General features: G+C 53.9%; 186 protein-coding genes (1 of these 186 cut by a window edge). 68 read left to right on the top strand and 118 right to left on the bottom strand.

Annotation, left to right across the window (positions count from 1 at the left end):
• The 3 genes from PHACT_RS03610 to PHACT_RS03620 all read right to left on the bottom strand — a co-directional run.
• A protein-coding gene (locus PHACT_RS03610) for a type I polyketide synthase (protein ID WP_169819380.1) crosses the window boundary here: on the bottom strand, positions 1 to 1,388 show its 5' end (the start). The gene continues 6,100 nt to the left of window position 1, outside the view; only the first 1,388 of its 7,488 coding nucleotides appear in the window; it begins with the start codon at positions 1,386 to 1,388; its stop codon lies off the left edge, out of view.
• 80 nt (positions 1,389 to 1,468) lie between these two features.
• Positions 1,469 to 2,407 (bottom strand): prohibitin family protein, encoded by a 939-nt coding sequence (locus PHACT_RS03615; RefSeq protein WP_070115958.1) that lies wholly within the window; start codon positions 2,405 to 2,407, stop codon positions 1,469 to 1,471.
• Positions 2,404 to 4,182 carry an ATP-binding cassette domain-containing protein gene (locus PHACT_RS03620; protein ID WP_070115959.1) on the bottom strand — a complete coding sequence of 593 codons (1,779 nt, stop codon included), beginning with the start codon at positions 4,180 to 4,182 and terminating at the stop codon, positions 2,404 to 2,406. Before PHACT_RS03620 ends, PHACT_RS03615 begins: the two co-directional genes overlap by 4 nt.
• Before the next feature lie 337 nt (positions 4,183 to 4,519).
• Between PHACT_RS03620 and PHACT_RS03625 the strand changes: the two genes are divergently transcribed.
• Positions 4,520 to 5,086 (top strand): 4'-phosphopantetheinyl transferase family protein, encoded by a 567-nt coding sequence (locus PHACT_RS03625; RefSeq protein WP_169819381.1) that lies wholly within the window; start codon positions 4,520 to 4,522, stop codon positions 5,084 to 5,086.
• 4 nt (positions 5,087 to 5,090) lie between these two features.
• Here the strand turns inward: PHACT_RS03625 and secF are convergent, their stop codons facing one another.
• The 5 genes from secF to PHACT_RS03650 form a co-directional block, all read right to left on the bottom strand.
• Positions 5,091 to 6,047: a protein translocase subunit SecF gene (gene secF, locus PHACT_RS03630; RefSeq protein WP_070115961.1), complete on the bottom strand. Its 957-nt coding sequence runs from the start codon at positions 6,045 to 6,047 to the stop codon at positions 5,091 to 5,093.
• A gap of 36 nt (positions 6,048 to 6,083) precedes the next feature.
• Entirely contained in the window at positions 6,084 to 7,943 is a 1,860-nt protein-coding gene (secD, locus tag PHACT_RS03635) for a protein translocase subunit SecD (protein WP_070115962.1), read from the bottom strand.
• A gap of 15 nt (positions 7,944 to 7,958) precedes the next feature.
• Positions 7,959 to 8,288 carry a preprotein translocase subunit YajC gene (gene yajC / locus PHACT_RS03640; protein ID WP_070115963.1) on the bottom strand — a complete coding sequence of 110 codons (330 nt, stop codon included), beginning with the start codon at positions 8,286 to 8,288 and terminating at the stop codon, positions 7,959 to 7,961.
• A gap of 100 nt (positions 8,289 to 8,388) precedes the next feature.
• Complete coding sequence (gene tgt, locus PHACT_RS03645; protein ID WP_070115964.1) at positions 8,389 to 9,507, bottom strand: tRNA guanosine(34) transglycosylase Tgt; 1,119 nt, start codon at positions 9,505 to 9,507, stop codon at positions 8,389 to 8,391.
• A gap of 413 nt (positions 9,508 to 9,920) precedes the next feature.
• Positions 9,921 to 11,519, bottom strand: coding sequence for a peptide chain release factor 3 (locus PHACT_RS03650; protein WP_070115965.1), 1,599 nt, complete (start codon positions 11,517 to 11,519; stop codon positions 9,921 to 9,923).
• 667 nt (positions 11,520 to 12,186) lie between these two features.
• Here PHACT_RS03650 and PHACT_RS03655 point away from each other — a divergent pair.
• Together PHACT_RS03655 and radC are read left to right on the top strand one after the other, a co-directional pair.
• Entirely contained in the window at positions 12,187 to 12,396 is a 210-nt protein-coding gene (locus PHACT_RS03655; RefSeq protein ID WP_070115966.1) for a hypothetical protein, read from the top strand.
• Positions 12,397 to 12,571: 175 nt separating this feature from the next.
• On the top strand, positions 12,572 to 13,066 hold the full coding sequence (gene radC / locus PHACT_RS03660) for a RadC family protein (protein ID WP_083264316.1): 495 nt from the start codon (positions 12,572 to 12,574) through the stop codon (positions 13,064 to 13,066).
• 555 nt (positions 13,067 to 13,621) lie between these two features.
• Here the strand turns inward: radC and PHACT_RS03670 are convergent.
• From PHACT_RS03670 to PHACT_RS03690, 5 genes are all read right to left on the bottom strand, one after another.
• The gene (locus tag PHACT_RS03670) at positions 13,622 to 15,025 is read right to left on the bottom strand and encodes a KAP family P-loop NTPase fold protein (RefSeq protein ID WP_070115968.1); all 1,404 of its coding nucleotides are present in this window, start codon (positions 15,023 to 15,025) and stop codon (positions 13,622 to 13,624) included.
• Positions 15,026 to 15,090: 65 nt separating this feature from the next.
• Positions 15,091 to 15,804 (bottom strand): M48 family metallopeptidase, encoded by a 714-nt coding sequence (locus PHACT_RS03675; protein ID WP_070115969.1) that lies wholly within the window; start codon positions 15,802 to 15,804, stop codon positions 15,091 to 15,093.
• On the bottom strand, positions 15,804 to 18,926 hold the full coding sequence (locus tag PHACT_RS03680) for a type I restriction endonuclease subunit R (RefSeq protein ID WP_070115970.1): 3,123 nt from the start codon (positions 18,924 to 18,926) through the stop codon (positions 15,804 to 15,806). Before PHACT_RS03680 ends, PHACT_RS03675 begins: the two co-directional genes overlap by 1 nt.
• 139 nt (positions 18,927 to 19,065) lie before the next feature.
• Positions 19,066 to 20,259, bottom strand: a complete 1,194-nt coding sequence (locus tag PHACT_RS15945) for a restriction endonuclease subunit S (protein WP_169819382.1) — start codon at positions 20,257 to 20,259, stop codon at positions 19,066 to 19,068.
• Between the two features lie 11 nt (positions 20,260 to 20,270).
• On the bottom strand, positions 20,271 to 22,703 hold the full coding sequence (locus PHACT_RS03690) for a type I restriction-modification system subunit M (RefSeq protein WP_070115971.1): 2,433 nt from the start codon (positions 22,701 to 22,703) through the stop codon (positions 20,271 to 20,273).
• Between the two features lie 633 nt (positions 22,704 to 23,336).
• Here PHACT_RS03690 and PHACT_RS03695 point away from each other — a divergent pair.
• Positions 23,337 to 23,828 (top strand): hypothetical protein, encoded by a 492-nt coding sequence (locus PHACT_RS03695; RefSeq protein ID WP_070115972.1) that lies wholly within the window; start codon positions 23,337 to 23,339, stop codon positions 23,826 to 23,828.
• A gap of 290 nt (positions 23,829 to 24,118) precedes the next feature.
• On the top strand, positions 24,119 to 24,322 hold the full coding sequence (locus tag PHACT_RS03700; protein ID WP_070118131.1) for a hypothetical protein: 204 nt from the start codon (positions 24,119 to 24,121) through the stop codon (positions 24,320 to 24,322).
• Here the strand turns inward: PHACT_RS03700 and PHACT_RS03705 are convergent.
• Complete coding sequence (locus PHACT_RS03705) at positions 24,310 to 25,524, bottom strand: tyrosine-type recombinase/integrase (RefSeq protein WP_070115973.1); 1,215 nt, start codon at positions 25,522 to 25,524, stop codon at positions 24,310 to 24,312. The genes PHACT_RS03700 and PHACT_RS03705 overlap by 13 nt on opposite strands.
• Positions 25,525 to 26,020: 496 nt before the next feature.
• On the opposite strand from PHACT_RS03705, the gene PHACT_RS03710 reads away from it, so the two are divergent.
• Positions 26,021 to 26,896 (top strand): carboxylate/amino acid/amine transporter, encoded by an 876-nt coding sequence (locus PHACT_RS03710; RefSeq protein WP_070115974.1) that lies wholly within the window; start codon positions 26,021 to 26,023, stop codon positions 26,894 to 26,896.
• On the opposite strand, the gene PHACT_RS03715 is transcribed toward PHACT_RS03710, so the two are convergent.
• The gene (locus PHACT_RS03715) at positions 26,874 to 27,752 is read right to left on the bottom strand and encodes a sulfurtransferase (protein WP_070115975.1); all 879 of its coding nucleotides are present in this window, start codon (positions 27,750 to 27,752) and stop codon (positions 26,874 to 26,876) included. The genes PHACT_RS03710 and PHACT_RS03715 overlap by 23 nt on opposite strands.
• An 81-nt stretch (positions 27,753 to 27,833) precedes the next feature.
• Between PHACT_RS03715 and PHACT_RS03720 the strand changes: the two genes are divergently transcribed.
• Positions 27,834 to 28,514, top strand: coding sequence for a phosphatase PAP2 family protein (locus tag PHACT_RS03720; RefSeq protein ID WP_139141430.1), 681 nt, complete (start codon positions 27,834 to 27,836; stop codon positions 28,512 to 28,514).
• A 60-nt stretch (positions 28,515 to 28,574) separates the two neighbouring features.
• Positions 28,575 to 29,399: a class I SAM-dependent methyltransferase gene (locus PHACT_RS03725; RefSeq protein WP_070115976.1), complete on the top strand. Its 825-nt coding sequence runs from the start codon at positions 28,575 to 28,577 to the stop codon at positions 29,397 to 29,399.
• Between the two features lie 362 nt (positions 29,400 to 29,761).
• Here the strand turns inward: PHACT_RS03725 and PHACT_RS03730 are convergent, their stop codons facing one another.
• The 5 genes from PHACT_RS03730 to PHACT_RS03750 all read right to left on the bottom strand — a co-directional run bounded on the left by PHACT_RS03730 (position 29,762) and on the right by PHACT_RS03750 (position 35,460).
• Entirely contained in the window at positions 29,762 to 30,700 is a 939-nt protein-coding gene (locus PHACT_RS03730; RefSeq protein WP_070115977.1) for an alpha/beta hydrolase, read from the bottom strand.
• Positions 30,700 to 31,686, bottom strand: coding sequence for a COX15/CtaA family protein (locus PHACT_RS03735; RefSeq protein ID WP_070115978.1), 987 nt, complete (start codon positions 31,684 to 31,686; stop codon positions 30,700 to 30,702). The genes PHACT_RS03730 and PHACT_RS03735 overlap by 1 nt, the downstream gene beginning before the upstream one ends.
• A 10-nt stretch (positions 31,687 to 31,696) precedes the next feature.
• Positions 31,697 to 32,803 carry a helix-turn-helix domain-containing protein gene (locus PHACT_RS03740; protein ID WP_070115979.1) on the bottom strand — a complete coding sequence of 369 codons (1,107 nt, stop codon included), beginning with the start codon at positions 32,801 to 32,803 and terminating at the stop codon, positions 31,697 to 31,699.
• Between the two features lie 180 nt (positions 32,804 to 32,983).
• On the bottom strand, positions 32,984 to 33,934 hold the full coding sequence (locus tag PHACT_RS03745) for a hypothetical protein (RefSeq protein WP_070115980.1): 951 nt from the start codon (positions 33,932 to 33,934) through the stop codon (positions 32,984 to 32,986).
• Positions 33,934 to 35,460 carry a c-type cytochrome gene (locus PHACT_RS03750; protein WP_070115981.1) on the bottom strand — a complete coding sequence of 509 codons (1,527 nt, stop codon included), beginning with the start codon at positions 35,458 to 35,460 and terminating at the stop codon, positions 33,934 to 33,936. Before PHACT_RS03750 ends, PHACT_RS03745 begins: the two co-directional genes overlap by 1 nt.
• Positions 35,461 to 35,740: 280 nt before the next feature.
• On the opposite strand from PHACT_RS03750, the gene PHACT_RS03755 reads away from it, so the two are divergent.
• Positions 35,741 to 36,265 (top strand): copper resistance CopC family protein, encoded by a 525-nt coding sequence (locus PHACT_RS03755; RefSeq protein WP_139141431.1) that lies wholly within the window; start codon positions 35,741 to 35,743, stop codon positions 36,263 to 36,265.
• 56 nt (positions 36,266 to 36,321) lie between these two features.
• On the opposite strand, the gene PHACT_RS03760 is transcribed toward PHACT_RS03755, so the two are convergent.
• From PHACT_RS03760 to PHACT_RS03785, 6 genes are all read right to left on the bottom strand, one after another.
• On the bottom strand, positions 36,322 to 37,314 hold the full coding sequence (locus tag PHACT_RS03760) for an ABC transporter ATP-binding protein (protein ID WP_070115983.1): 993 nt from the start codon (positions 37,312 to 37,314) through the stop codon (positions 36,322 to 36,324).
• Positions 37,307 to 38,344, bottom strand: coding sequence for an ABC transporter ATP-binding protein (locus PHACT_RS03765; protein WP_245730559.1), 1,038 nt, complete (start codon positions 38,342 to 38,344; stop codon positions 37,307 to 37,309). The genes PHACT_RS03760 and PHACT_RS03765 overlap by 8 nt, the downstream gene beginning before the upstream one ends.
• Entirely contained in the window at positions 38,341 to 39,234 is an 894-nt protein-coding gene (locus PHACT_RS03770) for an ABC transporter permease (protein ID WP_070115984.1), read from the bottom strand. The genes PHACT_RS03765 and PHACT_RS03770 overlap by 4 nt, the downstream gene beginning before the upstream one ends.
• Entirely contained in the window at positions 39,224 to 40,171 is a 948-nt protein-coding gene (locus PHACT_RS03775; protein WP_070115985.1) for an ABC transporter permease, read from the bottom strand. The genes PHACT_RS03770 and PHACT_RS03775 overlap by 11 nt, the downstream gene beginning before the upstream one ends.
• A gap of 3 nt (positions 40,172 to 40,174) precedes the next feature.
• Complete coding sequence (locus tag PHACT_RS03780; protein WP_139141432.1) at positions 40,175 to 41,866, bottom strand: ABC transporter substrate-binding protein; 1,692 nt, start codon at positions 41,864 to 41,866, stop codon at positions 40,175 to 40,177.
• Between the two features lie 99 nt (positions 41,867 to 41,965).
• Positions 41,966 to 42,601, bottom strand: coding sequence for a hypothetical protein (locus PHACT_RS03785; RefSeq protein ID WP_070115987.1), 636 nt, complete (start codon positions 42,599 to 42,601; stop codon positions 41,966 to 41,968).
• 584 nt (positions 42,602 to 43,185) lie between these two features.
• Between PHACT_RS03785 and PHACT_RS03790 the strand changes: the two genes are divergently transcribed.
• Positions 43,186 to 43,635 (top strand): hypothetical protein, encoded by a 450-nt coding sequence (locus PHACT_RS03790; RefSeq protein WP_070115988.1) that lies wholly within the window; start codon positions 43,186 to 43,188, stop codon positions 43,633 to 43,635.
• Positions 43,636 to 43,720: 85 nt separating this feature from the next.
• Here PHACT_RS03790 and PHACT_RS03795 read toward each other — a convergent pair whose 3' ends face one another.
• The 6 genes from PHACT_RS03795 to PHACT_RS03820 all read right to left on the bottom strand — a co-directional run bounded on the left by PHACT_RS03795 (position 43,721) and on the right by PHACT_RS03820 (position 48,146).
• Positions 43,721 to 44,047 carry a hypothetical protein gene (locus tag PHACT_RS03795; protein ID WP_070115989.1) on the bottom strand — a complete coding sequence of 109 codons (327 nt, stop codon included), beginning with the start codon at positions 44,045 to 44,047 and terminating at the stop codon, positions 43,721 to 43,723.
• Positions 44,040 to 44,633, bottom strand: coding sequence for a topoisomerase DNA-binding C4 zinc finger domain-containing protein (locus PHACT_RS03800; RefSeq protein ID WP_070115990.1), 594 nt, complete (start codon positions 44,631 to 44,633; stop codon positions 44,040 to 44,042). Before PHACT_RS03800 ends, PHACT_RS03795 begins: the two co-directional genes overlap by 8 nt.
• A 32-nt stretch (positions 44,634 to 44,665) precedes the next feature.
• The gene (gene hisC / locus PHACT_RS03805; RefSeq protein ID WP_070118134.1) at positions 44,666 to 45,796 is read right to left on the bottom strand and encodes a histidinol-phosphate transaminase; all 1,131 of its coding nucleotides are present in this window, start codon (positions 45,794 to 45,796) and stop codon (positions 44,666 to 44,668) included.
• Between the two features lie 37 nt (positions 45,797 to 45,833).
• Positions 45,834 to 46,649 (bottom strand): hypothetical protein, encoded by an 816-nt coding sequence (locus PHACT_RS03810; protein WP_070115991.1) that lies wholly within the window; start codon positions 46,647 to 46,649, stop codon positions 45,834 to 45,836.
• A gap of 62 nt (positions 46,650 to 46,711) precedes the next feature.
• Positions 46,712 to 47,191, bottom strand: coding sequence for a ribosomal protein S18-alanine N-acetyltransferase (rimI, locus tag PHACT_RS03815; protein WP_070115992.1), 480 nt, complete (start codon positions 47,189 to 47,191; stop codon positions 46,712 to 46,714).
• A gap of 28 nt (positions 47,192 to 47,219) precedes the next feature.
• A complete protein-coding gene (locus tag PHACT_RS03820) occupies positions 47,220 to 48,146 on the bottom strand; it encodes a hypothetical protein (RefSeq protein WP_070115993.1) in 927 nt (308 codons plus the stop codon).
• 163 nt (positions 48,147 to 48,309) lie between these two features.
• Here PHACT_RS03820 and PHACT_RS03825 point away from each other — a divergent pair, with 163 nt between their 5' ends.
• The 4 genes from PHACT_RS03825 to PHACT_RS03840 all read left to right on the top strand — a co-directional run bounded on the left by PHACT_RS03825 (position 48,310) and on the right by PHACT_RS03840 (position 52,702).
• Positions 48,310 to 49,293 (top strand): NADPH:quinone oxidoreductase family protein, encoded by a 984-nt coding sequence (locus tag PHACT_RS03825; protein ID WP_070115994.1) that lies wholly within the window; start codon positions 48,310 to 48,312, stop codon positions 49,291 to 49,293.
• Positions 49,294 to 49,536: 243 nt separating this feature from the next.
• Complete coding sequence (locus tag PHACT_RS03830; RefSeq protein ID WP_070118135.1) at positions 49,537 to 51,270, top strand: class I adenylate-forming enzyme family protein; 1,734 nt, start codon at positions 49,537 to 49,539, stop codon at positions 51,268 to 51,270.
• A gap of 313 nt (positions 51,271 to 51,583) precedes the next feature.
• Positions 51,584 to 51,859, top strand: coding sequence for a hypothetical protein (locus PHACT_RS03835; protein WP_070115995.1), 276 nt, complete (start codon positions 51,584 to 51,586; stop codon positions 51,857 to 51,859).
• Between the two features lie 72 nt (positions 51,860 to 51,931).
• Complete coding sequence (locus PHACT_RS03840) at positions 51,932 to 52,702, top strand: peptidase (RefSeq protein ID WP_070115996.1); 771 nt, start codon at positions 51,932 to 51,934, stop codon at positions 52,700 to 52,702.
• A gap of 230 nt (positions 52,703 to 52,932) precedes the next feature.
• Here PHACT_RS03840 and htpX read toward each other — a convergent pair whose 3' ends face one another.
• The 5 genes from htpX to acnA form a co-directional block, all read right to left on the bottom strand.
• Positions 52,933 to 53,814, bottom strand: a complete 882-nt coding sequence (gene htpX / locus PHACT_RS03845; RefSeq protein WP_070115997.1) for a protease HtpX — start codon at positions 53,812 to 53,814, stop codon at positions 52,933 to 52,935.
• 10 nt (positions 53,815 to 53,824) lie between these two features.
• The gene (locus PHACT_RS03850; RefSeq protein WP_070115998.1) at positions 53,825 to 55,162 is read right to left on the bottom strand and encodes a flavohemoglobin expression-modulating QEGLA motif protein; all 1,338 of its coding nucleotides are present in this window, start codon (positions 55,160 to 55,162) and stop codon (positions 53,825 to 53,827) included.
• Positions 55,159 to 56,556 carry an NAD-dependent succinate-semialdehyde dehydrogenase gene (locus PHACT_RS03855; protein WP_070115999.1) on the bottom strand — a complete coding sequence of 466 codons (1,398 nt, stop codon included), beginning with the start codon at positions 56,554 to 56,556 and terminating at the stop codon, positions 55,159 to 55,161. Before PHACT_RS03855 ends, PHACT_RS03850 begins: the two co-directional genes overlap by 4 nt.
• 66 nt (positions 56,557 to 56,622) lie before the next feature.
• Positions 56,623 to 58,005, bottom strand: coding sequence for a class II fumarate hydratase (gene fumC / locus PHACT_RS03860; protein ID WP_070116000.1), 1,383 nt, complete (start codon positions 58,003 to 58,005; stop codon positions 56,623 to 56,625).
• A 13-nt stretch (positions 58,006 to 58,018) separates the two neighbouring features.
• Positions 58,019 to 60,670 carry an aconitate hydratase AcnA gene (acnA, locus tag PHACT_RS03865; RefSeq protein WP_070116001.1) on the bottom strand — a complete coding sequence of 884 codons (2,652 nt, stop codon included), beginning with the start codon at positions 60,668 to 60,670 and terminating at the stop codon, positions 58,019 to 58,021.
• Positions 60,671 to 60,941: 271 nt separating this feature from the next.
• Between acnA and PHACT_RS03870 the strand changes: the two genes are divergently transcribed.
• On the top strand, positions 60,942 to 62,756 hold the full coding sequence (locus PHACT_RS03870) for an autotransporter assembly complex protein TamA (protein ID WP_169819383.1): 1,815 nt from the start codon (positions 60,942 to 60,944) through the stop codon (positions 62,754 to 62,756).
• On the top strand, positions 62,753 to 66,535 hold the full coding sequence (locus tag PHACT_RS03875; protein WP_070116002.1) for a translocation/assembly module TamB domain-containing protein: 3,783 nt from the start codon (positions 62,753 to 62,755) through the stop codon (positions 66,533 to 66,535). Before PHACT_RS03870 ends, PHACT_RS03875 begins: the two co-directional genes overlap by 4 nt.
• 12 nt (positions 66,536 to 66,547) lie before the next feature.
• Here PHACT_RS03875 and PHACT_RS03880 read toward each other — a convergent pair whose 3' ends face one another.
• Genes PHACT_RS03880 through PHACT_RS03890 form a run of 3 tightly spaced genes read right to left on the bottom strand, consistent with a single transcriptional unit; the run spans position 66,548 to position 73,438 of the window.
• Complete coding sequence (locus tag PHACT_RS03880; RefSeq protein WP_070116003.1) at positions 66,548 to 67,459, bottom strand: transglutaminase family protein; 912 nt, start codon at positions 67,457 to 67,459, stop codon at positions 66,548 to 66,550.
• Entirely contained in the window at positions 67,456 to 70,050 is a 2,595-nt protein-coding gene (locus PHACT_RS03885) for a circularly permuted type 2 ATP-grasp protein (RefSeq protein ID WP_070116004.1), read from the bottom strand. Before PHACT_RS03885 ends, PHACT_RS03880 begins: the two co-directional genes overlap by 4 nt.
• A gap of 55 nt (positions 70,051 to 70,105) precedes the next feature.
• Positions 70,106 to 73,438, bottom strand: coding sequence for a transglutaminase family protein (locus PHACT_RS03890; protein ID WP_070116005.1), 3,333 nt, complete (start codon positions 73,436 to 73,438; stop codon positions 70,106 to 70,108).
• A gap of 219 nt (positions 73,439 to 73,657) precedes the next feature.
• Between PHACT_RS03890 and PHACT_RS03895 the strand changes: the two genes are divergently transcribed.
• The 5 genes from PHACT_RS03895 to PHACT_RS03915 all read left to right on the top strand — a co-directional run bounded on the left by PHACT_RS03895 (position 73,658) and on the right by PHACT_RS03915 (position 80,272).
• Positions 73,658 to 75,112 carry a circularly permuted type 2 ATP-grasp protein gene (locus tag PHACT_RS03895; RefSeq protein ID WP_070116006.1) on the top strand — a complete coding sequence of 485 codons (1,455 nt, stop codon included), beginning with the start codon at positions 73,658 to 73,660 and terminating at the stop codon, positions 75,110 to 75,112.
• Between the two features lies 1 nt (position 75,113).
• Positions 75,114 to 76,076 carry an alpha-E domain-containing protein gene (locus tag PHACT_RS03900; RefSeq protein ID WP_070116007.1) on the top strand — a complete coding sequence of 321 codons (963 nt, stop codon included), beginning with the start codon at positions 75,114 to 75,116 and terminating at the stop codon, positions 76,074 to 76,076.
• A 3-nt stretch (positions 76,077 to 76,079) separates the two neighbouring features.
• Complete coding sequence (locus PHACT_RS03905) at positions 76,080 to 77,216, top strand: zinc-binding metallopeptidase family protein (RefSeq protein ID WP_070116008.1); 1,137 nt, start codon at positions 76,080 to 76,082, stop codon at positions 77,214 to 77,216.
• Between the two features lie 151 nt (positions 77,217 to 77,367).
• A complete protein-coding gene (locus tag PHACT_RS03910) occupies positions 77,368 to 78,474 on the top strand; it encodes a branched-chain amino acid ABC transporter substrate-binding protein (protein ID WP_169819384.1) in 1,107 nt (368 codons plus the stop codon).
• Entirely contained in the window at positions 78,458 to 80,272 is a 1,815-nt protein-coding gene (locus PHACT_RS03915; RefSeq protein ID WP_070116010.1) for a GGDEF domain-containing protein, read from the top strand. Before PHACT_RS03910 ends, PHACT_RS03915 begins: the two co-directional genes overlap by 17 nt.
• Before the next feature lie 64 nt (positions 80,273 to 80,336).
• On the opposite strand, the gene PHACT_RS03920 is transcribed toward PHACT_RS03915, so the two are convergent.
• The 3 genes from PHACT_RS03920 to PHACT_RS03930 are packed head-to-tail and all read right to left on the bottom strand — an operon-like array spanning position 80,337 to position 82,296.
• Complete coding sequence (locus PHACT_RS03920; protein ID WP_083264323.1) at positions 80,337 to 80,747, bottom strand: PH domain-containing protein; 411 nt, start codon at positions 80,745 to 80,747, stop codon at positions 80,337 to 80,339.
• A gap of 24 nt (positions 80,748 to 80,771) precedes the next feature.
• Positions 80,772 to 81,815, bottom strand: a complete 1,044-nt coding sequence (locus PHACT_RS03925; protein ID WP_070116012.1) for a PH domain-containing protein — start codon at positions 81,813 to 81,815, stop codon at positions 80,772 to 80,774.
• Positions 81,802 to 82,296, bottom strand: coding sequence for a PH domain-containing protein (locus tag PHACT_RS03930; RefSeq protein ID WP_070116013.1), 495 nt, complete (start codon positions 82,294 to 82,296; stop codon positions 81,802 to 81,804). The genes PHACT_RS03925 and PHACT_RS03930 overlap by 14 nt, the downstream gene beginning before the upstream one ends.
• Before the next feature lie 44 nt (positions 82,297 to 82,340).
• Between PHACT_RS03930 and PHACT_RS16590 the strand changes: the two genes are divergently transcribed.
• Positions 82,341 to 82,472, top strand: a complete 132-nt coding sequence (locus tag PHACT_RS16590) for a hypothetical protein (protein WP_281201711.1) — start codon at positions 82,341 to 82,343, stop codon at positions 82,470 to 82,472.
• Here the strand turns inward: PHACT_RS16590 and PHACT_RS03935 are convergent, their stop codons facing one another.
• Positions 82,473 to 83,192, bottom strand: coding sequence for a YiiX/YebB-like N1pC/P60 family cysteine hydrolase (locus PHACT_RS03935; protein ID WP_070116014.1), 720 nt, complete (start codon positions 83,190 to 83,192; stop codon positions 82,473 to 82,475). It lies immediately after the preceding gene.
• A gap of 42 nt (positions 83,193 to 83,234) precedes the next feature.
• Complete coding sequence (locus PHACT_RS03940; protein WP_070116015.1) at positions 83,235 to 86,390, bottom strand: ligand-binding sensor domain-containing diguanylate cyclase; 3,156 nt, start codon at positions 86,388 to 86,390, stop codon at positions 83,235 to 83,237.
• 60 nt (positions 86,391 to 86,450) lie between these two features.
• Here PHACT_RS03940 and PHACT_RS03945 point away from each other — a divergent pair, with 60 nt between their 5' ends.
• On the top strand, positions 86,451 to 86,639 hold the full coding sequence (locus PHACT_RS03945; RefSeq protein WP_070116016.1) for a CPXCG motif-containing cysteine-rich protein: 189 nt from the start codon (positions 86,451 to 86,453) through the stop codon (positions 86,637 to 86,639).
• A gap of 21 nt (positions 86,640 to 86,660) precedes the next feature.
• On the opposite strand, the gene PHACT_RS03950 is transcribed toward PHACT_RS03945, so the two are convergent.
• Entirely contained in the window at positions 86,661 to 88,388 is a 1,728-nt protein-coding gene (locus tag PHACT_RS03950) for an amidohydrolase (RefSeq protein WP_070116017.1), read from the bottom strand.
• A 208-nt stretch (positions 88,389 to 88,596) separates the two neighbouring features.
• Between PHACT_RS03950 and serB the strand changes: the two genes are divergently transcribed.
• Together serB and PHACT_RS03960 are read left to right on the top strand one after the other, a co-directional pair.
• Positions 88,597 to 89,808: a phosphoserine phosphatase SerB gene (gene serB / locus PHACT_RS03955; RefSeq protein WP_070116018.1), complete on the top strand. Its 1,212-nt coding sequence runs from the start codon at positions 88,597 to 88,599 to the stop codon at positions 89,806 to 89,808.
• Positions 89,809 to 89,923: 115 nt separating this feature from the next.
• Entirely contained in the window at positions 89,924 to 90,958 is a 1,035-nt protein-coding gene (locus tag PHACT_RS03960) for a hypothetical protein (protein ID WP_070116019.1), read from the top strand.
• A 58-nt stretch (positions 90,959 to 91,016) separates the two neighbouring features.
• On the opposite strand, the gene PHACT_RS03965 is transcribed toward PHACT_RS03960, so the two are convergent.
• Positions 91,017 to 93,230: a TonB-dependent receptor plug domain-containing protein gene (locus tag PHACT_RS03965; protein ID WP_070116020.1), complete on the bottom strand. Its 2,214-nt coding sequence runs from the start codon at positions 93,228 to 93,230 to the stop codon at positions 91,017 to 91,019.
• A 287-nt stretch (positions 93,231 to 93,517) separates the two neighbouring features.
• Between PHACT_RS03965 and PHACT_RS03970 the strand changes: the two genes are divergently transcribed.
• The 4 genes from PHACT_RS03970 to PHACT_RS03985 all read left to right on the top strand — a co-directional run bounded on the left by PHACT_RS03970 (position 93,518) and on the right by PHACT_RS03985 (position 100,441).
• Entirely contained in the window at positions 93,518 to 95,050 is a 1,533-nt protein-coding gene (locus tag PHACT_RS03970) for a glucan biosynthesis protein G (RefSeq protein WP_070116021.1), read from the top strand.
• A gap of 4 nt (positions 95,051 to 95,054) precedes the next feature.
• Complete coding sequence (gene mdoH, locus PHACT_RS03975; RefSeq protein ID WP_281201712.1) at positions 95,055 to 97,178, top strand: glucans biosynthesis glucosyltransferase MdoH; 2,124 nt, start codon at positions 95,055 to 95,057, stop codon at positions 97,176 to 97,178.
• A 37-nt stretch (positions 97,179 to 97,215) separates the two neighbouring features.
• Entirely contained in the window at positions 97,216 to 98,739 is a 1,524-nt protein-coding gene (locus tag PHACT_RS03980) for a glucan biosynthesis protein (RefSeq protein WP_083264326.1), read from the top strand.
• 229 nt (positions 98,740 to 98,968) lie between these two features.
• Positions 98,969 to 100,441, top strand: coding sequence for a sodium:solute symporter family protein (locus tag PHACT_RS03985; protein ID WP_083264327.1), 1,473 nt, complete (start codon positions 98,969 to 98,971; stop codon positions 100,439 to 100,441).
• Positions 100,442 to 100,486: 45 nt separating this feature from the next.
• Here the strand turns inward: PHACT_RS03985 and PHACT_RS03990 are convergent, their stop codons facing one another.
• Positions 100,487 to 102,049 carry a histidine kinase N-terminal 7TM domain-containing diguanylate cyclase gene (locus tag PHACT_RS03990; protein ID WP_070116024.1) on the bottom strand — a complete coding sequence of 521 codons (1,563 nt, stop codon included), beginning with the start codon at positions 102,047 to 102,049 and terminating at the stop codon, positions 100,487 to 100,489.
• A gap of 321 nt (positions 102,050 to 102,370) precedes the next feature.
• On the opposite strand from PHACT_RS03990, the gene PHACT_RS03995 reads away from it, so the two are divergent.
• Together PHACT_RS03995 and PHACT_RS04000 are read left to right on the top strand one after the other, a co-directional pair.
• Positions 102,371 to 102,625 carry a hypothetical protein gene (locus tag PHACT_RS03995; RefSeq protein ID WP_070116025.1) on the top strand — a complete coding sequence of 85 codons (255 nt, stop codon included), beginning with the start codon at positions 102,371 to 102,373 and terminating at the stop codon, positions 102,623 to 102,625.
• A complete protein-coding gene (locus PHACT_RS04000; RefSeq protein WP_245730563.1) occupies positions 102,622 to 103,560 on the top strand; it encodes a DUF1853 family protein in 939 nt (312 codons plus the stop codon). The genes PHACT_RS03995 and PHACT_RS04000 overlap by 4 nt, the downstream gene beginning before the upstream one ends.
• Positions 103,561 to 103,563: 3 nt before the next feature.
• Here the strand turns inward: PHACT_RS04000 and PHACT_RS04005 are convergent, their stop codons facing one another.
• Entirely contained in the window at positions 103,564 to 104,508 is a 945-nt protein-coding gene (locus PHACT_RS04005; protein WP_083264328.1) for a DUF5715 family protein, read from the bottom strand.
• A 332-nt stretch (positions 104,509 to 104,840) separates the two neighbouring features.
• On the opposite strand from PHACT_RS04005, the gene PHACT_RS04010 reads away from it, so the two are divergent.
• Complete coding sequence (locus PHACT_RS04010; RefSeq protein ID WP_070116027.1) at positions 104,841 to 105,194, top strand: DUF454 family protein; 354 nt, start codon at positions 104,841 to 104,843, stop codon at positions 105,192 to 105,194.
• A gap of 12 nt (positions 105,195 to 105,206) precedes the next feature.
• Here PHACT_RS04010 and PHACT_RS04015 read toward each other — a convergent pair whose 3' ends face one another.
• Positions 105,207 to 105,590 (bottom strand): hypothetical protein, encoded by a 384-nt coding sequence (locus PHACT_RS04015; protein WP_139141433.1) that lies wholly within the window; start codon positions 105,588 to 105,590, stop codon positions 105,207 to 105,209.
• A 7-nt stretch (positions 105,591 to 105,597) separates the two neighbouring features.
• Positions 105,598 to 106,737, bottom strand: coding sequence for an AI-2E family transporter (locus tag PHACT_RS04020; protein WP_245730572.1), 1,140 nt, complete (start codon positions 106,735 to 106,737; stop codon positions 105,598 to 105,600).
• 151 nt (positions 106,738 to 106,888) lie between these two features.
• Here PHACT_RS04020 and PHACT_RS16305 point away from each other — a divergent pair, with 151 nt between their 5' ends.
• A complete protein-coding gene (locus tag PHACT_RS16305) occupies positions 106,889 to 107,038 on the top strand; it encodes a hypothetical protein (protein ID WP_169819386.1) in 150 nt (49 codons plus the stop codon).
• A gap of 57 nt (positions 107,039 to 107,095) precedes the next feature.
• Here PHACT_RS16305 and PHACT_RS04030 read toward each other — a convergent pair whose 3' ends face one another.
• From PHACT_RS04030 to PHACT_RS04055, 6 genes are all read right to left on the bottom strand, one after another.
• On the bottom strand, positions 107,096 to 107,527 hold the full coding sequence (locus PHACT_RS04030) for a hypothetical protein (protein WP_070116030.1): 432 nt from the start codon (positions 107,525 to 107,527) through the stop codon (positions 107,096 to 107,098).
• A gap of 10 nt (positions 107,528 to 107,537) precedes the next feature.
• Positions 107,538 to 107,828 carry a hypothetical protein gene (locus PHACT_RS04035; RefSeq protein ID WP_070116031.1) on the bottom strand — a complete coding sequence of 97 codons (291 nt, stop codon included), beginning with the start codon at positions 107,826 to 107,828 and terminating at the stop codon, positions 107,538 to 107,540.
• Between the two features lie 137 nt (positions 107,829 to 107,965).
• Positions 107,966 to 108,601 (bottom strand): exopolysaccharide biosynthesis protein, encoded by a 636-nt coding sequence (locus tag PHACT_RS04040; RefSeq protein ID WP_083264330.1) that lies wholly within the window; start codon positions 108,599 to 108,601, stop codon positions 107,966 to 107,968.
• Between the two features lie 61 nt (positions 108,602 to 108,662).
• Positions 108,663 to 109,127, bottom strand: a complete 465-nt coding sequence (locus tag PHACT_RS04045) for a tetratricopeptide repeat protein (protein ID WP_070116032.1) — start codon at positions 109,125 to 109,127, stop codon at positions 108,663 to 108,665.
• The gene (mrcB, locus tag PHACT_RS04050; RefSeq protein WP_070116033.1) at positions 109,124 to 111,454 is read right to left on the bottom strand and encodes a penicillin-binding protein 1B; all 2,331 of its coding nucleotides are present in this window, start codon (positions 111,452 to 111,454) and stop codon (positions 109,124 to 109,126) included. The genes PHACT_RS04045 and mrcB overlap by 4 nt, the downstream gene beginning before the upstream one ends.
• 55 nt (positions 111,455 to 111,509) lie before the next feature.
• The gene (locus PHACT_RS04055) at positions 111,510 to 113,984 is read right to left on the bottom strand and encodes an ATP-binding protein (RefSeq protein ID WP_070116034.1); all 2,475 of its coding nucleotides are present in this window, start codon (positions 113,982 to 113,984) and stop codon (positions 111,510 to 111,512) included.
• A 127-nt stretch (positions 113,985 to 114,111) separates the two neighbouring features.
• Between PHACT_RS04055 and PHACT_RS04060 the strand changes: the two genes are divergently transcribed.
• The gene (locus PHACT_RS04060) at positions 114,112 to 114,357 is read left to right on the top strand and encodes a DUF3820 family protein (protein ID WP_317622242.1); all 246 of its coding nucleotides are present in this window, start codon (positions 114,112 to 114,114) and stop codon (positions 114,355 to 114,357) included.
• 71 nt (positions 114,358 to 114,428) lie between these two features.
• Here the strand turns inward: PHACT_RS04060 and PHACT_RS04065 are convergent, their stop codons facing one another.
• Entirely contained in the window at positions 114,429 to 116,630 is a 2,202-nt protein-coding gene (locus PHACT_RS04065; RefSeq protein ID WP_245730574.1) for a putative bifunctional diguanylate cyclase/phosphodiesterase, read from the bottom strand.
• Position 116,631: 1 nt separating this feature from the next.
• Positions 116,632 to 118,746: an HDOD domain-containing protein gene (locus PHACT_RS04070; RefSeq protein ID WP_070116035.1), complete on the bottom strand. Its 2,115-nt coding sequence runs from the start codon at positions 118,744 to 118,746 to the stop codon at positions 116,632 to 116,634.
• Positions 118,747 to 119,009: 263 nt separating this feature from the next.
• Between PHACT_RS04070 and PHACT_RS04075 the strand changes: the two genes are divergently transcribed.
• The 3 genes from PHACT_RS04075 to PHACT_RS04085 are packed head-to-tail and all read left to right on the top strand — an operon-like array spanning position 119,010 to position 121,362.
• A complete protein-coding gene (locus PHACT_RS04075) occupies positions 119,010 to 120,440 on the top strand; it encodes a MinD/ParA family protein (RefSeq protein ID WP_083264331.1) in 1,431 nt (476 codons plus the stop codon).
• Positions 120,437 to 120,697: a hypothetical protein gene (locus tag PHACT_RS04080; RefSeq protein ID WP_070116037.1), complete on the top strand. Its 261-nt coding sequence runs from the start codon at positions 120,437 to 120,439 to the stop codon at positions 120,695 to 120,697. Before PHACT_RS04075 ends, PHACT_RS04080 begins: the two co-directional genes overlap by 4 nt.
• Entirely contained in the window at positions 120,694 to 121,362 is a 669-nt protein-coding gene (locus PHACT_RS04085) for a GNAT family N-acetyltransferase (protein ID WP_070116038.1), read from the top strand. The genes PHACT_RS04080 and PHACT_RS04085 overlap by 4 nt, the downstream gene beginning before the upstream one ends.
• Here the strand turns inward: PHACT_RS04085 and PHACT_RS04090 are convergent.
• The 4 genes from PHACT_RS04090 to PHACT_RS04105 form a co-directional block, all read right to left on the bottom strand.
• A complete protein-coding gene (locus PHACT_RS04090) occupies positions 121,347 to 122,558 on the bottom strand; it encodes a GGDEF domain-containing protein (RefSeq protein ID WP_070116039.1) in 1,212 nt (403 codons plus the stop codon). The two genes, PHACT_RS04085 and PHACT_RS04090, sit on opposite strands and share 16 nt — an antisense overlap.
• 60 nt (positions 122,559 to 122,618) lie before the next feature.
• Entirely contained in the window at positions 122,619 to 123,575 is a 957-nt protein-coding gene (gene pip, locus PHACT_RS04095) for a prolyl aminopeptidase (RefSeq protein WP_070116040.1), read from the bottom strand.
• Between the two features lie 43 nt (positions 123,576 to 123,618).
• Entirely contained in the window at positions 123,619 to 125,175 is a 1,557-nt protein-coding gene (locus PHACT_RS04100) for an EAL domain-containing protein (protein WP_169819387.1), read from the bottom strand.
• A gap of 155 nt (positions 125,176 to 125,330) precedes the next feature.
• The gene (locus PHACT_RS04105) at positions 125,331 to 126,659 is read right to left on the bottom strand and encodes a BaiN/RdsA family NAD(P)/FAD-dependent oxidoreductase (protein ID WP_070116042.1); all 1,329 of its coding nucleotides are present in this window, start codon (positions 126,657 to 126,659) and stop codon (positions 125,331 to 125,333) included.
• 209 nt (positions 126,660 to 126,868) lie between these two features.
• Here PHACT_RS04105 and PHACT_RS04110 point away from each other — a divergent pair, with 209 nt between their 5' ends.
• Together PHACT_RS04110 and PHACT_RS04115 are read left to right on the top strand one after the other, a co-directional pair.
• Positions 126,869 to 127,369, top strand: coding sequence for a bactofilin family protein (locus PHACT_RS04110; RefSeq protein WP_070116043.1), 501 nt, complete (start codon positions 126,869 to 126,871; stop codon positions 127,367 to 127,369).
• A gap of 27 nt (positions 127,370 to 127,396) precedes the next feature.
• Positions 127,397 to 128,035 carry a hypothetical protein gene (locus PHACT_RS04115; RefSeq protein WP_139141434.1) on the top strand — a complete coding sequence of 213 codons (639 nt, stop codon included), beginning with the start codon at positions 127,397 to 127,399 and terminating at the stop codon, positions 128,033 to 128,035.
• Positions 128,036 to 128,155: 120 nt separating this feature from the next.
• Here PHACT_RS04115 and PHACT_RS04120 read toward each other — a convergent pair whose 3' ends face one another.
• Positions 128,156 to 129,883: an amidohydrolase gene (locus tag PHACT_RS04120; protein WP_070116045.1), complete on the bottom strand. Its 1,728-nt coding sequence runs from the start codon at positions 129,881 to 129,883 to the stop codon at positions 128,156 to 128,158.
• 133 nt (positions 129,884 to 130,016) lie between these two features.
• On the opposite strand from PHACT_RS04120, the gene PHACT_RS04125 reads away from it, so the two are divergent.
• Entirely contained in the window at positions 130,017 to 130,952 is a 936-nt protein-coding gene (locus PHACT_RS04125) for a fumarylacetoacetate hydrolase family protein (RefSeq protein ID WP_397389502.1), read from the top strand.
• On the top strand, positions 130,949 to 131,422 hold the full coding sequence (gene ybaK / locus PHACT_RS04130) for a Cys-tRNA(Pro) deacylase (RefSeq protein ID WP_070116046.1): 474 nt from the start codon (positions 130,949 to 130,951) through the stop codon (positions 131,420 to 131,422). Before PHACT_RS04125 ends, ybaK begins: the two co-directional genes overlap by 4 nt.
• 19 nt (positions 131,423 to 131,441) lie before the next feature.
• Here ybaK and PHACT_RS04135 read toward each other — a convergent pair whose 3' ends face one another.
• Positions 131,442 to 132,707, bottom strand: coding sequence for a serine hydrolase domain-containing protein (locus PHACT_RS04135; RefSeq protein ID WP_083264333.1), 1,266 nt, complete (start codon positions 132,705 to 132,707; stop codon positions 131,442 to 131,444).
• 613 nt (positions 132,708 to 133,320) lie between these two features.
• Between PHACT_RS04135 and PHACT_RS04140 the strand changes: the two genes are divergently transcribed.
• From PHACT_RS04140 to PHACT_RS04150, 3 genes are all read left to right on the top strand, one after another.
• Positions 133,321 to 136,362 (top strand): TonB-dependent receptor domain-containing protein, encoded by a 3,042-nt coding sequence (locus tag PHACT_RS04140; protein ID WP_245730576.1) that lies wholly within the window; start codon positions 133,321 to 133,323, stop codon positions 136,360 to 136,362.
• Positions 136,363 to 136,668: 306 nt separating this feature from the next.
• Positions 136,669 to 140,070 (top strand): hybrid sensor histidine kinase/response regulator, encoded by a 3,402-nt coding sequence (locus PHACT_RS04145; protein WP_070116049.1) that lies wholly within the window; start codon positions 136,669 to 136,671, stop codon positions 140,068 to 140,070.
• Between the two features lie 91 nt (positions 140,071 to 140,161).
• Complete coding sequence (locus PHACT_RS04150) at positions 140,162 to 141,106, top strand: response regulator transcription factor (RefSeq protein WP_070116050.1); 945 nt, start codon at positions 140,162 to 140,164, stop codon at positions 141,104 to 141,106.
• Between the two features lie 258 nt (positions 141,107 to 141,364).
• Here PHACT_RS04150 and ureG read toward each other — a convergent pair whose 3' ends face one another.
• The 22 genes from ureG to PHACT_RS04260 form a co-directional block, all read right to left on the bottom strand.
• Complete coding sequence (ureG, locus tag PHACT_RS04155) at positions 141,365 to 142,066, bottom strand: urease accessory protein UreG (protein WP_083264334.1); 702 nt, start codon at positions 142,064 to 142,066, stop codon at positions 141,365 to 141,367.
• A 91-nt stretch (positions 142,067 to 142,157) separates the two neighbouring features.
• Positions 142,158 to 142,826, bottom strand: coding sequence for an urease accessory protein UreF (locus PHACT_RS04160; protein ID WP_070116051.1), 669 nt, complete (start codon positions 142,824 to 142,826; stop codon positions 142,158 to 142,160).
• Positions 142,813 to 143,343, bottom strand: a complete 531-nt coding sequence (locus PHACT_RS04165; RefSeq protein WP_070116052.1) for an urease accessory protein UreE — start codon at positions 143,341 to 143,343, stop codon at positions 142,813 to 142,815. Before PHACT_RS04165 ends, PHACT_RS04160 begins: the two co-directional genes overlap by 14 nt.
• Before the next feature lie 22 nt (positions 143,344 to 143,365).
• Entirely contained in the window at positions 143,366 to 145,060 is a 1,695-nt protein-coding gene (gene ureC, locus PHACT_RS04170) for an urease subunit alpha (RefSeq protein ID WP_211284400.1), read from the bottom strand.
• 36 nt (positions 145,061 to 145,096) lie between these two features.
• Positions 145,097 to 145,405 carry an urease subunit beta gene (locus tag PHACT_RS04175; protein ID WP_070118144.1) on the bottom strand — a complete coding sequence of 103 codons (309 nt, stop codon included), beginning with the start codon at positions 145,403 to 145,405 and terminating at the stop codon, positions 145,097 to 145,099.
• 79 nt (positions 145,406 to 145,484) lie between these two features.
• Complete coding sequence (locus PHACT_RS04180) at positions 145,485 to 145,787, bottom strand: urease subunit gamma (RefSeq protein WP_070116054.1); 303 nt, start codon at positions 145,785 to 145,787, stop codon at positions 145,485 to 145,487.
• 81 nt (positions 145,788 to 145,868) lie between these two features.
• Complete coding sequence (locus PHACT_RS04185) at positions 145,869 to 146,765, bottom strand: urease accessory protein UreD (RefSeq protein ID WP_070116055.1); 897 nt, start codon at positions 146,763 to 146,765, stop codon at positions 145,869 to 145,871.
• A complete protein-coding gene (urtE, locus tag PHACT_RS04190; RefSeq protein WP_070116056.1) occupies positions 146,762 to 147,454 on the bottom strand; it encodes an urea ABC transporter ATP-binding subunit UrtE in 693 nt (230 codons plus the stop codon). Before urtE ends, PHACT_RS04185 begins: the two co-directional genes overlap by 4 nt.
• The gene (gene urtD / locus PHACT_RS04195) at positions 147,451 to 148,230 is read right to left on the bottom strand and encodes an urea ABC transporter ATP-binding protein UrtD (protein WP_070116057.1); all 780 of its coding nucleotides are present in this window, start codon (positions 148,228 to 148,230) and stop codon (positions 147,451 to 147,453) included. The genes urtE and urtD overlap by 4 nt, the downstream gene beginning before the upstream one ends.
• Positions 148,227 to 149,378, bottom strand: a complete 1,152-nt coding sequence (gene urtC, locus PHACT_RS04200) for an urea ABC transporter permease subunit UrtC (protein ID WP_070116058.1) — start codon at positions 149,376 to 149,378, stop codon at positions 148,227 to 148,229. Before urtC ends, urtD begins: the two co-directional genes overlap by 4 nt.
• Positions 149,375 to 151,018, bottom strand: a complete 1,644-nt coding sequence (gene urtB / locus PHACT_RS04205) for an urea ABC transporter permease subunit UrtB (protein WP_245730578.1) — start codon at positions 151,016 to 151,018, stop codon at positions 149,375 to 149,377. Before urtB ends, urtC begins: the two co-directional genes overlap by 4 nt.
• An 88-nt stretch (positions 151,019 to 151,106) precedes the next feature.
• Positions 151,107 to 152,393: an urea ABC transporter substrate-binding protein gene (gene urtA, locus PHACT_RS04210; RefSeq protein WP_070116060.1), complete on the bottom strand. Its 1,287-nt coding sequence runs from the start codon at positions 152,391 to 152,393 to the stop codon at positions 151,107 to 151,109.
• Positions 152,394 to 152,518: 125 nt separating this feature from the next.
• Complete coding sequence (locus tag PHACT_RS04215) at positions 152,519 to 153,556, bottom strand: HupE/UreJ family protein (RefSeq protein WP_139141435.1); 1,038 nt, start codon at positions 153,554 to 153,556, stop codon at positions 152,519 to 152,521.
• The gene (locus tag PHACT_RS04220; protein WP_070116062.1) at positions 153,549 to 154,394 is read right to left on the bottom strand and encodes a peptidyl-prolyl cis-trans isomerase; all 846 of its coding nucleotides are present in this window, start codon (positions 154,392 to 154,394) and stop codon (positions 153,549 to 153,551) included. Before PHACT_RS04220 ends, PHACT_RS04215 begins: the two co-directional genes overlap by 8 nt.
• A 69-nt stretch (positions 154,395 to 154,463) precedes the next feature.
• A complete protein-coding gene (locus PHACT_RS04225) occupies positions 154,464 to 155,822 on the bottom strand; it encodes an agmatinase family protein (RefSeq protein WP_211284379.1) in 1,359 nt (452 codons plus the stop codon).
• A gap of 44 nt (positions 155,823 to 155,866) precedes the next feature.
• The gene (locus tag PHACT_RS04230; protein ID WP_070116063.1) at positions 155,867 to 157,294 is read right to left on the bottom strand and encodes an agmatinase family protein; all 1,428 of its coding nucleotides are present in this window, start codon (positions 157,292 to 157,294) and stop codon (positions 155,867 to 155,869) included.
• Between the two features lie 35 nt (positions 157,295 to 157,329).
• Entirely contained in the window at positions 157,330 to 158,727 is a 1,398-nt protein-coding gene (locus PHACT_RS04235; RefSeq protein WP_070116064.1) for an agmatinase family protein, read from the bottom strand.
• On the bottom strand, positions 158,724 to 160,190 hold the full coding sequence (locus PHACT_RS04240) for an agmatinase family protein (protein WP_083264336.1): 1,467 nt from the start codon (positions 160,188 to 160,190) through the stop codon (positions 158,724 to 158,726). The genes PHACT_RS04235 and PHACT_RS04240 overlap by 4 nt, the downstream gene beginning before the upstream one ends.
• A 150-nt stretch (positions 160,191 to 160,340) precedes the next feature.
• Entirely contained in the window at positions 160,341 to 163,766 is a 3,426-nt protein-coding gene (locus tag PHACT_RS04245) for a TonB-dependent receptor domain-containing protein (RefSeq protein ID WP_070116065.1), read from the bottom strand.
• Between the two features lie 587 nt (positions 163,767 to 164,353).
• Entirely contained in the window at positions 164,354 to 164,998 is a 645-nt protein-coding gene (locus PHACT_RS04250) for a YceI family protein (RefSeq protein ID WP_083264337.1), read from the bottom strand.
• A gap of 26 nt (positions 164,999 to 165,024) precedes the next feature.
• A complete protein-coding gene (locus tag PHACT_RS04255) occupies positions 165,025 to 165,594 on the bottom strand; it encodes a YceI family protein (RefSeq protein ID WP_070116066.1) in 570 nt (189 codons plus the stop codon).
• Positions 165,595 to 165,633: 39 nt separating this feature from the next.
• Positions 165,634 to 167,559, bottom strand: a complete 1,926-nt coding sequence (locus PHACT_RS04260) for a PQQ-binding-like beta-propeller repeat protein (RefSeq protein WP_070116067.1) — start codon at positions 167,557 to 167,559, stop codon at positions 165,634 to 165,636.
• A 427-nt stretch (positions 167,560 to 167,986) separates the two neighbouring features.
• Here PHACT_RS04260 and PHACT_RS04265 point away from each other — a divergent pair, with 427 nt between their 5' ends.
• The 5 genes from PHACT_RS04265 to PHACT_RS04285 all read left to right on the top strand — a co-directional run bounded on the left by PHACT_RS04265 (position 167,987) and on the right by PHACT_RS04285 (position 177,347).
• Complete coding sequence (locus PHACT_RS04265) at positions 167,987 to 170,443, top strand: EAL domain-containing protein (protein WP_070116068.1); 2,457 nt, start codon at positions 167,987 to 167,989, stop codon at positions 170,441 to 170,443.
• Positions 170,444 to 170,538: 95 nt separating this feature from the next.
• A complete protein-coding gene (locus tag PHACT_RS16455) occupies positions 170,539 to 172,512 on the top strand; it encodes a PAS domain S-box protein (RefSeq protein WP_070116069.1) in 1,974 nt (657 codons plus the stop codon).
• Between the two features lie 41 nt (positions 172,513 to 172,553).
• On the top strand, positions 172,554 to 175,295 hold the full coding sequence (locus tag PHACT_RS04275; protein WP_169819388.1) for a response regulator: 2,742 nt from the start codon (positions 172,554 to 172,556) through the stop codon (positions 175,293 to 175,295).
• Positions 175,296 to 175,320: 25 nt separating this feature from the next.
• A complete protein-coding gene (locus PHACT_RS04280) occupies positions 175,321 to 175,713 on the top strand; it encodes a response regulator (protein WP_070116071.1) in 393 nt (130 codons plus the stop codon).
• Positions 175,710 to 177,347 carry a diguanylate cyclase gene (locus tag PHACT_RS04285; RefSeq protein WP_083264338.1) on the top strand — a complete coding sequence of 546 codons (1,638 nt, stop codon included), beginning with the start codon at positions 175,710 to 175,712 and terminating at the stop codon, positions 177,345 to 177,347. The genes PHACT_RS04280 and PHACT_RS04285 overlap by 4 nt, the downstream gene beginning before the upstream one ends.
• A 69-nt stretch (positions 177,348 to 177,416) precedes the next feature.
• On the opposite strand, the gene PHACT_RS04290 is transcribed toward PHACT_RS04285, so the two are convergent.
• Positions 177,417 to 178,652 (bottom strand): ADP-ribosylglycohydrolase family protein, encoded by a 1,236-nt coding sequence (locus PHACT_RS04290; RefSeq protein WP_070116073.1) that lies wholly within the window; start codon positions 178,650 to 178,652, stop codon positions 177,417 to 177,419.
• A gap of 195 nt (positions 178,653 to 178,847) precedes the next feature.
• Here PHACT_RS04290 and PHACT_RS04295 point away from each other — a divergent pair, with 195 nt between their 5' ends.
• The 6 genes from PHACT_RS04295 to PHACT_RS16310 all read left to right on the top strand — a co-directional run bounded on the left by PHACT_RS04295 (position 178,848) and on the right by PHACT_RS16310 (position 185,073).
• On the top strand, positions 178,848 to 180,203 hold the full coding sequence (locus tag PHACT_RS04295; protein ID WP_070116074.1) for an MBL fold metallo-hydrolase: 1,356 nt from the start codon (positions 178,848 to 178,850) through the stop codon (positions 180,201 to 180,203).
• Positions 180,204 to 180,254: 51 nt separating this feature from the next.
• Positions 180,255 to 181,172: a YihY/virulence factor BrkB family protein gene (locus PHACT_RS04300; protein ID WP_070116075.1), complete on the top strand. Its 918-nt coding sequence runs from the start codon at positions 180,255 to 180,257 to the stop codon at positions 181,170 to 181,172.
• 105 nt (positions 181,173 to 181,277) lie between these two features.
• A complete protein-coding gene (locus PHACT_RS04305) occupies positions 181,278 to 182,054 on the top strand; it encodes a M48 family metallopeptidase (protein ID WP_070116076.1) in 777 nt (258 codons plus the stop codon).
• Positions 182,055 to 182,319: 265 nt separating this feature from the next.
• The gene (locus PHACT_RS04310) at positions 182,320 to 183,324 is read left to right on the top strand and encodes an ABC transporter ATP-binding protein (RefSeq protein ID WP_083264339.1); all 1,005 of its coding nucleotides are present in this window, start codon (positions 182,320 to 182,322) and stop codon (positions 183,322 to 183,324) included.
• Positions 183,321 to 184,103, top strand: coding sequence for an ABC transporter permease (locus PHACT_RS04315; RefSeq protein WP_070116078.1), 783 nt, complete (start codon positions 183,321 to 183,323; stop codon positions 184,101 to 184,103). The genes PHACT_RS04310 and PHACT_RS04315 overlap by 4 nt, the downstream gene beginning before the upstream one ends.
• Before the next feature lie 325 nt (positions 184,104 to 184,428).
• The gene (locus tag PHACT_RS16310; RefSeq protein ID WP_281201739.1) at positions 184,429 to 185,073 is read left to right on the top strand and encodes a MutS-related protein; all 645 of its coding nucleotides are present in this window, start codon (positions 184,429 to 184,431) and stop codon (positions 185,071 to 185,073) included.
• 57 nt (positions 185,074 to 185,130) lie between these two features.
• Here the strand turns inward: PHACT_RS16310 and PHACT_RS04325 are convergent, their stop codons facing one another.
• Positions 185,131 to 185,571, bottom strand: coding sequence for a hypothetical protein (locus tag PHACT_RS04325; RefSeq protein WP_139141437.1), 441 nt, complete (start codon positions 185,569 to 185,571; stop codon positions 185,131 to 185,133).
• 232 nt (positions 185,572 to 185,803) lie between these two features.
• On the opposite strand from PHACT_RS04325, the gene PHACT_RS04330 reads away from it, so the two are divergent.
• Positions 185,804 to 186,451 (top strand): formylglycine-generating enzyme family protein, encoded by a 648-nt coding sequence (locus PHACT_RS04330; RefSeq protein WP_169819390.1) that lies wholly within the window; start codon positions 185,804 to 185,806, stop codon positions 186,449 to 186,451.
• Positions 186,452 to 187,098: 647 nt separating this feature from the next.
• Complete coding sequence (locus tag PHACT_RS04335) at positions 187,099 to 187,923, top strand: cation transporter (RefSeq protein ID WP_237133493.1); 825 nt, start codon at positions 187,099 to 187,101, stop codon at positions 187,921 to 187,923.
• 40 nt (positions 187,924 to 187,963) lie between these two features.
• Here PHACT_RS04335 and PHACT_RS04340 read toward each other — a convergent pair whose 3' ends face one another.
• A complete protein-coding gene (locus PHACT_RS04340; protein WP_070116082.1) occupies positions 187,964 to 189,925 on the bottom strand; it encodes a TonB-dependent receptor plug domain-containing protein in 1,962 nt (653 codons plus the stop codon).
• Between the two features lie 163 nt (positions 189,926 to 190,088).
• On the opposite strand from PHACT_RS04340, the gene PHACT_RS04345 reads away from it, so the two are divergent.
• The gene (locus tag PHACT_RS04345; protein WP_070116083.1) at positions 190,089 to 190,520 is read left to right on the top strand and encodes a Cd(II)/Pb(II)-responsive transcriptional regulator; all 432 of its coding nucleotides are present in this window, start codon (positions 190,089 to 190,091) and stop codon (positions 190,518 to 190,520) included.
• 47 nt (positions 190,521 to 190,567) lie between these two features.
• Here the strand turns inward: PHACT_RS04345 and PHACT_RS04350 are convergent, their stop codons facing one another.
• The 5 genes from PHACT_RS04350 to PHACT_RS16145 form a co-directional block, all read right to left on the bottom strand.
• The gene (locus PHACT_RS04350) at positions 190,568 to 191,476 is read right to left on the bottom strand and encodes a cation diffusion facilitator family transporter (protein ID WP_070116084.1); all 909 of its coding nucleotides are present in this window, start codon (positions 191,474 to 191,476) and stop codon (positions 190,568 to 190,570) included.
• A gap of 63 nt (positions 191,477 to 191,539) precedes the next feature.
• Positions 191,540 to 194,662: an efflux RND transporter permease subunit gene (locus PHACT_RS04355; protein WP_070116085.1), complete on the bottom strand. Its 3,123-nt coding sequence runs from the start codon at positions 194,660 to 194,662 to the stop codon at positions 191,540 to 191,542.
• Positions 194,663 to 194,676: 14 nt separating this feature from the next.
• Positions 194,677 to 195,612 (bottom strand): efflux RND transporter periplasmic adaptor subunit, encoded by a 936-nt coding sequence (locus PHACT_RS04360; RefSeq protein ID WP_169819391.1) that lies wholly within the window; start codon positions 195,610 to 195,612, stop codon positions 194,677 to 194,679.
• A 75-nt stretch (positions 195,613 to 195,687) separates the two neighbouring features.
• Entirely contained in the window at positions 195,688 to 196,983 is a 1,296-nt protein-coding gene (locus tag PHACT_RS04365; RefSeq protein WP_070116087.1) for a TolC family protein, read from the bottom strand.
• A 63-nt stretch (positions 196,984 to 197,046) separates the two neighbouring features.
• Positions 197,047 to 197,391 carry a hypothetical protein gene (locus PHACT_RS16145; RefSeq protein WP_139141438.1) on the bottom strand — a complete coding sequence of 115 codons (345 nt, stop codon included), beginning with the start codon at positions 197,389 to 197,391 and terminating at the stop codon, positions 197,047 to 197,049.
• Between the two features lie 274 nt (positions 197,392 to 197,665).
• On the opposite strand from PHACT_RS16145, the gene PHACT_RS04370 reads away from it, so the two are divergent.
• Entirely contained in the window at positions 197,666 to 198,091 is a 426-nt protein-coding gene (locus PHACT_RS04370) for a cation transporter (protein ID WP_317622243.1), read from the top strand.
• A 182-nt stretch (positions 198,092 to 198,273) separates the two neighbouring features.
• Here PHACT_RS04370 and PHACT_RS16735 read toward each other — a convergent pair whose 3' ends face one another.
• The 14 genes from PHACT_RS16735 to PHACT_RS04430 all read right to left on the bottom strand — a co-directional run bounded on the left by PHACT_RS16735 (position 198,274) and on the right by PHACT_RS04430 (position 211,192).
• Positions 198,274 to 198,384, bottom strand: a complete 111-nt coding sequence (locus tag PHACT_RS16735) for a ubiquinol-cytochrome c reductase iron-sulfur subunit N-terminal domain-containing protein (RefSeq protein WP_082866605.1) — start codon at positions 198,382 to 198,384, stop codon at positions 198,274 to 198,276.
• A 7-nt stretch (positions 198,385 to 198,391) separates the two neighbouring features.
• On the bottom strand, positions 198,392 to 200,752 hold the full coding sequence (locus PHACT_RS04375; protein ID WP_070116089.1) for a phosphoketolase family protein: 2,361 nt from the start codon (positions 200,750 to 200,752) through the stop codon (positions 198,392 to 198,394).
• A gap of 36 nt (positions 200,753 to 200,788) precedes the next feature.
• Complete coding sequence (locus PHACT_RS04380) at positions 200,789 to 201,931, bottom strand: acetate/propionate family kinase (protein WP_070116090.1); 1,143 nt, start codon at positions 201,929 to 201,931, stop codon at positions 200,789 to 200,791.
• A gap of 11 nt (positions 201,932 to 201,942) precedes the next feature.
• Positions 201,943 to 202,206 carry a DUF5676 family membrane protein gene (locus PHACT_RS04385; RefSeq protein WP_052041364.1) on the bottom strand — a complete coding sequence of 88 codons (264 nt, stop codon included), beginning with the start codon at positions 202,204 to 202,206 and terminating at the stop codon, positions 201,943 to 201,945.
• Between the two features lie 47 nt (positions 202,207 to 202,253).
• Positions 202,254 to 202,421: a hypothetical protein gene (locus PHACT_RS04390; RefSeq protein WP_293613820.1), complete on the bottom strand. Its 168-nt coding sequence runs from the start codon at positions 202,419 to 202,421 to the stop codon at positions 202,254 to 202,256.
• 22 nt (positions 202,422 to 202,443) lie between these two features.
• Positions 202,444 to 203,799 (bottom strand): MBL fold metallo-hydrolase, encoded by a 1,356-nt coding sequence (locus PHACT_RS04395; protein ID WP_070116091.1) that lies wholly within the window; start codon positions 203,797 to 203,799, stop codon positions 202,444 to 202,446.
• Positions 203,796 to 204,722 (bottom strand): ribose-phosphate diphosphokinase, encoded by a 927-nt coding sequence (locus tag PHACT_RS04400; protein ID WP_052041365.1) that lies wholly within the window; start codon positions 204,720 to 204,722, stop codon positions 203,796 to 203,798. Before PHACT_RS04400 ends, PHACT_RS04395 begins: the two co-directional genes overlap by 4 nt.
• Positions 204,719 to 206,227 (bottom strand): thymidine phosphorylase family protein, encoded by a 1,509-nt coding sequence (locus PHACT_RS04405; RefSeq protein ID WP_070116092.1) that lies wholly within the window; start codon positions 206,225 to 206,227, stop codon positions 204,719 to 204,721. The genes PHACT_RS04400 and PHACT_RS04405 overlap by 4 nt, the downstream gene beginning before the upstream one ends.
• Positions 206,227 to 206,595, bottom strand: coding sequence for a hypothetical protein (locus PHACT_RS04410; protein WP_070116093.1), 369 nt, complete (start codon positions 206,593 to 206,595; stop codon positions 206,227 to 206,229). Before PHACT_RS04410 ends, PHACT_RS04405 begins: the two co-directional genes overlap by 1 nt.
• A 144-nt stretch (positions 206,596 to 206,739) precedes the next feature.
• Positions 206,740 to 207,390, bottom strand: coding sequence for a methyltransferase family protein (locus PHACT_RS04415; RefSeq protein ID WP_070116094.1), 651 nt, complete (start codon positions 207,388 to 207,390; stop codon positions 206,740 to 206,742).
• A 25-nt stretch (positions 207,391 to 207,415) separates the two neighbouring features.
• Positions 207,416 to 207,709: a DUF2933 domain-containing protein gene (locus PHACT_RS04420; RefSeq protein ID WP_070116095.1), complete on the bottom strand. Its 294-nt coding sequence runs from the start codon at positions 207,707 to 207,709 to the stop codon at positions 207,416 to 207,418.
• A gap of 66 nt (positions 207,710 to 207,775) precedes the next feature.
• Positions 207,776 to 210,310 (bottom strand): heavy metal translocating P-type ATPase, encoded by a 2,535-nt coding sequence (locus PHACT_RS04425; protein ID WP_070116096.1) that lies wholly within the window; start codon positions 210,308 to 210,310, stop codon positions 207,776 to 207,778.
• A 140-nt stretch (positions 210,311 to 210,450) separates the two neighbouring features.
• Positions 210,451 to 210,768 (bottom strand): heavy-metal-associated domain-containing protein, encoded by a 318-nt coding sequence (locus tag PHACT_RS16740; RefSeq protein ID WP_083264341.1) that lies wholly within the window; start codon positions 210,766 to 210,768, stop codon positions 210,451 to 210,453.
• A gap of 19 nt (positions 210,769 to 210,787) precedes the next feature.
• The gene (locus PHACT_RS04430) at positions 210,788 to 211,192 is read right to left on the bottom strand and encodes a MerR family transcriptional regulator (protein ID WP_070118149.1); all 405 of its coding nucleotides are present in this window, start codon (positions 211,190 to 211,192) and stop codon (positions 210,788 to 210,790) included.
• A 1,216-nt stretch (positions 211,193 to 212,408) separates the two neighbouring features.
• Between PHACT_RS04430 and PHACT_RS04435 the strand changes: the two genes are divergently transcribed.
• The 5 genes from PHACT_RS04435 to PHACT_RS04460 all read left to right on the top strand — a co-directional run bounded on the left by PHACT_RS04435 (position 212,409) and on the right by PHACT_RS04460 (position 218,132).
• Positions 212,409 to 213,161: a MauE/DoxX family redox-associated membrane protein gene (locus PHACT_RS04435; RefSeq protein ID WP_070116097.1), complete on the top strand. Its 753-nt coding sequence runs from the start codon at positions 212,409 to 212,411 to the stop codon at positions 213,159 to 213,161.
• A gap of 787 nt (positions 213,162 to 213,948) precedes the next feature.
• On the top strand, positions 213,949 to 214,161 hold the full coding sequence (locus PHACT_RS04440) for a hypothetical protein (RefSeq protein ID WP_070116098.1): 213 nt from the start codon (positions 213,949 to 213,951) through the stop codon (positions 214,159 to 214,161).
• 110 nt (positions 214,162 to 214,271) lie between these two features.
• Positions 214,272 to 215,213: a DMT family transporter gene (locus tag PHACT_RS04445; RefSeq protein ID WP_068812481.1), complete on the top strand. Its 942-nt coding sequence runs from the start codon at positions 214,272 to 214,274 to the stop codon at positions 215,211 to 215,213.
• A gap of 87 nt (positions 215,214 to 215,300) precedes the next feature.
• Positions 215,301 to 215,582: a DUF5676 family membrane protein gene (locus tag PHACT_RS04450; RefSeq protein ID WP_068812467.1), complete on the top strand. Its 282-nt coding sequence runs from the start codon at positions 215,301 to 215,303 to the stop codon at positions 215,580 to 215,582.
• A 1,311-nt stretch (positions 215,583 to 216,893) separates the two neighbouring features.
• The gene (locus PHACT_RS04460) at positions 216,894 to 218,132 is read left to right on the top strand and encodes an ATP-grasp domain-containing protein (RefSeq protein WP_245730580.1); all 1,239 of its coding nucleotides are present in this window, start codon (positions 216,894 to 216,896) and stop codon (positions 218,130 to 218,132) included.
• A gap of 70 nt (positions 218,133 to 218,202) precedes the next feature.
• Here the strand turns inward: PHACT_RS04460 and PHACT_RS04465 are convergent, their stop codons facing one another.
• The 7 genes from PHACT_RS04465 to PHACT_RS04495 all read right to left on the bottom strand — a co-directional run bounded on the left by PHACT_RS04465 (position 218,203) and on the right by PHACT_RS04495 (position 224,556).
• Complete coding sequence (locus tag PHACT_RS04465) at positions 218,203 to 218,661, bottom strand: ATPase (protein WP_068812731.1); 459 nt, start codon at positions 218,659 to 218,661, stop codon at positions 218,203 to 218,205.
• A 75-nt stretch (positions 218,662 to 218,736) separates the two neighbouring features.
• Positions 218,737 to 218,964, bottom strand: a complete 228-nt coding sequence (locus PHACT_RS16460) for a hypothetical protein (protein WP_070118150.1) — start codon at positions 218,962 to 218,964, stop codon at positions 218,737 to 218,739.
• A 29-nt stretch (positions 218,965 to 218,993) separates the two neighbouring features.
• Positions 218,994 to 220,280, bottom strand: coding sequence for an APC family permease (locus PHACT_RS04475; protein ID WP_070118151.1), 1,287 nt, complete (start codon positions 220,278 to 220,280; stop codon positions 218,994 to 218,996).
• Positions 220,281 to 220,443: 163 nt separating this feature from the next.
• Complete coding sequence (locus PHACT_RS04480) at positions 220,444 to 221,298, bottom strand: copper resistance D family protein (protein ID WP_211284381.1); 855 nt, start codon at positions 221,296 to 221,298, stop codon at positions 220,444 to 220,446.
• A gap of 25 nt (positions 221,299 to 221,323) precedes the next feature.
• Complete coding sequence (locus PHACT_RS04485; protein ID WP_070116100.1) at positions 221,324 to 221,773, bottom strand: copper resistance CopC family protein; 450 nt, start codon at positions 221,771 to 221,773, stop codon at positions 221,324 to 221,326.
• 27 nt (positions 221,774 to 221,800) lie between these two features.
• Complete coding sequence (locus PHACT_RS04490) at positions 221,801 to 222,766, bottom strand: copper resistance protein B (RefSeq protein ID WP_139141543.1); 966 nt, start codon at positions 222,764 to 222,766, stop codon at positions 221,801 to 221,803.
• Positions 222,766 to 224,556 (bottom strand): copper resistance system multicopper oxidase, encoded by a 1,791-nt coding sequence (locus PHACT_RS04495; protein WP_070116101.1) that lies wholly within the window; start codon positions 224,554 to 224,556, stop codon positions 222,766 to 222,768. The genes PHACT_RS04490 and PHACT_RS04495 overlap by 1 nt, the downstream gene beginning before the upstream one ends.
• Before the next feature lie 199 nt (positions 224,557 to 224,755).
• Between PHACT_RS04495 and PHACT_RS04500 the strand changes: the two genes are divergently transcribed.
• From PHACT_RS04500 to PHACT_RS16465, 4 genes are all read left to right on the top strand, one after another.
• The gene (locus PHACT_RS04500; RefSeq protein ID WP_068812461.1) at positions 224,756 to 225,448 is read left to right on the top strand and encodes a heavy metal response regulator transcription factor; all 693 of its coding nucleotides are present in this window, start codon (positions 224,756 to 224,758) and stop codon (positions 225,446 to 225,448) included.
• The gene (locus tag PHACT_RS04505) at positions 225,435 to 226,838 is read left to right on the top strand and encodes a heavy metal sensor histidine kinase (RefSeq protein ID WP_083264342.1); all 1,404 of its coding nucleotides are present in this window, start codon (positions 225,435 to 225,437) and stop codon (positions 226,836 to 226,838) included. Before PHACT_RS04500 ends, PHACT_RS04505 begins: the two co-directional genes overlap by 14 nt.
• 178 nt (positions 226,839 to 227,016) lie before the next feature.
• The gene (locus tag PHACT_RS04510; protein ID WP_070116102.1) at positions 227,017 to 228,030 is read left to right on the top strand and encodes a sodium:calcium antiporter; all 1,014 of its coding nucleotides are present in this window, start codon (positions 227,017 to 227,019) and stop codon (positions 228,028 to 228,030) included.
• A gap of 966 nt (positions 228,031 to 228,996) precedes the next feature.
• Positions 228,997 to 229,116, top strand: coding sequence for a hypothetical protein (locus PHACT_RS16465; RefSeq protein ID WP_245730763.1), 120 nt, complete (start codon positions 228,997 to 228,999; stop codon positions 229,114 to 229,116).
• 133 nt (positions 229,117 to 229,249) lie between these two features.
• Here PHACT_RS16465 and PHACT_RS04515 read toward each other — a convergent pair whose 3' ends face one another.
• Both PHACT_RS04515 and PHACT_RS16655 read right to left on the bottom strand, forming a co-directional pair.
• Complete coding sequence (locus PHACT_RS04515) at positions 229,250 to 230,116, bottom strand: cytochrome P450 (RefSeq protein ID WP_317622244.1); 867 nt, start codon at positions 230,114 to 230,116, stop codon at positions 229,250 to 229,252.
• A 12-nt stretch (positions 230,117 to 230,128) separates the two neighbouring features.
• Positions 230,129 to 230,356 (bottom strand): hypothetical protein, encoded by a 228-nt coding sequence (locus PHACT_RS16655; protein ID WP_317622245.1) that lies wholly within the window; start codon positions 230,354 to 230,356, stop codon positions 230,129 to 230,131.
• Between the last annotated feature and the right edge of the window lie 330 nt (positions 230,357 to 230,686).

A 230,686-nucleotide genomic window follows, 5' to 3' on the forward strand; every position in this document is an offset into this window, starting at 1 on the left:
GCTTCTATTTCATGACAGTAGTGGTTATTGCCATTGATGATGACCATGTCTTTCTCACGGCCGGTAACAAACAGTTCGCCAGCCTTAATATAGGCGAGATCCCCGGTTACCAACCAGCCATCCACCAACATGATTGCATTCAACGCGTCCTCACCGTCATAGCCATTAAAGACTGAAGCACCTTTAAGTAACAGCTTGCCTTCAACGCCTTCGGCAACAACGGCACCGGATTCATCCACAATTTTCATGGCGGCCCCGGGAATCACCGGTCCAAGTGACACAAAAGAGTCAGTGTCGGCGGTTTCCTGTAACCGGAAGCCAGGTGACCAGGTGATGCCGGAACAGGTTTCAACCATACCGAAAGCTGGCCTGAGAGCATCTTCGGGCAACCCGAACTTCTGTAACAGGGTCAGAAAACGTCTCGCGGTGGCACTGACAACCGCCTCGCCAGCATTAACCATAAAGCGCATGCAGGATAAATCCCACTTCCGCTCACTGATCTGTTGTTGACGATCAAGTAGTAATGCAAATACAAAATTGGGTGCCCAGGTTATTGATGCCCGCTTCGCTTCAATCAGGTCCAGCCAGCGCGTCGGCTCTTTCAACACGTAGTCAATCGGCACGTGTACCTGCATTGCGCCCAGCGCCAATGGCATTACGCCAAGAAAAACCAGAGAACCCGCATGATCCAGAGACATCCAGTTGAGTGTGACATCATCTTTCGTAAAAGCATTCATCTGAATGGTGGCATCAGCCATCGCCAGCATGGCGGCATGGCTCTGCACAATACCCTTGGCTGCACCTGTGCTGCCCGAGGTGAGAAACATGGCAGCCGGATCCTCAGGCTGTGGGGTGTGAAATTCAGGCTCAGTGGTAGCGATGCGGCAATCCGCAAGATTGACGACACGAGTGGATCGAGAGTCAGTAAGGGTGCTGCCTGCAGTAGCAAGGAATGCGTTGATGGGTTCGTACAGCTCCGGCGATGCAAGTACACTGTCGCAACGAAAGCGGTCAATGGCTGAAAGCAGCCGGTCAGCCTGAGCATTGGGGCGGTTATAGAAGGGCGCGGCGTTTAACGCGACCGGAATCACACCGGCCAGAATACATCCCCAGAAGCTGACCAGAACATCCATGGCGTCGACAAGCTGCAGTACAAGCCTGTCACCTGGCCGCAATCCGGCACTTTGCAGTCCGGCGCAGATTCTTGCCGCCTGCACGTTGAGCTCGGCATAGGACTGCACCGTGGCGTTGCCACGCTTGTCGAGAGCGGTTATCCCTGCCTGTGTCGTCAAACGACGCGACAGCAACAACGCCACGAGCTGATTCTCCGGAACACTGAACCTGACTCGCTCACTTCCCTCTATTTCACTGGCATTTTTCTGTATCACGGACATCTACCAAGCGTTGAGTATTCGATTCATCCCGAGGGTCGAAGCATGTCAGTCAACTACATCATTTGACTTAACACTTATTCAACGACACTGTCGCTGATACTAGTTGCACCGGGCAACTGACGGCCCTCCTGTGTGTCCAGTATCAACGGCAAACCATTGGCACTGTTTCCTATCACCACAACTTTGCTGTTATTGGACTTGGCCAGTTCCAGTGTCGCCTCGATGCCACGCCACTGCAGATAACTATCTGTAATGGCGGGCGAAACCATTTCCTGGAAATTCCGGATTCCTTCGGCCTCAATGAGCTTGCGCTGGCTTTCAAGCCGTTCCCGTTCCACCCGAAACTCGTACTGAGCCACCATTTCTGATTCCGCCAGTTTTCCCTCAATCGCGGTTTTCAGACTTTCCGGCAGCCGAATGTTGGTCATCAAAGTATCCAGCAACGTAATAGTAACACCTGGCGCCACGGATGTCCTTGAACCAATATGATTAGGCAGGGAATCAGATGTGACTTCGTTGTACACGCGCTGCTGAACTTCGTTTCTGTCTACAGTGTATAGATCCTCTGCCAGGTGGTACGCGACTGTCTCCCTTAGCACCGAACCTATCTCGGGAATCAGCATACTTTGCAGATAATCCTTACCCACTGTCTGGTTCAGCAGAACCAGATTGCTTGGCATCACATTCCACCTGAAAGTCATATCCATTTCAAAATGCAAACCTTCCTGCGACACCACGTTATAGGTTTCAGTGTGCGTCATCAGGCGCAGGTCGTACAGATAGAAGCTGTCCCAGGGCCAGGTTGTTTTCACGCCCTCTTCGGCGACCAGATAGCTACGAAGGTGCTGAGAGCCCGGCCACTGGATTCTATGCCACACCACGGCGCCATGCCCGGGTGGAACAGTGTGTACTATCCGGTCCCAAAGTATGACCAGAAGAAACAGCGACACCAGTACGGTAAAAATGAAGCCAAACCGGAATCGTCTGAACAGTTGAGAAAAATAATTTTTCACTGGCTGGTATCTCCCTCGCCCTGAGTGCCGGAATGGAGCGTGATCCTTCCTTCTTCTACATAATAGTGATGATCTGCACAGTCGAAATAGCGGTCATCGTGTGTCACAACGACCAGGGTCTTCCCGGAGGCTCTGAATTCCGGCAACAAGGTCCGATAGAAAAATTTTCGGGTCTGCGGATCCTGGTCTGCCGCCCATTCATCGAGAATGAGCACCGGCCGATCCTCTGCCAGTGCCAACGCCAGCGCCAGACGCTTTTTCTGACCGGTCGAGAGGGCATGCGTATCGTATCCGGTGCTCAGGTCGGCTGGAAACTTGTCACGAACGCCCAGTCTGTTAAGCCATTCATCCAGTCTTGCCAGCCCATCCGCATCCAGCGCATAAGGTTTGGCGAACAGATGAAAATCGGCAAAAACACTCGAAAACAGGTCCCGGTAATTCTGCATCGGGAATCGGTTTACTGGCGTATCATCAATCCTGATATCACCTCGCTCTCGCGGGTAGAGCCCGACCAGCAGACGTAATATCGTGGTCTTGCCGGAACCGTTGCCGCCGGTAATAAAAGTAATCGAATTGCGTTTGATAGACAGATTCAGATCTTTAACACTGAAAGCTATCTCCGCATCCGCCGCCTGTGGCGAACGATGACTGTATCTGACCTGATCCAGTTCTATAACACCGAAGTCTTCCAGGCTGCTGGAATTTACCGTGTCATCTGCCTCTTCGTTTTTTGCCAGACAGACATCCACTTCATCTTCAAATCTCATGATCCCCAGAACTGAGAAGCGGGCAATATTGAATTGCTGAATACTGCCGATCACACCACCGATGGGGCCAATCAGGAACAAAACTGCCATGACTATTCTGGATACATCGTCTTTTTCGCCAGGATTGAGGATTGGCAGAACAAAAATAACTGCTCCAGCCATCAGATAGGAGGCGGTGGTCCCAGATGCCAGAACTTCGGCAAACAGCGCAGCGCTGGCTGAACGGTTTTGATAAAGATCGGAAGAGGCCTCTTTGGCGTCCTGGAGGAACTCATTTCGTTTGCTGGTATTGAGCCTGAGTTCCTTGGCACCTCTGATCCCGGCCTCCATTGACCGATCAAGGCTGGCATTGGAGATGGCCGACTGCTGCATGGTTTCACCCAGCCGGGCGGAAACCGAGAGGTAGCCCAGTACGGTCGCAATACCGACTATACCGGTGAGCAACGCCGCCAGTGGCGACAGGAAAGCCACGTACAGATACATGAAGATAAGCAGACTCAGGCACTCGACACCGGCGGTTATGGTAATAATCGCCTGCGACAGCGGTCCGTAATTCTTTATCAGACCATCCGTTATTGCTTCTTCGGAAAAATCTTCGATGTTTCTTAATGACAATTTTGTCACTTTAGCAACAATTCGTTGTCGCCACTGGTGCAAGGCAGCTTCGATAGCGCTGCTTGACTGAGCAATCAGAAAGCGCTGACAAAAACGGTAACATACCAGCATCACCAGAAACGCGATGGCGGCAAAAACGGAGTACTGGTTTTCACCGACCAGCTTGGATTCAGCATTGAGAAAATACACGACAGCGGTGCCGAAAGCCGCGCTGAGAACAGCAATACCAAGCAAGCCTTTAACAGAAGGACTGTCGAGACTGGCGAGGCTCAGCAAACCGGACTTGAATGGATTTTTGAATCGGGGTGGCGACAGTCGCGTTAGTGAGCGCAAAAGAGTGTCGCCGACTGACGAAGGACCATTCTGATCTGCCGGTTCTTGCTCCAGACTCATAGTTTCACTCGACGTGTTTTTTTGGAGTCATCACGGCAGGGGTTGCAGCGAAATAAACTCGTTTTTTTTCTGTAAGCGCGCCCAAGCATTCTACTGGCATGTTATTGTTCAAGGCAACCCATTCGACTGAAAACGTTTGCAATTATTCAACCTGCATCACCTTTACAATTAAATCTTCCGAGCGTTAAATAACCAAAATATGATAAGCCTGATTCCCTCCCCATTTTGCATCGAAAGCGACTGTCGCCTGGTAAGCTGCCACTTCGACAAACAACTCTTTCGGGCGGAAGCAGTCTCCGACTTAGGTCTTGTTTTGCCGGCATCCCTGCACAAGGCAGTGCAAAAACGCAAAGCTGAATTCATCGCGGGTCGTTACTGCGCCCGGGAAGCACTCATGCAACTTGGCAACAACCCTGCGAACACTGTCGGAATAGGTGCTAACCGCGAACCAACCTGGCCACAGGGACTGGTTGGCTCGATCACTCACACCCATGATTACGCAGCGGCAGTCGTTGCATATCATGATGCGGTTCGCGCCGTAGGAATAGATTCAGAGACTTGGATAGGAAGAGCCAGCGCAGCAAATGTCAGGCAGCAGGTTCTGACCAGTCACGAACGCAATGCGGGTTGCCAGCAGTCGTTCGAATCTTCGTCGCACTACCTGACACTGGTGTTTTCGGCCAAGGAAAGCCTGTTCAAATGTTTATTTCCGCTGGTGAACAGGTTTTTTGATTTTCACGCCGCGATTATCACACCAGACGTGCCGGGCTCGCACAAAAATGGTGCATTTGAATTTGAGCTGACTGAAGATCTGGGCGCAGGGTTTCACCGGGGTTATCGCGGGCGCGGCCGCTACACATTCAGCACAAGCTGCGTCCACACCGCGATAATACTGACGCGTTAGCGCCTCAGGGCATGGAATCCAGCTCTTCGCCCTCCTTCACGGGAACAGCGAGATCTTCTTTGGTAATGCCGAGGTAGATCAGGAAATTGCAACTGATATGCAGTGATGTATAGGTACCGACGGTAACACCCACGATCAGCGACACCGCAAACCCTCTGATTGCCTCGCCGCCCATGACCAGCATCGCGATCAACGCCATCAATGTCGTCAATGATGTGACAAAGGTTCGGGAAATAACCTGGTTCAGCGTTGTGTTCAGAATATGCTCTGAATCTGTGGAACGCATGATACGGAAATTTTCACGCGCGCGGTCAAATACCACGATAGTGTCATTAAGTGAGTAACCGATGACGGCCAGCAATGCCGCCAGCACCGTAAGATCAAAGGTCAGTCGGAACAGCGAAATCACACCCAGCACTACGATGACGTCATGCGCCAGCGCTGCCACCGATGCGATACCGAATTTGTACTGAAAACGCACAGCAACGTAGAGCATGACAATGCCCAGTGCTACCAATAGCGCCAGCCCGCCTCGCTCGGCCAGTTCAGCACCAATTTTGGGTCCGACAAACTCAGAACGCCGCATTTCGACCGGCGTGTCACTGCTCGATTGCAACAGGGCAAGAACTTCATCACCGAGCGAGGCGACTTCATTGTTCATGGCCTCGTCTTCGCCCTCTTCCACGGGCAGGCGCACCAGCACATCACGATCGGAACCAAAGGTAACTACCACGGCTTCTTCGTAGCCGGCATCAACCAGCTGTTGACGGATTGTTTCCGGATTAACCGATTGTGTGTAACCCACTTCAATCAGCGTACCACTGGTGAAATCCAGTCCGAACTCGAAGCGATTGATGGCCAGCGACAGGATCGCCACCACCAGCATTACCGCAGAAATGATTCCCGTGATGCGTCGCTTGCGCGCGCTCATGAAATCGATATCGCCTTTAATCAGTGCCATGCTAAGTCTGCCCTTGCAAATATTGTATCAGTGGCCTCAGGCGGCCTTGATGAATGGACCGATTGACAGCTTCTTGACTGCCCGTCCACCATAGATCGTATTGACAATAAACCGCGTAATCATGATGGCGGAGAACATCGACGTCATGATGCCCACCATCAGGGTGACGGCAAAACCCTTGACCGGCCCGGTGCCGACCGTGAACAGGACCATGGCCACCAGGAAAGTGGTCAGGTTGGCGTCCACAATAGTCGAAAAGGCGCGATCGAAACCCGACGAAATCGCGTTCTGCGGCGACAGGCCGGCGGTCATCTCTTCCCGTATTCGCGTAAATATCAGTACGTTAGCGTCTACTGCCATACCGATCGTCAATACAATGCCGAAAATACCCGGCAACGTCAGCGTGGCGCCGATGATCGACATGATTGCTACCAGCAACACAATATTCATCATCAGCGCCAGGTTGGCCGCCAGCCCGAATAAACGGTAGTAGTACAGCATGAAGGACATTACCAGCAGGTAACCCAGCAGAACGGCTCCGGCACCCTGTGCAATATTCTCTGCACCCAGGCTGGGCCCGACAGTCCGTTCTTCAATAAAGTACATGGGCGCCGCCAGCGCACCGGAACGAATCAGCAAGGACAGGTCATTGGCTTCCTGGCCACTGAGCCCGGTGATGACAAATTCACGGCCTAACGCAGCGCGAATAACGGCGTGACTGATCAGCCGGCGCTCCTCGTAGGTTTCCTGAACTTCGACGGTATTGCCGTCAGCGTCTTCTTCCAGCACGGTGCGTGTGCGGGTTTCAATCAGCAGAATATCCATCGGCCGACCAATGTTCTCGCGCGTGATGCGATTGAACTGCTGGCCACCCTGGGCATCCAGATTGATCACCACCTGGGGCTGACCATACTGGTCCAGCGCCGAGCGCACATTGCTGATGCGATCGCCCTGCAGGATCACATCATTATCAACACGGATCGACTGCCCCTGGTAATCATAGATCTCATAGCTGGTAGAGGACGCGCCCGCATTGGCTTCAAGATGAAACTGCAGCGTCGCGATACGCTGCAAAATGCGTTTTGCCTGCGCGGTATCCTGCACACCTGGCAGTTCCACCACGATGCGATTGGGGCCCTGTTGCTGCACAATCGGTTCGGAGACGCCAAGAGAGTCGACCCGATTCCGGATGGTGGTCTGGTTGGCACGAATGGTATCAACTTCCATCTGCTGGATGCTTTCCGGCAGCATGGTCAATTGCAGCAGGTATTCATCACCACTTTCACGTGATTGCACCAGCAAATCAGAGTAGCCATCGCGGATCAGGCTGCGCGCCTGACTGCGAGAATCTTCGTCAGTAAAGCGCAGCTCAAGCTCACTTTCCCCGACCAGTTCCAGTGAACGCGACCGGATCCGTTCCGAGCGCAATTCCTGCCGAATGGTACTGAGTATGTTTTCCATGCGCCGGCGCAGCGCAGTTTCCATATCCACTTCCATCAGAAAGTGAACCCCACCCTGCAGATCCAGACCCAGGTTCATCTTGGTTGCGCCCAGGCCCTGTAGCCACGGCGGTGTGGTTGCAGCCAGATTCAACGCGATGATGTATCCATCAGGCAGGGTTTCTTCGATGACGGTCTTGGCGCGTAACTGTTGTTCCAAGTCAGCAAACCGGATCAGGGCACCGATGTCAGTGACTTCTTCACCAAAATAGTCAACATCGGCGGCGCGCAGGGCATCCGTAGCCATGCCCAGATCCAACTCGGTAATGGCATTGTTTTCGTGGGAAATCTGAATAGCCGGGTCATCGGGGAACAGATTTGGCACAGCATACAGTGCTGCCAGTGCGATTACCGCCAGCACCAATATGTTTTTCCATAAGGGAAATTTGTTCAACATGTCGGGTAAAGCCTGTCAGATTGACTTGATGGTTCCTTTCGGAAGCGCGGCACCAATAGCAGACTTCTGCAGGTTGACCTCAACACCTTCCGAGACTTCGACAGTGACATAGTCATCTGACACTTTTGTGATACGACCCAGAATACCGCCGCTGGTCAGCACTTCATCACCTTTGCTCAGGCTGCCAACAAGTTCGCGATGCTCTTTTGCCCGTTTGGCCTGAGGACGCCAAAGGATCAGGTAAAACAGCAGGAACATGCCACCGATGAACAACAGGTTGAACATGGCGCCACCAGCGGGTGCTGCGGCGTCCTGGGCATGGGCGGAGCTGATCAGAAAATCCATAACAAAACTCTCTCAAACAATGAAGCCTGACGGGTGTTGCCCGCTGCGGCTGAAGGGTCAATAATTATTCTGGGTTTAAATGCGACGAAACGCTTGCCAATCAGGCGTCGGGCTGTGTCTCCAGCACGCGCTGATCGCGGTAAAACGCCTCCGTAAAGGCGGTAAATCTACCCTGTTCCAGAGCCTGACGCAAACCCTGCATCAGGTCCTGATAGTAGTGCAGATTATGAATCGTGTTCAATTGCGCGCCCAGCATCTCTTTGCATTTGTCCAGATGATGCAGGTAGGCGCGACTGAAGTGCTGACAAGTATAGCACGCGCAGGCCGGATCCAGCGGTCGGGTATCGGTTTTGAAGCGGGCATTGCGCAGTTTGAGCAGCCCCTGACTGGTAAACAGATAGCCGTTGCGGGCATTGCGAGTGGGCATCACGCAGTCAAACATATCGATGCCGCGGGCCACGGCGTCAACGATGTCGGTGGGCGTGCCGACGCCCATCAGATAACGCGGTTTGTGCGCGGGCATGCGGTGGCCAACGTAATCGAGCACGCTGATCATCTCTTCTTTGCTCTCGCCCACGGACAGACCGCCAATGGCGTAACCGGGAAAATCCAGCGCGACCAGGCCGTCGAGCGACTCCTGGCGCAGATTTGGGTACATGCCACCCTGAATAATGCCAAACAGGGCAGCGCGGTGATCACCGTGAGCTTCTTTGCAGCGCACGGCCCAGCGCAGGGACAGCTGCATGGAGTCGCGGGCTTCGGTCTCGGTGGCGGGATAGGGAGTGCATTCATCAAAGATCATGATGATGTCGGCGCCCAGGTCCTGCTGCACCTGAATGGCGGATTCGGGGCCGAGAAAGACTTTGGCGCCGTCGACAGGCGATCTGAAGTTGACGCCTTCTTCGCTGATCTTGCGCATGTCACCGAGACTGAACACCTGGAAGCCACCGGAGTCGGTCAGAATGGGTTTGTCCCAGCCCATGAAGTCGTGGAGATCGCCGTGTTGTCTGATAATGTCGGTGCCGGGGCGAAGCATCAGGTGGAAGGTGTTGCCCAGAATAATCTCGGCGCCGGTGCCTTTGATCTGTTCGGGGGTCAGGCCTTTGACGGTACCGTAGGTGCCCACGGGCATGAACGCGGGCGTCTGCACCTCTCCGCGGGGGAATGTCAGTGTGCCACGCCGGGCGGCGCCGTCTGTTGTCTTCAGTTCAAATTTCATGTGTTCTCTGCTTCGTTTTGGCTATCAATATTGAGTCAGTGATCTGTTTCCGAGCCGCGCGCTACTGATTGTCTGCTCGTGGAGACGCCCGTAAACCCATCCCTGGGGGGCTCGGCGACGACCGTCCAAGGGTCGTCGACGCTCCACAAGCAGACAATCAGCATCCCACGTCTCTACCTGAGGTGCTTTCCGTCAGGGCATGTTTGCATTGAGAGACGCGGGGTGTGGGAGGCGAATTTCGGAGCGTATGCGACCCTTGGACGGTCGCATCCGAGCCCCCCATGGATGGGTTCACGGGCGTCTCCGAAAAGCGCCTCCCACACCCCGTGGCTCGGGAACAAAGCTGCTTCCTGCACGTCTCCGCAAGCAGACAATCAGTAGCGCGCGGCTCGGAATGGAATGGCAATCTCCATTCACTCAGACTTCCGGTGTTCCCGTGTCGCGCGGAAGCGCACATCAGGCCAGCGCTCTTCCATCAGCGCCAGGTTCACGCGCGTTGGTGGCAAGTAGGTCAGGTGATCGCCCCCATCAACGGCCAGATTTTCGTAGGCCTTCTTCTTGAACTCCTCAAATTTCTTCGCATCATCACATTCCACCCAGCGCGCACTGTAGATGTTCACCGGTTCGTAAATGCAATCAACCTTGTACTCATCCTTCAGACGGTAGGCCACCACCTCAAACTGCAGCACACCCACCGCGCCCACAATCAGGTCATTATTGCGCTGCGGCATGAACACCTGCACCGAGCCCTCCTCCGACAGTTGCTTCAGGCCTTTCTGCAACTGCTTGGTTTTGAGCGGGTCTTTCAAGCGGATACGACGGAACAACTCCGGCGCAAAATGCGGGATGCCGGTAAACTGCAGGCTCTCACCCTCGGTAAAGGTATCGCCGATCTGGATGGTGCCATGGTTATGGAAACCAATGATGTCACCCGACACCGCATTTTCAGCCTGCTCCCGCTCGCCCGCCATGAAGGTGACCGCATCACTGATACGGACTTCCTTGCCCAGGCGGCAATGGTGCAGCTTCATGCCCTTGCTGTAGGCGCCCGAGCAGATGCGCAGAAAAGCAATACGGTCCCGGTGGTTCGGATCCATGTTGGCCTGTATCTTGAAAACAAAGGCAGAAAATGGCGCTTCCTTGGGCGTCACCGTGCGGCTTTCAGTCTCGCGCGCTCGCGGTTGCGGTGCCCATTTAACAAAGTCATTAAGCATCTCGCGCACACCAAAATTGCCCAGCGCTGTGCCAAAAAACACCGGTGTCATGCGGCCAGCCAGATACTCACCCAGATCAAATTCATTGCTGGCGCCCCGCACCAGTTCGATTTCGTCGGCAAAGTCATCGGCATAGGCGCCCAGCAGTGCTTTTGCCTCGGCACTGCGCAACCCCTGGATCTGCACGTCATCCGGAATACGCGTGCCCTGACCGTGGTGGTAAACATGAATGGTATCGGTGTACAGATTGTAGACACCCTTAAAACCTTTACCGTTGCCCAGCGGCCAGTTGATCGGCGCACAACGGATATTCAGGACCGTTTCGATCTCGTCCAGCACTTCAATGGGCTCACGGGTATCCCGGTCCAGTTTGTTCACAAACGTGAAGATCGGCGTATCGCGCAAACGACAGACTTCCATCAGCTTGATGGTGCGGTCCTCAACACCCTTGGCGCCATCTACCACCATCAACGCCGAGTCGACAGCGGTCAAAACCCGGTAAGTATCTTCCGAGAAATCCTCGTGACCGGGTGTATCCAGCAGATTGACGGTGGCGTCGTTGTACGGGAACTGCATCACCGAAGAGGTGACCGAGATGCCACGCTGCTGCTCCATCGCCATCCAGTCAGAGGTTGCGTGTTTTTCGTTGCGCTTGCCCTTTACCGAGCCTGCCGACTGAATCAGCTTGCCGAACAGCAGCAGCTTCTCCGTGATCGTGGTTTTACCAGCGTCCGGGTGCGAAATGATGGCAAAGCACCTTCTTGTGCTTGTTTTTAAAGCAATTTCTTGGGGTGTCATTAGCGGCTTCTTCGGATTATGTACACAACTATGTACACACTATGAAATGTGTCCCGGCTCTGGGCTGTGACTCAATAACGCAGTATACCAAATCTTAGCCAGCGGGCACCAACCGCAAATCTCCCACAACTCTACTACCTCCACCTTTATACCAAGGAGCCTTACCCATGCCCGACAAACCCAAAGTACTCATCCTCGGTCACGGCCGGCACGGTAAAGACACCGTGGCTGAGATCATTTGATTTGGGTCCCATGGGTCCCGCCAACGGAACAGCTCCCGATACCGATATACAACCATGTTAAACATAAAACCGATACACACCCGATACTCTGAGAACTGAGCAAAGACGAGATCCAGCTTCAGAGGCGGCTTGCCGAAATGGTTACTCACGATCAACCGATATACTAAGTCCGCTAAAAGCGCTGAAAATGGCGGTATACGACCGATATACTATCCAGACACAGGGATTCAACCGAAAGCTGCCAGAATATTTGGCCCCCAGGGGAAGTCAGTCGCATTTTTGAAAAATTTGCTCATCTGCCTACGGTGGCAATACTACATACCCCTGGATTCAGATAAAGAAGTACCCCCCCCCCCTCTTCTCCGCCTACGGCGTTACAACGATGGCAGCATAAACCGACTGCTGCACTACTCCGGAGACAGACCATGAACAACACAGCCTCAATTGGTACCGTATGGGATCGCCTCATGTCAGTGGCTGACAACTCCCTCAGCATGGCTGACAACCTGGCACAAGCTGGTGGCCACATCACCGCTGCTGCCCGCATCCACGCTCACAACGTCGAGGTCGGTGCCCAGATTAAGGTCAACATCCGAGCTCAAGAGCTGCGCCTTTCTCTCCCTCCAGTTGAATGATCAACACCACCATATCCTTCGGGATGTGGTGGTATTTTTTACACCCTACACACTTATTCGTTAGTCAGTTATCAAGATAGACCACCATCTGTTGCCGCCCCCCCCTGAGGACTAGAGCTTCGCTCTTACGATGAAGCCAGAAAGGCTTAATCACTTAATAACCTCAGGAGCCAACATGAGCAAGACCAACGATCTGTTCCCAATCACTATCAAATCCGAATACACGTTAACGGCGCATCAACATGCGGCAATCAGAGAAGCCGTTGGCATCCTGGAGACAAGCTTCAAGCGCAGCGAAGCCATGACTAACTCGGATCTGGTCAAACAGTTCTGCCAGCTGCAGATTGCCACCAAGATGGATGAACACTTCGGGTGCATGTTCCTAGATAATCAACATCGGCTGATCTCATACGAGACTATGTTCAACGGCACCATTGATGGCGCTGCAGTCTATCCCAGAGTCGTTGTACGACGCGCACTGGAGATCAACGCAGCGGCAGTCATCTTCACCCACAATCATCCTTCTGGCTTGCCTGAGCCTAGCCAGGCAGATATTGCTATCACCAAGCGCCTCAAGGACTCGCTGGCCCTGATTGATATCCGGGTGCTGGATCACATCATCGTCGGCTGCGAAGGCACCGTATCCATGTCAGAGCGCGGCATACTGTGAAGCAAATATAGAACCACTGGCTGAATAGTGGATAGAACCCATTTCAAATCCGAGAAGAACCAATGGTAAAACTACTACCAATGATCGACTTCCAAGTTTCAGTAGGACGATCCATGCATATGAGAATGGATATATCTCCCTTCTGCGAGAACCTCTATGAATGCTCGTGTGGGCAACAACACGTGCTCAAGTCATATAGCCGAATTCTGTATCAAGGATTTTACCGGATCGTTATCGAGTGTCCCGATGACCCAGCTTACCTAACGTGCGTCAAGATCAGGATGATTCTGATGGCCAAGTTTATTGGCTTAACCAGTATTAGCGGGACAAAAGTAAGTACGGATACTGACAAGTTTCTACTCGCAAACTTGATGAAAATATTACGGTAATCTAATTCACCCCCTACCAACTCTGACTATACTGCCATTCGCAGTGTAGCCAGAGTTGCTTTTTTCCTCGGCCCCGTACTTTAGATTGCAGAGCAGTCACTAGTGACACTGCGATACGTCATAGATCCAGTGGTACTAATTCGGGTTGAGGTCATCGGCTGTAGGGTCAGCTCTCCTCTTCACGCTGCGGAAAGCTGAACTGTGACGTCAACTCGACTCTCTTTAATATCTCATTCAATGGAACAATATGGCCATGCCCTCTATGTTGACGAATCACCTCAAACACGGTCTGCGCATATTCATGATTTTCCACGGACTCGTTATCATTTTCAATAATCTCCTTGTATTGAACGTCGTAGTCACGATCAAGCTCATCTCGAGATTTAGAGGCAATCAAGTATCCCTCTACTACGGCCATATAGAACTTAGCATCACGTTTTTTAGGAGCGATGCTGTGGATATAATCGATTGAATCCCCCAGTGTGTGGCCCTCCTTGACTAAGCCAGAGTATAAGACAGGATTTTTCTGCCGGAGTACTATCAAAAATACCACTAGTGACGAGAAAGTGAACTTATTAGCAGGTGTGGAGTGGAGCGCCAAACTGATTCGTGATAAATACTGCTCGATATCACGCAGAGTGAAACCATACTCACCGCATAGCCACAGAAACGTACCTTTGAAATGGTCCTTCTCATACTTAAAGAGGCTGTTTTTATTTTTTTGCTCAAAAAAGAAACCCAACCCTAAGGACGAAATCAGTTGCCCTATATATGTCTCCGGGCTCGGATTCGGGAGAGTGTACTCAAGATCGATGAATCTACGCAAATAGCCAGCAGCATCGATTTCACCATAGACCGCGCCAATCGAGTGGCATAGTTGCTCTTTATCCAGAGATAGGACAAAAACAATTCCTGGCTGGTCGAATAAATGCTTAATCCGTTCCAGTAACTCGATTGCGTATGTGGGTCTACAACGATCCAGCTCATCCACGAAAATAACCAGCGGGGTGTCTTTCGTTGCCACCTCAAGTGTGTCAGATAAGTGTTTTTTGAACTCATCGATGGCTGACTTCGTTGATTCGTACGCCTCCACAGCCTCAGATGCAGTGCCGCCCAATAGCCCCATGGCTTCTTCTCTGCCTATTTCGTTTCCATCAAGCACTCCAGCGGTAACCAGGCGAACAACTGTAGGCAAGCTGCGTCTCGCAATGACTCCGCCAATTTTTTTGCATCGCTCCCAAGCTTCATTGCGAACTCCAGACGCTGTTAAGTAGCTATCCAGACCAGTGTTCATTTCGCCCAGAAAAGCCACCAGCGGATCCTCAGAAAAATCGGTTGTCCAAGCATTAAAATTCAAAACGGGGAAACCTTCGAGCTCCAGGTACTTCGACCACATATCAACGAAAGTTGATTTACCAGACCCCCAGCGACCATTAACTGCAAGCACCATCGGCGTATTCATATTGCGAAGCAGTAACGTGAGATTCTCAATCTCCTGTCTCCGCTCAAGCAGGTCACCCTCAAAGGGGGATTCAGGGTTGACCTGAAACTTTCTCGCCTTTAACTCCATTTGGGACCTCGTCAATGCTTGTACCAATTTAGCCTATACCCAATCAGCAGACATACGGCAACATTCTACAGCCAAGCCTCAGCACCCAGCGGCAACTCATTCAACTCAGCCCTGGCCTCTCTCCACCCCGGACAATGCTGATTCAACAGTGCAACAAACCTTTCACTGTGTGTCGGCTCAATCAAATGAACCATTTCATGAACCAGCACATACTCCACCAGATCCTTCGGTTTTTTTACCAGCTCAGTGTTAAGCCTGATGTTCCTGGCTTGGGCAGTACAGCTACCCCACTTGGTTTTCATACGCTGCAGATAATAAGCGTTTACCTTTACATTCAGCTTGGCTTCCCACTTCTGGATCAGTGGTGGAATCAAGTCATGCAGCAGTTTTCTGTGCCAGGCATACATGATTTCGGCGCGTTTGATCGCTTCGGTTCCTGGGCGAACACTGAGGATTATTTTTTTTGGCTGCAGTAAAACACTGGGCTTGGCATCCTTGTGTTTAACCTCCAGCACATACCTGCGCCCCCAGACATAGTGACTTTCCCTGGAGATGAACTGCCGCGGTGTCTCACGAGCCTGGTCTTGCAGCTCTTGTCGGCGCTCACGTATCCAGCCCAGCTTTGATATCGCATAGGCACGGGCTACATCCAGCCGCGTATTTACTGGTGCTACCAAGGTGACATCGCCCTCAGGCGGGTGCACAGACAGGTGTACATTGCGCACCGCTTTACGGGTGATCCGGATAACGATGTCACCTAACGAAATTGTCTCAGTCACTAGTACCCTGCCTGATTCTTGATCAACTCAAATACTGCTTCAGTTGCCGCGCGATCACGGGCCAGAATTGGGAATAGCGCATTGAGCACTACTCGCTCACGGGCAGTATCCCCACGCCAGCCTGCCGGCGCTTGCTCGCGCATGGCTTGATCAATCTGCAGCGTGACATCCAACCGGCGCTGCTCTTCACTGACTTCACCAGGGGCGGTGTCGCGCAGCTCATAAGACGGACGTAGCGGCTGCAGTATGTCAGAGAGATTATTGTAGATGACCACTGCTTCTTTTTTACCTGCCAGTTCCGGTGGCGCGCCTTCTAAACCCAAGCCACTAGCCATCTGATGAACCAGTGACTCCACTCGCTCCAGGAACTCCTTGTATGAGACAGCTTCGGTGCGCCAATCCCTGATAATGTCATCCAGCAACAATGACAGCTGCTTATAGAATCGCGGATCATTGAGCTGATCACGGATGATGGTCTTGCGTACATTGTTGATGATGCCTTCAGCAACTGCCTTGTTGGACAGCTTGCCCTTATCATTCAGCTTTTGGGCTATTGCATTATGGACACCGGTTTCAACTATCAACTGGATCAGGGAGTAGTTGTCTACTGACCCAAGTTTGTTTGCTGGATCCGCCTGAATGTAGGTGTTGATCAGGTGGCGCATGTCGGCTTCGTACGGCTTGATGTCCAGCTCCTCACCTGAGTAGTGTTTAACAGCATTTCTAAGGTCACTGTAGAACGTAACGTCCTGGCTCAGTGCATCAATCGCACTGCTCGTATATCCTGCTTCCTGCAAATTTTGCTGTATGGCTGAATAAGCTCGAATAAAGGACGCTGTTGCCTTGTAGAACGATACTCGAAGCGCCTCAGTGTCATCCAAACCCCCGGCTGTCAGTCCATTCCCACAGAAGTAGTGCAGGTACTGTTCGATATCACGGGGATGCGGCACTGGTTCACATAGATAGCTGAGGGCTTCACGGGCTTCATCGAGTTTATGGCGACCTTCTTTAAGCCAGTCCTTCAATTCAACATTGTTCTCTGCGTTACTGCCACCCTCAAGGTCCAGTTCATCAGAGCTGTACACCGCAATAGCCTGTTGAACATCACCAAAGAGGTGCTTGAAGTCCACGATATGGCCGTACTCTTTGTCAGTGCCGTCCAGGCGGTTGGTTCGGCAAATGGCCTGAAACAGGTTGTGGTCCCTCAGCTCATTGTCCAGATAGATATAACTGCAGGACGGAGCATCGAATCCAGTGAGCAGTTTACTGACCACAATTAACAACTTCAGATTGGCGGGCTCTTCAATAAAGCGCCGCTTCATCTCATCTTCGTATTGTTTGACGCTCTTCCAGTCTCTAAGCACATGATCATTGTAGGTGTCATACTTGTAGCGCTCATCGCTGTCAGGTGACTCCCGTGATATGGCGTTATGATTGGGCTCGAATGAGGTAATGATGCCGCAATACCTGCCAAATGAGGTGTGCTGCAGTAGTCTGAAGTAGTGGCAGGCATCATAGATGGAGGCTGCCACCAGTATGGCCGTACCACGGTTACTGCTTAATCGCGGTTTCATGCTGAAGTCTTTGATGATGTCGGCAATGATGCGCTGTTTGCGCTCAGCTGAACTCATCAACTCTTCCAGCTTCGCCCAGCGCCTGCGCAGTACCGCCTTCTGGTAATTGTTCAGATTACGGGTCTTCTGCTCAAACCAGTCATCAATATCCTGCTGCGATGTCAGCCGCTGAGGAATATCCCTGGCCTCGTATTTCAAGTCCAGTACCACACCATCAGCCACAGCCTGCGGGAACTTGTAGGTATGGATGTAGGTGCCGAACACCTCACGGGTTGTCTGTTTATCTTTTCGCAGCAGTGGTGTACCGGTGAAACCAATAAAGATGGCATCAGAGAGCCAGCGCTTCATTTGGCGGTTCATATTGCCACCCTGGGTCCGGTGACATTCGTCCACGAACACATAGAAGCGACCTTTGATGGCCGGTGGTTCATCATCAAAGTCTGACGGGTCAAATTTATGGATCAGTGCACACAGCAGCCTTGGTATGGTATCGGTGAGCTTATCGACAAAGTCTGCCCGTGACGTTATGTGCGGCGAGGGCCCCTCATCAGGCACCACACCGGCATTACGCATAACCCCGACGATCTGCTTGTCCAACTCATCGCGATCAGTCACGATCATCACACGGGCTTGTGGGTCGCTTTCCAGCAGCCATTTAGCCAACAACACCATCAAGATGCTTTTGCCACTACCCTGCGTGTGCCAAATAACACCACCTTCACGCTCGGCAACCCGTTCCTGGGCGGCCTTGATCCCGACATACTGGTGCTGGCGGGGAACCTTCTTCTGGCCAGCATCAAAGATCACGAAGTTACGCATCAGATCGAGCAAGCGATCTTTACTGCACATCTGCGTCAACGGGCGATCCAATAGTGAACCAGACGTCAGCTCACCTGTATTGGCTTCATCTTTCCACTGTATATAGAATTGCTCAGGCGTCCCTGTCGTGCCGTAGCGCAGGCCCTGAGAGTCACTGCCGGCCAACAGCAGCTGGGATGTGCCGAAGAACGGCTGGTTAAACTCAGCTTCCTGATTGGTAATGAGCTGGCGCACTCCATCTGCCACTTCCACTGAGCTGCGTTTTAGCTCGATAACCACAACAGCCAAGCCGTTTATGTATAACACCAGGTCAGGACGGCGGTCATGCCCGCCTCTTAGGGTGACCTCTTCAGCCAGTGCAAAATCATTGGCTTCGATTTTATCCCAGTCGATTAGATGGACGGTCTCATGTGCCCGTCCTATAGCTACCTGCACCGGTACGCCGTAACGCATCAATTGATAGGTCCGCATATTCGCTTGATACAGGGTTATCCCGGTGACATCTGCCGCCTGCTCCAGCTTTTGCAGCGCAGCGGAGATATGCGCATCGGAATAACCCCTTTCGCGTAGATTTGAGCGCAACAAATCAGGCTCAATGGCTCGGTTGCCATCACGTTTACTCCACTCCCCCAAATAGCGGTATTGCAAACTGTCGGGGCGATCAGGATTAGTAAACAGGTCGACTACCCTCTTCTGGGTTTGCCGTTCCGGGCGTATAGCTGCGCTCATGGTCTATCCCTTTTTATTAGAGGTTTATCGTTCGCCGTCCATTGCTTGCTATGAATCTAATTCTCGTATGGAAGTGCTTATTGCCCGGATTATGCTCTTGTAACTATTATTCTGATCCAGATAAACATCGCCCTTTTGCTCATATCAGCCGAGTCCTTCCTGTGAGTAGCTCCTGCATCATTGCTTGTTTAAGATCGCGAGTTTTATGGCGACGATGCTCGAGGGCGGCGATTTCGGCATCCATGTCGGATAGGACGGTAGCGATGGCGGTTTGTTCTTCTTTGAATGGTGGCAGCTTAAGCTCAAATGATTGGAATGTTGGAAGTCGCAAGGAGTCGACAGTCGCCTTAACCGTATTTTGCATAGCCCACGCCCCAAAGTTCATTGCCATATACAGGTGTACGAACTTGGCTGATATGTTCGGACTAAACTGGGTAATCGCATAAACACGCTGATGCACATCAAATCGACCGTTAATGTAATGGAATATGTCCCCGATTCTCCCTTCTCCAGGCACAAGTATTGCCTCGCAATCGTGTGAATAGCTGTTTATTCGTTCGACAAAATCCGAGCGCACGAAAAATGGATAATCTCCATCCTGCACTTTGTCTTCGTTGTTACGACTACCAGTTTTGATATGAGCGATGTCAGCCAACCGCTTCAGCTCCCACTCTCCCTCAAACCCTGGCAAACGAGTCTGACCAGTGAGCAGTTGTTGCATGGCAGCCTGTTTGAGGTCACACTTCTTGGCGATCAGACTATCCAATTTTTCTAACAGAGCATCAACGTCTATCAGAGCGGCGCCGATGGCGTGTTGTTCAGGCTCCGGAGGAACTGCGCATGGCATTGAATTAAGGGAAGCCTTATTTAATTTATATCTCCCCGCGCCCTGACGCGAGAGGTAAGGTGATATGTCCCGGTTCCTAAAATAGAGGTAAAACCATCTTGCTGTCCCAATTTTGCCTTTTACTAGGTGAGCATGATTATTGACATTGAACTTACCCGTCACATATTGCGTTTGCGGTTTGTTTTCAAAATCAAGGAAATGGTCACCGTCCTCACCGATTAATGCGTATTCACCTTCAACTCGGTACTCACTTAAATAATCCTGTATTTTAGTCGGCCCGTAGTAAGGATATTCACCCAGCATACCTTTCCTTACTTTTGCACTGAGCGGAAGCCGCAGGTTATTGCATATATCGAAGGCGTCACCAATCAAAAACACATCCCAATCTGCCGGAATAACCCCCACCTCAGTCTGCTTGTACCCCAGAGGCTCTTCCGACTTCTTCACCCTCGTTCCATTCTCCGTCGACAGATTTTGCGTGCCCATTGCTTCGCTCCTCATGCAGAGCTTACTCCCATCTTTTTCAGGTGCTCATCCACCCGAGCAGACAGCTCGGAGACTTCATCCACTAGCTGCGGCAGCGGTGTGGCATAACGCTCAGCCAATTGCCGAATACGGCCAGTTAGAGTTTGTGAAACGCGATCCAGCTCACCCTGCACTGCAGTGGCAATGGCGGCAAGCCATTTGTCCTCTACCACCAGCGTTTTGATCTCCTCTACACTGAGCTTGGCGTATTGGTCATGAGCCAGTCGGTCAAGTTCAGCATCAGCTGTTTTGATCTGGCTTTTCAGATCGCTCTGCTGTTGATCCAGCTTGATCCACTGCTTAAGTATTTTGGCTTCATAAACGTAACCAGCATCGCCCTTTATCTCCTTCAGGCGCTTGTTGATTTCCCCCTTGTTAATCTTGTCTAGTTCTGCAAATGCACCCTCTTCACCACCGTGTTCTTCTTCCAGCTCGGTCTGTTGAGCTATGGCAGATTCAAGTTCGGCTTGCAGAGCATCCAGTTCGGCTTGTTGTTTTGCGAAGTAGCACGCGACAATATAGGGCTTTGGAATCAAATCGCAGTCCCAGCCTTTATCTTTCAGTCCACCCTTCTTACTACCTGCTTTAATTTCTTCCAGCACGCGCTGAGGTTTGGCTTCCCAGCCATCCGCGGCAATCAGGTAGGCATCGTCTTGCAGAACCTCAGCCCAGTAATCCATAAGATGCTGGTACATATCGTAGGCATCTAACAGTGGTGCGCTGCGGAACGCATCGAGCAGGTTTTCGCCGACCGCGGTGATCAGCTCCTTGGGCAAACCATCTATGTCAAAGGCCTTCAGGTACGGCACATTGGTAGCGCGCCATTTATCGAAGCTGCCTGTTACGGCTGCCTTGAACTTGGCAAATTCCGTATGACTCAGAATGGCCGATTTAACCTCGGCAATTGGCACGCGCAGCTGGCTATAACCCTCTCGACCGGCATCCACGAACAAGGCAGATCGCACGCCTGGCATGATCTGCCAGTATGCGCTCAGGGCGTTGAGATCGGGATCCGGAATACCCCCGCGCAAGTGACCATCGATGTCCTGGATGTCTTCTGGCTCAGCGCTGTCGATGTACCTAGGGAGGTTCAGGTTGTAATCGTTTTTCGTGTCAGCTATTTCGTCGATGGGCACCATGCGCGCATAGAGAGGTACCTCCTGTTGTTTTTTGAAGGTATCAACAATGCGGTGGATGTCCTGCTCACGCAGTCGGTTTTTGTTGCCATCCTTTATGAAACCCTTGGCTGCATCAATCATGTAAATGCCTTTACGGGCTTGAGCATTCTCTTTGTCTAAAACCAGAATACAGGCGGGGATACCAGTACCGTAAAACAGATTTGCTGGCAGGCCGATGATCCCTTTCAGAAAACCAGAACGAACAAGCTGCTTACGGATTACCCCTTCTGCATTACCACGGAACAGAACACCATGAGGAAGGATCACCGCTCCCTTGCCAGTGCTTTTGATGGACCGTAACACATGCAGAAGGTAAGCATAGTCACCTTGCTTATCTGGTGGGGCACCCCAGCTGAAACGTTGGTACTGATCAGTTGCGGGTGTAATGCCGGTACTCCATGCTTTATCGGAAAATGGTGGATTGGCCACGACATAATCGTAGGTACGCAGCTGCTCCCCATCTTTGAATTTCGGATTGGACAGCGTATCTCCCTGCTGAATATTTGCCGTTGGGAAGTTATGCAGGATCATGTTCATCCGCGCCAAACCAGCAGTGGTGACATCCTTCTCCTGGCCTTCCAGAGTGATATGCTTGCCTGCCTCGCCCGCAACCTTCAGAAGCAGTGAGCCAGAGCCACAAGTGGGGTCATACGCGGTTGTCGAGGCCACGGCTGCGTTCGAGGAGACACCAATGACCTGAGCCAGTACCCTGCTCACTTCCGAGGGTGTATAAAATTGCCCTTTGCTTTTGCCGCTCTCAGTCGCAAAGTGCCGCATCAGATATTCGTAGGCATCCCCTAGGATGTCGTCATGTTCAGCGCGGTTCTTGGCGAAGTCCAACTCCGGTTTTTGGAAGATGCTGATCAGATTGGTCAGCCGATCCACCATGGCTCTACCTTCACCCAATTTGTTTGGGTCATTGAAGTCCGGGAAATCACTGCGGGCCAGTCGCTGATTGGCTTCAATCAAGGGCTGGATAATTTGTGTATTGATCTTGTCGCCTATGTCAGACTTGCCTTTTAGCTGGATCATGTCCTTAAAGCCAGCACCCGGAGGGATCGCGACCGGTGGCGCAAAGTCATCTGAGTCAGAGTACTTGTCCGAGATGTACTTGATGAACAGCATGAACAGGACGTAGTCCTTGTACTGGCTTGCATCCATTCCGCCGCGTAGCGCATCACATGAAGCCCAGAGGGAGGAGTAAAGTTCCGATTTCTTGATGGCCATCGGGTTGTATTTGTCCTTATTGGTTTGGTTCAAGGCACTGATACTACCCTAATTCAGTATCAATCATGAAGGGTAAGCTCACACTGGGTTTCAGATGGACCTTGAGGCGTGGTCACCTCTCCAACGCAAATACCAAAAAGCGGAACTCGCTACCGAAGTACGCTGATCTCATGCAGCTTCCAGCCCACCCAGAACCCCCAATATTATTCCTGACATTCCCCCACCCTAAGCCATGGTAAGCACAAGGAGGGCGACCCGCGCAGCGGGAGAGCACGAACGAAGTGGTGTACATGGCTTAGGCTGGTATGGTTAATTTCCACTGGCTTCACCTGACAGCCTTCCGTGCTCACTGCGCTTTGCCTGCGGCACGCTTGTGGCACTCGTCTGTTGGCGGTGAAGCCTGGACTGAGGGTAGGTAGTAAGAATCACAGTGGGATACCAGATGGGGCCTCCGTCCCCTTTGTGAAAAATATCACCAGTTTACTTATAGATTTATATACGAGGGTATAGTTCATATAATTCATATAGATACGAACAATAAATGCAACTGAAATGTTGTCACTTTTTAATTTAAACAACTAATATGTTGTACTATAAAGTACACTCCTTAAAAGATTAAGGGCACTGAGAACCATGACGAAATCAAATGTACAACCCCCGCTCCACCCTCAGGGCAACGGGCCTATTACTCAATCCGCTGACCACACTGGCAAACAGATTCTAGTTCCGGCAAACAGCGACATTTACATCAAAGCCAGATATAAGGAGAACTTCGGGAGTTTCCAAGCCATCAGCCCATTACGCACATCTGAAACTAGCGGACCAGATATATTCGATCTTCTGGCTTCAGTTTCTCACTCATCATTCAAGGTATTCAACAAACTCAAGGCTAAGAGGAACGAGAAAAATTCTCTGTGCCACTACCGCACCGATAAACTTTCCAAATCAGAACGAGAGATGTTCAACCGTGGCGTCAGGCAGCTTGTGGGTAAAAATATTATTAAGCGTGTACCAGTAAGCAGCGAAGTCACAAATGTAAGAAAGAACACATACATGATTAATCCTGTGATCATCAAGTGTTGGGAATATGAGGAGGCCTGCAGCGTCTGGATGCAGCTGGACTAGGGCATTCTCAGGGCACCAGCCTTAATAAATATCTGTAGATCTACATTCCGAACACCACCTTTCCTCAGTGCGATAGATTGAACCAATAGTTATCTGATCCTTTCTATCATACCAGCGCAGTACCGCTGAGCACCCACCAGTTGCATGTACTGCGCCAGACATTGCCCATCATCGACACCAGGCAGATCCAGTTACTCACTGGCTTAGGCACCCGCCAGGCCCAGCATAACCTCAAAGCAGCCAAGTTCTTGCTGCCCTACCTGGATCGACACTTTGAGAGTAAAAACACCATGACTATCTCAGCCGGATATTGGGACACCAAATCCATCACCCAACGCTTCTGCATCTCAAGCCGTACCCTGTTCCGCTGGATGGAGCGGGAGAACAATCCATTCCCAGCACCGTGTATGCAAGCAGCCGGAAGTGCTAACCGGTGGCGCATCGAAGATGTACTGGCCTGGGAAGCCAGCGAGATGGACACTCAGGCAGCTTGACCCACAATCCCCGTCAACCGCTCCCACCACTTATCATACGCATCCCTTTGCTCACCCAAGTAATCATGCAAGTCATAGGTCTGCCACTCACCAGGCATCTTGTGACCCAGCATGGTTTCAGCAATATGCGGTGGAGCCAGTGTTGAGAAGTTTGTGCGGGCGGTACGCCTCAGATCGTGCATCGACCAGTGAGCCATCTCAACACCCTTGTGCCGGCGTAGCCACTGCATCAGGTTGTATGGCAACTGGAGGGGTACACCGCGGCTCATGGGCTCATCTGAGCCAGCATTATTGAACAGGTGAGCACCTTTGGCGCTGAGCGCGAAAGCCTCCTCCAGCAGCCCCTGGGCGCCTGGAAAGATTGGCCGCTTCAGTGCCTTACCCGTCTTGGTACCTATTTTATGGTTCTCAGGCGGGATCAGCCAAACCTGCGCATCGAAATCAAAGTGAGCTTTCTTAGCCAGTCGCATCTCCCCGCTACGGCAGCCGTAGACAAGGCACAGCTTCACGAACACCTTGTTCTTGGGACTCATACGGGATCTGTCTATGGCTTCCCACACCAGCGCGATATCGGCATCAGCCAGCGTGCGGGTGGATGTCCTCTTTTTAATGTTCAGATCCGTTGCGCCAACGATATTCGCCAGCGGATTATCGCTCACCAGCTCCCTGCGTATGGCCCATTTGTACATCTGCTTGGTGTTCACCAGAACCCGGGCAGCAATGGCCTCAGAGTGGTCCACAAGACCTTCCAGCAGATCAAGCCACTCATGGATCGTGATCTGGTGTGCAGGCAGCTTACCTAATCGCGGTAGCACATGTATCTGGAAGGTTCGCTGGATCAACTCCGGGGCTTTTTTTGTGACTACACAGTATCCCTTATACCAGCGCTCAAACAGATCCTCCAACGTCAGCGCCGAGACGATCTTCTGCTTCTCAACGGCCACCACCACCTTGGGATCATGCCCCTGCTCCAGCTTCGCCTTGAGCCGGGCATGCTCATCGCGGGCAGCCTTCAGCGACACATGGGGATAACTCCCCAGATCGAGCCTCTTGGCTTTACCGTCATACCGGTAGCGCATCTGATAGACGATCTTGCCCAGTGGGCTGACACGCACGCTCAATCCACCGCGGTCAGTCTTGACCTCAATCTGCTCACGAGCCTTGCCCGCATTGGCTTTAAGCCAGGTGTCTGTCAGGGCCATGGGCCACTCCTGTGTACATGCAATTTGATGTCATCGCCGCCAGCCCGAATTATGTACACCGTTGTGTACACAATAGGGGTGGCTCGAGGTGTCTTAGTATGTCGCAGGTTGCCCAGGGCAGGAAAGCAGAATCTCAGGAATTTCGTGGGTTCTAGCAGATTTTTGTCTGGGGCTGTCCGAGGTTGACTTTGAGGCAAACATCCGGGTGCGAGATGATGGCAAAGGTGCGACGCGTCGCAATTTCCTGCGCAAGTAGATTGGTAGACATTGAGTTAAAATCTTGTGGTTGCAGCCGTAATCGGCCGGCCGGAGGCCAAAACCGTTATTTTCGCCGATGTCTGCCCGACACACAATGACCAGGCTGACATTAGCGGCAAGATCACGACTGTGATACCCTTGCGCGCCTCAAATTGACGATCCGGGCACAACCATAGTTGAATGGGTGCTTCCGATGCGTTCATTCACTGCCTACACCTTTTATGCAAGGACCACGCTCATGGGTCTGTTAGTTATCGTCACTGTGCTGTGGGCGTTCTCATTCAGCCTGATCGGTGAATTTCTGTCAGGCAATGTCGACAGCGATTTTGCCGTACTCACCCGCGTGACACTGGCTGCCCTGATGTTCCTGCCATTTACACTCTGGCGTGGCATTCCGCGACCACTGATCATGGGTATCATGTTATGTGGTGCACTGCAGTTTGGCGTGACCTATGCGCTGATGTACCGGTCTTTCAGTATGCTGACCGTACCGGAAGTACTGTTGTTTACCATCTTCACACCCTTGTACGTGACCCTGATCGATGATGCCCTTAACCGCCGCTTCTCGCCGCGGGCGCTGATCGCGGCAGCCATAGCCACGCTGGGGGCTGCAGTTATTCGTTACGATGGTTTGAGCCAGGATTATCTGACCGGGTTTATTATCCTGCAGGTTGCCAATATCACGTTTGCCGCCGGCCAGGTGGGTTACAAACACCTGATGCAACGCTGGCCAGTTGAGATTCCACCGTGGCGGACTTTCGGTCACTTTTTTATTGGTGCGCTGGTGATCGCTCTACCCTCCTTCCTGATTTTTGGCAATACCCAGCTGCTGCCAGACAACGCTCTGCACTGGGGCATTCTGGCCTGGCTGGGTGTGGTTGCCTCGGGGGCAGGACTGTATTTATGGAACCGTGGCGCCTGCGACGTTGATGCCGGCACGCTGGCCGTGATGAACAATGCGTTGGTGCCGGCCGGACTGGTGGTCAACCTGGCCATCTGGGGTCATGATGAGCCGGTGCTGCCGTTGCTCATCGGCGGCAGCATTATCGCACTGTCATTGTGGGTTAATTCACGCTTCAAGCGGCGGCCGCTCAGCCGACCTCAGATCCAGTAGTGGCCACGGGCCGGGAAGGCTCCACAATCCACTCACTCCAGGATCCCGGGTATAGCCTGGGCATGGGCAGGCCAGCAATAACCGCAGCCAGAATATTGTGGCAGGCAGTGACGCCGGACCCGCAATAACATACCAGTGCCTGCCCTGCTTCGGGCTCAGGGAACCGCTCTCGCAATACCTGCGCCGGCAGCATCAGGCTGTCAGCGCCAAGATTGCCATTACACGGCACACACACCGCACCAGGAATATGCCCCGCCACCGGGTCTATTGGTTCCACTTCACCACGAAACCGTTCCGGCGCCCTGGCATCCAGTAGTTGAAATACAGGTGTATCCTGACCTGCCTCGATCTGTGCCAGTAACGCTTCTGCGTCAACCAGCAGTGAGTCATCCGGCCGCGCGCTGAAGTCGCCCGGCCAGGGCCGTACCGAACGCTCAGCCGTCATCGGCAGACCTGCCTCACGCCATGCTTTGAGACCGCCATCGATAACGCTGACGTTTGAATGCCCCAACCAGGTCAGCAACCACCACAACCGGGCGGAATAGAACCCCGGGCCATCATCATAAACAATGACCTGATCGGATTTGCGCAGTCCAATTTCACGCATTCGGGCTTCAAATACCGCCGCATCCGGCAATGGGTGACGGCCGGTGACACCCGGCACTATCGATGATGACAGATCTTTATCCAGATCCAGATAAACCGCACCGGGCAGGTGAGACTCGGCGTAGGCTTGCGCACCGTAAGCGGTATCTTCCAGCTTGAAACGAACATCGAGTACAAGCACATCATCATCAGATAATCGATTGGCGGCCTGGGTCACTGACATCAACGGAGAGGATTCGGGAGAAGTCATGGTTTTTTCCGGTTACTTTAACGGGATTTTGTGCCATGAACATTAGCAGCAGGCGAATGGCTGACGCAAGCATGGTCACGCTTGCAGCAGCCTGATCAGATTCCCACTGACATCAAACCAATGCAGCAAATGTCACACAATCGTCATATCAAGGACGCACCGCTGTCACAAAGCACTGCCACACTGGCGCCAATTCAGATATCGGAGACCCCGATCATGATTCAGCGCAGCATACTCGCCCTGCAATGGCTAGCCGACCTGGACGCCCGCCTGTTTCTCGGTCTGAACAGTCTACACCAGCGCATGCAACTGGAAACGCTGGTGCGCTTCATCTCCTTTACCGGCGACGGTTATCTTTACCTGCTGATGGGTCTGACCCTGCCAGCGCTTTTCCCTGAACAGGGCATGACCTTTCTGCTGGCCGGTCTGTTGGCGTTTGTCATCGAATTGCCCATATACTGGGTTCTCAAGCGCAGCTTCAAACGCCGTCGGCCATTTAATGTGGTGCAGGCGCTGGCACCGATACTGAAACCTTCCGACGAATTCAGTTTCCCCTCCGGCCACACCACTGCCGCATTCATGATTGCCGGCATCACCAGTGTCTGTTTCCCGGACATCAGCCTGCTGGCCTACAGCTGGGCAGCACTGATCGGACTGTCGCGCGTCATGCTGAAAGTACATTTCATCTCCGATGTACTCGCTGGCATGGTATTGGGATCTCTGGTCGCCTATTTGAGCCTGAGCGTGACCGCAGGCTATTAACACAACACTTTCTGGGTTAATCTTCTGGGCTACATCCAACCATGATCGGAGTCCAAAACAATGAAAACCCTGGTAAAAACATCCCTTCTGAGCCTGATGCTAGGCACTCTTGGCATTTGCAGCATCAGCAGCGCCGTAGCACAGGGCAATGCTGACTTGCGTGCCGCCATTGATGGCGAACATCGCTCCGATCTTAACCGGACCCGCGATGTCTATCGCAACCCATATGAAACCCTGACCTTTTTTGGTGTTGAAAGCGACGACGTCGTTATCGAAGCCTGGCCCGGCGGTGGCTGGTACACCGAGATTCTGGCAGCCTACCTGCAGGATGAAGGGACACTGATCGGCGCAACCTATGACCGCAGTCCCGAGCCACTGGCTGGCTGGATGAGCGGCAGCAACGCCATGTTCCAGCGACTGCTGGACAGCAATACGGAAGCTTACGGCGATGTTGTTGTTTCCGAGCAACTGACCCAGGCCCAGTCGCAAATCGCGGCACCGGGCAGTGTCGACGTAATCCTGGACTTCCGTAATGCCCATAACTGGATTGGCATGGGTGCAGACAATGTCATCATGGCCTGGCATGACGCACTCAAACCCGGCGGCACAGTGGGTATCGTGGATCATCGCTGGAACGCGGACGAAGCCGCCATTGCCGGCAACGGTTATATCCATGAACAACAGTTGATCGACCTGATGACCGGGCACGGTTTTACCTTCGCTGGCAGCTCGGAAATCAATGCCAACCCGAACGACCCGAAGACCCATGAAGGCGGTGTCTGGATGTTGCCACCCAACCTGCGGGGCCTGTCGGCCGAGCAGCGCCCGATGTACCAGGCCATCGGTGAAAGCGATCGCATGACCATGAAGTTCATCAAGAACTGATAAAAACCAAGTGATGTGCTTTAGGGCGCGGAAGAAATAACTGATCGCTCTTCCGCGCCCTTTTTGATTTGCTAGAGCAGAAATTTTGAAAAGGACGCTGGCCGCACTTGAGCAGCGTCCAGCTCATGCAAGTTTCCTCTTCCAGTGATTCCTATCCGACGTCGCAAAAACCTACAGAGCTGAAATCCTGCATGAGCCCTCAGGGGGTTGGGTGGCGGATTGAGCAGCGTATGCGACCCTTGGATGGTCGCATCCGAGCCCCCCATGGATGGGTTCACGGGCGTCTGCGAGAACCGCCACCCAACCCCCTGAGGGCGGTCTCTGAAAACCCCTCTCCGCCCGATCATCTATCCAGAAATGCTTCAGCTGTCACGCAAAAAATCCAGTATCTGCCCGCTAACTGACTGCCACGCATCTCCCCCCAATGAATGCGGCCCGATGATCAAGTGATTCAGCACGTCTGCGGCATCCTCACTCTTCTCAACTTCGATATATTGCCACTCACTCAACTGCCGCTCAGCGATAAAGTCACGGACTCCACCCGACGACACAAGTTCATCACGCGGATGCATGAATACCAGCGCCGGAATGTTCAACGCCTGCCGGTTCGCTGTCTGCTCGGCAAGTTCATTGAAGTTGTTTACACCTTCATACAACGCCAGATAAGCCGACACCGGCGCATAATCATTGGCCCGGTAAATCCGGGGCGCCACACTGGGCAGATAGATATCAGGAAAAATCTGTAACGGATATAACAGATAGGATGACCATTTCAGACTGATCGCCGGCGCCAACAGTACCAGACGCTCTACATCGACAACCTCTGCACGGTCCGTTTGCAGACTGTTCTGAACAAGATAGTCAGCGCTTAACAAACCACCCAGAGAAAACCCTACCACGTACAGAGGCCGCTGCAACGATTCTGCGCGTTGCGCTGCTGCCTGCACACCCTGGCTGATATCAGCCTGCCAGCCAGCAAACGTGGCATCCTGGAATTGTAATAAACGGGCATCGTCATTCAAGGCATTAGCGTGGCCGGTCAGGGAAACACTCAGCACATCCATACCGGCATCAAACAACAGCTTCTGCATATCCTGCATGGCGGCAGGATCCAGATTCAGCCCATGTACCAGTGCTACTATTGCGTCCGGGTCCGGGTGTTGCTGCCAGTCCAGGCCCAGGGCAGCATCGTCCAGTGCCTGGCGTTGCTGGTCAGACAGGTCATCGCGGGTGACGTCAGCCGGATACGAAGCACAGGCAGTGGTGACAAAAGCCAGTACCAGCGCTGCGGCTGCCCTCATCACACACCTCGCGCGTGACGGTAATCCATCCATAACAGGAACTGCAAACCAAAGATCAATGATGCGGCCAGCAGATGCGTCGGCTGTACAATTGCCGGCATGCCCAGATGTCCCAGCGTGGCACCGGAGATAATGGCCAGCACAATAACCGCCAGCACGCCCAGCGCCAGCCGGGTCAGACTGTGGTGCAGACCAAACGACCGATAGAATGTCCATACCAGCCAGGCATTGGCTAAAAGTACCACTGCCGAAAATGTGCGATGCACATAAAAAAACCAGGGCAGCGCCGACACCCAGGCCGAACGCTCTTCACCCTGCGTGTGGTTGAGGAAATCCACCATCTCACGTACCTGGGTGCCCATCGCCACCTGCAGCACTGTCAGCGCAATCACAACATAGAACCAGCGCTGGAAGTGGCGACTTATCGCCACTGCAGGCTGCGCCGCCAGCACACCTCTGCGTGCCCGCGCAAAGGCAAATAGCAGGATTGCCACAATGGCCAGTGCCATCAACATGTGCAGTGTGATCATACCCGGCTGCAGATTGGAGGCCACCACCCGAGACCCCAGCCAGCCCTGATAAATGACCATCAGCAACGCGGCCACCGAGGCGATGGTAATCCACCTGTCATGACTGCGAAGGGCCAGCGACTTCCACGCGGTAACCAGGATCAACAACCCAATGACAACGCCCGTCAGCCGGTTCAGATATTCTATCCACGTCTTCACCGGATTAAAGCGGGTTTCCGCGTATCCCCTGTCGGCATAGATTTCCTGATAATTGTCAGGCAATTGCGCTTCACTGACGGGCGGAATCCAGCTACCAAAACACGTGGGCCAGTCGGGACATCCCATACCGGCGCCCGATGCCCGCACGGTTGCACCGACCAGTATCAGAAAATACACGGCGCAGATGGTAATCAGCGCAATTCGGCGAAATGATCTTAGCTTAACGGTATCCTCAGTCGTGCGGGTATTATCAGTCATAATCTACCAGTCATAATCTATTTTCGTCGGAATGTGGAAAAACAGTTGCAGCGGAAGTGGGCTGGCCGGATGCACGCCAGGTGGAAGGCGTCACACCATGCGTGTCCTTGAAGGCCTTGTTGAACGACGACAACGAGGCATAACCCACATCCAGGGCAATGCTGGAGATCGGGATATGTTCTTCTGCCGGATCCAGCAAACGCCGTGCTGCCTCTTCTATACGATAGTGATTGAGAAACTGATTAAAATTGCGGTAATGCAATGACTGATTGATCAATCGCCGCAAACGATACTCCTGCACTGACACCTGTGCCGCCAGATCGCCAATCGTCAAACCGGACTCGGCATACAATCGCTCTTCTTGCATGGCTTTGAGAATCCGGTCAATCAGTACCTGATCCTGGCGCGATACGATATCGCCGCTATCGGGGGTCGGCGCTTTGGGTGCCGGAGCGTCCGCGGCGGTCTGAATCAGATGCGGAGCCTGATGCTGGAACCTGAACATGGCCAGATTGACTGACAGTATCAGCACAAACACTACCAGAAAATACAGGCTGTCGAGCTGCGGACTGCCGAGCCAGAAAAAACCAGTGCCGATGATCAGACCAACAATACTGCCCATGCCAATGGCAAAAGGCACGCGGACCTGACGCCGAGACTCGATCAGGTCACTGTCGCGCCCCCGACACGCCATGTACACCACATGACACGCCAAAAACAGCATGAACAGCTGCGGAATATAAAAATAAAACAGGAAAAATCCACTGTTACGCGGTACCGAGCCGTCATACATGAACAGCCCAATGACGCGGATTGCGATATAGGCACAAATAAGCGTCCACATGGCCGGATGAATCCGCCGGTGATCTTCAAACAGATATCGGGCAATAATCCACAGTACCGCGGGTGCCAGCGTTGCCATCATGGAGAACAGCATGCGCAACTCTGTCGGCATGGGTGCCATGGAGCGTGACAGGATGTAGGCAGCTATACAGGCACTGAACAGAACAATCAGGCGAGACAACAACTTACCGGGGAAATACACCAGATAAAGGCTGGCCAGAAACATCAGCTGTGAAATGGCCAGATAACTGCTCGCGGAATGGATCCATTGCATAGTAAGTGCATGCTCGTTTAGATATGAACACGATTGTTGTGTCGAAAAACGCCGCTGCCAGGCATCAGCAGGTCGATCGTCGGCGACGATTATAGCAGGCATAAAAAACCCCCGGACAACTTTCCTCAAGAAAAGCTGTTCGGGGGTTGATTATTACAGGGCGGAATCTGTGCCCGGCTCTCAGGGGTTAACGTTTACCGTGACATACTGGTCGTGATACAGACCACCATCATCAGCACGTCCCCACAGGATATACTGGCCCGGTTCCTCGAAGGTAACCGATACTTCGTAAACGCCATCCTCAGGGATGGGTGGCGGTGTCCAGTAAGCGCCCCATGGCGAATTGGCACTGGCGCGGGTATCTTCCCAGGGCTTGACCTGCTGGGGAGAGAATGTTGCCTTGCCTTCACCGCGGTACACGTTCCATGACATGAACAGACCATTGGTTTTGCCCACGGTGATACGTGAAGGTGCGTCCTTGAAGCGACGCATTTCCGAGCTTGCCGTACGGCTGGACAGCGGGTAACGGAAATTACCGACATTGCCCGGCGTCGGCAGACCATCGTCTTCCACACGTGCCTGCAACGTCAGTGGTTCACCAACACGCACATTACGAATGGTATCGCCCAGCACGGTTACCTGAGGCCGCGTGTTGGCGCGAGACTCGGGGGTACTGGTACCGGCACCCAGGGAGCCGGTTTCCGATGCAATCACAACACTGTCGACAACATAGTCTTTCGCCAATGTGGCGTACGCGGTGCGGGTTTCGCCGTTGGACGTTATGGTCCAGGCCAGTTCCTTGTCACCCCAGTCAGCCGGCACCTGCACCTTGAAAGTGAAGCGGTTACGGCGTGGCAAAAAGTGAGTCGGCTGACCACGGTCGGCCTCCCCTGGCGAGAAGAAATTGTTCTCGCCCACCGGGATGTCCAGTTCCTCTTCCCAGTTTTCGTTGTGATAACCGAAGAGGAAGCTGTAGGTGCCATCATCGTTCTGTTCCCAGCCTTCGTAGGCCACTTCGATGTGCTGCCCTTTGCGATAGGTCTGCGCCGACGCAGCCGCAGACCACAACATCGCCACGCTCAATACCGTTGCCAGAGCAACCGAGCAAGTTTTTCCAAAACGTACCAGCATTACTGTACCTCCGCCCGGCTAACCATGGCTGCCGGCATTTTTTCTTTCTCGTCATCTGTCACAGTGAGGTAGTTGATCATGGCCTCGGACATCTCTTCTTTATCTTCTTCAGTCAATTCGATCGGTGCCACCAGTGGCGCCAGGCATAACGGACAACCAATCACGTGGTCGTTAGGCCCCAGGTCGAGGTTCTTGCGCCGATTGGTCATTTCTTCCAGGAACTGATCTTCCGTCATCGCGACACGCATACCCAGATCGATGAACATGTTGGTCACCGAGCGGTTACCGGAACCCTGCCAGTTACGGGAATCAGGCACGTTCGAGTTGGTCTCGGTGTTATTCATGTAACCGGTAATGTGCAGCACAGTGCCTTCTGGCAGCAGTGGTGCCGAGTTCTCGTCGTAGGTATAACCACGTACCCAGTTATGGTCGTAACCGACACAAGACAGGGTTTCTACGGTGTAACCCCAGATCGCTTCCAGACACATGCGCTCACCGGGAGCGTGCAAATGCGGCTCGAATGTCACAATCTTGGTAGGCTGCTCCAGTACGGCATAGGCGTGCAGTTGCTGGTTGTCTTCGTTACCGGTGATGCTGATATCCACACCATTGCCCAGGCCAATGCTGACCGGACGGTACTTGGGCTCGTAACCCACGGGATGGAAGCGGAAACCGATTTCCAGGTGACCGGTGGTATCAACACCCGTGGCGTGCAGATGCACCGAGTTGGAGACCACGTGGGAGTTTGCGCGCAACAGGCGGCCGCCGTCCTGGTCAAAGATATCCGGGTTACGGGCAATTTCATGCACCGGCCATGGTACCTGGATGCCTTCTGCGGTGCCGTCGTCGTTGAACACCTGGGTGCTCCAGATCATGTGGTGAACAATGTTACGGCCACCCACGGTGCCGCCAGCGGCAACCATGTCCAGATCGTTGACTTCGCGAATTTCGACAGATTTTACATATCGATCTTCTTTAAGTCCGGTTGGGATGCTGGGAATATCGCCCCACCAGTCCGGCGCCTGACCTTCGACAGTGATATCCTGGGTGCGCACGATCAGATCTGGCGCGCCAGCCGACCAGCGTGTGGTGTCATCAAAATCCAGTGGTGCCGGCGCATCAGCCATATCGCCTTCAGGTACGCCATTACGCGCCCAGGTCGAAATCTTGGCCAGTTCCTCGTCGCTCAGTGAGGGGTCTTGCTTGTATTCCTGGATACCCACGTCTTTCTCTGCGTACCATGGCGGCATGGCGCCCGCACGGTCGCGCAGATGCGTGCGATATTCGATCAGGCCCGCGTAGGGCACAACATCATCATAGGAAACCAGAGACATCGGGGCCACGCCTTCAGGGCGGTGACAGCTCTGACAGCTACGTTGCAGAATAGGCGTGATGTCTTTGTGAAAGGTTACTTCTTCAGTCGCCGATTGAGCCGATACGCTTAATGGCAACACAAAACCAGCAGCGGCAACGAGCTTGATCGCCCAGCCCAGAGCAGGCGCACTTCGATGGGGGAGTTTCAGCATCCTCACAGGACACCTCCTATAAATTGTTGTTACTGTTTTAAGACTGTTAACGCATTGATTGGACCATGAAACGACAAGGGCCGTCTTGCTGATTAATGACAATCTCTGACGAATTTCTGAAATCGCGTGCATTTTGTACGGATTTCGTCAGGCCCGGGTGATGCTGTATGTTATAAAGTCGGAATTGCATCAGCGGGCGTATCAGACGTCTCAATCAACCCGTTCTAAAGCATTTATTGGTGCGATACGCACGTTGGAACCGTTTTCAGGACCTTTTGCAGTGATAAAAACCGACAACAGCTCAAAACCACAGAAAGCGCTGGCAACGGCACTGTTGCTGGGCATATTTTGCCTGCTCTGGGGCAACTCCGCGTTTGCCCAGCATTTCTCTCACACCTACCGTTATACCGGAGATGTCGAAATTGATCACATCCCTGATCATGATGATATTTTGCCTGGCGTGCCGGATAACCTGATTTTGCGCTTCAGCGCTGGGGTCACCCTGGTCAAACTGACCTTGAAGGATGCCGATGCCAAGGTAATCAATATAAACTTCAGGTATAACCCGGTCGCCAACCGGGTATTTATCTGGCCCCTGCCCGAGCTGCCTGAGTCCGACTACTATGTGGTGGATTGGGGCGTGATAGATCCCGAAAAAAAGCTTATGTCAGGCCAGTTCCTGTTCTCGGCCGGCCCCGAGGCGGTGTTACCCAGCAGTCTGGTGACAGAAGAGGATGAGGAACATATCATGGTGCCGGATTATCGCCTGATTGAGCCCGGGAGTTTTCTGGGCCCGGGTCAGTAAGGGGACATTGCCGTAGCGCGCAATTAAGTCATTGCAGAGGGGTCATTACAGAGGGGTCATCGCAGCGGGAAGTGGCAGGCAACGTAGTGATCATCGCCAACCGCCTGCATCAACGGAACTTCCTCAGCACAACGTGCCTGGGCATGCGGGCAGCGAGTGCGGAAACGACAACCCGATGGCGGATCTGTGGGTGCTGGCAGATCTCCCTGCAGCAACGGCGCATCATCTATCGAATTTTGCTCACGGGCCAACGGGTCCGCATCCGGAATGGAGGAGAGCAAAGCATGGGTATAGGGGTGGGCTGGATGCGAATAAATACTGTCGGTGTTGCCAATTTCACAGAGCTTGCCCAGGTACATCACCGCCACCCGATCGCTGATATTCTTGACCACTGCCAGGTTGTGCGCAACAAAAACCATGGTCAGGTGGTAGCGCGCTTTCATATCTTCCAGCAGGTTCAGAATCTGCGCCTGCACTGATACATCCAGCGCCGACACCGGTTCATCACAGATCAACACGTCCGGATCCAGCGCCAGTGAGCGTGCGATGCAGATACGTTGACACTGTCCGCCCGAGAACTGATGCGGACGCCGGTCACCGGCACTGTCGGCATCCAGTCCAACCGCATCCATAACCTCTGCGACTCGCTCAGCGGCATTATCCCGCCCCCAGATGGTGAGACCTTCGGCCACAATATCACGCACCCGGCGACGCGGGTTTAAGGACGAAATCGGGTCCTGAAAAATCATTTGCAGACCGGTCCGGGTCTGTCGCAGCGCTTCACCGTGCAGTTCCGTCAGATCCTGCTTACGAAAGAACACACCGCCTGAGGTCGGCGGCGGTAGCTGCATGATGGCCCGCCCGACCGTGGATTTACCACAACCTGATTCACCCACAAGACCCAGGGTTTCGCCTCGGGCAACATCAAAACTGACATCGGTGACCGCCTGAACCGTCTGTTTTCCGACGGTGAAGTTGACAGTCAACTGTTCTATTCGCAGAACAATATCGTCGCGCTCACACAAGTGGCAGGGTTTCCTGTCAGTCATTCCGGGCCTCCCCACCTTGTCTGCTTGATATCGGAAAGAAGCAGGCATGCTGGTGGTCTGCAGTACCTGCCACGGTGACCACGGGGGGTGTCTGCTCGCGGCACCGCGCCTGCGCGTACTGGCAACGTGGTGCAAAGGCACAGCCAGGCGCAGGGTCATGCAATTGCGGCGGCCGTCCGGGTATCGCCTGCAGCCGGGTATGGCTGGGATCGTTAATGCGCGGAATCGAATTGAGCAAAGCCTCGGTGTACGGATGCTGCATGGATGTGAATAGCGTCTTTGCCGGGGCATACTCGACGATTCTGCCTGCATACATCACGGCAATCTGATCAGCACGACTGGCGACTACGCCCAGGTCATGGGTAATCAGAATCATGGCCATGTCATGCGCCCGCTGCAACCTCGCCAGTAAATCCAGAATCTGTTTTTGCACCGTGACATCCAGTGCCGTTGTGGGCTCATCTGCAATCAACAACGCAGGACTGCAGGCCAGCGCGATGGCAATGACGACCCGTTGCCGCATACCGCCAGACAACTGGTGAGGATACTGGTCAATACGCCCGGCAGCATCGGGAATACCCACCGAGGCCAACAATTCGATAGCACGGCTGCGCGCCTGCGTACGATCCAGTTTCAGATGCAGCCGCAAGGGTTCCGTCAGTTGTACACTCAGACGCAGAACCGGGTTCAACGCCGTCATCGGGTCCTGAAAAACCATGGCCATGGCGGGACCACGCAGATGACGCAAGGCATTCTCCGGTAACTTAGCCAGATCCTGCGGCTCGCCATCCGTATTTCGAAGCAGAATGTTACCCGTGCTGCTGGCGATGGACCGCTTGCCTACCAGACCCATCAACGACCGCGCCATCACACTTTTTCCGGAGCCGGATTCACCCACAACGCCCAGCGTTTGTCCGTGCGACAGGGAGAAGCTCACGTCTTCCACCGCATGCACCAGACCATGACCACTGTTAAGACGCACGGTCAGGCCGTTGACTTGAAGCAGTGCCTGCTTGCTGGCATCAATCACAGATTGGACTCCCTGACGTCAAAGCGGCTGCGCAAGCGGTCACCAACATAATTCAGCGACAGCACGGTCAGAAACATGGTCACCGAAGGCACCAGCGCCACATGCACGGCAGTGGCCAGATGCCGTTTGCCTTCCGAAATCATGCCGCCCCAGGTCGGCTGTGGCGCCTCAACACTGAGACCAAGAAATGCCAGCGCACTTTCCACAATGATCACCAGCCCCATAGCAACAAGGCCGTAAGCGAGCACTGGCAGAATGACATTGGGCAACACTTCCCGCAGCAGAATGCGCAAGGTGCTGGCCCCCATGGCTCGCGCCGCCAATACGTACTCCCGCTGCACTACCGACAGGGTATTGGCTCGGGCAACCCGCGCGTAGGCGGGAATCCACAGGAAACCGATGGCAACAGAGATGGCGAACAGGCTTTGACCGATGAACGCCACCAGCGCCAGCAGCAGAACCAGCCATGGGAATGCCAGAATGACATCCAGTACCGCCATCAGGCCGCGTTCGAAGTGACCACGGAAATACCCGGCCAGAATACCCAGGGTTCCTCCTATAATCATGCCAATGGTCACAGCCGTCAGGGCAATAACCACAGAGACACGGGCGCCATGCACCAGGCGTGACAGCATGTCACGGCCCAGACCATCGGCACCAAGGATATTGGTGGTCAGGGGACCGTTAAGGCGGTTGGCAATCATCGGCTCAAGAGGATCAAGAACAGGAAGCCAGTCGGCAAACACGGCGCAGAACGCTATCAGAAGCAGCCAGCCGGCAGCGATCCAGAAACCGACGCCGAAACCACGGCCAAATACCTGCCGGGCCGCTGCAGAAAACCCTTGCGCACGACTGCGAAAGAAACTGATATCAGCCACCTTAGTCCGCATAACGCACCCTTGGGTCCAACAGTGAATAACACATGTCTACCAGAAAATTGACCAATACGTAGGCTGTGGCAATGAACAGTACGATGCCCTGTACCATCAGCAGGTCTCGCTGCAGTATCGATTGGTAGAGCAATCGCCCAACGCCGGGCAAAGCAAAAATTTCTTCCACTATAATGGCGCCACTGATGACACCACCCAGCTGCAGACCCACCACCGTCATCAGCGAAAACGATGAAGGCCGCAGGGCATGACGGATCATTATCAACCAGTTGGGCAAACCCTTGGCGCGCGCCAGGGTAATGTAGTCCTGCTGGAGGGTGTCAATCAGATCGGTTCGCAACAGCCGCATGTAAAGCGCCAGCTCAATCATCGCCAGTGACATGGCGGGCAGTATGGCACTGCGCAGGTTGGCTGTGGGTGACTCCGAGAACGCAACCCAGCCGGTGGCGGGAAACCAGCCCAGGCCCACGGCAAAAATCAGTATCAGGAAGATTGCCATCATGAATCCCGGCACGGACATCAGGGCAAATCCAATACCACTGATACCACGGTCCAGACGGCTACCGGCGAAGTAGGCAGATATCATGGCAAGTGGTATCGCCAGCAGCAACGCAATGACGATGGCCATCAAGCCAAGTTGAATGGTTACCGGCAGGCGGCTCAGAATGGCATCACTGACTGCCTGGCCGGTCATCGGCGAACGCCCGAGATCGCCACTGAGCGCACTGCCCAGCCAGTCGAAATAACGGATTATTAATGGGCGATCCAGACCCAGCTCCAGCCTGAGCTGCGCTATCGCCTCGGGCGACACCCCACCAGCGCCCAGTATCATCACAGCAGGGTCACCCGGCAGCAAAGACACCAGCATAAACGTAAAAAAAGACACGGCTAACAGCGTGCCTATCAGCCACGGAAGTTTTCTGGCCAACAGTTTCACGCTCTAGTCACCTGCCGCCTGCTCGGCTTGCTCTGCCTGCCAGGCCTCCTCATCCAGCATCCACACCTGCGCCCAGCTTACCTGGGCCACAGGCATGCCATCACCCGGCGTGCCATCCGGGAACGTCCAGCCTTTAATATTACGTACCCGAGGCTGCACAGCAACAGCGGCTGGTGTTGATCCGGTCCAGGTACTGGGTACCTGCTCAGTGAATAACATCATGATGTCTTCAACCGCCGCGTAGCGCTCGTCGAAGTCAGGCTCCAGACGCAATACTTCTATTTTTTCGTCGAGCAGCGGATGAGTGAAATTGGTATAGTTAAGCGGCTGAACGTCGGGCGGCCCGTAATCACTGGTCATGATCGTGTAAGGATCCTGTTCATTGCTGGAGCGCCAACAGGTGATCATATAATCGCCACTGATCGCGCTCTGTACCTGAGTCGCCTGTTCGATCTGACGCAACCTGACATTAACCCCCACCGCGGTCCAGAATGCCTGGTACATCTGTGCCAGATCAATCAGACTTTGTTCCGGCAGACACATCATCTCCACCGACACCGGATCGCCCGGAGCCAGGCCATCCGAACGTTGCGGGTCGTTCATGTAATCGTTAAGCAGCTCCAGCGCTTTCTGCGGATTGGAGTGCGGCCAGGCTTCAGCAACACGGGGTGAATACCACACATTGTTTTCGTTAAAATACTGCGTTTGCATCGGTGTGATGCCATGGCCACCCAGCACTTCAATCAGAGCCTCGGGATCCAGCGCCCAGGCCAGCGCCTGACGTACCCGGGCGTCATCCACCGGCGGCACTTCGGCGTTAAAAATGGCACTGCCACTGCTGTTACCGACCTGTTCATACAGATGAATACCAGACAGTCCGCGCAGTCGTGCCACGATATGCTGCCGCAGGGTCTGGATAACATCCATGTCCCCTGAAATCAGACTGGCCAGTCGGGCATCTTCGTCCGGCAGGGGCCGGAAGGTGATACCATCAAGATAGGGTAATCCATCCTGCCAGTAGTTGTCATTGCGCTGCAACTCCATGCGATCATCACGACGCCATTCGACCAGCTCAAACGGACCGGTACCCACCGGATACAAGCCTGCTTCGTCGCCCAGCCGTTCAACGGCCGCGGGAGACACTGGCCAGCCGACGGCACGGGTCAGCATATCGGGGAAAGGTACGATGGCCTGGCTCAGCTGGTACACAACCGTCAGGTCATCAATCACTTCAACACTTTCCACATCGCGTATAGAGCCATATGTCACGGAACCCGGACGTTTGTGCAGATTGTCAAAATTCCATTTGATCGCCTCGGCGTTCAACGGTGTCCCGTCATGAAATTGTACGCCCGGACGCAGACGAAGCGTCCAGGCATCAAACTCATCGTTCGGGGTGATGGATTCAGCAAGGTAAGGGCGAAAGCGGCCTTCATGGTCCAGTTTTACCAATGGGTCAAATAGCGCCATGGCAACGGTGAGTGCAGCAGGAGCAACGTGATTACCGCGACCGGGCAGCCAGTTATTGGTCTCTCCTTCCAGAGCAACACGCAGGTGACCGCCAGACACTGGTGCTCCCGGATCCGTCGGTGGCGTATTATCTCCGACAACTACCGCATTTTCACTGGGTGAGCAGGCAACCAGAATGATGGCAACGAAAGCCAGCATCCAGGCGGAATTAACGAGTTTTGGCACGTGGTTCCCGTCCTTTTGTTCAGTTTGCTATCCGAGCATCGCTGCAAACTTAACAGTAAAACGGTTTACCTGACAAGCGGGAAGAACGCGAGGCTGCACTCAGTGCAAAGTGGCTTGCGGTGGACGGACTAGGCCGCCGGCAAAATCGGGATGTAACAGATCAGTCTGCTTCACCATCAGCAGGTCATGGCGTACCAGCTTGTCGTATTCACCAACTGACACAACGTCAACTTCTTCCAGCAGGACACACACCACGTCTTCGCCATCCATATCGACAACGACACAGCGTTTAAAACCATCGACGGTATTAAGTGACGCAAAGCTGCCAATATCGCAGGCATGGGGGGGATAACGACCGACCGAATTATTAAGCATGCCGTAGGAGGAATAGGCAGTACCGAAACCGGCAGCCGCCACCACATGAATAATTTCGATGATTTCAGGGTCGGTCAGGTCGACACGGACCGATTCGGCGACAGGCGCTGTTTCTCCCTGTTGCTGACAGGTTACCAGTTTCAGAAACAGGCTCATGTCATCCTGATTCCACTCCAGCATTTCTTCCCGCTCCGAGCGGGTGCTGTCTGAAGAAAAACTGACCACGCTGGTTTCGATTGTCAGGTCGTTACGGTCGTCTTCGGACTCGAAAGGCACAACCATGGATACCATGCAGAAACCTTCACTTGATTCTGCACTGAGACGCCAGAGAAAAGGAATATTGCCGGAGAGTTCAACCATGATGCGTAAGACCCACGAAAAAGCTGGTATTGGTACGATAGCACTTGTGTCCGGATTGCACCAGTGGAAATCCGGTTGCTACTTTTACTGATAAAGCTAAACATGTGGGCATGTGGGTAACATTTCAAGGCCCGAATTGGGTCATTGGTTCTCACTTCAGCGCGCTGACCGCCCCTGCGATCGACCTCATGCAAAAAAATCCCTCCAGCGTGTTGACGAAGCATGCCAAGTGTGGTCATTCGCCACCCTGTATGTTGTCCACAGAATCTGTGGATAAGTCTGGTGATAACTTGCTATCAAGAGCTCAAAGTACTGGTAAAATGGTGGTTTGAGTTAACTTGGTTAAATTTTAACCAATTTTATTTTTCATATTAATCAATAGCTTATAAAATTTTTAGGCGCTAATTCTAAAATTAGCAAACTTTGACACAATTGATTGACAGTCTTGACACCGATGTGCATAAAACCTGTCCTTTCTCACAGGCGACTGCAATTGATGCTGTTTTCTCTATGTTTTTTCAGGGTTTTTTTTGCCTATAATAGAGATGCACATTTGACCCCTTTTAGAGGACTCTGGCATACCGATGAAAGCCGCACTGATCATCTTCGCAGTGATAACCTGTCTGGCCCTTGCCGGCCTGTTCATTCAGGACGCCAATGAACGAAATAGCGCTATCGAGCAAAGCAACAGACTGGTCATGACCGTGACATCCGAGATGCTGACAACCTGGGACCCTCAAACGGTCCGAGACCATGCCACCGACGACCTGCTTGCCGCTGAAAGCCCGGAAGCACTCCGACAGCGCTATACACCTATGAGTCGGCGACTCGGCGATCTGCAGGAAATATTCGACATCCAGTATGACGCCGACATTCCTTCATGGTGGCAAAGCGGTGATACCGCCACCGTGAGCTACCACATGCGGGCTCGCTTCGAAACCGAGATCGCGACGATTGCTGTCGAGCTGGTTCGCCAGCAAGGACAATGGCTGATCAAGGAATACCAGATTCAGCCACCAGCGATTGCATCATAGCGCCGCTGACAGCCCGAACATTAATATCGTCTCCGGTTATCCGTGGTCGTCTGTGCTTACCCGAAGTTATCCGAAAGAGTCACTTCTAACGTGACGAGTCTTCAGTTGCATCGTCACTGTCGCTTTCGCGGTCACCTGTAACTGCGTTTGTCGCCGCCGAATGCACGCCCTTGTTGCTACCGCGCAGAACCCGCCGCCACATCATTCCCAGCCCTTTAACCAGCAGGACCAGTAGTAGCGCCGTCAGCATCGCGGCAAGCAACACCAGCGCGCTGCCGACCAGAAACCACAATAATTCCGCCTGGGGAATGTTGTAGGACACCGCCAGCGCGTAAATGGAACCCAGCGCAATGATGACGCCACCGGCGACGGCTCGATTGCGACGGGAAATTCTGAATCGGGATTTACTCAAATTCGGGTCCTTTGGGTTTACCACCCATATCGGTAAAACTTGCCGTGCACAAAGGATACTGGCTACAACCCCAGAACACGCCGTTCTTGCCCCGCCGCTGCTTTAACAGATGGCCGCAGCGGGGACAGCGCCAGGCGTCTGCGGGCTTTCCGTTGTTATCAGGCAGGGTCACTTTACAGCCTTTATTGTACCCGGTGCAGTACCAATAATCTTCGCGTTCGGTGCGCGCCTGCGCCTCGTCGGCATCATTCTCTGCACCGGCTTTAGCCTGCACATGCACCAACGGTCGCGTACATACCGGACAACGGTAGCGCTGGTCTGGCGTTTCCGACGGATGCCCATCAAGGTCATACAGCTTTTTGTCGCAGACCGGGTACGTGGTGCAGCCCCAGAACGGGCCCATCTTGCCTTCAATACGACGCATGGGATTGCGACAACGAGGGCAATAAAATACACGCTGGGGCGCTGTAACACTGTCGGTAGCGCGCCTATTTACAACATCGTCAGAAGGTTTTTTGTCAGCTTTCGCCTGATCAGATTTATCCGGCTTATCCGGTTCAATTCCATCAAACAGATCTGCACACATGCGTTTCGCCTCAATGCCAGACCCAGCTTGGGTCAGGCTCCCTGAATTGCCTGCAGCGCCTGTTTCAGGCTTGCCTGCAGACTCTGCAATAGCTGCGTATTCTCCTGCCCGGTACCGACCGTGATCCTGAGCTTATCGCGCAGGCGCGGCTGATCAAAGTATCGCACCAGAATGCCATCCTGTTTTAGCCCCTGGTACAGTGTTCTGGCAAGTTTTTCTTGTGAATCCAGACCTGCCGCAGCCGCACTGTCAGGCACCGTCACCAGCAAAAAATTGCTTTCACTGGGAACGACGCTGAATCCCATCGCGGCAAGGGCGGCGCTGAGCCGGCTACGCTCGTCACGAACCTGCTGCCAGTTGACCGCCGCCTCATCGCGAGCGGCCAGCGCAGCCGTCGCCAGATGTTGCGACAGGGCATCGGTGTTGTAGCTGTCCCGGGTCTTATACAACATCGGCGCCAACAGGCTTGACGCACCGATGCCGTAGGCAAAGCGAAGCCCTGCCAGCGAATATCCTTTACTCATGGTACGTAACAACATGACATTATCGAATTCACGAATCAAAGGCACTGCGTCATAACCTTGGGACGGTTCAATAAAATCGACATAGGCTTCATCAATCACCAGCACACCATTGAACTCAGTCGCGATTTCGCGCAAGCGGGACACTGGCAACAATTGCCCGGTCGGCGCATGCGGGTTGACCACAAATGCCAGCCGGGCATCGACTGCATTCAACTGCGCAGCAAAATCCTGCGGCAGCGACCAGTCGTCGTTCAGACTGACACGGGCGACCTGGCAACCCTGTACCGCGGCAAGCACTGGATACAGTGAATAACTTGGCTCCGCCATGCCCAGCGTCTGGCCCGCATCCACGAACGTGGTAATCGCCAGGCGCAAAAGTTCATCGCCGCCATTGGTTGCCATGATGTTGTCGCGGGTCACACCATGGGCGGCCGCTGCAACATCTCTGAATCCATCGGCAAAAGGCTGAGGGTAGCGCCGCAATTCATCCACCCGTAACGACTGCAAGGCGTTCGCGACCGACGCCGTGGCCGGGTACGGGTTCTCATTGGTATTAAGCTTGATCACCTGCTTCTGAGCGGGTTGTTCGCCCCAAGTGTAGCCTGCCATATCACGGATATTCGGTCTTTCGTAGGTCATCGCAGGATCTGCCTGTTTTTGATTAAATTTGATGGTATCAGGGCACATAAGTGCGGGTGCGATTATTCCAGCCTGACCGCCACCGCTCCTCGCCACGCTCGGCGGGGGAATTGTCAATTCGGCGCGCCAGCACCTGCTGTGCTGCCGCCGCAAACTGTTCCAGCACGGAACCGTCATCCGGGGTGGCCAGCATTGTTTCCAATACCTGCAACAGCCCCCAGCCCTGCCCCCGATAACGTTCGCTGGTCGCAGTGCCTTCGCCCTTGAAATTAACATAGTCAATCAGCGCATACATGCCATGCGGCACATGGCTGTTCGCCACGCGGTAAAATTCTGTAGCAATGGCAGCTGGCTGGTCACTGGCGGCCGTCAGCGCAGGCAGACTATGCTCAAGCCTTCTCATGATAAAATCCGCCTGAATACCGCGGGTATCACTCAAAAACTGTCGCAGTGACTGCATCTGCTCGCTGTCGATCTCAGCCAGAAAGGTTTCACGATCCGGCCAGGGCGAGGCCCACCCAGGCAGACCAGCCAGCCATGGCGGTAAATCAACGCCACGCGCCACGTAGTATCCCAGTAACTCCGGAAAACTCTCCACGAAGCGTTCCCGCTGCCCTTCCCGATACCAGATAAAGTGCCCGATGCCCAGGGACGGAAAATCCTCCCCCACATTCCAGCTGGTCAGGCATGACAACTGGCGATTGCACTCATTCTGAAATATCCGGTCAGCAACCCAGTTGGCTTGCTCCGAATTCAGGGTTGGTAACCGATCATCGGCAAAAGCGCCTGCGGACAGCATCACTAACGACAGCCCCAGCCAACCGCAAACGGTCTTGCAAAAACGCCCCCGCATACTGCACTCCTTCGTCACTGAACCCGGGTATTTCGGGTATCTCGGTCGCCCGGACATACCGATCAGGTCAACGGGCAGGACAGTATCAGGGCGTCTTCCCGAAACGCGCTGCCTGCCTCACTGGGATAATAGTGTCTGCGCTCACCCACTTGCACAAATCCCATGGAATAGTACAGTGCCCGGGCAGCCTCATTGGAAGGACGTACCTCCAGAAAGCAGGTGTCGGCGCCCAGTTTGCCGGCTTCGGCCAACAGGTGCTTCAACATGCGACGCCCGTAGGCCTGGCGACGAAAACCGGGATGCACACACACGGTGAGTACGTGACTTTCCCCGACGGCAGCACTGAGCACGCCATGGGCAACAATCCGGTCGCGGGTCGCCAGTACCCAGCACTCGTATCCAGCCCGTAAACAATCCAGGAATATGCGCTTACTCCAGGGGTTCGGGTAGGAAATTTCCTCGTTGTGAACCACAAAGTCAAGATCACTGGGCCGCATTCGACGGCATATCACCTGACCTGGGTCGGTTATGGTCTGAAACATCGGATCTGCTAACATGTCCTGTAAAATATTACTCCTCACCCCGTTTGAGACGATCTCGCACCAACTGCATTGCCTGCCAAGCGGAACGTTTCAAGTCAGCGTTGGTTTGCATGGCGTGCAGAGAATGTGTCCGCAGCATGGCAAAGCCGAACTGAGGATGCACCAGCAAACTGCCAGCCTGCTCGTCTTCCCCGGCCCTGGTATCCCGGTACAGGAACGGGGGTGTTTCATCGGCCAGAATCAGCAGCATTGCCGAAGGTTGCTCACGCAGGCGCCTGGCAACAAAACCATCCACTGCCTGACGTGCCGCTCGCTGCCCGACTGGCAATCCCAGATCACCCGGAAATGGCCAATGGAATGTATGCTCTTGTGCCACCGCATCTTTCAGAGCCGGGTTCAACGCGACCAATATCCGTTGCAGCATCTGGCCAGTGTCAGTCGTCAGGCAATCTGCACCTGCCGGCAGCATCGCCAGCACAGACAGGCGTTTTCCCACATTAAACCAGCTGAAGGCAAAGTCCAGCGTCTGATCGTCTTCAACGGAGGGTGGTGCCGCGCCGTCTTGCCCAGTATGTGTCTGCGTATCGGCCTGCTTATGCACATCAACAGGCTGACGTTCTGGCGCCTTCGCAAGCTCCTGGCCCAGAACGGCCTTTAACGAGGCGGGGCCGTGTTCTACAGATGCTGGCTGGGTACTTTTGGGCTGGGCACTTTTTGGCTGTGCATTTTCTGGCAGAGATCTTTGCCGAGGATCGGGCACTGGCTGACCTGGCCCACGAGCGTGGTCATCGGACAGCACCTGCCTGGCAGCATCGCCAAACGTTGGCACCACCGGGGCTTGAGTCACAAGGGCAATCTCGTGCGAGGGGCCGGCACCAGGCAACTGGCCACGCGCGAACCAGCTTTGAACCCCCATTTCCCGCAACAATGTCTGTCTGTGATTCTCGGTCGCCATCAACGGCTCCACCTATTTCCTGCGAATTCATTTGTCTTACAAACACATTATAAAGCAGAGGGCACCCTATGCACCAAAGCTATCTGCCCCGTTACCACAAACAATTGTACGGCTGCGGCAAACATGTTTGAATCTATGGTTTTATGGACAAGGTAAATACGCTATGAAAGCTCTGCTGTGCAAATCCTATGGCCCGCCCGAAAACCTGTCTCTGGAAGAGGTCGCTGACCTGGAACCCCTACCAGGTGAAGTCATTGTTGATGTGTACGCCGCATCACTTAATTTCCCGGATACACTGCAAATCCAGGGTAAATACCAGTTTCAGCCGCCCATGCCATTCTCACCTGGCTCAGAGGTCGGCGGTATCATCTCTGCGGTGGGAAATGATGTGACGGGATTTGCGGTGGGTGACCGGGTGATGGCGACTCCGTCTATCGGCGGTATGGCAGAACAGGTAAAAGTGCAGCCTGCCGGATTGCGTAAAATCCCTGACAGCATGGATTTTAAAACCGCAGCAGGGTTCGCCATGGTATACACCACGTCTTACCACGCCTTGAAGCAGCGCGCCAATATCCAGCCCGGCGAAACCCTGCTGGTTCTGGGTGCCAGCGGTGGCGTGGGTATGGCCGCCGTTGAGTTGGGCAAGCTGATGGGCGCTCGCGTCATTGCAGCAGCCAGCAGCGATGAAAAACTGGCTTTCGTGAACCAGGCCGGCCCGGATGAACTGCTCAATTACAGTGACGGCGAGCTGAAAGAGAAAGTCAAAGCCCTGACTGACGGCAAAGGCGCTGATGTCATCTATGACCCGGTCGGCGGCGACCTGTTTGATCAGGCCACGCGCAGCATCAACTGGAATGGACGCTTGTTGGTGGTGGGCTTCACCAGCGGCCGCATACCGTCGTACCCGGCCAACCTGGCACTGCTGAAAGGCAGCTCGATGATGGGCGTCTTCCTGGGTCGCTTCCGCAAGGAAGAGCCGGAGGCCTATGAGCAGAACTTCCAGGAGCTGTTCGATATGTATACGGCGGGCAAGATCAAGCCCATTGTCACCAAATCTTTTGCCTTTGACGACTATGTGGCTGCCTTCAATGTGTTCCGCGATCGCAAGGTCATGGGCAAAGTCACCTTCGAAATCCGCACTGAGTAACAAGACGTGCAACATTTCTTTAGAAATGTACTCGAGATCGGAATCGGGCCGCCCACCACCCGGAGGGCGACCCGAGCAAAGTGAAAACCGCTTTTCCGGCCCCTCCGCAACCGAACGGTTGCACACCAAACCAGCAATGATGAGGCCTGCCGACCGATTGGCAGGACCGCCGCTCTTGATTCCCCTCCCCGCCTCCGTATAATGCTGCTCTTCCGTTTTCAGCATACCGGCGACAAAAACACTATGCTTACAGCAAAACAAATAGAACAGGATCTGGCAAAACTTAAAGAAATCGTCATCAAGATGCGCGATCCCGCCGGCCCGCTAGGCGTCAAAACCGTCACCATTGACGGCATAGAGCAGACCGTTTTTGCCAACATCCCGCAGAATCTCCGCGACATTTACCGCCTTGGCCTCAACGCTGCCGACAAAGACTTTCTGGTATACGAAAACGAACGTTATACCTTCGCCGAAACCCTGACCATCGCCGAAAACATCGCCCAGGCGCTGATCAGCCAATACAGTATTCAGAAAGGTGACCGTGTCGCCGTTTGCTCACGCAATTACCCCGAGTGGTGCATGGCGTTTATGGCCGTCACCATGATCGGTGGCATTGTGGTGCCCATGAACTCATGGTGGCAAAGCAGCGAGCTGGTTTATGGTCTGAAGGACAGTGGCGCCAAAGTGCTGTTTGCTGACCAGGAGCGCATCAACCAGCTGCAGTCCGGACCCGCCGACACCAATGTACAGATTATTGCCATCAAGCCCGACTCCGACACTACGGCGTACCCGGAGTTTTATGCGCTGGCAGAAAGCGCTGCTAAAGCGCCGAAGCAGGACCTGGATGCCATCACGCTGGCACCAGAAGACGAAGCGTCCATCATGTACACCTCCGGCTCCACCGGAACGCCTAAAGGTGTCCTGTCCACACATCGCAATGTCGTCAATGCTCTGTACAGCTGGATTTTTGGCAAAGAAGCGACAGAAGTCCTGCGGCCCGAACTGGTGGAAACAGACCCCGAGTTTGACCCAGGCATTCTGTCCAATGTGCCACTTTTCCACGTCACCGGCTGTCATGCACAGTTCCTGGTCAGCTTTGTCTACCTGCGCAAGTTTGTCATGATGTACAAATGGAATGCCGAAAAAGCATTGGAACTGATTGAATCAGAAAGGCTTTCAGTACTGCATGGGGTCCCCACCATGACCTGGGAAGTGATGCACTCGCCTTTGTTTGAGAGTACCGATCTGCGCAGCCTGCGTACCGTGCAGAGTGGCGGCGCATCACGACCGCCAGGTCACCTCAGCATGATGCAGAAAAAATTCGATGCAGTGGTTCAGCCCGGACTTGGCTACGGGCTGACCGAGACCAATGCCATTGGCGCCACCATCACCGGCGCCTTCTATCTGGCAAAACCGGAGAGTACCGGCCGCCCAACGCAACCGGTCACCCAGATCCGCATTGAAGATACTGACGGTAATGTTCTGCCCGACGGCGAAACCGGTGAAATCTGCATAAAAGGCGCTACCATTATGAAAGGGTACTGGCAGCGACCGGAAGAAACCGCTGAGGCCATCAAAGATGGCTGGTTCCACACCGGCGATATTGGTCTGCTGGATGAGCATGGGTTTCTGGTAATCAAGGACCGGGCCAAAGACATTGTCATTCGCGGTGGCGAAAATGTTGCCTGTGCCGAAGTGGAATATGCCCTGTCCGAGCACCCTGATGTATTCGAGGCAGCAGTGTATGGCCTGCCTGACGAACGCCTGGGTGAAATTGTTGGTGCAACTGTGATGATCAAACCCGGTGCGACTCTGAGCCAGGCCGACCTGCAGGAATTCCTGCGCGGGCACATTGCCCATTACAAGGTACCCAGCCACATATGGCTGGAAACAGAGCAGCTGGAGCGAATAGCATCCGGTAAGATCGCCAAGAAAATCCTCCGAGAACAGGCCATACAACGCCTGCACGGGGCCTGAGGCGTTAAACTCGCAACAGCCCCGCCCAACGCAGGCTCAGGCCATTCTGAACCTGCGTGTGACCCCCGCCACATTGCTTTAAAAAAACTTTTCAAAGCTATTGCATTCTCAGATTTTATAACCATAATCCGCAACGTGAAGGCCGGTCCGGCCAAATCGCTCCACAAGGGCAATTTGGCAGGCGTAAAACCTGCTTCATGCAATCTGTTATCGTGCCGATAACCTGATTGCTGGATGGTGATCGGCGCTGTAATCCAGCCCGGACACGTGCTCATAAAGATTCCGCAACCGGAGTTTACGAGAGAGGTTTCACATGAAAAGCCATTCGTGGGACGAATTAAACGACAGTGCAAAAGACTTTTTTGATTCCGGCGCATTCCTGCCGGACGCCGAGTTTGATGAAGAACCCCAGGACAAGCATGGCCAACGCCGACGCTTGACCGAACTGCGACGTCGAACCGAAGAGCGTCTGGACTGGAAGCGCATGTACGGTGATATGCAGTTTGATGAAATGGACGACCAAAATTTCTCAGGCGACAGTTTCAGCGACGAATACACTGACGATGCCGATGATCTGAATGACGATTAAAAGCTGATCGCAGTGATCGGAGGACGTCACCTGACGTCCTCCGATCACGACGCATAAACAATCTGGGAAAGTATGACTTATTGCGTAGCTATTGCGGTAGATGCAGGCCTGGTGTTCTGCTCTGATTCACGCACAAACGCCGGCATTGACCGGGTCAGTACGTACAGCAAAATGTTTCGTTTTGGTGTCGATGGCCAGCGGCAATTCGTGATTTTGTCTTCCGGCAACCTCGGCACCACGCAAGCCACAATCAGCCGTGTCAAGCGCGACATCAAAGAGCGCGCTATGCAGAGCCTGCTCACTGTGGAAAGCATCAGTGAAGCGGCTGACTATCTGGGCGGTATCAGCCGCACCGTACAGGAAAAACACGACGCCCATGGCACCGGCTTTGAGGCAAGTTTTGTCATTGGCGGTCAAATTGCCGGCAAAAAACACCGTATTATGATGGTTTATCCCGAAGGCAACCACATCACCAGCTCGCACGATACGCCCTATCTGCAGATCGGCGAGAGCAAATACGGCAAACCCATCCTCGATCGCATCCTCACCCGCGACCTGAACCTGGACACCTGCGCCCTGTGCGCCCTGGTTTCCATGGATTCAACCATGCGCAGTAATCTGAGCGTGGGCCCGCCCATCGAGATGCTGGTGTATCGCACCGATACCCTGACCCTGGATACACCGCTGCGTTTTGATGAGGACAGTGAGTTCCTGCGCGAAGTCAAACGCAGCTGGGATCAGCGTCTGAAAGACGCCTTCCGGCAGATGCCGCCGTTCGCCTGGGCGGCCGCCTGGGACAAGAATCCCGGCCGCGCTGTCAACTATAACGACGACCAGGATTAAATAGCCACACCCCCAGCCCGGATCGGACCCAGTGCACGAGACGTTAAACACTAGCCGGTCGGGGCTGGGTGGCAACTGAAGGGGCTTATGCGGCAGGGACGCCGCATAAGAGCCCCCATGGACGGGTTCACGGCGTCCCCTGAGGGTGCCACCCAGTCACGACAGGCACTCTCGAACGAGGACAGCAGTCACGACTCCCGTATCACCGGGCGATGCACATGCCGATCCGCTTAGCGTGCCTCTTTCAAGCGTGCGATGCGCTCGGTGAGTGGCGGATGTGTCATGAACAGCTTGGAGAACGTATCCCGCGCCTTGTTGTTGATACCGAACGCAACCAGCTCATCAGGCAGGTGATTCGGCTGTCCGGCTTTCAGACGCTCCAGCGCGGCAATCATGTTCTGCCGGCCCGCCAGTGCCGCACCGCCGGCATCAGCCCGGTATTCACGTTGACGGCTAAACCACATGACAATGGTTGACGCCAATATTCCCAGAACCAGTTGAGCAACGATTGACGTTATCCAGAACGCAGGCCCATGACCCTGCTCGGTTTTAAATACCACCCGGTCAACAACATGCCCAATCACCCGCGACAGGAAGATGACAAAGGTATTGACCACGCCCTGAATCAGCGCCAGCGTCACCATGTCACCGTTGGCAACATGACTGATCTCGTGCGCCAACACGGCCTCAGCCTCCTGTTTGGTCATCTTGGCCAGCAGGCCGGAACTGACCGCGACCATGGAGCTGTTTTTGCTGGCGCCGGTGGCGAATGCGTTCACATCCGGGGACGGGAAAATGGCGACTTCCGGCATGCCTATACCGGCTCGTTTGGCCTGATCCGCCACTGTGCTTAACAACCACTGCTCTGTGGCATTGCCAGGCTGGGTAATGACCTGGGCATTGGTAGAGCGCTTGGCAATCCATTTGGACATGGCCAGTGAGATAAAGGAACCGCCAAAACCGATCACCGCGGAAAATATAAGCAACGCATTCAGGTCCAGACCACTGCCGCTTTCGTCCAGAATACGCTCAACTCCCAATAAACGCAGAACCAGACTCAGCACCAATACGATGGCCAGGTTGGTCATCAAAAACAGCGCGATTCGCTTCATTTACAATTCCTCAGACTACTGCCGTATCAATTACTTTATCGTAAAGGGGGGCTACCTTTGGCATATCCTTAAACAGGGAGTGGAAGTGCTTTTGCACCCGCGCCATGTTTATCACGGAGATACCACTGGCAAACCCGAACCAAACATAAAGACCGTTCAAATCACGAAACATCGCAGGGATATAATGGGGCCCACTGATGGTTCCTTCAAGGTAATGCTGGTACAAGGTTGGAATATCGTCCAGTGTCACTTTGCCGACAAACAGCATGGGCAGGATCTCCGGCACACCTGACTGAATGGCGCTTCGGATAAAGTTTACATTTTCCACGAAACCACGCAGATAAGACAGATCTTTGGTAAATACCGAACCGCCACGCACAGTCCCCCCCCGGAATACCCGTTGGGTAATCTTGTATGCGTCTTTCGCGGCCATGCCACGCTCAGTAAAGAAGCGATAGACCTCAACAAAATCAGCGCCCTGCTCGGCCATGTCAACGGCCACGACGCGGTCGCTGACTTTCAGCGCCCGACGCGGGTAGGAACTGAATGTCAGTGTTTCCATCAACACTGCCAGCCCCTCCTGACATGCCGTCACTCGTGGCGACCCAACACTGAGCCAACTGGCCCAGGGCTGCTTGCGTCCGTTCAGCGTGGTGCCAACATGCACCCAGCCTTCATGTACTTCCAGAACCTGCAGATCGAACTCGGTGAACTCTGAATCCTGATTTATCTTGATGTAATCACCACCGGCAGCGGCGTCGGAAACAATACCGTCACTCAGAATAACCCGGATATCACCGGGCTGAAAATAATTACCCAGGCGCTGTTGCAGTATTTCCACCGCCGCCGGCGCTGAAATATGATTACTGTAAGGTCGGGATAAATGTTCAGCAGCGGGCAGGGAAAAAATTTCACAAAGCTTCTCACCCAACTGCCGCAATGACTTGCGGTCGCCACGCAGGTGATCCCGTGCCGAGCCATACAGAGCACGGCTGTGGCGACCAAAATCGACCGTGCCACGTGTCCGCAACAATTCGATAACCAACAGATACTGGTCGATGGTGTCCGTCAGGATACCACCCAGACCATCCTTGCGGCCCAGCGTGCGCTGCACCTCCCGACGCAACATCAAAAAACGGTCACGCAGCACCATCGGGTCAAAATCCAGCTTGATACGATGGTAGTATGCCTGATCCACGTCTGGCAATTTACTGCCATTGCTGGCAAGAAACTGTGCCTGCGCGGTCGCAGGCCACTTTATGGCATCCAGAATTCGTATGGGCCGCTGCAGTTCGATCAGTTGGTCAGAGAGGGTTTTGACGCGCTGCTGATAGTCAGCCAGGCTCACTCTGCGCTGCCCCCATCACGATTGACCACTATCGATTTAATATTGACGAATTCGTGGATACCAAAACGGCCTAGCTCACGGCCATAACCGGAATTTTTGACGCCACCGAAGGGCATGCGGGGGTCGGATTTTACAAAATCGTTGACGGCGCACGCGCCAGCCTGAAGTTGCTCGGTCGCTATCTTTTTAGCTCGCTCATGATCACGGGAGAACACCGCTGCCCCCAGGCCGAACACACTTTTATTGGCCAGGCTGACAGCCTCGTCGTCGCTGCGGGCGCGAATCAGCGCGGCAACCGGGCCAAATAATTCTTCGTCAAAGGCAGGCATGCCGGGACGCACCTCCCCCAACACGGTGGGCGAGTAAAACGTTTTATTCTGTTCTCCCCCACACATCAACACGGCACCCAGGCGCACGCTCTCAGACACCTGCGCGGCCAGATCTTTGCACAGATCTTCACGTGCCTGCGGTCCCACATCGGTGTCTTCAGCCAGGGGATCACCCATTTGTTTCTTTATCATGGCGGCTGTCATTTTCTCGGCAAATTCCCCATAACGCGCTGTGTGCACGATGAATCGTTTGGCGGCGATGCAGCTTTGACCGTTGTTCAACAGGCGGCTGGTGACACATTTTTCCACCGCCAGCTCTATATCGGCATCTTCCAGCACCACATAGGCATCACTACCGCCCAGTTCGAGCACGGTCTTCTTCAGGGCCTTGCCAGCCCCGGCAGCAATTTTTCGGCCTGCATCGGTACTGCCGGTAAACGTAACCGCCTTGACTACGGGATGCTCGATCAGCGCTGCAGCCTTGTCACTGGGCACCAGTAGGGTCCGCATCAGATTCTCAGGAAGTCCCGCGTCAATCAACAACTGTTCAATGGCAAGAGCACAGCCAGGCACATTGGACGCGTGTTTCAGCACCGCTGCGTTACCGGCCATCAGCGCCGGCGCCAGGAACCTGAACACCTGCCAGTAGGGAAAATTCCACGGCATGATAGCCAGCACCACTCCCAACGGCTGATACGACACAAAGCGCTGAAGATCATCATCGTTATCGTCATCCTCCGGCAGGTGTTCGTCAACCAGCATGGCCGGGCCCTGCTCTGCATAGTAGTCGCATGCCCATGCGCACTTCTCGACCTCGGCCTTTGCGCTGGCCAGGGTTTTACCCATTTCCTCAGTCGCCAGTGTGGCGAGCTGGGTTTGCTGTTTGCGTAATTGCGCCGCCAGGTCATTAAGCGCCTGCGACCGAGACTGAAGGCTGGTCTGTTGCCAGCTTTGCTGAGTGTCTTCAATACTTTCCAGCACCGAGTCCAGGTGGGTCATGTCGAATGTGTCGTAGGTCGACAGCGTCTTGCCTGTATACGGATTAATGCTACTGATTTTGCTCATGTTCACCTCGTGATCAAATTGCTGTCTACGATGCGTGTTGCTGGTTTCGATCCAGACATGTCAGGGTCACTCGTGTGGCGCCAGCATCTGCCGGGGATCAACCTGTTCATCAAATTCGTCTGCGCTCATCAGTGCCAGTTCGAGCACCGCTTCACGCAGGCTGAGTTGCTTGTCGTCGGCAAATTTTGCCGCCTTCGCCGCCTGCTCATACCCTATCGCCGGACTGAGTGCCGTCACCAGCATCAGTGAGCGCGACACGTTGGCCTGCAATTGCTCCCGGTTCGCTTCCAGTCCGCGCAGACAGTGCTCTTCAAAACTGGCCATGGCGTCGTTCAACAGACCAATCGACTCCAGCACTGTATGTATGATGACCGGTTTAAACACATTCAACTGAAAATGCCCCTGACTGCCTGCCACACCAACGGTGGTCTGATTACCCATGACGCGCACGCAGACCATGGTCAATGCTTCTGCCTGAGTCGGATTAACTTTGCCAGGCATGATCGAACTGCCCGGTTCATTGGCGGGAATCCGAAGCTCTGCCAGACCGCAACGGGGCCCGCTGTTCATCAGCCGAATATCATTGGCTATCTTGAACAGGGCGGACGCCAGGGTATTGAGCCGGCCATGCAGATCCACCAGCGCTTCATGGCCGGCCAGCGCCATGAATTTGTTGCCCGCCGGGGTGAAGGCCGTGCCGGTCAGGGCGCTTATCCGCTCCACCACGGTTCTAGACCAGTCCGGATGCGTATTCAGCCCGGTGCCGACCGCGCTGCCTCCCAGGGCCAGTTGCTGCACTGACGGCAACGCCGCCAACAACTGATCCCGGGAAAACACCAGTTGCGCACTGAAGGCGGAGAATTCCTGTCCCAGGGTTATGGGTGTCGCATCCATCATATGAGTACGACCACTCTTGAGTACATCTTCGAAGTCAGCAACCCTGGCGTCAATGCATTCAATCAAAGTGCCCAGCGTCTGCAGCAGGCCATGGACGGCCTGTGCCGTGACCACATGCATGGTGGTCGGAAATACGTCGTTGGACGACTGTGACATGTTGACATGATCGTTGGGGTGCAGAAGCTCGTAGCTACCGCGATCAAAGCCAGCCAGCTCATTACCGCGATTGGCAATCACTTCATTCAGATTCATGTTGGTTTGTGTGCCACTGCCGGTTTGCCATACCGACAGCGGAAACTGATCGTCATGGCGCCCCTGAAGGATTTCATCACACGCACTGGCAATCAGTTCCGCATGCCTGTCCGGCATTTTCCCCAACGCATGATTGGCCTGGGCAGCCGCTTTTTTTACCAGCGCAAACGCGTGAATGAATTCGATGGAAAAGCGGTCCCGCCCTATCCTGAAGTTGTGCAGGGAGCGCTGAGTCTGCGCGCCCCAAAGCACATCATCGGTCAGTTCCACCTGACCCAGGCTGTCGTGTTCGGTTCTCATATTACCCCCCGACTCAGGACATCAGTTTTTCGGCAACAAATGGCATGATGCCGCCACTGTTGTAGTAGTGCACCTCTTCAGCAGTATCAAGGCGGCACAGCAGATCGACACGTTGCTCCGACTTGTCCTTGCTCTTTACCACCATGGTCACTGTCATACCCGTGGATATTTTTTCCAGACCTTCAAGGTCAATGGTTTCGCTACCATCAATCCCCAGAGTTTTGCGGTTTACATTGTCGGGGAACTGCAATGGCAATACCCCCATGCCTGCCAGGTTGGAGCGGTGAATACGCTCAAAACTCTCCGCCACAACCGCGTGAACGCCGAGCAACCGGGTGCCTTTGGCGGCCCAGTCCCGGCTTGACCCGGTTCCGTATTCCTTACCGGCAAGGACAACCAGCGGCGTGTTGTGTTCCTGATACTTCATCGCCGCGTCATAAATGCTCATTTGTTCGCCTTCAGGCATCAGACAGGTGACCCCGCCTTCAACATCCTTGAGCATCTCATTGCGAATACGGACGTTGGCAAAGGTGCCACGCATCATGACTTCATGATTACCCCGGCGCGAACCGTAGGAGTTGAAGTCTTCCTTGTTAATGCCTTTATCCAACAGATATCTGCCGGCGGGTGTCTGGGTGCCGATGGCGCCGGCCGGTGAGATGTGATCGGTGGTTACCGAGTCGCCCAGCAGCGCCAGAATTCTGCATCCGGTAATGTCTCCGCCCTCGGGTAACAGGTCAGGGGAGAAAAATGGCGGATTCTGAATGTAGGTCGAATCATCATTCCACTGGTAGGTCGCCCCTTCTGCTGTCGGCATCGCATTCCAGTCCTCGTTGCCACTGAACACATCGGCATAGTCTTTGGCGAACATGTCGCGACTGACGGTGGCCACGGCTTTGGCAATGGACTGGGTATCAGGCCAGAGGTCACGCAGATAGATGTCTTTGCCATCCTTACTGGTGCCCAGAGGCTCGCTACTCAGGTCGATATCGGTGGTACCTGCCAACGCATAGGCGACCACCAGCGGTGGGGATGCCAGCCAGTTTGCACGCACGCGAGGATGGATGCGACCTTCAAAATTGCGATTGCCGGACAGCACTGACGACACCGTCAGCTTGCCTTTGTCGACAGCCTCCTCAATCGCCGGGGGTAGCGGTCCGGAATTGCCGATACAGGTGGTGCAACCATAACCGACCAGGTGAAAGCCCAGCTCATCCAGGGCATCCTGCAAACCGGCTTTCTCCAGATAGTGCGTGACCACCTTGGAACCGGGCGCCAGTGAGGTTTTCACCCATGGTTTCACTTTCAGACCCAATGCCAGCGCCTTTTCCGCCAGCAGACCGGCAGCCATCATCACAGCCGGGTTTGAGGTATTGGTGCAGGAGGTGATCGCGGCAATGACCACTGCGCCGTCACTCAGCGACCAGTCTTCGCCGCTCACAGGCGCCGACTTTTTATTGTCATCCGGGAATTGTGCACGTGTTGCTTCACCCAGCTTGGGCAGGGGTACTCGATCCTGAGGTCGATGCGGGCCCGCCAGACAGGGTTCCACGGTGCTCAGATCCAGTTTTACCTCGCTGCTGTAAACAGCTGTGGGTTTATTGCTACGCCACAGCCCCTGGGCTTTGCTGTATTGCTCGGTCAGGGCAATGGTTTCTTCGTCGCGACCGGTCAATTCCAGATAGCGCAGAGTTTCATCATCTACGGCAAAAAACGTTGCTGTAGCGCCATATTCTGGCGACATATTGGCGATTGTCGCTCTGTCGGCGAGCGTCAGGTCATCAAGCCCGGCTCCGTAGAATTCAACAAATTTGCCAACAACGCCATGTTTACGCAGCATTTCCGCCACTGTCAGCACCAGATCTGTCGCCGTGACACCTTCTTTGAGATGACCGTCCAGGCAGACGCCAACCACTTCGGGAATACGCATGGTCAATGGCTGGCCCAGCATGGCCGCCTCGGCCTCGATGCCGCCGACGCCCCAGCCCAGCACTGCCAGGCCGTTCACCATGGTGGTATGGCTATCGGTGCCTACCAGTGTATCCGGGTACGCCTGGCATTTGCCATTGCTCTCGTTTGACCAGACACATCGTGCCAGAAACTCCAGATTGACCTGATGGCAGATGCCCGTGCCCGGCGGCACAACACGAAAGTTATCAAAGGCTTTCTGCCCCCATCGCAGGAATTCATAGCGCTCGCGGTTTCGTTCCATCTCGATACGAACATTTTCTGCGTAGGCGCTGTCACTGGCGAATCTGTCCACCATCACGGAATGATCAATCACCAGATCGACCGGATTGACCGGATTCACCCGGTCGGGATCGCCGCCTTTCTTCGCCACAGCGTCGCGCATCGCAGCCAGGTCAACTACCGCAGGAACACCAGTAAAGTCCTGCATCAGCACTCGCGCTGGCATAAAGGCAATTTCGTGATCAGATGAACGGGTCTTGGGCCATGCCAACAGCGTTTTTATGTCATTTTCAGTGGCAAAGCCCTGATCGACATGGCGCAACAGGTTCTCCAGCAGTATCTTCAGCGTCACCGGCAACTGCTCAACACTGCCGTAGCCGGCTTCCGTTAGTGCCGGCAGGCTAAAGTACTCAAAAGACTTCTGACCTATCGAAAGGTTTCTGCGGGTATCAGCCATGGATTTGTCTTTGGTCATGCGACTTCCTCCTTAAGATCCGAAAGCGGTCCGCCATACGTATCACGCACAAGGGGATAGAAGGCAGTATACCCTACAGCTTAGAATCAGGCGAACTGGTGCCAACTGGTTTGTAGCGCCAAATCACGGTAAGCTGTTCAGTTCGGAACGGGCTCAATGTTAGTCTTTTTGGTCAGCGTAAACCTGCTGCCACGAGTACCAGAATACAGAGAAACCCCAGGATACACAGCCGCAGTGCTTCATATATAGCCACAGAGCTTCGAGAAAGGTTTTGAACAAAGCAGTAATCAATGTAGTCACCAGTCTTGCGCCCGGGGCCGCGACCATCGCTCTGCTCTGCATCGCCCTGTTTGCAGGCATCGCCCGTGCGCAGTCGGCAGCCCCCAATGTCGTGGTCAGCGGCGCCGATGAGACCCTCACCAACAATATTCGCGTTCATGTCGGCTCTCCCGAGGCACGCTGTGACAGCGGTCAACGCCGGCTCAACAGGCTGCTGCCAACCATACGCCGCGATGTAGAGCGGGCTGCGCAGGCGCTGGGGTATTACCGTGCCAGTCACGATATCAACATAACACCCGCCGCTGGTCCCGGCACCGGCGAAACCAATCCTGACCAATGCTGGACAGTCGTCATCAACGTCGAGCCCGGCGAGCCTGTGCGAATAGGCGATATCGATATCACCTTCAGTGATCAGCGATTTAATGACCTGTTCTCCGACGTTGTGGAGGAAGTGGGCATCCAAAGTGGTCAACGGCTTGTGCACAGCGACTACGAACAATTGAAATCGCGCCTGAGCGCCGAGGCCATCGACAATGGCTTCTTCTCGGCGCGCTTCACACGCGCGCAACTGGCGATTGATCTGCCGCGTAACCGGGCCGATATCGATCTGGCGTTTGATCCGGGTGAGCGTTTTCGTTTTGGCCGTATTCGCATCAGCCCACTGGACGGCCTGTCCAGCTCCTTCGTGTCTCGATTTCTGACCTTTGAAGAAGGCAGCAATTACTCCAGTGATGCTCTGATTGAGCTGCGCGATAACCTGAACGACAGTCAGTATTTTAGCGAAATTGCCGTCACCCCTCAGTTGTCACAGGCGGTAGACGACAGGGTACCGGTCACCATTGATCTGCAGACCCGTGCGCGACGCTCATATTCTGCAGGTGTTGGCGTAAGTACCGACATCGGTCCCCGTTTAAGGCTGGAATACGAAGACCGTTTTATTAACAGACGTGGTCATCGTCTCAATGCGGAACTAGGCATATCTACCCAGCAACAGGACCCCAGCATCAGTTATGTCATACCGCTGAAAGACCCGGTCAATGACAGCCTGCGCCTGTCCAGTGGCTTCCAGCGTCTGGAAACCGACACCTATATCACCAATACCTACCGGGCCGGCGTCACCTGGCGATCGGTGGTGTGGGACAACTGGGTACAGAATGTCTTTGTTAACTACCAGACTGAACGCTCAGAACTGACCGAGGTTGAGGCGAGTACCGGTGAAGACCGACAGCAGGTCAATTCCACCATCACCGGCATCAATTGGGCGCGGACCCGTGCCGACGATCCCATTTATCCGACACAGGGCTGGCGCCTTTTCGGCCAGATCAGCGGTGCTGAGGAAAACCTGCTGTCCGATATAACGTTTGCCCAGCTTTACGGCAGCGCCAAACTGATTCACAGCATCGGGCCCGGTCGTGTCCTGCTCCGTGGTGAGGCCGCCACAACCATTGCCGACGAGGTACTTGAGCTGCCGCTGTCTGTACGATTTTTTGCCGGCGGTGATAAAAGTGTTCGCGGCTATCAATTTGGCGAACTCGGTGCCACCAACAGTGACGGCGATGTCGTCGGCGGCAAACACCTGTTGGTCGGCAGCGTCGAATATGACATCCCTGTGGTCGCAGGCTGGCATGCGGCGGTATTTTACGACACAGGTAACTCATTTGCCGATTTCGATGATATGAAACTTAAAGACAGTGTGGGTGTTGGCGCACGCTGGCGATCGCCTATTGGTCCGATTCGTGTCGACGTCGCACGCAGCCTGGATGATGGTGGCTTTCGCCTGCACATCACCATGGGGCCGGATCTATGACAACCAGCCAGGACACATCGACGCACGAGCAATCGCCGCGACGCGCCCTGCGCTGGCTGCTAACCGGCCTGGCAGGCATTTCCCTGCTGGTGTTGATTACCCTTAGCGCGATCAGTGCAGCACTGGGCACACACAGCGGCAGCCAATGGCTGCTGGCACAGGCAACCGGCCTGGTGCCCGATTTTCGTTACGAAAACGCCGAAGGCACTTTCCTGCGCGGCATCGACCTGTATGGAGTCAGCTATCGCAGCGGCGACAACCTGGTACGTGTCGAGCAACTGCATAGCCGCTGGAACCCAATGACACTAATGGACGGTGAGTTCCATCTGCAATCGCTACGCATAGCTGGCGTTCAGGTGGACTGGCACAGTGATCCCGATGCGCCGGCAGGACCTCCCCTGGTTCTGGACGATGTGCTCGAACCGATACTGCCGCTGCCAATCTCAGTGCGCCTGTCCAATGCCCGCCTGGATGGCGCGACAATAAACTACGACGATTTCAGCTACACCATCAGCTCGCTGGGGTTAAATGTGTCGTTGCAGGGTCACACGCTAAATATTCAGCAACTGTCTCTGGATGCCGAGCCCGTTACCCTGACGGCGGAGCTTGAAGTAGAACTGCAATCACCTTATGCGCTGAACGGCACCGTCGACTGGCAGCTGGATAACAGCCTGCTGGAAGGCACCGCTGCGCCGAACGGGCATCTGTCAGTTGACGGTGATCTGGACCGGTTGCAGATTGAGCATGAACTGTCAGGACTGACCGATGCCGAATCCCGCGGTGAAGTCCAGCTTGGACTGGCCCGTCTGCTCAATGCCCGCAGTGATTCGCTCGACCTGCAAGTCGATCTGGAACACACACTGGGCACTCAGACGCTGCCCGGTCCGGGCATGGAAGCGTTTACAGTACAGGCGTTAACGCTGCGTACCCAGGGTACACCCGACGACCTGGGACTTTTTGCCGCAGCCCGTCTGGACATCGAACTGGCTGAGGACTTTGTTCTGGAGACAGACCTGAACCTGCGTGCAGCATTACGCGGCAGTCAGTTACAAATTGACGAACTGGCCATGCGCACTGCCAGCGGGCTGCTGGCATTGGTGGGCGATGTGAACTGGAGTGACGGTATCGCAGTCGATTTGAACTATGAATTGGACGAACCCGCGCCGGGCAACTATATTCCTGGATTACCAGAGAGCATGGTGATCCAGGACCTGAGGTCCAACGGCCAGGTCACATTCACGCAGGCGGCTGCCAGCGCCTCAGGCGAAGCCGGGCAAATGGCTCTGGCCTTCAATAGCGATGATCTGCGAGCCACGGTCAATGATTATCCACTGACTGGAAGCGCTGGCTTCGATTATGACGGCGCTAACTGGACGGTTGATTCGTTTGCCCTGCAAACCGGCGAAAATCAACTGACGCTGACCGCCTCGCTCAATGCCGACAACCAGATCAATGCTGACGCCACAATTGATGCCCCCACGCTGAGCGTTCTGTATCCGGACCTGGAGGGACGCCTTCGCGCAGATGCAATCGTTACCGGCACACTCAATGAGCCCGCGATTGATCTCGACCTGATTGCCAATAACATCGTATTTGGCGAATTCAGCATTCCAGAACTCAACATGACTGGCCAGAATCGCGGCGGCATGAATGAAATCGAACTGACCACCGGTAACATCCAGGTACCCGTGGGCGAAAACACGGAAACCATTAGCGACGTACTTCTGCGCCTGCGTGGCCAGCCCGACGCTCACAACCTTCTGCTCAGAATGAACAGCTCTCTGGTAAATCTGCGCCTCAATGCTGACGGCAGTCTTGCCAATGGGGGCTGGCAGGGCCGCCTGCTGAGCAGTGAAATAGATTCTGATTACGGCCTGTGGCAACAGACCCAGGCAGCCGAACTGGCGCTGGCCGCCGACCAGGTCACGCTCAATCCGTTGTGTTGGAGTATGGGCGATACCCGTGTCTGCATTGAGGCCGGGCTGAGCGAAGGCTCGCAACTTGATGCTCGCATCGATCTGCAGAACTACCCGCTGACGGCATTGAATCATGTGCAGTCGGAACAGAATATTGCCAACCTCACCGACTCAGACTTCCACGCCGACAACAACGCCACCGCCGACGTTCGGTTACCCTTTACGTTGCCGCCCGACATGGCACTTCAGGGCTACCTGTCACTGCAGGCAACCGCGGCCGGTGATATTTCGGACCTCAACGGTCTCGACATCAGCGTTCAGACTCTCAGCGAAAATGGCAATCTTTACCTGCAATCTGAACCGTCAGCCGATGACATCGTGGAAGGAGAATTGCCCGAACCCGCGATCACGCATTTTGTCTGGTCCAATATTTCTCTGGACGCTACCCAACAGGCCCGCGAATGGCAACTAAGCAGTCAGCTGCGTTTTGTACAGAATGACCCAGACAGCACCGCTGCGGCAATGCGTGGCTCGGCAGATGCCAATATCCGCATGACTGAAAGCCGCGGGCTAAACGGTAATGTTCGTCTCGACTTTGATGATCTGGGCTGGGTTGAAGCACTGGCGCCACAGCTGGCCAACGTGACCGGCACTCTGGAAGGGCGCCTCAATGTCGACGGCACGCTCGAACAACCCATTATTGGCAGTGACATCCTGTTGAGTGGTGCCGATTTCCAGTTGCCGGCACTGGGGCTGAACATGCAGTCCGTTGAAATTTCGCTGAGCAGCGACAATTCCGAAAGATTTGTACTCAACGGGTATGCCGAATCCGGTAGTGGCTCAATGGAATTCAACAGCGAAATCCTGCAACCGCTCAGTGAAGAACGCCGCATGACCCTGCAACTGGCGGGCAGCGATTTTGTTGTCGCCGATCTGCCTGAGCTTTCAGCAGCAATCAGTCCCGACCTGCGCGCGACGGCCAGCATGGAAGGCATTGACGTAAATGGTCGTTTGTTGATCCCCACCGTCGACGCCCGAATCACCACGCTTCCGGAAAGTGCTGTCGATGTTTCCAGTGACACCGTGATCGTAGCAACCGAAGAAGACAGTGACGTTCGCAACGCGGCGCAGGTCAATCGCGGCATACTTTCCGATATTCCGCTTTCAGGCAATATCCAGCTAATTCTGGGCGACTCGGTCAATATTTCAGGATTCGGCCTCAATGCCCGCCTCACCGGGCAGCTTGATATCGATCAACGCCCCAGCGCCACACCACTGACCTATGGTGAGCTGGAGGTAGCAGACGGCAGCTTCGAGATATACGGTCGTACGCTCAACATAGAGCGCGGTAAGCTGTTGTTCATGGGAAGCTATGACAACCCTGCCATTGACATCCGTGCCGTGCGAACCGTGGAGAACATGCGGGTGGGTGTACAAATGAACGGCACCATTCGCAATATCCGCAGCAGCCTGTTCTCAACACCAGCGCTGCCCGATGGCGATATTCTTGCCGTCATGATCACGGGCCGTCCGATCGCCGAAATCGGGTCTGAACAGGAAGGCAACGCGCTGGTGGGCGCAGTTACATCACTGGGTATCAATCAGGGTCAAGGCATCACCAATCAGATACAAAGCCAGCTTGGCCTGGATACGTTTGCCATTAATAGCCGAGGTGATGTTAACGACAGCAGCCTGATGCTGGGCAAGTATATTACGCCGCGGATTTTCATTCGCTATGCGGTCGGCCTGTTTGAAACCGAAAACAGTCTGGAGATCGACTACACTGTCAATGATCGGGTCAAGCTGCAGGCGACTTCCGGACAAAGCCAGAGCATAGACCTGACGTATACAGTGGAACAGTAATCGACGTTGGCGTTACAGTAGCGCGCGCTCAGCCGGCGCTTCTGCTAACGGAGTAACGTCAACCGCCACGGTGAGTTTATGCTCTCCCCCACCGCTCATGACGCCTTTTAACGGCGTCACATCAGAAAAGTCACGCCCCCAGCCGAGGACAATGTAGCGTTCGTCGGGCACACAGCCATTGGTGGGATCAACTTCCTGCCACCCCCAGCCGGGAATAAAAACCGCAACCCAGGCATGCGTGGCATCAGCACCCAGCAGTTTCTCCTGCCCGGGTGGTGGCGATGTTTCCATGTAACCGCTGACGTAACGTGCAGCCAGCCCCATGGAGCGCAGACAGCCTATCAGCAGGTGTGCAAAATCCTGACAGACACCTCGCCTGCTCTCCAGCACTTCGGACAGCGGCGTTGCCAGTGTTGTCGAATCTTCATCGTAACTGAATTCGTCAAAAATGCGCCGGTTCAGCTCAAGCAGGGCATCAAGCAACAATCTGCCGCGCGCAAAACTAGGTCTGGCATAGTCCAGCAACGCCGGTTGCTGCGAGACAAAAGGCGAGTCCAGACCATATAACCTGGCTGCAATACTGTCCCTGTTGCCATACCCTGGCGCACAGCTCATTTCTGCCGCTGCGTCTTCCCACGAGGTACCGGAGAAAATATCCTGGGCTGGCCTCGGCAGGGTTTCAACCTCGCTGGTAACGACAACCTCAAGGCTGTTGTGGACCACCTCAATAGCAAAATACGCTACCCGATTACCAAAAAAATCCTGACGTTCAGTCAATCCGACAGGATTCGGACTAATCGTCAGTTGTGTATTATTACAGGTCTGCCAGGGCAGTTGACGCGGCAGAATTCGCGCCTCATTGTGACTGAGAGTGGCCGGCCCACTGTACTCATAACGCGTCAGATGTCTTAACTTATATCTCATTTGTTGGTCAGCTCCATGGTGACCAGTTGCCGGGACGCTTCGACATGGCTGAAATGACTGTGTGAAACCGCATTGGATAATTCGGCCATAGGCTCAATCAACTCATCCAGCAGAGCCATCAGAATGTCACGCGCTTCGGCCGAATGCTCAATATCAGCAAGGCTGTCAATATCGACCAGATGCAGAGTACTGGTCGCCTGAATGATCAGCCGGTTCTCCAGATTTCGATAGGAACTGCTCTCCGCCATTGCCGGTAAACGTGCCACCTGCCGTCCCAGTCGCTTGAGCATATACCCGACAGAACGTGGATTGGTCTCATCAAACAGCAACAAGTCCAGAATGGCTGAGGGGTGCAATTGTGAACGATAACGCCGACGGTAGACGGTGAAGTTGTCGGTAGTCGCCAGAACCACTTCCCACAATGGGATACCCGGCTGATTGGCGGTCAATAAAGCCAGTTTCAGTAGTTGCAATGTGCCCAGCACGCGCTCGATAAAACGACCAATATCCAGAAAACGCCATCCATAGTGATGAGGCATGGTTTCGTTGCACAACCCGAAAAAGGCGGCCAAATCAACCACAACCGCTTCCAGCAGCCGCTGCCCCGTTACCACGCCCTTGGTGCGGGCGATGGCGTTGCAACGCTGGCGAATACTGCTGACTGAACGCCAGGCGTCGTCGCCCAGATGATCGCGCACCGCACGGCTATTGCGCACAAATTGACTGAATGCCATTGGTAATCCGTCGGGCGCCTGATCCGATAACAAAGTCAACAACCGGTCACGCGCCAGCAGGTACGCTGGTGAGAAACGTGGATGCTCCCCCATGGCGGCCAGCTCTTCCTCAAGCTCATCTTCGTCCGGCGCCACGCCCAGCGCTGTCAGCAGATCCGGCAGCAGCGTCACCACCGCTTCCTGGGGACTTTCCTGCAACAGACGACCAAGCGCCTCACGCAGCAGGCGCGCCCTGATGTCCATACGCTCACCATAGCGCCCCATCCAGAACAGGCTCTCGGCGACCCGACAGGGCAGATCCTTGCCATCCCGGGTGACCAGTATCGGTCCCTGCGCCTGCCGTAACATGCTGACATGTGGTTGCGGTGCCGACGCCAGTACCCAGATATCCTTGACCACGCGACTTTTCATCATCGCAGTACCGGGTTCACCGACCCAGGCCAGGCCACCGGGCATGATCCGGAAGGCATGCTCTCTGACCGGTTTATGGATGTCTTCAGCTTCGATAGAGGAGAAGAAACGTAGGGTTGCTGTCTGTCGCTCAACTGTCTTGCTGGACGGATCGAAGCCCGGCGTGACAGCGGCCTGCAGAGGTTTCTGAGCAGTGAAAAGATGCGGTCGCAATTGCAGGTCGGAACGCAACGCCGCCACAGACTCCAGCCCCATCTGGTCAACATGAAAAACCTTGCCCGGCCGTGTGATATCGCGCAGCACCCATTCATCCATCGCGGCACGAACCAGATCAAGCGAAGACTGGTCGCCGCACCATAGTGCCTCACGCCCACGCAGCATCAGCGATTCTCCCAGCAGCCGCTGACACAGCGCGGGCAGAAACGCCGCCAACGCCGGATGTTCCAGCACGCCCGCACCCAGAGCGTTTACAATATGTACTTGACCGCTGCGTGCAGCCTGCATCAAACCCGGTACACCCAGCAGTGAGTCGGGGCGCAGTTCCAGCGGGTCGCACCAGGGGTCATTGATCTGGCGCATGATCACATCCACCTGATGCAGACCACCCAGCGTACGCACCGCAACCTGGCCGTCTCGCACAACCAGATCATCGCCTTCGACCAGCGGAAAATTCATGTAGTTGGCGAGCCAGGCGTGCTCAAAATAACCCGGGCTGCCCGGTCCCGGCGTCCACAACACTATGTTGGGCTCCTGACGTTGCGTGCTGGCAAGACTGGCCAGGCAGCGGTGCTGCGCCTGCAGAAAACCCGCCAATCGCTTGATCGGTGCATCGCGATAGAGACCCGGCAATGCTCTTGCCAGGGTGATCCGGTTTTCCAGTGCATATCCGACTCCGGCCGGCGACTGGGTCCAGTCCGCCAATACCTGCCATTGCCCGTCATTGTCGCGAATGACATCAGTTCCATGAAAAATCAGCAGCGGTCGACCGACCTGTGACGGCGAATCGACAGCGGAAAACAGAAATCCGGGATGGGTGTAGACCAGTTCGGGGGGCAACAGACCTTCATTGATAACTTTGCGCTCGCCATAAAGATCATCAAGCAACATCGCCAATAACCGGCTGCGCTGACGCAGGCCACACTCCAGATAGGACCAGTCGTCGACACTGATAACATAGGGCAGGCAATCCAGGCGCCAGGAGCGCAGCTGGCCAGGATCATCCTCATACGGGTTGAAGGTGACACCGTTTTCATGCAACAGGCTTTGCGCTTCTTCGCTGCGGGCGCTCAGGGTATCCGGCCCCATAGCCGAAAATTCCGCCAGCAAGGCCTGCCAGTGAGCCCGCGGCTGCTGGTTCGGGCTCAGCAGTTCGTCCTGACCATCGTGGCCGGGATAATCATTGAGCAGATCGTTCAAGGCAGGATCGTTAATGCCCGAAGGCTGCATATCGTGTACCGCATTCTGGTTCAATTCTGGACTGGGCTAATTCTGGACAGGCGAATTATAAACCAGTCGCGGCGATGCCGGCACGTCTTAGATCCAGTGTATGCGGATAATCCTGCCCCGGTGCCTGCGCAATATGCTCTACCCTGCCCTGGCTATGGCCGTGCTCCCAGAATCTCGCCATACGGCGTGCCTCAGCCTCATTGGCATTAACGGGAAAGGTTTCATAATTGCGCCCGGCCGGATGCACAACATGGTATGTACATCCCCCCATTGAGCGTTGATGCCAGGTATCGATCAGATCGAAGGTCAGCGGCGCATGCACTTTAATGCGCGGATGCAGGGCCGACGGTGGCTGCCAGGCCCGATAACGCACGGCCGCGACGGCTTCGCCAGGCACACCCGTCGCCTGCAGCGGCACTCTGTAACCGTTGCAGGTCAGGACATGGCGTGATGGATTAAAGTCACTCAATTTGACTTCCAGACGCTCAACTGAAGAATCCACGTAACGCGCAGTGCCGCCACCACTGGCCTCTTCCCCAAGCACATGCCACGGCTCAATGGCCTGACGCAACCGGAGCTGCGCACCCTCATAGCGCACCTCACCGATCATCGGAAAGCGGAATTCCAGGAAGGCAGCAAACCAGGCCGGATCAAAATCGAAACCGTGCGCACGCAGGTCTGCCAGTACATCGGTCAGATCCTGCCAGATGAAATGCGGCATCATCCATTTGTCGTGCAGTGCGGTTCCCCAGCGTACCAATGGCTTGCGATAGGGTTCCTTGAAAAAACGTGCGACCAGAGCACGAATCAGCAGCTGTTGCATCAGGCTCATCTCGGGGTGCGGCGGCATTTCAAACCCGCGCAACTCAAGCAGACCCAGACGACCGGTGGCTGAATCTGGAGAATACATTTTGTCGACACAGAATTCGGCACGATGGGTATTGCCGGTAATATCGGTTAGCAGGTTTCGTACCAGCCGATCAACCAGCCAGGGTTCATTGACCTCCCCCTCTGGCATCTGCGACAGGGCGATTTCCAGTTCGTACAGGGCTTCATGACGTGCTTCATCGACACGCGGCGCCTGACTGGTGGGGCCGATAAACATACCCGAGAACAGATACGACAGGCTGGGATGATGCTGCCAGAAAGTCAGCATGCTGGCTAACAGGTCCGGGCGGCGCAGGAAGGGTGATTCCTCGGGCGTGCGGCCGCCAAGCGTGACATGGTTGCCACCGCCGGTGCCGGTGTGACGACCATCCAGCATGAACTTTTCAGTGCCCAGGCGAGTCAGCCGGGCCTCTTCGTAAAGTATGCGGGTATTACTGACCAGATCCGGCCACGTTCCAGCGGGCATGACGTTCACTTCGATGACGCCCGGGTCCGGCGTGATCATGAATTTATCGAGGCGTGGGTCAGAGGGCGGCGGGTATCCCTCGATACAGACCGGCATTCGCAAAGCAGCAGCGGTATGTTCCACCACCGCCAGCAAGCTCAGGTAATCCTCCAGCAACGGCAATGGCGGCAGGAATATAAACAATTTACCTTCCCGCGCCTCAATACACAGCGCAGTACCAATAACCCCTTCATCTGCGCTGTCGACCAGCTGTTCCTGCCAGTTCTGGCCAACACTGTGATGATGGTGCCCCGGCGTACCAGCTGCTTCTGTCGGCACATGATTATACATACGGGCCACTTCCCCGGCCTGGGCATGCAGATCCTCCAGGTCGGGCAACTCGGCAAACGGGGAACGAGGCTGAATCTCTTCGCGTTTCCTGATTGGCAACGACGACAGTGGCAGCCGCAGCCCCATTGGCGAATCACCCGGAATAAGGAACAGGTGGTCACGTTTGACGGGCCAGTGCCCGGTCATCCAACGCTCTTTTTCTCGCGTCAACGGCAGGGTCAGACCCACCGGTTTGTCCAGGCCTCGTTCCAGTACTCGCGACAGACGTGCGCGGTTAAGATCATTACTCAGGTCTTCGGCATGCAGATCCAGGTCGGCAGGTTGCTGTTGTTCCAGCCACAGGTAGTAATACGCATCTTCATAACAGGGGATCAGAAAACGACTGGGAACTTTGAGTGAGGTAACCAGGGCGTTGGCAAAGCCCCTGGCCTCTTTTTCACCATAACCATAGTCTTTATCGATGTCAGCCAGCCACTGATCATCGCGCCACATCGGTTTGCCATCACGGCGCCAGTAACAGGCGAGTGCCCAGCGTGGCAGTACCTCGCCCGGATACCACTTGCCCTGCTGGTACTGCAGCAACGAGTTTGGTGCGTAGTGTGGTCGCAGGCGTCGCATCAACTGCTCAGACAGCTTGCGCTTGGTTGGCCCCTGCGCCGCGATGGTCCATTCTGGTGCGTCCATATCATCGATTGACACAAAGGTGGGCTCACCGCCCATGGTCAGCCGCACGTCCAGCGCTTTCAGTTGTGCATCGACGTCCTGTCCCAGCGCATCAATGGCAGACCATTGTGCCTGCGTATAAGGCCTGGTGACACGCGGATCTTCATGCACTCGCGTCACACTCATCTCGAAATCAAACTCGACCTCGGTCGGCTCGGTGGCGCCGGTAATGGGCGCAGCACCGGCAGGGTCAGGTGTCGCCGCCAGCGGCAAATGCCCTTCGCCCGCGAACAGCCCCGACGTCGGGTCCAGGCCGATCCAGCCGGCCCCGGGGATGAACACTTCGCACCAGGCATGAAGATCGGTAAAGTCCCTGTCGGTGCCTGACGGGCCGTCCAACGCTTTAACATCGGCTGTCAGCTGCACCAGATAGCCCGACACAAAACGTGACGCCAGGCCCAGGCGACGCAGGATGTGAACCAATAGCCAGGTAGAGTCGCGGCATGACCCGCGCGCCAGCGCCAGTGTTTCCTGAGGTGACTGCACCCCCGGCTCCATACGAATCAGGTATTCGATGTCCTGCGCCAGGCGCTGGTTCAGGCCCACCAAGAATCCCGTTATATCGGTTTTCTCGCGTTTTACGCTGCTTAGCCACTTGTCCAGCAGTGGCCACTTCTGGCTGCTTTCAAGATAGGGTGCCAGTTCCTTTTGCAGCACTGGCGTATAGTTAAACGGGAAGTGCTCTGCATACTCTTCAACAAAGAAATCAAACGGGTTGACGACGGTCATGGGAGCGACCAGTTCAACCTCAATGTGCAGACTTGACAGTTTCTCCGGGAACACCAGGCGCGCTATATGGTTGCCAAACGGGTCCTGCTGCCAGTTGAGAAAGTACTCACCACCGGAGATCTTCAAACTGTAGGCATCTATCGGCGTGCGACAATGTGGCGCCGGTTTCAGGCGTATCTGGTGCGGCCCGACTTCAATGGGTCGGTCAAAGTCGTACCGGGTGGAATGTTTCAATGCTACACGGATGGTCATGAGAGGCTCATCTTCGAATGAAGTATACCCAAGAGAATAGCAACGCCTGTGCCAAAAGCAAGGTATGATAATTTTATGACCAAACTGTTGTCAGCCTGCGCAAGCCGTGAAAAGATAGAACTCATGGCCGACTCTCCACCGCAGTTGCGGTTAAACCTGGTATACAGATTGCTTCAACGGGTTCACACTGATCAAGACACTGAGCAACAATGAGGGTGAATGAGCAACATCAATTGGGAAGAATATAAAGCTACCGGCTTCTACGATGAACTGATTGCGGCCGACGGCAAACCCCGCCCTGAAGCCGAGCTCTTGTGCCAGTATCTGGCAAACCTCGATTCCCGTGAGTTGCAGGAACACAAAACTGCCGCCGAAGTCGCCATCCAGCTAATGGGCATTACCTTTACCGTTTACACCGAAGGCACAATGATTGACCGCGCCTGGCCGTTTGATATTGTGCCCCGTATCATTCCTCTTAAAGAGTGGCAGAAAACCGAGGCCGGCCTGAAGCAACGGGTGCAGGCGCTTAACATGTTCATTGATGATCTTTATCACGATCAGAAAATCATCAAGGACGGCATTTTCCCCAAAGAGCTACTGCAACACTCGGTAAACTTCCGGCCTCAGTGTGTCGGCATCAAAACCCCGCATAATATCTGGGCGCATATTTGTGGCTCTGACCTGGTCCGCGACAACGATGGCACGCTCTACGTGCTGGAAGACAATTTACGGGTACCGTCCGGCGTGTCGTACATGCTGGAAAATCGCAACGTCACCAAACGGGTATTGCCCGAGCTGTTTGCTTCCGGCCAGATTCAGCCGGTAGACGACTACACTTCCCAACTCTACGAGATGCTCGCATCGATGTCGCCACGACCCGGCGATGACCCGTCCATCGTGATTCTGACACCCGGCATCTACAATTCCGCCTATTACGAACACGCCTATCTCGCCCAACAGATGGGCGTGCAACTGGTCGAAGGCTCGGACCTGGTGGTGGGCGACGATGACTGCGTGTACATGCGCATGGTGGACGGTCTGGCCCGGGTGGATGTCATTTACCGCCGCGTTGACGACATGTTTCTGGACCCGGAGGTGTTTAATCCGGAATCGACTCTGGGTTGCCGCGGCCTGATGCGCGCATGGCGCAAGGGCAACGTGGCACTGGCCAATGCACCGGGTGCTGGTGTAGCCGACGACAAAGTGGTGTACGCGTTCGTCCCCAAGATCATCAAATACTATCTGGACCAGGAGGCGCTGCTGCCCAATGTTCCCAGCTATCTTTGCATGTTTGAGGACGATCGCAACTATGTGCTCGATAACCTTGATAAACTGGTAGTAAAACCGGCCAATGAGTCGGGTGGCTACGGCATGATGATCGGCCCACATGTCAGCAAAAAAGAACGTAAAAAATTCGCTGAACTGATCAAGGCTGACCCGCGAAACTACATGGCGCAACCAACACTGGCGTTGTCCACTTCGCCGACATTGATAGACCATGGCATGGAGTCTCGCCACGTCGATCTTCGACCCTTTATTCTTTCAGGGGAGTCAACTTTCGTCACCACCGGCGGCCTGACCCGCGTGGCACTGACGAAAGGCTCACTGGTAGTGAATTCGTCCCAGGGCGGTGGCAGCAAAGACACCTGGATTGTCGACGTGGCGGGAAACTGAGATGCTTTCACGAGTTGCAGAAAACATATACTGGCTGGCCCGCTATATCGAGCGTGCTGAAGATACCGCACGACTGCTGAGCGTAAACAGCAACCTGATGCTCGACCTGCCCCGCGCTACACAGCTCGGCTGGGCAGAGATCATCGCCATTACCGGTCACGGTGAACTGTTTGACGAACTCTACCCACATCGCGACGAAGCCAGCGTGCTGTCTTTCATCTGCAGTGACCGGCGTTATTCCGGCTCCATTATCAGCTCCCTGTCCGCTGCCCGGGAAAACCTGCGCACAACACGCGACGTCATTCCACGCGAAATCTGGGAAGAGATCAATCAGCTTTATCTGGGCGTTCGTGAAATGGTCGACTCCGGCGTCACGCCGCGCAAGCGCGATGCATTTCTGCGCCGTGTCATTCGTAGCTGCCAAACTGTCAACGGCCTGATCGAAGGCTCCTTGAGTTATACCCAGGTGCGCACGTTTCTTATGCTCGGACGCCAGCTTGAGCGCGCCGATATGACGACCCGTATTATCGACGTGCGTTCCGCCAACCTGCTACCACGTAGTCCGGGTGAATTGACCCCTTTTGAAAACCTGCAGTGGATGAGTGTGCTTAAATCGCTCACCGGGTATCAAATGTACCGCCAGCATGTACGCTTACGAATTCGCGGCCCTGATGTACTCAGTTTTTTGCTGCAGAACCGCAATTTTCCCCGTGCCGTTGCCTGCAGTCTAGAACGACTGGCCAATGCCCTGTCGACTTTGCCGCGCAATGAAACCGCACTCAATGAAGTGGAAACCTGCCGCACACACCTGGCCGAAGCTGCTATCTCGGTGCTTGCTGCCGAGCCTGATCGCCTTCATGCATTCGTCGATGAAATTCAGATCGACTTCACTGATTTGCACGAAGCCATACGAAAAACCTATTTTGATGGTCCGGCGGAGCTCACTCAGGAGCAAAAGCAGTAGTCGATGAAAGTCCTCGGCAAATCATACAGCCATGTACACCATTGTCAGTGTGGACAGTTATTGTTTTTCGACAATTCTGTCTGCCTGGTCTGTGGTGCCGCTGTTGCCTACCATCCTGAACTGGGGCAGGTAACAAGCCTGGAACCGGCCAAGCACTCGGATGCAGATTCAGAGCTGTGGCATATTCATGGTGAACCCGCCAGTATCCGACGCCGCTACAGTCGTTGTGCCAATCTTAACTCACCGGCATTGTGCAACTGGCTGATCACCGATGTGCGCACGGGCAATCTTTGTACCGCCTGCGCACTCAATATTACCATCCCGGACCTGAGCCATTCCGATAACGCCGACTACTGGCAAGCCTGCGAAGGTGCCAAACGCCAGCTGGTCGCGCAACTCATCATGCTCGGCCTGTCAGTGCATAACCGAACAATCGACCCCTATCGCGGCCTGGGCTTTGAGCTGTTGCGCTGGCAGCAGGGAGAACCCCCGGTGATGACCGGGCATAAAGACGGTATTATCACCCTCGACATTATGGAAGCCGACCCTGCACATCGGGAGCAATTGCGACAGCAGATGCACGAGCCCTACCGTACCCTGCTTGGCCATTTCCGACACGAATCAGGTCACTATTACTGGGATTTACTGGTACGCGACACGGCCTGGCTGAAACCCTGTCGCGAGTTCTTTGGCGACGAGCGGCTGAATTACAGTGTAGCACTGCAACAACACTACCAGAGCGGCCCGTCTCCGGATTGGCAGTCAACTTATATCAGCAGTTACGCCGCCTCTCACCCCTGGGAAGACTGGGCTGAAACCTGGGCGCACTACCTGCACATGACCGATACGCTGAGCGCGGCTGAGCAGTTCGGGATTGCCGTTGATACGCTGAGTTTCCGTACCGATCCATTTACCGAAACCGACCTCGAAGATTGCCCGTTTCAATGCCGTGACAAACAGTCAACCTCGCGCTTTCTGGACAACGTCAATCAGTGGGTAAGACTGAGCAGTGTGCTCAACGTGCTGTCGCGCAGCATGGGCCAGCCTGACAGCTACCCCTTTGTATTGACACTGGCAAGCCTGCGCAAGATGTATATGGTGCATACTGTCATTGCGCAGACCAGCCCAAACGGCAGATAAAGCTTGTGCAATCCATGACCAGATGGGCACAATGAACTTCGATGGCAGTAATCAACGCTGAATAGCGCCAAACACCTTGCCCGGAGGCTCAAACACCATGACTCCCTGTCGTTCCCTGGTCTCTTTATTAACCACGGTCACGATTATCGCGATGCTGAATTCGAGCGTGGCCCAGGCACAGAGGCCTGATGCGCCGCCCTCAGACAACGCAAGACCCATCGATCTGGCTATTGTCGGCCCGATGGTGGGAACCAGTTTCTATGTCGGCATGCAGTTTATCGCTGGCGTCAATGCAGCCATCAGCACATTGACCGATGGCACGCTACTGGGACGGCCGGTTCGTATTAAAGAATACGATGACCGCTGCCGGCAGGCGATCGCTGAGAAGCTGTCTCTTGAGATAGTACAACAGCCACCTCACGTAATAATCGGTCACTCCTGCTCAGCCACGACCATTGCCGCTGCGCCGGTTTATGCCGCCCATGACATTCTACAAATCACACCATCCTCTACCGCGCCGGCGGTCACTGAAATGGGGATTTCCAGCATTTTCCGCATGATAGGACGCGATGACGCTCAGGGTCAGATGGCCGCTGACTGGCTTGCGACCCATCATTCTGGCGAAAAACTGGGTTTCTTTCGCTCATTTAATGATTACTCAATGGGCCTGACCAACTCCGCCATCGCAGAATTGAGCAACCATGGTATTGAACCCACTCTTGTTGTGCAAAGCGCCGCTTCTGCAACATCCTATCTTAACGAAATCATGCAATTCATGGCAGCAGACATTGATGTTGTGTACCTGGTTGGCGGTGCGCTGGACAGCGGCGTTTTTGTCCGCCAGGCCCGGCAGGTGGCCGCGCCGTTTAACATTATCAGCAGCGATACGCTGGTGTCGTCAATATTCATGGAAACGGCAGGCGCGGCGGCTGACGGCATCCCGTTCACCTCCCCCGCTGACGTCACACGACTGGCTGATGAAGATCTGAACGGAAGCGCAGTCGCAGCCATCAAGTCACTGGGATTTGATGCCGAGGGGTACACCTTATTGGCCTATGCTGCCACTGAGGTCTGGCTAGAAGGCGTTCGCCGGGCACAAAGCCTGCAGGCCGAAGCGGTCGCCAACGCCATTCGTGCAGAACCTCTGAACACCGTTCTGGGCACCATTAGCTTTGAAGCCAATGGCGACATCAGCACGCCCTACCCGGCGTTTTCCTGGTTCAACTGGCAGGCGGGGCAACGTGTTCCTCTCGACTGATTCGCCGCTGCGCAAGCGGGTGGCTGCGCTGGGCATACGCGCCAGCTTTTTGCTGGGCATCACCGCGATGGCCGTCTTCATGATTCTGGTCACGGCCATTGCATTATTGACGTCGACCCTGATGACGCGCGGCGTTGGCGACATTCTGGATAACCGACTGCCGTCAACACTGGCTAGCGTCAATGCCGAAAAGGCCGTTGACACACTGGCCGCAGCCGGCTCCCTACTCGTTTCCGTTCGCAGCAGCCAGGCACGAGAAACAGCATTTGCGCGAGTTGCGCGGGCACAGTCAGACCTGCAATTGGCCCTGGATGACCTGGTCGTCACACAGGGAGCCGATTCCGCGGCGGAAGTCATTCGGCTGAGTCACGCCCTTAACCTGAATCTGGAGAACTTGCGTGCACTGGCGGACCAGAGGCTGAGCCTGATCGACGAGCAGATTGCTGCACGAGGGAGGTTGTTGAGCATTCTGCAGGCATTCCAGCAGAACCTGACCCATCGCATCAGAATACTGGAAGGAGACAGTGACGTCATTCGTCTGCTCGGTAGCCGATCAGAACCTCCTACGCAACAGATTGCTGCACTGGCCACCGACACGGCTCCTCTCATACCACTCGCCAGCTTCTACGCCGATATCGAGTCGGTCGGCGGCCGGTTGCTGGCAGCCGGACAAGATCCCAGTGCAACAACCTTGGCATTGTCGGAGCAGGTGGTCGAAGCCACCCTGAGCAACGCGCGGGAAACACTGCAAAAGTTGTCGTCGGACCTTGCATCGGCCCTGCAGTCGCGATTTCTGGAAATGCAGGAACTGAGTACTGGCTCCGAAGGTATTATAGAGCTCAGGCGCAGCGAGCTGACGCTTCTGGAAACAGGGGAAAATTGGAACCAGGATAACCAGCGTATCATCAATCAGGTCAACGCCGAGGTAGACAGCCTGGTCAACCAGGAACTGGCTGAAATAGACAATGCTGGAGAGGCTGTGGCCTGGACCGGCCAGGTTTTTCTGATACTGCTATTAGGCATCACGATCACCGGACTATTGGGCCTTGCCGCTTTTTTCTATTTTCATGTGATTCGCCATCTTATCGACCGGATAAGCACGCTAAGCAATGCCATGCAAATGATTGCAGCCGGACACTACGATGTTGCGCTGCCGCCTGAGGGCAACGACGAACTGGGCAGACTGGGCCGCGCCGTGCACACATTCCGCGATGTCGGCCAGAGCACTGCAATACGGGAACAACAGTTACAGATACTGAATGCCGAACTGGAAAAACTGTCCATCTCCGACGCGCTGACTGGCCTGGCCAACAGACGTTGCTTTGATGATGTCCTGAATGACGAATGGGAACGTGCGATGCGTTCACAACAACCTTTGGCAGTATTGATGCTTGATGTTGACAATTTCAAGCGCTACAACGATCGTTATGGTCATCTCGCCGGCGATCAGTGCCTGAAACATATAGCAACTGTACTGAAAGATCGCGTCTATCGAAGCACTGATCTGGCAGCGCGTTATGGTGGCGAAGAGTTTGTAGTCATACTGGAAAACTGTGTAGCCGATGACGCTGTCAATATCGCGCAGCAGATTCGCATCGCCGTTGCCAACCTGAAGATTACTCACGACGCAGCCATAGAACAGGTGGTGACTGTCAGTATCGGTGCGGCAGCCATGGTGCCGTCATATACCGAAGATATGACTCAGGAAAAACCCAGCGACACATTGTTGCGGATGGCAGACAATGCTCTCTATCGGGCCAAGGTAGCAGGACGAAACCGGGTAGAACTCGGCACCTGAGCCGGGGACACACATATTCAGCGGTCTTGACTGACATAGCCCCCACGGTCAGGGCACAGCCCGCCTACATCCACCGGCCCTGGAAATTAGCCGTTATCGACATCAAGTGGTCTTGCAACGCCTCAACCTGACGGCACGGCAACCAGGCAATACGTTCCCGACCGGCAGCACTGTAAACCAGCAGTGCTGACATACCCCAAAGTCGCAACCAGGGCCCTTGCCGGACGCGCAAGGTCTGCATTTTGCAGGCAGGAATCCAACGCTGCTGTTGACCGAACAGACCATATCTAAGTGCGAGCCAGTCATCATTAACAAAATAGGCTCTTCGGCGCCAGCGCCCCCACACCAGCAGCGCAATCAGACTGGCCCCGACCGCCACCGTCAGCAGGGTCCAGAAAACATCACCACTGGTCGCCAGTCCCGCTATGATGGCGGTCATCGAGGTGAAAATAAACCAGGGCAGTGCCATACTCATGGGATGAAAAGACTGCCAGACCGGCTAGGACAAACGCAAGGTTTGCCAGAGCTGGCTCTCTCGGTCATGATCAAGCACCGGAATAAAAAACGTTTTCGCCTGTTTCATTGTGTCGGGTCGTCCTGACTGATCAATGCGCAGCGATTTTCGCTTGAGCAGACGCGCGACCAGGCCCTGGCTCCATACCAGACGCTGCAAGCGAATGTATTGAAAACTACGGCTGACGATAGTCAGCAGCCCGGCACGGGTCTGATATCGTTGCCCGGCCACCGTCAGCGTAAAACCGTGGTAACGAATAATGGCAATCAACACGGACAGGCCAATAACGATGGCCAGTATCAGCATCAGTGCGGCACTCCATAACGACACATTCTGCAGCACACTGCCACCATTAAGCGTAGCGTAACTGAGACCTTCCAGCCGAGGCAACACCCACTCATCAACCAGATCGAACTGCGACAATAAATAGCCCGCGACGGGAAATACCAGTAGCACAGGGTTGTGAATCAGACCAAATCGGGCGAGCTCACGTGCCGGCAACACCATTTCAAGATTCGTCGTTGATGAGGCAGATGTTTCTCCATTGAACGTCTCCCGGTCAGCATGAGGTACCCGCCTGTGTTGCATCATGGCCTGTTTGAGTGATTCGGCATGGGTATGGGTCAGGCCTGCCAACTCCACTTCCCGACCCTGTGATCCCGCGCTTTCCACACCCAACACAGCCTGACTGAAAGGCCGGAAGTACCAGGGCTGGCGGATATCAGCCTGCTGAATACGCTCGTACTCCAGAGTCAGTTGCCGGCGCTTGAAGATACCCTCGCGCAGATGCAGTGTGTCCTCGGTGGCGCAATATCGAAAAAACCACCATGACGCCGCCGCATGAGCCACAATCAGTACCGGCAGAGCCACAGCAATCGCCCACAGCAGAGTCGTACGAAGTTGCTCGCCACCGGTGACAATAACAACCAGCAACGGCAGCAGATTGAGGGCATGTCGCGCAAACAGCACCAGTGTGCGCCCGATAAAATAAATCAGCGCCCACAGAGATACGCGCTCAAAGCTGGTCATCGACTGCCTCCGTAGCATCGGGCTGCGCGTCGATTTTCTGCAGCAGGCCGTCACGAATGCCTTCTGCGCGAGGTAGTGGCAACCCTGGCACCGTCAGATCGGAGCTTTTACCACCCGCGGTATAAATGACCAGCCGTGCAATTTTCAGCCAACGTTCCAGCGGCCCCTGAGTGATTTCAACATGTTGAATGCGGTTAAGAGTGACTACCGTCTGCGTACGCCAAAGTGCACCGGTGCGAAAATACACTGCCCTGGGCTGCACAACGTATCCGGTCAGCCGGTATCGTTTATTGACCCAAACTGTCATCAGCGTTATCGCCGGCAGCAGAACGACCATGGCAGCGAACGCGCCATGCCACGGTGCAACTGCCGGAATTGCGATACTCAGAAGCACGCACAGAATCAGAAGCAGTACGGTATCAATCAGGATGACCACTCGCAGCAGGGTTTTATAGGCAGGGTCCACGGGGAGATATTCCATTAACTGTCACTCGTCCTTTGCTATTTTTTTAAACATATTACGTGATGACCGCAGCGGCCCGCCGCAAAACCTTTGAAAAGGTTGGTATGACACGACAGCAATCCGTGTTTGCCGCTTTCGACTTCTGGGTCAAGGCCGCGCTAGATCCGGACAAACTCGCCAGTGCCAGATGGTAATCAGGGCTGATTCCGTATGGTAAAGCCGTGTTCAATAGTCGGTTTGACGATATTGAAGTAAGGTGACAAATCAAAATCACCCGGCACATAGTGAGTAAAGTGACGTGCCACTTTCACCTGTTCGCCCTGCTTGTCTTCAACCCGTATCCAGTCCGGCAAAATAGGGTAGCCCACCTCCAGGTAGGCCTCGGCAATCAACGTTGAACAAATCGCCCGTGTCGGCTCGCCGCTACCGAAGGTGATCATGTCGCGGCGGTACCTGACCGGCACCGCAGGGCTTTGTACCAGATAGCGCGCCAGATCAAAAATGTTCTTCAGGTCGTAAACATGCCCCAGCCTGGCCCGGGCAAACTCAATAATGTTATGCCTGTCGGCATCACTCAGACCAATCGGCCGGCATATACGAAGGTTGTACTGTTCATATTTACGCAGAGCGACCTGCGTCACCCCATTATTGATATCAGCCTCAATCAGGTTGGGTACATCAGGGTCAGGCTGACTCCCACCCACATACAGGCAGGCATGCGACCAGGTAGACTGTGTCAGGTATTTGATGGCGGTACTGATATGACTGTTACCATCCACCAGCACAATATCTGCCGGCTGCAAGGTCTGCATGATTTCCTGTAATGGCAAGCGGCTCAAGCGTTCATAGCCAGGACGTGGCTTGCTGAGATAGGCAGCAAGACGGCGGCCTATCGCGCGGGAAATCGAATTCATATTAACGGTATCTCTGGCAAAAGGTGGCTCAGACGTTTTGTCTCACCCGGGCAGGGTAGCATTATCGGAATGGAAACAGAAAAAGGTCTGCCTATCCTTTTTTGCCTTGTACATCGCCTGGTCTGCGAGAATAAGCAGCTTTTCAAGATCATCTTCATTTTCCGGGTAAAGACTGATACCAATACTGACACCCACGCTGACCTGATGCGACTGACCTGAGACCAGCGTGCTGATATCAATAGGGGCGGTAATGACCTCTTTGAGTTTCTCCGCCACTTTGACGGCGAACTGAGCATCCTTGATATCGGTGAGTAACAGCACGAACTCGTCGCCACCCAGGCGGCAGACAAGATCACTGGCGCGCAGAACCGATCGAATGCGCTCTGCCAGCGTCACCAACACGCTGTCACCAGCATCGTGTCCCCAACTATCATTTATTTCCTTGAACAGATCAATGTCAACGAACATGATCGCGGCATTGGTTTGCTCACGCGCAGCGCTGTGCAAAGCCTGCTCACCCAGCGACATAAAAAGGCGCCGGTTCGGCAGTCCGGTCAGATAATCATTGTAGGCAATCTGTCGAATTTCTTCTTCTGCCTGTTGCCGCCGTATTACTTCTTCCTGCAGATTGGTATTGGCGCGCGTCAACTCCAGTGTGCGATCACTGACCATCGTCTCCAGCACCTGATTACGACGACTGACAGTAATGGTCTTATAGCGGTAAAGCATTAGCAACACCGCAATCAGCGCTATTGTCAGCGCCACCTGAAAAGCGGCCGTCTGCCAAAATGCCGGAGCGATATAGATTGCCAGCGATGCTCGCTGCGTGCTCCAGTTGCCATCGCTGTTGCTGCCTCTGACTTCAAACTCGTAGCGACCAGGCTGCAGATTTGTATAACTGGCATAACGACGGCCCTCCGATGGAATCCAGTCACTGTCAACACCAGACAAACGGTATTCATACTGATTGCGTTCTGGCGCAGAAAAATCAAGCGCAGCAAATTCGAATGACAGGTAATTTTCAAAATGGCTCAGTTCAACCAGATCACTGTCGCTGCTTATTGCACGATCCTGATTTAGCACGCTGAACTGGGTCACAACCACGGGTGGGTTATAGGCACTCTCTTCAATCGCGCCCGGCTCAAACACGTTGAAACCATTGACCCCACCAAAGTACATTTCTCCGGAATCCGCGCGGTAATATGCACCATTGTTAAATTCCTCACCCTGCAGACCATCATTAATGCCAAAATTGGCAAAGGTGCCGGTTTCAGGGTCGAACCGAGAGATACCCTTGTTTGTGCTCATCCACAGCCGATCATTGTTATCTGACAGAATGCCGTAAATAACATCATTGGGTAGACCGTCAGCGACAGAGTAGCGATGAAACGTACCGGTCTCAAAGTCAAGCCGGCTGAGGCCACTGCGTGACCCAAACCAGACGGCGCCCTGCCTGTCTTCAAATATGGAAAAAACCGAATCGTTGCTGAGTGAATTTTCGTTTGCTGTGTCGTGCCTGAAATGAATGAACTCCCCGGTCTCGACATCCAGCCGACTGACGCCGGTTGTCATGGTACTGAACCAGATTCTGCCAGCACGATCCTCATAAAGCGCCGTTATTCGGTCGCCGGGTATGGAGCCGGAATCATCCGGGTCATGACGATAGCGGGTAAAGCGCCCCGTTTCCGGGTCAAGCCTGTTGAGTGCATCGCGTGCGCCAACCCAGACACTGCCTCGCCGGTCGATCATTACCCGCCAGACCACATCATTGCTTAGACTCGACGGATTACCGGGCTGGTGATGATAGTTGGTAAAGGTCTTAGTCACCGGGTCGAAACGTGACAAACCACCGTGCGTCGCCAGCCATAGGTGCCCCTGCGCATCCATATCCAGCGCACGCACAATATTGTGCGGAATTCCCTGCTCATCATCAGGGTCATAAGCGTAATGGACAAAATTTCTTGTATCCAGATCCAGTACATTGAGGCCACCCTGAGTGCCAATATAAAGGGTACGACCTGCTTTCAAGAATGCACGTACTGTGTCTTCACTGAGGCTGTTATCACTCCACCACTCATGATGGTAATGACGAAAGCGGGCCTGCTTGGCATCATACTTGTTCACGCCGCCGACATGCGTGCCGAACCACATGATGCCGCTGCTATCTTCCAGCGCTGTTAACATGTGATCATCATTGAGTGTGTTATCAACGCCCGGCTGGTACGGCAAGGGACTGAAAACTCCGGTTTCACGATCAAAGAGGTCCAGCCCGCCGCCCAGATAGTGCCCAACCCACAATCGTCCCTGACTGTCTTCATACACCGAGCGTAGCGAATTGGAGCTGATACTGCCGGCGACATCGGGGTGGTGCATGTAACGCGTGAATGTTCCGGTTTGTGGATCCAGCGAATTCAATCCGCCTGAATTTGTGCCTATCCAGACGGTACCCCCGGCGTCCACCAGCAACGAGGTCAGATCGTCGCTCGACAGGCTGTTGGCATTATCCGGCTCATGGGAATACCGACGCACGTTGCCGGTACTGACATCAAGCCGGTTCAGCCCTGCATCCTCGGTCGCCACCCATAAATAACCGTTGTTATCTCCGACCAACGCGTTCACACGATCACTGCTCAGCGTGTCGGGATTGTCAGGATCATGGTGGAAATGTGTAAAGCGACCTGTCTCACGGTCCAGTTGATTAAGACCGCCGCGAGACGTACCAACCCAGAAATTGCCGGCATCGTCTTCAAACAGTGCTGTCACAGTGGGATGGCTGAGGCTGTCAGGGTCATCGGCATCATGGTTGTATTGCACAAAACGACCACTTGCTCGCTGTAGACGATTGAGCCCGTTGTCTGTGCCCGCCCACAAAGTGCCTGCACGGTCTTCATATAAAGACCACACAGTGCTGCTGGACAGTGACGCTTGCGCAGTGGGGATGCCGGTGTCGTCAGTCTGATGGCGATACACCAGAAAATTGTAGCCATCGTAACGGTTCAGGCCATCCTGCGTCGCGAACCACAGGTAACCCTCTGTATCCTGAACAATGGCATGCACCGAGTTCTGAGACAGACCATCGGCAACCGTCAGGTGCTCAAAATAAATATCATCCGTCTGCGCTCGCGCCAATAACGCAAAACCCAGGAATAAACACAGGATAAAAAGCCTGACTGATTGAATGGCAGTATGGCCCTTCATGAAATACTTGCTCTCATTAAACCTTATTGTTACGTTGCAGACAGTCACAGGGTTTCTATTATGCTAACTGATCTGGCACATTTACAATGCCCTTATTGCTGGGAATCGATCGAGGTTGTTGTTGACTGCTCTGTCGATGAACAGGAATATACCGAGGACTGCAGTGTTTGCTGTCGCCCCATCATCATATCCGTGTTCGCCCAGGACGGCGAGCTGCAGACAGTCGAAGCGCGCTCGGAGGACGATTAACGCGCTACAGCTGCCTTCCTGCTACTGCCGGTTCTGGTAGGTTATCTGCCCGCCAACGACTGTCATCACTGGCTGCGCCGTCAGAATTGCCTGTGGCTCCACCGTCATCAAATCACGGTCAAAAACCGTGAAATCCGCATATTTACCAATTTCAATCGAACCGCGAATATCTTCCTGAAACGCCCCGTGAGCCGGCCAGAGGGTGAACATTTTTAACGCGGTTGCGCGCGACACTGCCAGCTCCGGATGCCAGCCGGGGCCATCAGTACCGTCCAGACGCTTACGCGTGATGGCGGCATAAAACTCGATACGCGGATCACCTGCTTCCACGGGGGCATCGGACCCGCCCAGAATCATCAGACCCTGGTCGACCAGTTGCTGCCACGGATAGGCGTAGCCGAGCCGGTCAGCACCGAGCCGATCCGGTGCAAAGTTGAGGTCACCAATACCGTGACTGGGCTGCATCGATGGCAACACACCCAGCTCCACAAAGCGCTGCTGATCACTGGGCGGTATGATCTGGGCATGCTCCATGCGCCAGCGCAGGTCTTCACTGGCCCATTCATTGCGTGGCACTGCATTGTAGGCCTCGTCGTACCAGTCCAGCAGCGTGCGCACAGCGCGATCTCCGATCACATGCGTTTCAATCTGTATGCCCTGTCGCAGGGCCGCATGCAGCACCGGCACCAACTCTTCTTTGGTGGTGCGGTTCATGAACCCGTTGTGGTCCGCGTCTGAATAGTTGTTGATGAGAGCAGCGCCGCGCGACCCCAGCGTGCCATCAATAAACACCTTGATGCCGCGCACATCAAACAGGTCGTCCGCCGTGGTCTGCCGGCCGCGTGACAGCATTTCACTGGCCTCAGCTATCGGGATGGCGGCATACACTCTGTGCGCCATGTCACCCTCGGCGTGAATCTCCTGTAGCAGGTCAACCAGACGGTAGGACATGCCAGCATCCTGCGTCTGGGTCCAGCCCAAGGCCGCATTCGCCTGCAACCCACGCAGCAGATTGTCCTTAAGATACGCATCTGTTTCCGGCGGCAGAATATCCCGGAATACATTCATGGCATTGGCCAGTACGTAACCGGTCGGATTGCCATCGAGATCACGCTCAAAACGCCCACCTTCAGGATCCGGCGTATCTCGCGTCACGCCTGCCAGCTCAAGCGCCCGCGAATTGACCAGTGCAGACACCCCGTCGGCGCGCGGCATGTACAACGGTTTGTTGGCGGTAAAAGCATCGACGTCCGATTTATCCAGAAAACGCTGCTGGTCGGTCCACTCGCGTTCAATCCAGCCCCGGCCCAACACCCACTCGCCCTCGGGGATGGTGTCGGCCCAGTTTTCGATGGTCTGTACAGTCTCCTGCAGAGTCGCAATGCCGAACAGGCTCAGGGTTTTGGTACGACGCCCAATGCCTTCCAGATGCTGGTGGCTATCCGTAAAACCAGCGTAAACGGTATTGCCTGCCATATCGATGACATTGGCCGACCCGCACATGTAACGCCTGGCATCGGTGTTGCTACCAACAAACACGATACGACCGTCTTTGCTGGCCACCGCATCAGCCGTCCACTGGGCGTCATTGGCGGTATAAACCGTGGTATTGTGTAATACCAGGTCTGCCGCATCACATTGTTCATCACTGCTGGCGACAATTGCACTGGTCGGTGGGGAGTTGTCACTGCAGGCGACCAGCAGGCTGGCACAGCTAAGCAGGCTGGCAGCAAAAGCAAGTTTGTTCATTGAAGTGGTTCCGTTTTATTGAGTTGCATCGGAGTATACCCGCCTTTGGCTTTGTCGCAACGCCGAGTGACCTCTCAGCACCTGTGAGCCCCACGCAATTGCGGGTACAATACGCGCTTTCAGTCGCCTGCCTGAACCGTCGACCGGGTTTTCCAGCCCGGTTTACCAATCTGGCTGGCTGTCCTAAAGGATTGCGGAGCGCTTCGCCTTGAAACAGATTGTCCTGATCAATATTACCGGTCCCGACCGTCCCGGATTGACCGCCGCTATCACCGGTATACTGGCCCGGTCTGATGTCAGCATTCTGGACATTGGCCAGGCTGTCATTCATGACACCCTGTCGTTTGGCATACTGGTCGCCATTGATGCCGAGCACGAGAAGGCACAGGTGCTGGATGATGTCCGCGCACGGGCCTCGCAGCTCGATCAACAGGTGCGCTTCACTCCTGTCAGCGCTGATGACTATGATCAGTGGGTAACCGGACAGGGCAAGTCCCGGCATATTGTCACCCTGTTGGCGCGCCGAATAACCGCCGACCATATCGCTCGCGTCAGCTCGATTACGGCCCGGCACGGGCTCAATATTGACCACATTGACCGGTTGTCCGGGCGCATGGCGCTGGGCCTGGACGGCGATCAGGGTAAAGGTTGTATCGAATTTTCCGTCCGCGGCGAACCGGAAGACCCCGAAGCACTTCGCGCCGAGTTTCTGACCATTGCCCAGGAGCTCAATGTTGATATCGCCTTCCAGCAGGACAATATCTTCCGTCGCAACCGCCGCCTGGTGGTTTTTGACATGGATTCGACGTTGATTGACGCTGAAGTCATTGATGAGCTGGCCAAGGCCGCTGGCGTTGGTGAGCAGGTGTCGGCCATTACCGAGCGCGCCATGCGCGGCGAACTGGACTTTCAGGCCAGTTTCAGGGAACGCATGGCGTTGCTCAAAGACTTGCCTGAAACCACGCTGGAAGCCATTGATGCGCAACTGCGACTGACCGAAGGTGCCGAGACCCTGATCAGTCAGCTACGACGACTGGGCTACAAAACTGCCATACTGTCAGGCGGTTTCACGTTTTTCGCTGAACGTCTGCAGAAAAAGCTCGGCATTGACTATGTTTATGCCAACCAGTTGCTGATCGAGGATGGCCGGGTCACGGGCGCTGTACAGGAGCCCATCGTGGACGGTCAACGCAAAGCCGACCTGCTGCGCGAGCTGGCGCACCGGGAAGGCATCAGCCTGGAACAGACCATTGCTGTCGGCGATGGCGCCAACGACCTGCCCATGCTGTCCATTGCCGGACTGGGTGTGGCGTTCCGCGCCAAGCCTCTGGTGAAAAAATCAGCCAAACAGGCAATCTCAACACTGGGGCTCGATGGTATCCTGTACCTGCTTGGCTTCCGCGATCGGGATGGCTTCTGAATTTAATCAGTTTCCGCCTGAACTGACCTGAACTGACTTTACAAGCGCCGTCGACAGCGATAACGTTAGGTTTAAATGTTTCTATTCGATTCAGACCATTATCAGGAGCCTGAATATGTTAAAGGCACGTCAACACGTTGCAAAATCCACGCTGCTAGGGCTTTCCCTGGCCATGGCATCAACTCTGGTGATTGCTCAGGACGCTGAGCGCCCCGACCTTGGCGGCCTGTGGACTAATGCGTCACTGACCAGCCTGAACCGGCCGCAAGGCGTCGACAAACTGGTGGTCACACCGGAAGAGGCACAGACGATTGTCAACAATACCTCGGTAGCCGGCCTGCCCATCAATGAGGTTGAAGCGCCGGACTCAAGCACCGGCGAGGCGCCTCCCGCTGGCAGTTTCGACTTTGGTCTGCGCGGCTACAATGATTTCTGGATTGATCCCGGTTCCAATCTGGCCCTGGTTAAGGGCGAGTTCCGCACCTCGTACGTCATTGACCCTGAAAACGGCCGCGTTCCGCGTCTGGAGACACCGAAAGTGCAAATAGCCCGAAGCTTCGGAGCACGATATGTCACCGGCCAGGGCAATGCTGACGGACCCGAAGCACTGCCATTGGCCGAGCGTTGTTTTCTGGGCTTTGGCAATACCGCGGGCCCCGGCATGATGGGCACACTGTATAACAGCACCTATCAGTTTGTGCAGACTGAAGATTACCTCACCATATTGGTGGAAATGAATCATGATGCCCGCATCATACCGCTGTACGACAGTGCCGAAGAGGCGCGCGCCAATACGCGCCCGATGGAATTGAAGCAATGGTTCGGCGACTCCCGGGGCTGGTACGAAGACGGCTGGCTGGTCGTGGAAACAGTCAACATCAATCCTCAGCAGATAGCCGAGAGCTCTGTCCCGATTACCACAGACGGCGTCATCACCGAGCGTTTCATGCGCTACTCCGATACTGAGATCGTGTATCAGTTCACTGTCGATGATGACAATCTGTACAGCCAGCCCTGGACGGCAGAGCTGAGCTACCACGCTACCGAAGGCCCGATGTACGAATATGCCTGCCATGAAGGCAACTACGCCATGCCTGGTATCCTTGCCGGTGCCCGACGTGCCGAAGCGGAGGCCGCTGGCGAGCTTTAATACACTGATCAATCGGCAGGCAACGAACTGGGCCCGTCCATTTCAGGTGGGGCAGGGTTCAGAACGTTGTCTGCACGCGCAGCGTAAGTCGCCGGTAACGGCTGCTGCACGAATCCTCGATTTCACTGATACGACCACTGATGGTGGTACCATCGTAACGCCGACGCTCCCGGCAGCGAGACTGATTCAGAGTATTGTTTGACTCCAACCGGACCGTGATGTCATCTAACACCACTTTTGACACGAACAGGTCCAGAGACGGTTGCTGATCGTTCCGACTGACAGTGGTGATATCGATATCGTACTCGCCGCCATCGAACGGATAGTCATACTCCAGGCCATAGTTGAGATTCAGGCTGGTGACATCATGGCGAAACTCCAATGATGCTTCACCACGACGGCTGATCCGTTGCTGATTGCCCAGAAACGGGTCAGTAATACGTGAGTCAAACAGATTGAGCTCTCCCGTCACAATGGCGTCGGGCAAATTGAAATAGGTCAACCGGGTACTGAAGTCATTGATGACGCCCCAGCGTTCGGCGTCACCTACGTTTCCAACGGCAGAAATAGGTTGCGACGCATCCGTTGTTGCATTGATCGTGCCGATATAATCCTCGATATCCTGATAAAAGAATCGTGTATTCAACACACCGTTGTCATTGGGCAAACGGTACTCAAAACCGAGCTCGTATCTTGTTTCACGCTCCGGTTCCAACTCGGGGTTGCCGGCATCGGCATCCTGATCGCGATCAGAATTGTTGGCAGTGGCAGCAAAATTGGCAAAACTGAGCTGCGACACATCCTTCTCGACAGTGGCGCGAATCTGAAATGACTCAGTGAGGTCGAAGCGGTAGTCCAGCGATGGTCGAACAAAATCAAATTGCCGGCTGTTGTCGACCACCCCGGTCTGGGAGATTTCCGACGTTTCGTAGACCACACTGCTCTCCAGCGTCATGCGGTCATTGATAGTCCAGTTATGAAACACAAAGCCTTCGTACCGTATCTCCTGTACAGAGGTACCAGGATTGGATATGTCCAGCAGCGGCGACAACCCGCCGTAGCGTTCCGACGCCGGCGCACTGCCGCCTGAGCTGCCAATAAACAGGCTTGAATCCAACTGGGTATCCGCACGCTCCACGCCAAGTCGCAGATCCTGACCAGCGCCTATGGGAAAACTGTAATTACCCTGAACAATGCGCTCGCGGGTGCGTTGATTGGATTCCAGATAGAGTACTTTGGCACGTTGGCTACTTGCCGCGGCATCTGCAGAGACATCAAAACGTTCACGCACTGAGTCACGGGTCTGATCGTTGGCAATGAATAACAATTGCAGCCGATGGTCATTGGCAAAACTGTATTCGTAGTCGCCGCCGACTTCCCAGTTAAAATGGTCGTTGGCAATTTCTTCCTCTTCTGCAACGTTCGTACTTTCATCGCCATCGAATACAACAAAATCACGACGAATGCGTCGAGGGTAACCGGAGTCCCCGTACAGCGCATTCAGCTGCATCCGATGCGCACCAGTGCGGTAGCCAAGATTGGTACTTAGTTCCAGCTCGTCCTGATCGCGGACGTTGCTTTCAAACAACGAACCAATCGTTTGACCGGCAACATTACGCTGAATTTCCGAACTTTCGCGATTCTCGTAATTGGGGCGAGCCTCAATACCAATCAGCGCCTGAAAATTGCCAATCTGGCGACTGTGAGACATTTCTGCGCCTACTTCGAATTCATCATCATGATTCAGGCGGGCGATCAGTTCCGCCGACGTACTGGCCCTGTTGGCGACATCAGTCAGCACAATATTGACTACCTGCCCGGCGCCGCGTACCGCAAGATCGCCCGATGTACCACGGATGATTTCAATTCGCAGCACTTCCTGCGCGGGAATGCGGCTGAGTTGATCGCGGGGGGAATTGTCTTTACCGGCCAGGCGCTGGCCATTGATCAGCAGATCGCCACCGGTGCCCAAACCACGCCCGCCGCCACCGCCACCGCCGACAGAGACGCCGGGGATTCGGTCGAGCATGTCATTGGCAGAGACCGGGCTGTAAGGCTCAAAGAAAGCGGCCGGATAAACCACGGTAGAGTCATCGACGTCGTCAACGTCTTCGCTGGCCTGAGTCCGGACCGCCGCCTGCCCGGCGCTGCCATTGTCGTTGTTGGCGTTGGCTGACTGTTGTGTGTCTGCCGCCAGCGCATTCGAGGATACCAGCGCCAGCAGAATCGCTGCATGGACCCCGAGACCTGGACCTTCAATGAGCGATCTCATTATAATCTCCGCACAAACATGTATTCACTGCAGCCCTGAATGACAGCGGCCCGCTTCTAATTTTTTTACTTAACCACATGAGGAACATAACAAATTCCGAATAATCAGTCATCCGCCGGGAATGTGTTAACGTAACTGCCATGAACGATTCGAATCGCTTTGTGGGTCTCCCTTGTTACGACCCACAGGCGCGGACGGATTTTTTTTGCCAAACCCATAGTTAAATTTGAATTTTCTGCTACTTTAGCGCAGTCAAATACGGATATACGGTTCAAACGGAGTGAATCATGCAGTTAACACTATCCGCGCCCCTCTTGAATACAAAACCCGCTGTCGTCATTCCAGTCATGCTGACCATGTTGATGTTATCGTTTTGTAGCGCGTGGGCATCAGCGCAGGACGAACGTTTTTCCCGCAGCGTAGTTGTTGAAGCGGCCCGCACGCTTGCCGAAACCCGATTCCAGCCGTTGCAGGAAGTGCCTGAAGAGCTCCTGTCACTGAATTACGACCAGTATCGCAGTATCCGCTACCGCAAGGGCGCCGCCGTCTGGGGAGACACGCCCACCCGTTTCTCGATCGAATTCTTTGCGCCTGGCAGTCTTTATGACACGGGTGTTGATATCTCGATCGTCGAAAATGGTCAGGCGTTGCCCATTCCGCTTGATGAAGATGCGTTCGAAGGCGTATCCGATGAAATTGGTGAAATCCTGACGTCCATCTCCAAGGTCGCAGGATTCCGGCTGCACTATGCCTTCAATGAAAACTACCAGGATGAGTTTGTGGTGTTTCAGGGCGCCAGCTACTTCCGGGCCGTGTCGCAAGGACAGTCCTATGGCCTGTCGGCGCGCGGACTGGCGATTGATGTGGCAGAACCCACTGGAGAAGAATTCCCCATATTCAGGGAATTCTGGATTGAACGCCCCTCATCGCGGGCTGACAGTATTGTGGTTCATGCGCTGCTTGACAGCCCAAGGGTGGCAGGTGCCTACCGCTTCGGCATTTACCCCGGCGCGCCTACTCGCATGGACGTGGAAGCGACGCTGTTTGCCCGCCAGGAGCTTCGACACATTGGTATCGGCGCACTCACCTCAATGTATACCTTTGGCAGCATGGATGCCTCTGACCGCCCGGACTATCGCAGCGCCGTGCATGACTCCAATGGTCTGGCCATCGTCAATGGCATGGGCGAATACATCTGGCGTCCCTTGAATAACCCGCGCGGCCTGCAGATCAGTGCGTTCATGGATATTAATCCGCAGGGGTTCGGGCTGATGCAACGACACCGGACACTTGAAGAATACCAGGATCTGGAAGCGGACTACCACCGACGCCCGTCAGCCTGGATCCGACCCACGGGCAATTGGGGTGAAGGTCATGTGGTGCTGGCGGAAATACCCACGCCCAATGAATTTAATGACAATATTGTTGCTTATTGGCGGCCGGCAACCCCGTTAAAACCAGGCGAACCCTTTCAGTTTGCCTATCACATGAGCTGGCCGGATCAACGACCTCTGCCGCAAGGTTTTGGCCGCGTCGTACGCAGCGCCTATGGCCTGAAACTGGCAGAACCCTATCCCCAGATGGTCATTGACTACAGCGACCTGGCATCAGACATTAATCTGGAGGAGGTGACCTTCGACGTGACATTGTCTGCGGGAAGTCTGGTGGAAACCGTTGTTCAGCCGAATCATCGCGATGGCGTTCGCCTCATCATCACCTTTGACCCAGAAGGTGCCAGACTCAGCGAAATTCGCGCCAAGCCCACCTATCAGGATAAGGCGATTGGAGAAACCTGGCTCTATCGCTGGACAGGAAACTGATCTCGTGACCAACCAGGCTAAATTTGCACTTCCCCCGGAGCAGCCACTTGTCATGCCGCGTCAACGCCAGCATGCGCCAGGCCGCGCTCTTCGTAGCGGCGTGTCCGCGTTTCGTGTATGGACCTGGTGCATGCGCCTGCTGCTGACGCTGACAACTGTGACGCTAGCCAGCTATGGTATCTACGAAATGTATGCCGTCCTGAACCGGAGTATTACGGTACTGCAGTGGGTGTTTCTGGCCCTTTTCTCCATTAACTTCGCCTGGATCAGTTTTGCCGGCGCTCAGGCCCTTTTCGGTTTTTTGCTGTTGATGGCCCGTGATCTGCGCGGCCGCCGCCAGCTCCACGACCAACTCCCGGTTATTCAGACCGCGGTTCTGGTGCCGGTTTATAATGAAGAACCGGTCAGGGTGGCTGCCGCCATTGCCGCCATGGCAAACAGCCTTGCTGAATCGGCGCCAGGAAAATTCTCTTTTTTTATTCTGAGCGACAGCAACAACGCATCCGCATGGCTAACGGAAGAACAGGCGTTTAGCAGACTGGCCGCCAACAGCGACGAACAGTGTCCTGTCTACTACCGACATCGACGTGACAACAGTGAACGCAAGGCGGGTAATATTTCCGACTGGGTCATGCGCTGGGGTGGAGGCTACGAAGCCATGCTGGTGCTGGATGCCGACAGTGTAATGGGACCTGACACTATGATCGAACTGGCGCGGCGCCTCGAGGCTGAACCAGGGCTGGGCCTGCTGCAGACGGTGCCGTCCATAGTCTGGGGGAAAACTCTGTACGCTCGCCTGCAACAATTCGCCAATCGCCTTTATGGACCCATTTTCAGTCATGGCCTGTCGATCTGGCACGGCGAAGGCAGTAATTTCTGGGGTCACAATGCGATAATACGAACCACTGCATTTGCCGATTCTGCGCACCTGCCTATTCTCAAAGGCGAAGCACCATTCGGTGGTCACGTGATCAGCCACGATTTTATCGAAGCGGCACTGCTCAGACGCAATGGCTGGGGTGTCAAACTGGCAACAGACCTGAATGAGAGTTACGAAGAACCACCACCCTCCATCACCGATGTCATGGTCCGCGACCGGCGCTGGTGTCAGGGCAATCTGCAACACGCTCGTTTTTTGTTTGCACGCGGCCTGGCAATGACCAGCCGACTTCATATTTTCTCAGGCATCATGGCCTATTTAAGTGCAGTGTTCTGGCTGTTGTTGGTTGTCACCGGCCTGTTGCTGGCGGTGCAGGCCGACATCACCCGCCCGGAGTATTTTACCCAGCCATCCCTGTTCCCAACCTGGCCTGTGTTCGATTCCGAACGCGCCATCAATCTGTTTATTGTTTCCATGGTTATTGTCCTGCTACCGAAATTCCTGGGCTGGTGCAGCGCCATAATCAATCTTCGCCGCTGCTTCCGCTATGGAGGCCCACTTCTGGTCACGCTAAGCGTTCTGGTCGAGACCCTGCTGTCAGCCCTGATTGCGCCGATCATGATGCTGGCACAGAGTCGCATGGTATGGGAGATATTCACGGGCGGCGACAGTGGCTGGAAGCCGCAGCGCAGAGATGATGGTTCGATCTCCTTCACCGACGCATGGCTGCGACATCGCTGGCATATCGTTGTTGGCGTCCTGATCTCCGGCCTTACCTATTACCTGCATTATGATCTGTTTCTATGGACGCTGCCGGTGACCGCAGGTCTTATGTCATCTGCACTGTTATCCTGGATAAGTGGCAAACGCGGGCCCGGGCAGATTCTGCAACGTATCGGGATTTTGCGTACACCGGAAGAAAAGCGACCCTGCAAAACCCTGACAGACGTCCACCAACGCCTGACAGGCGCCAGGTCAGCCGAAACAGCGCTGACACCGACGCTGGCCGCATTGATGAGCGACCCCGCATTGCGCGCCTGGCACTGTGCCCAGTTACCAGACACCGTTGCTGACCATGCCGATTTCAACGCCGCTCAGGTACTGGCCAAAGCCAAGGCAGAGCGAACCACCGCCATAGACACGCTGGAAGCATGGCTGACACCGGCAGAAACCATGGCCTTGCTGCAGGACCCGAACCTGATACAAAGCGTTGCCAGTCGTTCCAGCAATAATCTGCCAACGCGCTGACAGCAATTCAACACATCCTTTTTCTGAGGTTGCAGTCATGACACCCCGCAACGTTCTGTTTGGCCCTGTGATTTTCTGCACCACGCTAGTGGGAGCCTCAGCCTGGGCAGCAGAGACTATCGCTGGATCAGGGCAGGAAATGAATCTTGAGCGTCTGACCGAACATGCATTGATGCTGGCACAGTCGCCTTACAACGCTGACGCCAGAGAGGTGCCAGACTTTCTCAATGAACTGGGATACGACCAGTACCGTGATCTGCAATACCGACTTGAGCAGACGCTCTGGCATGATCAGGGCCTCCCCTTTGAGTTGAGTTTTTTTCATCCCGGCTACCTGTATCGCAAGAGTGTCGCCATGAATGTCATCGATACGGATGACCGCTCGAGCCCTTTACCGTTCTCGACCGATCTGTTTGACTATGGACCGCAATCACCCCTGATTGATCAGATCCCGGATGACATTGGCTTTTCCGGTTTCAAGATCTGGCAGCGCACTGATAATCAGCAGCTGCAACGCATTGGCCTGTTTCAGGGCGCCAGTTATCTGCGGGCAGTTTCGTCATTCAATGAATACGGTCTGTCAGCTCGCGGACTGGCGATCAACACAACCAGCCCGGCGCCGGAAGAGTTTCCTGATTTCACAGAATTCTGGTTGCAGCAACCCAGGCTCGGAGACCAGGAGTTCGTGTTTCTGGGATTGGCGGAAGGCCCCAGTGTAGTGGCTGCCTATCGTTTTGTACTGCACCCTGGCACACCGGTGCGTTTACAGGTGGAAGGTCGACTGGTACTGCGACAGCCGGTCGAGGAGCTGGGTCTGGCGCCATTCTCCAGTATGTTCTGGTATGGCGAAAACTCAGCACACCGGCCAGCCGATTTTCGGCCCGAGGTACACGATTCCGACGGCCTGTTTATTGAAACACAACAGGAATCGTTCTGGCGTCCATTGAGCAACCCGACGCGCACACGCACTGACAGTCTGCCGGGTGACGATCTGAAGGCTTACGGGCTGGTCCAGCGCGATCGAAACTTTGAGCATTACCAGGACATAGAGGCGCGCTATCATCTACGCCCGGATGCCTGGATTGTCCCCGGAAAAGGTATGCAAGAAGGTACACTGCGGTTACTCGAAATCGAAACACCGCATGAGTACGCGGACAATATCGCACTGGTATGGGTTCCGGCTCAGACACCGGTTCCGGGTGAAGTCTTCAATTACAGCTATGATCTGTATTTTGGCGAACGAAGTGAATCAGCAATCGCCATGGTTGCCGCGACCCGCTATGGGGAAAGCCTGAGAGGTGACGGTTCAATAGAGTTTGTTGTCGATTTCGAGGGTGGCCCGCTGACCGGATTGAGTGAAGATTCCGAGCTGGAGATAAAAAGCGACATCGATGGCGGCGACTTCATCTGGCAGAATATCCGCAAAAACCCTTTCAATGACACCTGGCGCTTAAACCTCAGGGTAATGCCACACGACAACATTGAAAGTATACGGCTGAGTGCTCACCTGAAACAGGCTGATCAGCGCCTGAGCACGACGTGGCGTTACTGGTGGCAATAACCTGTCACAGACAACGTGAGCTTACTATGCTGCCGCGTGGGCACCCGTGATCGAAAATAATGGTTAACAACTGTTCGGTGTGTCTATACAATCCCTGCGCGTTACCTACTGAAAGCGGGACAGTCCGTCACTGCCTGCGTCCACAGAACAATGGACCGAAACTCAGTACCAATGCTAACTAGACGTTTTTACGTCAAAAAATTAATAGAACAAGGAAATTCCGGGGGGAATGCCAATGAATCTGGCTGGCGTCACAATTATCGTCTATCTGACACTGATCGCACTGGTAAGTGTGTATCTGACCAGGCGCAACAAGAGCTCTGCTGACTGGGCCATTGGTGGTGGTGGCATGGGCCTGTGGCTGATTGCTGCCGGTATTGCAGGCACCCGGATTGGCGGTGCCGGTACCTACGGCGTGGCCGGTGATACCATGAACACTGGTGTCTGGAATATGTGGTACGGCGTCAATTCCTTCCTGGCGCTGGCACTGGTGGGGCTGTTGTTCGCGGTACCGTATCGTCGCCTGCGTCTGACCACGATCAGTGAACTGTTCGTCAAACGCCATAACAGCTCTCGCAATGGCTGGCTGACCAGCCTGTGTGTGCAAACCGAATACCTGATCATCAATATTCTGGAGCCTCTGCTGGTAGGCATCATCATCAGTGCGGTGTTTGGCATAAACCGCGAACTGGCGATCATGCTGGGCGCAGTCATTATCATCATGTCGACAACCTTTTCCGGTCTGCGCGGCGCCTCTGCCACCAACGTGATTCACGTTCTGGTGGTCATGTTCGGACTGGGTGCGGTCGCCATCATCGCGGGTAACGAACTCGGTGGGATTAGCGGTATCAGGGAGAAAGTGGATGTCGCACTGTTGAGTTCGGATATTGAACCCGCCAGCTGGTGGAGCTTTATTGGCCTGGGCTGGTTCCCGATCATTGCCATGTTCTTCTCTGCGGTCATCCACACGCCCGCCGCGTCAGTCTATGTCAACTATTCCAGTTCAGCACGCAGCGAAAACCTGCTGGTCCCGGCATTTCTGATTGCCGGCGTGCTCGCGGCCATCATGCCGTTCCTGGCATCAATCATTGGTATGGAAGCAGTCGCGCGCTACGGCACTGAAAGCGGCATCAGCAGCTATGCCACCATCACCCAGATTGCTACCGATACCGGCCCCATTATTGGTGGTATCGCCATCGCCGCGGTTTTGGCAGCACTGATTTCGTCCGGTGGGCCTATCCTGCTGTCCAGCGCCACATTGTTTGTTAATGACTGGATTCCCGGCTCAGCCGACTTTGAGCCCAAACGAAAGCTGAAGACCTACCGCATTACCAGTGTAATCTACGGCTTGTTTGCAGGCGTGCTCGCGTGCCTGTTGCCCATTACCTCTGTTCTGCAGTTGCTGTTGCTGGGCTTCGCCATGGTTGTGCCACCGGCGCTGGCCATCGGTTTTATATTCTATTGGCGTAAAACCACAGAACAGGGCGTATTCTGGGGCATTGCACTGGGTTATGGGTTGGGTCTGCTGGCCTGGGCAGTGAATACTTTTTTCCTGCATCTGGAGAACGATGTCGCGGCTTACTTCACCACGCTGGTGCCGCTGGTTGTGATTCCCGTGGTGTCACTGCTGACACAAACGCCGGAGAATCAGGGCGCCAAGTGCGACAGTTTTTATCAGCAGCTGAAAACACCCTTGGCCTGATCGCTAAGAGCCGGGGGAGCCCAGCGCTGCTCCGGCCTGTTTGGCTCAGGATGTGAACCTTAACACCGTATCTCCCTGAGCCATGCTGACGCCATTGCGCCCTGTTTTCTTGGTCTCATACATGGCGCGATCAGCGCGTGCAATCAGACTGTCCTGGCTCTTGTCACGCGCCTCTTTACTGGCAACCCCGACACTGATCGTGACCGCAAAAATATTTCCGCCGGGGTCGGTATATTCAAGCACAGACAACGCCCTGTGTACCTTAATGGCCACTTCCACGGCCTTTTCAAGATCAGTTTCCGGCAGTAACAGGGCAAACTCCTCGCCTCCATGTCGTGCAGGCACATCTTCAGGACGGGTTATTTCGCTCAACCTGGACGAAGCCTTCTTTAGCACTTCATCACCCACCTGATGTCCATAGGTATCATTAACGCGCTTGAAGTGATCGAAATCAAACAGGATGATGGACAGCGGACGCTGGTAACGATTCGCCCGTGACCACTCAGTTGTCAGTACTTCGTAAAGACGACGTCTGTTCGCCAGTTGCGTCAGTTCATCGGTATTGGCAATTGTCTGTAGCTGCTCATTGAGCGCGCGCATCTCTACTTCCGCTGCAATCAGTTTTTGCTGGGCAACTCGCTCCTGCGTTACGTCACGCAGCAGAATGACGCGGCCAGTCCTGGCATCATCCTTAGTTGTCAGGTCGGACACCCTGACGTCCAGACAACGCCCATCTGCCAGGATAATATCGGCATGACCCTGACTGTCCGATCTCAATTTGTCTGCCAGCTCACCCGGCAGTGGTTTGCCGATACCAGCCTGCCAGACATCCAGGATTTTGCTCGCCACCGGATTAAAATCCACAATATTTCCAGCATTGTCGATGACGACCAGACCGTCACTGATATTGTCCACAGTCAGACGGCGTGCAACTGGTACCGTCGAAAACAACCGTCTGCGGGAAGCAATCAGCATGACGGCGGCAGCAATCACAAAACCAATGGGGGTTGGGTCAATGGGCAGGTATCTGCTGCCGAGGACAAACGGCAGGTTTATTGCCAACACCAGGGTCGGCGCCACCAACACAGTCAATAATCGCCATCGATACAGTGGCGCCAACCCTATCCGAACAGCGACAAGGACTGTGCCAGCCAACACCATGGTGTAGGAAAAGGCAGTATTGGCTCTGAACCAGGGCCCATAATCAATCAGCAAACCTGGCCCGCTGGCAGACAGGTCAAAATCACTCCATAACAAGCCGTGCAATTCATTGCTGAACGCAACCGCAATCGTCAGCACCGGCACCAACCACAATAATGGATACCAGCGTGACAAAAAGGCAGAATAACCGCAGTATGACAGGGCGGTAGATAGCCATAACACTGGCACTGATGCGATGCCAAGGTATTGCATCTGAGAAGTCAGATATCGGTACTCAATGTTGTGCCACAACAACCCTGCCCATTGCATGGCGCACCACCAGGCCATGGCAGCGCCCAGTGCCACCACGTAAGGACCTGTCGGCGCCGGAATCCGCTTGACGGCGTAAAACGACATATATACTGACAAAACCGTTCCCAACAAGGACGGTATGGTCCAAAAAAGCATATGAAAAACCCTGACCCAATGCGTACTGGCTGCAAATTATTCGCAAAACCGGGGCAAGCATACCGCGCGACTCTGATCACGGCAAACTTAACGCCTGCTGCGACCTTATCCCGCTTGAACGGCTACAGGGTAAACAGACTTGACCGGATTCAGTGTAAACAGGCTTGACCGGATTCAGTGTAAACAAGCTTGACCGGCTTCAGTGTAAACAGGCTTGACCGGCTTCAGTGTAAACAGGCTTGACCGGCTTCAGTGTAAACAGGCTTGACCGGCTTCAGTGTAAACAGTACGCTAAATCAGTAATCTGACGTGGAAACCGCGATGACCGATTCAACCATGCAAATTGGCCTGGGTGGCATGCAGAGTGCGTACCAGGCTATGACTCAGGCCGCTACCAGCGTGATTCGCGCCAGCAGCCAGACTCATGACGCAGGCGCCGACATCAATACGGCTGTCTCCGGGCTCGCACAACCGCTGCTTGACCTGCGCATGAACCAGACCCTGTTTGACGCTTCTGCCAATGTGGTAACCACCTCCGATGCAATGATCGGCTCACTGCTGGACGTCACTGCTTGAAGCAAGCCGACATCGAGCTCAACACCCGGTTTATTGCCAGTCTGCAGACACCCTCAGTGCGCCACCTGGCCTGGTTGTGTCACTCGCCGCAACTCATCAACGACACGCTCAGCTTCAGGCCGTCTGAATACCTGCCGCACAATCTGACCGGAACTCTCAGGGACTGGGACAGCGACGCTGCAAATGCGCCGGAGGTCTTGTCGGCGCCCCCACACTACCGACTGGGGCTCTACGTCGAGCAACTATATGAGTGTCTGTTACGCGATATCCTGGGCTGGGACGTCATTGCCAGAAACCTTCCGATCAGATCAGCGGGCATCACTCTGGGCGAACTCGATTTTGTTGTTCAAAACCCTGTCACCGGCAACAATGAACATCACGAAATTGCCATCAAATTTTATTTGGGATATGTGGCACCTAAAAAAGCAGACAGAGCGCCGGATAATCTGAATGTCCGCTGGTATGGCCCCAATGCGCGCGACCGGCTCGATATAAAGTCGCAGCGAATGTTGCAGGCACAGAGCCAGCGCTGCCAGCTTCCGGAAACCATCGAAACGCTATCTGCGCTGGATATTAGAACACCGCCGATCAGCCGTATTTTCATGCCCGGCTACCTGTTTTATCCCGTCGACCGGCGCCTGACAGCTCCGTCGTCGGCGGATCCTGAACATGCCCGGGGCCAATGGTTAACCCTGGCGCAGGCGCGGCAACAAACAGACCTGGCCAATTGGGTGGTGCTGCGCAAACCTCACTGGATTGCTCCCTGGGTTCAGCGCGGAGCGCCTGACAAGAACGAATTGAAGTCGGCTTTAGAGGAAATTGAAACAACAACTACGCCGAGATTGTTCGCGCTACTGTCTCAGGACCGGGAGAGCAATTTGTGGCAGGAAGCGGAACGTTTTTTTGTTGTACCAGAAAGCTGGCCTGAACGCTGACCTTTACGACCCGTCCAGCACCACACGCAGAGTCTGGCCAATTCTCAACAGATCCCCGGCCAGATCATTCTGGCTGCGCAATACATCGACACTGGTTTCATATCGACTGGCGATTCGCCACAGGGTTTCGCCGCGCTGCACCTTATGTGTCACTTCGCGAACAACGGGTGCCGACGATGCACTGGCAATACCTGAGGACGACGAGCCGGTGTCGCCAGGAACAGTCAGTCGCTGACCAATATGAATCAGATCGCTACGCAACCCGTTGGCTGCCCGCAGCTGCGCTACACTGGTGTTCATCCGCGCTGCGACGGCGGTCAGCGTGTCGCCTCGTCGAACGGTATATTCACGACTCTGGCCCGTCATTGTCGCCAGGTAATTTGTATAAGTTTCGGGAAATACCGCGACATGATAATGCGGCGGTCTTCGCTCGCGGGTCACATCAAGGACGTAGCTTGCTTCCAATGACATCAGCGTGCTTTCAAGCCAGGCGCGGCAACGTCCGTTTGACGGAATACGCAGATCCACGGCCATGCCGGCAGGATGCACAGAATCGTCGGACGCATTGGCCGGCTGACGGGCGATCGGCCGTGTCAGGCTGGTTACCGTAAGCTTCTCGCCACAGGCATTAAAATACTGTGCGCTCAGGCGCTGAATAAGGGTTCTGACCGGGGGCCGGGCATAAGGGTAAGATACGTTGTGCAATACCATGGTGCGGCTCGGATCAACCCGAACGAGCTCGCCATTATTGACCAGCTCAGCGACCTGACTGGAGGTCTGCACAAACGTATAGCCATGCGTTACAGCATGCTGATTCTGTTGATTCATAGACTCACGCGAGCCACGCATGGTCTGTGCCTGTGCTGTGCTGGTCGCGACTATCAGGAGAACTGCTACTAGTGCTGGTGTCAGGTTCCGCATACCGTCTGCCCCACTGGATTTCGTCATTATTGTTCAATCTCTGCGGCATTCTCACGTTAATTATCCGCTTTGTCCAGCACCAACATGATTTTATTAACAAATAATTTGACAGCCAGTATCCAACTGTTGTTATTGCCGACATTGACTTAGAGCGCGTCCAAAATGCCACATTTTGGTTTGTACCGCCATCAGCCCACCCAAACAAAATAATATTTTGCTTAATTATCACCATCTTAACTGTTGGCACAAACCCTGCTTCAGTTATTGACAGCAAGCCGACGCGAATGTCGCAAACCGCTTGCGACCAGAACAGTGTTATTACGGCCTGACGGTCACATTGAACCCTGAGGAGCGTGCTTGTGCATTTACCAACACCCAAATTTAGCCCACTGCCCCTGTATGCCAAGGTCATCGCCCTGATAGTGATTATCGGCTTCGTGACCATAGGCATCATAGGGCTGATTCTGCCCATCATACCGGGGCTGTTGTTTCTGTTTCTGGCAGTGCTCCTGTTGACGCGGATTTCGCGTCGGGCATTTGCCTACGCGCACAGTAAACCCTGGTTTCGCAAACAGCTATACACCTGGCGGGCAAGCGCCGGCCTGTCATGGGGACAGCGTGCCCGTTTGTCATTCTGGGTGGCCGTCAAGGCCGTGGTGCAGGGAGTAGGCACCGGTGCCAGTGCTGTGTACCGGGGATTTCGTCGGCGATAGCCGGGATTACGTTCACAGCAAAGCCGGACGTATCCGAACCAGCACGGCACCACGATTTTCTTCCGTGAAATCAAGAACGGTGCCTTTGCTACGCAGAAAAAAAAGTTCCGCCAGCACCGCATCCCTGATCAGGCCGCCACCGACGACCAATCGCAGGTACTCAGCATGGCTGAATTGCCAGCTGCTGTTTAACGCGTTACTAAATTTGTCCAGGGCCTGGGACACGGTCTCACGCTGATGGGCGATATCGACCGTCACTGTAGAGCCATCACTTTGGCTCCATAATGGACTGTCGCATTTGCTGCAGACAGGTTCCGGGTGCCGGTCCACAATGTCCCCGGGGATTTGCGTGCTGATCATGCCGCACCAAAGGCATTCGCGGGTCTTTGCAGTCACAAAAAAATCACGCCCGTGTTTCGATGATTTTGATCCAGTGGCCAGGAACATTAAGTTGGCTGGCGGCCAGTTTGATACAAACCAGTAGTGGCACCGCCAGCAAAACGCCAACAACACCCCATAACCAGGCCCAGATAATAAGCCAGATCATCAGGACCAGCGGGTTAAGGCGCATGTGCTTACCCAGTATAGTGGGGGTCACAAACTGTGCTTCGATACCATTTATGACAAAATAGACCAGCGCCGGCACCATGGCAAACAGGACAAAACCGTATTGCGCCAGCCCTGCCAAGGCCAGCAGACTGAGACCAATAAACATGCCAACGTACGGAGCAAAATTCAGCAACCCCACCAGGACGCCCCACAACAACGCATCCTCTACACCAATCAACCAGAACGCGATGGCAGTGCTCAGCCCCAGCAGCGAGTTAATGACGCTCACCGTCAGTATGTAGCGGGACAGCTCTATCTCAATGGTGTCTATAAGCCCGTGCGCGCCAGATTTATTTGTTACCTGAGGCAGGTACACAATGGCAGAATCAAACAGGCGTGCGCCAAAGACCAACAGGAAAATGGTCAAGGTCAGACACGTGACCAATTGCGCCAGAAAAATTGGTGTCGCTGCCAGCATATACACCATAATTTCAACGCCGCCTTGAGTGATTCGCTCAGTCACCGCGTTATTTTCATCCACCATCTCTTCGTCATCGTCGTCACCACCACCAAAGAGTCGGGAGAAAAACGCGCGCGATGGATCCTCCTGCTCTTCCTCAGGTGAGACATTCCAGGTCGAGGTCATGGAATCAATCTGTTGTGTAAACGTAGCCGACAATTCGGGTAATCGCTGCGCCCATTTTTGTATGGGTTCAGCCAACTCCATGCCCAGCACCGTGAACGGTACCGCCATACTGCACAACAGTACAACCGCAGAGAGGGCACGAGGTATATGGTAGCGGTGAAAAAAATTAACCGCTGGAATCAGCAGCAGCGTCAACAACAACGCAACAACAATCGGCACCAACAGGGTTTTGGCGAAATACAGCGTGTACAGCAAGGCCAGCGTCAACAGTCCCTGTAACATCCGTGTCATCAGAGTGACCGGCAGTGTGCGTTTTGTGTTCTCTTCCAGACCAGTTTCCTGTTTCATCCCTGCGGCACTCAAGTCATGCGATTGTGAATTGAGCTGCCAACGTAGCTGGCTGCCCGTTTACCAGACTGCTTGCCTGGCGCCTCACCGTAAGTGACAACAAGTCTTTCACGGCGATTTAATAAAATGTGCCACCAGTGGTTGTAAGCGCATGGCCGCAAACCCGGTTGATATCAAGCCAGACAGTGAAGTGCGTGCTGATATGCTGCCGGCGATACAACCGGCAACAAAACCGCCCAAAGGCACAAGCCATCCACGGTTTCGCCGGTATGTGCTGCTCGGACGCAACCCCAGACGCTGACAGCGAAGCTGTTCCAGCTCGACTTTCAGAGCGGCCTTTCTGACCCTGAGCAAAGCTTTATGACGGCCCATGTTTGACGTCCTTGATGATCTCGTCCAGATATCGCCTGGTCATGGGTAGCGTGAGGCTGCGGCGATACTTTCTGAATAAAAACACCATGTACAGCGCCGCCCCGACCTGCATGACCAGAAATGCGAAAAACCCCAGGCCAGGCATGCCACTTAAGCTGTATGCCAACCAGGATAAAAAAACTGACAGACCAAGCCAGACAAATATAATAATAGGTAAGAACAACAATGCCAGCAGTAAAAGTCTGCGCAGATCGCCACCGGCAAGCCGGATTTCAGCGGTCGCCAAAACCGTCAAGGCGCCACCCAACGCACCCAGCTGCCGCAACCAGGCCAGCCAGGCGTTTAGCTCATCCTCGACTTCACTGCCGCCCGCCGCAGCGTCATTCAACTCCAGCGGTTCGCGATGTTCGTCGCTCATTGTGCCCGCTTCAGTTTCTGGAGAACAGTTTCGACAGCACGTACCCACCCAGGAACGCAATCGCCAGCGCCTGTGCGGGTTTGTCTTTGGCATATTCGATTGCCGTGCTCGTCAGGTCATCCGCTTTTTCTTTGCCTTTGACCAGCTGGTCGAGGGCTTCGGCCTTGACGTCGAGGCCAGCTATTTCTGCGGCGTGACGAAAATGTTCTTTCGCTTCAAGCAGCTTGTCCAGCGCCTCGCGGGCTGACTCTTTGCTCGCCTCAAGCTCTGCTTCCGATCCCTGTTTCTTTGCAGTCGCCATAACCTGTCTCCTTTTTACGGTGAGTATTGCAGTATTGCACTCGTTCCGATTCCTATACTAAAGAAACTCATCTGGACTGGCAAATCTCTGACGCGACAGTGTTACAGCCTCTTCGCCTGATTCCGGGCGTTGATGTCTCAGAAAAGGTTGGTCACGATGATGGCGATCAGACCTCCGGTCAGGCAATACCCCAGCAGGGCAAGAAACCCATCACGGGTAATCAATGCCAGCCCGAAGAATGTCCAGATCAACGCCGCACCATTGGCACTGAACGGAATAAACTCCATCGCCGGAGTCATTAACGCGGTAATCGCACATGCCAGCGCCACAGCAAATCTTGACACCCCCATAACCAGCACGGTCAAGCGCGGTTTCAATAATCTGTCAATGAAGCGTGCAGGCTTTGTCAGCGCAGACACTGCTTTTGACATTTTTTCCGACGACACTGAGCGTGCCAGCAACCACTGCGGCAACCAGAAATGTTCCGCTTTAAAGGCCAACTGCCCGACAGTCAGCAATACAATTAATCCCATCATGGTAGGGACGCCCGGCACATCACCCACGATCGGTGCCAGCGTCACCAGACCCGCCAATAGCACCACGGGCCCGAACGAGCGCCTGCCAATCGTCGAAAACACATCGTCCAGCGACACCCTTTTTACATCCGCAGCGGTGTCATTCAGCAGATCGAGCATCGCCTCCAGATTGTTTGGCTGGTCATCACCATCGCCTGAATCAGGTTTGGCGTCATGCTGTTCGTGATTCGCGCTCATAACAACCTCCATTGTTTTGTCATCCCGGATGGGAAGAGCGGCTGGCGACTATGCAGCAACCTTACTGATTATCCAGTCGCGTGAGCAAATCATTAACCTGTTGCTGGAGTGTTGCGTCCCCGGCCGCGTAGCTTAGCGCCCTTCTTGCCAGCCCGCGGGCATCCGCGTAGCGTTGTTGCTGGTAACGAATATTGGCCAGACGGTACCAGATTACGGCGTCTCTTGGACTGATTCTCAGTGCCCGCTCACTGACCGCAGCAGCCCGTTCGAAATCGCCTGCCGCCATGGCGGCATCAACCGATGCCAGCAGCGTCGACGATGCCGTTGCCGGCACTGATTGCCGGGAAGCTGGCACGGGTGACTGTTCGGGCACAGATTCCGGCCGGGGCGGCCCCACCAGCACCGGCGTTCCCGGTCTGGCGGGCTCACTGCGCTCGACAGGAGCAGGCGACTCATTCACGGGAATATAACTGGCACAGGCCGATAACAGACTTAACAGAACCGGCATCAGGATTCGCAACATCATGGACTTAAACTCCGAAATCTATCAATGACCCGATCCAGCAGCGTCCCGTTTTGCAGGCATTCGGTGACCGCAGCGGGCAACTGCCCTTCACGGAAAGGCAACAACCTGGTGGCCTGACAATCCTCTGTGGTTGGACTGAGGGATGCCCGAATCGGTACTTCCTCCCATACGATAGCATCGGGAGCTCGCGTTTGTCTGGGCTGTATTGCCAATTGCTGCATGACGGCTGCCCACACTCTAAGCGCACCTGTGGCTCCGGTCAGCCCCGTGTTTCTGTTGTCATCATAACCAAGCCAGACAACGCCGGTCAGATCGTCACCGTAGCCGGCAAACCAGCTATCACGATAGTCATTGGTGGTGCCGGTTTTACCCGCCAATGGCAGATTGTCCGCGAGCGTCTCAGCTGCACTGCGTGCGGTGCCTCGCACAAATACATCCTGCAACGCCTGTTCAAGCAAAAAAACCGAGGCCGGATCAGCGACCTGCTTGGTTTCAAAACCATATCGTTGCAGCCTCTCACCTTCGCCCGTTGTCACCGCTTCAACGGATCTCAGTGGAGAATAGAATCCGCTACTGGCCAGCGTCTGGTAAAACCGGGCTACTTCAAGAGGAGCCATGTCTACCGCACCAAGCAATACCGACAGGTATTCAGGCACCGGCCGCGAATGCCCCAGGTCATCCAGCATGTTGATTACAGTATCAATACCAATTCTGGTACCCAGGTCGACCGTCGCCAGATTCAATGAGCGAGCCAGTGCGTCATGAAAATAGACATCCCCCGCCGTCTGGTCATCAAAATTACCTGGCGACCAGCGCTGCCCGTCTTCTGTCACTAACTCAACAGGGCGATCTGACAGTACCGTCGCCAACGTGTCGTCACCTGACTCCAGCGCTGCAAGGTAGATGGCCGGTTTAATCAGAGAACCGATCGGTCGCACGGCGTTCAGTGCCCGATTGAAACCGACGGCACCGGGGCGGCGGGATCCGGCCAAGGCCCTGATTTCGCCGGTATTGCTGTCGCTGATAACCATCGCAGCCTGTAAGGGAGTACCATCATCGGCGACCATTTCAACCGCCGCCACGGCTGGCTCCAGTGCCGTATCCATGGTCTGTTGTACACGTAGATCGAGGGTTGTGAAAATACGCAGGCCTTCGGAGCGCAGTGCATCGGCATCATAATCTCTGGCCAGATCTGAGCGCACCAGCTCCATAAACGCGGGGTAGGCCCGATTGCGACGCGCCGGCCTGAGGCTGGTACTCAGCTGGGCCGAACTTGCGCTGTCATACTCGGCCTCGGAAATATAACCCTGCGCGGCCATATTCCTCAGCACAGTGTTGCGCCGGTTGAGTGCCCGCTCCGGATTGCGCCTTGGATTGTAGAACGAGGCCCCTCTTGGAAGTCCCGCCAGCAATGCCAGTTCAGCCAACGACAGCTCGGTCAGAGAGCGGGAAAAGTAGTATTGTGCTGCCAGGGTAAAACCATGAATGGCACGGCTGCCGTCCTGTCCCAGAAAAACCTCATTCAGATACGCTGCCAGAATTTCGTCCTTGCTGAAGTGCAGTTCCAGCGCCAGCGCCATGAACGCTTCTTCGACTTTACGCCGTAAGGTTCGGTCCTGAGTCAGATAGAGATTCTTGACCAGTTGCTGGGTCAACGTACTGCCGCCCTGAACCACTTCACCACGACGCAGGTTGACCCAAAAGGCCCGCAGAATACCTTTGGGATCCACGCCCCAGTGTTGATAAAAACGCTGATCCTCGACCGCGATGATGGCATTTATCAACGCTTCGGGGACCTGATCGAGAGAAACCGGCAGGCGGTCCTCGCCGGTGGCTGGGTTAATCTGGGTAATTTCAACGGGTTCCAGCCTCACCAGAGGCAGGCTTCTGGTCGTGACATCGCCGTTCCCGGCTATTGCATCGGCGCTCACACTGACAACCTGGTCATCGCCAAACTCAATCGTCGCAAATACACTGGGCTCAGTGCCATCCCAGAATTGAAAGCCCCGGGTCTGTACTTGCAATTGCCCGCCTTGCAGCCTGAATTCTCCAGAACCGGCGACCGCATCGACCTGCCGGTAACCCAGTTGTTGCAGATAGTCATTGACCACGGCAGCGTTGAGGGGCGCTCCTGTATATAACTCGGCAGGCCGGGCGTAAATGCGCGCCGGCAATGCCCATTGCAGTGCGGCGAAATCGCGGCGCACCTGATAATCGATCCACACCAGCCAGGCAACCAGGATGGCAAGACCCAGCCCCAGACTCCATATCAGCCGGCGACGCCAGACGGGTGGTTGTCTTTCCTGCTTTACTTCATCCTCAGTCATAGCGATGCATTATGACACTTTCCGACAAGCCCCCGCCATGACTGCGATGTGGCATTCAGCTATCGAGGATTTCCCGAATTTTCTGGGCCAGATCAGCCGTACGGAAAGGTTTGCTTAACAGGTTGACGCCCGGGTCCAGTCTGCCATGGTGCACAATCGCGTTCTCGGCGTATCCGGACATAAACAACACTTTCAGTTGCGGGTCGATCTCAACAGCGCCGGCAGCCACCTCTCTCCCCGACAACCCACCCGCAAGCACGACATCTGTCAGCAGCAGTGCATATGGCTGCGACCTGTCTTCGGCCAGGCGCAAAGCTTCAAGGGCCTGGGCGCCGTCAGCAAAGTCACTGACCTCATAACCCAGCTTTTGCAGACCAGACACCGCAAAGCGCCGCACCAGGTCATCATCTTCGACCAGCAGAATGCGTCCAGTGCCGCCACTGGCATCAACCCTGTCAGGCCCTGCCTGGTACTGGCTATCATTGTCACCGTCGACTCGGGGCAGGTAGAGTCTCACCGTTGTTCCTTCACCGGATTCACTGTAAATGTTGACATGCCCGCCAGTCTGATGAGCAAACCCGTAAACCATCGCCAACCCGAGCCCGGAACCCTTACCCTCGTCTTTGGTGGTGAAAAAGGGATCAAACGCCTGCGCCGCAATCTCTGCCGTCATGCCGCAGCCGGTGTCCGATACGGCAATAGTAATGAAGTCTCCGGCCGTTACGCCCTGCTCATCGGCATATTCCTGTGACACAGATGCGTTATTGGTCTCGATGGTGAGTTTGCCGCCCTCGGGCATGGCATCACGGGCATTAATAGCCAGGTTTAGAATGGCGTTCTGCAGCTCATACGGATCAACAATGGCGGGCCACAGATCGTGCCCACATGCCAATTCTATACTGATGTCTTCGCCGACTGTGCGGGCCAATAAATGTTTTGCTTCCTGCACCAGCGCGTTAATATCAGTCTGTTGCGGATTAAGCGGCTGGCGACGGGCAAAAGCCAGCAGCCGGTGTGTCAGCTCTGCTGCTCGCTCGCCAGCGATGCGGATGACGTCTGCCTGCCCACGGACATTCTCGGGGGCCGATTCAAGATGGGTACTCAATAAATCGATATTGCCCAGAATGACCGTCAGGAGGTTATTAAAATCATGCGCTATTCCGCCAGTAAGCTGACCAATCGCGTCCATTTTTTGAGCATGATGCAAACGTTCTTCCATTTCTTTCTGGCGCGTCACATCCTGCAGGTAGACTGTCATGCCTTCCTCATGCGGGTATGCGTTAATAACAAACCATTTTTGCAGAGGCCGGTAGTAACGCTCCATAGAGACAGACTCGCCTTTGCCCCTGGCCTCGCGATAGCTTTCGTAAAAACCGGTTTCAGTCAGCTCCGGGAATTCCTCTGTTATTTTCTTGCCCATCAATTCGGCTGCCGGTCGCTCCAGAACGCGTTCCGCCTCGGGATTCAGGAAGGCAAACCGCCATTCCCTATCCAGTGAAAAGACAGCATCGGAAATTGCTGAAAAGACCGTCTCAACCTCAGCCTTGGCAGCACTGACAAAGGCCTGTGCACGCTGTTGTGTGCGCAGGGTCTGTTCGGCAAAGTGCTGCTGACGCTGCGCCAGCACAATCGTGGCAGCCGAGGTGCCGGTAAACGTCAGCATTATCAACAGGCCAATACTGATTTTGGACAACAGCCGCCCTTGCCACTCCAACAGCGCCTCGGCCTCAGTAGTATTCGCATAAGCAATCAGCGAACGATTCCAGGCATACCGAAATGCAGACAGACGCGGCATGCCATCACTCGTGGCAAGGTCGGTCACTCGCCCACCATCGTCAGAACCCTGAACGTCCGGAAATTGCGAATTTTGGGAATAATCCTGCCCCATCAAGGTCTCATCGAACGGGCTGCGTGCTATCACCCTGCCTTCCGATGACAGCAGTCCCAGGGCACTGCGCTCGTCGCCCCGCAGGGCATCATAAAAGTCGCCGAAATAATCCAGTGACATGGAGGCGGCAGCCACACCGGCAAAGCTGCCATCTGCAGCTGTAATACGACGACTGACATTGATTACCCATTGGTTTTCGGCAAACCCGACTGTTCCCAGTCTGGGCGTGGCTATATACATGCCTTCGTGACGTCCGTCGCGCTGGGCTGTGAATTCCGAATACTGCGAAAGGTCGACCGGCATTGGGTCAGGCGTGCGCGAGGTCGCGAGTAACGTTCCGTTGCGATCCAGTACGTAAAAAGCATAGGTATTGGCTGCAGCAGCCTGGCGACTGACCACAGCCGTGTTCAGCGCCTGCAGATCAGACATATTGTCACTGCCAGTCTGCTCAACTACTGTCAGCCCCAGGTCCAGCGCCATCAGAGTTTGCTGGGCATGCTCGGCCAGGGCTGCCGTCGCGTTCTCCAGTTGGCGATAATTGGCCTCAATCACCTGGGCCCGATCTATCAGGATACTGCGAGTGATTATGATGACAAGAACCAATGCAACCAGAACATTAGCGAGGAGAAATACCTTTTTCATCCAGACTCCAATCGAATTTTTCTGCTTTTTGGCATGTCTTCAAGACAATCTAGCATGAATACCGGGATTTCCGAAGCGGCCGGAATTTGCTAGGCTGTAGGCTCGCAAACCTGACCCGGAAGCCAACGTGGATGCCCCGCCGCAACTGCCTGATGAAACACTCGACCAAGCTATCAACCAGATTATGCCTTTTGGCAAATATAGGGGGCAGAAACTGATCAATCTGCCTGAACCCTATCTTGTGTGGTTTCACCGGCAGGGGTTTCCGGACAGTAAGCTGGGGCGCCAGCTCGCGCTAATGTACGAGATCAAACTCAACGGACTGGAAGGAATGTTACAAGGTGCCGGCAGTCAGGACCCGGGCCACTACTGATCATTACCGAGTATTTCTCTGCACTCAACTCACTCTGGCCAGACGATTCTCATCAATAAATTCTGACCGGTTCAGTCAGCACTGGTTACGCTCCCGGTCAGACGCTGGCTGTATGGGTAACGCACCATCACATCACTGAGCGTTGTCGCTTCCCCAAACAAATAACCTTGAACAATATTGCAGCCCAGTGAGCGCAGATAGTTGAACTGAAACATATGTTCAACACCTTCCGCGACAATGTTCATTTTCAAGCCTTGAGCCATCGACACGATGGCGCTGACGATGCAGGCTTCTTCTGATTCACTGTGCAGCTTCTGCACAAAACTGCGATCAATTTTTAATGTATTGATGGGAAATTTGTGCAAATAACTCAGTGATGAAAAACCGGTGCCAAAATCATCAATGGCCAGATTGATGCCGGAATTCGTCAACTGCAATAATTTATCGACAATATCCCGTCTGTCATTCAATAACAGTCCTTCCGTAATCTCGAGCTGCAGCTTACTCGGCGGGAACGCTGTTGCCTGTAATGTGTCAAAAATATGCTGTACAAAATCATCACGCTCAACCATCACCGGCGACAGGTTAATCGACAAACTGAGTTCCGGGTGTCCTTTCTGATGCAGAGCCCCCACATGCAGGCATGCTTCGCGCATGGTCTGGCGGTCAATCTCTACGATGAGGCGACTGTCTTCGGCAATGGGGATAAATTCGGCTGGTGACAGACGACCGTAACGTGGGTGGTTCCAGCGAATCAACGCTTCAACACCATACAAATTTGTATTTAAGGTATCTACCAGCGGCTGATAACAGATCTCCAGCTCATTATTCTGCAACGCTTTGCGCAGATCCTGCTCCAGAGAGTGACGTCGGGTAACACTGCCGTTCATTTCCGCGTTAAACAGAATGGAGCCATTCTTGCCGCTGCTCTTGATGCGATACATGGCGATATCAGCGTTCTTGATAAGCGCCTCAATGTCCTCACCGGCATCGGGGTAAACGGCGATGCCGATACTCGCGCCTATATAGATCTCATGACCGGCAATCTCGAAGGGAGTCTTGATTGATTCCAGCATTTTCTCAGCGACCTGCAAGGCCGTGCTTTCATTTTTTATATTGGGCAGCAACAGAGTAAATTCATCACCACCAAATCGGGACAGGGTATCACCCTTGCGCACGCAGGACAGTAGACGCTGACTGACAGACTGCAATAGCCGGTCACCCATGGTGTGCCCCAGTGAATCATTGATCACCTTGAACCGATCCAGATCGATAAACATGACCGCCAGCTTTTCCTGACTGCGCTGGGCATGAGTAATCGCCACGCTCAGGCGATCCTTGAATAATGAGCGGTTTGGCAATCGGGTCAGAATGTCATGATATGCCTGGAAATTAATAAATTCCTCAGCTTCTATCTGATCACTGATATCTCGGGCGGTACCATAAATCTCATAGCGATTACCGGCTTCTGCTTCCAGCACATCGCCCACGTCAATTTTTGACATGGTCAGTTCAAAATGTCGCTTTCTTGTTTCGCTGGCATTTCCGGACTGGCTATTCAGCGCCATATTAATGGTACGCTCACTGCTGCTCGCCGAATGCGTTCGCTCAAAAAAATATCTGGCTTTTTCCTGATCTTCGGTATCAACAATATGAGTAATATGCTCGCCCAGCAAGTCACTGCGTCGATACCCAAGAACACTCTCAACTTTACTGTTGATAAAACTGAACCGGCCATCCTGATCAAGAATAAAGATGATGTCAGGTGAGTTATTAACCAGGAATCGATGCAGTCGCTCGGATTTTTTCATCCGACGCTGCATTTCATCATGGCTGTCTTCAAGACGTTTTTTACGTATTGCATTGCTGACGGTTGTCATTAATTCGTCAGCGACATAGGGTTTCTTGATATAGTCATGCGCGCCACGACGCAACGCTCGACTTACGTGATCAACGGCACTTTCACCACTGACCACGATGACCAACGCATTGACTTTGGACTCCTGAATAAACTGCAGCACCTGGTGCCCGTCAACATCCGGCATGGCGAGGTCGAGCAACACGATGTCGTACGTCGACGACCTAAGTCGGCTAATCGCCGCCTGCCCACCAAATACCAGATCGACAGCATAATGACGCAGGATCAGGAGTTCGCGCAGGCTTTCCGCCAGTCTCTGATCATCATCAACAACAAGAATGCGCCCCGCCTGCGACTTCTCAACGCCAACGACTTGATCACTGTGACCCTGTTCTGATTTCAATACCGCGCTCAACTCAATTCTCCCGCCTGCTGTCGCCACTGGGAACACGGACAACGGGGAACAACAACCGGAACCGGGCGCCCTTGTCGCTGCTGCTGCAGTCTATTTGAGCATTCATGGCATCCATCAATTTTTTGACCACACTCAGGCCGAGACCGGCATGCTCTTCGCCCTTGCTGGTGATGCCGGGCGTAAACAGTTTTGACATGACCTGTTCGGGCAGGCCTGCACCGGTATCTTCGATGTTGATCGCAAAATACGCACGTCCATTGAGCATCACACGCCCCTGAGACTGCACCGTCAGCTGGCCGCCGGAAGGCATTGCTTCGACAGCGTTTTTTATCAGGTTGGTTAACACCTGCTTTAACTCTGCCTTATTTAACAACACCGGCTCCAGAGACGGGTCAAGCTGCAGGATGACCTTGATATCCCGCGCAGCGCACATGGATTCACGAAAAATCCTGACCAGATCTTCCACGGTAGTATTAACGTCAACTGTCTCAGTTTCTGGCAACGCATCGGGTTTATTCAATCTGAGCAGGATTTTGCCGACTCGATCGATTTCTTCGTGCAGGATCGAAAATTCCTTGTTGGTATCTTTACTGTCTCCCAGCTTAAGCCGCAGAATTTCCAGGTAATTATTGATGACGCTGAGTGGGTTGCTGACTTCATGCACCGCTTCACTGATACGCACTGAATCGCTGCTTTCTGACGATTTACCCGAGTCTGTGTGGCCTGGCTCGGCATCAAAAAGCGTGGCAACCTGCTGCAACAGTGTTATCCACAAAGTTGTGTTCTTCTGATAATGCGCCAGTGTATCCGGATTCGCCCCGGCCACAACAACCCCACGCAGGGTTTTGCTTGCAAACGGCAGGCAGATCAACGCACGCTGCCGGCAATAACGCCGCAACTGATCATCCAGCACACTCGAACTGCTACTGCCGCGTGGCTCACTGGCAAGCACCTGCTGCGCCATAAAGCTGCGTTGCACCAGGCTCTCGTCAGCGTCCGCATTGAGTACAAAATCAGCGGTACCGTTCGTGCCGGTGACACCGCCCAGACTCGCTTCAAGCGTGCCTTGCGGCTCACGCAGAAAGAACACCACGTACTTCTCGAACCCGAAGCTCAGGTACAAAGCGCGCCCGATGGCGTCCTGCGCACCGTGGCCAGACTGGTCACTGCCACTGGCGCCAGGCATGGCCTGCCTAAGAGCCTGCATCTGAGTAATCTGGCCCAGCTTTTCGCCAAGTTCACGGTTGGCCCGCTGCCCCTGTTCCGGCTCCTCGTCGGACGTCATGCCCAAACCGCCCGCTACGCGCTGGACATCGGCGAAGATACGCGCATGCAATTCACGCATCAGGTCTTCATTGAAACCAAACAGGGCATTGGCGACTGCCAGCGTTTGCTCACTTAATTCCGTCTGCATACTCATCAGGCTACTGAGATTGACGATTTTGACCAGGTGATGGGCATGTTTTATCTGGCCACTTACTGCGTGGTGGTATCGCAGCGCATCCGCCATGAAGTTGTCCATCTGCCAGCTGTCCAGCAGCAGCGCGCCAAGATCGCAGTGTGTCGTACCCATCACCTGTTGCTCTGACTCCAGCAATTGCTGATCGTCCTCGCCCGCCGACACCAGCAGCGGCAGGTATTCACTGTCGTTTTCTGCCAGCAGGCAAAGCTGCCCGACATCCATTAACAGACCGCACAGGTACGCCTGCGATGTCGCGTTGTACCCGGTCAGCGTGGCAAAAGTCTGCGCACAATGCGCCGACACCAGAGAACGACGCCAAAACCGCGCCATGAACTGTTGGTGGTCTTTATCGAAATAACTGAAGTATTGTTTAACCGCAGCGGTAATAACGAGGGTCCGAACAGTATCAATCCCCAGACACATGAGCGCGCGATCGACAGAATCACAACCGTGCTGGCGGCGATAATAGCTGGAATTGGCAACGGCTATCAGTCTCGCTGACATGCCACTATCCTGGCGGATAATATTGGAAAGTTGCTGGAAATCGGCGGATTCCTGACTGACGGCGTCAAGTATTCGAACCAGTACCTGTGGCAGGCTGGGAAGCTTGTTTAGAGTCAGTTGGGTGGGTACTTGTTGTTTTTCCACCGTCATGGATTTAACCGTATCAACAGGCCCGGCGTTATTGCCAGAACCTTGCCCTGAACCTTCCAAAGTCGGATATCACTGCCCGGCTGACAAAGCCTGCGCCCGAGTATACTCAATCAAATGCTCGCTGACCACTGCAAGCCGGTCATTAATATAGAAATTCTTGTTGCACAGGGGTTCTTGCCGGATTATGCTTGGCCACTTGTGAAAACGCACTGCACAGAAAAGCCCAATAAATCAAAAAACACACCAGTCACCACGGGAAGCTGATGGCTACCGTCGATCTGCCTCTGGACAAGTCCGCTCCAAAAAGCCTGTCCCAGGCCCGCACCACTGCCCCCCATGTCATCGCAATTACCAGCGGCAAAGGCGGGGTCGGAAAATCCAGCATCTCAGTCAACCTGGGCATTGCCCTGTCACGCATGGGTCGCAAAGTTTGCCTGCTGGACGCCGACACGGGTCTGGCGAATATCAATATTCTGCTCGGGCTGACGCCAAAACTCAGTCTGGAACATGTGCTTTTTGGCCACAAACCCATCACTGAAGTCATGCTCGATGGCCCTCACGGTCTGAAAGTGATTCCGGGCGCCAATGGCATCGTCGAATGCGTCAAGTTGCAACCCAGACAACATATGCACCTGACCCGTCAACTGGCTGATATTGAGGGCGAATACGACTACCTGCTAGTCGATACCGCTGCCGGCATCGGCGATGATACGATGGATTTTGTGCGCGCGGCGCAACAAACCATCATTGTGGTAACGACGGAGCCAACATCGTTGACCGATGCCTTCTCCATGATCAAGTTGTTGCGACGGCGCGGCAAAAAAAGCCACTACCACGTCGTCGTGAACATGTGCAGCAGCACCAAACAGGCACGTGAGGTTTTTCATCGCTTTTCGGGCGCGGTGGAAAAATACATCGGCGTAAAACTGAACTACCTGGGATACATCTTGCAGGACGAGAGTCTACGCGCAGCGGTTACCATGCAGTCACCGGTGGCGCTTTTCCCGGAATCTGATCCATCGTGCAAGAACTTCTTTCGTCTGGGTCAAACGCTTGAAGATACGCTCAGCGACCTTGCGCCCAGGGCATCCTTCAGCGCGTACTGGCAAAGTCAGTATCGCCAGCAAAAACAGGCGCACATATCCAGTGCGGCAACTGTCCGCCGCGAGCAACCGAAGCGGCAAAAACGCGATGCCCTTGCCAGCAAGCCCAGATCGACTGATGTACGACAGGAGTCCCTGAGTAAATTGCGCACTCGTCTGTTGACACTGATAGCGCAGGGCGATCTGCCTGAATCGGCTTTCACCTCACTTATCAGTGAACTGAGCAGGGCCGTCGAACGGGTGTACCCCAACGCCACCAGGACTGTCACGTCGCCCGGCCCGACAAGCAGCGCGGAGCAAATAGACGGCCATGAGCCAGAAAACAGCCCTGAGCGCATGAAGAGCCCTGAGCACATAAACAGCCATGAGCGAATTGACAGCCCTGAGCAAATAAAGAGCGATGAGCTGACCACCACCGCGGGCAACGCGTCACTACCTCCAGATCAGGCCAATGCAAGCATCGTCGCTTTAAAACACCAGTTCAATGAGCACCGCTTTGGCTCACAACAGCAACTTCTGGCCAGACTACGTCAACACAGGGATACACCACTAACGCAGTTACTCGGTGTACTGGCGGAGAATTCGGCATGAGTAAAAATCCCTTTGTTGGCCTGCTCGCTATCGCGCTGGCGGGGATTGTCCTGTTTATCGCCTTGGCGCTGACATTTATTTACCTGACAGACCCTACCCGGGAAACCGTCTCAACCTCGCCACCGGAGAATGAGGTACGCCAGACCCGGGCGCCCGAACCGGCAACCAGCACAGCACCTGGCGCCCCCAGAGATAGCACTCCACCTCCGGTATTCTCTACAGACACCGAGGAACCTGACACAGGAAACACACCTTGAGCACTATACGAATACGCCAGACCCGACGTGAAGACATTCCTGCACTGATTGCACTGCAAACACGTATTTATCCTACTATCCCGCCATGGAACAAGCTCGACCTGATCACACAACTGGAAATGTTTCCGCAAGGGCAGATAGTGGCTGAGGATGATAGCGGACTGCTGGGATGCGCTAGCTCCATCATGGTGATGTGGGACGATTGGGCGGAGGAACATAACTGGTATGAGATTACTAGTGCCGGCACCTTCGACAATCACAACCCCGATGGCCGTACGCTTTACGGCGTTGAGGTGTTTGTTGACCCGGAATCGCAGGGTCAGGGGGTTGGACATCTGCTTTATGAGGGGCGCCGCCAGTTATGCCGGGCAATGAACCTGAAACGAATCATCGTCTGTGGTCGGCTGCCAGGTTACCAGCCTCACAAGAATGCAATGACCGCAGAATATTATGCTCGCAAAGTGATCTGGGGTGATGTTAATGATCCCGTGCTCAGTTTTCAGTTACATGAAGGGTTTAGCTACTGTGGCGTCATGCCGGAATATATCCCGGAAGACGTCGAGTCCTGTGGGTATGCTTCGCTGCTGGTGTGGCTCAATCCGGACTATGACGCCAACACGCCGACCGTGATTCGCGACGACATAGACTTTCAGCTCGGCGCTTGAAAGGCATGGCTAAATGACGGTTCTGCTGCAGTGGTTCTGGCTTTATCACGGTACATCAAGGTGTCAGCCCGGCTCAGCATGGCATCAGAGCTATCCCCGTCTTCGGGCCAGAATGCCACACCAATACTGACCACAATATCCATAGCGTGGCCGCGCACCTGCATCGGACCGTTAAGCTCATCTCTTAGCCGTTGCAGGAACTCATTGAATCTGACCCCAGGCTCACTATCTGGTGTCATTTCATCAGATTCGATACCGCGGGCAATCACCACAAACTCATCGCCGCCCAGGCGCCCTGCAAAGTCGGACCCACGAATTGCCCGTTCCAGACGTCGGGCAATGCCGGCCAACAACGCATCACCCGCACTGTGGCCATGCTTGTCATTGACCTGTTTAAACGCATTAATATCAATCAGCATGACTGCAAACGGCGCCTTGCTGCGACGACTTTCCATCAACGTTTTACCCAGATTCTCATCGATACATCGCCGATTCGGCAGTCCCGTCAACACATCTTCCCGGGCCAGTTGCATGACCTGCCGATTGGACCGGAAGTAACAGGCAACGCCCAGGCCGTAGGTCCAGCCCATGGTGAACACAATCAGGCCAAAGAAAAGCACCTGATTGGCGGGCACATACATGGGCCGGGTATCCACTTCAGGTGCCAGAAACGCATATTGCCACCGAATCACAAAAGCCATTCCCCCCAGTATTGCAGAGCAGGCGGCGAGGCTGTTCGCCTGCAGCTCATAACGATCAGACGTTTTCCAGCACAAGATGAGGCCAGCCATGCACATGCCGATTGCAGAGGCAGCATCATGAAACAACAGCCGCGCCTGAGGGTCGTCCTTATTCAACCAGGCGATCAGGACCAAAACCGGCATGGCCAGCAGCATCTGACGCCAGCGCCTGGACGAGTGATAACCACGAAACCGCAAACACCCTTCAATAGTAAACAACACCGCCGGCAAACTCATTGAGTTGCTCAGAAACGGACCCAGATTCCAGGGGGCATCCAACAGGGTAGCGAGAAAAACCACCCAGAATGCCATGGCAAAAAGGAAACCACCCAATGTCCAGTGCAGGACACCTGGCTGGGTCTGGTTGATTCGCCAAAAAATGAATAGCACCAGAACTGAAATAACAAACACCAGTGCCAGCGTAACGCTCAGGGTAATCGGGTCAAGAGTTATCATGTCAATATCGCGGCACGTTGCAAAAAGTTATGTCGGCCACACCAGGCTGACCCGAAAAATTCAGCCAGACCATTTATCGGTGTATTCAAGCATTCTGGTTGTAATGCCAGGTTCAGACAGCGAATGACCCGCATCAGCCACAATGTGCAATTCAGACCCGGGTAGAGCCCGATGCAGCTGCCAGGCATTTTCAACCGGACATATTACGTCATAACGTCCATGAACGATCACCGTTGGAATATCTTTTATCGCGGGAACATTGTTCAGCAAGTAATTATCCTCAGGGAAAAAGCCTTTATTGGTGAAATAGTGACACTCGATACGTGCAAATGCATCGGCGAACGTATCATTGCCGAATTTACTGGCGGCACCGGGATCAAAAATCAGCTTTGAGGTCGAGCCCTCCCAGATTGACCAGGCTTTTGCTGCACGCTGTCGCACTTCAGGGTCCTGCGATGTCAAGCGCCGGTAGTAAGCGGACACCATATCCGCACGCTCAACTTCGGGAATAACCTCCAGGTATGTCTGCCAGAGATCCGGAAACAGCTTTGAACACCCTTCCTGATAAAACCAGTCAATTTCCTTTTTCCGGAGTAGAAAAATACCACGTAAGAACAGTTCAGTGCACATGTCCGGGTGAGTAATGGCATAAGACAATGCCAGCGTGGAACCCCACGAACCACCGAACACAGCCCACCGCGGCAATCCCAGGTGTTGCCGAATTCTCTCGATATCAGCAACCAGGTCCCAGGTCGTATTTTCATCGATGTCTGCAAAGGGTGTACTTCGCCCACAACCACGCTGATCAAACAACACTATGTGCCACTTGTCCGGATCGAAATAACGACGATAGTCTGGCATGACACCGCCGCCCGGGCCGCCATGTAAGAATACAACGGGTTTTCCTGCCGGGTTGCCAACCTGTTCAAAGTATAAAGTATGTCGGCTGGAAACCGGCAGGAATCCGGTAGCGAAAGGTTCAATAGCAGGGTAAAGCTGACGTGGTGCGCTACTCATCACGGGCGTTTCCTGACAGCCAATCGATAATCGAGTGCCTGCATCATGCCAGCCCTTTAAGAAATTCATCCGGCGCTATTGCACGGCTGAACAACCACCCCTGGGCAAACTCCACGCCCTGACTTTTCAGGTAGTTGGCCTGGGCCTCGGTTTCCACACCCTCGGCTATCAACTTCATATCCAGCGTGCGTGCCATGTTGATGATATGCAATACGACCCGGTTGGTCGCTGCCTCTGTGTCAATGGCTTCTACAAACAACCGATCTATCTTAAGGCAATCAAACTGCATGGTTTCCAGATATGACAGACTGCAGTAACCGGTGCCAAAATCATCTATTGCCACCCGCAATCCCTGCTCACGCATGGCCTTGATGACGCTCTTGGCAGCGCTGGCATCCACCAGCATACGTTCGGTCAATTCAGCCACTATCTGCCCCGGTCTGGCGCCGCTGTCACGTGCCATCACCATCAGCTTTTCCAGTGTGCCGCCAGATTGCAGGTCCCTGGCGGAGAGATTGATGGTCAGGAAGAAGTCCGGCGCGTCGCGTAATGTCGTGCCCATGTCTTTACTGGCCACCTCTATCACCCGCTCCGTCAACAAGCCAATCAGGCCACTGTGCTCAGCAACGGGGATAAATTCGTCCGGCTGCATGATCCGCCCGTCACGGCGCCGCCAACGCACCAGCGCTTCTGCGCCGACCCAATTGCCACTGTTAAGATCCACCACTGGCTGGTATTCCAGATAGAACTCATTTCGGCGCAGGCCCTGCCGGATCTGGGTGGGCAAAGATACCTGCAGGCGGGCAAAGTAGATGACTGACGAAGTCAGCACAATGGCAGTCACCACGCCGATGGGAAGCAGCACCCAGATGAACGTCAGTATCCGCTCATCCAGATACCTGGCGGGAACGGCGGCAATGGCGCCAGTGACATTAACCTGACCGGAGCGTACCACTCCGACTATATAACCCTCATCAACAAACGCGGCCACAGTGGCATTGTCCACGGCATTCGCCCAGCGAGGCCTGACCTCGCTGCTTCCCGTTCTGATATTACCTGTCGTCGGGTCAAAGGTAGCAAACAGAACGCCTTCCTGGTTGACCATAAGATCCACCGCCTGGTTGCGGTGTGCCATGGCAATAAAACCATCACGTTCCAGCGAAATATAAGGCGTCTCCGAGGAAAACGGTACCGGTGCATTCAGGCGCAACTGCGTGCCGTTGGGAGTGACGCTGTCGGGCGGACCCAGGGCGAGCCCTTCTTCGTGAGAACCCAGTGTTGAGCACAGCATGCGCTCGCCACTGACGGCACCCGCCACTTTCATGAATTCCATGCTGATTCCAAGCTGTCGCATCTGTGTCAGCATGGTGTCGGAACATGGATCGCCGTTGTTAGCAGCCACAAGAGCATCAATGGCTGCTACCATTTGATCAACAGCACGATCGGAGCGGTTGGCAACTGACTGGGCATAGCTGGTAACGCGCTCAAATTCAGTCGCCAGTCCTTGTTCACGGGCGAGATAAACTGCCGCCAACACCGGACCAATCGCGGTCATAAAAGCAACCACAATAATAAACTTTAATGCTCTGGATCGGCGCATTGTATCCTGTCCCTGATCATTGATACGGCACATCTTTGTCGTTGTGATTTTGCGGGTGCCATATCTAACCGGTTTGAACCGGCGGTTTCAGACTACACTTTTCGCTAAAAAGGTCAATTGCCAGCCTCATCAGTGCACCGAAAATGTGTGCAGCGTCACGATGGCGCACCCGAATGATTCAGATACGCGACCGCCCCGGCGCCAGCCACCTGCCCGCTGGCCAGGCAGGCGTTGAGTAAATACCCGCCCGTGGGCGCATCCCAGTCCAGCATTTCCCCCGCACAAAACACACCCGGCAATCGGCGCAACATCAATTCATTGCTCAGTTCGTTTGCGGGGATGCCACCCCCGGTGCTGATGGCTTCATCCAATGGCCGCGCCGAGTGCAGCCGCTGCGGCAAACACTTGATGGCACTGGCCAGTGAGTCGGGATCTCGCGCCGTCTGCGGCGCCAACTCATTCAGTAGCGCCGCTCTGGCACCACTGAACGCCAGACGCTTACGCAAAAAGTTGGCGAAGGTCTGCTTGCCTCTGGGCTGCGCGAGTATCCGACTTATATCTGCATGCGACCGGTCTGGCATCAGGTCCCAGTAAATCTGTACGAATCCGTTCAACTCAATGCGCTGTTGCAACGCGCGCGATGCCTGATAGATCAACCCTCCCTGCACCCCATGCCGAGTGATGATAGCCTCACCGGTTCGCCATACAGATGCGTCAGTGTCAGCCGGCTTGCCTGCAGGCACCTCGCTACCAAGAGACAGCGCAACCGGTTTAAGCGGCTGACCCGCAAAACGTTCACGCATCCATTCACTCCACGGGTAATCAAAGCCGCAATTGGATGGCGTGAACGGCGTGGTTTTGATGCCGGTCCGGGACAGAATCCGTGACCACTGTCCATTCGACCCCAGGCGGGCCCAGCTGCCCCCGCCCAATGCCAGCACAACCAGCCGCGTGTTAACGCGCCTGGTTGTGTTGATACGCTCCGATCCGGCAGTGCCGGGCTCAGTCACATCAAAACTCAATTGATACCCCTCGGCCACCAATGCCAGATCTGTCCAGCGATGTCGGGTGTGGATCCTGACTCCCTGCTCGCGCAGACGTTGCAACCAGGCTCGCAACAAGGGCGACGCTTTCATCTGAACCGGGAAAACACGCCGGGACGACCCGACAAAGGTCTCAATTCCCAATGCGTTTACCCATTGTCTGAGATGATCCGGGCCGAATACACCCAGCCAGGGGCGGACCAACTCCGGGTGAGTGTAGCGTTCGGTAAATGCCTGCAGATCTTCGTTGTGAGTCAGGTTGAGGCCACCAACACCGGCGCGCAGAAATTTGCGCGCTACCGAGGGCATAGCGTCAAACACATCCACCTGATACCCGGCTTCAGCCAATTGCTCAGCCGCCATCAAACCAGCCGGCCCGGCACCGATGACGGCGACAGCTTCTTCCTTTGCACCTGCGGATAACGCCCGGGGCTGAGTCACCAACGCCTCCTTTCCAGGCTCATATGGATTACCGATTAAGTTCAGAAGCGTCATGATAACCTGACTCAGACCTCACATGCAGTAGCGGGCGACTGCAGCCAGACTGTGCTTTTCCGCAGGACCCCGCTAAATAACCCCCAGACCATTGTCAGATTCCACCTTACTTGCTAAAGTCCAGTGCAATAACCACAACGGCATTGGTGATACTTATGTTCGACAGGAACAAAGACAAACAACAGGACAAACCCGAATCTTCAGGCGCTGCGGCACCTGCTGTAGAATCCAGTTATAGCAGTGCCCCCAGACCAGCGGCAGCCAGCAGTTCCGGCAGATCAGCCACACTGGGCGCTACCATCAAGGTGAAAGGCGATATCAGCGGTGATGAGAATCTGCTGATTGAGGGTCAGGTAGAAGGCACCGTCAACCTGGCGTCGCACGAACTCACCGTTGGCAAATCCGGTAAGGTTCATGCTGATGTTACTGCCAAGGTGATTCGTATCGACGGCGAAGTCCATGGTGACATCTCTGGCAAAGAGAAAGTGTTTGTATCCAGCACCAGCAACATCAAGGGTAATATTGTAACCCCAAAAATGACGCTGGAAGAAGGTGCCCGCTTCAAGGGTACAATCGACATTGATCCCAGCCATTCCAATGGCAATTCATCAGTGGCTTCTCTCAAATCAGGCAACCCGACCGATAAAACCAGCTAAACCGTGAACCTGGCCGAGCAATTGACAATGACAGGAGGCGAGACGCTACCCAGCCGATTAATGCCTGATATTCTGCAAAGACTTGCAGACGTGTCACCGTTAATGGTGCTGGACGTAGGTTTTGCCGTCCATGAAACGGTGGAGCACTTTGGCAACCGCCGATGCAAACTGCACTTCTGTGGTTTGCCGGACGCGCTAAAATCGCCCCCCACGCTCCCGGTGCCTGCCGCCAGAACCGGGAAATTTGTTGATGAGGCCGCTCGTCAGGAAAGTCTGCTTGATGCATGGCGCGAACGCTTTCGAGCGGTATTGAATTTCCCGGCGGATACACAATTTGATCTGTGCCTGTTCTGGGATGCATTCAATTACATGGACGACCTGGCACTCAAGGCCTTCTTTGAAGTACTCCATCCCCACATCCGAAAGGAAACCCTGGGGCATGGCCTGATTCAGCTAAAGGAAGACCAGCAGGTGACGAATCGCGAATACGGGATTCAGGCACAGGACCAATTGGTCATGCGCCTTGGCTACCACAGCGAACTCGCCGTTCATCCCCGCCCGCAGGCCAGAGTCGCGTCCATGCTCAAGGGTTTTGCAGTCAGTCACGGCGTTCTGCGTCGTGACGGTCTGCTGGAAGTCTCGCTAAAAACCGAGTCGATTTTCTAGACTGAATCAACCCCGCCATCCTGCACTAGACTTCCAGCAATGCCCTGATACCGTCAATGGTCTGATCCACATGCGCCTCGGTACTATAGACTGAGGGATACTGCACATGACCGTATGCCTTCATTCGCCGATCTGACGCCCACCGACCCAGGTCTGGGCAACATCAACCTGCCACAGTTGCGATGGCTCAATGGCGAATACATCCTGTTCCAGCAAAATGAAGTCGGCCAGCTTGCCGGGCTCCAGTGAACCCAGGTGCTCTTCCTGATGCGCTGCATAGGCGGCATCCAGCGTAAAACTGGTTAATGCCTCACCCAGGGTCATGCGCTCTCCCGGAAACCAGCCACCGGGCGGTTGATCCTGACGATCCTGACGTGTCACCGCCGCGTGCAGACCAAAAAAGGGATTGGGTGATTCCACCGGAAAGTCCGAACCATTGGCAATAACGGCGCCCGCGTCCATCAATTTACGCCAGGCGTAGGCGCCCTGAATTCGAATTTCACCGAGCCGGTCCTGCGCCATGTTCTTGTCGCTGGTGGCATGGGTCGCCTGCATGGAAGGAATCACATTGAGCTCGTTGAAACGTAGTATGTCCTCATACCGCAGCACCTGTGCATGTTCGATGCGGTGGCGCTGCGCATGCGTATCGGTGCGCTGAATCAGCGCTTCGTAGTTGTCCAGCACCAGCATATTGGCGCCATCGCCAATGGCATGCACGTTAACCTGAAATCCGGCCTGCATGGACATTTCCATCAATTGCGTCAAGCGTTCGGGCGAGAGCAGCAACAGTCCCTGGTGGCCGACCTGGTCAGAATAATCTTCGTTTAGATAGGCGCCGCGACTACCCAGCGCGCCATCAGCGGAAATTTTCACGCTGCGCACCACCAAGGTGTTATCGGCACTGGTAAAATGGCCCTCGGCCAGGCGGTCAGACAGCTGATCATCGCCACCGGCCAGCATGACATAAACACGAATCGGCAGCGGCCCATCCATCAGCAATTCCTGATAGGCCTGTAATGTCGTGCTGGAAACACCGGCATCATGCACGCTGGTCAAACCCTGCTCGGCGAGTGCCAGCATGGCCTGGCGCAGGGCCATTTTCTGATCTTCAAGGCTCAGCGCCGGAATATGCTGCGTGATATAGCTCATGGCCGTATCAACAAAGGTGCCGGTCGGTCGACCTTCCGAATCACGAATGATCATGCCGCCGTCCGGGTCAGGTGTACTGGCATCAATTCCCGCCAGTTCCATGGCGGCCTGATTGGCCCAGCCGGCGTGTCCATCAACCCGACTGAACCACATGGGTGTATCTGCCTGGGCCTGCGCCAGCGAATCGGCACTGGGAAAGTCGTTGCTGTCCCACAACACCTGGTTCCAGCCTCTGCCCTGAATCCAGCTCAGCTCCGGATTGGCCTGCTGAAATGCTCTCACCCGCTCAACCGCTTCCTGTTCCGAACGTGTGCCGGTCATGTCGACACGCAACAGGCTGAGTCCATAGCTGAGCACATGACCATGGGCATCAATCAGGCCTGGCAAAAGCGTTTTGCCTTCACCATCAATCACCGTCATGTTGTCATCGGCGGGCAACTCATCGCCTTCTGTAAAAAGTCGGTCGATGGTGTCACCCGTGAACTGGATGGCACTAAAATGCATACGCTCACGAGTGCTGCCGGCGCCCTCGCCCTGCAACATGGTATAACCGTTGACATTGGTCAGCAGCGTTGTTTGTGCGGCAGCAGAGGCTGACAACAGAAGCGATGACGACAGCCAGAAAAATGCACATCCGATAACATATCGGCAGGCAGCAAAAGGCGCCTGGCGGCGCTGGGAAGTAAAAAGTGCAGACATAACATGGTTTCCGGATCTGGGTTATTGTTTGGACCTGTCATGGCAAGTGTACCGCTATCACCGTAGTTGGTATACGCTTGAATTTATACGTTATACTGGTCTGATAATAATGATAATGAAGGATACTTTTGCCATGCGTTGCCAACTGCTTATATCCCCTGCTATCCGGATTGCGCTCGCCGCGCTCGCCCTCATCTGGACCACGACCCTGACCGCAGCGGAACTGACGCTGGTCAGATTCGGCCCCGAAGGCGCGGAAAAGCCGGGCCTGATTGATACTGACGGGCAGATTCGCGACCTATCCTCGCACCTTGCCGACCTGACGCCTGATCAATTGTCTGATACTAATCTGGCGCGGCTGGCTGCCATTCCCCAGGACAGCCTGCCCGTTGTTGACGCCAATGTCAGGCTGGCAGCCCCCGTTACCGGGGTCAGCAAAATCATTGCCATCGGTTTCAACTACATTGATCACGCCGCCGAGATGGCAGTAGATGTACCCGAAGAGCCGCTGGTTTTTACCAAAGCAGTGTCCGCACTGAGCAACCCGTTTGACCCGGTTATTGAGCCACGCGCCGCCACCAAACTCGACTATGAGGCAGAACTGGTGGTGGTGATCGGCAAACGTGCGCAGTACGTCGATGTCACCGACGCCCTGTCGCACATCGCAGGTTATACCGTCGGCAATGACGTGTCAGAGCGTGCCTTCCAGCGCGAGCGAGCCGGCCAGTTCGTCAAAGGCAAAAGCGCTGACTCATTCGCGCCATTCGGGCCCTGGCTGGTAACCCGCGACAGTGTCGCTGACGTGCAGAACCTTGCGGTCTGGTCAGAGATAAACGGCGACATGCGGCAACAAGGGAATACCAATCAGATGGTTTTTGGGATCGCCGAGATCGTCAGCTATGTCAGCCAGTTCATGACGCTGATGCCCGGCGATCTGATTTATACCGGCACGCCTGAAGGCGTCGGCGACGGGCTGTCGCCGCCACAATACCTCAAACCTGGAGACAGAATACGCATTGGTATTGAAGGATTGGGTGAGCTGCGCCAGGAGGTCGTGCACGGCCCATGACACCCGGCATCAATGTTGCAAAAAAAGCCGGCATCAGCCATCGGCTGCATGAATATGAACACGATGCCGGGCATCCGTCCTATGGTCTGGAGGCGGCCGAGAAAATGGGTGTTCCCGCTCACCAGGTTTTTAAGACCCTGGTGGTGGCACTGGACAACCATAGCCTGGCCGTCGCGGTGATACCGGTGTCAGCCATGCTCAACTTGAAACTGGCTGCACGTGCCGCAGGCGCAAAAAAAGCAGTGATGGCGCCTGCGGCTGACGTTCAGCGCAGCACCGGGTATGTGCTCGGCGGTGTCAGTCCGCTGGGCCAGAAAAAGCGTCTGCCTACTTTTATAGACCTTTCTGCCACACAATTCGCCACCGTGTTTGTCAGCGCCGGCCGTCGTGGCCTGGAAATTGAACTCAGCCCCGACAATCTGGCGAAACTGGCCAACGCAAATTTCTGTGCCCTTGCTGACACCGACTGACAGGCCAGCGCTCAGACACTTATTCGATAGCGTCATACACCAGCGTTTTGAAGCTCTCCCTGAAACCATTGCCATTGGCCGGTGAGATCTGAGCCATAATGACGGTCACCATATTTTCCTCAGGATCGATCCAGAATCGGGTGCCCGCCGAACCATCCCACCAATACTCGCCTTCATTGACGGTGTGATTATAGGTATCCGCATCAAGCACCACCGCCATACCCCCCAGACTCCAGCCCGATCCACGCCAGTATCCCCCGCTACCGATTGGCAACAACTGCTGCGGTACGGCATTCTCTGCCATCATACGCACAACAGCAGGACTCACGACCTGTTCGCCGTTGACCAGGCCGTTATCCAGAAACAACTGTGAAAAACGCAGAAAGTCCATGGTTGATGACACCAGACCAACACCGGCACTGTTCAGTGCGCGCGGCCCGGTCACGGGAATGGCTTCCATTTCATGCGCCTGCAATTGACCATTGTCGTCACGGCGATAGACCGTAGCCAGACGGTCAGCGCGAGACGGATCGACGTAGAATACGGTGTCATCCATGCCCAGCGGCGCAAAAATACGCTGCTCAAAAAAGTTTTGTATATCCTGCCCTGTCACGACTTCAATCACACGCCCCAGCACTTCCGCATGCAATCCATATCGATACGCGGTGCCCGGGTCTTCAAACAACGGCAACGCGGCCACATTGTCGACCACCTGCGCCAGAGTCTGGTCATAGCTGTGCACATTATTGTCGCGATAAAGTGCGCTGTTGCGGCTGCCAAGACCGGACGTATGGGTCAGCAATTGCGCCAGGGTAATGTCCCCCTGCCGCGGCCGAGTGGCGCTAGCATCAGATGATTCTGCATCCACAAGTACCGGCTGACCGGCAAACTGCGGCAGGTAGGTTTGCAGCGTGTCATTGACATTCAGCAGCCCCTCATCGTGCAGCATCAGGATGCCCAATGCAGTGATCGGTCTAGTCATTGAATAGGTTCGAAACAGGGAGTCGAACACCATTTCCGTCCCTGCCTCGATATCCTGCATGCCAAGCGACTCTGCATACACCAGCTGGCCATCACGGACAATAGCGGCGACCACCCCGGCAATATCGCCAGCGTCAACGCGGGCCTGCAGATCCTGCGTTGCCAACGCCAGGCTGTCGGCGTCCAGGCCCACCGTACCCGGCTCGGCAATTTCCAGTGACTGAGCCTGCGCAACCGGTGTTGTCATCGCAGACAACCCGGTGATGGCAATCAAAACACTCATTAATAATTTAACTGTTCGCATGTCCCGATCCTGTTCATGAAGGTGAATTTCCCAGACCGCAACAGAATGTCGCCATCGTAAAGTTAATTATGATTTCGCCAATGCACCAGGCAAGGTGAGGTCAAAGGTGGAGTCAGATGTTAGCTTGTTCGTCGCTCAAGCGGAATCGGATTTCCGGGCAGCGCCGGATACAACAGTTCAATTTAATGTAAAAATTGGATTGACTCAGTAAAAACCCATGGTTTATGCTTCGGCCAATCAATCGCATGGAATTTAATGGCAAAACAATGTGTTATGAAAAGTAACACCCTGTTAATTTTGTGCAGATTGGTAACACTTTCCAGCAGCGCCTGCCTTTGAAAGTGTGCATGATCAAAAAGTGAGACTAACGGTCGCACTGCGTCTGACCCAATAATAAAAATCAAACTGATGAAGAGAGCCACACAAGGCTCCCGAACGCAGACGAATTAGAGCCAGGTAATACTATTCTGATGCCCAGGGAATCTATGGGGTTGCTTTATGCGTGTCTGATTTTTAATTAATTGGCAGGCACAAATCTAACCGCTGTAATAAAAAGTATTAAGGGGGGGGAAACCCGATGAGATTAAAAGAACTATACCGGTGCATCGCTTGCATGTCACTGGTCGCACCCACACTGGTTTTTGCACAGCAACAGCCACAAATTGAAGAGGTTGTTGTAACCGGTTCCTTGATCCGTGGCACACCCGTTGACGACGCACTGCCAGTGGAAACATACACCGCTGCTGACATGGAACTGTCAGGTTCACCATCAGCACTGGAATTTGCCAAGAGTCTGAGCATCTCGGGCGCCACATCGGGCGAATCTTACTACTTCGGCGGCGCTGCGCTGACCGGTAGTGTCAGCTATAACCTGCGCGGCATCGGTGCGGACAAAACACTGTCCCTGTTCAATGGCCGCCGCGTGACACAGAACACCTCTGTTATTCCATCAATCGCACTGGCCCGAACCGAAATCCTGAAGGACGGCGCGGCCGTAACCTACGGTGCGGATGCCACTGGCGGTGTCGTAAACTTCATCAGCCGTGACAACTTTGAAGGCATTGAAGTGCAGGGCGCTTTCAAAGCCATCGACGGCTCTGACGGTGATTTCAACGTTGGCATTCTGGGCGGTTTTGGTGGCGACACCACAGATGTGATCTGGGCTGCACAATGGGAACACCGTTCACAGATGGACACCACTGAACGAGATTTTTCCAGCCAGCCTTACTCTGCCAACCCGGCCCCCTGGTCAGACCTGACCAACCTGGGCGCCTGGATTGCCCGCGGTCCACTGCCTGCTGAGCCCGGTAACACGGCAACCAGCGAATTCGGTCCAGTATACGGCCTGGTTAACGACTTCACAGACGAGTCCTGTAATGCTGTCGGTGGTATTGTAAACCAGACGTCTTACACGACCTGTAAGTACAACTACATTCCTTACTATGATCTGGTTGCAGACAACGATATCTATCGTCTGTTCGGTCAGATTAAGACTGAGATCAGCCCACAGCACAGCTTCACTGCGCGCGCGGCTTACTCTCAGGTTTCTACGCCCAATGCCTATGGTTCGCCTTCACAGCCTGTGATTCGTGGCCCAGCCCGCGCATCAGGTGCGACTTACCAGCTCTACGTTCCCAAGACCAACCCGTACGTGGATGACTTTGCGCAGCGCACTGGTTTTGCCAACAACCCGCTGTACGCGGTCACTCAGGGTTTCACGCCCATCACCTATCGTGGTTTTGCCCACGGTGGTCTGGATGTGTTCGCCGAAGATGGTCGTCACAGCACACCGCGTGACATCGACAACCGCTTCATGCACCTGACCGCCGGCTTTGACGGCGAGCTGGACATCGGCAGCGGTATTTTCTACGACGCAGCACTGACCTATAACCAGTCTCACACCACGGACGACAACCCCGATATCGCCCTGTATCGTATGCAGGAAGCGCTTAACGGTTTTGGTGGTCCGAACTGTAACGCAACCGACTTAAGCACTGACCGTTTTGGCACCCAGAACCCTGCAGCAGCCGGTACCAATGGCTGCATGTGGTACAACCCGTTTGCCTCCAACTTCTCTGGCCAGCCCATCTATGGCCTGTCAAACCCGAGCTACGTGCCGGGTGCCGAGAACTCGGACGAACTGGTGCGCTGGTTGTTCGATAGACGTTACCAGGAAACTGTTAACTGGAACGTGACGGCTGACCTCGTGTTCAGTGGTGAAACACCAATCGAACTGCCAGGTGGTATGGTGTCATGGGGCGCAGGTGCCCAGTGGCGTAATACCAAAGAGCGCGAAACTGTACCCAGCCCGTTCTATAACGGCTCACAGCCTTGCGCATGGCCAGAGCAGGAGCCCAACTCTCCTGAAGCACCCAATTTCGATGGCTGTACGCCTGACGCACCGGGTCCTTTCCAGTTCTTCGACACCAACGTACCGGATGCCAACAAGCAGACCCAGGAATCCGTATTCACGGAATTCAACCTGCCCGTGCTGGACACTCTGTACATAGCTGCAGCAGTGCGTTACGAGCAGTTCTCAGGTGATCTGGATGCAACCGTTTACAAGGTATCAGGCAAGTGGGACGTCACTGAGAACATCGCTTTGCGCGGTTCTTATGGCACCAACTACCAGGCACCTGGCGCAGACATCAATCCAGGCGAAGTTGAAAGTGGCACCACCAACTATACCCGTGCCGGTGGCGCATGGCGTGGTTCCAAGACCTTCACTCGTTCTGACATCGAGCCGGAAGAAGCAACAGTAGCCAGCGTGGGTGCCATCTGGCAATCCGAAGGTTTCAGTGCTGGCAGTGACTTCCAGTTCATCATCGACTACTTCGATATCGAAGTTGAGAAAGAGCTGGGTCTGCTGGCGAACACCAACCTGATCGCCAACTCCGTGTTCAGCATCCCGCCAAGTGGCTCAGGGTCTGTTCCTAACGATGGAACGGCACTGGCTGACTGTTCACACCCATTGATCGACCGTATTACATTCAACGGTGGTCCATGTGTACAGGGCGTGTCTACTGCCTCTGATTTCGCAGAGATTCGTACCGATTTCGGTAACGGTCCTGGTCAGCAAACCAAAGGTTTCGACATCCAGACCAGCTATGGCATGCCAGCATTCGCGGGCGACCTGGAATTCCGTCTGACGGCAACCAAGGTACAAGAGTTCAAGTTCACACCAACGCTGCTCGACGGCTTTGAAGTGGCACCGGCTCGTGACCGCCTGGGCTTCCTGAACTATGAAACAATTGCCAACGCCATTTCCGAGTGGCGCGGCAACTTCACCACCAACTACTCTCAGGGCGACCACAATTTCCGTCTGTCTGTGCAGTACGTCAGTGGCGTGAAGGACGAGCGTTTCTTCAATGAAGACGGTACCCGTGTTGGCGATGCAGCATTGACGCCAGCAGGCTTCCAGCCTGGCACACGTACGCCGTTTGGTCCAAGCACTTATGGTATCAACGGTGACGACTGGATCGTTGCTGATTTCCATTACACGGTTAACCTGCCAGCTGAAACTACGCTGACAGCGTCCATCGTGAACGTGTTTGACGAAATGCCACCGGCATCACGTCAGGAACTGGGCTACGATCCACGCATCGGCAACCCACTGGGCCGTACGTTTGAAATAGGCTTGCGTAAGCAGTTCTAATCAAAAGTATTGTGCTCCAAAGAAAAGCCCTGCTCATTTGAGCGGGGCTTTTTTTTGCCTGCAACAACGGTATGAAACTTGCTGTAGTCCTTTTGCTTGCGCCAGATTCGGGCCAAAACCAGTCATTTAACGCATATATTACGGGTCTTCCCGGCGTTTTGTGCTCCGGAACAGGGCGACAACAACCTGTTCGCGCCAAAAGCAGGCATGTTCAGATCATGCGAACTGTTTTGGACAGCGAACTTCTTGAATGAACCGTCATGAGGCACGGACAGCAAAACATGGCTGTTGCGGGACAAACGGCTGATGAAAGCAACACAACACATTTTCCGGGTCAGACGCACATACAACGTCTGGGTCGGGAATGAGACACTGGAAGACTATGCGCTACGCTTCACGGCTATAAAAGCGCGGCGCTGGAGTATAGAGCACGTCGCCAAGACGGCGCTGGGTGCTACCGCATTTCTTGCGCTCGAAGCCATCGCTGCCGCTGTCACTCTCAGTTACGGGACTCTCAATGCCATAGCTGCCATGGTCGCCGTTGCCTTTGTTATTCTGCTGACCGGATTCCCGATAGCCTACAATGCCGCCAAATATGGTCTGGACATCGACCTGCTCACCCGTGGCGCCGGCTTTGGCTATCTGGGCTCCACGATTACGTCACTGATTTACGCATCATTCACCTTCATTTTCTTTGCTATTGAAGGCGCCATTCTTGCCTCGGCGTTACAGGCGCTGCTCGGAATTCCGCTGTGGCTTGGTTACATCATCTGCGCGGTGGCTGTTATTCCAATCGTGACCCATGGCATCACCATCATCAGCAAATTCCAGGTCGGCACACAGACTTTCTGGCTGCTACTGCAATGCACCGCGCTGGCGGTCATTACCTGGTTTGAGTTTGCCCGGGTCAGCGACTGGACTGTTTATGTGCCGGCCACGACAGACGTCACCACCGGTACCAATAACGGTTTCAGTCTGGCTTTGTTCGGGTCTTCAGCTGCCATTCTGTTTTCACTGGTGGCTCAGATCGGCGAACAGGTCGACTACCTGCGTTTCATGCCGGAAAAGAAAAGGGATAATCGTCGACGCTGGTGGTTCTGGCTGCTATTGGCGGGTCCCGGCTGGATCGTCATCGGACTCATCAAGATGCTGCTGGGTTCATTTCTGGCCTATCTGGCTATTACCGCAGGCGATACTCCCGAACGGGCCGCCGACCCGACCTACATGTACCAGATGGTGTTTAACTACCTGACACAATCGCCCACGCTGTCTCTGGTGCTGGCCGGATTGATGGTGGTTGTGTCGCAAATGAAAATCAACGTGACCAACGCTTACGCCGGCTCCATTGCCTGGTCGAATTTTTTTTCCCGGCTTACTCACAGCCATCCCGGTCGTGTGGTCTGGCTGGTGTTCAATGTGGCGATCGCGCTGCTGTTAATGGAACTGGGCATGTACAGGGCACTGGAAGCCATCCTGGGCCTGTTTGCCATCGTCACACTAAGCTGGCTGGGATCATTGTCTGCTGATCTGCTGATCAACAAACCACTGGGTCTGAGTCCGTCCTATGTCGAATTCAAGCGAGCACATTTGTATGACATCAATCCGGTGGGCACCGTCTCCGTGATCATCGCCTCCGGCGTCGGTATTCTGTGCTACATGGGGATTTTTGGTGACACACCAAGGCATCTGGCTCATTTCATCAGCCTGGGTATCTGCTTTGTTTCGGTGCCTGCGCTGGCTGTAATTACCCGTGGCCGCTTTTATCTTGCCCGACAGTCGCCACAGATTGATGATCTGCTGCAGGTACAGGATGTCGATAACACGCTGGAGTGCTGTATCTGCGAGAGCCGCTTCGAACGCGATGATATTGCCTATTGTCCCGCATATCAGGGCGCCATCTGCTCACTGTGCTGCTCGCTCGACTCTCGCTGCATGGATGTCTGCAAACCGGACGGACGACTAAGCAATCAGCTGGAGCAATGGTTGCACCCTCTTTTACCGGCGGTCGTTTTCACCGCTGTTAACCGGCGCGTGATGAGATACGCGATGATGTTCACCACTGCCAATCTGTTCAGCGCGGCACTGCTGGCGCTGGTTTATTATCACATGCAACCGGCAACAACTGGCGAAATCGCGCTTCTGCAACAATCACTGTGGACACTGTTTTTTATTACACTGATCATTCTGGGAGTGATCTGCTGGCTGCACCTGCTGGCCAGTGAAAGCCGGGAGGTAGCGCAACAGGAATCATCAAGGCAAACCAGCCGCCTGCTGCAGGAAATTGAAGCGCATAATCTCACCGACCTGGAGCTGCAGAAAGCCAAAGACCTGGCCGAGCGTGCAAACGATGCCAAAAGCCGTTACCTGTCTGGCATCAGTCATGAGCTACGCACACCGTTGCAGGCCATACTGGGTTATGCCCAATTGTTGACCCAACGAGCCGACATGCCGGAGAAGCATCGCAATGGCATACAGATTATTAAGCGCAGTGGCGAGCACCTGGCTGGACTGATAGAAGGGCTGCTGGATATTTCAAAAATTGAAGCTGGACGTCTGGAAATATATCGAAACCGGGTCAAGTTACCCGATCTCATCGATCAGATGATCCAGATGTTCCGCACCATGGCGCTGGAGAAAGGGATTGAATTCAGCTGTCATATCCACAACAAACTGCCGGACTATGTGACTACAGATGAAAAGCGCCTGCGTCAGATACTGATTAACCTGCTCTCCAATGCCATCAAGTACACACACGCAGGTAGTGTAGAATTTCATGTTCAGTATCGCAGCGAGGTCGCCGAGTTCTCAGTGGTTGACACCGGTGTCGGTATTAATGAAAAAGATCTCCACCGCATTCTGGATCCGTTTGAACGGGTCAGAAACATCGATGTGCCCAACATTCCCGGAACCGGTCTGGGACTGACCATTGTGCGCCTGCTCACGGAGATCATGGGTGGCGAACTCGACATCTCCAGCGTGCCCAATGAAGGCAGCTGTTTCAAGGTCTCACTGATGCTGTCCCGGATCAGTGAACCGATTGTGGAAACGCCACCCCAGCGCCTGATCAGCGGCTACAGCGGGGCACGCCAGATCATCATGGTGGTGGACGACGACCCGATTCATCGAGGCCTCATGGGGGACCTGCTGCACCCGCTGGGGCTGACCACGTTTGAAGCACGTGACGCACATGATTGCCTGGACGCATTAAAAACGGTGACCCCTGACATCTTCCTGATAGATGTCAGCATGCCTGATATTGATGGCCTGGCGCTGGCGGAGATGTTGCGCAAGAAGGGCTTTCAGCAACCGATCATCATGATATCTGCGGATGCCCACGAGCGCCATCGCAGCACGCAGACACCCAGTGCCCATGACGACTATCTGGTCAAGCCCATCAACAATCAACAGTTGCTGGAAAGCATTGGCAGCCTGTTGTCTCTGGACTGGATACGCAACAGTGACATCGCGGAAGTCGACCCCATAAATACGGCTAATGATTATCATCCGGGACTGGCGGCTATCATCGATCATGCGATCGTGCGCGAACTACTCACCTACGCCGACCTCGGATACAAACGCGGCGTCAATAGCAAACTGGAAGAACTGGCCACCAGCGGCCTGTTGGACGAAAAAGCCCTGGCCTACTGCCAGCAACTGGCCAGTGCCATGCAATTCTCGACCCTGGCCAAAGCGTTCAGGGCCACCTGAGCAGTGGAGAACAGAATTTTATATCAGCGCGATAGCAACCACGGAGCGTGACACAAACATGCCAGAAACACAGAGACGTTACGAGAACCCTATGAATAAAAAATCGTATTCTAATGTTATTTTGGTGGTCGACGATTCTCCGGAATCGCTGAGCTTTGTCAACGACACACTGGAAGAAGCCGGCTACGATGTGCTGGTAGCCCTTGAGGGCAAACAGGCGCTGACCATCGCCCGACGTATCCGGCCCGACATGATCCTGATGGACGCCATCATGCCGCACAAGGACGGTTTCGATACTTGTAGAGAGCTTCGTGCCATTCCTGAGCTGTCTTCGATACCGGTCATCTTTATGACCGGTCTGACTGACTCAGGCAGTGTTGTGCGCGGCCTTGAGGCGGGAGGCGTTGACTACCTGACCAAGCCGATCAATCCGGATGAATTGCTGGCACGGATGACCGTGCACCTGAGCAATGCCAAATTGACCAGCAGCGCCTATAACGCGCTGGATTCCACTGGCCAGCATTTGTTCTCGGTCGACACACAGGGCCAGGTCCTTTGGGCCACACCACAGACACTGGCGCTGTTCGCACGTGCCGGGGCCAGTGAAAACTGGCAAAAGACGGAACTGGCAGACGCGCTGAGTGACTGGCTCTCTCCCCCGTCACCCAGACAGCGTCAGGCAGAACAAACCCTGATTCTGACAGTCACCAGCAAGAATGGACCTATAGTGCAGGAGAAAAAACTGACAGTTGCTTTTATTCGTCATATCAACGGTGAAGAGAAACTGCTCAAACTGTCGGAGGCCAACGAAAGTTCAGGTGAAGACCTGTTGCGGGAGAAACTTGAACTGACCAAGCGGGAATCCGAAGTGCTTACGTGGATCAGCCAGGGTAAAACCAACTGGGAAACAGCACAGATACTACAGATGAGTCCGCGTACGGTTAATAAGCATCTAGAGCAGATTTTCAAGAAACTTAATGTTCAAAATCGTACCGCTGCCGCTCGTATTGCGCTCAGTATTCTGGAGCGAGACTGAGAGAACTACAGTCTCGCTTCCATGACCTCCTGCCTCAGTGTCTGTTTTTCTGCCTGCGATGACGGATAGCTCGCAAACTCGCGGGGATAAGAAGAGCCACCAGAGATATGGCCAATACCACTGTGACACCGTGTATCAGGCCATGCACCCAAAGCCCATCGAGTCCATGGCCAGGGTGAGCAGCAGCCAGACCGGGCAGCGTCCATAGCAAAAGGCTTGCAGCCCCTGCATTCTTTAGATTCCTGACTGACGTTATTTTCATTGCATACTCCTTTCTGATTTTGCCAGGTCTGACTTGCTGAACACATGGGTTTCCGTCGTTGCTCCTTCGGGCAAACGTGTCGGCAACATGCCCTGTTCGATAATAAACCCGATGATTTCTGACAAACCTGTGCCTGCCTTCAAATTGCTGAATACAAAGGGCCGTTCTCCACGCATGCGAGTAGCGTCGTCATGCATTACCTGTAGCGAGGCCCCCACCAAGGGCGCCAGATCTGTTTTATTGATGATTAACAGGTCAGACCGGGTAATGCCAGGCCCCCCTTTGCGTGGAATCTTGTCACCTGCAGAGACGTCGATGACGTACAGCGTAAGATCAGAAAGTTCCGGGCTGAAGGTGGCGCTCAGGTTGTCGCCGCCACTCTCCACGAAAATGACTTCCAGTTCACCGTGCCGTTCAATCAATTCGTCAATGGCAGCAAGATTCATGGATGCGTCTTCACGTATGGCGGTGTGCGGACATCCTCCAGTTTCCACACCAATAATTCTGTCGGCACTCAGGGCTTCATGCCGGGTCAGAAAGTTGGCATCCTCTTTGGTGTAGATGTCATTGGTGACAACAGCGATGTCATAGTAATCACGCAGTTCACTGCACAAGGCTTTTAGTAAAGCGGTCTTGCCGGACCCGACGGGGCCGCCAACGCCAATTCTCAGGGTCTGGCCGGATTTATCAGTTATCATGATGATCTCCTCTGCGCTATCAACTATTCCGGGTTGCGCGATTATTCTGAATGACGCACGTGTTCTGGTTTTCGAGTAGAAGCTGCACCGGTCATGATCGGAACAACCTCGAATATTGGGTTTCGTGATGCATACTGGCCAGGCTAAGCGCGGGCAGACTGACACCTATATCATCATCTGCCACGTTCCCGGCTACATCTATGACAGCAGAAATCCGCCCCTGTAGGGTATGCATCATGCGTTGCGCCTGGGTCTGCCCCATAGGTAAGAGTTTGGTGGCCGCATTGACCTGGTTTTCAATCCACGACCAGCAGAAACCAATTGCTGCCATTTCCGACCTGATCTGCCAGTAACGTGCCGCCTGCGCAAAGACGGTGACAAAACTCACCGGGCCCTGCATGGCAATCACGGGCATACCAAACTCAGGCATCAGTTTCTGTAGTGCCAACCCTGTGGCAGTATCAGTCAGTTGTAACTCCCGGGTTTCGCGACTAGCCAGTATCAGTGCATTCCAGTAGCGAACGGCATCAACGTCGCTCTCTGCCAGTGCACGATCAAGACGCAATAGTATCGGCAGGTCCAATGCAGCGAGGCTGAACCGTAACTGCATACTCAGCCAGCGTTCGATATCACTATCCGACTTTAACCATGACGCCTCAATCGCGTACTCAAGACCATGGGAAAAGGCATAGGCGCCCACGGGTAATCCGGCACTGCTAAGGTGCAACAAGCGCAGTAAGGCGTGGTCAGTGGTGTTCATGCTTGCCCGAGATGTCCAGCGCTTCGATCGAGCCAGCTTTGCTGTTTGGTGGCGCCAAAGGCTGCTGGTGCGAATGGGAATGACCGCCATGACCGGTGTAGGCGCCCTGTTCAGGCACAAACACATGATGCGCGTGCTGCAGCGTCAAACCCAGCAGCACCAGCATTTCTTCCAGTACGTGATCTGGCAGAATGCGAAGTGATCGCGGCCCTACCTGCACTTTGACATGACGATTGCCCAGGTGGTAGCAGGCGCGACTGAACGTCTCCCAGTCATCACAGGAGGCGATAACAACCGGCTCTATGGCACCTTCGACCAGCACCAGCCGACCACACTGACTACGCAGATATTCGCCCACCATCAATGGTGTGCCGCGTGCAAGAAAGAGCCTGACTTCTTCGCCTTCTGTGGAAAATAGTCTCATACGTCCGCGATCACGCTGCTCGTGAGTCAGTATAACCCGGACATCGACCGGCGCTTTACACTGGGTGCCCAGCCTTTCGTGCACTTCCAACATGTCCATGTCCTCAATAGAATTTCTAAAACAGACTGTAGCGTTGCGCCAATGGCAGCACCGTGGCCGGCTCGCAGGTCAATAGTTCACCATTGGCCCTGACTTCATAAGTCTGCGCATCCACCTCAATAACCGGTAACCAGTCATTAAGAATCATGTCCTGCTTGCGTATGGCGCGCGTGTTGCGGCAGGCGCTTAACTTCCGGTTGAGTCCCAGCTTGCTGAGCATGCCGGACTCAAGCGCGAGCTGGCTGGTAAAGGTCACTGACAATGACGCCGCTGCGCCTCCCAGAGAACCAAACATGGGCCGGTAATGTGACGGTTGTGGCGTCGGGATGGATGCATTCGGATCGCCCATCGGCGCAGCCGCGATCATGCCTGACTTTATGATCAGTGAGGGTTTAATTCCGAAAAACGCAGGTTTCCACAATACCAGATCTGCCAGTTTTCCGGGTTCAATGGAACCGACTTCGTGAGCGATTCCATGGGTGATGGCCGGATTAATGGTGTATTTGGCGACATAGCGGCGAGCGCGAAAATTGTCCGACGTGGCGCTGTCTTCTTTCAAGGGGCCGCGTTGAACTTTCATTTTGTGTGCGGTTTGCCAGGTTCGTGTAATGACCTCACCAACCCGTCCCATGGCCTGCGAATCTGAGGCGATCATGCTGAACGCGCCAAGGTCGTGCAGGATATCTTCAGCGGCTATGGTTTCCTTGCGGATACGCGAGTCCGCGAAAGCGACATCTTCGGGTATCGCCGCGTCCAGGTGGTGACATACCATGAGCATATCCAGATGTTCATCAACCGTGTTGATGGTGTATGGCCGGGTCGGATTGGTTGAAGAGGGCAATACATTCGCCACTGAACACGCCTTGATGATATCCGGCGCGTGCCCGCCTCCTGCACCCTCAGTGTGATAGGTATGAATGGCACGGCCCTTGAACGCAGCCAGGGTGTCGTCGACAAATCCCGACTCGTTTAGTGTATCGGTATGAATGGCGACCTGAACATCATAGTAGTCAGCCACATTCAGGCAGTTATTGATGGATGCCGGCGTTGTTCCCCAGTCTTCATGCAACTTGAGACCGCAAGCGCCTGCCAGCAACTGCTCAATCAAAGGTTCGGGCAGACTGCCGTTGCCCTTGCCCAGAAAGCCGAAGTTCATTGGCATGGCATCTGTGGCCTGCAGCATTTTGCCCATATTCCAGATGCCAGGAGTGCAGGTCGTGGCTTTGGTGCCGGTGGCCGGCCCGGTGCCACCGCCCAGCATGGTAGTGATGCCAGACATGGTCGCCTCTTCCACTTGCTGGGGGCAGATAAAATGAATATGTGAATCGATACCGCCGGCCGTCAGTATTTCACCCTCACCGGCAATAATCTCGGTACCTGGGCCAATAATGATGGTGACGCCATCCTGCACATCCGGATTTCCCGCTTTACCTATAGCGATAATGCGGCCATGTTTGATACCAACATCGGCTTTAACGACACCCCAATGGTCGAGTATCAGCGCGTTGGTGATGACAACATCCATGCTCTGCGCGTCGCCCCGCTGGCTTTGACCCATGCCGTCACGAATGACCTTGCCGCCACCGAATTTGACTTCATCACCATAGCGCGTGAAATCCTTTTCCACCTGCAACCAGAGGTCCGTGTCAGCCAGACGCACGCGATCACCCGTGGTCGGTCCGAACATTTGCGCGTACGTCGCGCGATCCATACTTGCCACTATAGAATCTCCCGCTTCAAGTCCGATCTAGTCCAGGGGGCCCATAACATCACCACGAAAGCCAAACACTCTGCGGTCACCTGCATACGCTACCAGTTCGACTTCACGGCTTTGTCCCGGTTCGAAACGAACAGCAGTGCCTGCTGCGATATTAAGGTGGAAACCACGCACTCGACTGCGGTCAAGGCGCAAGGCGGGATTGACCTCGGCAAAATGATAATGCGAACCGATCTGTACTGGCCTGTCACCTGTATTTACAACAGATACTGTGATTGTTTCTCTGCCAGCATTGAGTTCAATGACATCGGTTGCGGTTCGAACCTCGCCTGGAACCAGGTAATTTTGGGTCTCACTATTACTCATGGTTTTTGCCTGATGAATACATATAAAGTTGGCCTCACCTGTTTACTCATATCTAGTTGATCGGATCATGAACAGTCACCAGCTTGGTGCCATCAGGAAACGTCGCTTCTACCTGAACCTCGGGAATCATGCTGGCAACTCCATCCATGACCTGATCGATAGACAATATTTCTTTCCCGTAACTCATCAGTTCCGCAACAGAGCGACCGTCGCGCGCACCTTCCATGATCTCCATGGAAATCAGTGCCACCGCTTCCGGGTAATTGAGTTTCAATCCTCGCGCCAGTCTGCGTTCGGCCAGCAGCGCAGCGGTGAAAAGCAGCAGTTTGTCTTTCTCTCTGGGCAGTAGTTCCATGCTGTTACTAATAGGTCCCGTCGGTTTATGTTGGCTTAATGATGTTATGCATTTTTCTTGCCACTGTATGAAACCACACAGCTATGTTGCCCATATGCGCGGCGGGCACATTTTACTGCCGGTCAAGAACGGGCGCACAACCTGCCAGAACCCGATAAACACCCGCCGGGCTTCTTCGGAGCTGTGCCCCAGATAACGCCCGATAAGGAAGCCGTTCATAAGAGTGACATTGGCCTGACCTGCATGACTGAGTGTCGACAGCGTGTCACGCAGGTTGCTCATTAGTGCTTGCAGGCTAGCCTCATCAGGATGTCCGGGAAACGGCCCGGCGACAAAAACACCACTCACGGGACAGGCGTTCATGCCCACGCTTGCTGCTATCAGGTCGAAAGATGCCTCATTTAGGTGCAGGTTCTCCAGCAACACCGGCATGCCCTCCATGCGGATAATTAGTCGCTGATGCAGCTCACCATGTGTGAACGGCAGATCGCTGACGGGCAACCCAAGGCAGCATATCTCCCAACCCAGATAGGTACTGCCGGCGCTCATATTGACTGTGGTATCGGTGCGGCCATAGGCACCCGGGAACACAATCATTTCCTGCGGAAGCCACTCCAGCACCGCATTCGCTGCCAGTTCGAATACCTGACTCTGCTGTTGCAAACGACGATCGCCACGAGCGCGGTAGATACGGCCAGCTCCCGGCGTTGTCACCAGCACCCGTGTGCCCTTCTGCAAATCAAGATCGATCGTGAGTCGGTCTCCCGACACCAGACCTCCCGGCGGATGCAAAAGATAGATATGCGCGATACCAGTACCTTCGGGATAAAAAGGTTTCTGCACATACAGGGGGCCCTGATGTATACAGCTGGTCAGGCGACAACCACGCGCCCGCTGCCTGAATGTCAGCGCCAGGCTGGCGTGCCACTCACTTCCCGATGCCGTCTCGGCAATCGGTTCAGCCAGCACGGCACTCATACCGCGAGGTGACGCCTGATGAGCTCATCGCTGAGCCCGGCCATGCTATCGCTGGCCACCACACGCCCTTTTTCCATCAAGCGAAACTCACTGCCGACGCGCTTGGCAAACCCCAGTTTCTGTTCGACCAGGACAACGGTCAACCCTTCAGCATTAAGTTTCATGATCACATCCCCAATCTGACTGACTATATTGGGCTGAATACCCTCATTGGGTTCGTCCAGCACCAGTACCTTGGGGTCAGTTACCAGCGCCCGGCCGATTGCCAATTGCTGTTGCTGTCCACCCGACAGGTCACCACCGCGACGATGCAACATTTCGGCCAGAACCGGAAACAGCTCGAATATCCGCTCCGGTATTTTCTTGACTCCGTCTCGACGACAGGGCAAACCTATCTGCAGATTTTCTTCTACCGTCAGCGTGGAAAAAATGTCACGCCCTTGTGGCACAAAGCCCAGCCCCATCCGAGCGCGTTGATGCGCCGCTACGTGCTGAATCGCCTTGCCGTCCAGAAGCACCTCGCCCGCCGCAATTGGCAGCAAGCCCATCAGGCATTTGAGCAAAGTAGTTTTACCAACGCCATTGCGCCCCATGATGCAGGTGCAGGATCCCTGCTCAATTTTCAGGTCAACGTCCCATAGAATCCGGGAACCGCCATAGCGCTGGCTGAGTTGTCGAATCTCGATCATGATTCTTCCCCCAGATACACTTCCACCACCGCCGGATTGTTTTGCACCTGATCCATTGTGCCTTCGGCGAGCACACTGCCCTGATGAAGCACCGTAACGGTGCGCGCGATACTGCGCACAAATTCCATATCGTGTTCGACCACTACCACCGTGCGCTCGCCAGCCAGCGAGGTCAGCAACTCTGCGGTTTTTTCGGTTTCCTGCGCCGTCATGCCTGCCACCGGTTCATCAATCAGCATCAGCCTGGGGTCGGACACCAGCAACATGCCGATTTCCAGCCACTGTTTCTGTCCATGCGACAGCACACCGGCGGGTTTGTGTCTGAGCGCAGACAGTCCAATTGTGGTCAGCACGGCATCAATTCGGTCACGCTGCTCCGAGTCCAGTTTCGCCATCAGGGTAAACCACACTCCCTTACCGGTTTTCAGGGACAGCTCAAGATTCTCTGACACGCTGAGTGCCTCGAACACGGTCGGTTTCTGAAACTTACGCCCGATGCCCAGCCGCGCGATGGCTGCTTCATCATGTTTGAGCAGATCCACGGTCTGCCCGAAGTACACCTGTCCACTGTCACAGCGGGTCTTGCCCGTTATCACGTCCATCAGCGTAGTTTTGCCAGCACCGTTGGCGCCTATCAGGCAGCGCAGTTCGCCATCATTGATATAGAGGCTCAGGTCATTCAGTGCCTTGAAACCGTCGAAACTGACCGATAATGCTTCTATGTAGAGAATGACCTTATGCGAGACATCCGGCGCTTTAATTCTACCTGGACTCATGATCCAGCCCCCCCTGTCAGCTTCAGCCTGTCATCCTCACCGCTGCTGTCTGACTGTTGCTTTTTCTTCAGCAAGCCAGCCAGACCTTTGGGCAGGAAAACCGTGACAAAGACAAACAACGCACCCAGCATGAACAGCCAGCTTTCCGGCGCCAGTGAGGTAAACCGGGTCTTGGCGTAGCTGACCAGGATGGCACCGACCACAGCGCCATAGAGAGTGCCACGGCCACCGACAGCAACCCACACCACGATCTCAATGGAATTGACCGGGCTGAACTCGCCCGGGTTAATGATACCTACTTGCGGCGCATACAGGGCACCGGCCAGGGCCGCGATCAATGCCGAATAAACAAACAGCCAGACCTTGAAATGATCAGTGCGATAACCCAGAAATCTGGCACGGGCTTCACTGTCACGGATGGATACCAGCACCCGCCCCAGACGCGAGCGCATAATCAACTGGCTGCTGACAAAAACCAGGCCCAGCAGCAGCGCCGTGATCACGAACAGTCCCACTCGGGTGCTGTCAGCACTGAGCTCAAACCCGGCAATCTCCTTGAAGTCGGTCAGCCCGTTGTTACCGCCAAAGCCCATCTCATTGCGAAAGAACGCCAGCATCAGAGCATAGGTCAATGCCTGGGTCATGATCGACAGATAAACCCCTGTGACACGTGACCGGAATGCCAGCCAGCCAAAAACCAGTGCCAGCAGTCCTGGCACCAGACCCACCATCAGCATGGCAAACCAGAGTTGGTCCATGCCAAACCAGTACCAGGGCAGACTTTCCCAGTTCAGGAACACCATAAAATCAGGGAGATCCGGATTGCCATACACACCCCGATCCCCGATCTGACGCATCAGGTACATACCCATGGCATAACCGCCCAGCGCGAAGAAGGCACCATGACCGAGACTGAGGATGCCGCAGTAGCCCCAGATCACATCAACCGCCAGCGCCAGCATCGCGTAGCACAGGTACTTTCCCAGCAGGGTAATGGTATAGGTGCTGACATGCAGGGCCGAGTTTTCGGGCAACAACAGGTTGGATAATGACGCCAGCACGGTGGCTGTAAACAGAACCACAACAAATAGCGTAATGGTATTGCTGCCACGACGCAGTTCGCCCCAGGCATGACCAAGTTGGCTCATTCAGCGGCCCTCCCTTTCTGTGGAAACAGGCCTTTGGGGCGCACCTGAATAAACAGGATGATAAAGACCAGCGTGATGATCTTGGCCAGCACCGCTCCGGTCATCGGTTCCATGAATTTGTTGGCTACGCCGAGCGAGAATGCACCTACCAGCGTGCCCCATAAATTACCGACACCACCAAAAACCACCACCATGAATGAGTCGATGATGTAGTCTTGCCCCAGATTCGGGCCAACGTTGGTCAACTGGCTGAGCGCTACACCGGCGATACCGGCGATACCGGATCCCAGGCCAAACGTCATCGCATCCACCCAGTCAGTGCGGATACCCATGGCTTTGGCCATATCACGATTCTGCGAAACCGCGCGTACCTGTAAACCCAACGACGTCTTTCTTAATATCCACAACAGAATGACAAACACGATGACTGAAAACAGTAAAATGAACAGCCGGTTGTTGGTAAGTGACAACACCGGATTGATATCCCAGGAGCCACTCATCCAGTCCGGTGATACCACCAGTCGGTTCAAAGGCGAGAAAATCGTTCTGACTGCCTGTTGCAGTATCAGACTGATGCCGAAAGTTGCCAGCAACGTTTCCAGAGGCCGTCCGTTCAGATATCGAATCACAAACCGCTGGATGAACATGCCAACCAGACCGGACACGGCGAACGCCGTCGGTATGGCAACCCATAACGAATAATTGATGAATTCCGGCATCAGCATCTGCACCACATAAGTGGTATAGGCGCCCAGCATCAGCATTTCTCCATGCGCCATATTGATGACCCCCATTACACCGAAGGTCACCGCAAGGCCAATGGCGGCCAGTAACAACACAGAGCCCAGGCTCAGGCCATAAAATGCCTGCTCCATCAATTCATAGAATCGCACTTTACGCTCAATGCTCGCCATGGCTGAGGCCATCGCTGAGCGCACCTCTGGATCCTGTTCGTTGCGACCCAGTTCATCGAGAAAACTGCGCAACAGGTTACGCACGGGGCCCTGCAGATTCCCATGCAAGGTCGCCACGGCCGCAAGCCTGTCAGTCTGTGGTGCATCAGTCACCAGCACATTCATGGCCAGCGCCACATTGATCATGGCCGCGACTGCAGGTATCTGCTCGTCAGCAATCGCTTCATTCAGCAACACCAGATTATCTTCATCCAGGTCGCTGAGCATGATGCGGGCAGCCTGTTCACGTTCAGCGTCATTGCCGTGAACCAGCCTGATCCGCGCCACCGATGCCTGCAGTACCGCACGCAACCTGTTATTGATGCGCACCTGCTCGAGCGCATCTGCATTAATGTCGGTCAGCACATCACCGTCAAACACATCAGTTAACGTCACCCGGCCGCCGTCGCTCTCGCGGCGTTCGACCAGTTCCAGACTGTCGCTGTGATAATAAAGTGCACCGTCCTGCAGGGCCATGAACAGCGGCAACACCGTCCGACCGCCAGCCTGTTCAATCTCAGAGACCAATGACGGCATGCGACGCAGATTGGCATCGGTCAGTTCCTGCAACAAAGGGGTCAGAGGGTTGTCGTTAGCAGCCACCGTCGACTGCTCTGATTCAGGGGCTTGCTGCGCTGCCGCCAATCGGAAAACGAAGCAGCAGATCAACAAACAGAGGGTTCTCACGCGTTCACTCCATGACGAAGGATGCCGTCGGCTTTCAGTCGGGCCCGCGAGGGGCCCGGCGGAGGTGGATCCAGAGCCTGATCGAAGCTCAGTTGCTTTGTCCTGAACAGGTTTCTGTCACAGTATTAAAATTGCCGCAGCGAACCGGAGCGGTCCAGTCCGACATCAGGTCACGGGAACCGGGCAGGAAGTCTGACCAGGCATCACCCGGCACCAGCTCGTCAGTCTCCGACACCACCTGGAATTGGCCATCAGACTGGATTTCTCCAATCAAAACCGGCTTGGACAAATGATGATTCTTGTTCATCACCGCCATACCGCCCGACAGATTCGGCGTCTCTATGCCGATCATCGCTTGTTCGACAGCATCTACGTCCGTGGTGCCCGCTTTCTCGACGGCTCTGACCCACATATTGAAGCCGATGTAGGTGGCCTCCATAGGGTCGTTTGTCACACGACTGGTGTCGCCGATGAATTCATGCCACTGGGCGATGAAGGCATCGTTTGCAGGTGTATCAACACTCTGAAAATAATTCCACGCGGCCATATGACCGACCAATGGCCGCGAGTCGATTCCAGACAGTTCTTCTTCGCCAACAGAAAACGCGATGACCGGAATATCCAGAGACGAAATGCCCTGATTACCGAGTTCACGGTAGAACGGCACATTGGCGTCACCATTGATGGTTGATACCACGGCAGTCGCTTTACCGGCGCTGCCAAAACGGCTGATATCCGCAACAATACTCTGCCAGTCTGAATGACTGAACGGTGTGTAGTTGATCATGATATCCGAGTCAGCCACACCCTGATCTTTCAGGTAGGCTTCCAGAATCCGGTTGGTTGTGCGTGGATAAACATAATCGGTTCCCGCCAGCACCCAGCGCTCGATACCCAGATCATTCATCAGGTAGTCGACGGCCGGAATCGCCTGTTGATTCGGCGCGGCACCGGTGTAGAAAATGTTCTTGGATGATTCCTCGCCTTCATACTGCACAGGATAGAACAGCAGGCCATTGAGCTCTTCCAGTACCGGCAGCATGGCTTTACGTGATACCGACGTCCAGGCGCCAAAAATGACATCTACCTCATCCTGCGCCAGCAGCTGTCGGGTGCGTTCAGCGAACAGCGGCCAATCCGATGCAGGGTCAACTACAACCGCCTCCAGTGGTCGCCCCAGCACACCGCCTTTCTCATTCTGCGCTTCCACCATCATCAAAACGGTGTCCTTCAATGTGGTTTCGCTGATTGCCATGGTGCCGGACAATGAATGTAATACCCCGACTTTGATCGGCTCCTGGGCGCCAGCGCCCAGGCTGAAAAGACAGGCAGCAGCAGTGACTATGGTTCGGGATAATAATGAAGTGTTGCGCATGATGAGCTCCTTAATAAATCTGATCTCATTTTGGAGATTCAGACGGACTAACAACAAGTCGGCGATTAACCATGATGTCTGCGTCAATTGACGTAGCGACCTGTCAAATGCTGCAAAGGGCTGGTTCAGATGCCCATAACCCGTTCAATAGTCCAGAACAGGCCAAGTCCACCGGCGGCAAAGGCACTGGCGCGGATCATCTTCTGATCAAGATGGACCTTGCGCATCAACAGCAACAGCAACAGCACTGTCATGACAAACATGAGCTGTCCGATCTCGACGCCGACATTAAAAAACAATAGCGCCACAACCGTATCCGCCGCCGACACGCCGAGGCCGCCAAGCACACTGGCGAACCCGAGACCATGAATCAGACCGAAGCCTGTGGTGATACCTATGCGCCATCTGAATGAGGTTTCCGCACTGCGCTGCACTGCCTGTGGGTTATTGTCAGCCCGATGCGCCAACAGGGCTTCGCGTGCCATAAAAACAACAGACAGAGCGATGATGGCTTCTACCGGGACGATAGGAACGTTAACAACACCCAGATAGGCCAGTGCGAGAGAGATTGAGTGACCCAGAGTGAACGCCGAGATGAGCCACAACAAACCAGTGCCACGTGCCATCATGGCCAGACAAAGCACAAATGCCAGGTGGTCGAGTCCGATCAGAACATGTTCGGTACCCAGCATCAGGTAACGCCACGCAGTCAGCAGAAAGCCATCAGGCTCCTGTGCCGCCGCAGCAGTCCAGTCAGGCAGACTGAATTCGGCACCAACGCGTCCACCAGATAACATGGTGGACGCCACGCTGCCATCAAGCAGATGCAGCTCCAGCATGCCCCCGTCGCGGCCCCAGCGGGTCCGGATCAATCCACTGCTGGTTTCATCACAGGTGACGTCAAAGCTCACCGTGACAGCGTTGGTAGACTCAAGACGCTCATCACGTTCCAGAACAGAGCACCCTTCCGGCCAGATGACCGGCAGCTCGGCGTCCAGATTGACTGGCAGATTGGCATCGAATCGAAACCAGAGCCCTTCATCTTCGACGTTCTGTTGTACCAGTGTAAATTGGGCAAGGTCCAGGTAATGCGCGACGGCGACCGGGAATGACATCAGCAACAACAGGGCCCCTGCCAGCTGCCATCGCAAACGTTTAACCACCACTTGCTCCTAATACAATCGTGAAGCGCTCTTTAATGGTTTCGGTACGGGCGCTGACATTCTGACGCCGGTGATGCGCGGACCAGTCCTGATCCAGACGCTCGCGCACGGCCTTATAAGGCATCAGTTCCGGCTCTCCTTTATGGCTTACTCGGGCAAAGTGAAAGCCTCGTACCGATTCAACCGGCCCCACCCACTGATCGACAGGCGCCGATTTGAGGGTTTCATAGAACTCGCCGCCAAAGCTGCTGCGTAAAATACTCTCCGAATAGCTGTTAAGATTCTTGCCAAGCCAGAAAGGCTCACCTTCAACCGTACTCCCTGCCTTCAACGTTGTCAGAACCTCATCAGCATCAGCGGGCAGCTCTTCGAAGTACACTTGAGTAAAGCTCAGGGTAGGTTCGGTGTAATAGGACTCCATATTCTCCATGTAAAAGTCGAGCAGCTCGGCCTCATCTACCGGTTCAGGAGAGCCGGCCCACAACATACGGACTTTTTCTACCAGATGGGCGCGCATCTTGCTGTCACTCAGGTGCATCTGCTGCGCCAGCGCTTCACGAAACAGCACTTCTTCATCAACCCACTCTGAGATCAGCAACTGTGTTTCTGCTTCAGATGGCTGACGCCCTTCCAGCCAGGCGAAATTTTCCTGCAGCATCGCAACTGTTGCATCATCAATGACCACGACGTCTCGGTCACCGGCCGCCATTGCGTCACTGGTGTCGCTATTGCCGGACCAGGCGTTGTAGGCAAAGATGACAACCGCTACCAAGGCAAATATTGACAACGGCTCGGTCAGAAGCTTTCTGCTTTTTTCGGCCACTTTAATGTCACTCATGTTCCACCCCCATGTAATTCAATCTTGTGATTGTGCATTCTCCAACCCTTAGCCTGATCACGGTTCCGCTCAGTTCTGCCCGTGATCCACGGTCACCGGATCCAGATAACTGTCATCGTCCAGACCCAGCTTGCGCATGGCGACACCACTCAGGCAGGTGTTCATCATGTAGTTGGCATTCATCGCACTGACATAGCTCAGGTCCAGCATCGGTGCCAGGTCCATGATTTCGAATCCTGCAATCTGCGTCTCTGCACATAACCTACGCAATAAAGGTGCCAGCTCTCGAATTGTCAGGCCGCCAGCAGCCGCCCGGCCAGCGGCACGCAATTGCGCTGGATCAATGACACTGACATCAAGCGAAATATAGACGCGATCAGTAGCAGACTTGGCCTCGTCGATAATGCGCGCTGCCACAGCATCCCAGCCATGGCGCTCCACTTCGGCCATGGTGTGGTATCTAACGCCCTGTTCGCGCAACCACTGAAATGCTGCCGGCGTTGCCTGCGAACCACGCAGCCCAACCTGAATCACATTGCCACCTTCCACCACGCGCTCCGTGATCAGGCGATAGACAGCATCACGATCAGACAGAAAATGTGCACGCGTGGGCTCGGCGTTATAATTTGCACCAAAATGAATCACGGTCAGCGCTTCGTCTGCCTCATTGTCTTGCACTGCTTTAACTGTCGGATACATCAAGGAATGATCGCCGCCAACAATGAAGGGGATGGCACCGGCCTCAGCAATTTCCATGATGCGCTGGTAGACATGCTCCATGCCCCGATGCACACTCATGCGGTCGACCGCAACATCCCCATAGTCAACAACATTCAGTGTCGCCAGCGGATCTACCATGGAGTAAACGTCGCGCTCGCCCAGAATATGCATACTGCGAATCGCCTCTGGCGCATTGCGGGCGTCACGGGCACCACTGCTCATACTTTGTGGTATGCCTACAATTGCCACCTCAACATCGCCGGCGATGAGATCGGCCTGATCGATGGCGACCAGAGCACCGGCAAAGGTTGGAATGCCGCCCCACTGGTGAACATAACGATGCACACTGAAAGGGCCGGGCTCACGCAGGTATTCATTGAGCGCTTGCGGCCGCACCACCTTGAAGCCGTTAAAGCTGCTGGCTTCCGGGTTCAATGGAATCTGCGCCATGTCGACACCGGGGCGAAAGGCCATCGCTTCAACCGCCATCATCATGTCGGCGACAAACTGTTCTATCTGCCCCGGGTTTCTTCGCTCCAGCTCCTGGTTCAGCTTTTGTCGCGTCGGGATAACACGCAAGGGCTGAAATCCACGGAGAAAATCAATCTGCTCGTCGCTCAGACCACTCAGTTTGCTCATGATTTGTGGCGGTATGTCAGCCTCGGCCTGCTGTGCAAAACTGCTGGTGGGTGCTGCGACGAACAGCATCCAAAGCGTCATTACGGCCAACAGCCGACAGGGTAGTGTCCGCATCATTGTGGATTCTCCTCAACGTAGTTGTCCTGCGCATGATCAATGGTTACCGGGTTCAGATAATCGATGTCATGCCCCAACTTTCGCATCGCAACACCCACCAGGCAGGCTTTGATGATGGCGGCACTGTGCAACGCTGTTGTATACCCCGGATCCAGTGCCGGCGCTATTTCGACAATATCGAAACCTATCAGCTCTTGCTGGGCGCAGAGTTTACGCACAATCGGGATTGCTTCGCGCGGTGTCAGACCGCCGGAAACCGGCGTACCGGTGCCGACAATATAGGAAGGATCGAGCACATCGACATCGAAGGAGATATGCAGTTTGCGCCCATCACGTTTGGCTTCATCAAGCACTCGCTGCATGACATAGTCCCAACCATAACGCTCGACCTCGGCCATTGAGTGGTATTTGAAGCCTTGCTCCTGCATCCAGCGATAGCCACTTTCGCTGGGCCCGCCAGAGCGCAGCCCGACCTGTATGTAGTCGCTGCCGGTGATGTGGTTATCCCGCATCAGACGGTAAATCGGCTGCCCGTGTGAGATGTGATGAGGGCTGTCGCCCATTCCCACGTCATGATGTGCATCAAAGTGAATAACACTGACATTGCCTTTGCCGTAGACATCCACCAGCCCCGCCACATTGGGGTATTCCAGTGAATGGTCGCCGCCGACTATCAAGGGTATGGCACCGGTTTCGGCAATTTCCCGCACCACTTCCCGAACATGCTGCATGCTGCGTTCAGTGCTGTCGTTGTCAATGGCGATATCACCATAATCGACAATATTCAATTCACGACTGGGGCTGATCTGGGTGTATTGATCGTTACCCGCCATACCACCGGTGGTACGCATTACCAGAGGGCCATAACCGGCGTCGCGCCAGCCTGAGCCCATGTTCAAGGGCGCGCCTACAATGGCCACTTCGACCTCCCCGGCAATCAGGTCTTCAGGAGTCAGCGCCACCGGTGCGCCGGCAAACGTTGGGATACCCCGGGCCAGACTGACGGGTCCCGGCTCGCGCTCCGGGTCAAAGCTTCTGGGTCGGCGCACCATCCAGGCATTAAAATCCGGCGATTCGGTATTCAGTGGCAACCACGCCATGTCACGACCCTGCACAAAGCCGGTCTGGTCTTCTACCCACATCATGGCATCAACATAGGCAACGACCTGTTCAGCCGAGCGCTTCTCCAGCGCGGCAATCAGATCTTCCGTGGTAGACGCGTATCGGCGAGTCTTGCTGCTGTCTTTCAGGTACGCGAGCTGCACGTCAGTCAGCACCGACAACTTAGCGTCCAGTGATGCGGGAAACTCGACAACTGCTGTTCTCTCTTCCGCGTCGTCTTGCTGCGCCAATGCGGCTGACATGGCAGTGCTGATAGCCACCACCAGAGCAATGACGCCGAACATTTTTGTACTATTCTTCATACCGGATTCCTGTTGCCAAGTCGTAAAAGCAGCCATCAATTCTGACCATGGTCCACCGTCGTGGGATCAAGGTAGTTCTCGTCGGTGATCCCCTGCTTACGCATGGCAATACCCGTCAGACAGGCGTTGAGCATGTAATTCGCGTTCATGGCACTGACGTAACTCAGATCCAGCATGGGCGCAAAGTCCATTAGCTCAAGGCCGGCAACGTCATTCTCAGCGCACAGACGTCTGAGCAGCGGTGTGATTTCCCGGATGGTCAGACCACCGGGCACTGCCCGGCCTGCGGCGGTCAGCTCGGTCGGATCAAGCACACTGACATCGAGAGAGATATACAGTGGATTACGCGCATCCTCTGCTTCCTCCAGAACAGCCGCCATGACTTCCTGCCAACCGTTCACTTCTACGGATGCCATGGTGTGATACCTGACCTCGTTGTCGCGCAGCCATTCGAATGACGCCTTGTTTGCCTGCGATCCACGCAGGCCTACCTGTATCAGGTTTTCACCTTCTATGACGCCTTCTGACACCAGGCGGTAAACCGCATCGCGGTCTGAAATCGTGTGCGCGCGGGTAGGCTCGGCATTGTAATTGGCACCAAAATGCACCACCGTCAGCGACTGCTCCGCATCGGACATCTGCACCGCTTTCACATTGGGGTACATCAGGGAGTGGTCCCCACCAATCAGAAAAGGCACCGCACCGGTATTGGCTATCTCCAGTACCATGTCGTAGACATGATCCAGCCCGCGCTCCAGGCTCATCCTGTCGACCGAGATGTCGCCATAGTCAACGATATTAAGGACAGCGCCGGGGTCAACCATGGCATAAACATCCAGATTGCCGGCCACATGCATTGCCCGCAACACGTTGGGTGCATTGCGGCCGTCACGACTACCGCTGCTCATGCTTTGCGGAATACCGGCAATCGCTACCTCCACATTGCCCGCGACCAGGTCTTCGGGGGTGACCGCAACAGGTGCACCGGCGAAAGTAGGGATACCTGCCCATTGATTGATATAACGATGCACATTGACGGGTCCCGGATCACGCAGGCGCTCCTTCAGGATCTCCGGCTGCACAACTTTAAAACTGTTGAACCGGCTGGCTTCAGGGTTCAGCGGTATTTCTGCCATGTCGATGCCGGGCCGATAAGCATGTGCTTCGACTGCATCGATCATGTCACTGACGTACTGCTGAACTTGCTCAGGCGTTCGACGCTCAAGATCCTGGTACAGCTTCTCCCGCGTCGCAATCACGCGCATCGGTTGTTCTGTGCCCAGAAAAGCAACCTGCTCTTCTGTTAACAATTCAAATTTGGCTCTGATATCAGCGGGAATACGAGCCTGGGCTAATGCCATTGCGGAATAGGCAGACACAAGCACACTCAGGGCCAGCGCCGACATAAGGTGACATCCAGTCCTGTGTATCATGGCGCATTCTCCTCGTTGTTCTGCTCGTGGTTCTGAACGTGATAGTCGTCCTGTGCGTGATCAATGGTGATCGGGTTCAGGTAGTCCGGATCAAAACCCAGCTTGCGCATGGAAACGCCAATCAGACAGGCCTGCACGATCGCGGCGCTGTGCAGGTTGGTGACATAGGTCGGATCTATTTCTGGCGCAATCTCAACAATGTCGAAACCGACAACCTCCTGCTGTGCACATAACTTGCGAATGATGGGAATGGCTTCGCGCGGTGTCAGTCCGCCGGAAACCGGCGTACCCGTGCCAGCGATATACGAAGGGTCCAGCACATCAACGTCGAAGGAGATGTGCAGCTTGCGGCCATCGGCCTTGGCTTCGCTGAGTATTCTTTCCAGCACATAATCCCAGCCATAGCGTTCAACCTCAGCCATGGAATGATATTTGAACCCCTGTTCACGCATCCATTTGTAGCCACTTTCACTGGGACTGCCAGAGCGCAGACCGACCTGGATGTAGTCACCGCCTTTTATGTGGCCATCTGCCAACAGGCGATAGATAGGCTGACCGTGATCGATAAAGTGGGCGCGGTCTCGACCTACGTCGTAATGAGCATCAAAGTGAATCACACTGAGATTGTCTTCGCCGTAAACATCGACCAATGCTGCGACGTTGGGATATTCCAACGAATGATCACCGCCCACAATAAACGGTACGGCGCCGGTTTCTGCAATCTCCCGTACAATCTCACGCACGTGCTGCATGCTGCGCTCGGTGCTGTCCTGATCAATGGCTATGTCGCCGTAGTCGACAATATTCAGCTCGCGGCTGGGGCTGATCTGGGTGTACTGGTCGTTACCACCGACCCGACCAATCAGTCGCAGAGCCAACGGACCGTGTTGAGCACCACGCCAGCCAGAGCCCATGTTCAGGGGGGCACCAACGATGGCGACATCAACGTCGCCGGCAATCAGATCTTCAGGCGTCAGTGCGATGGGTGCGCCAGCAAAGGTTGGAATACCACTACGACCACCATAACGGGACAGGTCGATAGGCCCCGGCTCGCGATCGGGATCAAAACTACGCGGTCGGCGTACGGCATAGGCATTAAAGTCCGGGCTATCCGTATTCAGCGGGATATGATCAAGGTCCACGCCTTCCTGAAACGCTTGCTGCTCTGTCACCCAGATCATGGCATCAACATAGGCGCGCACCTCAGGCGCTGTGCGTTTTTCAAGCGCTTCAATCAACAACTCTGGAGTACTGGCAAACCGGCGCGTGGGACCGGTGCTTAAAAACTCCATTTCAGCTTCGGTGAGCGTGGACAGTTTTTCGTCCAGCGAGCTCGGGAATTCGATAGGTTCACGTTCTTCTTCGTCATCATCCTGTGCCAGCAGTGGTATCGACAGGGTGTACATAAGCAACCCGATTGCTGCCAGGGTTATACGAGATATGCATGTCTGTGTTGTTTTCATGCGAGGTCCTTTGAATTACTGCAGAAGGTGGCGAGGCCTTGTCTGTCATCTCCCCATAAAACCAGGGCGATGACAGACAAGGCGACGCACTTACTACTCCACTGGTTTACTCAACCAAATTTCCTGAATTATCCGGCCTGTGACTTTGCATCACAGGGCCACATTGATACCCAGATAGTAAGCTCGGCCAACCGGGCTGACCGGATAACTACGCTCAGTGGCGAAGGGCTTTTCATCGGTCAGGTTGCTGACACCGCCATAGATCCGTACGGTAGAGCTGTAGTCCCAGTTGCCTGACAAGTTGTGAGAAAAGAACTCATCCGTAAAGATGCCAGGACCATAGTTCTGAACTGCGGTTTCGATGGGACCGGTCAGCGCCATTTCACTCAGGTACTGGGATCGCAGAGAAACACTGAACGGACCGGTGGCAACACTGAAGTTCAATTGCCCTGCCCACTCTGGACGATTCATTTCCATCAGATCATCGTCGACCACCGCTTCTTCACCCGGGTTTGACGGTTCAATGAACTCCAGTTCAAGCTGCTTCGTTACTGCGCCACCCAGACCTATCTGATAATCGCCGATATTAAAACCGTAGTTAACATTGAGGTCGACACCCGTTGCCTTGGCTTCACCGAAGTTAAGCTGTACCTGACGCAGGAAAGTAAAACCGCCTGACTGCGCGGACGTTGGTTCGCGGTTACGATCCAGCAGTTCACAGAACGGGTTGTCCAGTGAAGGTGAGTCGTAACAACTGGTGGCAATGTTCTGCGCCGATATTTCCGAGATGGCGTCTTCGATCACGATATCCCAGTAATCCAGGCTGACTGTCAACCCTTCGATGAAACGCGGCTGCACAACAACACCAAAGGTCTTGGTAATTGCCTCTTCCGGCTCAAGGTCGGGGTTACCACCAATAACACCTGGGAAACCAGCTGATAGCGGATCCACAAATATGTAGTTGCCGCTGGCGTCAAAGATATTCTCGTTCGGGACATTTTTTGACTGAAGGTCTGCAACACAGTTGTTCTGACGCGTTGTTGGATTTGGAGCGCTGCTCAGCTGCGAAACATCACAAGGGTCATTCGGGCGGAAGTTTTGACCCTGCTCCGGGGAAAACAGTTCGAACAGGTTTGGCACTCGAACCGCTTTACTGTAATTGGCGCGGAAACGAATATCCTGAACCGGCGCCCAAAGACCACCCACTTTAAAGGTATCACTTTCACCGAAGGTTGAATAATCCGCCCGACGGAAAGCACCGTCCAATGTCAGCGTTTCGATCAGGGGCAGGTTACTGAGCAATGGGATTTCAAACTCACCAAAGATGTCCCACACGTCGTAGCTCGCGCTGGTGCTCAATGCGCGGTTGCCGGGCGAACCACCAAGACTCTGGGCATTGCTTACGTCACCGATCCAGTCGCCCGCCTCAAACGCAACGCCATCAACAGTCACACCACTGACCGGCAGGACGCCCTGGTCATAGCTGTCATACTCTTGTGCACTGGTCTCTTCACGCCACTCACCGCCAAAAGCAAAGGAAACCGGGCCGGCAGGCAAGGTAAAGAACTCACTGCTATTACCGCTGACAAAGCCGCTGATAACAGATTGCTCAATTTCTTCCTTAACGGTGCGTGTGTAAGTGAAGAAGTCGATGGACTCCTGACTGATTGATCCCTTACCACCAAAAAGGTTGGCGGGCTGGCACTGACCATCACCTGGCTGGAAGCTGAAGAATGATGATAATGCACCACCGCCCAGATAGGCAGGGAAGTTGAACGGGGTCGTTCTCGGGTAGGCCGTTGCGCTAAGATCGGAACGACATACAGGCTGGCCAGTCGCCGGATCGGTGGTGACGTCAATTGCCGCAAAAAAACGATCGGTAATCGGCGTGAACGGTGATTTGTAATGACGATTGAATTTACCGTAGTTGGCTGCCACTTCGTAGTCCAGGCCCCATTGATCAAGGCTGCCACGCAAACCGCCAACGAAACGAACGGTGGTGCGACGGTTGACGGATTCGTTGTCACCCCAGTCATCAGAGTCGCGGTTGATGTACAAACCGCCAGGACCGACAAAACCTACACCAGGATTATTGGCAAACGAGGCCAACTGACTTGGCAGGAAGGGGTTATCAGGTGCAGCATACAACAGGTCGGTAGCCTGATTGCCGCCGCCACCAAACACTACTTCGTGATACACATACTTGGTTTCCGCAAACAACTCCATTGTCGGCGACAGCTCATAACGACCATTGAGGTTGATCGAGTATTTGTCGTCTTGCGGTATGACAAATGGCCGGTTCGGAGCAATATAGCTTTGCGCCGCACCAAACTGGTTGAAGTTACCCGTGACCAGACCGTCCTCATAAGAAACCAGCTCCCCAGCTTCATTTATGACCCAGCAGCCACCAACTGCGCCGTACGATCCTGCGCCATCCAGACTGGAATTGTAACCGGTAAAGCTGTCCAGACAGTCGGAGGTGCCATTACCATTAAGGTCAGGCTCCTGCCCCAACGGTACCGAGGTACCAAAGTCGCCCAGCGCGACAACGCCGTAGGGTGAGGTAATGTTAAAAGTTCTGCCGGGCAAAAGCGCGCGTGGACTTGACGTTGAGGGTCGGTCAAACAATGCCTGCTCTGCGGCGGTCAGCGTAGGTGCGGTACCGAATTCGTTCTGATAATTGCTGGCAAAGGTAGCGGCACTTGGAATTCGCAGGCCGTAGGGAAACAGGCCGGTGTTGTTGAAATTGTAATATTGCGCAAGGTTAGGCGTGTTAGCCGCGGTAATATCGCCCTGCTGGAAGCGAAACGCCGGGTTTACATCACCTGTGGCCCGTCCGTCATTGGCAAGAAAACTACGATCTCCCGCTCGCAGACCATCGCTGGAGTCATGCTGTAACGACACGGTAAAGTTACCGCGATTGTCATCAAAATTCTGACCAATCAATGCACGCAGGCTCAGCGTATTGGCATCGCCTTCACCCGATATACCCGTGCGAAAATCAATATCTACACCTTCGTAATCGTCGCGCAACACAAAATTGACAACACCCGTGACCGCATCAGCACCATAAACTGCCGAAGCACCACCAGTGAGCACTTCAACACGTTCGATCAATGCCGAAGGAATGGTTGAGACATCCACTGAGGATGTACCTTCAATCCCAGAGACGTGGCGGCGGCCATTGACCAGTGTCAGCGTTCGCTGCGAACCCAGGGAGCGCAAATTCAAAGCACTGCCACCAACGTTGCTGGAGCGGGTGCTGTTGGCAGCAGTACCACCGATTGAGTTTGTGCTGGTAACCGATGACAGCAACGCCGGGTTCTCGTTCAGTATCTCACCAATATCCACGGTGGCCGAACTGGACAGGTCTTCTGCGCTAATAACAGACAATGGCTGTGTGGAGGTCGCATTGTCTACGCGCTGGATGCGGCTGCCGGTGACAACCAGCTCTTCGATAACAGGTGTGTCCGATTGTTGTGCGTAGGTAAACGGTGTTGAGGCAACGCCCGCCAACATGGCGATCGCAACAGTGAGACGACGTCGTGCAAAGGAATTGTGTGGCTTCGTGTTCATTAGGTGTCATACCCCCCGGTATCTCTAGCAGTTGACCGCCAGTATCTGGCTCAAGTGTTGTTGTGTCTTATGTGCCTGCCAGTTCAATGAATGCAACTGGCCAGGGCTAACACCGAGGGGAGAGCAATATGTGTGCCACTAAAATTTTGTTAATATTTTTCAGTAATTTAAAATATTTGATCTAAAAACATAACCGGAGAACGATTCATTTCGGGGCAAAAAATGGCAGCCAGATCACATTATTGTGCACAATAATTTACTTTTTATTGTTTAAAACTAGTCACTTACAGGCACAAAAATACCGATAAGTAAAAAACAAAGCTACCCAAATAGTTTAAATTTACCGCACAAAACAACTCAGAAGAATACGCTGGAGTACTTATAAAAAGGCACACATACGCAGTTACGCGCAGCACCAACATCGAGTGCGTGTTTTAGCCTAGAGAAAGAAAGCAACTACGTCGAACAACGTAGATCGTTCAGAGCTGGAGTACAAAGAATAACAGAATGGAAAGCCTACGGCAGGGATAGAGAGGGAAATATCCGGGGCAACCAGGCGGTCGCCCCGGACTCAATTCAGGAACTTCCTACAGTGAGGAATCCTGGAATTCAACATGCACTTCTACCTGGATATCGTCACCGACACCAAATGAAACCATGTTATCCAGACCAAAATCAGATCGCTGGAACTCGGCAGTTGCGGAGAAGCCCAGCGTGTAACGTCGCGTCAGGAAATTACGCCCACCGCCGTTAAAGTTAACCGTCATGGTCATAGGTCCGGTAGTCCCCAGAAGCGTCAGGTCACCTTCAAAAACAAAGGTATCCTCATCAATGGCTTCAACAAAAGACGTTGTTCTGAAGACTGCTTGCGGGAAATTCTCCACATCAAACCAGTCAGAGCCGCGGAGATCTTCCGCGAATGCCTCGTTATTGACATCCAGGGACGCTGTTTCAATGATCACTTCCAGACTGGAATTCTCAACATTTTCAGAATCGAAATCGAGTGTGGCGTCAAAATCATCAAAGCGACCGATGTAGCGGGAGAATCCCAGATGGTCCACTTTCCAGATCAAGGTGGCGTGCTCCTTGTCCAGCGTGAACTGACCACCTCTGAGTTCGGCGACACTGGTCTCAAAATCCGGCGTGATCAATCGATCACAGGACACCAGAACCGCAGAACCGGCCAACACCAGCAAGAACTGGCGGTATTTATTAAACATATTTGCGAGCATGGAAATTTCCTTGGTGTTGACCCCTGTTATTGCAACATATCCGCGTAAACATCGACTTCAATCACGATGTCATTCGGAATGGCCGAGGTATTGGCAAAATAACCCTGACCAACACCGTAATCCAGGCGCTGCACAGTCACTTCGCTGGTCAGATTAAAACGCATGCCATCAATATCCAGGTCAAACGGGAAGTCGATGGGATGAGTCTGGTCACGAATCGTCAGCATACCTTTGGCAGTGAACGAGTCAACGCCAGTCACTTCGCACTGATCAGCGACAAAGGTGGCCGTTGGAAACTGGTCTACGTCAAACAGTTCGATGTCGAACATGTAGCTCTTGGTTTCCTCGTCGCCTACGTACAGATCCTCAATCGGGATGGTAACGTCAATCTTGCACTCAGAAGGGCTCAGTGGATCGATTTCAAACGTCGCCTGTACATTGCGGAATTCGCCCTGGTACGGGGTGTCCGAGTACGAATATTTGAAGATCACTGTTGAGTCTTCGGGGTCGATTTCCCATGTCGCTGCCTGGGCCGATACAGAGGCAGCCAGCAGCAGCGGCGCAAGCGCCGCCTGAGTGAATTTATTACGTTTCATTACTTCTACTCCTTGGTATCACAATTTCGTTATAGCACTTTACGGAAGCGTATAAATAACCAGTTCGGATGGATTGCCTCGTTCACTGACAACCATGCCAAGGTATTGCTTGCCTTCATGCGCGTAGGTAAATGGCTGACCGGTCTGAGTGCCAGGCATCTCGATTTCGGCAACAATCTCGCCAGTTTGCTTGTCATGTGCGCGCAGTGTCGGACCACCACCAGTGCCTTCACCCGAGAACAGCAGGGTTTTTGTCAGCAACAGGCCCGAGCGGGTTTCAACGCCCGTCCGGGGAATGTCGACACCTTCCAGTGCAGCATTGTTAGCGATAGATGCGGGTGTATCCGCGTTCGCAATCATCCACTCGTGTTCGCCTTCAACCATATCGATGCCGGTAATGCGGCCATACGGTGGCTTGGCAATCGGCAGGCCCATGGCTCGCGGCACCCGCACACCCAGTGCCATGCTGAAGTCGATATCCGAATTTTGGTCTTTGTCCACCGACAGAACGGTCGCCACTGTCCTGGAAGGCACATACAACATGCCGGTTTCAGGGTCCATTGCCGCCCCTTCCCAGTTCGCACCACCGGTCGCAGATGGCAGGCTCAGCGTGCCCTGAGTGCCATCGGCTGCATCTTTCACAGACGGTGGAGAATACAGGTTTGTGCCCAGACGGAAGGGTTTGATGGCTTCCAGCGCAGCCGCGTAGATTTCCGGTGTGAAATCCACCAGATCATCCTCGGTAATGCCCTGACGATCAAAGCCGGCCGGTTTGGTCGGGAAAGGCTGAGTTGGCGCGTACCACTCGCCCGGCACATCGCCGGCTGGTACAGGCAGTTCTTCGATTGGCCAGATGGGCTCACCGGTGGCGCGGTCATAGGTATACACGAATGACTGTTTGGTCACCTGCATGACGATCTCACGACCGTTGGGCAGATCGGCCAGGATTGGCGCAGCGGGGTTGTCCCAGTCCCAGATATCATGATGAATCATTTGTTGGTGCCACTGGCGCTCACCGGTGGCAATATCCACCGCCACCAGACTGCTGGAGAACAGGTTGTCGCCTGGACGGTCACCGCCATAACGGTCGCCGGTTGCGGCTTCCACGGGCAGATACACCATGCCCAGATCAGGATCACCTGACATCGGCGCCCAGACACCGGTGTTACCGGTATAATCGGCACTGTTTTCCAACCATGTGTCATACCCGAATTCGCCCGGACGCGGAATCGTGTGGAATGTCCACAGATGCTCGCCAGTGCTGGCGCTGTACGCCCGCACATCACCCTTGACGTTGGCCATTGACGGCGGACGCATGGACACGGCCATGGCCGGACCCACAACAATGACATCGTTCATGACAAAGGGCGGCATGGATGAACCGATATCAATGTCCTCACGGCCTTCGCCCAGACGCAGGCCTTCCTGCATGTCGATAACGCCATTGTTACCAAATTCGGGATCGGGCAGACCGGTATCTGCATCCAGAGACACCAGGAAGAAACCCGGTGTAATAGTCAGTACACGACGCTTGTCACCATCACGCCAGAACGCCACGCCACGGCCAGAACCTTTACGGGGCGCGGCATCGAAACGCTCACCTTCCTGCGCACGCCATTGCCACAGCAATTGCCCGGTTACGGCGTCCAGGGCCACGATGTCACGCTGCGCGCCAATGGTGGTATACAACACGCCATCAACTTCCAGCGGTGTAAAGGTGGCATTGAATTCGGGCTGAGAGCCGAACAGACCTGTGGGCAGACGCCAGGCAATCTCCAGGGAGTTGACGTTGTCGGCGTTGATCTGGTCCAGTGGCGAATAGCGCTGAGCGGCCATATTACCGTTGTAATCAGGCCAGTCTCCAGCAGAAACGTCTGTGCCGGACTGGCTCCAGACCGCAGTTGAACAGACCAGCGAACTGACGCCCAGCGCCAGCGCCGATATCACACGCTTAGTTCTAATCATTCGTAACTCCCTGAATTCAGGCTATTTTCTTTTTATGAATCGCTTGACTCGATGCCGCACAACGACCACGGAGAAAACCGAAAGTCGTCATCTCAGGCAGCAACGCAGCCACATTTAGGTACACGCAAGAATAAGGCATCCATGCATGCTAAGCAAGCTGGGCGGTCCTTTTGCAATAGTGAGACAAGCCCGGAAATGCTCAGGTTGCGGCTATGACAGCAAAACCTCTAGATACGCGTCACAGGCTTGAGAGAGATTGCCGAGCTTGCCTCGAGCGCCCCCTTTTGTGACAAAGATCACATTTTTGTCACTACTCTGCTCTTCTATTATAGAGATCATGGATTTGTGTTTGGCCAGGATTGAACTTTGACATACTGTCATGTAATTATCAGATTTTGCATATGGAGCCGCTGAGCGGATTTAGTTTATGCATTCCAGTTTCCATGAAGAGTTAGCCGTACTCAGTGAGGAGTATCAACGACACCTGGCTGACTATCGTTTAAACCTTGAGCAATGCTGGCAAGAGCTACAAAACTCTCCGACGTCCGCAACGTTGAAGGAAATCTCCAGTATCGCCCATCGATTGGCTGGATCGGGCAAGGCATACGGATTCGACTCGCTGTCACACGTCGCCAAGGGCCTGGAAATGGCCTGTAATTCTGCTGCCACCAAACCGGCCCCGGAGTTCAGCCACACCCTGGATCAACACGTGGTCGATCTGCTTGACTGCCTTCGCACCAACACGTCACATGCACATGGCAACGAATCCACTCCAGTTTCTCATCATCACCAAGTGTCGGCCGGCGATGATGCTGCAACCATACTGATTTTTGACGACGACACTGATTTCTGCAAAATGCTTAGTCACCTGTTGCGAAGCACCGGGTATACCGTGCATGGAATTGACACCCTGGACGCCTTTGTTAGCTGCATCGAGCGTTACCGCCCCGGAGCGGTTATCGTCGATATGGATTTTTTTGGCAAGCGCTTCGCCGGTGCCAATAAGGTGCTTGAATGGCGTCAACGCAACGGTGAACCCATTCCGGTGATTTTTGTTTCCGGCTACGATTCGTTCGAGTTGCGTCTCGCCGCTGTCCGGGCCGGTGGTAATTTCTTCCTCAGCAAGCCCCTGGACGAAGACCGGCTGCTGCATTTACTGGATTCAGAGCTCAATCTGGGCCCAAAGAACCCCTGCCGCGTATTGCTTGTAGATGATGATACTGACCTGCTAAGGCTGTACAAGTCGACACTGACTCAGGCGGGCTTTGCCGTTCAAACCGCCTCAGGGGCCACCTCCGCCCTCTTCCTGTTGAATCAGGAGCTGCCTAACCTGGTATTGATAGACGTCCACATGCCTCACTGTAACGGCATTGAGTTGGGGCAATTGATCCGTCAGCATGAAAAGTTCAGCCACGTCCCCTTGCTGTTTATGTCTGCCGCCAATGATATTGACACCCAGCTGGCATGTGCCAGATTGACCAGCGATGAATATGTGTCCAAACCCATCGAACCCTGGCGCCTGGTCATGCTTGTCAAATCCCGTTCGAGTCGTCAACGCTCACCTGGCTCAGTCGCTTCCTCACATGGTGGCATCGAACAACAGCGGGATCCACTCACCGCCCTGCACTCTCTGGGCTCCTTTCGTGCACGAGTGCAGAGCCGCCTTGACAGTCTGCAATCGCACCAGACATTCGCCGTGTTGAAGCTGGACGTCAGGGATTTCCATACCGTGAACAATGTTTATGGACGCATCACTGGCGATCAGGTGTTACAACGATTGGCATGGGAATTGTCACAGTGTCTTGACGATGACGGTATTCTGGGCCGCGAAAGCGGCGACGAATTTCTGATCATGACCGGCACGGGGGCGACAGCTACCTCAGTGACACAATTGGCAGAATCACTCGCAGCCACCACCAGAAAACCGATGCAATTTGATGACCAGCGTACGATTGTCCTGTCATCAGATATTGGCATCGCCATGACAACGCTGGATACAAAAATTGCTGATGATTTGATACGCCATGCGGACAGCGCCTTGTTTGTTGCACGACGATCAAGCGCACCAACCGTGAAATACTTTGATGCCTCGCTGGAGGATCATCAGCGGGATCGTTTCAACCTCGCACAGGAAGTCAGGCACGCCTTACAGCAAAATCAATTCACCGCTGCCTACCAGGCGGTTTTTTCGTTCAAGGATGGTTCGCTGATCGGTTTTGAGGCGCTGGCTCGCTGGCAACACCCCAGTAGGGGATTGATTGGACCAGGCGCCTTCATGCAGGTTATGGAGGAACAGGGGTTCATATCAGAGTTAACTTTGCTGATGCTGGAGACTGCTCTGAAACAGCTCGCACATTGGCGAAAAACGCATAGCAATCTGTTTATGTCCATCAACCTGTCTGCCCTGGACATTCAAAAACCGGATTTTATCGACGCGCTGAAAAATCTGCTTAATATTTATCAGTTAACACCGGACAGCGTTGTACTTGAAATCACAGAAACCGCGTTATTGGCAGATTGGCAGACTGCCATTCAGACAATAGACATATTACGGGCAATGGGCGTAAAACTGGCTCTTGATGACTTTGGCACCGGTTACAGCTCATTGAGTTACCTCAACAGAATTAGACCGTCAACATTAAAAATTGACAAAAGCTTTGTGTCCGAGTGGTCCGAATCGCATGACGAAAGCCTGTTACGCACAATGGTCCATCTTGGGCACGACATGGACATGAATGTCGTCGCGGAAGGCATTGAAACTGTTGAGGAGCTCAATTTCCTGAAAGACATCAACTGCAATTGCTATCAGGGATTCCTGCGCGCCAGACCCATGTTTAAAGACGATGTTGCCTTGGCCGACTGGTTCAGCGCGAGCAAGCCTTAGGCACTTGAACCGCCTCACATACCAACACACTGGATTTTATTGCCGTATGTGACACAATCCAGAGATCCCCAGGCAGGCTGGCGCGTGAGGCATTAATGAAATCACCGGAAATACCCAACAATGAATCAACACGCCTGAATGCCCTGCAGTCAACCGGCTTGTTGTTCAGTGAAAAAGAGGAGCGTTTTGACCGTATTACGCGGATCGCTCAGCGCATGTTTGACGTCGATATCGCCCTGTTGTCTTTGGTTGCCGACGATATTCAGTGGTTTAAATCCCGCCAGGGCCTGGATGCCACCCAAACTGATCGAAATATTTCGTTCTGCGGCCATACGATATTGCAGGATGATATTTTTGTTATCCCAGACGCTTCCCGCGATGCCCGCTTTGCAGACAACCCGCTGGTTACCGATGCCCCGAATATACGATTCTACGCGGGCGCTCCGGTCCGGGTTGATGGCAGCAAAATCGGCACACTCTGCCTGATACACCCGGAAGCCAAAACCCTGTCCAGCGAGTCCCTGCAGATGCTGCGCGATCTCGCCGACCTTGTAGAGCTGGAGCTGCGCCAGATCAAAATCAAACAACAACTGCAACGAGCGGAACTGGCAGAGCAGCGACTGGCGTCTGTCATTTACGGGACCAACACAGGCACCTGGGAGTGGAATGTCCAGGCCGGCAGCACCGTTATTAACGAACGCTGGGCAGATATTATTGGCTACACGGTTGAGGAACTGCTACCCACAAACATCGATACCTGGAAGAAGCTGACCCACCCGGACGACCTGGAAAAAACCTATCAGGCGCTATCGGCGCACTTCGAGGGCGACACCGAGTTCTATGACACGACCTACAGGATGCGTCACAAGCTGGGGCACTGGGTCTGGGTTCAGGATCGCGGCCGCCTGCTCAGTCGCAGCGCCGATGGACAACCGTTGGTGATATCAGGCACTCATACCGACGTCAGTGCTCAAATAAAATCGCAACAGGCTCTGCATACCAGCGAGGCGCGGCTGCGCGGTTTGTTTGAACTTTCACCGTTTGGTATTGCCCTGAATGATTACGACACCGGTGCCTTTATTGAATTAAACCCTGCCATGCTGGCGCCAACCGGCTATTCGCAGGAAGAGTTCACCCGCCTTAGTTATTGGCAGATTACGCCTGAGGAGTACGCGCCACAGGAAGAGGAACAGTTGCTCAGCATGCAGCAAACCGGTCGTTACGGCCCCTATGAAAAAGAATACATGCGCAAGGACGGCAGTCGCTACCCGGTGCTCCTTAACGGCATGGTTGTGCATGATGCCGACGGCAAGAAACTGATCTGGTCTATCATTGAAGACATCTCCGAACGCAAACGTATGGATCGTATGAAAAACGAATTTGTATCCACCGTAAGCCACGAATTACGAACACCGTTGACGGCCATTCGCGGTGCCTTGACGCTGATCAGTTCCGGCACACTTGGCGCCGTGCCAGAGCCAGCCGCAGAGATGGTGTCTGTCGCAGAAAGAAACAGCCAGCGCCTGCTAACACTGATAAACGACCTGCTTGATATGGAAAAACTGCTGGTAGGCAAGATGCCTTTTAACCTGCAATGGCAAGCGCTCATACCTCTGATCCGGAACACGTTAAAGCAGAACCAGCCTTATGCTGAGCCTTATCAGGTCAGTCTGAACTTTACCGACAATGGTCACGACGTGGATGTAATGGTCGACCCTGTCCGCTTCGAGCAAGTCATGGCAAACCTGCTGTCAAACGCGATCAAATTCTCACCCGCTGGAACCGAGGTTCTGATTTCACTGGAGGTGGCTGCCGAAAGTGTTTGCATAATTGTGTCAGACCAGGGCCCGGGCATACCCGATGAGTTTCGCACCCGAATCTTCCATAAGTTTTCCCAGGCCGACTCGTCAGACTCACGGCAACGCGGCGGCACGGGCCTGGGCCTGGCAATAACCCGGGAACTGGTCGAAAAGATGAACGGCCAGATTGATTTTCGCTCGGCACCTGGTTCAGGTACGCAGTTTATGGTGGAATTTCCGTCACGGCCCAGCAACGAACCCGGGGCATGACCCGAATGTCATTTACTGTATCCCGAGACAACTGGCGTTTTATGTTAATGGTTTTAGTCCTGTTCGCGGCACTTATGATACCGCTGGAACTGGGCCTCAGAACCTACCGGGATGCAGCCAACAGCGAGCTGGCGCAAGACATTCTGGAGCAGTCCAACCGCCTGCGTGCATTGCTGGAATCAGAGATAAATACCGCGGCTTTTCTGGCCACAGGGGTCGAGTCGTACATTGTCGCAAAAAACGGTGATATAGACCCTGAGGAGATCCAGCGAATCCTGGCACTGGTTTTCGAGCGGGGCCGACACTTTCGCAATATCGGTTTGGCGCCAGACAATCAAATCGAATGGGTGTTTCCGCTGACAGGCAACGAATCAGCCGTCGGCCTGCGTTATGCCGATCTGCCGGAACAATGGCCGGCTGTTGAACGAGCGATGACAACAGGTGAAGGCCAATTTAACGGACCTGTCGATCTGGTGCAGGGAGGCCGTGGCCTGCTCTATCGTGCACCGATTATGATCGATGGCGCTTATTGGGGTCTGCTAAGTACCGTCATTGATGCCGACAGCCTGCTGGGACTGATGGACTCTGTCTCGGGCGAACTGTCAGGATTGCTGGCACTGCGGCACGCCGCTGCGGGCAGACCGGTCGGCCCGGTGTTTTACGGGCCACCCAGTCACTTTGAGAACCCACTCAACGTACTTTCCATCGGCGTCCCGGGTGGCGAATGGCAAATGGCTGTGCAGGCCCGGGACGAGTCCCTGGTTTACGGCGGACGTTATTACTTGCTCGGCGTGTTATTTGTCATGCTGCTCTCTGTTTTGCTGGGCCTGGCCCTGCGCCTGGTCTGGCAGCGTAATCTGGTGAACCGGTTGGATGTAGAAATCAAAGCCCGAACGGCTGATCTGCGTCAAAGCCATGATCTGCTTGACTCTGTATTGTCTGCAGCGCGCTCATTCGCAATAATTGCCACTGACACGAAGGGCATCATTACTCTATTTAATAAGGGTGCTGAACAAATGCTGGGGTATTCAGCGCACGACATGGTGGGCAAACGGCACCCGACTGCATTTCTGCTGGCCGATGAGCTAAATGAGCGCGAAGCCAGACTGGAGGAGGAGTTGGAGCGACCTTTGGTCGGCGACGAGGCACTGACACTGAAAGCACGGCAGGGCCTCGAAGAGATTATTAACCTGCATTACCGGCATCGCGACGGTCATCTGGTTCCTGTGCAGGCCGTGGTCAGCGCGATAACCAGCCAGGACGGAAGTGTTCAGGGTTATTTGGGCATTGCCGAGGATGTGTCGGAACGACGTCGCAATGAAACGCTCAAGAATCAGTTTATCTCAACGGTCAGTCACGAGTTAAGAACACCACTGACATCGATTGCGGGCGCTCTGGGGCTAATAAAATCCGGCACGCTTGGGGAGCTTTCGCAGCCAGCGCAAGAGATGGTATCTCTGGCACATAACAACAGCCAGCGGCTGGCCAGCCTGATCAACGATCTGCTCGATATTGAAAAAATAGCGGCTGGTAAATTGAGTTTCGACTCCCAGTGGGTCAGCGTGGCTGATCAGTTGAAACTGGCACAAGCGTCAATTGACAATTACTCTCGTGATCAACAGGTTATTATCCGGGAGAGTGAAGGTTGCTCTTTGGTTCAGATCAAAGTAGATCAGCAACGCTTCCAGCAGGTGATCGCCAACCTGCTGTCCAACGCCATCAAGTTTTCGCCATCCAATGGTCAGGTTTGGCTTTACGCAGAGCTGGTAAAGGATCAAGTACGAATCAGTGTCGAAGATCAGGGCGAGGGAATCTCTGAAGAATTCAGGGAGTCGATATTTCAGCGCTTTGCGCAAGCAGACTCATCAGACCAGCGCAACAAAGGCGGAACCGGTCTCGGGCTGGCCATAAGCAAAGAACTTGTCGAGAAAATGGGCGGCACAATCGATTTTAGCGCAAACGAGCCACGTGGAAGCATTTTTTGGGTTGAATTTCCGTGCCGCATGCCAACGTCGAACTTGTCCAAACCTGACACAGATACTCTGTCTGACCCTCGACTGCTGGTAATCGAAGATGACGTTGATGCCGCACACATGCTGAAAATCTTACTCGAAGAAGTGGGTTACCACGTGACCGTGGCGTCCACTGCATATCGAGCTTTGCAGTTATGTTCGGAGCAATCTTTTGCCGCCATCACGCTGGACCTTGGTCTTCCGGACATGGACGGCATCGACCTGCTTGCTGGCATACGCAAAATTGACGGACTACTGAGCGTACCCATCATTGTTGTTTCTGGTCGGGTGCAACAGGGAGAGCTCGAACTACTGGAGCACCAGCCCGAACTGGAAATCATCCCCAAACCGATCAATAGCGATCGATTGCTGCAGGTGCTCAGGCTCCATACCAATCCAGCCACTACTCAGGGCCGTATTCTGCATGTAGAGGACAGCCATGACCTTCATCGCGTAGTTCGTGAAGTTGCTGGTTCCGAGTTCCGGTTCCACCTTGCTACCAGCCTGAAAACGTCCAGGGAACTTTTGCAGACCCAGGCGTTTGACCTGGTTTTACTTGATCTTGGCATGCCGGATGGCAATGGTGCCGACCTGATAACAGATATACGCCAACTTCAACCACTGTGCGCCATCATGCTGCTCACCGGCCAGAATGTGGATTCGGAACTGAGGGCCCGGGTTGACGCGGCGCTAATGAAATCTGCGCTGAGTTTACCGGCGCTGCTCTCGCGCATCGAACTCTTAATACGAAAAGTCGATAATGAACATTGATAAACAGCACCCGGAGAATCATTAAGTGAACGAGTTGACCCGTGTCATGTATGTCGAGGACGAGCCCGATATTCGGGCCGTTGCCAAGCTAGCCCTGGAAGCGGTAGGTGGGTTGACCGTCAGCCTTTGTGAACGCGGTGACCGCGCCGTCGAGGAAGCTGAAGCGTTTTGTCCACAAATGATATTGCTGGATGTTATGATGCCAGGCATGGATGGCCCAAGTGTGTTGCAAGCGATACGACAGAGTACTCAGCTAAAAAATATACCTGTTGCGTTCATGACGGCAAAAGTACAGCCACATGAAATCGAGTACTTCAAAAGTCTGGGGGCGGTGGGTGTAATCGCCAAACCATTCGATCCAATGACACTGTCGCAGTTAGTGCGTGACTTATGGGAAAAAGCTGAGAAACCATTGTGAATTTGACCAGGCAATTGCAGGCAATTCAGATTCAATATCTGGAGAAACTGCCACAGACGCTGACACAAATCGAATCCCTGGCGCACCGGCTGCCAAAATCTGATCCGGGCGACGAGAATTGGCAACAACTCGGCCAATTGCTACACAAACTATCCGGGTCGGCGGGTACTTTCGGTTTGCCCGCGCTCAGTGCACAGGCAGCAAAATTGCATCGCCAGTTCGAGGCTGCTCTACTCGTGGATGGCGACAGCTACGCACGTGAGTGTCATTTATTCATATCCGAAATTGAAACACTCGACACATTTGCAGAACTTGATGGCATCCCTGCAAAACCCTCTGCAGACGCCCAGGACGAAGGCAGTAGCAACAACAACCGACCTCTGGTGTCGGAAGTCTGGCTGTTGGAAGATGACGCAGACTTAGGTTCAACGTTGATTTCGCATCTTCAGGCTTTCAATTTTTCGGCCCGGCTTTTTACGTCGTTTACGGATTTGATCCATACATTCGAAAGCGAGCAGCCTGAAGTGCTGATACTGGATGTATTACTGGGCGACGAAGGTCGTTCAACTGAATTACTGGAACAAAGTTCGATGCTGACCGGAGCGTCATCACGATTGATTTTTATCAGCGCCAAAGATGATTTTACTATTCGCCTGCAGGCTGCCAGCCTGGGCGCTGAAGCATTTTTTGTCAAACCACTGGACATACCCAGGCTCATTACACGACTGGAACAAGTGACTGCACGACTGCATGCCCCTCCTGAACGCGTCTTGATCATAGACGACGATGAACTGCTGGCACGTTACTATCAACAGCTCATGATCAACGCAAACATGCAAGTCGACATCTTGCATGAACCAGACCGCGTGATCGACTACTTGCTACAGAACAGCCCTGACATTATCCTCATGGACTTACAAATGCCTGACATTGAAGGGCAGACGCTTGCCGCCGTGATTCGTCAATATGACCAGTGGGTCGGCTTGCCCATCATTTACCTGTCAGCCGAGGATGATCCGGACCATCAAGCCACTGCGCTAAACCACGGGGCTGACGATTTCCTGGTAAAACCAGTGCCAGACCAGCATCTGATTTCCGCCGTCAAGCACAAAGTGTCACGCTCCCGGCAGTTGCTTGAGTTGATGACCAAAGACAGCCTTACCGGCCTGCTCAAGCATGCTGCGATAAAGGAATCGATACGGCGTGAGTGGGGAATTGCCAAACGCAAAAGCGAAATTTTCTGCGTTGCCATGCTGGATATTGATCATTTCAAGCAGGTTAATGACCGCTTTGGTCATGCGATTGGCGACGAAGTCATCGCATCTGTAGCGACATTGCTCCGCAAACGACTGCGGAACACCGATGTGCTTGGACGTTATGGAGGCGAAGAGTTTGTGGTTTTGATGAATAATTGTGATGCCGTTGAAGCCAAAAAAATTCTGGAGAATTTTCGGCAACGATTCCAGGAGCTGGTATTCACCTCTGAAGAGAAACAGTTTAGCGCCACAATTTCAATAGGTATTGCGGAATACCAGCCTGGCAGCGACATGGATGCGGATGCTTTATTGATCAACGCAGACAAGGCAATGTACACAGCCAAAGAGACTGGTCGAAACAGAGTCATCGTGTCCTAACCGCCTTACCTTATCCAACCGATCGCCAGTCTGTGTCAAGCAGCAGCTTTAATCATCATAAAGAAATAGCTAATAACGTCGCAGGTGACCATTACCTTGTGCCGCAAGGCCTGCGAACTGCTGAATTTCCTGCGCCAGCTCATGGTAATCTTTCAACCCGGTTTTCCACGTCTCCGGCACGTCACTGCTACCTGCCCCCAACAGCATGCCCAAAACCAGTCCCCGGTGCACACTGTCACCACCGGCCTCAGCGTTGGCCCGGAGTGTTTTGATCAGGTCACCGTCATGCTCGCAGCCAAGAGCCGCCATCAGCGGCAATGCCTGCTCTATGTAGCAGGCAGTTGCAAAATAGTCTGGGCTTTTTAGGGCAGCCGGTTCGCCCTGAAATGTCATGTGCAGACGCCATGTTTCGTCAGCCGGAATATTATCCGGACCGTCATTGTCCCGGTATATCTGGAACAGTTTCTGGCCCGATATCGCCGGGGCTGGCAGCTGTGCCAGCAAATACTGAAAGATGCTGCGCGGAGCACCCCCGTTCAATAACCGCAGTAACGCAGGTACCAAAAAACTGAGACCGCTGCTCACCATCTCCGAGCGGTGTGTCAACTGCTGATGAGACAGCGCCATGCCAGTGGCAAGGTAGCGGTTATCGGGATTCAGCATGGCTACGGCCAGAGGCCTGATCAAACCGCCGACGCTGTCGATGGACCATACCCGGCGCTGGTGTTCGGCACAGTTTTCCGGGGCTACGCCCTGGCTATAGTGCTCAAACCAGCGCCGCAGGTAAATTTCGGTATAGGGGTCCGGGTTGTCGCGCGGATGCGTCATGTACTCAACAAAGTCATCCAGAAAACCATCCTGGCTGTAACCATCGCGTTTGCTGACCGATCGCATCAGCACCCGCAACAGGCCCGCGCCCAGAGTCGACTCGCCGGCCTTAAGGCCATGGTGATAGTGCATGCGCTCGTCCACCGACGCGGTTGCATTGCCATGTTCGCCTTCCCGGTCGTCCAGATTAAAACCGAAGTCACTGTAGCTGGTGCGGTAGAATCGCGCGTGCTGGTGCAGAATGTCATAAGCGCGCCCGCTGGCTTCTGATTTCCTTATATCGGGCTGGTACTTCATACCCAGCATAAAGGCATCAGGGTGCGGATGCGGAGCCGGGTAATAACGGTCCACTCCGTCGGGGAAGTGCTCGCGAATATGTTCGGTTGCATAGTACCAGTGCACCGGCATGGCCAGTGCATCGCCAATGAATGCGCCCCACAGGGCATTTTCAATACGCTGGGCAATCGGGTCCTGCATCGCTCTGCTCCTTTTGCTGTTCATACCCTGGTTTTGGTACACCAGAATTTGATTGTCTACTTCAACGACTTTAGACTACAGATACGGGCAGCTCATGCAAATACCTGTCTCAGCTGATATCACCAACGACAGGTGGGCGCCTTGAGATACGTTCTAATGCGACACGTTCTGTGAAATTGCAAAGGAGTGAACGATATGCGACTTGAAAAAATCAAAACCCCTGGCCTGGCACACCTATCCTACTTTCTGAGCGCCGATGGTGAGGCCGCCGTCATTGATCCACGTCGGGACATCGAGGTCTACCTGGAGCTGGCCCGGGCCGAAGGCGCCATCATTACGCATGTTTTCGAGACCCACCGGAATGAAGACCTGATTTCGGGTGCGCCGCTTGTGAAACATGCCACCGGCGCCGAGGTTTGGCATGGACCAAACCCTGAACAGCCTATACGTTATGCAACGGAGACACATGATGGTCAGGTTTTCGAGATCGGAGGCGCAATGTTGCAAGTTCTGGAGACTCCTGGTCACACCGATGACAGTTTGTCTTTTGTACTCTATGACATGAATTTTGACAATGGCCCGATCGGTGTCTTTACAGGTGACGCACTGTTCGTTGGCGACGTCGGACGAACAGATTTCTATCCAGAGAGAAAAACAGAAGTTGCGGGCATGCTCTTCGACAGCCTCCAAAAATTGGTCGGGCTTGGCGACCAGTGCCTTATTTTCCCGGCCCATGGCGCCGGCTCGGTTTGCGGTTCCGGCATGGCTGATCGGGAGTTTTCGTCTATCGGCCATGAGAGAATAAACAATCCACGGTTACAAATCGCCGACAGAGACACGTTCATCAACGTAAAGCTGAATGAGCATCACTATATTCCACCTTATTTCGAGCAAATGGAACGTTGTAATATGTTAGGTACGGAGCCAGCGCCGCCTGCACCGCTACCGTGTTCTCCAGCTCTTTTACTCGATCCCGGCGAGCGTATTTGTCTGGATGTACGCGGCATATTCGACTTTGCAGGCGGTCATCGACGGGATGCACTTTGTATACCCGACGACATGCTTGCCGCTTTTGCTGGGTGGCTGCTGCCAGCGGAAAGATCGATTCTGCTTATTGCCAGAGACGACGGTCAGGCACTGGACGCTGCGACAACCCTTCATCGCATAGGCTTTGATCGTATTGATGGTTATTTCAGTGGAGTTATGCCGCTGGCAGTCAATAATGGCCCGCTTGAAACGCTTGAGTTTGCGCACACAAAAACGATTCGTTCACGACTCGACAACCCGCCGCAAGGATGGACCTTGCTGGATGTACGGGCCAAGGATGAATATGAGGGCGGGCATATCGAGGGTGCCCGCCATGCTTATGTGGGACAGCTCTCCGACACAATACCAGACATAGACCCAGGTAATCCCGTCACTGTCATGTGTGGAAGTGGCGCTCGCGCTACCATCGCCGCATCAGTACTCCGACGCCAGGGCTTTACCAACGTCGATGTCTATATTGGGTCGATGAAGGCATGGCGCTCTGCAGGACAATCGACGACGTGACCCTGGATCGAGGGAGCCAGATGCCGTAATACCGATTTTGAGAAAATAATCATGAATAAACTGCGATACTGGTGGCGTATTTTTCGTGACGCCGGGATACTCTGGATTGAGTGCAATGCCTTCAGCTATGCGGGATCACTCGCGTTCTATACTCTGTTCTCACTTGCTCCCACCATCATAATTGCCGTCACGGTCGCCAGCCTGGTCATGGGTGAGGCCTCCGCGCAGAGCCGGGTTGTCGAGGAATTCCAGGCTTTCATGGGCGATGACGCAGCAAGCCTGGTTGAGGAAGCGGTGGCCAATTCCCAGGTCGAATCCGGTGGTATCCTGCCCACAGTTGCCGGGATCGCGGCATTGATGGTGGGCGCTACAACTGTGTTTGCCCAAATGCAATATGCGCTTAACGACATCTGGAAGGTCAAACCCAAACCGTCCCGAAGCACATTGCTGATTTTTATCAGGAAACGCTTTTTCTCGCTGATGCTGGTGCTGGCACTGGGTTTCATTCTGCTGGTGTCTTTGATGCTGGGTGTCGCATTGCGGGCCACACTTGAGTTCACTGTCTCGGTGGTTCCCGCCGTGGAGCTGCTGTTAAATGGCGTAGAGGCTGTCGTCTCTTTAGCGGTGATAACACTGTTGTTCACTGCAATTTTCAAGGTTCTGCCTGATGTTGTTTTGGGCTGGAAGCAGGTGTTTATCGGCGCGCTGGTCACTGCACTGCTGTTTTCGCTGGGCCGCTACGCCATCGCCACCTATCTCGCCTATGAAGCGCCCGATTCCACTTATGGTGCCGCCGGCGCCGTGGTACTGATTTTGATGTGGGTGTTTTATTCGTCGCTTATCCTGCTATACGGGGCCGCTTTCACAAAAGTCCATCTTCTGGCCAGCGGCAAAGAGGTGCGTCCTCGTAGCACAGCCGTGCTGATCGACAGCGACGACGAGCAGACGTCAGACCCGGAAAACAATTAGGGCACTGGCAGTCTGGCTCAATGCTGATACTGTGTTCTTCATGGTTTCACGCTCGCGACGCGATTTACATTTTATTTACTGGCACTGAATTACAAGGAGTCTGTCATGACAAGGTCTCAATCGGTTTCACTCGCAGTTTTGTTGCTGTCTTTGCTGGTATCTGCCTGTGCTACTTCACCAACTGGTCGCTCGCAAATGCTGCTGGTTTCCGAAGGCCAGATGGCAGCCATGGGGGAAGAAGCGTTTAACCAGCTCAAGCAGGAGAATACCGTCAGCAGGGATCAGGCGCTGACGCGCCATGTCAATTGTGTGGCCGATGCCGTGCTAAGCCAGGTAAATACCGGTCAGAATTGGGAAGTGGTGCTGTTTGAAGACGATTCGGTCAATGCCTTCGCACTGCCCGGTGGCAAGATCGGCATTTTCAGCGGGCTGCTCAGGGCAGCCGAAAATCAGCACCAGCTTGCAACGGTGATCGGGCATGAGATTGCGCACGTCACCGCGCGGCACTCTGCCGCCCGACTCTCTAACCAACTGGCAACCCAGCTGGGCGTGTCGGTTCTCGCCCAGACCACCGGCATGGATCCGGGCCTGATTGGGACGGGCGCGCAGATTTTGCTGACCCTGCCCTACTCACGTGCTGATGAAACCGAAGCCGACCGGCTTGGCCTCGACTACATGGCTCAGGCGGGATTTGATCCCCGCGAAAGCGTCACTCTGTGGCGTAACATGGCGCGCGAGGCCGGAGAGCGACCACCAGCGTTTCTGTCCACTCACCCAACAACCCAAAGCCGCATTCGTGATCTGGACCAGCAGATGCCCGCTGCCGTTGCAACCTTCGACGCGGCCCGGGACCAGGGGCGGCGGCCTGATTGCCAGCGCTAACGCAACCTCCGGTTACTGTGTCGTGGCGGTTGATGTCGTATTCACAACTTTTGAAATCTCGTCCAATAGCACATCACAGTGTTTTGCAGGCGGCGCCGAACAAGCTTTTTCTCCATTTTGATACTCCCGGGCGAATGCAATGGAACAGCCCGATTATGTACCAAAAGGTATCAGGAAGAGATACTTCGGAATTTTACAGGGTATCGGTTATTGATCCTCCACACGTTTCCGCATAACCTGACACTCCTCTCGCAGGCAGAAGGATATGGCAATGGTACCGGTATTGGAGGTTGCAGGATTAAACAAGACCTACTCAAGTAAAGGCGAGACCGTCAAGGCTGTGAACAATATCAGCTTCAGCGTGAACCCGGGTGAGATCGTAGGTGTGCTCGGCCCCAACGGATCTGGCAAGACCACGACGCTGAAATCCATCTGCGGCCTGAATGCCATGGATACCGGTTTAATACGGGTGAACGGTGAGGACATTGAGCATCAGCAATGGGCAGCCATGTTGAGCACTGGCGCTGTTCTGGAGGGCGCACGGAATGTCTACTGGCGACTGACGCCGCAAGAGAACATCGTTTACTTCGCCGGGCTAAAAGGTGTGCCGCGCAACGAAGCGTGCCTGCGCGCGCAAGAGCTGATCGACAGGCTCTCTCTGAACAAATATTGCGACCAGCAGGTCAGAATGCTCTCCAAAGGCAATCAGCAGAAAGTCGCCATAGCCTGCGCTCTGGTTCACAGACCATCGCTGATCCTGCTTGATGAGCCGACTCTCGGGCTTGATGTAGACATGGTGCGCGACATGAAAGACTGGTTGCGGCAACTGGTAGACACCCGCCTAAGCGCAATGCTGGTTACGTCCCATGACATGGATTTTATCGAAGCCATCTGCGATCGCGTCATTATCCTGTATCAAGGCGAGGTCATATCACAGAACAGCGTAGAGGAATTACGCCGCCAGTTTTCTCCGCAAAAGACGTTTGATCTGCAAGTGCAGGGGCACCCTTCGGGTAGCGTCAAAGCGGATCTGGAAACCAGTCAGTGGAGCATAGAAGAAAACGCGACGTCATCGCGACTGACGCTGCGAACCGGTGATCTGGATACCCTGTCTCTGGCGCTGGCATCTCTGGAACAGTCAGGTCACAGGCTGATTGACATCAACGTCACCAGCGACGCACTGGAGGATATTTTTATCCACACGATCAAGCGTACGTCCAGCCCTGCAGCAGAATCAATCAGTCAAGCGAGCGCAGGAGGTGAGCAATGAAGACCGGCGGCATCTCTTTCTGGTGGCTGACCTTTAGCAACGAAGCGCGTTTTGCGCTGACAATGCTTCGACGCTATCTGTTTGACACGCTGGTTGGGTTGCTCGCAGTGTATTTACTGTTCATGGTTGTCTTCCTTGGCCTCAGGACTTTTTTAGCTGGCGACATGGCAGCCGACCAACTCGATATGGTAGTAGTGGGTTACATCATGTGGATGTTTGCGGTACTCGCCTACAGCGCCACTGCGGAGTCGATTATTGATGAAGCCAGACAGGGCACGCTGGAACAGCTTGTCATGGCACCGGCAGGACTTGGCAGGCTACTGATCGTGCGGATGCTGGTGAGTCTGATCGCGACCATTGCTTTCAACACAAGCCTGTTGTTCCTGGCCATGTTCAGCACCGGTCGCTGGCTGGAGATTCCTTATCTGCACAGTCTTGGCATCATTCTGCTGGGCTTGCCTGCGGTACACGGACTTGGCTTCGCCATAGCCGGCATCGCACTGGTCCACAAGCGCGTCGGCGCAGTATCCAGCATCATGCAGTTTGTCTTGCTCGCATTCGTCAGCCTTCCGGCTTGGCCAATGAACGCCCTGTCACTGCTTCCATTTACCGCAGCCGCCAATTCAGTTAATCAACTGGTGACCCAGCAAACCGAATTCCCTTTGTGGTGGTACGGGTTTATTCTCCTTAATGGACTTTTTTACCTGATGGCCGGCCTACTGGTATTCCGGTACTTTGAAGCCAGAGCAAAATCATTGAATGTGCTTGGGCATTATTGATTGCCTGCAGACCCGTTGAAAAACCAAATACAAAGGGGAGCTGAAAGGGAATATCAGGCAGATTCGAAGAATACGTCGTGCCTTGACACTCGCTTCTGTCAGTCAGAACCACGAGAATGCGATCGTTAACAACCTCATGTATTTCATAAATCTTGTCGTTCTTTACGATTTTTTTGTGTATACGCTGACTATCAATTCGGTGCACAGAAACCTTGAGACCGCCAGGCTTTGTTACCTCACAGTGGCATCGGTTGATGCCAGTGTCGCCACAGCTTCGTATATTCACCGACATACCGATATTTGCAACCCACAGCTCAATGATCAAATGACGCTTGAGCTACAGAATGCATACCATCCGCTATTGACAAGCTACGTACCCAACTCCTACCCCGCTGCCCAGACATCAGCCCTGATAACGGGGTCCAACATGGCGGGCAAAACCACGTTTATCAAAACCGTCGGCGTCAACTATATTCTGGCTCGTGCGCTTTGGCTGTGTCACGCCACCAGCGCACAGTTTCCTGCTCTCAACATCCACTCCTCAATAAAGACTGAAGACGGACTCGAAGAGGGGAAAAGCTTCTATTTCTCGGAACTGGAAAGACTAAAAGAGTTTGTTCGCTTAACCACTAAGGGCGAGCGCTGCATATTCCTGATCGACGAAATTTACCGCGGTACCAACACCGTCGAGAGGATCGCCGGTGCTGCAGCGGTTCTTCAGAACCTGGCTCAGAGTAATATTGTTATGGTAACGACTCACGACATTGAGCTAACCAGATTCCTGAGTAAACAGTATGGAATTTGGCATTTTGAAGAAACCGGCAACGTCACCGAACCATTCGACTACAAACTCAGACCGGGGATTTGTACCACACGAAACGCTATCAAATTGATGTCTAATATTGGATACCCGGAACACATTACTGAGTCCGCCAAGGCAGTTGCACGTGTTCTGGAGAGTGAAAGCTAGAAAGACCTGTAGACGGCCTGGGCGACTACATTTCCTGCACCTACTTCAGCTTCCTGTCTATTTCACTAATTTGCTGAGTATTCCGGCGAGAACTTTATCACCTTCAGCTTTCCTGGACTTGTACTGAGTCCAGTAACCCCCGATCACCAAAACGGCCCCTGAAAAAATGCCGGGTAGCAATATTGAATTGATATTTTGAATGCTGAAATTGGAAATAGTAAGGAAACACACGAACACGATCAGAAAACCACCAAGCCCAAATGAAATCCACGGACCCCAACTCGGCCACAGAAAAGGATCGCGTTTCTCATTTTTATTCAACAGGTTATCGACATATCGTCTTTCTTTGACAGAAAGCATCCTGCCCATCGCTTTTCCTCCAACATAGATTGCTGCACCTGATATTGCTGCATAATGAATTAAAAGTGTAGTATTTTCTGACTGTACGGTTTGTTCTACCGCTTGTCTGCAGTTGAAATGAAATAAATTAACCGACAAAGAAGTAAAACAGAATCACCGGTTCCTTATATCAAGTGGCAAACGCGCTCAGTTGGGGCCGCTTAGAGCCTCGAAGAGTTTGAGGTGATAGCCAACAAGCATTGATCTACTCAACCACGCATTAATTGCAGTCGAGCTCGCGGAGAAGCGTATGTTTAGATTAAAAACAACTGTAGCTGGGTTTTTAACACTCGTCCTGATGACACAGGCAAACGCGCAAACTGAGCCGGAGATGGTTCAGTTGCCGGCGGCGTGCATTGAAGTCGGATCCTTGCTGATGCAACATCATGCCAACCCGTTGCGAGAGACGTGTCTGGATTCTTTTTCAATCGGCCGGTACGAAGTCACTTTCCTGGAATATGATCAATTCACCGAGGACACCGGGCGTGCGAAGCGACACGATATTGGCTTCGGTCGCGAGGACAGACCCGTCATCGATGTGGACTGGTTTGAAGCAGCGGCCTACGCTGAGTGGCTTAGTGACAAAACCGGGAAACGATACCGTTTACCAACCGATGCGGAATGGGAGTACGCAGCCAGGGGGCACGCCGAAATTGGGTACCGTTTCAGTTGGGGCAGAGAACTGGAGGTAAACAGGGCCAATTGCCGTAACTGTGGCAGCCAGTGGAGTGGACAGATGACGTCACCTGTGGGCAGTTTCGACCCAAATGTATTCGGGCTCTATGACATGCATGGCAATGTGTGGGAGTGGACTTCAGACTGTTATCGAACGGATACTAACGACAACAATTGCGGCGGCGTGGTGCGAGGCGGATCATGGGATACCCAGACAGACCAATTGGTATTCTGGTTGCGCGCGTCATATCTTCGTGGGAAGTCGGCGCGTGATGTAGGGTTCCGGTTGGTGTTGGAGCATTGATACTGATTCGGCCACTTGCAACAGGGGTACACCGTGCCACAACGAAGCGAGTGCTCGAACTGGGGAGCTCTCGCTAACCAAAGTCCACAAACAAAAAAGGCCCGCATAAAGCGGACCTTTTGTTGTTTGGCGCACCCGGAGAGATTGATTCGCAATCCGCATTGGCGGATTACTCACCCCTTGCGGGGCGCCCTGACGGGCGTCCAAAACGCAGTGCGTTTTGTCGAACTGGGGAGTTCTCACTAACCAAAGTCCACAAACAAAAAAGGCCCGCATAAAGCGGACCTTTTGTTGTTTGGCGCACCCGGAGAGATTCGAACTCCCGACCAAGTGGTTCGAAGCCCCTATTGCAAGCGCTATATGATTGTTTTTATTAACTTTAATAGTGCGTCCGTTGCGTGATTTTGCACTATAAAGCACAACAATGCACAACCAAACCCGCAAAAGTCCCACAAGGACTTAGCGCAGAATACGGGGAAGAGGCACTAGCCCGAAAATATACTGAAAACCTTGTCTGTGGCCAAAGTGAGGCATAACACTAGATTTAGGAAGCCTAGTTGACACCTAGTGCATTAGGAATCAATCTGATCAATGTCTCGCTTGTGAGGTAGAATAGAAATTAGTGGCAAAAACAGGGTTTATTTCAAGTGGCAGAAAACAAATTTGTCTGCGAGTTCAATCTTCCAAAAATGGACTGTGCCGCTGAAGAGCAGATGGTTCGAATGGCATTTGCGCATATTGAACCACCTCCGACTCTTATTTTTGATCTAAAAAATCGCAGCCTTAGAATAGTCCACAGTGGCAAACTATCTGACATTCAGTCACGACTTGAAGCATTGCGCCTGGGTGCAAAATTGCAATCAGTGCGTGAACTTAGTGAAGATGAACTGACTCAGACCATGAAGCAGTCAGATGTAGATCATGCGCGCGAATCGTACGCACTCAAGTGGTTGTTAGCTATCAACGGGACTATGTTTTCTCTTGAGTTGATAGTCGGCTGGATAGCGCAATCTACCGGCTTGATCGCCGATTCCTTAGATATGTTCGCAGATGCCGCAGTTTATGGGCTGGCACTGTATGCGGTAGGGCGCGCTAGCAGCTTGAAGTTACGTGCAGCCCATCTGGCGGGGCTTTTACAGATGCTGCTCGCGTTGAGCGTACTTGGTGAGGTCGTGCGACGTTTCTTTTTGGGTAGTGAGCCTGTTTCCGGATTGATGATAAGCTTTGGGATGCTAGCGTTGGCAGCCAACATCGCTTGCCTGATAATAATTCATCGCGAGAAAGACAGCGGCGCACATATGAAGGCCAGCTGGATTTTTTCGGCAAATGACGTTATCGCCAACGTTGGCGTCATTCTCGCCGGGGTGTTGGTGACCTGGACAGGATCAAGTTATCCAGACCTGGTGATTGGTTTCATTATTGGTGCCATTGTATTAAACGGTGCCTGGCGCATTCTTCAGCTTAAAAATTAGCACATTGGACATTTGTACATGCCTCTATGATGAACGCAACCTAGAACAACACTTTAATACCCCCATTCACAATAAAACCATCAAGCGGGGCATAAATATCCCTGAATTGAGGATTCGATAGGCTGCCGGTGTAGATAGTATCGAACCGTGTTTGACGGGTATCACCAAAGTTTTCGAAATTAAGGAATAGCTTTACGTTTTCCGCCAAAGTCTTCTCTGTCATCACACCTGTGACCCAATAGCTTTTACCTCTGGCACCGTCGCTCAGACGCTGCGGTCCATAGTAATAAGCTTCAAGTCCTATCCTGAAATCATCTTCGCGCTCATAGATTAGAACATTGTTGAGCCGGTGTTCTGACACCAGCGGCGCTCTGGATACCGTACCCGCATAGTGCTCGCGCACATTCGCGTGCGTATAACCCAGAAACAGCTTGAAGTCGCCGTATGTGGCTGTAACAGTGATCTCTACGCCCCGCGTATCGACATATCCATCGGGTTGCGTAAATTCAAGGTTATCTCCCTGCTCCTGCAACTCCAGTGGATCGTCCACGCGTGTGTAAAACAGCAGCGAATTTAGCGTAATAAGGTTACCGTTACTCTGGGGTATCCGATAGGTCACATCCATGTTGACACCTTTGGACTGCTCCTCATTCATCGAGCTGCGGTCCAACGGTAATACATTGCGGAACTGCACACTCTCTGCTTCTTCAATGAATAATGAAGGCAAACGATAGCCCAGACCACCACCAGCGCGAACAGTGATGTCAGTCGTCGGCTCGTACAAAAACGCGACACGCGGCAGAGTAATGGTACCGTGATCATCGTTGTGGTCTACACGAACGCCTGCTTCAATACTGACGGTGTCGGTCAGCGGTCGGGAGTTTTGAATGAATGCACCCAGCGTATACTGAGAGAAATCCTGATTAAAGCCCGGTACGGCGTCCTGTTGTTCAAATTCTTCAGTGATCAGGCTCAAGCCCGTTATCCATTCGGCAGCACCCTTCGGCAGCGCGTAGTGCAGCTCGCTGAAGCTTGATTTTTGTACCCCCGCAAATCCAAAGTCGGCCATTTCAAGCTCTCGATCAAAGTGTCCCAGACTGTTTCTGAAATTTAAAGTCCCCTCTCCCAGCGGGCGACTATATTCAAGCTGACTTGACAACCGCTTGGTACGATTGTCTTCGTAATAGGGCTCGGCGACCGGCCTGTCTTTGATGTAATCCATATTGCCGCCGAGGCGATCTTCCACAACGGCGGTAATGCCGATGCTCAGCTCGCTTGAATCATCCAGATAGAAAAATGCGCGCGGATTCAGCGTCCATCGCTCAAATTGAGGAATAGCTGACAAGCCGACATCCGACGGATCATAGGCAGTGTTTTCGTTCCATGAAGCGAAAAGTGTGGTACCTACCTTGTCGCTGCGCGAAGCGTGAAAAGCACTGGCATCGAGTCCACCCGCCGAGGTTCGATTTAGTAACATGCTGGTCTCTGGCTCGTAATCAGGCACTTTGGTGATCAGATTCACTAAACCCGCTATTGCGCCGCCTCCATACAAGGTAGAAGAGGAGCCCTTGATGACCTCAACTGCCTGCAGATCCAGAGGCGCGATCTGGAGCAACCCAAGTCCACCGGCAAAACCCGAATACAATGGCAAGCCATCGCGCAACATTTGTGTGTAGCGGCCGTCCAGCCCCTGGATACGGATACTCGAGTTAAATGTGGTCGCCGAAGTCTGTTGAACCTGAATGCCGGTGCTTTCATTCAACAACATCCTGATGTCACCAGGTTTCATGTTCACCTTTTCACCAAGCTCTTCACCCGAGATTAATTCCACTCGTGTTGGCAAATCTTCCAATGAACGACGGCTTCGGGTAGAGGTCACCAGGATTTCTTCGACTGCCTCTTCCTGGGTATCTTCATCATCATCAGATTGGCCATACGCATCAGGTTGAACGATACAAAATACTAATACTCCACACACTAACGGGGACCAAAAAGACTGCATGATAAGAGCTCCTTTATGAACTGCAATTTTGGCTGACATCTGAATCAATGATGGAGGAGTCAGCTTTGTAGAACGCCGCTTTGGTGGCAATGGCCGACATTTAAAACCCTGTAGCTACTCCAGGGTCAATAGGGTATTATCTGGAAAAATTATAGAGGTGAGCATGCGGATAGGACAGCTAAGCCAAGCAACTGGCATAGGGATTGAAACAATTCGCTACTATGAGAAAGTTGGGTTGCTGCCCGACCCTGCACGATTGCCGAATGGTTATCGCGATTATGGCCCTGGGCACCTGGACAGATTGGCATTCATTCGCCAATGCCGCTCTCTGGATATATCAATCGCTGATATAGCGCGTTTGCTCGATTTTCGACATGGTAGTCCAACAGATTGCGATGCGATCAATCAGCTGGTCGATGAACATCTGGCTCAGATTCGTACTCAAATTGTCAGCATGCGTGCGCTAGAGAGCCAGCTCATTGAGTTGCGTAAACGCTGTTCAAAAGGAAAGAGAACGCCTGATTGCGGTATTCTCAATGAATTGACAACCTCAGCCCGTGGCAAAATGGCAATCAAACGGTTCCCTTCACATTGATTAGCAACTGATCAACCTCACAGCCAATCACAGTCTATGGTGTCATTCTATCCGTGCCCATATATCTTGGTATCCTGGTGACAGTGATCAGGGTGTTCAAACTCCAGCGTGGAATGCCGTATGTTGAACTCCGCCTCCAGCGCCTTTTTTAGCCGATGTTTGGTCTGCTCAAACTGATCCCAGGCGCCGGCATCAATGACTACATGAGCGTCTAGCGAGGCTTCATGCTCACCCATTTGCCAGCAATGCACATGATGAACATCAACCACGCCTTCGATCCTGGTGAGTACCTGAATGACAGCGTCCGTATCAATATTCAAAGGGCTCCCCAACATCAATGTTCTGATACTTCCACCGATTTCTGTCAGGCCAAGATAAAGAATATAGCTTGCGATGACGATGGTGATGACAGGGTCAACCCAACGCAGGTCGTAGAGCAGGATGAAAACACCGCCAATGATCACGGCGACTGATGCGAGCGCATCGGACAGATTATGCAGAAACAGCGCACGGATGTTGACGCTGTCTTTCTGCATTGAATAGGTGAGTAAGGCTGTCAGCGCATCCACGGCCAGAGCAATACCGCCCAGCCAGATGACCCACCAACCTTTGACTTCCGGGGGATCCAGTATCCGCATGCCACCTTCGTATATCAGGTACATCCCGATGATAATCAAGGTGGTGTAGTTTATCAGGGCTGCAACTACCTCAATTCGCCCATACCCAAAGGTCATCCTGGCGTCCGCCGGGCGACGCGAAATTTTCCGGGCGGCAAACGCAATGACCAGCGCTGCCATGTCCGAAAAGTTATGCAAGGCATCGGCAATAAGCGCCAGGCTGCCGGCAAAAATACCGCCCCCGATTTGCGCAAACGTCAGAATAGCATTGGCCCAGATGGCGATGGCAACGCGCTTATCCTTCGATTCCGGGGACATATGGTTGTGTTCGTGACTCATTGGATCACCCTCGTCCTAGTCGCTGGAAAATTGCCCCCGGCAAGGTCGCTAGGGGCAAAGCAATCACCTTTCCTTAAGTTTTTTGTCTTTCCTGTGCAGCAGGGTATAAAGCACCGGCAATACAAACAACGTCAGTAATGTTGACGAAATAATGCCGCCAATCACGACTGTAGCCAATGGCCTTTGAACCTCAGCACCTGTTCCGGTGTTTAGCGCCATGGGCACAAAACCCAAGGCCGCGACAAGCGCTGTCATCAGCACCGGCCGCAGACGTATCAATGCGCCTTCAGTTACTGACTTGATCAGGTCACCATTCTCGTGCCACAGGTCGCGGATGAAAGCCACCATCACCAGTCCATTGAGCACGGCTACACCCGACAAGGCAATAAAACCCACCCCGGCAGAGATTGACAAGGGCATGTCTCGCAACCATAAGGAGAATACCCCGCCTGTCAGAGCAAGCGGTACGCCACTGAAGATAATCAAGGCATCCTTGATCGAGCCAAATGCCATCACCAACAAAGCCACAATGATTGCCAGTGTGACCGGCACAACAATCGCAAGACGCTGACTGGCGGACTCCAGTTGTTCGAAGGTGCCACCATAGTCGAGCCAGTATCCGGCGGGCAGATCGACTTCCTGCTCCAACCGTCCCCGGATCTCATCCACAAAACCACCCAGGTCACGATCACGAACGTTGGCGGTAACCACAACCCGTCTTTTGCCGTTTTCGCGGCTGATCTGGTTAGGTGCGGGTGCCAGTTCCAACTCTGCCACTTCCGATAACGGTACATAGCCCCCGTCAGGAAGCGGCACGGGCAGATCCGCCAGGCTATCCACATCGCGGCGGATTTCTTCGGGCAACCGGACCACTAACTGGAAACGGCGATCGCCTTCGTAAATCAGGCCAGCATTCTCGCCACCGACGCCTGCTGCCACCAGGTCCTGCATGTCATCAACAGTCAGGCCGTAGCGCGACAGTGCCATGCGTTTGGGGTGAACCGAAAGCATGGGCAACCCAGTGACCTGTTCCAGTCGGGCATCAGCTGCGCCGGTGACCGACTCAACCACTTCCAGCACCTCAGTGGCCGAGGCAAGCAACTGATCCAGGTCATCACCGAATACCTTGATGCCCAGATCTGCCCGCACCCCTGAGATCAGCTCATTAAAACGCATCTCGATGGGCTGGGTGAACTCATAGTTGTTGCCGGGCAATTCTTCCACCGCCGCCTGGATTTCTGCGATCAGCGTATCCCTTGGTTTATCTGGCTCGGGCCACTCCTCGTTCGGCTTGAGAATCACAAAGTTGTCGGCCACGTTGGGCGGCATGGGATCGGTGGCGACCTCTGGCGTGCCGATTCGCGCAAAGACCTTGTCTACCTCCGGGAACTCCTTGATACGCTGCTCAAGCTGTTCCTGCATGGCAATCGACTGCTCCAGACCCGTGCCCGGAATGCGAAGTGCATGTAAGGCGATATCCCCTTCGTTAAGTTGCGGGATGAACTCAGAACCGAGCGTTGTCGCCAACCACAGACTGGCAGCCAGCAACACACCGGCACCGGTGAGTACCATCAAACGGAACCTTAGCGCGAGCTCCAATGCCGGACGGTAAAGCTTTTTGGAGACGTTGATGACAGCACTTTCCTTTTCCCGGACCTTGCCGGTCATGAACACAGCAACAGCGGCAGGCACAATGGTCAGCGAGAGCAGCATCGCGGAAAGCAGCGCCATGACAACCGTAGCGGCCATGGGATGGAACATCTTGCCCTCGACACCGGTGAGGGAGAAGATGGGGATGTACACTACGGTAATGATGGCCACACCGAACAGGCTGGGTCGGATAACCTCTGAGGTCGCTTCGTACACTAGCTGCAGCCGTTCCTTCAACGGTTGTCGTCCGCCACTGGCGTGCTGTGCTTCGGCCAGGCGTCGGGTGCAATTCTCCACGATGATGACCGCGCCATCGACAATGAGACCAAAATCCAACGCCCCCAGACTCATCAGGTTGGCGGAAACGCCGGTGCGCACCATGCCGGTAATAGTGGCAAGCATGGCCAGCGGAATCACTGCTGCGGTGATCAGAGCCGCGCGTAGATTGCCCAACAGCAGAAATAGCACGACAATCACCAGTAGCGCGCCTTCCAGCAGATTCTTCTCCACTGTAGCGATGGCTTTGTCAACTAATGTAGTACGGTCATAGACGGTTTCCAGTCGCACACCTTGCGGCAAGGAAGGACGGATCTCCTCCAGCCGTGCGGCGATGGCGCGAGCAACACTGCGGGAGTTTTCGCCCACCAACATCATGGCGGTGCCCAACACCGTTTCCACGCCATCGCGGGTGGCCGCACCCGTGCGCAACTCCTTGCCGATGGCCACCGTTGCGACATCCGCGATCCTGACAGGGGCGCCATTGCGATTGGCTATCACCACCTGCTCAATGTCACTGATGGTCTGCAATTGACCAGGCGAGCGTACCAACAACTGTTGACCTTCGCGCTCTATATAACCGGCACCACGATTAGCGTTGTTATTCTGCAATGCTGCAACAACGTCTTCGAGGCTGACGCCCAGCTCAAGCAGCTTTACCGGATAAGGGGTCACATGATATTGCTTATCGTAGCCGCCAATGGAGTTGACTTCGATGACACCCGGTACTTGGGCAAGTTGTGGTTTTATGATCCAGTCCTGCACTTCCCGAAGGGCCGTGGCATCCCAGGGCTCTCCGTTCTCCTGCAGAACGCCTGGGATAGCATCCACGGTGTACATGAAAATCTCACCCAGACCGGTAGAAATAGGTCCCATTTCTGGCTCCATCCCCGGTGGCAGGACACTCTTGATGGAGCCAAGACGCTCGTTGATCAGGTTACGCGCAAAATAGAGATCTGTGCCCTCTTCAAACACAACGGTGACCTGGGACAGGCCGTAGCGTGACAGCGAACGGGTGTAGGACAGATTCGGCAGCCCGTACAGTGCGGTTTCGACCGGGAAGGTGATACGTTGTTCGGCTTCCAGAGGCGAATAGCCGGGGGCTTCTGTGTTGATCTGTACCTGGACGTTGGTAATATCTGGCACCGCATCAATGGGCAGGCGCTGGAAGCTCCAGACCCCTGCCCCAATCAGCACCAGAATCAGGGATAACATAAGATACCGCCTCTCAACCGAGAAGCGTACGATTGCATCAATCATGGTGGCCTCCAGGCTTAGTGGGCGTGTTCTGCGCCGGATTTTTCAATGTCGGCTTTAATGAGATAGCTGTTGTCAACTACATAGCGCTCACCTGCCCGCAATCCGGACAGGACTTCGACAAACTCGCCATCGGTGAGACCGAGCTCCACGGGACGTGCTTCAAATGCGTTGCCTTCCTGGATGAATACAACCTGCGAGTTGTCCAGGGATTGCAATGCACGTCTCTCAATAACCAGCGGCGCCTCCATACGCTCCACCACGATGTGTCCGGTAACCAGACGCCCCGGGGCTAACAAGCCATCAGAATTGTCAATTGGCACTCGGGCAATGACATAGGGAGAGTCATCGCCTTGCGGCAGGATGTCGCGAATGCTGGCCTCGATTTGAGTATCACCAGTATCGATACGGACCATCTGTCCGGGGGCTACCTGTTGGCGTTGACCTGGAAAGATTTTCAGCTCTACCAACAACGTATCAAGCGGGGCGATGGTAAATAAGGTCTGCTCCGCCGCCACCCCGCCCAGATTGGCGTTGCGCTCCAGTACGGTGCCACTTATGGGCGCTGTCACCGTGTAGGTTTGAAGGCTGTCATTAGACTCGACAGCAATAAGCCGGTCACCGGCCTCGACGCTATCGCCCAGGCCTGCATTCACATTGACAATCTGCCCGGGAAAGCGGGCTCGAATGTGTACTATGCTGTCAGGGTCCAGCGTCAATTTTCCGTAACTCACCAACGTTCGAACCAGTGTGCCGTCACCGGCCTCTCTACTACGGATACCGGTCTGCTCAGCCATGTTGGCTGAGATTTCCACGTGGGCGCTCTCCGACTCTTCATGGCCTCCGTGTTGCTCACCCTCTTCGTGTTCACCTTCTTCATGCTCACCGGCTGCCTCATGATTCTGGTGTTCAGCATTTTCTTCATGTTCGTGAGTATCTTGTGCGGCAAGCATCGGAGCTGATGTCATTGCACATAGACTGGCAAGAATAAATAATAAATTAACGTTTTTCATAGTGATTGTCCTTTTTCAGCGATCAGCCAGCGGCTGGGCTGTCAGTTGTTCGATCAAGGCCTGGTTCAGCAGTGCTGTTGCCGCGGTGTCGACCAGAGCACGCTGTGCGGCGAGTAATTCACGTTGTGCGGCCATCCATTCCACATAGCTGTAGCGCCCGCTTTCATAAGCTTCGCGGGTTTGAGTTAGCGCCTCGCTCAGATCAGGTAGCATCTCGTTGCGGATCCGCTCCACGGCGGCTATGCTTTGCTGCCTTTGTTGATAGGCATCAAACAGATATGAATGCAGGTTCAGCAGCGTGGTCTCGCGTCGATACCTGACTTCGTCGCGGGCCGCTCGTGCCGCGCGTACTTCGCCACGGTTACGTTGGACTGGGAACAGTGGCACGGAAAATCCAGCTGTAAATGCGAAGTCATCAGTATCTTCCCTGCGTCGGACACCCACTTGCCAGCCAATGTCGCTTTCGGACTGGCTACGGGCCAGTTGAATCTCTGCTTCGCGCACTCGCTGTTCACTGGCATAGACCTGAATGGCAGGGCTGTCGCTGACGCGCTGGAACAAGGACTCAAAACTGTCGGAAGACCCGAATTGAAACAGATCACCCTGCAACTGACCGAACTCTACCGAAGTGTCCCCCCACAACAGAGCCAGTGCCATCTTTCGGCTAACCAGCTCCGATTGCAGGCGTGACTGTTCAATCTGCCTTTGCGTCAGCGCAGCCCTGGCCCGCAATACCTCAGCCTGGGATGTAGCGCCCTGATTGGCACGCCGGGTAACGATATCAAGTGTCGACTGAGCCAGTGAAATTGCATCAGCGGCAAGTTGAAGTTTCTCCTGCAATGCCAGGGTGGCAACAAAACGCTGAGTGACTTGCCCCAGCAGGTCAAGGGTTTCGGCCCGACGTTCCGCCTCTACAAGTTCTCGCCGCGAATCGACTGCACTGACTCGTGCCTGCCGCTGCCCGCCAAGTTCAAGAGTTGACGACAGTGTCAGGGTAAGCTCCGCGCCCACCAGGCCGCGCGCATCGGCGGTACCAAGAAAGTTCTCGACCTCTGCACCGACTTCCAGTGCCGGGTTCAGGTTGGCCGTTATTCGGCGTCCCTGAAGCCCATCAAGACGCAGGTCAAAGACCTGTAACCGCGGGTTTTGCGCCATGGTGCGGGACATGGCATCGCTCAGGGTGAGCGTGCTATCTGCCGCGTGGACGGCGGTGACATTGAGCGGATATACAATAACCGCCCACAACAATAGGTAAAAAATACGATACGACAATGCGCATCTCCCCGCATACACGGGCAATTTGGCAGGCATGAGAATGCTCCTACGAAAGTCTGAAAAACAGCTATTCCCTGATCAGGGAAGATATAAGCAGTGTCAGGCGATCGGAGGGCGCAGCAGTGGGGGGTGGATGCCTTTCAGCAAGCTGGCTCGATAAACCAGTACAACTGAAGCTTCGGCAATAGCAGGAAGAGATGTCTGTGGTATCACCAACCCCATATGGAAACAGTTATGGTTGTGATGACAATCAGCGCTGGAGTGATGAGACTCGTTTTGAGAAGAATTGCTTTTGTGCACTTCTCTTTCGATATCAGCCGACGCCAACGAGTGCTCATGGTGCGGTGCTGACGCGTGGTGAAGCTGCTCTTCATAGGCAATAGAAACCAGTGACTGCAAAGCAATCATTAGCGTTATTGCGATAATGAAACAGCGTTTAATCATAAACTCCACCTAAACACAATCGTGAGTCTAACAGAACCACAATACTAAAGAAAGATCTCCAAATTCTACACGATTCCTGCAGGCGGGTTTTGACCCAGCCTTGAGTGCTGGTAATAAGGTCGTCGACGACGACACATTTCTGTTTATAATGAATAAGGGTTGAACTCATGTAGATCATGCACGAGAATCGCGAGCACTCAAATGGTTGTTAGGTATCAACGCGGCTAAGTTTGCTCTAGAGTTAGCAGTCGTCTGGATAGCGTAGTCTACTGGCTTGATCGTAGATTCGTTAGATATGTTCGCAGATGCCGCAGTTTACGGGCTGGCACTATATGCAGTGGGGCGCGCCAGCAGCTTGAAGTTACATGCAGCCCATCTGCCGGGCCTTTTACAGATGCTGCTCGCGTTGAGCGTACTTAGTGAGGTCGTGCGACGTTTCTTTTTGTGTAGTGAGGATGTTTCCGGATTGATGACAGGCTTTCGGGTGCAAGCGTTAACAGCCAACATCGCTTGTCTCACAATAATCCATCGCGAAAAAATCAGCGGCTCACATATGAATGCCAACTGGATTTTCTCGCCCAATGACTTTATCGCCAATTATGGCGCCATTCTCGCCGGTGTGTTGGTCTGGCCAGTATCAAGTTATCCAGACATGGTGATTGGTTTTATTATTGGTTTCATCGTATTAAACGGTGCCTGACGCATTCTTCAGCTTAAAAATTATCACGTTGGACATTTTTACGTGCTTCTATGATGAGCACTACCTTGAACAACACGTTAATTCCCCCGTTTACAATAGAACCATCAAGCGGGGCGTAAATATCCCTTAATTGAGGACTCGATAGGCTGCCTGTGTAGATCGTGTCGAATCGTGTTTGACAGCTAGAGCCTAGATAGAGAAAAGGGTTCGGCGATTTCGACCACACCCGCACCTGCAACAACGGAGGTGGCTCCTATCAGGAACCGGCGCCGAGGCTCATTCTCTTCAGTCATTTCATGCCTATCCTCTGTTTATTTGCTGCCTTACCACTGTGGCAATGGACTGCGCATCAGACTGATTCGCTCGTAATAAACCTGACGTATCCAAAGTGCCGCCTTGATTGCAGTATCCAAAAGCGATACATCGATCAACGCCAAGATCCAGAGGGCGGCAGACACCGAGCAATATTTCCGGTCGCAGGTGTGATACAAAAATTCGCAAACGAATGTCATCGGGAAACAGGCTCGTGTGGGCAGCCACATCGCTGACATAAGTCTGCTCATAAAGGTCTCGCGGTTGGCGAAAGCGACCCGGTTCCAACAGGTACGTTATGCGGCATTGAATACCTTGTTTAGACAAAGTGCGTTTTACCTCCTGACAAATGCCTAATTGATAGGCGCCTACCGCGACCAGTTGTACCGGTGCACCGTCAGTCTTATCCAACGTCAATGCGCCCTGCTCTGCCAACTGGGCTGCCTGCTTGGGTGTGAATACTGTAACAACGTCATTTTTGGGAATCGTCATCCCCCAGATTTGACCCTGGGTCTGGTAACAGGCATCGAGGCAGGCGACAGCACTATTGGCATCGGCGGGATACACAACTCTCGCCATATCGCTCATTTCCCCCAGCAGTACCTCGCCAAAGGCGGAATCCTGATGGGATTGTTCATTCTTTCCGTTCTCCCATAGATGCGAGGTGGCAATCACCGGCACCGACAGCCAGCCCGGCGGTCGCCCCAGCGCTTTTTGATGGCGCGCAAAAATGATTTCCTGGCGCACTGCACCGATCATTTTCATGGCGAAGGCTTCATAGCTCACCACCAGGTTCAGACCGCCTTTGTTTCCCAGCGCCGCGTTTACGACCGCCTCTTCATTGAGTGCGGTAATCACCGAGCCGTGAATGGATTCGGCCACACCCTGTTCTGGCTTCAGCACCCGGTGCTTGAGCAAATCCAGTGTCTTGCCCATCCGGTTGCTACTCAGCTCATCCGGGTTGCCGATACGGACCCGCCTATCGGGATTACCAAGGTGCCATTCGCAGAATCGCGCGTCCACCGCTGCCATCGGCGATATCGGGTCGCCCTCGGTTTGCCATTGTGGTTCTGTGGGAGATTGAAGCATGACGTTGCGCATACACAGGGCATGATGTTTTTCTGATACGCGATTATCGGCCTCATGCTGCGCAATTTGTGAGATAGCCAGTTCCAGCTCACTTCGCGGAAGAAATAATTTGGCCGCATGTTCGTTAAACAAGTTGCGGGAGTGTTCATCAATACCGGGGTTACCCGGTAGGGGCGTGCCGTGGGCGGCATTGGTACCGGCACCGTAAAAGCCGTAGCCTTTTTCTGTTTCCGCTATTAGGTAAGGCAGCTTCACCGGATAGTGCATATGGCCTTCACGGATGTGCGCGCTGCAGGCTTCCAGCCGCGCTTCGGATTCAAAAATACCCCAGACAAACGCCGCCGGATCACGCCCGTCGATGGCGATGGGGTGAAAATCATTGTGTTCCAGATGTTCGTAAAACCAGGACAAACCACCTTGCTGATACATTGTGGAACGCTGGTCAATGCGCCTGCCATTGGCAATCATCACCGGTGTCACCAGCCCGCAATCCTCGGCGCGCCACCAGCGGCTGGCCCAGTCGCTACCGCGCTGTTCTTCAAAGGCACCGTCACTTAAAAACGCCACTAGCCTTTCGCCGGATAAGGGCATATGCACGTATTGCAGTTCAGCGAAGCCCAAATAGCCGCCCTCAATCAGGCCACCGGCGGTGTGAGGACTCACATGGCTACCCAGAGGAACGCCGGGGCGACCATCATCCGTTTTGGCGTAGCTGTAAAAATCCTGCGCTAGCTGTGTCAGCCCCTGTTCACTCAACGGATAGCGTTCAGACTGCTCCGGATAGAGGTTTTGCAACAGCACGTTGACCGAATCGATGGCGGCCACACAGTGCCCTTGTCCCATCAACCAACTGCGGGTGATACCGGCCAGGCGATTGGCAGCCATATAGCCCACATAGGCAGGCACCATATTCAGGGAGCCGCCGGTATGCCCCTGAGGGTTAGTTTTAAAATCTGATGGCCCGAGTGCGCTGCCGCTGAAATCCACTCTGTTGCTATAGGTCATATGCACCACCAACCACATGGACGCGCTGGCAAGGCGATCTGCGGCAGACAATATATCCAGCACTTCATCGATCTGTTTAAACCGTCCTGTACACAGCAGTTGCTGGCAAAGATCGAACACTCTCACCTGCGTTTCGTCCCGGTGTTGGATCACACCATAACCTTCCGCCCAGCGCGCAAAGGAAGGATAGGTATCTCGATATAACTTTGCCCGCTGTTGTGTCCGATGATCGTTTTGTTGATCTATGGCATACATGGAATTTCCTCAATCAGTCAACGACTGAAATTCATTCTAAAAAGAAAAGTGGTGTTGTATGGAGCGCAACATAGAATCCGCCTCATCGGCGGCCACCACCCAACACTGCACTGGTGATGCTGGTTGCGATAAAATCAGTGGTAAAGCAGACTGAACCAGAGGCTCTTTTAATGCAATACCCAAGTGGGAAAGACCGGACAACAAGCGGCAGCAAATATCGACGTTGTTTTCCGCAATACCGCCGCTAAGCACGATACCGTCCAGCCCGCCCAGAATGGCGAAATACGCGCCCAGTGTTTTCTGGAATCGATAACGGAAAAAATCAAACGCCAGCTGGTGTTGAAACTGTTCGCTCGCAAACAAATCCGCCATGTTATCGATTCCGCCGGACAAACCCCGCCAGCCGGATTCGCAATTGAGAACCCTGTCGGTATCCTCGGGCGTCCAACCCTCCTGCCACTGCAACCAGGTCAGCAAACCGGGATCGATATCTCCGCTGCGCGTGCGCATCAACAACCCTTCATTGGGCGTAAAGCCCATGGTGGTATCGACTGGTTTGCCGTCGCGGATGGCGGCCATGGAACAGCCGCTTCCCAGTTGCGCAGTCACCAGGGTGTAGTGTTCGGCCTTGGGCTTCACTGCCTCCCAGTGTTTGACCATGGACTCATGAGCAAAACCGTGAAACCCGTAACGGCGTAATCGATATTTCTCAGTGAGTGCGACGGATAGTCCATAAATCTGTGACAGCACCGGCAGGTCGCTGAAAAACTCACTATCGAAAACCGCAAAAACGGGAATGGAAAATCGGGTATTCCGAAGCTGCTCAATCAGTTCAATGGCCGCCTTATTGTGCAGTGGCGCCAGTGGTATCAGGGTTTGCAGTTGCCGAAAGTTATCGTCGTTGATGGGGAGAGGTTTAAGATATTCAGAGCCCCCGTGTACGACTCTGATAATCACCGCGCGAACATCATGATTTGTCAGCACATCGGTCAGCCAAGGGGGCGCGCCAGGATAAGTCTGCGCAGCTGATTGGCCGACACCTGCTTGCCCAATAGCAACAGGCACCGTTGCACCCGCATATTCAAGCGCCGAGACGTTATGCGTGCTCCACTTGATGGATGAACTACCCGGATTCAACACCAACAGAACCGGTTTGTCATAGCGCGGCAAACTGCTCATCAGCTGGATAATCAGTCGGATGACTGCAAGCGGTTATAAATGGCCGCCAGCAACCACCCGGCGATACCCGCTACCACGAACCAGGCCACCAGCCCGATAACGACACCAGTGAGAGTCAAGTGCCAACCCATCTCATTCAGTTGCATATGCACCATTTCTCCGGACATGGACAACATCATGGAAGGCATTAACATCACCAGCAGACTGCAAGCCAGCCACAGTATCGCCGCGGTAATCGCGCTGGCCATCCCGAATTTGAACGCATTAAGTGTCATGATTATTCCTCCGTTTATGGTGGTGTATCTGTGAGAAATTAGTGTCTCTACAAATCCCCGAACCGGTTGGCAGACTGCGCCATACGCATCATTTCGTGCTCTTCCAGGGACCGGAGTGATTCCATCAACTCTTTGGCAGAGGGGATATCCGCCCTGGAGGCGAGATAGCGATACAGTTCAATCACCTGCTGGTGTTGATCGACTATCACCTCCATGATTTGCGGATTATCTCTTCGATTACAGGCGCAAAATGTCACGATAGCCCGCGACATTCACCGCAAACGCGGTGTGCTCCTGCAAGTGCACCCGCATACCTTCAAGGGCTTCCGGGTCACCGTGAATCAGTTGAATTCGAGTAGTATCGGTCAGCGCTGACTGCTGTAACCACTGGGTCAGTTCGAGGTAGTCTGCGTGCCCCGACAAACCGGAGATGACTTTGACAGTGGCTCTCAACGGTACCCAGCCTCCGTGGATTTTCACCGCATCAACACCCTCCAGCATTTTTGCGCCCCGAGTGCCGCCCGCCTGATAACCGGTAAACAGCACCGTGGTTTTAGAATTGCCTAACAGGCGTTTAAAGTGGTGGAGAATACGGCCTCCTGTTGCCATGCCACTGCCAGCGATAACAATATGGGGGAAAGCATGTCCGGCAATCGCCTTCGATTCGTCCACCGTGCGGGTATAGGTCACGCCATCGCATAGGCGGTAGCATTGCTCGTGACTCAACCGGTGCTGATCACTGAACTGGCAGAAAATATCCGATACTTTGATCGCCATGGGGCTGTCGAGATAGATGGGCATTTTGGGGATATCGCCCTGATCCATCAGGGTCGCCAACAGATGTTGCAAGGCCTGCGCCCGCCCTACCGCAAAGGCCGGGACTAGCAGCACGCCGCCGCTTTTGGCGACACGGTTAACAATTTCCGCCAACTGCTGAAACGGATCTTGGGTGTCGTGCCGGCGGTTGCCGTAGGTGGACTCCATCAACAGCAGATCCAGCTCCGGCAATGGTCGAGGGGGGGTCATCAGCACATCATCGAAGCGACCGACATCACCAGAAAAGCCGATTCGTTTCCCTTCCGCTTCAACGATAATGCTGGCGGCGCCGAGAATATGACCGGCAGGCTGTAAATAAAAACGGATATCCCCGACCTCGATCTGTTCATCAAACTCCACAGACTGAAATAGCCTCATGCTGGCTTCCGCCGTTTGACGGTCGTAAAGCGGCTCAGGGTGCGCGTGCTTGCCCAATTTATGTTTGCTGTAATACTTGGCGTCTTCCTCCTGGATATGGCCGCTGTCGGCCAATAAAATCTGACACAGGGCCTTAGTGGCGTGATGGGTAAACACCGGGCCGCGAAAGCCGCGCTTGTATAGCACCGGGATATAACCGGAGTGATCCAGATGTGCGTGAGTGAGCAGCACCGCATCCAGTTTGTCGATGTCCAGGGGCAAGGTTTGCCAGTTGCGTTCCCGCAGCCACTTGTAGCCCTGGAACAAACCGCAATCGACTAATACGGTTGTCGTTTCAGTTTCCAGCAGAAATTTTGAGCCGGTAACGGTCTCGGTGCCGCCGACAAAGGTAATTTTCATAATGATTTTCCTGGCAATTTAAGCATGCTGATAACGGGCGCAATCAGTTGCGACGTAATATCAATAGCGTTGGAAGGATGGGGGATGGTATTGGATGTGACCAGTTGGCTCAGGCCTGAGGCCAGTAAGGTTTTATCGGAGTGATCGGCAAATATGCCGTGCACCGCCACGCACTGAATGTTGTCGATACCTTTGGACCGAAGTGTTTTAACGCATTCCAGGATTGTTTGCCCGCTGGAAATAACGTCGTCGATAATCACTGCCGTTCTATCCCTGAATTCGTTGATGTCGGGCAGCATCACTTCGACTTGGCGATCCCCGAAGCGCTGCTTTTCCCCAATCACAAAAGGATGTTGACTAAAGGCAGCAATCTCATCAACCCATTGCTCGCTTTCGCTGTCGGGCCCTACCAACAGTAGGTTGCTTTGCGTTTTGAGCCAGTGCGCCAATGCCGGAGCCCCTTGCACAACACGACTGGGTATGGAATAGATTTCATCCAGAGAATGATAGCGATGCAAATGTGGATCGACCGTAACCAGCCAATCAGCATGTTGAGAAAGGCACTTGGCAAAAATACGTGAAGTAACCGCTTCCCCATCGACAAAACGGCGATCCTGACGCATATAACTGAGGTAAGGCGCCACTAACCCCACTTGCGACGCTCCCAGCTCCCGCAGTGTTTCCAATAAAAACAACAACGGCAGATATTTGATGTTTGGGTGTGACAGATCAGCCACCACAATACAGGCGCGATTTTCTACATCAGATTGAATACGCAGATAGGACTCCCCATCAGGAAACTGCCGAGCGTTAAACTCGCCAGGTTGACCACCAATCGCGTTACTGAGTGACTCAGCCAACGGATGATTGTTCAGGGAAAACACCACTGGAGATTTATCTTTCACAGCCATCGCCTCGCTCATCGTTCCTTCTCGACCGTAAAAATTGTCGATTGGCGATAAAACGCCATCGCATACTGTTGCTCTCCGATCGTATCGGAACAGAGCGTAAATAAAGGTTGTCCGACGGTGACCTTGTCGCCGACTCGAGCATGTAGACGCAACCCCGCGGCGGCTGTAGCCGGAGCGCCTGCCAGCTTCGCCAGACGCGCGAGTTGCCGGTTATCGATAGCGCTAAGTGTGCCCGCAGTTGTGGCCGCTTCGAGATGTTGGTAGCTGGCGTCAGGCAGGGCTTTCATCCCACCCTGCGCGGCCAAAATGCGCTGGAACTGCTGCCAGGCTTTACCTTCATCCAAAATCGCGGTTGCTCTTTCCAGACCTTGTTCATATCGCTCTTGATATGCGAGTGAAAACAGATGTGCAGCCAGAAACAAGGCGCGCTCCCGAAGATCCTGCGGTGCATTTCCCTCGCACTGCAATACCGCCAGCACATCCCGCGCCTCTTCTACCGGGCCGATTCCAAGCCCAACCGGTTGGCTACCATCTGTAATAAGGCAGCGAATTTGAATACCACAGGCAGCTCCCACCTGGGTAAAAAGTGAGGAAAGGCGCTCGGCGTCTTTTTGCGAACGCACCTTAGCGGTAGGGCCAACGGGAATGTCTATCACCGTATGCGTGGAACCGGCAGCGATTTTTTTGGATAAAACCGAGGCGATCAACTGCCCTTCACCATCCAAGTCCAGCGCCCGTTCAATGCGAATTAACAAGTCGTCGGCGGGGCTCAGGTTGACAGCGCCACCCCAAACAAGACAGGCATGGGTTTCAGCTACTACACGTTGAATCTCATCGAGCTCCAGATTGACGGAAGTCAAGACCTCCATGGTATCCGCAGTACCGGCAGGAGAGGTGATCGCACGCGACGAGGTTTTAGGGATGGTGAGTCCAACAGCGCTAACAATGGACACCACTAGAGGTGTGGTGCGGTTGCCCGGCAGCCCACCGATGCAGTGCTTATCGAGAATCATGGTTTCGCCAGGCCATCGCAACCGCTTACCACAGGCCACCATGGCCTGGGTGAGACTGATGATTTCTTCCACGTCTAAATGGCTACCCGCGCACACACTGAGGAAACTGGCGATTTCGATATCCGAATAGCGGTGGTCGCTGATGTCCTCGACGATAGCGGTAATCTCTTGATCACTGAGTTTGTGCCCAAATATTTTTTTGCGAACCCCAGCGAGCGATGTCACCACCGGTGCATGACCGACAATAATCGCAGCGCCATCGATGGCACCCAGGCGGCGCATGGCAATTTTGGATAACCCTGCACTCCCCGAAACCAATACCTGTTCGTCCACCACATTCAACGTGGCGATAACACTGTTTTCCCCGTACCGCAGCATGACACGGCTGTTGGCAATGAACCCTTCGGAGCGGCAGATATGGCAATCGCTACGCATATATACCACCGGTTCCTGGTGAGTGTTTATGCCCATGTCTGCTGCTTTAAGCTCGTTTATGGCATTCATTAGCGTTTCCCACGCGCACTAGGTGGTGACTTATGGCAGCTCCAAGGTTCATGGCTAGCATTTTCCTTTATGTTGCCATCAACAAATTTGTAATAATCTTCTTTATAGTGCGTCCACCAGTCATGACTCACGTCAACGCCGTAGTTTTTCAAAGTCTCTTCTATATCATCCAGACAAATCCTGGAGGCGTCATAAGCGAGATTCAGCACATGATTTTTTCCGTCAAAGGTAACCGCATCAAGACCATAAAGCTGATCTACCTCGGCAATAGCCGCTTGTAGCTTTCTCTGGCCGACAGATTCCAATTTTAAATGGCGCCTCACCAGATTGACTTCGGAGACACCCAATCTATGTTTTCTATCTCTCATTTATAGTTTCCTCGGACAGACAAAGTGGGCAAACAATCCATCTATTTTTTGTTTAGGGGCGGGTTTGTTTTTCAGGCTCGGATTCATGCTCCATCATCGTTACACCAATAGGGGGCGATTAGTTTTTTCATCGGAGTACCCTCATTAGTTAGAAACAGTTTTATCGACGTTTAATTTCGGAATCCATGCCGGCGTGACTTCCATATAGCGGCGATAGTCATCACCGAATTCCTTCAATGCCATGCGCTCCTCACGCTTAGCGAGTCGCACGTAAACCACTACCAGAACCGGAAACATAATCACGGTAAGGATCGTCGGCCACTGCAACAGAAATCCAAACATGATCAGGATAAATGCGGTGTACTGCGGGTGGCGGAAACGGGCATACCAGCCGGTAGTCGCTAGCGACCGAGTCTGCTGCGCCTTGTGCAGTACACCCCACGCCGAGGCCAGCAAAAAGAAACCCAAAATGATCAGAACATTACTGGCGATATGCAGCGGATCCCAATGTGGGCTGCCTTCAAAACCAAGCAACGTGTGCAACAGGTGGCCGTTTTCGTGGGACAGAAAATCAATGCCAGGATATTTTTCCGCCAACCAGCCGGAGAGAAAATAAATGGTTAATGGAAAGCCATACATCTCAGTAAATAGGGCAATAACAAACGCCGAGAAAGCGCCAAAGCTTCGCCAGTCGGTTTTGGTTTGCGGCTTGGTAAAGCTGAAGGCAAAGAAGATAAATATCGCCGAATTGAGTATCACCAGCGTCCAAAGGCCGTAAGCAGATTCACCGTGCATGCTTCTCCTCCTGTAATGTATTGGGTTAATGGTGGTGACGATTTTCGTTTTCTCGGCGGCCTTCTTCCAAACCACGTTGATAGGCATCGTGCTCGGATTCATCCTCGTGCTGGCCATGGTCACCATGACCGCCATGCCCCCCATGTCCTCCGTGCATAAATAAATGCATAAACGGACAGGCTAAGAGAATCAAGAAAGGCAAAAACTGCCAGACGTGCTGCCGGTGCTCAATCAATAGGAAATAGCTTGCCGCTGCAATTAAACCCAAGGCGGCCAGACCTTTGGGGGTCAACCAGAACGATGGTTTTTGGGTTGCCATGTCACACCTCATTAATGAAATTGAAATGTTCCGCCTATTGGGCGGCACTGTTTACCGGTTGTCAGATTATTTATCCACATTCAGTTTTACCCGCTTGAGGCGCAAAGAATTGCCGATCACCGACAGGGAGCTGATGGTCATAGCGATCACCCCGATCATGGGATGGAGCAGGCCCACGGCGGCAATGGGGATGGCCGCCAGGTTGTAGAACCAGGCCCAGAACAGGTTTTCCACTATCTTGCGGAAGGTCGCCCGTGACAGGCGAATGGCTTCCACCACCTTGGACAGTTCGCCTTTCACCAGGGTGACATCCGCCGCTTCGATGGCGACGTCGGCGCCGGCACCGATGGCGATGCCCACATTGGCCTGTTTGAGTGCCGGCGCGTCGTTGATGCCGTCGCCCACCATGGCCACCAGCTGGCCATATTTGTCCTGCAGCTTTTTGATGGCGTCTACCTTGCCTTCCGGCAAGACACCCGCCAGCACCTCGTCGATGCCCACCTGATCGGCGACGTGTCGTGCGGTGCGTTCGTTGTCCCCGGTGATCATGACGGTATGAATGCCCAACTGGTGAAGAGCGGCAATGGCAGCTTTCGAGTCTTCCTTTATGGTATCGGCCACGGCGACAATGCCGGCCGCGCGGTGTCCGACGGCCACCAGCATGGCGGTCTTGCCCTCTTTTTCCAACCGAACCAGGGCCTCTTCCAGGTCGCTCAGCTCGATATCCGCTTCATTGAGAAGCCGGCGGCTGCCGACGCGAATGAGCTGGTCGTCGACCCGGCCTTCCACACCACGGGCAGTGATGGCTCGAAAATCCCTCACGGTGGGAACTTCCAGGTTCTTTTCCCTGGCGCCCTCCACGATCGATTGTCCCAAAGGGTGTTCGGAGCCAGCTTCCACTGATGCGGCGAACCTAAGTACATCGGCCTCATTAAAATCGGCGGTGGCGATGACATCGGTAAGTGCCGGTTCGCCTTTGGTGATGGTGCCTGTTTTGTCGAGGACCACGGCCTTTATATCTTTCAGCGACTGGATGGCTTCGCCGGAGCGAATCAGAACACCGGATTCTGCGCCGAGTCCCGAGCCGACCATGATGGCTGTGGGAGTGGCCAGCCCCAGGGCACAAGGACAGGCGATTACTAAGACGGAAATTGCCGCCAAAACCCCCAACATTAGGGGCGAAAGCTCTGGGTTGACCCAAGGCAGGAACTCGGCACCCCAGTAGAGAATTGGTCGCAGCGGCTCAGCGAACAGCACCCACACCACAAGGCTCGTCAAACTGATGACAATAACTCCCGGGACAAATTTTGCGGTCAGTTTGTCGGCAAATTCCTGTATGGGCACCTTTGAACCCTGTGCCTGCTCCACCAACCCGACGACCTGTGACAGGAAGGTATCGGCACCCACCCGGGTGGCCCGCACCTGAAGCATGCCCTCCTTGTTGATGGTCGCACCAATCACCCCGTCGCCGGGCCCTTTTTCCACCGGCACTGACTCCCCGGTGGCAATAGATTCATCCAAATGGCTGCTACCCTCGACGATTTCGCCGTCGGTCGGTACCTTGGCGCCGGGCCGGACCACCATGATGTCTCCCACTTGTAATTCTGCCACCGGGACTTCAACTTCCTGCCCGTCCCGCAACACAGAGGCGGTCTTGGCGCCGAGCTTCAGCAGCTTTTTGATCGCCTGCGACGCTCTACCCTTGGCCCGGGTTTCAAGGTAGCGGCCGAGCATGTGGAATGTCATGATGGTGGCGGCCATCTCAATAAAGGAGGTCATGGGATAAACAAATCCCACCAGTCCAATCAGATAGGGTGGCAGGCTGCCCATGGAGATGAGCACGTCCATATTGGCGGTGCGGTTGGTGAGGGAGCGCCAAGATGAGCGGTGAGTGGCCCAACCACCCCGGAGGAACACCACGGGAAAGCCGAGCAGGGCCACCCAGGCCAGATAGCCTGACACCGGCACCCAGAGCATGTGTACCATCATCAGCACCATGATCAGGGTGGTGGGTATGGCGGCGAACCACAGGCGCTTCCATGCCTGGTCGAGGTAGCGCTCCTCTACAGCTTCGTCCACTGCTGTGTCCGCTTGGGCCCGGCTTTCACTAACGCCTGCCACTTCGTATCCCGCCTTCTCAATGGCAACTTTGATCCTTTCCGCATCCACCGTTGCCACATCAAAACGAACCGTCACCTTGTGATTGGCAATATTGGTGGAAGTATCAGTAATGCCAGCAAGGCGCTTGACGGAGCTGGAAACAAGCCCAGCACAGTGATCGCTACCCATGCCTGGTACCATGAATACGGCTTCGCCGATTTTTCTGGAGGGTATGGATGTTATACTATCCACGTCGTAGCCAGCTTTTTCAATGGCGCTGCGGATCTGGTTGTCGCTGGTCAGCTTGGCGTCGAATTCAACCTGGACACGGTGATTGGCAATATTGGTGGTGAGGCTGATGATACCCGGCAGCCGCTCAACCGAAGTGGTGATCAGACCAGCGCAGTGGTTACTCCCCATGCCTGGCACTATCAGTTGAACGAACTTACTTTTCGGGCTGTTGACTGATTTCGACGAGGGAAAAGCTGTGGGGTGATCCATGTATCTCTCCAATTTTCAGACCATTTTTTACGGAAGAGGCAATCTCTTTTCAATTTATTAAGCAGCTAACAAACCAGATTTCACGCCTGTAGCATGCATAGGCTTACCAACTGCTAGTTACTCCAACCATCAGCCATAAACTAATTGATTTGGGTCGAAGGAAAACCCGCTCGATCCAACGCCTCTATCAGAGCGCTAGACTCGACCATGCCAACGACCGAAGCGACACCCGTCGCCAGGTCCATACACGCATCGTTTACGCCGGAAACAGTGCGTAGCGTTTGCTCAATGCTTTTTACACAACCACCGCATGTGGCGCCTTGCACCTGTAATCGCTGTAGGGGGATATCGCTATGTGAGCCAACACTGCTACCAGTAGTATCTACAGTGGATGACTTGCTGGCGCAGCAACAGCCGTCCCGGTGATGGGTAGGACTCTCGAAATTCTGTGTATTCATGACAAATCCTTATGTTAATTTACTGAGCAAACTCTTCAATTAGGTGACAGATCATATCGCCGGTCGGCACCTTATCCGGCTTTTGGCTCCACTCGATCGCGGCCTGTTGCATGCGTTCCCGAAGTTGCTGAGTCTCCGCGAACCGTTGCTCAGTTTCATTCAGGCGGTGTTCAATCAAGCGGCGCACGGTTGGGCAAGGAGACTTTTTCTTATCCGCGTGGTTCAAGATTTCCTGAATATCCTCAACGGAAAAGCCCAGTTGCCGTGCACTTAGCACGAATCGCAAGCGGTTGTAATCACTTTCGCTGTATTCCCGATATCCATTGGTTTTGTTCTTACCCGGTTTCAGAATCTTGATCCGGGTATAAAACCGCACGGTATCGGCCGTAACTCCTAAACGCCTGGCCATTTCGATAACTTTCACACAGCCCTCCTCGCAGCTCAGTCTGACTATCGCAAGATTCAGATTAACCCCGAAGCTCTGTTCCTTGCCTTGATATGAGTCAATCATCAGTTCCAAACCCGAGAGAAAATCCAAAGACTTTATCCGGCTTTTTGCAACCTTACACCTGTGTCCAAGACACAGGTCAAGAAATTTTCATTAACAGGCATCAAGTTTCTGTACTCAACACTACACGCCGCTCGATCTGTAGCCTTTACGCCGTCAACCGTCAATATTGGCCAGATATCCTGTCACGTCGCTTCCGCATTGAATCGACCCATACCCAACTCCCAAGCGGCACTTAGACTTGTACATTGTCATCGTAGAACGAAGTTTCTGACCTTAGGTTGACCCGTGTATTACATTGCTGTAATGAACGTGTAATCCTGTTTTCTGACTCGTCGGAACGCACGTTGCTCCCAGCGCAAAGCGGCAGAACCGTCAGCAAAAATTTCAAAGGTTCAAAAACCAGAATCCACAAAGGCGAAACCACTCACGACACAGGTATAGGGGTTGCTATACCAGCGGAATTACCAGTCTTATCAGGCCTTTTCGGGGACGCCGAAAAATGCATATGAGAGCCGCGCTAGCAGTGGTCCCGGCACGGTATAGAACATATCGCAAGCGTTGTGACTCATAGTATTTATATAATATGACCTGGTGGCCCCAACTATTCCCTAGATTGAACAGGCCGACGCACAGTGATTTGTCGAAAAAGAGCCTTAGTCGCAATGACCAGTTGGGCACTTATCACAGGCTTTGAAGTAAATCACTACTGTCGGCATTTTGGTGACAGTGCATTGTCGAAACTGTGAGGCTAAGTCCGGCCGCCTAATCACCACGGCCATTCGAGTTGATAGGGTGGGAAGTGACTGCAGGAACTGGAATCGTATGATCCAGATCCGCTATCGAGACGAACGAGCCATGATTGAGCGCGTTTGCCCATGCGCGAAGGTGAATGGACCTTCTCACCCTTTCGAGAAGCATTTTATGCATCCTCTCAGCGCTCCTACTTTGGCCAATTGCCGGTCCACTTTCAAATACCATATTAATTTATGAAAAAAGAATTACCTCAAAATTACATTTTTGTAATCTCCAGATCATGTTTAAGACAGAATAAAATCGTTATAATCAGGCTGTTTAAGCCGTCTTAACACTATTTATTCTGCTAAGTCAGTCGAACAAGGAGGAATCACAAATGTCAGACTCCAAGACAGCTGAACTGTACCGAATGGTAACGGAGGACCATGTGTGTCCTTACGGCTTAAAATCGAAACACCTACTGAAAACTCAAGGACTTCAGGTGGAAGACCACCACTTAAAAGACCGGGAAGAAATCGAGGCATTCAAGGCCGAACACGATGTAGATACCACCCCACAGACATTTATCGATGGCGCCCGGATTGGTGGTTATGATGAACTACAGACTTATTTTGGTAAAGAACCCACAGATGAGGACGAAACAACTTATTGGCCTGTTATCAGCCTTTTTACCACTACTTTCCTGATGGCATTGGGAGCAGCTTCGATCGCTGAAGGACAATGGCTGTCCCTACGCACTTTTGAATGGTTCATCGCGTTTTCAATGTGTGCTCTTGCGTATCTAAAGATTCGGGATGTGGAAAGTTTTTCGACCATGTTCCTTAACTATGATCTTCTAGCCCAAAAATGGGTACCGTACGGGTACGTATACCCCTACGGAGAGGGTATTGCCGGCGTGCTTATGATTGCCGGGGTGCTAAACTTTGTTTCGATCCCCATCGCCTTGGTCATAGGCACAGTAGGTGCCATCTCGGTTTTTAAAGCCGTCTATATTGAGAAACGAGAACTCAAATGTGCTTGCGTCGGAGGCGAAAGCAATGTGCCATTGGGTTTTATATCACTCACGGAAAACCTCATGATGCTCGGCATGGGGGTATGGATGCTTGTCAAGCATAGCACTCTAGGATAGAAGCGACCAACAGGTTCTCAACGTAATGTGCTTTCGAGATGCCGAATTGGCGACTTCCTCCTTCACACAACAAAATCTTCGGCACATTGGGGAATCGCAGTCTCTAAGCCTACACGAAGGGCAGGTATGGCAGACCTTTCTACAGCGTCCGATTTCTAAATTGTAGTTAAGGCTTAATGGACCTTGACTGACGCCTTAGACAAAGCTTTGTAGTTCACAAAATGAAACATACCAAGGGCTGATACATTCCATGATCGGGGGGGGGACGATTGCCATGACCACCAACTCCCTGTCGGTGATCGGTAATTTTTGCGTCCAAAGCGGGTAAGGCTGGATATAGTCTATATGACGGATTTGATACCAAAGTGAAAACCCCGTCTAATGGACCATATAGAAAATATTCTATGAAAAAAAGACCAAATATAGGGTGATGATCACAGTCTACACGGCATTACAACGAGCATTCTCGTAGGTGCAGTGCTATGCTTTATCTTCGCTGAACATGGCGCCAAGTCCTTCAGTATCTGCCTTTGATGATTATGCCGCATTGCCCACTGATGCACATCTGCATGCACAAGGCACACTGCGATGCGCACGATCATGATCATGCCAACGTTGGGCATAATCACCAAAATGAAGAAGAGGCTTCTTGCCGCCGCATGGAAGAAAAACGCAGGCAAGTGGATCTAAAACTGTGATCGTGATACCTGAAAAATCATGGCTTCCCTATCTGGGTTACCGTTTTGTGTTCCGGATATCGATCAAGCTAGCTGCCAGGAGCCTGACAATGAGCAACAATGAGTATCGACTGAGTGTTTCGGCAGTTAAACTCATTAATAGTCACCTAGGCCTTTTTGAACCGGCTAATGCCGTAAATTTGAGCGCAGCGATTGCAGAGACTGGCCAATTATATGGTCTGGATGAGGTCGATTTCGATCAAAAATATGCCAAGTCTAATTCTACATACGACACATTTCAGCTGCACGTGCAAAGGGTGTAAGAAAGTTTGGACAATCACGTTATTCAACTGACGCGGGTCTGGTGGGCACAAGTCAAGATTGACGATTACTTGTTCTGCTTCCGGCTATCCGTAAATTCGGTCGACTCATTATGAATACCTATCCAAAATTTACCAATGTTGCCTGGATGCTAGTGGTTACTCTGCTTTGGGCCATCTGCTTTCCGTTCATCGTGACCGGGCTACCGGATGCCCCACCCTTGCTGTTTGCTGCTTTGCGTGCTTTTCTGGCCAGTGGAATACTTTTTGCGGTGTACATGGTAAAGCGCGTGCGCGAGCCATATCTTTTTAACCTCCAGGACACTGGCCAGTTGGGCCTCATCGGGTTGTCGTACACGGCGATGGGCTTTGGCGGCATGTTTTTAGGGGCCGGTCATCTGTCTCCAGGGCTGGCAACTGTTCTGGCAAGTACGCAGCCATTGATTGCTGCGGCAATCGCCGCCGCTTGGCTGGGGGAAACTTTGAAGACCAAGGGCATAGCCGGGCTGTTCGTCGGTTTTTTGGGCGTCGCCTTGCTTTCTTGGTCCGGATTTGGCAATAACAATGCCGGTTTTTTGTGGGGAATCATCTGGGTTCTTATGGGCGCTTTTGGAGTGGCCATTGGCAACATCCTGTTAAAAAAGCGTGGCGGGGGATCAATTGCCGCACCCATGGCTGTCCAATTGTTAATAGGCGGCGGAATACTTTTGCTTGCATCTGCGATCAGCGGTGAACAATGGGATATTCGGTGGACATTTCGATTCACCGGTTCCTTGCTCATTCTATCTGCTTTGGCGACAGCCGCCATGGTATTCTTGTGGTTCGGGCTACTGGCTCGTGCGCCTTTGAATCAACTGAACGTTTTCAGCTTCCTGACCCCGGCGCTTGGCCTGCTTATTGGCTATTTGTTCTTTGATGAACGGCTGCAACTCGTCCAGATCTTGGGAATCATTGTGATCATTTTTGGTATTGCCTTAATGCACACTAGCGACGCTGTCCTAGATCCTACCCATAAAGCAGGGCTTTCTTCGCCAATTAAACCACTAGGCTCGTGAATGAATCGACAAAGAAACAATGACTGAAACAACATTTACCCAATAATGAGTACACTTTTTCACCACAATGAAAAGAGGAAACTAGCTATGAACAGTTCGAACGCACCTGGGATCCATTTGCGTATCATCCCGTTAGGCAACACCCTGTCACTTCTGCTGGTAATCAGCTACCTGCTGTGCGTTGGCTTTGGCCTAGTCGCCCCGGGACAGATGCGCATGTATGAGGCGTGGGCACCGTTGCTACCTGGTTTTGAATGGCTTACGTGGACGGGATTTTTAATTGGATTGATAGAAGTCTATCTGTACGGTTGGTATATTGCCGTCTTGTTTGTCCCTTTGTACCTCTGGTCCTCAAAAGACAGACATTGAAATTTTTTGACGCCCATAATGCTTTTTCCTTGTCGTGGTTCCAACGGCATTTGTTCTGGCCAACTAAATCTGGCGCGTGGCAGCAACACGTGAGCTTCAAGACCGGGCGCATTGCTGTTAAAAGTGTAGCTACTTGATCATTTCGAAAAAAGCCTTCAATGAGTAAACCGGAAGGGAATCACCAAACAGAGAAAGGTATGATCAAAAGAGTATTCGGGGACGCAATCGACGGTCCGGAACACAGATACATCCCCCGTTTTCCAGAGCTTCCTCTAGCGGGGTTCGGGTTTCTGACGCATTTCTTATGGGAAATGCTTCAGGTGCCTTGGTATAGCGGAATGGCAGAGGCATCCCACGCTTCGGTGGTTTGGTTATGTACACGCGCCACAGGCGGTGATGTCGTGATTCTTTTAATCAGCTTCTGGCTGGCATCGGTAACCTGCAGTAACCGACAATGGCTGCTCAGAGGCGATCGAAAACCTGCGGTCGTCCTGATTATCACGGCTCTCGTCGTCACTGTCGTCCTAGAATGGCTAGCGATTGGTCCACTGGAACGATGGACGTATGCCGACTCTATGCCAATTATCCCGATGCTTGACGTGGGTTTGACCCCTGTGTTTCAGTGGCTGTTGTTGTCACCGGTGATAATGTGGCTGGCGCGCCGACACATGCTTGGTTACACCGCCCTCTTACCGTGCAAACCAAGCTAATCGCGCGGGATTATTGACCGCAAGACAGGGGGAGAACGAACGCAGCTATGATATGAGATGACCGAGTTCGTCTTTTTAGCGCTCCTTTCATGGTCTGATAGAGGCGGTGATCAGTGTTCGCAGCTCTCCTGCTCTGCGTTTTCCATCTTCTGCTCCGTCATGCCCTGCATTAACTCAATATGATCCCGTCTTTCCTCATTCTCCATACCTATGCGCTCGCCTTTACGCTGTCATCATGCATGCGATGGTCTTGGCTTTGCCCCTGATTCCCCCGTTTGCCGCTGTCCGCCTGGCAAGGTCTCGGCCAGCATCGGCGTCAGGGGCATTATTGAATTAGCCAACAGTGCTTGCAGTAAAATTTCTATTTTGCGGTCTCCATATAAGTAAGTGTTACTGAACTCACTCTCGTGCATACCGCTGGAATTGTGACTATGCAATAAACTGAAACTCTGAATGCTGAGGGAGTTGAGCCACCGACTTTTGTGCGCAACAATGGGGTGATTACGACAAAAGCTGTACAATACCTCTCTGCATCAGTTTCCAGGAGAAGCAGGCTTTGTACTCTATCGATAATTCTTCAGACCGAGCAGAAGCGGAAAGGTTGAACCAGCACTGCATTTGCGTCACACTTGACCAGTCAGCAATCGTTCACAATATTGCCGATCAACTGGGTGACAACGCCGACGAAATCCTCTCCAGCGCTGCTTGGCAGCAATTTTTCTCGAGCACCGCAGTGTTTATCCGTGAGCAGATACTGGAACAAATGAAAGGCATTGTCCATGCTCTGGAAGCTGTGGCCACACTCCCCGACTATCGTCGTCGTGTATTATCGTGGGCACCACAGAGCGCGCAGGTCGACTCGGGACCATCAGGCGCATTTATGGGCTACGATTTCCACTTGGGAGCGGATGGTCCTCGCCTTATTGAAGTAAATACCAATGCCGGTGGCGCATTCCTCAACGCCGTAATGGGACATGCCCAGATTCAATGTTGTGGTGCATCAACACGCATATCAGGCGCGGAGAGCTTTGACTCTGCCGTGGTTGCGCAATTCGACAGTGAATGGCGCGCACAGCGCGGCAGCGGCCGACCCAAAACAATAGCCATAGTGGACGAGCAACCAGCCGAACAGTACCTGTATCCCGAATTCAGACTGGCACAACAGTTGTTGCGGAACAATGGGTTCGATGCATTAATACTGTCTCCCTCAGATCTCCGGTATAAGGATGGCGCACTGTATAGCGGCGACAAACAGATCGATATGGTATATAACCGCCTGGTGGATTTCGGACTGCAAGCTCCTGAGCAGGCGGCCCTGCGCTCGGCATGGCTGGACGGCAGCGCTGTCATCACGCCCAATCCTTTTGTTCATGCGCTTCGCGCAGACAAGCGTAACCTGGCACTGTTATCTGATCGTGATACCTTGCTCGACTGGGGGCTAAGCCGCGAACATTCTGAATTCCTACAGCATGGCGTACCGCGCACCGTGCAAGTGAATGCAACCAACGCCGATGAGCTTTGGCAGCAGCGAAAGCAATTGTTTTTTAAACCGGTGGCAGGTCATGGCAGCAAAGGTGTCTACCGCGGCAGCAAGCTGACCAAAGGTACATTTGCCCGTATTCTTGACAGCGATTATATCGCTCAGGCTTATGTACCTCCTTCGGAACGAGTGGTTTTGGTTGATGGAGAACAGCAGATGCTCAAGGTTGATGTGCGTCTTTACACCTACAAGGGCGCCGTTCTATTGGCTGCAGCGCGGCTCTATCAGGGGCAAACAACCAATTTCCGCACACCGGGGGGTGGTTTCGCCCCGCTGCTGCTGTTAAATTCAGCTGAATAGGCCTTGGCTCTGCTAAGTTCCGAAAACCGTGATTAATTGGGAGTCGTGTTGCCAGAATCAGTAATCACGCTTACAAATCATCCATCCGTCCGAGTTGCCGAACCAGCAGCTTTGTTTCATTCTCCTCCATGTCGAGCAGCAGTTGCATCAGCTCTGCAGCTTCTGGGATCTCTGCCTTGCGCAGCAGAGTGCGGTACAACTCAATGACTTGCTCATGAAAATCGATGACTTCAGCGCTGATCGCATCAGCATCCATTTTCGCGTAGTGATCATCACAATCGAGATGTGTCTTAATCGGATTATGAGGAATGTAATCGTAGACATACGTCTTTGCCGCCTTGGGATCAGCCTGATGTTCAAAGCCAGCCACCATTTTTTCCATGGCAGTTTCACAGGACGCAAGATACTCCAGCAGCATGGCCGTGCGCTCTTCATGGTGCAATTTCGCACAGTGTGACAGGCATTGCGCCAGTTGCGCATGCAATGAGCGGGACCATTCGATCAGATCGAAAAACGTTTTGATTTCCATGCCAGATGTTTCCTTGATAAATATTACGTTACGTTCGCTGATCATTATTAATTCAGCGATTAGATACCAGGTTATTCACTCATCATGTCGCCGGGCTTTCTCCGCCGGCCATTGAGCAAAAGCAAGAAAGTACAACAGAACCAGATTCACCAAGGGTATCAGTATCAAAAATCCTAAAAAACCTGGATACCCTGTACGTTGACATATACGCCACGCCGGGATCACAGCCACAATTGCGATTACCAGCATCCACAGCCAGTGCCCTGCCCACATTGTATTTCCCGCCATTTCATTCCCCATCATGGTGCTATCCTCCATTTCATTTTTCGTTTTTAGTGATGACCTTCATGAGATTCGTCACCCCCGGCATCTCGTGCCTCCGAAGTTCTCTTGAGAAAGATTTGCTCGGCAACTGCAATCACGATCATTGCAACAACTGCAACCCCGATTACGAAGGGGTCCGTGTTCAGCTTAACCCAGACGAAACCACCAAGCGCGAGCAAATCAAGCAGAATCGCCACAACAGGCACCCAAGCATTGGCATTTATATCCTCGCGTAAATAACGCAGCACTCCCCAATGGATGGCAATGTCCATGATCAGGTAAAACACAATACCCAGCGCAGCTATTCGGGACAGATCGAAAAATGCAGTTAAAACCAGCCCCAAAACTACGGTGTAGACCAGTGTGTGTTTCTGTATACTGCCGGGCATACCAAAGTGGCGATGCGGAACAAGCTTCATTTCTGTCAACATCGCTAACATGCGCGACACCGCGAATATACTGGCCAGAATTCCCCCGGCAGTGGCCATCATAGCGATGGCTACCGTGAACCATACGCCATAATCACCCAGCGCTGGCCGCGCGGCGGCGGCAAGCGAATAGTCTCGTGTCTCAATGATCTCGGCAAGCGAGAGGTTGCTGGCAACGGCGAACCCAACCAAGGTATAGATCACTACACAGGCTGCGATGGAAATCACTATGGCACGTCCGACGTTCCGTGTTGGGTCCTTAACTTCCGAGCCACTATTGGTAATCGTGGTGAAGCCTTTGAAAGCCAAAATACCCAGAGCGGTAGCGCCCAGAAAGTTGCCAACAGCGCCTGCCTCTCTTGAGCTCGAGAAATCAACAGCGAGGCTGTCTGCTATCCATACCCCCACTAGCCCAAAAATCAGTATACCGCCGATCTTCAGGATGCCAATAAAAGAGGCGACACCCTGAATCCACCGATTCCCGGACAAATTGACCAAAAATGCTGCAACTATGAGAGACACGCCTAACACGGGAACCATCATGCCAGTGTCGTCACCACCAAAGAGTTGCATGGTATAAGCGCCGAATGTGCGTGCCAGAAAACTTTGCGCAATCACCATTGAAAAGTACATTAACAAAGCATTGAACGCGGTAGGTAGTCGGTTCCCGTATGCCTTGTGCAGGTACATACCAATGCCACCGGCAGACGGATAGGCATTGGATATCTTGATGTAAGAATACGAACTGAAGCTCACGATTACCGCGGCAGCCAGAAATGCCAACGGAAACAATACGCCCGTCATTTGTGCCATCTGCCCTGTCAACGCGAAGATACCTGCACCTATCATGACACCAGTGCCCAGCATCACGATGCCGCCCAACGTTAAACTGTCTTTGGCGTAGCTTGATTTGCGTTCATTTTTGTCGTCGGATACCATGGTCAACGCTCTCCTGTATTAGCGGATTAGCCTGTCGGGCCGGATTCGAGATTTAATTTATGCCTCCTCCCCTTGCGCACGGTGGACGGCATTAAGGTCCAACATTCGTAGTCAAATGGACCGTCATGGCCAGTATCCCCAGCGCCATTACCATTTCCAACCCAATAGAGCGAGCCAGACTTTGTCTGCCAGTGTCTACGTACAGACGAGAGACAAGAAAAAATTTATTTAAAGCGCCCAGCGTCAACAGAGCAACCACAGCAAGTAGTTTAATAAGCATGGCTTGACCATACGGGGTACTGAACAATTGGTCGATTGAGGACAGTAGCTGAGTCAGCAAATACACGCCCGCAGTGAGCAACAAAGCCACTAAATAGATGGCAACCCGACCAAATTTTTCCATGACAGTCTTTAACTTTGCACTCGAAACATCTGCGTTGCACAAAAGCCACAAGGGATACAAAGACCCTATCCACAGAAGAGCGGCTGCAACATGAATCACAATGCTCAGACGGGGAAGAATGCCAAGTTCGGCGATATGCCCCATCATAGTAAACGAAAAAAACAGTGATGCCAGAGCGCTAAGGCCAAACACAACGTACAGGTAGTAGAGCCGAGATCGTTCACGATATTGCCACATTAGCATCGCGGCAATCGCGATCGTAAAACCGGCGAACCTTGTCCCTGTGGCATAGCCGAGTGGTGACTGACCGATGATCACAGCCATTTGAGGATCAAACATGCCACGCAACCCGTTTTGATTGATTGCGCCGAGCTGCGTTAGAAATGTCACCATTGTCGCCACAGCTCCAAGCATTGCCCCAAGGATGATATAGCGACGCATTCGCCCGCTGATGTCGTCTCCGAAATCCCGGCTCAGATAAAGACTGAATGTACCACCAGAAACAGTGCTTGCGCCAACCAGGACAAGCAATTTACTGACCAAGGACCAGATATCCCAGGGGCTCATATCAGTGAGCGTGCCCGTGTTCGGAGTGCCCCATATCGGATGTGTCCTCGCTCTGCATATTTTGCATATGATTGCCGTGCGCAGACATCGCGTCCGACGTCAGGGTGAAATCAGAGCTGCCGTCCATCGTGTGGCCGTCAGCCCCCATAATTGTCCATTCCACCTCGTATTGTCCTTGTTGAAGGTTTGTCAGTGGCACAACAAATTGACGCTTCGTGTCGGCGGTGGGATTAAATCCAATATCTATTGAGTGTTGTCCTGCATGCAAAAGGGCCAGACGCAAAAGTCGAACATCTGCATTAAAGTTTAGTTCCAATGCAGATAGCGGCATATTGATCACGGCACCCTCCGCTGGAACGATTTCGGAGAGCTCTGTATGGGCCCGCAACGCACCCGTTTGCAACAAAATCAAGCTCGACAGTAAAATTGTCAACCGGTTTACTTTTCTCATATTCATTTCCCGATAATGTATTGATTGTTAAAACCAGAACCGAACACCCGCCACCAGGCGAGTGTCACGCACCGGCGCCCCCTCTGCTCTTTGGTAGTCAGCAGTTTTACCATAACTCCCTGTCCACTCGAATCCGAAATAGGGCGCGAATTGACGTGAAAACTCATAACGTAGCCGCATTCCTAAAGCAGAAGTTGAAAGACCGCTTCCCACCCCATTCGATAAATCGTCGTTACCATAAAACGTCAATTCGGCTCGTGACTGCAAAATTAACCGCTGCGTAAACAATAGTTCGTATTCAGCCTCGAAGGTCAGCGCTGAGCGCCCACCTTCCGCAATATATGCCGTTGCATCAAGTTCGAACCAGTATGGTGCGAGTCCTTGGATACCAAATGCCAGCCATTGGCGATCCTCACCCTCATCATTGTTATCGAAACGCACACCCAGTTGTGTGTCGAAATAGGCATTCAGGGCACGCGCCCAAAGCAGGTCTGTCTCACTTTCCTTTAATGTGCCCTCCTCGACTTCGCCTTCTAGTTTGACAACAGCTTTGTTGTAGGTGGACCCATACCAGCCTTGAAGATCAAACACAGCGGTCTTGTTGTCTGGATCATATTCCAACCGGTCGCCCAACACTGACCAGAACTGATGCTCATCGGCCAGTTTCAGTTGCCGTGGACCTGGTCGGGCGTAGGGCCCCTCAGTTAGCGAATAACCATCGGAGTACGCATGGGGGTCTCGCGCGTCCGCAGGTGCTTCCGCTCCTTGCATCTGCATCTGACCGTGGTTCATAACGCCATTATTAGTCGCAGGACTTTCCGAAGAAGCCGTTGCCACCTCTGAGTCCGCATGCCCTGCATGGGCGTCTACCATCGGGTTCAGGTTATGCCCGGCATGTGGGTCATTCGGCTGCGCCCAAAGCGCAACTGGCATGATCAACGAACCAAAAACCATCAAGACTCTACTAGAGCTGCAAATGTTAATTTTATACATCACGATACAACCACCTCCCGGAACATGCCTGCGTCCATGTGAAACAATAAATGGCAGTGCCAGGCCCAACGCCCAAGGTCATGAGGGGTGGTGAGAAAGCTTATTCGTTGTGCCGGCTGCACCGGAATCGTATGACGCCGCACAAGGAAGTCACCCTGGTCGTTCTCCAGGTCGCTCCACATCCCATGCAGGTGCATGGGATGGGTCATCATGGTGTCGTTTTGCAGAATCACCCGAATCCTCTCTCCATGTTTCATTGATATCGGGGTACTCTGGCCGAACTCTAGTCCATCAAAAGACCAACTATACCGTTCCATGTTGCCCGTCAAATGCAACTCGATCTCCCGAGTCGGCAGTCTCTGATCAACTGGTCCGCCGATAGTCTTCAAATCGGCAAGGGTTAACACACGTCGACCATTTTGTCGAAGACCAACGCCCGGGTCGTCTAAATTGGTACGGGGCGTATGGACAAGCATATCTACAGATGGCCCGTATTCGGAACGCGCGTGGTTGACGCTGGACGAGGGTATGGCTAAAGGATTGGAATGCATGACATGCTGACTGTGGTCCATCGACATTTCACCGTGGTCCATGTCCATACCCATGTCATTGTGATTCATGCCGGCGTGATCCATCGAACCCATCATATCGCGCATTGCCAGCCATTCTACGGCATCAAGCGCCGGTGTCGGTGCCGTAAGTCCATGCCGAACTGCGAGTGTGCCTCTGGCGTAGCCGGTACGCTCCATGCTTTGCGAAAAGATCGTATAGGCGTCATTTTCGGGCTCTACCACCACATCATAGGTTTCCCCGGGCCCAAACCGAAACTCATCAACAGAAACTGGTTCGACATTTTGACCGTCGGCCTGGACTACGGTCATTTTCAAGCCAGGAATTCGAATATCATAAAAGCTATTGCCAGCAGCATTGATAAATCGCAATCGAACTCGTTCGCCGGGTGAGAACAGGCCCGTCCAGTTGCCTGCTGGTGTTTGACCATTCATCAGGTAGGTTAAGGTTGAGGCAGATAGATCGCCCAGATCAGTAGGATTCATGCGCATCTGATTCCACATGCGACGCTTGTTGAGAGCACCCGCCAAGCCTAGCGTCGATACGTCGCGCATAAAACCAGGCACAGTAGGCTGATTGAAGTTGTAGACATCGCTTTGGACTTTCAGTTTGCTAAACACCCGCATTGGGTCTTCGTCAGTCCAATCGGACAACTGCACCACATAGTCTCGGTCTGCTCGTATAGTTTCGCCGTCACGAGGCTCTACAATCAAAGCACCGTACATTCCCGTAATTTCCTGAAAACCGCTATGAGAGTGATACCAATATGTTCCGCTTTGCTGAAGCGTGAACCGGTACTCAAAGGTTTCTCCAGGCGCTATGCCGTCAAAACTTATGCCCGGCACTCCATCCATCTGGTAGGGTAAGATGATGCCGTGCCAATGAATGGAAGTCGCTACTGCAAGGTGATTGGTCACACGAATGGTGACTTCCTCACCTTCGCGCAGACGCAATGTCGGCGCCGGTATAGAGCCGTTGATAGTCGTTGCCATACGGACTTCACCGGTAAAGTTCACCGGCGACTCAGCTATCACAAGCTCAATTTGATTGCCGCTGAGCACGGGCGCCGTACCCGTGTGAGTCAACGTCGCGCCTGCCCGGCTGGCAGCCTGCAACACTGCGGGAAAGGCCGCCAGCACGCCACCAGCAGCCAAGCCCTGTACGAACCTTCGCCGGTTTACATTGATTGGGAATGGCAATGGTTGTTCAGACTTTTTCATAGGAGCAGCTCCTTTCGCCGATGCCTTTATCGTCAATACGTTTATAGTGCCGATACAATCCAGTTGAGAGTTGACAAGGGTAGCGAAATCGACCTGTCCAGAGGATGACGTCTACATTACATTGTTGTAATCGTCGTGTAATCTGACTGTCGGATGCAGTAATCTATAGTGGCAAGGCACTAATCAGGAGAGGCACGCTATGCGATTGCTCGTAGTGGAAGACGAAACAAAGACTGGCAACTACATTCGCCAGGGCCTATCTGAGGCTGGCTTTGTCGTTGAGCTAGTTCGCAACGGCCTGGACGGATACCACTTGGCCATGACAGAGTCTTTTGACCTGATTATCCTCGATGTAATGCTCCCGGATGTAGACGGGTGGCGCATCATGCAATCTTACCGAGATGCTGGGCATCAGACCCCTGTGTTGTTCCTTACTGCTCGGGACTCTGTCGATGATCGCGTCAAAGGCCTGGAATTGGGCGCCGACGACTACCTTGTCAAACCCTTTGCATTTGCCGAGTTACTGGCCAGGATACGAACTTTACTCCGCCGACGATCCATGGCTTCACCAGCAGAGCAGATTCAGGTGGCGGACCTGACACTTGATCTGCTCAAACATCGTGTATCACGCGCAGGCAAGAGAATACTCCTGACCCAGAAGGAATTTTCGCTATTGGAACTCCTGGCGCGTCGCCCAGGTGAAGTGCTACCGCGCTCACTCATAGCCTCCCAAGTGTGGGACATGAACTTTGATTCAGACACTAACGTTATCGATGTAGCGATTCGCCGCCTGCGCGCCAAGATCGACGACAATTTTCAGCCTAAATTGATTCATACCGTTCGTGGGATGGGATACAAAATGGACCTGGAATCCAACGATGAAACCCATTAGTCGATACCCACTCCCCCTTGCTGCGCGAGTCATGCTGTTCGTTGGCCTGACCATTGGTCTGAGTTTTATGCTGATTGGCACTCTGGTGCTGAATGCTGTGGAGCATCATTTCTCCGAGCAAGATGCTAGTGAACTTGTAGTAATGTCCAGCGCCGTGACGAATGCACTGGAAAATGCAGGAAATCAGCCCGATCGCCTGCGCGCGGCCCTATCCAATGCCATCTCCGGTCATCATGGTGTGTATTTTCAAGTAAGAAATAACAACGAAGAGATCCTGTACCAAACTGTCGGAGCAGAGTCGGGTTTGGCGCAAGCGGGAAGTATCCTGACACCAACCGATGTGATACAACCTGGCAATTTACAAACCTGGCGCGATGGCACCAAGACGTACAGAGGGGTGCTCAGCCAGCTAGAAGTCTCTGGACAGAACTACACCATCATTAGCGCTATTGACATGAGCTTTCACCTACAGTTTCTGCAAGACTTTCGGCAAAGCTTATTGATTATCATGAGTCTGGCTGGCGTTATAACTTTATTGGCCGCAGGTTATGGTGTACATCAGGCCCATGCCCCACTACGTGGTCTGTCTGCAAAAATGGGCGACATTCAAGCAGACAAACTACACGTGCGACTCGATCCATCCGCAATACCGTCGGAGCTGAAAGATCTGGTGACATCTTTTAACCATATGATCGGTCGTTTGGAGGACAGTTTTACTCGCCTATCGCATTTTTCCGCTGACATTGCTCACGAGCTAAGAACCCCCCTTACCAATCTTATTACTCAGACCCAGGTTGGACTAGGCAAGGCCAGAACACTCGAGAATTATCGCGAACTATTATACTCCAATCTTGAAGAGCAGGAACGGCTAGCCAAAATGGTCAATGATATGCTTTGGCTTGCGAAAAGTGATCATGGCCTGCTCAAACCCGAGCAAGTACCCCTCAACCTGACCAACGAAGTTAATGAACTTTTTGATTTTTTCGAAGCACTGGCAGAAGAGAGAAATATCCGCCTGACCTTGGAGGGCCGCGCACCTATGACCATGGGAGACCGCGCCATGCTGAGACGAGCTATTTCCAACTTGTTGTCCAATGCCATCCGGTACACTCCACCGGGGAAAGAGGTGAAAGTTTTGCTCGACAACGCTTCTCACCACGAAGTGTCGCTTAGTGTACAGAATCCTGGCCCCATGATTCCCGCCGAATACTTGTCCCATTTGTTTGACCGCTTTTATCGAGTTGAACCCTCTCGTGTAAGACAGGGTGAAGGCGCAGGTCTGGGGCTGGCTATTGTCAGATCCATCGTTGAAGCACATGGTGGGCATGTGGAGGCTACTTCTGTCCGGGATAAGACGTCTTTCACATTCTTTTTACCGGTAAAATCCTAAAATTGTTCCTGCCGCTAGGTTGATTCGAATTAATCGCCTCCTATCTGGGCCGCTATCGTCCAGTCTACTTTCTTGCTAGGATTCAAGTTCGAATAGGAGTTGATACTGGATGAGATCGAACAACACTCTTATGCGCCGACCGCGGTAAACCGCAGCTGCAGATGGAGCGGAGGCAAGGATGAGTTCTGACAGCAGTTGGTGGAATCTTCTGCCGTGGGCGGCGGTTTTGTTGGCTTCGCTCTGGACGGCTCACTGGGGCGCGGAGCAGTTTGCGCGCCCGCTCAGGAAGCTGCGCCGGCAGTGGGGTATCTCCGTCGCCGCTGGTGGGGCTCTGGTTGGACTTGCTGCCGCAAGCCCTGAGATCGGCATCAACGCTAGCAGTGCGTGGCGAGGCTCTGCCGATGTCGGGTTTGGCGTTACACTCGGCAGCAACATCCTCGCCATTCCGCTGATGGTAGCGACGGCCTATTTGGCCTCGCGCACCAAGAGACTACCCGGCGATAGCGAGCACCGCGAGCATTTACAGCAGCGGCTGCTCAGAGTCGAGCGTAGCGCCGTGACGGTGCAGGCATTGCCCTACCTTGCCATTATCGGGCTCTTCGCCCTACTAACCGTGCCCGCGCCCTGGCGAGGGCTGCAGCCGCTCGATGCGCTAATTCTTCTCGGTGCCTACGCCGTCTATCTGGCTCAGGCGCTGTTTCGGAAAAAAGTGCGCGGCGAGCGCGTGGAATGGCAAGGCAAGGAGATTGCCTTCGCCATCGGTGGTGTGGCGGCAGTGGCGGGCGGCACCTACTTTGCCGTCATGGCGACCGAGCGCATCGTCGAGACTTTAGGTATTTCAAGGATCATTGGCGGTCTGTTCATTACCTCGCCGGTGGCGATGATGCCGGAGATGGTGGCGACCTGGGCGCTGGTGCGTAGCGGCCAGACCACATCCGGCGTCACTAGCGTGGTAGGCGATCACGCGGTAGTGTTGACGCTGGGGCTAGTGCCATTAGCATTGGTCTCGCTGCCCATCGAGGACATGGGACTCTTTGTTACGAGCCTCGTCTTCATGTTTGCGATGGGCGCATCCTACGGGGGATTCATCCACTTCGGCGCGTCAACGCACGGATTTCTGCGCTGGCAGGTGCTGACGCTTCTCGGTTTGGGTCTTTGTTACGTCGCCGCAGCCATCGCGTGGGCACAATAAGGCTCCGTGGGGATCTAGAGAGCGCAGCAGTAAGGATTGGTGGCGCGCCCTCTCGCCCCGGTGCCGCCAGCCTGCCAGCGGCATCCCAATCGGCAGGCTGGTCGTTGCCGTGACTTGGAGACCGAATGTGCAGAAGTCACGCCCTTGGGGACCGCCGCCGACAGCACATGATCGCGCCACATGTAGAGGATACGGCCATGGCAGGTCCGAGGAGTTTATCCTTCAGTTTGCTTGGACATTTCTAATGACAAATCGGCTTACAGGCAAGGCCGGAGATTCGATGTGTCGGTCTCTAGATCCTGCGTCGGTACGTACCGAATCCGACAGACCAAGGCAACCAATGTGGTGGCGGGTGAGCTAAACTCCAAGCCGAGCAAAATATTGAAATTTAGTATACCAAAGCGTGTAATTTAGCACGAGCAGAAGTCCTCGATTACATTGAAGTGTTTTATAATCGAATCTAGCGCCATAGTCACCTGGACGGTTTATTCCCGGAGGCCTTCTAGGCAACCTCTTCGTGAGGCTTCAAAGTGTCCTAAAAGTGGGGGGAATTCTAAGCCAATATGTTAGATTGTTTCGATCCACTCTATTTGGCTGGAGATTCATAGTGCAAAAAGAACGTGGTAGCTCGTTCACTTCTGGACCGAAAACTGGGCGGAGATATGACAAGCGCATCGCTCAGTGTCTTCACAGTCGCGAAGATGAACTGTCCGTCTGAAGAACGAATTATCCGCCTTTCACTTGCCGGTTTAGCTAGCACGGAGCTTGAAAATCATCCACGATGGGGAGGTGGGGCCCATATACGCCAAACTGGAGGCCCTTGAAATGGGTCCATAGCTTATCGAAACAAGTGTTGCTGACCCAGAAGATCTCGACACAACGGAAGATTCTTCAGACTCTGATGCTCAAGCGGCCAAGAGTCTATATTTGTTGCTCGCAGTAAATGGCTTCATGTTTCTATTCGAGATGACCGCGGGTCTGGTGGCTCAGTCCAACGGCCTAATAGCTGATTCTCTGGATACGTTTGCCGATGCAGCTGTATACGGTCTTGCTCTCTATGCTGTCCGTCGCAGCCTGCGCCTATAGTTGCGCGCTGCGCATCTCGCGGGTTTGCTCCAGCTGCTACTGGCTGTTGGCGTGTTGGTAGAGGTCGTGCGGCGCTCGGTACATTCTGATGCTCAAAGAATGACCGGTCTCTTTTTCCTACACTGATCACGCTTCAATTCTCCCGGACATCGGTTATTACGAAGCCGCGTCGAGGCAGCGCAGGTAACCGCGACCAGTCGATACGCAAATCCTGTTCAGGCACGTGATAGCGAATACGGCGTGTGAGAATATCCACCGCCTGTTTCATGAGCGCGACAGTAAACCATTCCCCTGGGCAGCGATGGTCGGAGTGGTGATCCCCGCCGCCTTGCGGCAGGAAATTGAAAGAACTCCCAGCCCATTGCCGGAATCGTTCGGGCTCGAACTGCTCTGGCCTCTCCCAGGTTCGAGGGTCGTGGTTGGTCCCGTAGAGGTCAAGGAACACTCGTTGACCTTCCGGAAATCGATAGCCATTCCACTTGAACGCTTTCCGCGTCCTCGCCGCCACGGCTGGGAAGAAGGGGTAGTACCTGCGCACCTCCTGGACGAAGCGGTCTCGGTAGCCGTCACCCCCTGCAGAAAGTCTCTCCCGTAAATCGGGCCGTGTGTGCAGAACGTGAGCGACAAAGACGATATAGACGGAGACCGCGACCGTTGGTCTGATCACGTTGATCAACTCGACAGCGGCAATGTGCGGGGGCAGGAGTTTGCCGTCCAGGTCCCGATGCCACGCAACCGAGTGGGCAGCGGATCGTTCTGGTGGCTGAATACAGCCACCCCAGATCTGCTCGATGACATCTTCCATCCAGTGATTGACCCGCTTTCGCGCCCACCGGGACCGTAAATGCCTGAAGCCCACGGTTCCCGCACGGTCAAACAATGCGGCAGTATCTCTGGTTCGAGCATCGATCTTCAACTCGGCCAGCGGAAGTCCTGCCCAGGCGCACCCGGCACGCATCAAAATCTCGTGAAGTTCGGAATAGAGCACGATCTTCTGCATTGATGCCCATCTCTAGGTACCAAGTCGCCATTCCCCGGCGCTGGTCTGCAGCAGATGCTCGATGCGTTCATGTGTCATCAGCGTCATGAATAGCTGTTTGCGGTGCCGGTGCGCGTCGTCATCGAGGCCCTGCACACCACCTTGTCCGAGCAGTGTCTTTTGAATCGCCTTAGGCATCGCACCGTGGCGCACGAAGCGGCTCGAATCGTAGAACAGTCTTGCTGCCTCTGGGCCTGTCATACAGATCACCTGACGAAGCCCAAGTCGCGTTTCAAATAAATCGGCCTCAAGGTACCTGCATTGCTTGGAGATAAATCTGTATGGGTCCCTGACCAACGCCAACGTGCTGTCGAATCTCGGACCCCGCGGAATTTTTGACATATGCTCTATTCCTCGACAGATAAGGAGCATTAATCAACCGACTTCCCGTAGTTTGCTCCGGTTAGCCGCGACCGCTTTTCTGAAAACATTGTGCCAATCCGAAAGCGGACAAGTGGGCGCGCTACTTCAGTGAGGGCGATCGTCTGGCCGAGCCCCGCTGATACGAATACTAACACTACAAACCCGTCC

This window comes from Pseudohongiella acticola (genome assembly GCF_001758195.1).
In the GTDB taxonomy this organism is placed as follows: domain Bacteria; phylum Pseudomonadota; class Gammaproteobacteria; order Pseudomonadales; family Pseudohongiellaceae; genus Pseudohongiella; species Pseudohongiella acticola.

Excerpts from the sequence above, each read along its gene's own strand:
- PHACT_RS03620 (WP_070115959.1), bottom strand. The coding sequence starts at position 4,182 with ATGAGTCTGGAGCAAGAACCGGCAGATCAGAATGGTCCTTCGTCAGTC.
- secF (WP_070115961.1), bottom strand. The coding sequence starts at position 6,047 with ATGGCACTGATTAAAGGCGATATCGATTTCATGAGCGCGCGCAAGCGA.
- secD (WP_070115962.1), bottom strand. The coding sequence starts at position 7,943 with ATGTTGAACAAATTTCCCTTATGGAAAAACATATTGGTGCTGGCGGTA.
- yajC (WP_070115963.1), bottom strand. The coding sequence starts at position 8,288 with ATGGATTTTCTGATCAGCTCCGCCCATGCCCAGGACGCCGCAGCACCC.
- tgt (WP_070115964.1), bottom strand. The coding sequence starts at position 9,507 with ATGAAATTTGAACTGAAGACAACAGACGGCGCCGCCCGGCGTGGCACA.
- PHACT_RS03650 (WP_070115965.1), bottom strand. The coding sequence starts at position 11,519 with ATGACACCCCAAGAAATTGCTTTAAAAACAAGCACAAGAAGGTGCTTT.
- PHACT_RS03655 (WP_070115966.1), top strand. The coding sequence starts at position 12,187 with ATGAACAACACAGCCTCAATTGGTACCGTATGGGATCGCCTCATGTCA.
- radC (WP_083264316.1), top strand. The coding sequence starts at position 12,572 with ATGAGCAAGACCAACGATCTGTTCCCAATCACTATCAAATCCGAATAC.
- PHACT_RS03670 (WP_070115968.1), bottom strand. The coding sequence starts at position 15,025 with ATGGAGTTAAAGGCGAGAAAGTTTCAGGTCAACCCTGAATCCCCCTTT.
- PHACT_RS03680 (WP_070115970.1), bottom strand. The coding sequence starts at position 18,926 with ATGAGCGCAGCTATACGCCCGGAACGGCAAACCCAGAAGAGGGTAGTC.
- PHACT_RS15945 (WP_169819382.1), bottom strand. The coding sequence starts at position 20,259 with ATGGGCACGCAAAATCTGTCGACGGAGAATGGAACGAGGGTGAAGAAG.
- PHACT_RS03690 (WP_070115971.1), bottom strand. The coding sequence starts at position 22,703 with ATGGCCATCAAGAAATCGGAACTTTACTCCTCCCTCTGGGCTTCATGT.
- PHACT_RS03695 (WP_070115972.1), top strand. The coding sequence starts at position 23,337 with ATGACGAAATCAAATGTACAACCCCCGCTCCACCCTCAGGGCAACGGG.
- PHACT_RS03700 (WP_070118131.1), top strand. The coding sequence starts at position 24,119 with ATGACTATCTCAGCCGGATATTGGGACACCAAATCCATCACCCAACGC.
- PHACT_RS03705 (WP_070115973.1), bottom strand. The coding sequence starts at position 25,524 with ATGGCCCTGACAGACACCTGGCTTAAAGCCAATGCGGGCAAGGCTCGT.
- PHACT_RS03710 (WP_070115974.1), top strand. The coding sequence starts at position 26,021 with ATGGGTCTGTTAGTTATCGTCACTGTGCTGTGGGCGTTCTCATTCAGC.
- PHACT_RS03715 (WP_070115975.1), bottom strand. The coding sequence starts at position 27,752 with ATGACTTCTCCCGAATCCTCTCCGTTGATGTCAGTGACCCAGGCCGCC.
- PHACT_RS03725 (WP_070115976.1), top strand. The coding sequence starts at position 28,575 with ATGAAAACCCTGGTAAAAACATCCCTTCTGAGCCTGATGCTAGGCACT.
- PHACT_RS03730 (WP_070115977.1), bottom strand. The coding sequence starts at position 30,700 with ATGAGGGCAGCCGCAGCGCTGGTACTGGCTTTTGTCACCACTGCCTGT.
- PHACT_RS03735 (WP_070115978.1), bottom strand. The coding sequence starts at position 31,686 with ATGACTGATAATACCCGCACGACTGAGGATACCGTTAAGCTAAGATCA.
- PHACT_RS03740 (WP_070115979.1), bottom strand. The coding sequence starts at position 32,803 with ATGCAATGGATCCATTCCGCGAGCAGTTATCTGGCCATTTCACAGCTG.
- PHACT_RS03745 (WP_070115980.1), bottom strand. The coding sequence starts at position 33,934 with ATGCTGGTACGTTTTGGAAAAACTTGCTCGGTTGCTCTGGCAACGGTA.
- PHACT_RS03750 (WP_070115981.1), bottom strand. The coding sequence starts at position 35,460 with ATGCTGAAACTCCCCCATCGAAGTGCGCCTGCTCTGGGCTGGGCGATC.
- PHACT_RS03760 (WP_070115983.1), bottom strand. The coding sequence starts at position 37,314 with ATGACTGACAGGAAACCCTGCCACTTGTGTGAGCGCGACGATATTGTT.
- PHACT_RS03770 (WP_070115984.1), bottom strand. The coding sequence starts at position 39,234 with ATGCGGACTAAGGTGGCTGATATCAGTTTCTTTCGCAGTCGTGCGCAA.
- PHACT_RS03785 (WP_070115987.1), bottom strand. The coding sequence starts at position 42,601 with ATGGTTGAACTCTCCGGCAATATTCCTTTTCTCTGGCGTCTCAGTGCA.
- PHACT_RS03790 (WP_070115988.1), top strand. The coding sequence starts at position 43,186 with ATGAAAGCCGCACTGATCATCTTCGCAGTGATAACCTGTCTGGCCCTT.
- PHACT_RS03800 (WP_070115990.1), bottom strand. The coding sequence starts at position 44,633 with ATGTGTGCAGATCTGTTTGATGGAATTGAACCGGATAAGCCGGATAAA.
- hisC (WP_070118134.1), bottom strand. The coding sequence starts at position 45,796 with ATGACCTACGAAAGACCGAATATCCGTGATATGGCAGGCTACACTTGG.
- PHACT_RS03810 (WP_070115991.1), bottom strand. The coding sequence starts at position 46,649 with ATGCGGGGGCGTTTTTGCAAGACCGTTTGCGGTTGGCTGGGGCTGTCG.
- rimI (WP_070115992.1), bottom strand. The coding sequence starts at position 47,191 with ATGTTTCAGACCATAACCGACCCAGGTCAGGTGATATGCCGTCGAATG.
- PHACT_RS03820 (WP_070115993.1), bottom strand. The coding sequence starts at position 48,146 with ATGGCGACCGAGAATCACAGACAGACATTGTTGCGGGAAATGGGGGTT.
- PHACT_RS03825 (WP_070115994.1), top strand. The coding sequence starts at position 48,310 with ATGAAAGCTCTGCTGTGCAAATCCTATGGCCCGCCCGAAAACCTGTCT.
- PHACT_RS03830 (WP_070118135.1), top strand. The coding sequence starts at position 49,537 with ATGCTTACAGCAAAACAAATAGAACAGGATCTGGCAAAACTTAAAGAA.
- PHACT_RS03835 (WP_070115995.1), top strand. The coding sequence starts at position 51,584 with ATGAAAAGCCATTCGTGGGACGAATTAAACGACAGTGCAAAAGACTTT.
- PHACT_RS03840 (WP_070115996.1), top strand. The coding sequence starts at position 51,932 with ATGACTTATTGCGTAGCTATTGCGGTAGATGCAGGCCTGGTGTTCTGC.
- htpX (WP_070115997.1), bottom strand. The coding sequence starts at position 53,814 with ATGAAGCGAATCGCGCTGTTTTTGATGACCAACCTGGCCATCGTATTG.
- PHACT_RS03855 (WP_070115999.1), bottom strand. The coding sequence starts at position 56,556 with ATGAGCAAAATCAGTAGCATTAATCCGTATACAGGCAAGACGCTGTCG.
- fumC (WP_070116000.1), bottom strand. The coding sequence starts at position 58,005 with ATGAGAACCGAACACGACAGCCTGGGTCAGGTGGAACTGACCGATGAT.
- acnA (WP_070116001.1), bottom strand. The coding sequence starts at position 60,670 with ATGACCAAAGACAAATCCATGGCTGATACCCGCAGAAACCTTTCGATA.
- PHACT_RS03875 (WP_070116002.1), top strand. The coding sequence starts at position 62,753 with ATGACAACCAGCCAGGACACATCGACGCACGAGCAATCGCCGCGACGC.
- PHACT_RS03880 (WP_070116003.1), bottom strand. The coding sequence starts at position 67,459 with ATGAGATATAAGTTAAGACATCTGACGCGTTATGAGTACAGTGGGCCG.
- PHACT_RS03885 (WP_070116004.1), bottom strand. The coding sequence starts at position 70,050 with ATGCAGCCTTCGGGCATTAACGATCCTGCCTTGAACGATCTGCTCAAT.
- PHACT_RS03890 (WP_070116005.1), bottom strand. The coding sequence starts at position 73,438 with ATGACCATCCGTGTAGCATTGAAACATTCCACCCGGTACGACTTTGAC.
- PHACT_RS03895 (WP_070116006.1), top strand. The coding sequence starts at position 73,658 with ATGAGCAACATCAATTGGGAAGAATATAAAGCTACCGGCTTCTACGAT.
- PHACT_RS03900 (WP_070116007.1), top strand. The coding sequence starts at position 75,114 with ATGCTTTCACGAGTTGCAGAAAACATATACTGGCTGGCCCGCTATATC.
- PHACT_RS03905 (WP_070116008.1), top strand. The coding sequence starts at position 76,080 with ATGAAAGTCCTCGGCAAATCATACAGCCATGTACACCATTGTCAGTGT.
- PHACT_RS03910 (WP_169819384.1), top strand. The coding sequence starts at position 77,368 with ATGCTGAATTCGAGCGTGGCCCAGGCACAGAGGCCTGATGCGCCGCCC.
- PHACT_RS03920 (WP_083264323.1), bottom strand. The coding sequence starts at position 80,747 with ATGAGTATGGCACTGCCCTGGTTTATTTTCACCTCGATGACCGCCATC.
- PHACT_RS03925 (WP_070116012.1), bottom strand. The coding sequence starts at position 81,815 with ATGACCAGCTTTGAGCGCGTATCTCTGTGGGCGCTGATTTATTTTATC.
- PHACT_RS03930 (WP_070116013.1), bottom strand. The coding sequence starts at position 82,296 with ATGGAATATCTCCCCGTGGACCCTGCCTATAAAACCCTGCTGCGAGTG.
- PHACT_RS16590 (WP_281201711.1), top strand. The coding sequence starts at position 82,341 with ATGACCGCAGCGGCCCGCCGCAAAACCTTTGAAAAGGTTGGTATGACA.
- PHACT_RS03935 (WP_070116014.1), bottom strand. The coding sequence starts at position 83,192 with ATGAATTCGATTTCCCGCGCGATAGGCCGCCGTCTTGCTGCCTATCTC.
- PHACT_RS03940 (WP_070116015.1), bottom strand. The coding sequence starts at position 86,390 with ATGAAGGGCCATACTGCCATTCAATCAGTCAGGCTTTTTATCCTGTGT.
- PHACT_RS03945 (WP_070116016.1), top strand. The coding sequence starts at position 86,451 with ATGCTAACTGATCTGGCACATTTACAATGCCCTTATTGCTGGGAATCG.
- PHACT_RS03950 (WP_070116017.1), bottom strand. The coding sequence starts at position 88,388 with ATGAACAAACTTGCTTTTGCTGCCAGCCTGCTTAGCTGTGCCAGCCTG.
- PHACT_RS03960 (WP_070116019.1), top strand. The coding sequence starts at position 89,924 with ATGTTAAAGGCACGTCAACACGTTGCAAAATCCACGCTGCTAGGGCTT.
- PHACT_RS03965 (WP_070116020.1), bottom strand. The coding sequence starts at position 93,230 with ATGAGATCGCTCATTGAAGGTCCAGGTCTCGGGGTCCATGCAGCGATT.
- PHACT_RS03970 (WP_070116021.1), top strand. The coding sequence starts at position 93,518 with ATGCAGTTAACACTATCCGCGCCCCTCTTGAATACAAAACCCGCTGTC.
- PHACT_RS03980 (WP_083264326.1), top strand. The coding sequence starts at position 97,216 with ATGACACCCCGCAACGTTCTGTTTGGCCCTGTGATTTTCTGCACCACG.
- PHACT_RS03985 (WP_083264327.1), top strand. The coding sequence starts at position 98,969 with ATGCCAATGAATCTGGCTGGCGTCACAATTATCGTCTATCTGACACTG.
- PHACT_RS03990 (WP_070116024.1), bottom strand. The coding sequence starts at position 102,049 with ATGCTTTTTTGGACCATACCGTCCTTGTTGGGAACGGTTTTGTCAGTA.
- PHACT_RS03995 (WP_070116025.1), top strand. The coding sequence starts at position 102,371 with ATGACCGATTCAACCATGCAAATTGGCCTGGGTGGCATGCAGAGTGCG.
- PHACT_RS04005 (WP_083264328.1), bottom strand. The coding sequence starts at position 104,508 with ATGACGAAATCCAGTGGGGCAGACGGTATGCGGAACCTGACACCAGCA.
- PHACT_RS04020 (WP_245730572.1), bottom strand. The coding sequence starts at position 106,737 with ATGAAACAGGAAACTGGTCTGGAAGAGAACACAAAACGCACACTGCCG.
- PHACT_RS16305 (WP_169819386.1), top strand. The coding sequence starts at position 106,889 with ATGGCCGCAAACCCGGTTGATATCAAGCCAGACAGTGAAGTGCGTGCT.
- PHACT_RS04030 (WP_070116030.1), bottom strand. The coding sequence starts at position 107,527 with ATGAGCGACGAACATCGCGAACCGCTGGAGTTGAATGACGCTGCGGCG.
- PHACT_RS04035 (WP_070116031.1), bottom strand. The coding sequence starts at position 107,828 with ATGGCGACTGCAAAGAAACAGGGATCGGAAGCAGAGCTTGAGGCGAGC.
- PHACT_RS04040 (WP_083264330.1), bottom strand. The coding sequence starts at position 108,601 with ATGAGCGCGAATCACGAACAGCATGACGCCAAACCTGATTCAGGCGAT.
- PHACT_RS04045 (WP_070116032.1), bottom strand. The coding sequence starts at position 109,127 with ATGATGTTGCGAATCCTGATGCCGGTTCTGTTAAGTCTGTTATCGGCC.
- mrcB (WP_070116033.1), bottom strand. The coding sequence starts at position 111,454 with ATGACTGAGGATGAAGTAAAGCAGGAAAGACAACCACCCGTCTGGCGT.
- PHACT_RS04055 (WP_070116034.1), bottom strand. The coding sequence starts at position 113,984 with ATGAAAAAGGTATTTCTCCTCGCTAATGTTCTGGTTGCATTGGTTCTT.
- PHACT_RS04070 (WP_070116035.1), bottom strand. The coding sequence starts at position 118,746 with ATGACGGTGGAAAAACAACAAGTACCCACCCAACTGACTCTAAACAAG.
- PHACT_RS04075 (WP_083264331.1), top strand. The coding sequence starts at position 119,010 with ATGGCTACCGTCGATCTGCCTCTGGACAAGTCCGCTCCAAAAAGCCTG.
- PHACT_RS04080 (WP_070116037.1), top strand. The coding sequence starts at position 120,437 with ATGAGTAAAAATCCCTTTGTTGGCCTGCTCGCTATCGCGCTGGCGGGG.
- PHACT_RS04090 (WP_070116039.1), bottom strand. The coding sequence starts at position 122,558 with ATGATAACTCTTGACCCGATTACCCTGAGCGTTACGCTGGCACTGGTG.
- pip (WP_070116040.1), bottom strand. The coding sequence starts at position 123,575 with ATGAGTAGCGCACCACGTCAGCTTTACCCTGCTATTGAACCTTTCGCT.
- PHACT_RS04100 (WP_169819387.1), bottom strand. The coding sequence starts at position 125,175 with ATGCGCCGATCCAGAGCATTAAAGTTTATTATTGTGGTTGCTTTTATG.
- PHACT_RS04110 (WP_070116043.1), top strand. The coding sequence starts at position 126,869 with ATGTTCGACAGGAACAAAGACAAACAACAGGACAAACCCGAATCTTCA.
- PHACT_RS04115 (WP_139141434.1), top strand. The coding sequence starts at position 127,397 with ATGACAGGAGGCGAGACGCTACCCAGCCGATTAATGCCTGATATTCTG.
- PHACT_RS04120 (WP_070116045.1), bottom strand. The coding sequence starts at position 129,883 with ATGTCTGCACTTTTTACTTCCCAGCGCCGCCAGGCGCCTTTTGCTGCC.
- PHACT_RS04125 (WP_397389502.1), top strand. The coding sequence starts at position 130,017 with ATGCGTTGCCAACTGCTTATATCCCCTGCTATCCGGATTGCGCTCGCC.
- ybaK (WP_070116046.1), top strand. The coding sequence starts at position 130,949 with ATGACACCCGGCATCAATGTTGCAAAAAAAGCCGGCATCAGCCATCGG.
- PHACT_RS04135 (WP_083264333.1), bottom strand. The coding sequence starts at position 132,707 with ATGCGAACAGTTAAATTATTAATGAGTGTTTTGATTGCCATCACCGGG.
- PHACT_RS04140 (WP_245730576.1), top strand. The coding sequence starts at position 133,321 with ATGTCACTGGTCGCACCCACACTGGTTTTTGCACAGCAACAGCCACAA.
- PHACT_RS04145 (WP_070116049.1), top strand. The coding sequence starts at position 136,669 with ATGAAAGCAACACAACACATTTTCCGGGTCAGACGCACATACAACGTC.
- PHACT_RS04150 (WP_070116050.1), top strand. The coding sequence starts at position 140,162 with ATGAATAAAAAATCGTATTCTAATGTTATTTTGGTGGTCGACGATTCT.
- ureG (WP_083264334.1), bottom strand. The coding sequence starts at position 142,066 with ATGATAACTGATAAATCCGGCCAGACCCTGAGAATTGGCGTTGGCGGC.
- PHACT_RS04160 (WP_070116051.1), bottom strand. The coding sequence starts at position 142,826 with ATGAACACCACTGACCACGCCTTACTGCGCTTGTTGCACCTTAGCAGT.
- PHACT_RS04165 (WP_070116052.1), bottom strand. The coding sequence starts at position 143,343 with ATGTTGGAAGTGCACGAAAGGCTGGGCACCCAGTGTAAAGCGCCGGTC.
- ureC (WP_211284400.1), bottom strand. The coding sequence starts at position 145,060 with ATGGATCGCGCGACGTACGCGCAAATGTTCGGACCGACCACGGGTGAT.
- PHACT_RS04180 (WP_070116054.1), bottom strand. The coding sequence starts at position 145,787 with ATGGAACTACTGCCCAGAGAGAAAGACAAACTGCTGCTTTTCACCGCT.
- PHACT_RS04185 (WP_070116055.1), bottom strand. The coding sequence starts at position 146,765 with ATGAGTGCCGTGCTGGCTGAACCGATTGCCGAGACGGCATCGGGAAGT.
- urtE (WP_070116056.1), bottom strand. The coding sequence starts at position 147,454 with ATGATCGAGATTCGACAACTCAGCCAGCGCTATGGCGGTTCCCGGATT.
- urtD (WP_070116057.1), bottom strand. The coding sequence starts at position 148,230 with ATGAGTCCAGGTAGAATTAAAGCGCCGGATGTCTCGCATAAGGTCATT.
- urtC (WP_070116058.1), bottom strand. The coding sequence starts at position 149,378 with ATGAGCCAACTTGGTCATGCCTGGGGCGAACTGCGTCGTGGCAGCAAT.
- urtA (WP_070116060.1), bottom strand. The coding sequence starts at position 152,393 with ATGCGCAACACTTCATTATTATCCCGAACCATAGTCACTGCTGCTGCC.
- PHACT_RS04220 (WP_070116062.1), bottom strand. The coding sequence starts at position 154,394 with ATGAGTGACATTAAAGTGGCCGAAAAAAGCAGAAAGCTTCTGACCGAG.
- PHACT_RS04225 (WP_211284379.1), bottom strand. The coding sequence starts at position 155,822 with ATGCTGTTCGTCGCAGCACCCACCAGCAGTTTTGCACAGCAGGCCGAG.
- PHACT_RS04230 (WP_070116063.1), bottom strand. The coding sequence starts at position 157,294 with ATGAAGAATAGTACAAAAATGTTCGGCGTCATTGCTCTGGTGGTGGCT.
- PHACT_RS04235 (WP_070116064.1), bottom strand. The coding sequence starts at position 158,727 with ATGATACACAGGACTGGATGTCACCTTATGTCGGCGCTGGCCCTGAGT.
- PHACT_RS04240 (WP_083264336.1), bottom strand. The coding sequence starts at position 160,190 with ATGAAAACAACACAGACATGCATATCTCGTATAACCCTGGCAGCAATC.
- PHACT_RS04245 (WP_070116065.1), bottom strand. The coding sequence starts at position 163,766 with ATGAACACGAAGCCACACAATTCCTTTGCACGACGTCGTCTCACTGTT.
- PHACT_RS04250 (WP_083264337.1), bottom strand. The coding sequence starts at position 164,998 with ATGCTCGCAAATATGTTTAATAAATACCGCCAGTTCTTGCTGGTGTTG.
- PHACT_RS04255 (WP_070116066.1), bottom strand. The coding sequence starts at position 165,594 with ATGAAACGTAATAAATTCACTCAGGCGGCGCTTGCGCCGCTGCTGCTG.
- PHACT_RS04260 (WP_070116067.1), bottom strand. The coding sequence starts at position 167,559 with ATGATTAGAACTAAGCGTGTGATATCGGCGCTGGCGCTGGGCGTCAGT.
- PHACT_RS04265 (WP_070116068.1), top strand. The coding sequence starts at position 167,987 with ATGCATTCCAGTTTCCATGAAGAGTTAGCCGTACTCAGTGAGGAGTAT.
- PHACT_RS16455 (WP_070116069.1), top strand. The coding sequence starts at position 170,539 with ATGAAATCACCGGAAATACCCAACAATGAATCAACACGCCTGAATGCC.
- PHACT_RS04275 (WP_169819388.1), top strand. The coding sequence starts at position 172,554 with ATGTTAATGGTTTTAGTCCTGTTCGCGGCACTTATGATACCGCTGGAA.
- PHACT_RS04290 (WP_070116073.1), bottom strand. The coding sequence starts at position 178,652 with ATGCAGGACCCGATTGCCCAGCGTATTGAAAATGCCCTGTGGGGCGCA.
- PHACT_RS04295 (WP_070116074.1), top strand. The coding sequence starts at position 178,848 with ATGCGACTTGAAAAAATCAAAACCCCTGGCCTGGCACACCTATCCTAC.
- PHACT_RS04300 (WP_070116075.1), top strand. The coding sequence starts at position 180,255 with ATGAATAAACTGCGATACTGGTGGCGTATTTTTCGTGACGCCGGGATA.
- PHACT_RS04305 (WP_070116076.1), top strand. The coding sequence starts at position 181,278 with ATGACAAGGTCTCAATCGGTTTCACTCGCAGTTTTGTTGCTGTCTTTG.
- PHACT_RS04310 (WP_083264339.1), top strand. The coding sequence starts at position 182,320 with ATGGCAATGGTACCGGTATTGGAGGTTGCAGGATTAAACAAGACCTAC.
- PHACT_RS04315 (WP_070116078.1), top strand. The coding sequence starts at position 183,321 with ATGAAGACCGGCGGCATCTCTTTCTGGTGGCTGACCTTTAGCAACGAA.
- PHACT_RS16310 (WP_281201739.1), top strand. The coding sequence starts at position 184,429 with ATGACGCTTGAGCTACAGAATGCATACCATCCGCTATTGACAAGCTAC.
- PHACT_RS04330 (WP_169819390.1), top strand. The coding sequence starts at position 185,804 with ATGGTTCAGTTGCCGGCGGCGTGCATTGAAGTCGGATCCTTGCTGATG.
- PHACT_RS04340 (WP_070116082.1), bottom strand. The coding sequence starts at position 189,925 with ATGCAGTCTTTTTGGTCCCCGTTAGTGTGTGGAGTATTAGTATTTTGT.
- PHACT_RS04345 (WP_070116083.1), top strand. The coding sequence starts at position 190,089 with ATGCGGATAGGACAGCTAAGCCAAGCAACTGGCATAGGGATTGAAACA.
- PHACT_RS04350 (WP_070116084.1), bottom strand. The coding sequence starts at position 191,476 with ATGAGTCACGAACACAACCATATGTCCCCGGAATCGAAGGATAAGCGC.
- PHACT_RS04355 (WP_070116085.1), bottom strand. The coding sequence starts at position 194,662 with ATGATTGATGCAATCGTACGCTTCTCGGTTGAGAGGCGGTATCTTATG.
- PHACT_RS04360 (WP_169819391.1), bottom strand. The coding sequence starts at position 195,612 with ATGCTTGCCGCACAAGATACTCACGAACATGAAGAAAATGCTGAACAC.
- PHACT_RS04365 (WP_070116087.1), bottom strand. The coding sequence starts at position 196,983 with ATGCCTGCCAAATTGCCCGTGTATGCGGGGAGATGCGCATTGTCGTAT.
- PHACT_RS16145 (WP_139141438.1), bottom strand. The coding sequence starts at position 197,391 with ATGATTAAACGCTGTTTCATTATCGCAATAACGCTAATGATTGCTTTG.
- PHACT_RS16735 (WP_082866605.1), bottom strand. The coding sequence starts at position 198,384 with ATGACTGAAGAGAATGAGCCTCGGCGCCGGTTCCTGATAGGAGCCACC.
- PHACT_RS04375 (WP_070116089.1), bottom strand. The coding sequence starts at position 200,752 with ATGTATGCCATAGATCAACAAAACGATCATCGGACACAACAGCGGGCA.
- PHACT_RS04380 (WP_070116090.1), bottom strand. The coding sequence starts at position 201,931 with ATGAGCAGTTTGCCGCGCTATGACAAACCGGTTCTGTTGGTGTTGAAT.
- PHACT_RS04385 (WP_052041364.1), bottom strand. The coding sequence starts at position 202,206 with ATGACACTTAATGCGTTCAAATTCGGGATGGCCAGCGCGATTACCGCG.
- PHACT_RS04390 (WP_293613820.1), bottom strand. The coding sequence starts at position 202,421 with ATGGAGGTGATAGTCGATCAACACCAGCAGGTGATTGAACTGTATCGC.
- PHACT_RS04395 (WP_070116091.1), bottom strand. The coding sequence starts at position 203,799 with ATGAAAATTACCTTTGTCGGCGGCACCGAGACCGTTACCGGCTCAAAA.
- PHACT_RS04400 (WP_052041365.1), bottom strand. The coding sequence starts at position 204,722 with ATGAGCGAGGCGATGGCTGTGAAAGATAAATCTCCAGTGGTGTTTTCC.
- PHACT_RS04405 (WP_070116092.1), bottom strand. The coding sequence starts at position 206,227 with ATGAATGCCATAAACGAGCTTAAAGCAGCAGACATGGGCATAAACACT.
- PHACT_RS04410 (WP_070116093.1), bottom strand. The coding sequence starts at position 206,595 with ATGAGAGATAGAAAACATAGATTGGGTGTCTCCGAAGTCAATCTGGTG.
- PHACT_RS04415 (WP_070116094.1), bottom strand. The coding sequence starts at position 207,390 with ATGCACGGTGAATCTGCTTACGGCCTTTGGACGCTGGTGATACTCAAT.
- PHACT_RS04420 (WP_070116095.1), bottom strand. The coding sequence starts at position 207,709 with ATGGCAACCCAAAAACCATCGTTCTGGTTGACCCCCAAAGGTCTGGCC.
- PHACT_RS04425 (WP_070116096.1), bottom strand. The coding sequence starts at position 210,310 with ATGGATCACCCCACAGCTTTTCCCTCGTCGAAATCAGTCAACAGCCCG.
- PHACT_RS16740 (WP_083264341.1), bottom strand. The coding sequence starts at position 210,768 with ATGAATACACAGAATTTCGAGAGTCCTACCCATCACCGGGACGGCTGT.
- PHACT_RS04435 (WP_070116097.1), top strand. The coding sequence starts at position 212,409 with ATGTCAGACTCCAAGACAGCTGAACTGTACCGAATGGTAACGGAGGAC.
- PHACT_RS04440 (WP_070116098.1), top strand. The coding sequence starts at position 213,949 with ATGAGCAACAATGAGTATCGACTGAGTGTTTCGGCAGTTAAACTCATT.
- PHACT_RS04445 (WP_068812481.1), top strand. The coding sequence starts at position 214,272 with ATGAATACCTATCCAAAATTTACCAATGTTGCCTGGATGCTAGTGGTT.
- PHACT_RS04450 (WP_068812467.1), top strand. The coding sequence starts at position 215,301 with ATGAACAGTTCGAACGCACCTGGGATCCATTTGCGTATCATCCCGTTA.
- PHACT_RS04465 (WP_068812731.1), bottom strand. The coding sequence starts at position 218,661 with ATGGAAATCAAAACGTTTTTCGATCTGATCGAATGGTCCCGCTCATTG.
- PHACT_RS16460 (WP_070118150.1), bottom strand. The coding sequence starts at position 218,964 with ATGATGGGGAATGAAATGGCGGGAAATACAATGTGGGCAGGGCACTGG.
- PHACT_RS04475 (WP_070118151.1), bottom strand. The coding sequence starts at position 220,280 with ATGCTGGGCACTGGTGTCATGATAGGTGCAGGTATCTTCGCGTTGACA.
- PHACT_RS04485 (WP_070116100.1), bottom strand. The coding sequence starts at position 221,773 with ATGAGAAAAGTAAACCGGTTGACAATTTTACTGTCGAGCTTGATTTTG.
- PHACT_RS04490 (WP_139141543.1), bottom strand. The coding sequence starts at position 222,766 with ATGTATAAAATTAACATTTGCAGCTCTAGTAGAGTCTTGATGGTTTTT.
- PHACT_RS04495 (WP_070116101.1), bottom strand. The coding sequence starts at position 224,556 with ATGAAAAAGTCTGAACAACCATTGCCATTCCCAATCAATGTAAACCGG.
- PHACT_RS04500 (WP_068812461.1), top strand. The coding sequence starts at position 224,756 with ATGCGATTGCTCGTAGTGGAAGACGAAACAAAGACTGGCAACTACATT.
- PHACT_RS04505 (WP_083264342.1), top strand. The coding sequence starts at position 225,435 with ATGAAACCCATTAGTCGATACCCACTCCCCCTTGCTGCGCGAGTCATG.
- PHACT_RS04510 (WP_070116102.1), top strand. The coding sequence starts at position 227,017 with ATGAGTTCTGACAGCAGTTGGTGGAATCTTCTGCCGTGGGCGGCGGTT.
- PHACT_RS16465 (WP_245730763.1), top strand. The coding sequence starts at position 228,997 with ATGACCGCGGGTCTGGTGGCTCAGTCCAACGGCCTAATAGCTGATTCT.
- PHACT_RS04515 (WP_317622244.1), bottom strand. The coding sequence starts at position 230,116 with ATGCAGAAGATCGTGCTCTATTCCGAACTTCACGAGATTTTGATGCGT.
- PHACT_RS16655 (WP_317622245.1), bottom strand. The coding sequence starts at position 230,356 with ATGACAGGCCCAGAGGCAGCAAGACTGTTCTACGATTCGAGCCGCTTC.